The sequence below is a fragment of the Paenibacillus sp. H1-7 genome (genome assembly GCF_022354825.1).
Classification (GTDB): Bacteria; Bacillota; Bacilli; order Paenibacillales; family NBRC-103111; genus Paenibacillus_S.
Window position 1 is genome coordinate 980515 of record NZ_CP031168.1, and the last position, 230686, is coordinate 1211200.

Genomic DNA, 230686 nt, shown 5'->3' on the forward strand with positions numbered 1-230686 from the left:
CTGCTGAAGATCGATCTCGACATTTACGAGATGTTTCGCCTGTTAATGGCTTTGGTCTGCTTTCAACTACACCGTTATATCCTTGAGCGAGCCGGGGTTTCTCATTGCAACATTCATTATTTCTTCGATTGTCTTGAAGGTGAGAACCAACACATCTCCACCCGGTCAGCCTACAACTTCGATGATCATGAATTAGTGGTTAAGACGAAGCTAGAGGAAGCATTTGAAGAGCGATATAACGAGCGGATAGGCAATGATGAGAGAATTATTGATCAGTTGCCCGTGTGGAAGAGTCTGGATGAAGACAATAGCCCACGGTTCATCAAGATTATGAACCTTAGCAGTCTGAGATCACGTAAGAAGTTGATTGTGCAGGTCCTTGAACAATGTTCTAAACCTGAAGATGTCAGGACGAAACTGAAGGACGTTGTGCGTGAGATTGTATCAGAATCTTTAAAGAAAGAGAAACTCGCAATCACTCGAACGCTGTCGCGTGACGGCGGCTTTGCGACGTTCCGACGTGGTAGGGCGATGAATTACCGGTATACGATCACTGATGTATTCCTACAGATGCTTGTCTTCACGAAGGTGCAACCAAAGGAAAAAATGGAGTTTTTCAATTTTCTTGATGTGCTCTACCGAGACTATGGAATCGTAATAGGCGAGAGCCAGGCTAAGAAGTCGGGACTATACGAGCGTTCACGTTTAAACGCGCGGTATTTTCAAGACAACGAGAAGGCATTACGGGATAAGCTTCGGCAAAACGGGCTACTGATCGAATTCTCAGATGCGACAGCGATGATTCAGAACCCGTATGCCCAGGCGATGGAGGCTGTTCATGCATAACAAAGCGAAGCAATTGCTCGGTGAGTGGATGATTGAGCTAGTGGCCGCTTACTTCATCGAACAAAAGAAGAACAATGGCGATAAATTATTTATCAAGGTTGTTGGCGTTGATGACGATGCTTGGGGAGAGGTTCTTCAGACGTTCGCTGACGCGGAAGAACGATTATCCGCGTCCTTCCTCCCGGTGATGCGAACACTCGAGCCAATATCCGGATTTGAAAAGTATCAATGTCAATCACACGAGACGAGCACGTGGCTGCGTAACAACACAAGTCATGGTAGCGCGCTTCTCATCTTGCTGAATGCGACATCGGCAGAGGCACAGAGTCTTGAGAACATCTTCACGATAGACGAAGCGCGCCTGCTCAGCCCAAGTGGACTAGAGGTGTTATATCAGATCCTCTCCGACCGGTACCAGTACTTTGGAGATGACCTGGACCAACTGAAACGGTTCCTTGTCACGTACGGAAAAATCGTGGAACCGCAGCTTCGTACTGTTCTGGCGTTCCTGACTGCAGTAATTGGTTCAGATGAGAAGACGATGACTGATCGAATTCAGCAGCACCTTGATCATCTACAGCTGTTCCGTGATCGGACACTGAAGTTCACCGGGGCTGGGTGGAAGCAGTTGAAGGAGAACTATCAACTGTCGCGGCTAGAAAAGGATGATCGCTCACTCGGCAAGGAGAGAATCGTCGACAACGTATATACCTTCTTGGAGAAGCACGAGTCCCATGAACTGTGGGAGACCGTGTCCAAGGATGATTTCCGTCGTCATGCCTTGGACTATGTCCACGGAAAATCAGAAATGTTACTCCAGTACGATTTCTCAATGGTTAAGGAAGCCTTCATGTTCACGGATAAGAAGCCAACTGTGAATGAGAGAATGAACACATTCAAGGAGTCGCTCGAACTTGACAAGCCGTTGCAACAAGAACGGGATCAATTGATGACTGAAGCTGCTGAATCGATCCAAGCGGGGGAAAAGCCGGAGAAGCTACAGGAGTTCCTTGAAGAGTTTGGTGGGGAACTGCTTGTAGAGGATAAAAAACTGTACAAGGATATCGAAAGGCTTATTAAGAAACTTCGCCAACTGAGCGAATACACGGAACTCACTGAGGCATTGCTACGCGAATCATTCGACTTGCTGAAACAGCAAGGTGATGACAGCGAGATATCTTTAGAAGCCGTTCGCTTTAAGCTGCGGATTATGGAAGCGCCCATCGGTGAAGAGATGAAGGTGGTGCTGCAATTCCATCTCGGGGGGCTTGAGCGATTAACGGGACGGATTAGTTTCGATGAGCGGACACTTGATAATGTCACGGATCGGACTAAGGACACACATGTCGGATTTAGACTTGTCATGTTGCTCGATGATGAGGAGCTGGGCTATCGCGACTTCAAGCTTATCGATCTGCATAATAGTCAGTTGCCGGATTTGCTTGAGAAGCTCGCGGAAGAAGGTTATATTCCGTCCATTCGCTCCTTTGCCGGTACTGATACGGAGCAAGTCGATGTCATCTCTGAGATGCAAGATCGGGTCAGTACTTTAGTGGCTTCAGGACAGCCTGGCGTGTCAGAGGCTGCCACACAGTTTACCTTGTTCGGTGAGTGGTACATCAAACAGCTTGAAAAGGCTAGGGTGCAAGGTATTGGCATTATAGATATGACCGAGCTGGAAAAACGACTTGAGGAGCTACTCGTAAGTGGCCGCGATTCGGCACTCATCGCTAGGCATATCACCCAGTATATTGGAACGATGGGTACCATCGATATGTACAGCTGTAAACTTAGCGATAAAGTACGTAAAATACAATCCCGGGTGCTGACGTTGCTAAATCCATTGCGTTTGCTCGGGTATGCCAACCGGCTGCTACGCATTGAGTCCGAACTCAGCAAGTGGATAGGCAGACTGAACGTGACAGAGGATTCGCTCGGTGATATGGACACCTTATTAAATCAGCTTCAAGATGATTTATCCCGGTTGTCGCCGGCTTACTTTGCAGTCGATGGGATGCCGGATCACTTCCTTATTGAACAGCAGGAGATGATGGGGGAAGGTATCTTTACGATCAACGGAGTGAGCAGTGGAGAGGACCAACTTGTCCAGACGTTCGCAGACGAGCTGCTCAGCACGGTCAAGTCATATTTGGAAGTATATCCGTACGCCAAAGACTGTCTTGATCTCGTTTTCTTGTACTGTCCACAAGCGTCATTTGTAACTCGGGCAATCTCACAGCTGTTTCAGCATCTGAAGAATGTTCGCAAGGTAAAGGCAATCGTCCATAGCAACAAGGCCGGAGCGGCTATTCATGAGCAACTGAATGCCTGGATAAGCCAGGAGGAGCTACTATCCGAACGAATGGGACATTTCCCGCGAGTGGAAATTCAAGTAATTGCCGAGCAGGACGTCAACGCGATGATGAAGCAAGTGACCCAGCAACTGCAAGATGCCGACATTGGGATACTCGTTAACTATTTCGGCCAGTCGTCTCATCTTCAATACAAGCTTGAAAAAGTTCAAGTAACAGACTCTGATAATTGGTTCGAGACGATCTATCGAGAGCCGCTTAAGAAGGACGATGCTGTGAAAAGAATCAGCTGTGTCAGCGAACAGATGCCGTCTGTTATGCAGCGATTCTACCAAGTGCAACAGGTACTGAACAGCAGCGAGTCGGTACCAGCGGATGAGTATAGCTTGCTTCGTACAATTATCTCGGTCAACCAGCTGTCCGATCAAGAATTGCTTAACTATATGCATGACCACTTCAACTGGTCTCTGTTCATTGATCGTTATCTAGACAAGCCGCTATTACGTTATGTCTCATCGAAAGCACAGATTATTAAATACAAGTCAAATGCTGGGCAAAATAAAAATTTTCGGACGCTGCTGTCTTCATCCAAGTACATACGTAAACTCGCGAGCGAGCAGGCTGATCACGAGTACTTCGACCGACTGCATCAGAAGTATGTGAAACTGCTGAAGAATGGAAACATCTCTAAGGAAGTGATTTCACAAGCGACTGAGAAGGTCAAGGAGATCTCAGGGGGTGTTGTCCTTCGTGCAATCGGTCCAGGCAAGTTTGCACACGAGCTAATAGCGATTCATTTGGCGATACAAGCGAGACCAGTAGGTAATGACGAGCTTGTTGTTTGGTCGATGTGTGATGACTTGCCGTGGTTCAATGGTTCGGCACGTCGTCCTGATCTTGTACGCACATCTATCCGTAAGAATGGAGAACGCATTGCACTGCAATTTGAAATCGTCGAGCTAAAGTTCATCTCTCATACGATCTTCGATCAGGAACGCTACGATGCCATCAAGCAAGTGAATGCGGGGCTTGAAGTTTACCGCAATCGCTTCTTGTTCGCGGAGCGCCCAGGAACTGCCGAAATGTGGCGGAAGGAACTATTGTACAACCTACTAGAGGATGGCGCATATACGCTTCAAGACGTTCAGCTTCTAAAAGTGATGCAAAGTGTTCCATTGTCGAGTATTGATGTATCGATAAGTGGCTCCATTGATACATTCGTCTACACGTCCAACCTGCTGGAGCTCTCCGTCATGGAAGGGCATGATAATGGATATCAGCAAGAATTATTAGGCAATGCCGTTGTTAACAACATATACAATCGGTCGTACATCCTTCGCGCACTTGGGGCGATGGCCGAGACCGAGGTTCCGGATTATGACATAGGCCTCCAAGCGGTGAATGCGTATATCACGGACAAGTTGGGCACGGAAACGACGGATGAAGTGTATCGGTTAAATAGTAGTCTTGACGAGAAGACGAATGAATTGATTGTGGTTGATGGTGGCAATTCGCCAATCGACGAGGAAATTGCTAAAGAAGAGATTATGAACGGGATTGGGCAGGTGGCGTCGACAGCGTTGCAACATGACACTCCAGTTGGGACAATCGATTCGATCCAACAGCTTGAGCCAGTCGATTCGTTAGAACCACCTATAAAAGTAACACAAGTAGGGCTGCATTCTGAACAGATCGCATTTGCCGAACTGGCTAGTCTTGAAGAACAACCGGGAGAAGATTTGACGCCAGTCCTGCGAACTTACGAGGGTCGACTGCGCAACCGAATGAATGAGATCAATGTACCATTGAGGATCATTGAAACCATCGTTGGGGTAAGTGTAGTACGAATGGTTGTAGAGCTTATCGGTAATACCTCGTTTAGTCTTATCAAAAATCGTTCCGAAGACTTGCAGATGTGGCTCGGCCTGAATGCGCCGCCACAAATTGCGATCCGTGGGGGAAGGGTAAACATTGACATCAACCGTGATACACCGGAGGTCGTTTACTTTGAACGTTTTATGGATCGGATGAGAGAGCAAGTTCCGCAAGCAAAATTAGATGGTAAGCTAATCGCTCCGCTTGGCGTAGGCCAGCTCGGGGAAGTTATTACGATGGACTTTTCTAGCCCAGATACGCCTCATTTGCTCATCGGTGGGCAGTCTGGTAGCGGTAAAAGTGTTACGATCAATGGCATTATCCTTGCGATGATGTGCCTCTACTCGCCGAAGGATGTGCAGTTCCTGTTTATCGATCCGAAGCGTGTAGAATTCATGGTTTACAAGGACCGAGTCCATACTCAGCGTGTCATCACGGATATTGAGGAGGCGATCGATGCACTCGATCAAGTGGTTTTGGAGATGGAGCGGCGTTACGATCGGTTCGCACAAGAAGGTGCAACAAACTACAACGAGTATCTTGAGTTAGGGGGAGAGCACATCCCACGAATTGTCGTCGTTTTTGATGAATTTGCCGACTTCATGACCCAGGAGAAGCCGTTAAGCACCCGAGTCGAGACGGCTATCAAGCGACTGGGGGCGATGGCACGTGCGGCAGGCATTCATTTGCTTTTGTGCACGCAAAGCCCACGCGCTGACATAGTGCCAACAAACATTCGCAACAACCTAGGCGCGCGTCTTGCTCTCCGAACTGCTGACGCTCACGCCTCTCGCATTGTGCTCGATGATGAAGGGGCGGAGCGATTAGGGGGCAAAGGAGACTTCCTTGCGAAGTTAAACGCACCAGAATTTGTTCGCGGCAAAAGCCCATTCTTAACCGCTAGGGCTAAGAAAGCTCTGCTTGATCACTTCCGCGTCGATCAGAGCATAGAACCATAATTTGGAGCAGAAAGGAGTAACTCGCGCCATGAGATTCGGACATCATCAAAGCTTCTACTTGCGAGTGAACTGGCTGGCCAAAGCGTTTAAGATGGTAGCGGAGGACCCGAGGTTCTTCTACGACGATTTTGGGTTTGAAAAAATCGGTCTTGGGAGGAACATGGTTAAGTCGCTTCGTTACTGGTCAGTGGCAACTGGAATGATGCTGGAGAGTAAGAACGAGGCAAAGAAGCCGATTCACGTACTTACCGACGTTGGACAGCTCGTGCGGGATTACGACCGCTTCGTACGTCTCCCACTAACGGCGGCAGTATTGCACGTTCTACTTGCCACCGACAAGGAACGAGCTTCGGCATGGTATTGGTATTTCAATGTCTGCAATGAAAGATCGGCTTCAGTTGATGAACTGCTCCCTCTCCTCGACGAGTGGGCGAAGCAAGAGCAGGATAAGCCGGTTTCAGAGCAATCACTTCGGCGAGATCTCGAGTGTATTCGTCAGATGTATACAGCCCGTTCGCACTTCGGTGACGATCCGGAGGAAGTGGTTGCCAGCCCACTTACATCACTAAAGCTGTTGCAAGAAACACGACAGTTACTAACGCGGCGGAGTCCAGCCCTTGCTGACCTCGACCTCGATGCCCTGTACTTTTCACTACTCGTCTATGCTCAGCAGCATGAGGTTGACAGCGTGACTTGGGAGGAGTTGCAGCTAAAGCCATTGCTTTGGGGACGCCTCTTCCACATGAGCGCGTCACAGATTCTTGAAGTGCTCGAGGCGTTGCATGTGGAATCGCGATTTAGAGTTCAATTTGTCAGGACTAATCAGTTGAACACGCTCAATTTCGAACCCGAGGAGCCACATCGGTTCCTTGCTCGAGCGTTCGAGAGGAGGTCGGTCGTTTCATGATCCACACAATAGACCAACTTCAACACAAGCCTCGGTTCCGAGCAAGTATTAACTTACAATTCGATCTGACCGATGAGCACCTTCTTACTCAATATGTTCTGTCGCCTCAGCATTCTGATGTGCTCCGCGGTATCGTGCAGAGTGAGATCTCTGGCGGAACGCGAGCGCACTTGCTCATTGGGCCGTATGGAACAGGTAAGTCATTCCTTGCGACGATCGTGAGCCAGCTGTTAACGCGCGCGTTTTCTTCCAGTTGGAGGAGCGAGTTACAATTGCAAGCGGATCATATTGATACAGTTCTCGCCACGCAGCTACGTGAATTTGAAGCTATCGAGCGGACTTACGTTCCTGTCATCATCAATGGCAACACGGGGGAGCTCCGTGCAATCATAAATCGCTCTATATACAGGAAATTAAAACAAGAAAACATCGAAATGACGACTCCAAACGAAGTAATGATGATTTTAAAAACAGTGCAGCGATGGGAGGCGGCTTATCCGGCTGCATTCGAAGGATTACAGAAGCATATCGAGTCTTTGGGTCTCACAATCAAAGATTGGCTCAATAAGATCGATAACGCCGATGAGGAGACGATCCGTCGTTTTATCGCATTTTATCCTTCTGTTACTTCAGGTACGCCATGGATGATAGATCACGAGGAGTTGTTCATTGACAATCTTTCACTAATCACGAGCGAATTGAAGGTGAAGGGCAAGGGACTACTCATTGTGTACGATGAGTTCGGTCGTTTCTTGCAAACACTCGAAGGACCTAACTCAATGCGCAATATGCAGGATCTGCAAGATCTCGCCGAGTTCGTAAACCATACGGAAAACATGCAGCTGCTTGTTATCGGTCATAAGCATATTCGTCAGTATGCTGCGTATAACCGTGAGTCCATCCAAATCGAATTCGAGAAGGTGGAAAAGCGGTTTCGTGCGTATAGCTTGGAAACGGACAAAGCTACATACCTGCGGCTTGCCGGTGAAGCGGCAGCTGAACTTAATGAAATAACATTACCAAACGCTAAAGCCAATGAATCGGTAGAGACACTACAGCAATACCCGCTCTTTACCGGTTATACGACGCATCAGATTGAAATTAGTATCTTACGAGCGCTTTACCCGCTTCATCCGACAGGAGCCGTGCTCCTGCCGGAGTTATCTAATATTTTTGGCCAGAACGAGCGAACGCTGTTTTCTTTCTTTACTGATAATGGATCATACGGAATGAGAAATCATGTACTAAAGAATGACGGTTACTACTATGCTGATCAACTATTTCACTTTTTTGATGTAGCCAGTGCTGAAACTCGTGATCAGCCAACGTTACAACTGTATCATGTAGTTATTCCCTTTATCGACGATCGTGAGCCGTTACAGCGTCGAATTGTAGAATTGATGACCCTTTGGGCTGTTGCACGCTTTACACAGAAGCAGTCACTGACAACCGAATTTCTCGCGTTCGCTCTCGGTGTGCCGGAAAGAGTAGTGACATCGGCACTTGAGCAGTTATCTGGAGCAAAGGTAGCAAGGTTTAATACCATTCGTGCGCAATGGGAGCTATATGATGGAAGTTCGATCGATGTTGTCGCTCTTGTCGAGGAAAGGGCAGCTGTAACGGTACTTTCCGATACACGCCAACTCGAGCTGCTTGACCGCCATCTGCCGATTTCGTACATCCTTCCATATGAGTACAACGACCGGATGGATATGCTGCGATACGCTGAAGTGCGATTTGCCTTCCCTGCTATGCTAGACGAGTCTCAGTCGCTCTTGGACATGTCTTGTGATGACCGCATCTTGCTCAGCCTGTTTCCAGACAAGGAAGTGATGGAGGAAGTTCTGCGGGATGTAAAACACGCAGACTGGACATCGCTTGTCGCGCTCCCGACGTTTACCATGGAGAGCATAAAGGAAGCACTCTCACGTTATCACGTAGTGGAACAGCTACTTCAGGACAGTATATTCCTATCCCAGGACAGTCGATTAAAGAGTGAACTCCAATACTTGCAGCAAGAGACTGGCATGAGTATACGATCCTTTGTCCAACGATATTTTGAATTTGGTGGGTTGAAGTGGTGGTCAAACAAACAACAGTTCACTATTCGCGACGAGCGGGGGCTTGAACAAAGGATTAGCGAGCGTCTTGGTCAAAAGTTCTATCTCACGCCGTCCATCCGAAACGAAGCGTTCAACCGTAATCGCATCTCATCTGTCCAAAAGCGTGCGATGATTGACGTTATTGATCGTTTAATCAGACAACCAAACGAGCCAAACTTGGGCATTACTGGTTATGGGCCGAATTATCTCATTTATGCAAGTGTATTAAAGAATAATAATTACGTACTTACTCCTGAGGGCGCTATTCAGTGCTGTGATTCGTTAAATGGTCTGCGAACAATGCTCGTTGGGCGGCTTCAAGAGCGCCCTATCGGACGACTTTCGGACCTTATTGAGCCGTTTCGATTAGAGCCATACGGTATTCGGGCGGCTGTCGTTCCTGTATTATTTGTTGCTCTTTTACGCGATGTATGGGAACAGCTCATGTTCTATGCTCACGATATGCTTACTACGCATCTGGCAGGGGCGGGTATCGTAGAGCTGATTGAACATGCTGATCAGTACGAATACCGTTATTACAATCTATCCGTTGAGGAGAGGGAACAGCTCCTCGCATTAGGTAAGCAGTTTGATCTACCACAGGAGGCATGCACGGGCTTCGTACAGTTATCAGAGGAGCTGCTTCGTTGGCTGCGGACATTACCTAAGTTCGCCTTAATGACGGAGCACGTTTCGGAACAAACGCTCCGCGTCCGAACGGCAATTCGGTCTTCGGAGGTAGATCCATACACATATTTGAGACAACTCGTTACTATGGGGGAAGCACCCCGTGCAGCAAAGGTGGAGCTTGAAGAATTTCTGGCTATAAACGAAATGGAATTAGGTTATCATGTGAGTGAGTTGACGGGCAAAGCGTCTATGGAGGATCTACTTTTGGAACTAGAGATGCTGCCAGTAGAGCGAGCTGGTTTGAACAGCAGGTTGCTGACTGTGCCAGTGGCGTTATCTGAGGTTCATGATGGAGTTATTCCATCCGCCATTGACCGCCTGGCTGAGCACCTTGTTGGAGTTAGTCGTCGTGATTGGTCAGATGCAACCCAGAAGTTATTTTTGCAGCAGTTTCGCTACGAATGGGAATTGCTTGACGCTGGGGAGAAATCTTCTTCATCAGCAGAGATCGCTGCGGCGTTAACAGAAAATCTTCCTCCAATTGAACTTTCTAAGAAAGCAAACGTTCTTTACGCCAACGTCAAGAATATGCTCAAGTACGCAGGCAAGGACGTTTCGACAGCTGAGCTTCGCTCCCTGCTCGCAAAATTGATGCAAGAAATTTAATGCTAAGATACATCGGAAGGAGTGTGAATTTGATGGAACGCAAGCCCGTCCACGTCGCGATGTATAGCGGAGGGGCTTCCTCTGCTTACGTTGCACATCATATGGTCCAGACCTACGGCAAGGAAAATTGCATTTTGTTCTTCACGAACACGCTGTGGGAACACGAAGATAACTACAGATTCATGCACGAAGTCGCAGACTATTTAGGGCTGGAAATAACTTATCGAACAGACGGCCGTACACCAGAACAAGTGTTTTATGATTATCGTTTTATGGGTAACTCTCGCCTAGCGAAGTGCTCTGAGGAGCTGAAGGTACGCCAGACAATCATCTTTCTAGAGGAACTTCGTGATGAGCATGGACTCGAACCTATTCTATATTTTGGAATTGGCCGTCACGAACAGCACCGAGCAGACAATCTTCGGGAGTTCTACGCGCATGTTCCTATTGAACCTGTCGAGACAAGATTTCCGCTGATCACACTGTTCCGCGAAGAGATCGATGCTAAGTCAATTATCGTTAAAGAATGGGGTATTAAGCTTCCAATTATGTATGAGCTCGGTTTCTCTCACGCCAATTGCGGTGGACGCTGCGTTAGAGGAGGCTACCAGCACTACGCTCATCTCTATCAGACTTGGCCAGACGTCTATAAAGAGCAGGAAGAAATGGAAGACCAGTTCCGTCTTCACTTTGAAAAGGACGTATCTATTTTAAAACGTAACGGGGGACCATTTACGTTAAAACAATTCCGGGAAGAGCTCGAGCGGGATGGGACAGCACGTTATTTAGGTCAGCCAGATGATACTGTTCCATGTGTCTGCACGGTATAATATAAATTTTAAAAGACACGTCTAAACTCCCATCTTCCTTGCATACTGGTTAGTAAGACCAGTCAAAGGCAGGGAAAAGGAATGAACAAATACACTTTAGAACCTGGGCAAATTGTGCGCATTGCCTATCACGCTGTGAAGCGATGTTTTTCCATCCGGGATGCAAAGACGAGAAGGGTCATTGGTTACACTGATCGTATTGTACTTCGCAATGTAAGTTTTGTCGTTTCTCAAGCCGGAAGAGAACGTGTATTGAGAGAGCGTGAAAAAAATGTCCATGCTTATGTAATTGGTTTGTTTGAACCGAAACTTCAGCAACTATCTCGGGAAAGAGATGGCTGTGAGGCTGAAGCTTACTATAACCCTTATTATACATTGAGTTTTGTTAACAAGAGCACAAAAGAACCATTATCGTGTGCCGACCTTGCTATTTGCGAAGAACGACATGTGTATTACCGATAAACATTATTGCTGTATTAGTTGATCGTCCTGGAACGATTCTCATTAAGTCTTCTTGGCAAATTTAATATCATGAGGTGGCAACGTTCAAGAATCTTTGATGAGAAAATAAAGAAGAGGGTATCCGACTAGCGGTACCCTCGTTTCAATTTATAAACAAAAAGAAACCGTTCCTTGGTAAAATGGAGGTGTCTAGAAACAATCGTATTGATGATGCTCACATTCACTAAAATGATTAGATGTAAAGGACACTGAGAGGGGATTCAAGAATTTTGTATTTGTAGATGAGGTGTTTTATGAAGCAGGGACTGTACGAGCAAATTATTAATAATATTACAAGGAGACAGTTGTCGGACCTGGATCCTTCGCTATACGAAATTGGTATAGAACAACTTGATCCAGAGGAAGCACGAAAACAACTATCTAATTATTTAGCTGCAGTGACACGAAGAGCTTTGAAAATGATTCGTGAACAAAATAGTGATGATGAAGATGCGCTTCTTTTGCAGGTGCGGACTTGCAATGAACTTATTGCAACCCTTCGCAATACTCTAGGGAACGAGGAGTTAAGGGAATGGCAGCTTGATGAACGGGGTGAGGTTTTAACCTACGTATATTCCAAGCTGAACCACATTCGTAGCATCAAGGATTCCAAGGTTAATAGACCTACAACTCCATTGTCACAAAGTTCATTATTTACAGGATCTCATTCGGAGCCCAATATGATGAGTGAACTAAAAACCGAGATCGTAACCTCAGATAAGGTTGATTTATTGGTTTCCTTTATTAAATGGAGTGGGCTGCGCTGCCTAATGGAGCAGTTAGAGGAGTTCACATCAAATGGGGGCCGTTTACGTGTCATAACAACAACCTATATGGAAGCAACGGATTATAAGGCCATCATTGAATTAAGCAAGCTACCGAACACAGAAATTAAAATCTCTTACGACACGGACCGCACAAGATTACACGCAAAGGCGTACTTATTTAAAAGAGATACAGGCTTTACTACAGCCTACGTGGGGTCGTCCAATCTATCAAATCCTGCTCTTACGAGCGGCTTGGAATGGAATGTCAAAGTTACGGAGAAGGATTCCTATGATGTTCTAAAGAAAATAGAGGCGACCTTTGAGAGCTACTGGAATGATCGGGAATTTAAGAATTTCTCCATCTCGGATCAGGAGCATCAATTATTGCTCAAGCAAGCACTTGGAAAAAAGAAGGAACAGGAGAGCAATTTATTAACCTTCCAATTTAGCATCACACCCTATGACTATCAGAAAGAAATTCTAGAGAAGTTAGAGGCTCAGAGAGTGATTTATGGAAGAACAAGAAATCTGTTGGTTGCTGCTACTGGGGTAGGGAAAACGGTTATTTCTGCATTTGATTATAAGCGGTTTGCCGGTCGTAATCAGAGAGCAAGACTACTCTTCGTCGCCCATCGCGAGGAAATCCTGAAGCAAAGTCTGGATACATTCCGGTTTATCTTGAAGGATCTAAATTTCGGAGAGCTTCATGTTGGGAGTAATCAAGCCGATTCCATTGATCATCTGTTTATTAGTATTCAAAGTTTTAATACATTAAAGCTTGCTGAAATAACAACTCCAGATTTTTATGATTATATCATCATTGATGAATTTCACCATGCCGCGGCGCCTTCTTATCAAAAGCTTATGTCTTATTACCAGCCTCAGATATTATTAGGGTTAACAGCCACTCCTGAGCGGATGGATGGAAAAGATGTATTGCACTATTTTAATGACACCATCGCGGCAGAAATTCGCTTAACGGATGCGATTGATCGGAAGTTGCTTTGTCCCTTTCATTATTTTGGTGTGACAGATAGTGTTGATTTATCTCAAGTCAAATGGACAAGGCGTGGTTACGATCTCAATGAGCTCGAGAACTTATACACCCATAATAAAATTCGGGTAAGTCAAATTATAAATAGCTTAAAAAAATATGTAACAGATTTGGATGATATGAAAGCACTTGGATTTTGCGTGAGTGTGGATCATGCCCTCTATATGGCTAAGGTTTTCAATGAGTCGGGGATAGCTGCTATTGCACTGCATGGAAAGTCTAGCGATGAGGAGCGTAGTTCTGCAAAGGGTAGATTAGTTTCAGGTGATATCAAGGTGATCTTCGTTGTCGATCTGTACAATGAAGGGGTAGACATACCGGAGATCAACACGATCTTATTCTTGCGTCCTACAGAGAGCTTGACCGTATTCTTACAGCAGCTTGGTCGAGGGCTTCGCTTGGCAGACGGAAAAGAATGCTTAACGGTTCTTGATTTTATTGGACAAGCGCAAAAAGAATATAATTTCCAAGAGAAATTTAGAGCTATACTTGGCAAAACAAAGCATTCCGTTCAGCACTACGTCGAGCACGGGTTTTCCAGCCTACCACGCGGAAGCTTCATTCAGCTTGAGAAACAGGCTAAAGAATACATCCTAAGAAATCTGAAGCAAACCACAATTAATAGGAAGAGTCTGGTTGTTAAGTTAAAATATTTTGCAGAAGATACTGGATTAAGTTTAACACTAGAAAATTTCATTCGATATCACGGAATGAGTCAATATGATTTCTACGGTGGACGTAATGGAAATCGAACATTCCGAGGGTTGATGGTTGAAGCGGGTTTAATCGAGCCATTTGAGTTTGTGAATAAGGAGTACCTGACAAAACGAATTCCGGCTTTGTTAAGCATGAACTCACGGAGACTTTTAGGCTTTTTAATCGAATATCTAGAGCAAGGGAAGCCCATACAAACAGAAGAAGAGCGTCTGATGTTGAATATGTTTTATTATACGTTCTATCGGTCAGAACCGAAAAACCAAGGATATTTGGACATTGATCATGCTGTTCAGTCTATTGTTTCCTGCAAAATGTTTAAGGAAGAGATAATCGAAATACTTAAATATAACTACGCACATATTAACTTTGTCGATAAAAGGAACGAGTTTCCATACGATTGCCCCTTAGACCTACACTGTACATACTCAACGGACCAAGTGCTGGCGGCCTTCGGCTTTTGGAATGAAGAAAAGGCTCCAGCTTTTCGTGAGGGCGTGAAGTATTTCGAGGATAAGGGGACCGATATTTTCTTTATTACACTGAATAAATCCGAAAAAGACTTTTCCCCGTCAACTCAGTATGAAGATTACGCCATTAATGAACGTCTCTTTCATTGGCAAACTCAGAGTCGTATTTCAGAAGAAACCAACACGGCCAAACGCTACATCCAACATAAACAGATGGGAAATAGAATTGCATTATTTGTCCGTGAATATAAAGAGGAGAATAACTTCACTTCTCCTTTTGTCTTCTTAGGAGAAGCCGAATATGTAAGGCACGAAGGGAATAAACCCATGAGTTTCGTTTGGAGATTGAAGGAAGAGATGCCTCCGGAATTGGTGCCAGCGGCAAATAAAGCAATCGGTTAGGATGTGAAGGCGATGATTGAGGTAGCTGCAGCGATAATTGAAAACGAGCATGGTCAGATTCTAATAGCTAAACGTAAGAAAGGTAAAGCCCAAGAAGGCTTGTGGGAGTTTCCAGGTGGCAAGATAGAGAATAATGAAACTGTTGAAGAATGTCTCAAGCGAGAATTGCAAGAAGAAATGAATATTCAAATTCAACCGTATGAATCATTCGGTGTAAATGACCATTATTATGGACCGACACATATTCGGCTGTATGCGCATAAGGCAAAATATGTGGGTGGGGAATTGATATTAATTGATCATGACCAATGTGAATGGGTGTATTCGAAAGATCTGGAGGAGTATGAATTTGCTCCGGCTGATGTTAAGTTTGTAGAGATACTTACAGGATATTTGAAAGAAACCGCGGATAAAAAATCAAGTATTATTGAGGAATAAAACAAGTGTGCAGGTGACAAAAGTAGGGACTCTTATATAGGAGGCGCGAATGAGTAATGAATAGGAAGGATGCAGAAAGAACAATGGAAGACGAAGTAATCATAGGTGCAAGAGCTCTAGGTGAGCAAATAGTTAAAATCATGCCAACTTATCAAGTAATGCTCAAACAATTAAAAGAGATTAGGGAATATGCTGCAAAGTCTGAAAACAAAGATAGAAAACAAAGTACTAGAAAGCAGGACATTAATAATACAATCGGAATTTTTGGACAAAGAGGCACAGGGAAGTCATCGGCGCTCTATACTTTGCGAGAAGAATTAGAGAAAAGCCAAGAAAACATTTTGCTGCCTCTAATTGAACCGGATAATTTTGGGGAAAATACTAAGATAATCGGCTCTATAGTAGGATTTCTACAAGCTGAGGGAAACAAGCTATTGAAAGATTTGGAGAGGCTACAGCCAAACTCGAATACTCCTAGATGCCTAAATAATAACAGATACTACAATAACGGAATATTAATACCTAATAATCCACTAAAACATATTATTAGCGAAACGATTGAGTTTCACTTATATACCGAGAGTCAATATCGTAGCGTGCTAAGCCATCATTATGAAGACTTGGCGACTCATATTAAGAAATCATCTAGATTACTAATTCCTGATATTGCCTTCAAAAATAAGCTGAATGAACTAATTGATGAAATTGTGTGTGTGAAGAAGGCATTAAACAAATGTGAAGAGACAGTACTGATCTATATATTTATCGATGATATCGACTTGAAAACTTCCAAGACAAGAGAATTGATGGATGCACTCTTGCAGTATACGAATCACCCTAATATCGTGACGGTGCTGTCTGGTGACTATGATATTTTGAAGGAGTCGCTGACCTTGGCATTACTTGCTGACGAGCCGTTACGAGAAGTCGGCCTGATCGCTCGCGATTCTTTGAAGTTAAGTGAGGGGAAGGCACTCACTATTTTAGAACGTAAGGCGGATCTGGCTCATGAATATTTGAAAAAAATTATTCCTTCGGCAAGACGGCATCAGTTAATCAAATGGAATGAGGAGACGATCCCTTATTTTGCATTTGGCAAAGCTACATTGCTGAGTCAGCTTGCAAAGTTGATGGGTGAGCAATCAATTTTCAGTTATAGGGAAATAAAGACTATAACTGAAAATGACAGAGAGACTTCCCGTGAAGGCACTTTGCCCATTAAAAAGAGTTATACAATTTTTGATGAAAGACCACGTGGGATTGTTTATGCCTACTATCATTTGGTACAGCTCCTTAGAGTGAGCGAAGACCAACCTAGCGAGGAAGATAAATTCAGTTATGTTAAGGTTTTTGTCGATACATTAATCCTTTCTAATAACAAGCTGATGGAGCAACAAGAATTGATTTTTGAACAGTTTCTGCGCTGGGGAAGCGATGTGAAAAGTTCTTTCATTGATTACTCAGTTCTGGTTTCTATGGAAACCAATTTAACTTTGAAATTGCTGATTATCGGGGAAATGATAAGATATCTTTTGCAAGATATTAAGTATGATCCCAGCGCATATGGTCAATTAATAGATCGATTATTTAGTAGCTTGGTTCGTTCAAAAGCTGATGAATTTGCAAATAAAGATCATAAGTTTGATCCTAAACGATGGAATTATTTGCAGTTATATCACATGATTCGGGGACTGGTTCTTTATACGGATCTTCGCTCAGCAATGTTAATTCTGGAGTTTTTATCCGAGTCTTCATTTGATACTTTCTATTATGAGTATATAAATGATACAGCAAAAGATCAGAAGGATCGATTTGCAGTACTTCAGATGGCAAAATTAATTGAGCAATATCCGTACGTACTAGAGCAGCTTTATAGCAAGTCCCATATTGAGAAAGTTGCAGAGGTGAATTTTACTCTGAATACGTTGGAAGAATTGTGTACTGTAAACCCAGAGTTCGAGAAGACCAAGCAAATGTTTCAAGGAGTGTTGCGTAATTTAGTTCCAAGAAATCTAATAAACCAACTAAATGATGATGAGAATATCAATATTAAAAAGGATTTATTAATAAATAAGTTAACCATGATTAGAAAAAACAAACAGCTTAGTTTTGAGCAAGATGTTGCAGGGGATCTCCCTGGAAAAGTTGCAACAACTGCTCAGGATAAATTTCGTGACTTTGCTCGTACGTTGATTCGTTTAATTGATTGGTTGTCTAGTCATCAAAGCAATAATGTTCCAGACAGTGTATTGCAGACAATAGAATTACATTTGGAGAAGTTTAGCAATCATATATTTCAAAAACTTCAGTCAAATCGTATTGAAATTGATATTTGCTTTGAACAAAATATTGAGGTTTTCAAAAAATTTCTCGATAATCCTGCTGGCTATAATACAAAATATAATTCATGTAAATATTTCGTTCGCAGAACATTGGATATAATTGAAGGAAATAGTAAAGTGTCCGAAAACATTACGTACGTGGTAGATTTTGATTCTTATAAAAAGATGTTATCGACAGTAAAATCATTAGCGCAAAACAATTATGTTTGGTACGGACAAAAAGAAGCTAAGGAGTTTCTTGTTTTGTTGAACAATAGCTCCTTAATTGGGGAGTATTACGTGAATGAAAATGACGAAAAGCAATCATTATTTGAAGGAAATGATAAATTTATCTTAGAGTTATACTATGCGTATATTACAAGCACTCAAAAATTCCTAGAAGATGAGGAATATGAGAAATCAAAGCGTTTCATCAAAGGACGCTTGGATGAAGCATATGAGAAAGTCCGGAATCGGACTGAAGCTGAGCTCAGGGAGTTTAATCTGCGCTTAGAAGATGCCGAAGAGGAAGCTAGCGGTGAGACAGATGCTGGACAAAATTAACCTACTTATAAATGTTTCCCTTTTTCCGTTTCAGAATCTAAGATTTTTCGGTCAGCATGAGATTTTGCAAGTACTGGAATATGAAGGAGCAGGCGAAGAGGCAAAAGAAAAGCGTAAGCAAGCACGAAAACAAATGCAGCGAAAGCTGCATGATGAGATTCTGCGTAAAGCCAAACCGAATAGCTTGGATGAAATTAATCTCATGCTTCAGAAGTTCTATCCGATGTTATGTAGCGAGAGAGATGCTCAGCGACATGGTTTTGCACATAATCCTGTTGGTACAGGACAACCTCACATCGAAAAAAAGTTATACCAGCATTACTTCCAGGTTATGGATGAATATTCCGAAGCGTTGATTTCATATCGGGATGGGGATGTTATTTTCAAATATTGGAAGAATGATGCGAATGGACATAAACGCTGGCGGTTCATTGATTTTATGGATCAATATAAAGACCAGGATAAAGTGCATTTTTTCCATGCAATCAGCCGTTTTATCCCGCTCGATTTAATAGTGGCATTGCATCATTCCAAAAACAATATTCATGATCCCGTGCAGCTTCATGAGTTTTACCAGCATATCAATCTTGCAGATGCCCCGTTAGATGATCTGTTGAGAAGGGGTGTTGCCGAGAATCATATTCATGCATCGGCAGCGTTCAATTTCTCGATTTTATGGCAAATGGTAATGAATAACCTTTGTCCGCCCGACTATCTTAAGAAGTTTGAACCGAATCATCTGGCTGCTTCGTTAGAAGTACAGGAGTATATTTTGACAGCACGATTGCTGCGTTTGGTACTTGCTCTCTATTTGAAGGATCAAGAGCCAAGCTTAACTGATCCTACCTCTTCCCCTAACCCTCAACCTAGAACGCCTTTATTTGAATGGCTGAAGTCTAATTTTGAGGAGGATTCGGAAACACAAAAGCTACTGCTAGATTTGGTTCGTAGTCAGGACAATCTATTTGCTCCATTAGAGAAGCTTAAAGAAGCGCTTGATCGGATTCAAATTTATTTTATCAATGAAGAAGAAAAGTCATCGATCGACTTTGTAAATACAATCTTCCCTGAACATCGCCATATTAAGACTTATGGTGAAAATATTTTTTTGCACAAAGCTATTTCATATAAGCGACAAATCGAGGGCGATTCTAAGCTAGACCCAAACTTTGAGCAGTTCTTTCGTGTGTTCTTCAAGTATATCTCGATCAAAAATGAGTTTTATCAGCAAGTGACGCAACCTACAATTATGCATGGTCTTGATTTTTTTCGTGGGTATTTTGACCGGTCGACAGAGGGTATTTGGGATAAAGAAGACTATTTCACTATGATGCTACGGACGCTGTTTCAGAATCGGTATTTGCGCAAGATTGAGCTACGAATTTCAATTAAAAACGATGAAGCGCTAAATCGTCGGAAGTTGCTGCAAATTCTAGAATCCTACCAGCAAATCCTGAAAGAAGACTATAAAGTGGAAGAAGACCCCAATGTGGAATTTCCACTAATCGGGATTGTTTATCATCTGATCAAGCGTCCAGACGACATGGAAAAGGATATTTCACTATATGATGAGGAACGAGACCATACATTAAAAGGACTTCATTTTGGCGAACATCAGGAGCAATATATAAAGCAAGTCAAAATGATTCAGCAGCTTCGTAAAAATGTCCCGATGGTCATGAACTTTATAGTCGGACTAGATGCGGCAAGCCTTGAAAATAACACTCCTGTACAAGTGTTTGCACCCGTATTCGAAGAAGCGCGGGATAGTCAGTATGACTCATTACGGATTATTGATCCAGAAGGCAATATTTTACCGAGTCAAAGTTTGTTCTTTACTTTTCATGCAGGCGAAGAATTCCGGCATCTGAATTCAGGATTACGGCGTATGGATGAAGTGATTGACTATTGCAAGCTACATGCAGGTGATCGCATCGGACATGGAATTGCACTAGGTGTGGATATTGAGGAATGGGTTCGTCGAAATCCGCTCGTAATTATACCTCGTGGTGAATATTTGGACAATCTGTTATGGACATGGGGAGTGTGCAGTCGCACAACAAAGCTTCATACAGAGACATTGGTATACTTGGAGAGACGAATTGATGAGATGGCGAGAAGTCTATTCGATGATCTAATTCCTGAAGGCGGGCTTCGAGTCCCCACACTGTATGAAGTTTACAAAAGGCGCTTCAAGCGAGTGGCATTCGAAGCAAAAATTTTAAATAATCAAAAGCTAGATCGGAAAATAGATGAGGGGGGGATGAAGGAGGACGCCCGGAAATCGGTAGATAGGCTGTACGAATCCTATCACCAGGAAGATACTTTACGTAAGCTGAATGAGCCGATCTACGTAATGATGAATGAGAATGAGCAAGTGATTGCCGCAGACATGCAAAACTACCTGATCCATAAGATTTCCAGCATTGGCATCGTAATAGAGGTTAATCCATCTTCGAACGAAGCGATTGGAGAGATTGACTCGATGTTCGGTAACCAGTTATTCAAAATTCAGTCTGCTGGAAATCGAGATCTGTCCAATATTCTAGTCAATGTGAACTCAGATGATCCAATGGTGTTCAATACCAACGTCAGCAACGAGTTGGTGTACATCTACTATGGGATGCTCGAGCAAGGAATAGGTCGTGAAGCTGCGTTGGATTGGATCGAAAAACTTCGAAAATCCGGGATGGATACTTCATTTATTAGAGGGATTCGAAGCCGTAAAGAATATCTGCGTATTCTCAAAATGACAATTCTGGCATTAAAGGATTCGTATTATTGCTAGGATTAAATTAGGAACACCAAGGATACATTAAAACATGCCGAAGTCCGAAAACCTGTATCGTAGGTTGTCGAACATATCGGTTTACTTGGGAGAATTGCATACACATACTGGTAGTACTGTGATCAAAACGACAATGTCTGGCAGGATTTCTGGTAGGGAATGAGCGATTCTGCAGTCCGCGGCGCATTGAAAATGAAATGCCTTCATTTTCAGAAAATTACTCAAACTCTTGATACACAAGGCTTTATTTCTTAGTTTTTCCTATCGCTCACCCGTTAAAAAATTACCATAATCCCCGAACCCACGCCCCGTTGGCGGTTCTCTTTTTTTACAGACAGTAAAAATTAAAACTGAAAAATGCGTTGTATAAGAAGAGTTCCTACTGTTTAATCCACTGGAATCGATGAGGTCTGGTTCGACTCTGTTGATTATGCAATCCTATGTTGTTATTGTTGACATCTTGTTGACGAACATCGTCAACAAGCAATAGAACTCAAACTAAAATAACAATATGCTATGGTTAAAACCCTTATATATCAAGGGTTTTAACCAACTAACACAGAATCCAACCAATTCCCACATGTACCCGCATACGGTGCATTTGGAGAGCGTAGCGCTGCTGGTTCGAAATGAAACAGTTACCGAAACACCTTGTTAATACAGGATTTTTTCAATGAAACAGCAAGTTGAAATGGTAATACAGGAGAAATTTTTTAGCCATTGGTGTAAAGTTGGTATAAAAGTGTAACACAAATGAACCAAAATCAGCGGGATCCTTCGGCAGTAGCTCGTTATATTAAAGAGGAAGAAATGTTCGTAAAACCTAAGATAAAGGATCTGCCTGATGGGAGCCTGATGGTTGAAGTTACCCTTAATCACGATAGGGAGTTTCTTAACTGGGTATACCAGTATGGTCCTAACGCAGAAATTTTGGAGCCAAAATCATATAGGAAAACCATGAAAGAACAATTGCAGGCATGGATGAATATTTACAATGGATAATTAGGATAAGAGACCATTCTGACAGTTAAGATGTCGTGGAATGGTTTTTTTTGTAGAAACATATTCGATGACAATCTATTGTCTCTTCTCATTGATAAACTAAGGATTAACATTAACCGAAGGGGATGGGTGCTCATGATTACAAACAAGGAGCTTGAAGAACTTGGTGTAATAAAGTCTGCGGCAGGAGTATTTGTACCTAGTGACTTTTGTTTTGTGAGCCTATTAAATTATTATCAGAACAACCATACTTTAACGGATGAGCAGCACAGTGTAATTAGTGATTTTTTGCTGGAGCTAGAAGTTGACTTAGGAATATGTGATGGCAGCAAAGAGGAAATAAGAAAATTCAAAAATAATGAGGGTACTTATAATGATGCAATATGTCCCGCATGTGGTAAGCTTGGGACAGAAATCGTTTTAGAGAATAAAATGCTTTCCATTGATGGAATCAAGCTTACAATCCCGGCAGTGCCAGCGAGCCGATGTTTAAAGTGCGGAGAGATTTATTACGAACAAGAAGCTTTGGATTTTATTGATAAGGAGGTAGCGGCCTTTCATGAAAGTCGCCGCGATGAAGAATAAGTCCTAAAAACGATAAATGTGAGGAGGATGCCAGATGAAGATCGTTTTTTGCTCTGATCCTTTGAATGACAAAGCCGTAGATATGGAATATGAGCATGAATTTAGGAGTGCCAATAACCTGGGACTGGATGTCCATTTGATTTCTCTTGAATCGGTTTTGGATGGAAACTTAACAAAGGCAGTTAAACGGATTCCAACATTCGAAACACCTGAAACGTTCATTTACAGAGGATGGATGCTGAACCCGCGCGATTACGAGCAGTTATATGATGCACTGCAGCAGAAAAACGCTCTCTTAATAAACTCTCCTTCTCAATATAGAAATGGCCACTATTTCCCTTATTCTTATGACGCTATTCAAGAGGTAACTCCACAAAGTATTTGGTTAGAAATAGGGGAGCTTTCCAAGGGGGTTGATATTCTGTTTGAAAAGATGCGCATATTCGCAAACAAGCCGGCTCTAGTCAAGGATTACGTAAAGTCCAGAAAACATGAGTGGGAAGAGGCATGTTATATACCCGATGCATCCGACAAGCAGAGGGTTCAGGTAGTTGTTCAAAACTTCATTGATCGTCAAGGCTCAGAGCTTAATGAAGGCATTGTGATTCGCGAGTTTATTCAACTGGAGCAGCTCACCAAGCATCCGAAAAGCGGTATGCCATTATCGAATGAGTACCGGTTGTTTTTTCTAAATCACAAGCTGATTCAGTGTGCAGAGTATTGGGATGAGGCGGACTATCAACAGAGCATCACAGGGCTGGATTCGTTTATAAAATTAGCAGAGGGTATAGAGAGCCGGTTTTTTACGATGGATATCGCCAAAACCGCAAGCGGAAGTTGGACGGTTATTGAGATTGGGGATGGACAGGTCTCGGGGCTTCCTAGTCACGCGGACACGGAGCAATTTTATAAATCGATATTAGATTATGGGGTTAATAAGGGTTAGCTGAACGAAACAAGTAGTACAAAATGTGTGAGGCGACTATTTCGGTCGGGGCGTGAACTACCATGCTTTCTACACTAAACTGTGGCGTATGATTTAGGTGGTGAATCGTTAATGTTAAAAGTTATTGATGGACCTACACCTAATGGAGGAGGAAGAACGATTATCTATTATTCGGATCAGTATGCAGAGTCTATGAATAATGAAATTAGTAGAAAATACATGAGCTTGATCAGAATGAAAACGTCATAAATAGAACCTATGGCACATGCAGTACGATTTTGGAAGGTTCAGAGTAGGATGAATTCGAGTAGATGTAAAAACAGCAGGCATGTATAGATTTATATATATGATTAGAATTGACCATTCTGACAAAGAAATCGTTTTGGAATGGTTTTTTTGTATTTATGTCGAAAGCCGCAGAAATATGCAGACTTTAGTGATATTATAGAACTAATTGGAAATTTTGGTGGATCAAGAGACTCAAGTAGCATCATAGGGATTGGAGGCCGAAGGACTTGGAAAGAAACATTCGTTGTGAGTGGTCATATAGCGAGACAGTAAACTATGGTATGCAGCAGAATCACGTGCCGGTAGTGAAGAGAATAGTAATTACGAATCCGACAGAGGAAGAGATCCGAGGGATAACGATTAAGCTGACATCAGAGCCGCAATTTGCTCATGAGTGGAGTCGTTCTTATGAATTACTGCCAGCTGGTCAGTCGATTGATCTTGGGGCTATTAATTTGCAAATGTCGGCTGCCTATCTCGGAGAGTTATCAGAGCGAATTACCGGTACACTGACCCTATCTGTATGGCAAGGTGAATCAGAGATACTTCAAGAACGAGGGAATATTTCGGTTCTGGCATTTGACGAGTGGAGCGGACTTGCAATTCTACCTGAAATGATCGCAGCCTATGTTACGCCTAACCACCAGCACATTTTTCAGATTGTACGTGAAGCTGCGGACATCCTGGGAACGTGGAGCGGGAACTCTTCATTTACAGCTTATCAGAGTAAGGACCCGAATCGGGTTCGCATACAAGCGGCTGCTATTTATTCGGCACTACAAAACAGAGGCATTGCCTATTGCGTTGCCCCTCCAAGCTTTGAGCTCATCGGTCAGCGTGTTCGTCTTCCGGAGAGCATTTTCACACACCGGATTGGTAATTGTCTTGACTTGTCACTATTGTATGCAGCTTGTCTAGAGGCCATTGGTCTGCATCCGCTTCTTATTTTTACTGAAGGACATGCTTTCTCGGGTGTTTGGCTTGAGGAGGAGACGTTTGCTGAAAGTGTGCAGGATGATATATCCGTTTTAACTAAGAGGATCGCCACCGGAATAAATGAAATATGTATTATCGAATCGACAGCATTTGTAGAAGGCCCTTCTATAAGCTTTGATAGAGCGGCTCAGCTTGCAGAGGCACATTTACAAGACCCAGATAAATTCGATTGTCTAGTGGATATACGTCGAGCGCGCGCGGCTGCTATTAGGCCTCTACCGCTGCGAACGGCTGGGGCTGACGGATGGATAATAGAACAGCTGGAACAATCTCAGATGGAAACGGCAGCGACTGCTGCTCCTGAGATCTTGGATGTGCTTGAAAAACCGACTGAAGTTGATTCCCTTCCTCGGGCAACGAGACAGAAGCTGTGGGAGCGTCGGCTGCTTGATTTGACGCTGCGGAATTCACTTCTAAATTTTCGCCTTTCGAAATCGAGCATTCCAGTCATAACGGCTCAGTTGGGCGATTTGGAAGACGCGCTTGCGGAAGGAGAGGAGTTTCAGCTGCTTGCCAAACCAGGTGATTGGGAGAACAACGGGCGAAATGCCACTTTGTATCAAAGCATAAATGCCGATCATCCGCTTGCACAGCTGCTTCGAGAAGAATTCAACAGGAAGCGTCTGCGCATTGACTTGAGTGCTAATGACCTAGAGCGCAGAGTGGTTCACCTATATCGCTCAGCCAAAAGTTCTCTCGAAGAAAATGGCGCGAATACGTTGTATCTTGCCCTTGGTTTATTAAAATGGTATGAATCACCGGTAAGCGAGGTGCCTCGATATGCACCGATAGTTTTGATTCCGGTTGATATTTTGCGTAAGTCATCCCGCCTTGGATATGTGATTCGCGCTAGAGATGAAGAACCGCATATGAATATCACGCTGCTTGAGATGCTGAAACAAGATTTTGGCATCGGTATTGACGGTCTGGACCCGCTCCCAAGAGACGAGAAGGGAATTGCATTGAAGCAAGTATTCAACGTATTTAGACACGCCTTGATTAATATTTCTCGGTGGGATGTGGAAGAAACAGCATACTTGGGTCTCTTCTCTTTCGGTCAATTTGTGATGTGGAACGATATCCGCACACGAGCCGATAAATTAGCTGAAAATAAAATCGTCGCAAGCCTCATGGAAGGAAAGTTGAAATGGCAAGAGGATTCAAATGCAGCTGTAGGGTCACTGGATAAAGACCACCCTACAAGCTTAGCTATTCCTATAAGTGCCGATTCATCGCAATTATCCGCTATACGAGCTGCGACGGATGGCCAGAGCTTTGTTCTTCACGGACCGCCGGGTACAGGGAAATCGCAAACCATTACAAACATGATTGCTAATGCATTGGCCAAAGGAAAGCGAGTCCTGTTTGTTGCAGAGAAGATGGCTGCACTTTCTGTCGTACAACGAAGGCTAGAACAGATCGGCGTCGGCTCTTTCTGCCTGGAGCTGCATTCAAACAAAAGCACAAAAAAATCCGTTCTCGATCAATTAGCCTCGGCAATCGAGACGAGAAGAGTTCTTCCATCGGAAGCATGGGGGAGTCAGGCAGAACGATTGTTTCAACTGCGAAGCGAATTAAATGGATATGTGGAGGCTCTGCATCATAAGCATCATTTTGGATTATCTCTATTTGATGCGATATCTGGTTATGAAAAAGAAGGTTCTGTTGAAGGTTTGGACGCAGTTCGATTCAATGAAGCGGCCATTGAAGGGTTGAACCCTGAAAAATTAGTAGCATGGAAAGACCTTACTTCACAAATTCAAGTTGCCGGCTCTCAATGTGGAGATCCATTCCGTAACCCTTGGAGTGATGCCCGCATAATCTCGTACTCCCAAACTGTGAAGTCTGATGTAGACCAGCTGCTAAAAAGATATATTCCCGAGCTTTCGAGACTCCGGGGTACTATTAATAAAACAGCGGAGAGATTTAAATTGGAGCACTCCGGATTGACTTACAGCAATATTACTGTACTCGTCCGATTCTGCGAGTTGGCTAGCCGTGTCCCTGATATTAAACCTGCCTTGCTTCAAGCGACCGATGCAGACGCTTCTATGGCTTTGCTTCAAGCTGCAGCCGATCAAGGAAGAAGAAGAGATAAGCTGAGGGAAAAAGTACTTTCCCGGTTCACTTCTTCGGAGATCCTTCGGTTTGATGCAAAAATGATGTTATCCGAATGGAACAGAATGGAGCTCCAATGGTTTTTACCAAAATGGAGTGGTCAAAACCGTATTTTAAAAATGATGAAAAAGCTGCTGATTTCCGGAAATACTCTCTCTAAAGATCAAGTAAAGGATTCGCTAATTGAGATTATATCCTGGCAAGAAGAAGAGCAAAAGCTTAATGAAGCTAAAGGGGATGCAGCTCCTTTGCTCGGTCATAGTTTGATATGGAACGAAGAGGGCAAATGGGAAGAAATCTCGGAAGCTGGTAATTGGCTAAAACAAGTACAGGAGCTTCTCGTAAAGTGGTTCCAAAATTCTTCTTTGGCTAGTCAAGCGAGAAGTCAAATGGCGGAGCTTCTTGTTAACGGTCGAGAAGATACTAATCAGAATCAGCTCTTTTCAGATGTGACAGAAAGCTTTAACCGTATTACTGAAGATGAAAAAAAATTAGCTGAGCTGTTAGCAATTCAGTATGAACAATTAAGGTCCACTCCAGATGCCGAAGATTGGTTTGCTTTCATTTTAGACAAAGCCGGTCTTTGGGCAACGCATCTTGATGGATTACGTGATTGGAGTACTTGGCGTAGAATTCGCTCTCTAGGTGAGGAGGCAGGACTGCTTCCACTAATTATTCCATACGAACAGGGTGCCCTAACTAATGATCAGCTTCATACCGGATTTGAACGCGGGCTTTACAAAGCGATGGCCAATTACATCATTGCTCGGGACGAACGTCTGCGAGCTTTCTCGGGAACTTTATTTGAGGAAGCAATAAACCGTTTTAAGGAAGCCGACGATTATTTTTCCCAACTAACACAGCAAGAGATTGTAGCGCGTCTTTCCTCCAAAATTCCGCAAATGACGCAGGAAGCGGCACAAAGCTCTGAGGCTGGGATTTTACAGCGAGCGATCCGGAGCGGAGGAAGAAATATTTCAATCCGTAAGCTTTTTGAGCAAATTCCTAATTTGCTTCCTAGACTAGTACCATGCATGTTGATGAGCCCCATTTCCGTAGCCCAGTACTTGGATTCAAACGGTGCAAAGTTTGATCTTGTCATATTTGACGAAGCTTCCCAGGTTCCTACGGCACAAGCGGTTGGGGCATTGGCCAGAGGGAATCAGGCTGTTATTGTGGGTGATCCGAAGCAGCTGCCGCCGACAAGCTTTTTCTCGAAGAGTAGTAATGAATCTGAAGACGAAGATCAGTCATTGCAGGACATGGAAAGTATTTTGGATGACTGTCTGGCACTTGGAATGCCTGAGCGGCATCTATCCTGGCATTACCGCAGTCGACATGAAAGTTTGATTGCCTTTAGCAACGCGCATTATTACGATAATAAGCTGTTAACGTTCCCATCTCCAGATGAACCCGTTTCAAGTGTTACATGGTACCCTATAGAAGGATTCTATGATCGCGGACGTACGAAACAAAATCGGGCGGAAGGGGAAGCCGTTGTTTCAGAAATTATTCGTAGGGTAAAAGATCCTCTACTAAGAGAGCGTAGTATAGGTGTTGTTACCTTCAGTTCCATTCAGCAAACGCTTATTGAGGATATGCTTGAAGATGCCTTCAAACAAGAGCCAGAGTTGGAGATTTTGTTGGCAAAAATGTCGGAGCCATTGTTTGTAAAAAACTTGGAAAACGTACAAGGAGATGAACGGGACGTCATCTTATTTTCAGTAGGTTATGGACCCGATTCATCCGGGAAGGTGAGTCTGAATTTTGGTCCCTTGAATCGTCAGGGAGGATGGCGACGCCTGAATGTGGCCGTTTCCAGAGCCAGACATGAAATGCTCGTATTCTCGACGCTTCGTTCACATCATTTGAATGCCAGCCGTATCAGTGCCCAGGGGGTGCTAGGGCTTAAAGCGTTCCTAGAGTATGCGGAAAAAGGAAAACGAGCACTGCCAGTGGGTGAAGCTTTAGAGCAAATACCACTCATATCTAACCTTCATCGCGGTCTCACCGCAGAATTAAAGATTCATGGATATGATACTGAAGCTTATGTGGGCGTATCGGGGTATCGTGTCGATATTGGGATACTGGATCCAGATAATCAAGGTCAATATATACTTGGTATTCTACTTGACGGTCCTATGTATCAGAATGCCGAAACTGCCCGTGATCGTGATATTTTGCGCGAACAAGTTCTGAAGCAGCTTGGCTGGACAATCTATCGGGTATGGAGTCCGGACTGGTGGGAGAACAAGGGAAGAAATATTCGTCTTATTATTGAAGCAATTCAACATGCCAAAGACGATAGAAGGAAGGGGACTCTTGAAACTAATCCTGAAAGTGGTCATTCTATGAAACGGGTTCAGACGGCTCCTCCTTCAAAACTTGAAAGCCTCGTTGAAGCTAGTTTGCCGAGCAAGCCAGAAGAAATACATGATTACATTCAAAGCTCACTCGATCCTGTACCATTAGGATCTGATTTATTCAATTCTCCGGCCAATACTGAATTAATCCTTGGCCAAATTAAGCAGGTCATAAAGGAAGAAGGTCCCATTAGCCGTGGTTTGCTTACTAAGCGCGTTTTGCAAGCTTGGGGAATTACACGCTTAGGAACGAAGCTGGATCAACGATTTACGGAGCTTTTTAACAAGGTAAAACCCCAGACAACAGAAACCGAAGGAGCTGTATTTTTCTGGCCCGATGAAGTTGAACCATATCGATACGGAGTATTTAGAGTATCATTAGATGAATCACAGCGCCGTATTGCGGAAGATTTGCCGCCTGAAGAAATAGCAGCTGCCGTTAAATTTATCCTTGCTTCGCAGATCAGTCTTCCCCAAGAGGAGTTAATAAAGCAAGTAGTTAAAATACTCGGATATGCTAGATCGGGTAGTGCTTTGGAGAAAGCAGTTAAGAACGGGATTCAGAAGGCAATCGAATTGGATTACGTCGTAGTAGATGAACAGCAGCGCATAGTAACAAAATAATTTCTCACGTATGTCAGCCAGTGGAGGATTTCTAAAAGCCTTACTGGCTGATTTATTATAATGATCATATATTTGCAGACTGCTGCAATTGAGGATGTAGTTGTACACATGAGGTCTGTGGTAAGATACGCGACGGCCCTACAATTAGCTTAAATAATTCATTTAATAGTTGTGTGTTGTATTGTAAACAAAATGCTGATGCGGACGATGAACTGGATGAATAAAATTAAAACTCTACAAAAGTTAATAAAGCTTACCGGCGATCGGGCAAGGCTGGATGCCAAGGCAAACGAAATCTATATTGTGTATAAGACGAGAGAAGGCCAGATTGTAAAGGAATTTAATGATGGTAGTGTAATTCCTGTATCTGATCAGGATTCGCCTCATGCATGAACTGTCACCAATCAATGCTCAAAAATCCCATCAGTCTGTCCTTGTCCCTTCTTGGGTAAAATGTATTGTGCAGAAGTTGGAACCATAGCTAAGAACAGCCATATCAGCAGGGTTGTTCTTTTCTTCTTTTTAATCAGCTTCGTTTTATTACTGTGAAGGGAGAAGCACCCCAATGAAAGAAACCAAAATCACTTATGGATCCATCGATGAATATATATCTACCTTTACTCCCGAAATTCAAGATATTCTTCAAACGTTAAGGCAAGTGATCAAAGAGTCGGCGCCGGATGCGAAGGAAAAGATCAGCTATCAAATGCCTACCTTCGAGCTTCATGGAAATCTAGTGCATTTTGCGGCTTTTAAGAATCACATCGGTTTTTATCCCGCTCCGAGCGGAATTGAAATGTTCAAAGAAGAAGTAAAGCCATATCACAAATCGAAAGGGACATTGCAATTCCCTATCGATCAACCACTCCCTTACGACCTCATAAGAAAAATCGTGAAATATCGAGTGGCCAGCAATCTTGAAAAAGCGGCAAGCAAATCGAAAAAGGAGAAATGATGCCAGGTTCTTAAATGATCACCTTCATCGCAAAAGAAGCTCAGACCCTACAACCCGGTCTGAGCTTCTTTTCACATTCACCACGACTGCCTCAGCGTAAACAAATCCTTTAACTCCTCATTCGAAAGCTCCGTAATCCATCCTTCAGACGTCGAGATGACATTCTCGCTCAAGCTCATCTTGCTCTCGAGCATCTCGTCGATCTTCTCCTCGAGCGTGCCGAGGGAGATGAACTTGTGCACCTGGACGTTGCGCTTCTGGCCCATCCGATAGGCACGATCGGTGGCCTGGTTCTCGACCGCAGGGTTCCACCAGCGGTCGAAGTGGAACACATGGTTGGCGGCCGTCAGGTTGAGGCCGACGCCGCCGGCCTTCAGCGACAAGATGAAGATGCCGGGGCCGCTGCCGTCAGCGGCTTGGAAGGCATCGATCATCTTGTCCCGGTCCGCCTTGGACGTGCTGCCGTTCAGGTACAGCACGGGCTCGTTCCGGTGCGTGCCGAGGACATCGGCCAGCATACGGCCCATACCGACGTACTGGGTGAAGATCAGGCACGAGTCGCCTTCGTCCCGCAGCTCGTCGACCATGGCGACGAGCCGTTCCAGCTTCGCGGAGCGCGTGACGAACGCTTCCCGCCGCTCCTCGGAGCGAAGGACCTCCTCGGACAGCGCGTCCTCCTTCGTCAGCAGCACGGGATGGTCGCACAGCTGCTTGAGCTGCGTCAAGGCACCGAGGATGGCGCCTTTTCGCTCGATGCCCTCGAGGTTCTTCATCCGTTCCATCAGATCCTTGACCGCCCGCTCGTAGAGAGCGCCTTGCTCGGCGCTAAGGTTGATGTAGACCTTCATCTCCAGCTTGTCCGGCAGATCGAGCTGGATCGCAGGGTCTTTCTTCTTGCGGCGCAGCATGAACGGCTTGACGAGCTTTTGCAGCTGTGCTGTGCGCTCTTCATCCTGATGCTTCTCGATAGGGTTGGCGAACCGGTGCTGAAACCCGCGAGAGTTCCCCAAGTATCCGGGATTGAGGAAGTCGTAAATCGACCACAGCTCGGACAGCCGGTTCTCAATCGGTGTTCCGGTCAGCGCTATGCGATGTCCCGCCTTGAGGGTGCGGATGGCAGCGGACTGCTTGTTCTGCGCGTTCTTGATATTCTGGGCTTCGTCCAAACAGAGCGAGCTCCAGTGAACCTCCTGCAGCAGCTCTTGATCGAGCAGCGCCGTCGTATAGGAGGTGATAACCACATCCGCGTCTTGTATAGCGTCATGCAGCGTGTCGCGGTTCAACCGCCCTTTGCCGTAATGGAGCAGCACCCGCAGATCGGGTGCGAAGCGGGCGATTTCCTTCTCCCAGTTGCCAAGCACGGAAATAGGGCAGATGAGCAGCGCCGGAGTCTTGGACTCCTGCCGGTGCTGCAGCAAGTAGGTGATGAACTGGATCGTTTTGCCGAGACCCATATCATCGGCCAAGCAGGCCCCGAGCCCGAACTTCCGGAGGAAGCTGAGCCAGGTGAAGCCTTCGCGCTGGTAGCTGCGCAGCTCGGCATGCAAGCCTGCTGGAACGGGCAGCTCCGTTAATTCGGACGGCTGTCCGAGCTGGCGGAGCAGCGCAAGCAGGTGGGAGTTGAGCTCCACCTCCAGCTGGACCCGTTCTTCATCGTCCTCCGCATCGCCTACCTTCGCACCACCGCTCGCTGAAGGTCCCGGCCGCTGCTCCTGCTCCAGCTCGCTAAGCAAATGCAGCTGGAGCACATCCTGCAGCGACAACCCTTCGTCCGGGTTGACGCTGTCCATGAGCCTGCGGATCTGCTCGAGCAGCGCAGGGTCCAGGTACACCCATTCGCCGCGGAAGCGGATAAGCCGCTCTTTGCGGCTGAGCAGCTCGGCGAATTCGGCCTCGTTCAGATCGGCGTCGCCGATCGCGATCCGCCAGTCGAAGTCGACGAGGGCGTTCAGCCCGAACAGCGACTGGCCGCGCCCGCCGCCGCCCGCTTCCGACGCAATCTGCGCGCGGAGGCGGGGCTTGCGCTTCGATGCCGCCTCCCACCAGGCCGGCAGCATCACGTTCCAGCCGTCGTTCAGCAGCTGACGGCTGTCCGCGGTCAGGAACCGCCAAGCGGCTTCGTCGCTTAGCGGTTCCGCGAAGAGCTCGCTGTCGCCGGTGCTCCGCGCCTGCGGAAGCGCCGCGGCCAGCCTGGCCGCCCATCCGGGGGCACGCTCCCGGATGTAGGGGCTCCATTCGGCCGCCCAGGCGCCGGATGCATGCCCGTCCGCAGCGAGGCGGACGGGGACGAGCGTCGTGCCTTCGCCTTTGTCCTGCAGGACGAGCCGAAGGCGCCAGTCGAACTGCTCCTCATCCGGCTCGAGCAGCTGCAGGGCAGGGCGGAACGGCGCCGTGTCCGGCTTCCAGCCAAGCGACACGAGCCACTCTTCTTCCGTGAAGGCCTCCGCCGCGGCGGACGGTGTCTGCGGCAGCTGCAATAGCGCCGGGTAATCGCGGCGCAGATCGGCGATGGAAGCTTCGTCGGTATAGTGCTCCCCGGTTACCGTAGCGGAGAAGGCCGACCGCAAGCCGCTCAGGTCATCGCTTAAGACGTCCAGCTGCTGCAGCGCCACCCAGTCCACTTCTTTCAGCTCCTCGGCTTCGGTGTCCCATGTCCACTGCAGCTTGCCGCTGCGAAATGACTTATAGCTCGGCGTATAACGGCCTTCCTTGGCGGCCTTATACAGGAGCGGGGCGGCCTTGAGCAGCCCGTTCACGCCATCATTGCCGTTCTCCCACCGGACAATATCCATGAAATTCCGCTCGGCGAAGAAGGGGATCACCATGTCGGCAGGCAGGACGGTCACCGTAAGGTCTCCGGCCTGCTGCAGCTCCAGCGTCGTTCCGTAATAGGACGGCTCGTGCCAGGCGAAGAGCAGCTTGCGGAATTTCTCGCCCGGGACGTCTTGTCCGTTCTGCTGTCCCCACAACAGGGCATCCCCGCCATCCGTCAATATTACGTTCAGCGTTATGTCATACCATTGTTTGCTCATTGCAGCAGCTTTCCTTTCTTCAATTCCTCTTGCAGCGCCCTCAATCGGCTGTTCCGTATGCTGAAGCCGGCCAGGAAGAAGTCCCAGCGCTCGGTTTGCTTCAGCTTCTTGTACACTTTCTCCAGCCGTTTCAGCAATTTGACCGCCAGCTTATAATCGTGACGGTTTTTCTGGGTGACATAATGCTCGATCGCTTGATGGTAATAGGGCAGCAGCAGCTCCGGCGCTTCCTTCTCGATCGGCTGCAGTACGCTGACTCGGTGGTACAGGGGATCGTGGCCTTGCACCATTTGCATTTCCAGCCATGGCTTCCACTTATGCTGCTCGTACAGCAGGTCCTCAATAATCCGGATCGAATGGGGCATCATCTCCTCCAGAGCGTCCCACATCGCCGGCTCCGCATCGGGAGCATGCTCGATGGCTGCCCTCCAGTACCCCATATAGGCGCCGAGCTCCGAGGAATTTCGTCCGTAAAAGGCGGCGGAGGTTCGAGTTAACCAATCCGCGAGTCCGTCCCAGCTCTGGGAACCGGCCAGCTGATTCAGGAAAGGAAGCAGCAAGCTGGGCTGCAATTTGTTGATGGGTCCTATCGCTTCCACAGCCGCCCAGGCTTCCTTGCTTTGCGACTGATGCAGGTACAGGAAAGCTTTGGCCGCTGCAAGCGAGGCTGACATCGAATCGGACGGCACCTGCTCCATCTCCCCGATTTCCCGGGAAGCCCAATCATCGGCATCGGGAGAGGAGGCTATCCAGTGCTTCCACAGCGACGTATACAGCCCATAGTCCAAATAAGCTTGCCCGGTTTCTTCCGCCATACGCTGTCTCATATAGGCTAACGTTTGCTCCAGCCGCTCCCTGGAGTGGGTAAAGCGAAGCTGGGCCGATTTCTGTTTCAGCCACGTCTGAATGTCGTCGTACATCCGGTGCAGTGCGAACGAGGTGAAGAAGGAGGCGCTGCTCTGAACGCCGCCGTTTTTCATTTTGTACAAAATGAACAGCATCTGGTGCAGCTCGAAAAAAATCCAGTCCACCTCGGATAAAGCAGTCGAATTCTTCCGGATCATCTGCAGCCGATGCTTCAGCATATCTGCATAAATCCCCTGATCGTTGGGCGGCCGGATATAGGCTGTCGCTTGCTCAAGGAATTCGTGCCAGCCGGCAATATCTTTGCCGGGCAATCCCTTGATTGCCGATTCCGATCCCGGTTCGGGCTTCGGTACGGAAGCGGTCCGCTTCACATGCTGCTTGGCGTTCACGATCTGGGTTGCCGGATAGCCTAACCGGTCGGCAAGCTCCATTAGTACCGCAGCAAGATGCTTGCAGCAGGTTTGGACAGGACAAGTGCAGTAGCTGGATTTGAACTTATTTAGATTCAGCGTAACCGAATAATCCTCCGTGCCTGTCACCCTCGCCTGGATCACACGATCTTCGGAAGCGCTCAGCTTCACCACGTACTGTTGCTTGAAATAATTGAACCCCCGGCTGAGGGTCACTTCATTAAAGGCGGAAGCCACTTGCTCCAGCAGCTCCGACCACTGCTCATCGTTTAATGCAGCGAATAAACTCATAGCCAAGCTCCTTGCTCCCTCAAAAGAATGGTATCTTTCCATTATAGATCGATACGAACAAAAATTCGATATTTTCATAAAAGAAGAGGAATGAAAGAGAAAAACTTTACATTGTAGGTTACGAATTGCCTATCTGATGATATACTTAGTATATTAGCAAAAATAATTAGGGTGGGTCGAAATGGAAGCACATTTATATGAGCGGCTTTATATGTTTATTGTCCAAGAGATTGAGGAGGGGCGGTTGAAGCCGGGTGAGCGCGTATTCTCCGAGAAAGAGCTCGCCGAACGGTTCGGCGTCAGCCGAATCACCTCCAAGAAAGCGTTGGAAAAGCTGGCCGATGCAGGGATCATCCGGCGCATTCAAGGAAAAGGTTCTTTTGTAACCGACAGAAGCACACCAGAGGTTGGACCGCCGCACCATTCGGAACCAAGATTGAGCCTTGCCCCGGATGAGCAGGACAGACCGGTTATAGGTCTTCTTATTCCTAATTTTTCCGACGAATTCGGCCTGCAGCTGCTGCGGTCGATGGAGGAGCGGTGCGCTGAGCTTCAGTACGATCTTATTATTAAGCGGACTTACGGCGGCAGGGAGGAAGAGAAGCGGGCGATCCGCTTGTTCGTCCATCTCGGCGTCAAGGGGCTGATCGTGGTTCCGATCCACGGCGAGCATTACAATTCCGAGCTGCTCCGTCTCGTGTTGGACAAATTTCCGGTTGTATTGGCCGACCGGTATTTGAAGGGGATTCCGGTATGCTCCGTATATACGGATAACAAGAAAGCGTCGATGGATCTCACGCTGTCCTTAATCAAGCGAGGCTACGATCAAATCGCCTATTTGTCCTCACCGGTGGAGAACACGCCGACCTTGGAGGAAAGGCTGTACGGGTATACGCTGGCCTGTACGCTCGAAGGGCTGAAGCTAAATCAGGACTACTGCCTGACGAATTTCAAGAGCGTGCTCCCTATGAATCAGAACGGTAGGGAGACGGATGGGGACAAGGAGATGATGAAACGGTTTTTGGTGCAATATCCCGACATCAGAGCCTTCGTCACGTCGGAATTTCTGATTGCGACCATGCTCGCTCAGGTTATCGATTCGATGGGACTGCCGCTCGAGCAATACGAGATTGCCTGCTTCGACTCCCTCAACGACAGTCTGGGAAAGCCGATCTTCACTCACATTCAGCAGGATGAGAAGCGGATGGGCCAGGAGGCGGTAGATATGCTCGTCTCGCAATTGAACGGAGAGACCGTTCCGGAACGTAAAATTATTGAACACCGTTTGGTTGTAAAAGACGGCCGATAAAGCCGGCTGCAATCCGTACAGATCCAATCCAAAACGCCTTTATGCCGTATTTCCGGCGAAATAAGGCGTTTTTTGCTGTCCAACGACTGCCGTCCGTCCCATTTTTCAGGACTATTCGCTCCTTGCCCCCAATGCGTGAAAAGGACGGGATACTCAAAAAAAGTGACATTATTTCCCTTTGTCGCAGCTTAGTATGTCATGAAAATGAAATTGACATGTTAAAGGTCATATCAATATACTAACTATACGCACATGATGTAATTTACTGTAAATGATGCTGGGGGGTGCTCTTACGTTATTTATTTGGATGTCCGTGTTTGCATTTTGTTGAAGCGCTTTCAGCTTGGCGGTGAACAGCATCCATTCATTGCATCGTTAACTCTTATACTCACTTCTTAGCGGGATGCTTATAGGGCGGCGATTCATCGGAGATGGATCGATGTTTGCAAGTAGGCTACGGAATCGACAAATCCATGTGAAAGGGGATATTGGCATGAGAAAAACGAACAAACCCGTATTTCTGGCACTGTTGTCTCTTCTTATGTTTTCGCTCTTGGCATCCGCTTGCTCTCCAACAGCTAAGGGGGGCGCAGACACTCCCTCTAAGGACGCTTCGGGGAAAGTCACGCTCACCCTGTGGCACGGTCTTACTTCGATAGATTTGGACAATATGCAAAAAGTCGTGAAAGCGTTTGAGGAGAAAAATCCGACGATCAAGATCAATCTGGTTTACACCGAATCCAACGAGGGAGCCGACCAGAAGCTGCTGACCGCCGTTGCGGGAGGCAATCCGCCGGATATGGCGCTGTTGGACCGATTTAAGGTAGGGACCTGGGCGTCGCAAAACTCACTGACGGACCTATCCGCCATGGCGGCGCAATCCGGAATTAACCAAAGCTCATACTATCCGTTCGTATGGGAGGAGTCGAGCTACAAAGGAAAGCTGTACGCGATTCCGATCGATACCGATTCCCGGATGCTTTTTTACAACAAGGACCATTTCAAGGAAGCGGGGCTTGATCCGAACAAGCCGCCGAAGACCATCGCCGAGCTGGAAGCGGCCGCCGAGAAGCTGACGATCAAGGAAGGCAAACGGTTTAAACGAATCGGCTTCATTCCCTGGTATTCGCAAGGCTGGCTGTATACATGGGGATGGTCGTTCGGAGGGAAGTTCCAGGATCCGGCGACGGGCAAAATTACGGCTAACGACCCGAAAGTCGTTGAAGCGCTGCAGTGGATGACGGACTTCGGCAAAAAGTACAACGTCGAGGACATTGCCGGCTTCACCAGCGCAGCCGGTACGGAAGAGATGGACCCGTTCATCTCCGGCCAAATCAGCATGAAGATAAGCGGCAACTTTACGATTGCGGGCATCAAGAAATTCAAGCCCAATTTGAACTATGGGGTTACGCCGATACCGACTCCGACAGGAACGAACTTTACGACTTGGTCTGGCGGCGGCTCCATTATTATCCCGAAAGGCGCCAAGAACGTCGAAGCGTCCTGGAAATTCCTCGAATTTCTGGGCAAGGAGGAGGGGCAGTATCTGGTTAACGCCAACTCCGATTTCGCCGTTATCGATTCTGTAAACATCAAATACGGCTACAAGGATGATCCGATAATGAGGGAATTCATCAATATTTTACCTAACTCGCACAACCGCCCGGTCATACCGGAAGGGCAGCTGCTGTGGAACGAGCTGGCGTCGGCAACGGAAAACTCCACTCGCGGCAAAGGAACCCCGAAGGAGAATCTGGACAAAGTGACGGAGACGGTCAACAAAGCGCTGGAAAAATATAAATAAGCCGTGCGGCAGGCAGGGGGAGACTCTTTCTCCTTGCCTGTCGGCGTATGATGATTCGGAAGGAGAATGTACATGGCGAAACTGGTTGATCAGGCTCATGCCAACATCGTTCCTGCAGCGGACAAACGAAGATCGTTCCACCGGACCAACTGGACGGGGTGGCTTTTTGCTTCGCCCTGGGCTTTGGGCCTGCTCTGCTTTTATGCGGTTCCGATCCTCATGTCGATTTATTTCAGCTTTACCACCTACAGCATTTTGCAGCCCGGTGAATATGTAGGCTTGACTAATTATATCGATCTTTTCCGCGATCCTTTGTTTTGGAAATCGATCTACAACACGGTGTATTTTGCCGTATTTTTCGTCCCTCTAAGCATATTTTTTGGAGTGGCGCTTGCGATGATGCTCAACATGAAGGTCAAAGGCATGGCTGTTTACCGAACGATCTACTTCCTGCCCACCCTGGTTCCCCAAGTAGCGATGGCCGTGCTGTGGATGTGGCTGCTGCATCCGAACTTCGGTTTGGTTAACGGAATGCTATCCGCGATCGGTATCGACGGGCCGCCGTGGCTTAGCGGGGAAGCCTGGTCCAAGCCTTCCCTTATTCTCATGTCGCTTTGGGGGATCGGTCATGCCGTCGTCATTTATCTGGCCGGATTGGGAGACATCCCGGATGAGTACTATGAAGCGGCCGAAATCGACGGGGCCAGCTGGCTTCAGAAGACGAAATCGGTCACCTTGCCGCTGCTGACGCCGGTGATTTTCTACAACCTGGTCATGGGAACGATCGGTGCGTTTCAACAATTCACGCTTCCTTATACGATGACGAAAGGCCAGGGAACCCCTGCCAACTCCATGACATTTTACGTGATGTACTTATATGAGAACGGATTCAAATATTTTAAAATGGGCTACGCCTCGGCGATGGCGTGGATTTTATTCGTGATCGTGATGGGGCTGACGGCCGTCATCTTCGTAACATCCAAACGCTGGGTTCATTATCAGGGCAAATAAGGAGGGGGAAGAGCATGAATCCTATCGTTGTCAAAAGAGTGCATCGCATTCTGGCTCATTGCTGTCTGATTGCCGCCTCGATTTTTTTCATCGTTCCGTTCATTTGGCTGTTATCGACGTCCCTTAAGCCGCTTACGCAAATTTTCACGTTTCCCCCGGAGTGGATTCCGCGGCCGTTTGAATGGAGCAACTATTCCCGTGCCGTAGACTATATCCCTTTTTGGACCTATTTGCGAAATACCGCGGTCATTACCGTATGCAGTACGATCGGCGTTATTATCTCCTGCCCCTTGGTTGCTTATAGCTTTGCCAAGCTGGAGTGGCGCGGGCGCGGTCTGTTGTTTGCCGCTACTCTAGCGGTGATGATGATACCCGGACAAGTGACGATGATCCCACTTTTCCTTTTGTTCACCAAATTAGGCTGGGTCGGCACTTCACTTCCTCTCATCATCCCTCAATTTTTCGGAGTGCCATTCTATATCTTTCTGCTGCGGCAGTTTTTCCTCGGGCTGCCCGACGCATTGCGTGAAGCGGCCCGTATAGACGGAGCCAGCGAGTTCCGTATTTATCTTCAGATCATGTTTCCGCTCGCGAAGTCGGCGGTCCTGGCTGTGGCGTTGTTTCAATTCATGGCAAGCTGGACGGATTTCATCGGCCCTCTGTTGTACTTGACCAATGAGCCTTCCTACACGGTGTCGCTCGGGTTGCAGCAGTTCCAGAGTCAAAAGGGCTCGGAGTGGGGCATGATGATGGCCGTATCCACTATGATGGTGCTGCCGGTAATCGTACTGTTCTTTTTCCTTCAGAAAACGTTTATAAGCGGGATTACGTTTAGCGGGATCAAAGGGTGATGCGCTCCTATATTACGCTGTACTGTATATTGCCTCAATAAAGCCTGGAGAATCAAGGAAGGTAACTGCATTCAAATGAAAAGATTCGATCAGCACCGTTGCACTTTGGACGGTGTTTTTTTCGTTTAAAGCTCTCTCATGTAACATTCATGTGAAATATGAAACGTTCTAATAGATTCGTTGTAGAATCAATCGCTTTCATTTTCATAATTATTTTCATAATTTGCAATGGTGTTATTTATATTGACATCTTTTAAGGGTATCCATTATTATTAATATCACTGGAGAATATAATTGAAAAAACAACAAAATATCTTAACATTCTACATGAAATCCATTCAAAATCCGTAGGAATTGTCAGTATTTAATTCATTGGTGAAAATAATGGGGAGATGGACAGTGAAAAAGCACGATCAAGATTTTATGAAGCGGCAAAACCGGCTCACCGTGTTTGAGATCATCAAAAACCAGCAGCCGATCTCCCGCGCTTCCATCGCCAAGCAGACAGGGATGAGTCCTACTACTATCAGCCGCATCGTAGCGGAGCTGACCGAAGAAGGGTACCTGTTGGAGACGGAGCAAGTATCCGCCGGCTTGGGCAGGAAATCGACGCTGCTTGCCATGGTAGATGCTGCGGTGCTCTCTGTCGGCGTCGAGCTGGATCGCCATCAAATCAATATCGGCATTGTAGATTTGCAGGGGAATGTCGTTGTGAGCGGCAACTATCCCCGCTCTCCGGAAGAAAGCGCGGAGGTTACGCTCGCTCGCATCGGCGCTGAGATCGACCGGTTAACGAAATCGAACGACATCGACTGCGGCCGTCTGATCGGCGTCGGTATCGGGCTTCCCGGAATTGTCGACAATGATAGCGGAGTCGTCATTTTCTCCGTCCAGCTCGGCTGGAAAAATGTCGATCTGGCCAAGCGGCTGAAGGAAATTACCGGCTATGACGTGGCGGTGGACAACGAGCTGAAGGTGAAGGCGCTGGCCGAGCATTTGAAAGGCGCCGCCATAGGCTCCGAACGGACGGCATTGCTCGGCTTCGGTAACGGCGTAGGCTCAGCGCTTATTATCGAAGGGGAGATTTACCGGGGCCAAACGAACAGCGCCGGGGAAATCGGACATACGACGATCGATCCGAACGGCATGATGTGCGACTGCGGGAAAGCGGGATGCCTGCAAACCTACATCAATATCAGCTCGCTGTTGTCGGAAGCGAACAAAATGCGTCCGGTCCGCTCCATCGAGGAGCTTTTCGAAGCAAGACGGGCAGGGGAACGGTGGGCGGAATATTTGATCGACCGCGCCCTGATGTACATGGCCATTACGATCAACAATATCGTCTGCATGTACAACCCGGACACGGTAATCTTGAGCGGCGAGCTGGCAGACAAGTTTCCGGAAATTTATGAGGAAGTCGGGAACCTTTGCTTCACCAGATTCGTTTGGGAGCCGCTGCGCGGATCGTTCCGCATTATACGTTCCGAGCTGCAGGAGCAGGGCGTTGTGATCGGTTCGGGACTGATGTCTCAAAATTGTTTTTTCGCGCTTGAATAATGAAGTGAAATCATAGTGAAGTTGAATGCAGCAAGGCACAATTGGGAGGGAAACACCATGGGCAATGTTGGCTTTACGCCATTAGTTGAAGAATACCGCGGCGGTGTGCTGGAGAACGTACACTACGGGGCAATCACCATCGTGGATGAGAATGGCAAGGTTTTGTACTCGGCTGGAGATCCGGAGCATATGACGTTCTTGCGGTCAGCGGCCAAGCCGTTCCAGGCGATACCGGCCATGAAACGAAAGATCGATGAGGTGTACGGGCTTACGGGGCATGAAACGGCGCTGTTTGCAGCATCCCACAGGGGTGAAGCGTTTCATATCGACGCATTGGAGACGATGCTGCAGAAGACCGGCATTGAAGAGGAGACGCTTCATTGCTGCGCAACGTATCCGCTCAATGAAGATGCCAAGGCGGAGCGGCACCGGGCCCATGAGGCGAAGCGGAGAATTTTCCACAACTGCTCGGGCAAGCACACCGGCATGATCGCTCTGGCCAAGCATATGGGCTGGGACGAGCACACGTACTACGATCCGGAGCATCCGGTTCAGAAGGAAATCGTGCAGACGCTGGCCTATATCGCCGAGGTGCCGGAAGCTTCGATTCCGCAAGGTGTGGACGGCTGCGGCCTCCCGATCTTCGCGCTTCCGCTGCACAAAATCGCATATTCCTTCCTGAAGCTGGCTTGTCCCGATCTCATTGAGGATGCCGAAACGCGGGATGCCGCGGCGAGAATGGCGAAGCTGATGAACGAATATCCCGATATGATCGCGGATACGAGATTCGTCTGCTCGGAGCTGCTCAAGGATCCGAACCTGGCTGCCAAGGGCGGAGCCAAAGGTGTATACGGCATCGGCTTGAGGAAGGAACGGCTGGGCATTTCGCTGAAAGTATCCGACGGCTCCGAGCAGGTGTGGCCGTGCATTATCGCCACGATTCTCGAGCGTCTCGGCTATGACAACCAGGATACGATCGACCGGCTGTACAAGCTCGTTCCCAATGCCATCGTCAATGATGGAGGAACGCTCGTCGGAGAGCGCAAGCCGGTTTTTCAGCTGAAGGCTTGATCCTGCGCAAATTTTTACTCAAGAGAATAATCTCCAATCCTGCATGTAAGCAACTGGGGGCGCGGAGCGATTCTAATACAACATACTTTGGGGAGTGAAACAAATGAAGTTTAAAGGAAAAACTTGGTCCACACTCATGCTGATGCTGATCATTGCGATCGTGGCAGCGGGCTGTGGAGGCAACGCCGGCAAGGACAATGCGAACGCCGGCAAAGACGAAGGCACCAAGGCGGTCTCCAAAAACAATAAAGATGTCGTGATCGCCATCAACGCTAACTTCATTACGCTGGATCCGCACAACGCAAGCGATACCCACTCGATCAGCGGCGCAAGAACGATGTATGAAGGCTTGATGGGCTTCGACGAGAACATGAACGTGGTGCCGGTGCTGGCCGCGTCCCACAAAATCAGCGAAGACGGTCTGGTTTACACGTTTACATTGAAAGAGAACGTCAAGTTCCACGACGGTACCGATTTCAATGCTGAAGCGGTAAAAGTCAACCTGGATCGCATCCGTGACGAGAAAAACAACCTGAAGCTGCGCAAAAGCTTTGCCAAAGTAACAAAAGTAGAAGCTCCTGACGCCAAAACAGTCGTCATTACATTGAGCGAGCCGTACAACGCGTTCCTGAACAAAATGGCTATGGCCCTTATGGTCAGCCCGAAAGCTTTGAAGGAGCAAGGCGAGAATATCGCGAAAAACCCGGTAGGTACAGGTTCTTTCAAATTTAAGGAATGGGTGCAAGGCGACCGTCTCGTTGTCGTGAAAAATGAGAGCTACTGGCAAAAGGATTTGCCGAAGGTTGACAGCATTACCTTCAAGCCGGTTCCGGAGAACGGTTCCCGTATCGCAATGCTCAAAACCGGCGAAGCGGACTTCATCTATCCGATGCCGACCGAGCAAGTATCCGAAGTACAAGGACAGAAGGATATCGTTGTAGACAAGATCGATTCCACAATCGTTCGTTACGTAACGCTGAATACAATGAAAAAACCGTTCGACGATGTAAAGGTTCGTCAAGCAATCAACTACGCTATTAATAAAGAAGCTTATATTAAAGTCGTTAAATCCGGTCTCGGCTCGAAGCTCGATTCCACAATGTCGTCCAAAACGCAATATTATTCCAAGCAAACCGGCTACGATTACGATGTAGAAAAAGCGAAAAAGCTGCTTGCTGAAGCAGGCTATCCTACCGGCTTCTCCGCTGAAATCTGGGGCGAGAACGATTCCGAAACGATGAAAGGCATGCAGTTCATTCAACAGCAGCTCGCTCTTGTAGGCATCAAGCTGGAAGTGAAATCGATGGAAGGCGGCACATTGTCGCAGCAAATAAACTCGGCGAAAACGCCTCAAGAAGCTAAAATCCAAATGTGGTACGTAAGCTGGTCCCCGTCTTCCGGCGATGCGGACGGCGCAACAAGAGGCTTGTTCAGCTCCGAAATGTTCCCTCCTGCGGGATCGAACACGGCATATTACAAAAACGCCAACGTAGACAAATGGATCGCCGACGCGAACAAATCGATCGATCCGAAGCAAGCGAAAACCATCTACGCCGATATTCAAAAAACAATCTGGGAAGACGCTCCATGGGCATTCATGGGTGTTGATCAGGTTATCACAGGCAAGAGAGCTTACTTAAACGGCGTGAAAGCATTTCCGGACGGCTCCATCAGCGTTCGCGATGCGGAAATTAAGCAATAATAAGAGCCATCATGTGAGAGTCATGAAATGATATCGGGGCCGTTTCTGCAGGTTGCTAAAGAAGCGGCCCCTGTTCTTTACGTTTTCGAATGAAGGGAGGCTCACGAGTTGGGCAGATATGCATTACAAAGGCTTCTGGGAGTAATCCCGCTGCTGTTTGTCGTATCGGTACTGGTCTTCATGTTCATCCACTTAATTCCCGGCGATCCGGCCCGGCTTGTTGCCGGCAAGGACGCTACGCTGGAAGAGATCAACGGCATTCGCGAGCAGCTCGGACTGAATCTGCCGCTCTGGCAGCAATACATCAACTACATGGGCAATCTGCTGCAAGGGGATTTGGGTAACTCGCTGCGTTCCGGTCTGCCGGTCTCGGATATGCTGCAAAGCCGCTTTATGCCGACGATCATCCTGACGTTCACGAGTCTCGGCTGGGCGCTTATCATCGGTCTTGTCATCGGCACGATCTCTGCGGTCAACCGTAACCGCTGGCCGGATTATGCAGGGATGCTGACCGCGATATCGGGTATTTCCGTTCCCGGCTTTTGGCTCGGGCTTGTATTGATTCAAATCTTTTCGGTTGAGCTCGGCTGGTTCCCGACTGGGGGGATCGATTCTTGGAGCTCCTACGTGCTTCCGTCGCTTACTCTAGGAGCGGGCATCATGTCGATGCTGGCGCGCTTTTCCAGAGCTTCGATGCTGGAAACGATGCGGGAGGATTATATCCGGACAGGACGGGCGAAAGGTCTTCGCGAGACTATCGTTGTCGGACGTCACGCCTTGCGCAACTCCTTGATTCAAGTCGTCACCGTTGCCGGACTTCAGTTCGGATTTTTGCTGGGCGGCTCCGTCATGGTAGAGACCGTATTCAGTATTCCGGGACTCGGAAGACTGCTGGTCGACTCCATCGCTTTTAGAGATTACACGGTCATTCAAGCGCTATTGCTGCTGTTTGCCACCCAATTCATACTTATTAATCTGATCGTCGATATGCTGTACGGTGTACTGAATCCGAAAATCCGGTATGCGTCGAATTAGGAGGGGATATTATGAACAACAATCCGACGATGGCAGGGGCCGGTTCCTCCGATCCTCGAGAGACGCTTGCGGCGGGACGGACCAAAGGCCGTGCAGCGGTATTTTTCCGAAAGTTCTGTAAGCAAAGACTGTCGCTCATTGCAGGCATTTTCATCGTTATACTCTTCATTATCGCCCTGTTCGGGCCTTACTTGACACCATTCGATCCTAACGAGCCGGATTACGACGCGTTGATGTCCACTCCGTCTGCCTCGCATTGGGCGGGTACGGACGAGTACGGCCGGGATATTCTAAGCCGGCTTATCGCAGGCACCCGGTTGACCTTGTCGGTCAGCTTGAGCGCCGTGCTCATCGCGGCGGTATGCGGAACGGTTCTCGGGCTGTTCAGCGGCTATTACGGCGGATGGCTGGACCGGCTCATCATGCGAAGCAGCGACGTGCTGTTCTCGTTTCCGGATCTTTTGCTCGCCATCGGGATCGTGGCTATTCTGGGTCCCGGCTTGTCCAACGTGGTCATAGCGGTAGCCGTATTCGGCACGCCGTCGTTTGCAAGAATTATCCGAAGCGTTACGCTGTCGGCCAAAGAAACGTTATTCGTAGAAGCGGCACGTTCCATGGGTGCCAAAAACGGACGTATTATATGGAAGCATATTTTTCCGGAGACTCTCTCCAGCGTGATCGTCAATGTGACGATGAAAATCGGCGGTGCCATCTTGGCCGCATCCTCCCTGAGCTTTCTCGGCATGGGCGCGAAGCCGACCGAGCCTGACTGGGGCGCGATGCTGAGCATGGGACGCGACTATTTGAGCATTGCTCCGCATATCGTGTATATTCCCGGCGCGGCGATCTTTTTGACAGTACTTGCTTTTAACCTGGTTGGGGACGGACTGCGTGATGCTCTTGATCCCAAGACGAAAAATTAAAGGGGGGCCAGACCGTGACGCCTAGATTGCTTGATGTGCAAGGATTGAAAACGGAGTTTCGACGCGATGGCGGCAGCGTAATGGCGGTGTCCGGCGTTGACTTTCATATAAATAAAGGCGAAGTGCTGGGTCTTGTCGGCGAATCCGGCTGCGGCAAAAGCGTAACCTCCCTGTCGATCATGCGTCTGCTCAAGGATACGCCGGGGCGGATTAGCGGAGGCGCTGTTCTTTTTGAAGGTACGGATTTGACTCGGATTCAGGAAAAAGAGATGCGACGGTTCCGCGGCAATGAGCTGGCGATGATTTTCCAGGAGCCGATGACGTCGCTGAATCCGGTGCTGCGGATCGGCAAACAGCTCGAAGAGCCGATTATGCTGCATCTTGGATACAGCCGAAAGCAAGCAAAAGAGCATGCCATTCATATGCTCAGGCTAGTAGGGATTCCCCGGGCGGAGGAAGTGGTGAACGACTACCCGCATCAGCTGTCCGGAGGAATGAGGCAGCGCGTAATGATCGCGATGGCGATGTCTTGCAGCCCGAAGCTGCTGATCGCCGATGAGCCGACGACGGCGCTGGACGTAACCATCCAGGCGCAAATTCTCGATCTGATGAAGCGGCTGAAGGAAGAGCAGGACATGGGAATGCTGCTCATCACCCATGATCTCGGGGTTGTTGCTGAAATGTGCGACCGGGTCGTCGTCATGTATGCCGGACGCGTCGTTGAAGAGGCGTCGGTGAAGGATTTGTTCGAAACGCCTCAGCATCCTTATACGAAGGGGCTTATTCATTCGGTGCCGAAGCTGCGGCAGAAGGTTCGCCGGCTGGAGTCCATTCCGGGCAATGTGCCGGATTTGAGCGCCATGCCGCAAGGCTGCAAGTTTGCGCCGCGCTGCCCTCATGCGATGGCACGATGTCTTACCGAGGAGCCGCAGCTTCTGCCGATCGAAGGGGAAGCGGAGCGCAAAAGCCGCTGCTGGTTGACGCAGCCGGAAGGAGGAGAAAGCGCATGATGGAGACTCCGCTGGTTGAAGTAAAAGGATTACAGAAATCGTTTACGATAAAAAAGGGCTGGTTCGGTACAACCAAATCGCTGCGCGCGGTAGACGGCATCAGCTTCGCCATCCGCAGAGGAGAAACGTTCAGCCTTGTAGGCGAGAGCGGCTGCGGCAAGTCTACGACGGGGCGTCTCGTCACCCGGCTGTTGATGCCGAACGGCGGGGAAGTATGGTTTAACGGGCAAAATATTAGCCGCCTTAACGATAATCAAATGCGGCCGATCCGCAAGGATATGCAGATGGTGTTCCAAGATCCGTACGCATCGCTTAATCCGCGAATGAAAGTAAAGGATCTCGTAGCCGAGCCGCTGCTCATTCATACGAAGCTCAGCCCGCAGGAGCGGGACAAGCTGGCGCGGGAGCTGCTCGAGACCGTCGGTCTGAACAGCGTCCATGCCGAGCGCTACGCTCACGAGTTCAGCGGCGGCCAGCGGCAGCGGATCGGCATTGCACGGGCGTTGTCCGTACGCCCGAGCCTGATCGTAGCGGATGAGCCGGTATCGGCTCTGGACGTGTCGATTCAGTCGCAGGTGCTGAACCTGCTGCAGGATTTGCAGGAAGAGTACGGACTTACTTACTTGTTTATTTCCCACGACTTGAGCGTCGTAGAGCATATCAGCGACCGCATCGGCGTCATGTACTTGGGGACGCTGGTGGAGACAGCGGACAAGGACACGCTGTATGATCGTCCGCTTCATCCTTATACGCAGGCGCTGCTATCGTCGGTGCCGGTTCCCGATCCGACCTTGAAGAAGGAGCGGATCATTCTGAAGGGCGATTTGCCGAGCCCGGTCGATCCGCCGTCCGGCTGCCGGTTCCATACCCGCTGCCCGTCCTGCATGGAAGTGTGCAAGCAGAAGGAGCCCGTATTCCGGGAGGTCGAGCCAGGCCATCAAGTGGCTTGCCATTTGTACGACGAAGAGATTATGAAGAGCCAGTAAGTAGACGGTTCAGTTTAAAAGCTCCGTCGGAGCTTTGGGGTGTTGGGGTTGCCCTTTTTATAGAAATTCAACATGTATGCAGGTGGAGTATTTCACGGAGGAGCGGTAGCGTCCGCCTTTGAAATCCTTAAAAATACCGATAAATCTAATCAAGTTTTATGGATTTCAACAGTGGCCGGAGAGAGATATTCCACTGGAGTATACTGGGGAATTTCAAGCATTTTTGGGCATCACAACAAGCCTAGGGCTCCTCGGGAGCCTCATCTTATTGCCGAAGAAGGGATCGCTATGCGTATTACACTCGATAAGTCCGAATCGCCGGACGTCCTCATTCATCCGGCCTATGCCGGAGAATCGCTTCCTTATCCGATCGGCGAAAGCCGCAAGCGGCCGGGGACGCTGACCTGGCTGTACGGCCGGTCGGAAGGCGAGCGGGATGCTCTCGCCGCAGGAATGGGCGAGCGCCGCAGCGTAACGCTGGAGCGGGTCCGCCGCGCAGGCGGTGCTGCGGCTCGCGCACTGCTCCAGGAAGGACGGAGCAGCGGAGCGCTCGTCAGGGCCTCGTCCGCTGCCGCCGCTCAGAATGGCAAAGAAGCGGCTGCAGCGTGGCTGCAAGCCTGGATCGAAGGCTGGCTGCTCGGCCTGTACCGGTTCGATAAATACCGCAGCGCAACGAAAATCCAGGGCGATGTCGAGCTCATCCTTCGCTCGGAAGAGTGGGTCGAGCTGACGCGCACCGAGATGGAGGCCGTCGTCGAGCTCGCCCTTCATCGGGCGGAGGGCACCAATCTGACGAGAGATTGGGTGAATGAGACGCCCGATACATTGAACCCGGATGCTTTCGTCCAATGGACCCTTGATTTGTTCAAGGACCGGCCTGTAAGCATCCATGTATACCGCGGTCAAGAGCTAACCGACCGCGGCATGAACGGATTGATTACCGTAGGAGCGGGCAGCAAGCACGCTCCAGCGTTGATAGAGCTTCGCTACGAAGCGGCTTCCGCCGCGGATGCGCCTATGCTGGCATTGGTCGGCAAAGCCATCACCTTCGACATGGGCGGCATGAACTCGAAGACGGGCAGAGACATTAGCGACGCCCGGATGGATATGGGCGGCGCGGCTGCCGTTATCGGCGCGATGGACATCCTTGTCCGGCAGCAAGCCCCGGTCCGCGTGACTGCGCTGATCGCCGTCGCGGACAATCTTCCCGACGCCCGCGCGACGCTGCCGTCCTCCGTCATCCGCTACCCGAACGGCTTGACCGTTCAGGTTGCGAACACGGACGGAGAGGGCCGGCTCGTGCTGGCCGACGCGCTGCTTCACGCTGCCAAGCTCGGCGCAGCGCAAGCCATCGACATTGCCACGCTGACGGGCAATGTCGGGGACGCCCTTGGCCTGGGCATCGCCGGCATCTGGGGCGATGCGGACATGGCGCGCAGCCTGGCCGAGATCGGCGAGCGCAATGGGGAGAGGCTGTGGCCGATGCCTCTGATGGACGAATACGAATCGGAGCTGCGCAGCAGCTATGCCGACCTCCGCAATGTCGGCACTTCGACGCTCGCAGGCGCGATTATAGCGGCGTTGTTCATTCGGCGCTTCGTAGCCGAATCGATGGGCTGGGTGCATATCGATATGGCCGGCACCGTGCAGTACAAGCAGGACGTCGGCTATGCCGAGGTAGGAGCTACCGGATACGGAGCAAGGCTGCTCGCGGACTATGCGGTGCAGTACTCCGAGAAACATACTGCAGGAGATCGGGAGGTTTCGCAATGATACTGGAGGTCATCGCCACTTGTATAGACGATGCTCTAAGAGCTGAAGAGAACGGGGCCGATCGGTTGGAGTTAATTACTGCAATGACCGAAGGCGGTTTGACTCCCGGTATCGGATTGGTCCAACACGTTGTCCGGTCCGTGCAAATACCGGTTCATGTCATGGTCAGGCCGCACAGCCGGTCTTTTGTCTACGACAGCCATGATCTGGAGACGATGATTGCCGAGATCAAGGCTATCGCCGCATCGGGAGCGGCCGGCATTGTTGTCGGCGCTTTGACGGCAGATGGCCGGATTGATGAGCAAGCTTTGGAAGCGATGCTTGCTCATGCGAAGGGGATGCAAGTGACCTTCCATCGGGCGTTCGATGAGCTGGAGGATCAGCTGGCCGGTTTGCAGACGCTCATGCGCTACCCGCAAATTACCCGCGTGCTGACTTCCGGCGGGTTGAAGCCGGCTCCGCAATCGGTGCCGGCGATACAGAAGCTGGTTGAAGCGTCGCAGGGCAGCTCGCTGCGCATTTTGGCGGGCAACGGCCTGACACCGGAAACCGTTGAAGCTTTTATTGAGCAAACCGGGGTGAGCGAAGTGCATTTCGGATCGGCCGTTCGTGTCGGCCGGGCTGGACTGGCGCCTATCGATCCCGTACAGCTGCGGGCGTTATCCGACAGTCTGCATCAATAAATTTTGTTTATAGGCACGCTCGGGCTTTGAAAGGCCAAGAGGATGCTTTTGCCGAGGTTCTGACACTGGACTTTATAACCTTTGGAACTCGCACTTATAACAGATTTGAAAAAAGGTGAATCATATTGCAAACCACAGATAATTATGTAGTAGGAATAGATCTCGGCGGGACGAAAATCGCGGCGGCGCTGTTCGATTCGAAGGGCGAGATTCTGAACCGCGAACGCATGGAAACCGCGAATGCGCGCACGGCGCAAGAAGTCGTCCAGAGGATGGTTGAGATGATCCGCTCCGTCTCCCAAGGCCGTACGTTGTCGGGAGTAGGTCTTGCCTCGCCGGGCGCGGTCAACAGCCGGGACGGCATCGTGCTGCATGGCACCAATCTTCCGGAATGGGACAACGTTCCATTGAAGAAGTGGATGGGAGAGGCACTCGGCGTCGAGGTGCAGGTAGTTAACGACGCGAATGCGGCAGCTTGGGGCGAATATGTCCGGGGAGCGGGCAAAGGCTCCGAGAATATGGTATACGTCACGTTCAGCACCGGCATCGGAGCAGGGATCGTACTGGACGGCAAGATGCTGTTGGGCACGTCTTCCTTCGCCGGAGAGCTTGGCCATAATATTATCGATCCTAACGGACCGGAATGCAGCTGCGGAAGCAGCGGCTGCTGGGAGACGTTCGCTTCAGGTACGGCGATCCGGGACGCGGCGCTGCAGCTAATGCAGACTAGGTCATCCCTCATTACAGAATTGGCGGCATCCCAGGATGAAGCGGCTTCGGCCAAGCATGTGTTCGAGGCGTATAAACAGCAGGACCCGGTTGCCGTTGAAGTCGTTGACAGGGCGATTCATTACATGGCGCTCGGCTTGGCGAATGCGGTCCATACGTTCAACCCTGACCGTATTGTCATCGGCGGCGGCGTGAGCAAAGCGGGCGATCTGCTCTTCCCTGCACTGAAGGCAAAGACGGAGCAGCTCGTTATGAAGCCTTACCGGGGCACTTACGAAATTGTCCCCGCCGGTTTGCGGGACGATGTAGGTCTTATCGGCGCGGCAGCTTTATTTCATACATCCTGATAACTAAGATTTGAGTGTTTATAACGTAAGCGATAACGGTTATGGAGACGGAGGATGTTCCAGATGAGTACGAGAGAGCAAAGAACCCGCTGGTTTATGCACGATCGGTTCGGGATGTTCATTCATTGGGGGCTGTACTCGATTCCCGCCAGAGGAGAATGGATTCGGGGCAACGAGCGAATGAGCTACGAGCAGTATAAGGTATATTTCGATGAATTCGACGCATCCCGTTACAATCCGAAGAAATGGGCCAAAGCGGCGAAAGCCGCAGGGCAAAAATATGCCGTGCTGACGACGAAGCACCATGACGGCTTCTGCTTGTTCGACAGCAAGCTGACGGATTTCAAGGCGACGAATACGCCGGCCGGACGGGATCTGGTCCGCGAGTATGTGGATGCTTTCCGCGAGGAGGGCCTTAGCGTTGGCCTTTATTATTCCATTATCGACTGGCACCACGACGATTACCCGGGCTACGGAGACAAGGCTCATCCGGATCGGGACAATATAGCGGCCAAGGATAAGCCTATTGATTTTGACCGGTATTTGACTTATATGCACGGCCAGGTGAAGGAGCTGCTGACGAACTACGGCAAGATCGACATCATGTGGTTCGATTTCTCTTACGATCAAATGACCGGAGAGAAATGGAAGGCGACCGAGCTTGTGCGGATGATCCGGTCTATCCAGCCGGACATTATCATCGACAATCGTCTCGGCGGCAATATCCGCGCGGCGGAGCCGGAGGAATACGCGGGAGACTTCTTCTCGCCGGAGCAGATCATTCCTCCCGGAGGCATCGTCGATGTCAACGGCAAGCCGGTCCCTTGGGAAGCCTGCATTACGTTGAACGACCATTGGGGCTACCACTCCACGGACAAAAACTACAAGTCAGCCAAGCAGGTCATCCGCACGCTGGCCGAATGCGTCAGCAAGAACGGGAATCTGCTGCTGAATGTAGCGCCGGATGCCAAAGGAGAGATTAACCGCGAAACCCTGGACGTTCTGCACGAGGTTGGGGAATGGCTGAGACTCAACGGTGACAGCATCTATGGCTGCGGAGCGGCGGCTCTGCCGAAGCCGGAATGGGGCCGTTATACGCAAAACGGCAAAAAGCTGTACGCCCACGTCTACGACCGCGGCATCGGCCCGACTTACTTCGAGGGCTTGAAGGGCAAGATCGAGAGGGCGAGATTGCTGCGGGACGGAACCGAGCTGAAGGTGGAAACGCCTTGGATGGCGGAGGAATATTCCGACATTGAGGGTGGCGCGTTCATTACCCTGGCGGGTGCCGAGCTGCCGGATGAGCGGGATACGGTGATTGAGCTTCATTTGAAGTGAGTGCTGCGGCGGCAGCCGATGCGTTAAGAAATGAAAGACACGGAGGGATTCTCCGTGTCTTTTTAAGTTTTATCAGTCCGGGGTCATCGGATAATATATTTGCAATAAACCAAGCGAGTCTTGTTATCGCAGAGTCAAACCAGGATTCTATCGTCTACGTGTTAGTTCCAGAATCCTGTGGCTGGTACGCAGGTACCCATCGGACAGGAGATCCGTTATTTGTTGACATGCTGCTGCTTTTGCAGTGCGATCGGACATGGGATCCGTTATTTGCCTATTTTACTGGCAAAAACCTTGTTTTTTTGCGAAATAGCGGATCTAAAGTCCGATCACCCTGCGAATAGAGCCATTTTTGCCAAAATAACGGATCCACGGTCCGAATCGCCTCAACGATGCTCTCCAACGCTACGTGCACACTAACGAAATGCATCTGCTTGCTGAAAACCTCATGCAGCTTAAAAAGGCTGCAGAGGACCCGGCGTGGTACCTTCTTCCGGAAGCCTTCTTCATAAGCCTTTTGAGACGGCAATTCCCAGAAAACAATGGGGGCATGTCGCTTCTCCTGGAGAAACCTCGCTTAACCTCGCATTAGTATTACAGTGTGAAACGGGATTCTCAACAGTCTGTCTTCCGAGAGGGTGTTTCTCACTTACCCGGTAAGAGAGCAGAACCCTGCAAATCAGAAAGGCCCTGACCACAACGGTCAAGGCCTTTCTCTCTACGGTCACGTTACGAGGCACGAAACGTCATGCTACCAAGTATTTCCTGAAATTGCTTGCTTGACTCTTTATAGGTTACTTCATAGGAAGAGTTGATAATGGTATAAAATTGGGAATCCGCCTCAAACACCAGGATGGTGTCAATTCGTTTGTCCCAATCGTTATTATTGACATAAGACAGCTGCAGCGCATCGAATCCAAGAGCCTTCGTCTGCTTCTCTTCTATAATGCTTTCCTTGTCGATGAGAAGCTCCTGTTTAAGCAGCTCCAAATATTGACGCTGTAAATCCTTGCTAGCAGGATCAACGACAGATTTGGGATGAGCATAGATGTACAGCTCGGTATAGTTAAAATAGCGTATAGCCAGCTGAGTGGTGTCATCCATTTCCATCATGGACGAGAGATCTCTCCATAATCCGTAAGCCGTAAAGCGGATTTTGCCGTCTTTGGTTGCAAATTGTTTTTTGCTGTTAATAATAACGATACGCCGTTCGGCATCCCATTCGACTTGCGCCTCTACGGCTTCTGAAATAAACCTTACAGGTACAAAGGTAGAGCCGTCTACTAAAACCGGGGCTGCGGGCAGGGTAACTTCTTTGCCGTTAACAACGGCAACCGGATTGTCTAATTGCAGCTGGATTTGTATGCCGTCTTTTTTACCTTGGATGGTACGTGTGGCTTCATCCCAGCTGATTTCAATCCCCAGTCGGTCAAATACAGGTCTGAATGGAACGAAAGTCGTGCCATTGGCTATAAAAGGCGGAGCGCTGAACGGAACGGTATTGGCGTCGAGACTGACTCTAATATCTTGTTGTTCCTTTTGCTTATCTTCTTTAACCGTTTGTACTTTAACCCCTTTATTTTTTAGGGCATTAATGACGGATGCTGCATGCTCGTCCAAAGGGTTGTTTTCCAGATGGAACTCCTTCAATTTCGGCAGCTCCAGTAATACATCAATGTTACGTATTTGATTATTGCCCGCATATAGCGTTTCAAGAGAAGCAACCTTCTGTAAAGGAGTTAGATCTTCGATCTGATTGTTGCTCAAATCCACCCATCGAAGCGGAAGCCCCTGCAATGCGGAAATCTGTTTAATGTTATTGTTTCCAATCAGTAGATCCGTAAGGTTAGTTAAACCGGATAATGGCTCGATATGTTCTATCTCATTTCCATCAAGCAGCAGGCGCCGTAAGCTGACGAGGTCGGCTAATGGTTGAATGTCTGAAATGTCGTTTCCGCTCAGGACAAGAAAGCTAAGCTTATTCAAGCCATGCAGCGGTTCGATTTGTTGAAGCTGGTGCCCCGGAACAATAAGTGTATTCAGGTTGGCTGCATATTGCATTCCTTCGAGGGACTGCACTTTTTGTGTCGGATCGCTTAGATATAAGGAGTCTAGCTTTTGCAAATCGGCTTCTTCCAAAGATTTTTGCAATAAGTTCAATTCCGTGCGAACAGCCGCCTCCAGATTCTGATCCGGTATGAGCTTTGATTCCGCTTTACTATTTTCCGGGAAAAACAATAGCATTATGAAGGCGAAAAAGATAAGCAATCGATTCCAAGCTGGTTTAGACACTGGGTACACTTCCTTATTATGTAATATCATTCTTCATTATAATAGGAAAAGATGTATAGTAAAGAAAAAAAGGAGCCGCCCATGCAGTTCCCTTACTATTAAAAAGGGTTCGGGCTGTACAGATCCGCAACGAACATCAGTGCGCCTGGATTGAAAGTTCCTCCGACGTAGTTTTGAACCTCGAAGCTGACGACGACTTGTTGGTCCTGTGCGGTATTTCGGAATATTTTCGAATAGTAGCGGATATTTTGCCACTCGAATGGAGGGGAAGATGCGCCGGAAGTTACTACGAATGAGTTATCCAGTAGGGAGCCGTTCGTGATATCGACTTGTTCCGTTGGATAGCGCCTTTGTGTCTTCGTTCAAGCGTCTACTCTTTCATAGGCTGTAGGCTGTACAGCAGCTCGCGGTAAATGGCGTAGTTCTCATCGTCGAAACAGACGAAGAGAATCCCATCCAACCTATTATCACCTGCAGATAAGGAACGAATATAAGAAAGTACTGTGTTTATAGCAATTTCGGCTGCAAGAGCTTTGGGGAAACGGTAAATGCCCGTGCTTATATTCGGAAAAGCAATGCGGTTCAACTTATATTCAGAAGCAAGAGCTAGAGAACGCAAGTAGCAGCTTTCCAGTTTGGCCGGCTCATCATGCTGTCCTCCGTTCCACACAGGTCCCACCGTATGGATAACATAGGAGGCAGGCAAGCTTCCAGCCGTAGTAATGACCGCTTCGCCAACCGGGCAGCCTCCTTGCTTTTGTCTTATTTTGATGCATTCCTCGAGGATTGCTTTGCCTCCCGCTCTATGTATAGCGCCGTCGACCCCGCCTCCGCCAAGCAGGCTTGTGTTAGCCGCATTGACAATAGCATCCGCTTCGATTTTGGTAATATCGCCTTTTAGAACCGTAACGGACGTTTGGTTTATAGTAATGGTGTCTTTCACAGCAACCCTCCTCGAACTAGCAGCATATTTGACAACGCTTCTATTTCTTCCGGAAACGCCAATTCTTGAAGGGCTCGATCTACTTTCATCCATTCCACAGAAATTATTGATTTGTCTTCTTTTGCGATAGGTGTCGTATTGGTTAGCTTAGCAAGAAAGAATTGTGTCGTAATCATAAGGTAAGGTTCTTTACGCTGCCTTAGTCCTGTTACCGTAACAGGGGTTGCATTAAGTATTTCGACCGAATAGCCGGTCTCTTCCAATACTTCCCGAATCGCCGCTTCTTGAGCGCTTTCATTGGATTCGATTTTCCCTTTAGGCAAAGCCGGTTTGTCTTTGTTTGCATTCCAGATGACTAGAACCTCGTCACGTGTATGAGGATTGAAAATAATGCACCCGGACGATACACGTGTATCATATTCCTTTTTCATAAGAAGGCTCCTTTGATTGAAATATCTCACAATGTGTTTACATTACAATATCATTCCAACTCTTTCAAATTCATACTGGGATCAAGAGCAAGAACGGCACAATGGATCTAGAAGAGGGAGCTGTGAGAATGCATTTCTTAAAATGAATGTTGAAATATCCGCTTATCTGCGTCATGATAAAACTAAGTACACTAGTGCGTCAGGAGGTTCCGATGCAGCTTATTGCGATGTTAACGATGCTCGTAGATCATATCGGGCTTGTGTTTTTCGAGGATCAAATGATGTGGAGAATCATCGGCCGGATTGCCTTTCCGATCTATGCTTACTTTATCGTACTGGGCTACCGGCGTACCAGCAATTTGAAAGGATATATGTACCGGCTCTTGGGGATTGCTCTCTTGTCCCAGATTCCTTACATGGTCGCTTTGGATGAAATAGGCGTGAATGCCGTCGGGACGCTGCTCGTTTGTATCGTTATTTTGTATCTGATCGATCATCATGCGAAGCTCGTCTGGATTCCGGCCGCTATTGCCGCCGTCGCGCTTATGGAATGGATGAATTTCGATTACGGCCTGTATGGGCTGCTGCTTGTTCTGATTTATAAGTATACGCAAAGCCATGTTACGGTGCTGAGCCATTTTGCTTTAAATTTGCTTTTTCTGTTTCTGAAAGGCTGGGTTATCGAGGCATACAGTATTGTTACGACGGTAGGCATTGTGTATGCGCCAGCGGCTTATCGGTTGTTCGAGCGGATGAAGGTGCCGAAATGGCTGTGGAGAAGCTTTTATCCTGCGCACTTGACGATTATCGCCATCATTGAATTTATTATCGCATTGAACAAATAATTGCGGATGAATCCGCAGCGTAAGATTAGGATGCAGATACGGGAGAGGAATCTTCGGTGTCTTTTTTTATGCAGTGACTGCCCGGATGTTACAATAATGATAATCAAGGGAGGTACCCCACAGGAGTACCCTTACAGCTTTTTCTATTCTAGAGGTTTCTCTACAAGCTCAGCACGGACCACGGTTCCGTGCTTTTTCTATTGCGGGGAGCCGAGAGCTTGCCCATTGATCGAAGCAAAGGGAAAGCCAATAGATTCATGTTACAATTGACAATGAGAATCATTATCATTTAATATTAGGGAGAGCTTTAGATGATCTTTGAATTTTAACAACATGAAGAGGTGTTTTCCCTATGGGAATTTTATATGAAACGATCACACAGCTCCGGCGAAATGATGAGCAAGCATCAAGAGCGGAGCAAATGCATTCAGGGGATGAGACGGCACATCACCGCCACGAACAGGAGAGCACAGCCGCGCGGACCGACGCTGGTACGAAAGGGCAGCCGGCGGATTCCCGTCCGCAGTGGCTTTCTCATGCGGATGTGCATTTGCGTTGAACGGAGGAGAGAGGATGAACACCAACACCAATACGATTGCACAGCAGCCGTTATGGAGCAACGAGATGGATTGGACTGCGGCGCTGTACAAGCTGCGGCATGTGGAGCACGTGAAGGGGGAGCATGGCTTTTCGCTGCGGCAGCAGCTTTCGTTCTCTTATTTGCTCATAGTAGCAACGCACGGGAAAGGAACGCTGACGCTCGATACGGGCGAACACCGGCTGTCGGGAGCAACCGCCTATTGGTGCTCGCCTGAGCAAACGTTCGGCATCAAGGCGGAAGATGGGGACGGGCTGGAAGTGTATTTATTCCATTTCGACATGTACATAGAGCCGTCGGTGTCGAAGGGGGAGAGGCTTCTCCATTTGATTGAAGAGAAGCGTGGCGAACAAGAAATCGCTGTGCATTCCCCGGGCGAGACGGCTATGCTATGCGAGGCGGTAATGGACAGCTATGCCAGCGAGCAGCGGGCGGAACGGTTTCGCCGCCAAATAGCGTTTCAAGAGCTGCTGTATGAGCTCATGAAGGAAGATGCTCCACCTGCGGATGGCGCAAATTCGGCGATGGATCGGGCCAAGGAGCATATGGAGCGTCATTATGGCGACAGCTTGACGATTGATCAGCTGGGGAAAATCGCCGGAGTGAGCCCGAAATATTTTGTCGAGCTGTTCAAAAAGCTGTACGGGATCAGTGCGATCGACTATTTAACGGAGCTGCGTATGAACAAGGCGAAGCAATACCTGATTCAGTCGAATGCAAGGCTGAGGGATATCGCTCATCAGGTAGGGTACCAGGATGAGTTTTATTTTAGCCGCAAGTTCAAGCAGCAGGTCGGCGTCTCTCCGTCGGTGTATGTGAAGAAGAGGCAGCGGAAAATCGCCGCTTACGGCGCTTGGACGACCGGACATTTGCTGGCGTTGAACATTATTCCGTACGCTGCGCCGCTGCATCCCAAATGGACCGCTTACTACCATAACAAGTACCGCAACGAGATTCCCGTTCATCTGAGCGCCTTCAAAATCAACGAGCATTGGGAAGCCAACATCGAGAAGCTTCGCCAATCCGTACCGGACATGATTGTAAGCATGGATGGATTGCATCCGGAGGAGAGGGAGCGGCTAGAGCAGATTGGACATGTTCATTATGTGCCGCAAGCCGATCTGAACTGGCGGCAGCAGCTCAAGCTGACTGCAGACTACGTAGGAGAAGCGAAGGAGGCCGACGAGTGGCTGAGCTCTTTTGACCGGCAAGTTCACTCCGTGCGGGAACGGTTGAGGCCGATCGTGCACAATGATTCGTTTCTGATCGTCAAAATCCACAAAGGGCAGCTGTACGCTTACTGCAATCGCGGGATCACGGACATCTTTTATGGCGAATTGCAGATGAAGCCTGCTTATGCGTACGCGTCTTCCGCATACAGCCACAAGCTTACGATAGAGCAGCTGCGCATGCTGCAGCCGGATCGGCTCATTTTGAACATTTGCCATGAAAGTGAAACGCTGGCCGCCTGGCAGCAGCTGCGTGACTCCATGGAGTGGCAGGAGCTGGAAGCGGTGCGCAGCCAAAAGACGTATGTGATCGACTCCGATCCATGGCGGGAATATTCTCCCATCGCCCATGGGCGGATGGTTGAGGATACGCTTCGACTCCTTTCCGGAAATCGTCCATGACGATTCCGGATATTTTCCATGTTCTAAGGCAGGAAAACTCTCTATCATTATCAATGAGAATGGTTATCAATTACAGGGCCATAGATTCAGATTAAGAAACAGAAAGGCGAAGGTGGGCAAATGAAAAGCAAATGGACAGCCGGAGGGCTGGCTTTACTAGTGACATTATCGTTAACGGCATGCGGTACGAGCAGCGGAGGAAGCGCTCAAGGAGCTAACGGCGCGGGTTCGGCAGGAGGAGGCGCAGCGCAGACACCGACGCAAACGCAAGCTCCGGCAGCAGCGGGCGGCCAGGAGGCGAAGGCGAAGGCGAAGGCCAAGACGATGACTTTTTTGGATAAAACGTACACGGTGCCGGAGAAAGCCGAGCGGATCGTCATTACCGGAGCATTGGAATCGATGGAGGATGCGATGGTGCTGGGTATCAATCCAGTAGGCGCGATCAGCGTCTCCGGCAAGTTTCCCGATATGTTCAAGAGCATTACGGGTAAAGCGGTGTCGATCGGGGAGAAGACGGAGCCGAATTTCGAGAAAATATTGAGCCTCAAGCCGGATGTTATCCTTGGCTCGTCGAAATTCAAGCCCGAGGTAATGGAGCAGCTGTCCAAAATGGCACCGACCTTGCCGATGTCCCACATTTCGACAAACTGGGAAGCGAATTTACTGGCACTCGGGGAGCTTACGGGCAAGAAGGCGGAGGCTGACAAAGTGATCTCCCAATACCAAGCCGATTTGAAAGCGGCGAAGGCGCAGCTCGGAGAGAAGATGAAGGATAAGAAAATCGTCATCGTCCGCGTGCGGGCCGGCAGCCTGTACATCTATCCAGAATCCGTATTCTTCAATCCGTCGCTGTACGGGGAGCTGGGCTTTACCGTTCCTGCCGAGGTGAAGGCGGCGAAAGCGCAGGAGCTGATCTCCCTGGAAAAGTTCTCGCAGATGAACCCGGATTATGTGTTCGTGCAATTCTCTGAGGACGAGAATAAGGATGCGCCTAAAGCGCTGGAGTCGCTGCAGAGCAATCCGATTTGGAAAAGCATTGCAGCTGTGAAAAACAACAAGGTGTTCGTCAACGTAGTCGATCCTTTGGCGCAAGGCGGAGCTTCGTGGGGCAAAATCGAGTTCCTGAAAGCGGCAGTCGCGAAGCTGTCCGGATCTTGATGCAGGTTGATGGGATATGCTATCTAAACGCGCATTAGCGATAGGAATATTGGCAGCAGCCCCGTTCGCTATGGCAGCACTCGTTGTATTGTCGGTGCTGTACGGGGCCAAGCAGATTGACGCCGGAACCATCGGGGACGCGTTCTTCCGCTTCGATGCGGATAATGTCAATCATCAAATTATTATGCACTCCCGACTGCCCAGAGTGCTGGGAGCGCTGCTCATCGGAGCATTCCTGGCCGTATCGGGAGCCTTAATGCAGGGGATGACAAGGAACTATCTTGCGTCCCCTTCTATTATGGGCGTGTCCGACGGCTCGGCGTTTCTGATTACGCTCTGCATGATCGTCCTTCCGGGAGCATCGTCGATGAGCATGATCTGGTTCTCGCTGATCGGCTCGGCCTTGGGCGTCGCCATCGTGCTCGGTGTCGCATCGGCGGTTCCCGGAGGCTTGTCGCCGGTTCGTATGGCCGTGGTCGGCGCGGTCATCGGAACGTTCCTGAGCAGCATTTCGGCTGCGATGGCCGTCTACTTCCAAATTTCGCAAAATATCGGCTTCTGGTATAATGCCCGGTTGCATGAGATGGAGCCGCAGCTGATCCGGCTGGCAATTCCTTTTGCGATAGTCGGACTTGTGATCGCGCTTCTCGTGTCCAAGTCCGTGACGATCCTATCACTTGGTGAAGAAGTATCCGCCGGTCTAGGGCAAAGAACGTTGCTGGTCAAATTGGCGGCAACCGCCTCCGTCGTTATATTGACGGGAATCTCGGTGGCTCTGGCGGGAAAAATCGGCTTCGTCGGACTGATCGTGCCGCATATCGCCCGGTTCCTGATCGGGCTCGACTACCGCTGGATCGTTCCTTGCGCAGGAGTGCTCGGGGCGCTGTTTCTCGCATTGGCCGACCTGCTGAGCCGGTTCATGAACTATCCTTTCGAGACTCCGATCGGTATCGTCACTTCGATTATCGGCGTCCCTTTCTTCCTTTACTTGATCCGCAAGAAAGGGGGCGAGGCACATGCCTAGAAACTCGATGCTGCGTTTCTGGACGGTTGCGGCGACGGGGCTGCTCCTGTTTCTGGCGACCGTGTATATCAGTATAACGAACGGAGCCTTCGACATTCCGGTGAAGGATGTGTTCGGCACGCTGCTGCGAATTCACCCGAATCCGGACTATGATCTCGTCCTGTTCGATTTCCGTCTGCCCCGAATTGTCATTGCGGCGTTAGTCGGGCTTGGGCTCGGCATTGCCGGCGCCGTCATCCAAGGCATCACGCGCAACGGGCTGGCGGATCCCGGCATTCTGGGGATCAACGCCGGAGCGGGGTCGGCTGTGGTTCTGTTCATGCTCCTGTACCAAGGAAAAATGAGCGGAATCGGCTGGACTTCTGCGATGGCTATGCCATTGTTTGGCTGGGTAGGAGGCGTCGGCGCCGCCGTACTGATCTTCCTGTTCGCCTGGAGCAACGGAAGGCTTGACTCGCAGCGGTTGATTTTGTCCGGGATCGCCATTGCATCCGGTCTGGGCGCCTTCACGATGTACATTTCGCTAAAGATGAATCCGCAGGATTTCGAAATGGCCACCGTTTGGCTGTCCGGCAGCGTCTGGAACGCGAACTGGCGGTTCGTCACGGCCGCCTTGCCTTGGCTCGTTGTGCTCGTTCCGTTCATCTGGTGGAAATCGCGCCTGCTCGATTTGTTCCAATTGCAGCGGGACAGTGCAGTAAGCGTAGGCGTAGCCGTCGACAAAGAAACGGTAATGCTGCTCTTGGCCAGCGTAGGCATTGTAGCCGCGTGCGTCTCCGTATCGGGAAGCATGGGCTTCGTCGGCTTGATGGCGCCTCATATCGCCAAGAGGCTGGTCGGTATTCAACACAAAAAGGTCATTCCGGTGTGCGGACTTGTCGGGATGGTGCTTGTGGTGGCGGCTGATTTTATCGGCAAGACGATCTTTGCCCCGGTTACGCTTCCTGCGGGCATTGTCATTGCCATCCTGGGCGTTCCTTATTTCATTTATTTGTTGTTCCGCGCCAAAAGTCAGTAAGGAGGATAAGCCATTGAGAGGAACGATTTACAAGCAGTGGTTCGTCAATCGCGACATCTACGTCTATTTGCCGCCTTCCTACGAATCGAACAGTGCGGCGGCTTATCCTGTCGTCTATATTCAGGACGGAGATTATTTAATAATGGGTGCCGCCGAGCAGCTGGAGGAGAGGTTTGATCGCGGTGTTTTGCAGGAGCTGATTCTCGTAGGCATTGAGCCTATCGACCGCAACGATGAGTATACGCCATGGTATACGGACCCGATCTCGGACCGGTTCCCGACTCCGTGTCAGGGCCAAGGCGAAACGTATTTGCGTTTTGTCGTTGAACAGCTCAAGCCTTATATCGACGGCGCTTGCCGTACGAAGCGGGAGCCTGAGGCGACCGGAATAGCCGGAGCTTCCTACGGCGGGCTAATCACGATATATGCCGCCTATTTGTTCCCTGAAGTATTCGGCCGGTTCGGCCTGCTATCCGCCTCGTTCTGGTACGAAGGCATGATTGAATATGTGAGCAGCCATCCTATTCCGTCCAACGACAAGCGCTTGTTCATGTATGTGGGCAGTGAAGAAGGGGCCGGCAAAACAACGATTCAGATGCATATGGTGCCATACACGAGAGAGGCTCATCAGCAGTTTTTGGCTGGCGGATTTCCCGGGAAATCAATGAAATTCGTCGAAGAACCGGGCGGGGTACACACCCATGAGTTTTTCATAAAATATTTCCCCGATGCGATGGAATGGCTGTATCCAGGCACGGATGAGACGAGAAATCCAAGGGAGTAGGGAGTGCAACCTATGAAAGAGCAGGTGCTGGTAACAGGAGCGTCATATTTCGACCTGACCTCCGTGTCGAATCAGCGGGAGTATCGGATCTTCGTCGGCGCTCCCGACGGAGAGGCGCCCGAGGAGGGCTATCCGGTGCTGTACGTGCTGGACGGCAACGCTGTATTCTCTATCGTAGCGGAAACGGCAAGACTGCTTGGCGGCAACCATCCTCGCGCTTTCGGCTCGCTGCTGGTCGTAGGGATCGGATACCCTTCGGCCGATTCCAGATCCGTTGAGCGCGTGTACGACTACACTCCTCCGGCTGACCCGTCTGTCCTGCCGCCGAGGAAAGACGGCAAGCCGTGGCCGCCTACCGGAGGATGCGATGAGTTTATTCGATTCATCGAGGAGCAGGTCAAGCCGCAGATCGAGCGCCAATATCCGGTCAACCGCAGCCGGCAGTCGCTGTTCGGCCACTCGTTAGGCGGGCTGTTTACGCTGTATACGCTGTTCCGCAGGCCCGAGCTGTACCGCTCCTATATTGCGGGAAGCCCGTCCATCTGGTGGAATAACGGCAGCTTGCTGCAGGAAGAACAGGCTTTTGCCGACCGTATACAGCAAGCCCCGGCGGATGTAAGGCTGCTGCTATCGGCAGGAGAGCTGGAGCTGCATCATCCGATGCGGATGCTCGGTAACGCCGAGGACATGTATAACCGGTTGGCGAGCCATAGCGGAGCGGGAGTAGACGCATCGTTCCATGCTTTTGCCGGTGAAGGACACCTTTCCGTGCTGCCTGCGTTGATCGGACGGACCGTGCAGTATGCATTGGAGAGAGAACACAAGTAAGCCATAGTTATGACGGATTCGCGCAACGCACTTGTACTTGCACTTGCCTTTGACGATAAGGCAGGTGCATTTTTTCATATATAGCATTAATAAGCTCGGGGGCTCCCCCACAAAGCATCTGAGGGACTTCACACGAAAGCTCCACTTTGTTGGTTTATTTATTGCCGAGGGCCTGTGCTCAGCGGTCTCAACCTGCGGTTGAGAAAAATTTTACCAATTTCTACTACCGCGTGCTACCTTTTGGAAATCGCTTCCTATACAATCCAAATAGGGAGGCGATAAACCGAATGAACATCAACTACAGTAAAAATCTGAGCGAGCGCATCGCAGGCTACAGAAAGAAACGCGGCTTGACGCAGGAACAGCTGGCCCAGCGGCTCGGAATCACGTATCAGGCTGTCAGCAAGTGGGAAAACGGCCAATCGTGCCCGGACGTCATCCTGCTGCCGCTGCTATGCGATGTGTTCCAAGTGAGAATGGACGAATTGTTCGGAAGATCGATGCAGCGGGATCATTTGCGCAAAGGATTGACGGCGGAGTATTTGTTCAACGGGGACGCTTGCGACAGCAGCGGGAACGGGCGCCATGGCACCATCATGGGGGCCGCTCCTTGTACAGACCGGTTCGGTAACGCGGACAGCGCGTACTTTTTCGACGGAAAGGACGATTACATCCTGGTGCAGCCGGCCCCGGACGTGTCTTCGGAGGCGTTCTCCTTATCGGTATGGTGCAGCTACAATGCCGACGCCCGGTTCAACGGCTGGGGTCACTGCATCGTCGCTCAGGACGGGCATCATATGCGTCGCGTCTTCCAGCTCAGCACCTTCAATACCCGGTTTGTGTTTCACCGGTTTATGCTGGAGCCGGATCTCCGCAGCGGACCCTCCCTGCACAGAGAGCTCTGGTATCATCTGGCGGTAACCTACGACAATCAGGTGTTCAAGCTGTACCGCAACGGAGTTCTTGTAAGCGAACGGCAGGGGAGATTGAGGCCGGATACGGAGGAACCGCTGTATATAGGGAGAAAAGCGACGGATGAGCCGTACTTCTTTTTTCACGGGAAGATTGACGATCTGAGGATGTATAGCAGGGCGCTGTCCGCCGAGGAAGTGAACGAGCTTTATTTGGAGGATGGCTGGCAGCCTGTATCGGAGCATGAGACAGAGGATGAAGAACAGGAGAATGCCCCCATTTTGGAGCGCGTTGAGGATATTCGGATGACGGTGCCGCAGGAGAACCTACGGGCAGTAATGGAATGGTACACGAGCCATCTTGGCTTTAAGCTGCATGTGAGGCATTATGAGGATTTGTATGTGTTAAGCCTGCAGACCGGTCCGTATTTGCTGCTGCACGGCACCAATGTCGATACAGGGGCGGGTACGGGCTATGCCGGGCTGCCAAGCCCTGTAATATTCAGAACAGGTCGGTCGATGGAATTGATCCAAAGCGAGCTGACAGCCGCCGGTGCCCGGATTCGGGAAATACGAGACGGCGGGTTCGCCCAGTTCATGGATTTTCAGGATCCTTTCGGATACGAGTGGACGGTTATGCGGGAGAAATGATAGCAGACCGGTAGAGCGGTGCGGGAGTGGGGTTGCCGAATCTGATTGAATAAAATAAAAGAATGTAACGTCACCTTGTCCATCATTGTCATGGGCAAGGTCCTTTTTTATGTAAAAAAATGGATAATAGGTCATTCATATATTAATAAAAAGTAAATCGGCGATAAATCTCATTAAACTCTTAATATCCGTTTGATTCTATGAAAACATTAGCTCCCTATACTCATAAAGTGCAGTTCAGTTTTGGAAGGGAGATCAGCCATGTCGTTAATAGACAATAATATATCGCTCCAGGCAGCACAATCCGCCCGTAAGCCAGCGGTCAAAAAACGCAGCCTTACATCGGTGCAATGGCGGGAGATCATACTCGCTTATGTGTTTCTGGCCCCGTCGCTGGCGTTGTTCGGCATCTTTCTGTTTTATCCCATGATCAAATCGGTCTATCTCAGCTTTCAATTGACCGATCCTCGCGGACGCGTCGCTGCTTTCGCCGGATGGGACAATTACATCGAATTGTTCACCTCCGACAAATTTTATCAAAGCTTGAAGGTAACGCTATCGTTCACGCTGCTGACCGTGCCGCTCGGTATCCTGATCGCACTCGTGCTTGCTGCGCTGACCCACAATAAGCTTCGCGGCATGCGCTGGTTCCAGCTCGCGTTCTCGATGCCGGTCGCCGTATCGGTCGGAACGGGCTCGATCATCTGGATGGTGCTGTTTCATCCGACGCTCGGCACGCTGAACTATTTCCTTACGCTCATCGGCCTGCAGCCTGTAGGCTGGCTGACCGATCCGGCTTTGGCGATTTTTGCGGTCTCCATGATGACCATATGGATGAACCTTGGCTTCAACTATATCGTGCTGCTGAGCGGACTTCAGGGAGTGCCTGACGAGATTTACGAGAGCGCCAAAATCGATGGCTCCGGCCCGCTGCGGACGTTTTTCCGGATTACGCTGCCGCTCGTGTCCCCGACGCTGTTTTTTGTAGGTATCGTGTCCGTCATCTCCGCTTTCCAATCGTTCGGTCAAATTCACATCCTGACCAAGGGCGGACCTATCAATACGACGGACGTTATCGTCTTTAACATTTATCAGGACGCCTTCGTTAATTTCCGCTTCGGCATCGGAAGCGCTCAGGCGCTCGTGCTGTTCGCGATCATTTTGATCTTGACGATAGTGCAGTTCCGCTACTTTGAGAGGAAGGTGCATTATCAGTGAATTCCATCGGCTCACGGCTGCAAAATACACTGCTCTATGTTTTGTTAACCGCCGCTGCGGCAGTAATGCTGTTTCCGCTGCTGTACGCGTTATCCAACTCATTCATGACGACGGCCGAGTCGGCGTCGTTCCCGCCGAAGCTGCTGCCGGGCAGCTTCAACTGGCACAACTATTTGGACGTGACGCGCACCATTCCTGTCGGAAGGTTTATTTCGAACAGCTTTTTGGTCGCCGGGGCGATTATGATCGGCCAAGTGCTCACGGCCAGCCTCGCGGCCTATGCCTTCACCTTCTTGAGGTTCCCCGGCCGCAACGCGCTGTTTGCGCTGTTTCTCTCCACTATGATGATCCCGTGGGAAGTAACGGTCATCCCGAACTATCTGACGATCAAAAGCTGGGGCTGGATGGACAGCTACCAGGCGCTGATCGTACCGTTTCTCGCTTCGGCTTTCGGCACGTTTTTGCTGCGCCAATTTTTCCTGCAGCTGCCGAAGGAGCTGTTCGAAGCGGCTCGTATCGACGGCTGCGGCCACCTTCGGATGTTTGCGCAGCTCGTGATGCCGTTGTCGCGGCCCGCGATCGGGACGCTCGCCGTGTACTCGTTCCTGAGCCACTGGAACATGTACCTGTGGCCGCTGCTTGTGACCAACACACCGAACATGCGCACCGTACAGATCGGCGTCGGGATGCTGCAGTTCGAGGAGAACACCTCGTGGAATCTCGTGCTGGCGGGGATTATGACGATGCTCCTGCCGTCGCTGCTGCTGTTGTTCGTAGGCTTGAAGCAGCTCGTGCGCGGTATGACGGCCGGCGCCGTCAAAGGATGAGCAAGTGTTTTAATGGTTCTAATGCATCACAACATAGACTTTTTTTAAGATGAAAAGGGAGAGATGGAGAAGATGAAGCGTATGAACAATAAGACATTACCGTTGGCGGTATTGGCTGCCACGATGTTGATGACCTCGGCCTGTGGAGGAGCCGCAACCGGCGGTACTGCTACACCTGCTGCCGCTAACGATGCCGCAGCTCCGGCCAAATCCGGCGACCCTGTGAAAGTCGTATGGTGGCACGCGATGAGCGGCGAGCTCGGCAAAGCGGTGGACAAGCTTGTAGCGGATTTCAACGCGTCGCAGAAGGATGTTGTGGTTGAGGCGATTTTCCAAGGCACCTACGATGAAAATCTGAACAAGCTGAAAGCTTCTCTTGATTCGAAGAGCGGCCCGACGATGGTGCAAATGTACGAAATCGGCAGCCGGTTCATGATCGATACGAAGGCGATTACGCCGGTGCAGCAGTTCATCGATGCGGATAAATACGATGTTTCCCAATTGGAAGAAAATATTTTGAACTACTATAGACATGACGGCAAGCTGTATTCGATGCCGTTCAATACGTCCAACCCGATCTTGTATTACAACAAAACGATGTTTAAAGCGGCAGGCCTCGACCCGGAAAAACCGCCTGCTACGTACGAGGAAATGGCCGAATATGCCAAAAAGCTGACCAAAGACAACGTTGCGGGCGGCTCGATCGCCATCTACGCGTGGCTTGTTGAGCAGTTCTTCGCTAACCAAGGCGCAGAGCTTGTGAACAACGGCAACGGCCGGACTTCTATGGCTACTGAATCTTTGCTAGCGAGCGATGCCGGTGTGAAGACGTTGACCTGGTGGAAGCAAATGGTCGACGACAAATCGATGCTGAACCTCGGCCGCAAATCCGACGATACCAAGAAAGCGTTCCTTGCCGGCCAAATCGCTATGACGCTTGACTCCACGGCCGGACTTCGCGGCGTCGTCAATGCTGCTGAAGGCAAATTCGAAGTGGGCACCGGCTTCCTGCCTAAACCGGCAGGTGCCAGTGACGGCGGCGTGATCATCGGCGGCGCGAGCAACTACATCATGAACAACCGTTCCGAAGCCGAGCAAAAAGGCGCGTGGCAGTTCATGAAATTCTTGGCCGATCCGAAACAGCAAGCGTACTGGAGCGTCAACACGGGCTACTTCCCTATTACGAAGAAGGCGTATGACGATCAGCTGGTGAAGGACAATATGGCGAAATATCCGCAGTTCAAAACCGCTGTAGACCAGCTGCACGCATCGAAGCCTAGCAAAGCCACACAAGGCGCTGTCATGGGCGTATTCCCGGAAGCCCGCCAGCTTACGGAAACAGCTATCGAAGAAGTGCTGAACGGCAAAAAGGCTCCGAAAGAAGCGCTGGAAGGCGCCGCGAAGGAGATTACGACGAAAATCGGGCAATATAACAAAACGGTTGGGAAGTAACAAGGAAAGGAAGCTATGCCCCGATATCGTATGAACATCGGTACAAAGTAAGAGTAAGTAAGCTGATGCCGCTATAGCAGGCGTCAGCTTTTTTTGTCGTATAGGAAATTATACGTAGCAAATTCCGGTGTCTAGTCGGGGGCTCCCCCAAAAGTAATGTCCAACCTTTTAACGGTTAGACGCCGATCAAGCTATGGCTTGATGCGGACGGAACAAGCTTCAGAGCTTCGCTTCACTTTTGGGGGATTTTGTTCTCGTTCATTCCCCTTGACACATCGGAGAATAATGATTAGTATGAAAGAGCGGATAATTGGGTGATCCAATTTACCGCAAGTCACGTCAACACGGGAAGGTTAATTACAATGACCATTAAGAAGATTAAATACCATCGTGTCTATGAAGATGTCATTGAGCAGATCGAGAGCTTGATTCTGGAAGGAAACCTTGCTCCTGGCGATGTTCTGCCGACAGAGAGGGAGCTGGCTCAGGCGTTTGGCATCAGCCGCGGGACGCTGCGCGAGGCGTTCCGGATACTGGAGCGGGAAGGCTTGATCGAAACCCGTCCCGGCGGCGGCCGGTTCTTAAGCAAGAACCTTAACAAGACCGAGGATACGAAGCAAATTATCGAGAATATCGAGAGAGCGACCATTATCGAGCTGCTGGAAGCGAGAGAGATTTTCGAAACCGGCATTGTCGAGCTGGCGGCGATTCGGGCGACGGAGCAGGATATTGCCGAAATTGAAAGCGCTCTTGAAAGCTGGGGGACGATCGACACCGACTCCGACGACCCGGTCAATCCCGATCAGGCGTTCCATCTCTCGATTGCGAAAGCTACGCATAATGTGGTTCTGGTCAATCTGATCGATCTTCATATGGATCTGCTGCAGAAAACGCTGGTGAAGACGGTGGAAATTCCCGGCCGGAAAGCGGAAGTGTACAAGGAGCATTTTCAAATTGTCCAGGCGATCAAGGAAAAAGACCCCGGCAAAGCGAAGGAAGCACTGCTGCACCATATTAGCCAGGTTAAGCAAAATATTTTGCGGAAAGCGGAAACAAACGGATGATCCCATCCTTTTGACCACATAGGGATTTATAAGTTTTGTGCAGCAAACTGGTAATATTCCTATTGGCGATAAAACCTACCATTAACCGCGGTCGTTCATCATCGAAATGCCTCGATAGAGGTGTTCTCACGCTCAAATTGGATCACCCAATTATCCAAATACCAGATTAATGGAAACGATTGCAGCAGATTCAGCGGTAAGAAGCACGCGGCGGACTGCGATTCGCTTTTTTTAAGTACACAATGCTTGGGATAACGGAGGGTGCATATGACACAACAACAATTCAAAATACTGGCCCCTTGCGGGATGCTGGGCTACGGATTTCCGAAAGCGTCCTTCATGAATGGAATGGCTCATCAGCCGGATGCGATCGTAGTGGACGCAGGCTCTACCGATGCAGGACCTCACAAGCTCGGCGCCGGCACGGCGATTGTCAGCAGGCAGGCTTGCAAAAAAGACCTCGAGATCATTATCACCGAGGGTACGAAGGCCGGCATTCCGATCATCATCGGATCAGCCGGAGGCAGCGGCGCCAAGGTCCACGTGGAATGGACGAAGGCGATCATCATGGATATTTTGCGGGAGCACGGAATCGGCGGCGTCAAGATAGCCACGATATGGGCGGATATCCCCCATGAGGTGGTGGAAGCGAAGCTGGCTGCCGGTCAATGCGAGCCGCTCGGCTTATCTGTGGCACCGCTTACCGGAGAAAGGCTGGCGGCCACCGGCAGCATCGTCGCGCAAATGGGGCATGAGCCGATCATCGAGGCGCTTGAAGCGGGAGCCGACATCATCCTTTGCGGGCGCGCCTATGATCCGTCGCCGTTCGCTGCGGTCGCGATGTACCATGGCTACGATACGGCGCTTGCCTACCATTTGGGCAAAATATTGGAGTGCGCCGCATTGTCGGCAGAACCCGGAACAACGAAAGATAGTATGCTAGGCACGCTCAAACAGGACTTCTTCATCGTCCAGCCTCTGAATGACGCCCGCAAATGTACGGCGGTTTCGGTCGCCGCGCATACGTTTTACGAGAAGGATCACCCGTATATTTTGCACGGGCCGGGATTAGTGCTTGACCTGGAGCAGTGCGTTTTTACGGAGCTCGGGGACGGCAGCGTGGAAGTGCGTGGCAGCAAAATAGCCGAGACGCCGGTGTACAAGATCAAGCTGGAAGGTGCCATGAAGGTCGCCTATCGGACATTCGTCGTCGCCGGAGTGCGCGATCCGCTGCTGATTCAACGCATCGAGCAGGTGGAGGAGCTCGTCAAGCAGCAGGTCAGGGACTATTACAGTGAAATACCGCCGGAGGATTACAGCATTCATTTCATTAATTACGGCTTGAACGGCGTACTGGGAGACTTGGAGCCGCAGCGTACGCCGGGTCACGAATTGGGCGTCGTGTTCGAAGTCGTAGCGAAGACGCAGGAGCTCGCGAACGCAGTCTGCAGCTCGGTGAGATCGACTTTCCTGCATTACGGCTACGAGGGCCGTAAAGCGACTGCCGGCAATCTGGCGTTCCCGTTCGCTCCAAGCGATGTGCCGTTCGGCGCGGTGTACGAGTTTTCCGTGTATCACTTGATGGAGGTTTCCAACGGGCTGGAAATGTTTCCTATCGAATATATCGAGGTGCAGCCATGAAGCTATATGACGCAGCAACCGTTTTGCGAAGCAAGAACAGCGGGCCTTTTGAGATTACGGTGGATGTTCTGTTTACCGAGCCAGCCGTGTATTACAAGATCAAGGAACACGGACTTATCAATAAATCATTGATTGCCCGGCTGTATAACATCGAAGAAGACCATATTATGCATATCGTGTTTTTCGATCAGGCGCTCGGGTTTAAAATTACGTTCGCAAGGAAGGTTTCCTCCGGCACGTTTCTGGATCGGGATGTGTACGGAGCCCAGCAGCACGCGCCGCTTATGGAGCTGGAGCTGAACCTGTGAACGAGGCATCAGGAGGTGTACAATGAAAGCCAATTCGCTGATTAAAAGAATGTGGTCGGATAGAGTGCTGTATCTCATGCTGCTGCCCTGCATGGCATACTTTATCATTTTCCACGTGCTGCCGATTATCGGCATGAAGCTGGCCTTTTACGATTACCGGATATTGGGCGATCACGAGTATGTCGGACTCAAATATTTTAAGGAGCTGTTCAGTACTCCGGTATTCGTCAACGTATTGCAGAACACATTAATTATTAGCGCCATGAAAATGTTTCTTATTTTCCCCATTCCGATCCTGTTCGCACTGATGCTCAATGAGTTCGCCAACGGCAAGTTCCGCAAAGCGGTGCAGATCGTATCGTACCTGCCGCATTTTTTGTCCTGGGTCGTTATTGCGGGAATCTGGTTCGAATTTTTGTCGCCTTCCACGGGAGCGGTCAACGAATTTGTGAAAGCGCTTGGCTTGCCGGCCAAAGATTTTCTGACGGATAAAGACAGCATCCGGTGGGTGCTGCTTGCGAGCGAGGCTTGGCGGAGCATCGGGTGGGACTCGATTATTTTCCTTGCGGCGATCATGGGGGTTAGCCCTAGCCTATACGAAGCCGCATACGTGGACGGAGCAAGCCGGTGGCATATCGTTACTCGAATCGTATTACCGCATTTGTACGTACCGATGGTTACTATTTTTATTCTCAATGTCGGATTCATCATGAACGCCGGACTGGATCAGGTGCTTAACTTCACTAACGATTCCGTCAACAGCCACATCGATATTATCGATACGTATGTGTATCGCGTCGGTTTGATTAACGGGCAATATTCGTTTGCGACGGCGGCCAATTTGTTCAAGAGCTTGATCGGGGTCATCCTTGTGCTGTCGACGCATTTTATTTCGAAAAAATTAACTTCCAAAGGGGCATGGTAAGGAGGTGGTCGGTTCATGCCGGAAAGAAAGCTAACCCTTTCCAAAGGGATTATCGCGCTCGTTCTGTCGGTTCTTACATTAACGATGTTCGTGCCGATCGTGAACTTGTTCGCCAGAGCGTTATCGCACCCTGACAAAGTTCATTTGCTGCATGGCTATGAAATATGGCCGAGAGGCTTCAGTCTTATTAACTTTCAAGTGGTTCTGAGCAATCCGATCGTAGGCAGGGCGCTGCTCAACTCGTTGTTTATTACGATTGTAGGCACTTGCTTGAGCATCTTTTTTACGACGATTGCCGCTTATGTATTGACCCGCAAAAACCTGATCGGCAAAACGCCCATCATGATTTTTCTAATTATCATCATGATCTTCGAGCCTGGGATCGTTCAAGAGTATATGGTCATCAAGGATTTGCATTTGCTCGACAGCTTGTGGGCGATGGTGCTGTACCGGATGATTAACGTGTACTACCTGATCATTATGATGCGTTTTCTCGAGGAAATTCCGGATTCTCTGATTGAAGCGGCCAAAATCGACGGGGCGGGGCATATGACCCTGTTCATGCGGATCGTTATGCCGCTGGCGCGAATTCCTCTGCTGACTATAGGCATGTTTTATGCGATTGCGAAGTGGAACGAGTTTTTCAAATCGAGTATTTTCCTGTCCAGCCGTGAAAACACAGTGCTGCAGGTGCTTCTGAGGCAGTTTGTCGTCGAAAGAGATACGACTGCGCTAGTAGGCGTCACCGATCTGCTGAAAAACAACAATATAGCTCAGCTCGATTTCTCATCGCTGAAAGCGGCTACAATCGTCATTGCGATGATACCGATTCTCATGCTCTATCCGATCATCCTGAAGTATTACACCAAAGGGGTTATGGATGGCGGCGTCAAAGAATAATTCCATTGAAAACTGGGGAGGTAACAGAAATGAGAAAAATGTTTACCCTGATGGCAGCCGGCTTAATGGCGGCAACAACCGCCTGCAGCTCCGGCGATACGAAAGCTCCTGCGGATAATGCGGCGGCGGGAGCGTCCGGCCAGCCCGTAACGATCACGATTGTCGACAAGGATCTGGCGGCCGACGACAAGCTGCTCAAGGGCATCGAGGAGGGTATGAAGGCCGAGGGCAAAAACGTAAAGCTGCAGCTTGTTCCGGTGCAGTCCGGCACGTACTCCGAGAAGCTCGGTCTTTTGCTGCAAAGCGGCAATATCCCGGATTTGATCTATTTCCAGGGCGGAGACCTCCAGTTCGCGATGACACAAAAAATTCTCGAGGATTTGACTCCTTATATCGATAAATCCACTCACGTAAAAGCATCGATGAACCCTTTCAACAAAGAGAGAACGAAGAACTATCCGTATCTCGTCTGGCTGTCGCCGACCAGCAGCTCGATTCCGGTCGTCCGCCAGGATTGGCTGAACAAAACGGCATCCGGCAAAGACCTCCTTGCGAACCCGACTATCGACAACTACTATAATTTCTTCAAGGAAGTGAAGGAAAAGAACGGCGCCAAATTCGCCTATACGACAGCGGGTACGCTCGATGAGCTCGATGCGACGTTCGGTCAAGCATTCGGTCTGACGTCCACTTGGCTCAAAGGCTCCGACGGCAAGTACGCATTCGGCAAAACGACATCGTTTGAGAAAGAAAAGCTGGAATTTTACGCGAAGCTGTATAAGGAAGGCTTGCTCGATCCGGAATTTCTGACCAAGAAATGGGATACGAAGGAAAAAGCGTTCTACGACGGCCAATCGGCGGTTATCGCCGGTACGCAGGGCAAAGTCATTGACCTTTATAATGCGAAAGCGACGTCCCAGAACGGTGCGAATGCCAAAATTACGCCATTGCCGCCTGCCAAAGGAAAAGGCCAAGGCTATACGCCGATTGACGTGAGCAAGGAAAGCCGCGGCTTCGCGATCAGCAAAACGTCCAAGAACAAAGAGACGGCGTTCGCCGTGCTGGAATTCCTGGCCAGTCCCAAGGGGCAAATGCTGGATAAGCTCGGCGTCGAGGGAGACACTTATCTGGTCGAGAACAACAAAATCAAGCTGACGGCCAAGTCCGCCGAATGGTATCCGCGTTTCGTCGAATCGACCGTGAATTTCAAGCCGGACAAAGAATTCGATCCGTCGACACCTTACTTGTCCGAGCCGGCTGCGAAGTCGCTGGAAATGATGGCTTCACTCTCTACCAAAGACAACAGCTTCATTATCCCTTCCGATCTGGCGGCCAAATGGGATGCATGTAACGCGCTGTACAAGGAATTCGCAGCCAACATGGTGACAGGCAAGAAAACAAGCGCCGATTTCGATAAATTCGTGCAGGATTGGAACGCGGCGGGAGGTAAAGAAATTACCGAATACGCTAACAAAACGATCAAGTAATGAGACTGATCGGAGCGCGGACGCAAGGTGTCTGTCAGGATTCGGGATTTGGATTGGTAACATTAGATTCCCGGACAGGGCAGATTCGCAGTATCGCGCTCCGGATACGAAAGGGGAGAAGGTCGGCATGATTTCGTTTGCGGATCGGGTGAAAGGGGTCGTCTTCGGTACGGCGTTCGGCGATGCGATGGGCGCGGTTGTGGAGAAAATGACTTACAGCCAGATCAAGGAAAAGTACGGCCGGGTGGAGACGACGAGAACGAAATGGTGGAAGGCGGATTGGCCGGAAACCGCACGGCTCGGCAGAATGCGGGGGCAAGGCATCATTACCGACGATACGCTGATGACGCTGGCTCTAATGAACGTGTACTGCACCGAGCGCCGCCATCTGGACGCCTACGATATGGCGAATGAATTTGTGAAGGAAATCGGCTTCCGCCCCCGGTATATTCCGGAGCTCGGGCGGGAGGCGTTGATTCTGGACCGGTTGTTTTACCCGGAGAAGCATATTTTTAACCGCCATGTGCTGGCGAATTGCGAGCCGCGCGAAGGCGGATACGGCAATATGGTCAACTGCGGAGCGGCAATGTATATTGCTCCGGTAGGAGTTGTCAACGCGTGCAATCCAAAGGCTGCGTACGATGAAGCGATCTTGTTCGCCTCCGGCCATCAGATCAGCTATGGGCTGGAAGCGGCGGGAGTGCTGGCTTGCTGCGTTGCCAAGGCGTTCGAGCCGGGGGTTAACGTGCAGGACATCGTGGATACCGCGCTTCGCTATGCGAAGGACGGCACGAAGCGGGCAATTCAAGACCTTTGCGAGAAGGCGATGGAGCTTCGTCCCGTGAAGCAGGAACGGGATCGTGTCGTGCAGGCGTTCCATGAAGCGATAGCCCGCTATTCGCCGATGGGTGACGATGTGAACCGCAGCATGGATAAGCTCGGCATTCCGTCGAACCATTACACGCCGAGCCGGTTGTTCTCCATCGAGGAGCTGCCGATGGCGCTTGCTTACATCGTGCTGCATGACGGAGATTTGCTCGAAGCGGTCAAGGACGGCGTCAGCTCCGGACGCGACACGGACTCTATCGGCGTCATGATCGGAGCTATCTTGGGAGCGATGCATGGCGTAGCAGCCATACCTGCCGATGAAATCTCCACTCTTGAAGAGGCGAACAAGCAGGATATGGATACACAGTGCAGCCGATTCATCGAAGCGGCGGCAGCGATACTTAAGGAAGACCTGGAATTCAGCGAACGCAGGCAGCAACAGCTTCGTTCAATACAATAAAGGCGGTGCACATGCAATGATTCCATCGAATTATCTGCAAAAAGTTTACTCTGGTTACTTGGGCATGAATATCGGCATAAGGATTGGCGCTCCGGTTGAGCCGACAATCTGGACTTATGAGAGAATAAAAAACACCTACGGCGAAATTACCGACTATGTCAAGGAATTCAAAAACTTCGCGGCTGACGACGATGCGAACGGTCCGTACTATTTCTTGCGCGCGCTCTATGACGACGCGGTCGACCGGGATATTACTCCGAACGATGTAGCGCGCGCTTGGCTGAACTATGCCCGTGAAGGCATCGGCATGTTCTGGTGGGGCGGCTATGGCGTCAGTACCGAGCATACCGCGTTTATCAACTTGAAAAATGGCATCCCGGCTCCGCAATCGGGCTCCATCGAGCAAAACGGCTTGATTATCGCCGAGCAGATCGGCGGGCAAATTTTTATCGATACATGGGGGCTCGTGAATCCTTGTAATCCTAAAAAAGCCGCCGATTTCGGCGAAGCCGCGGCTCGCGTGTCTCACGACGGCGAAGGTGTCTTGGGTGCGAGATTCTTCTGCGCGGCGATTGCCAAAGCGTTCGAAACGTCGGACATCAACGAAATTATCGAAGCGGGACTCGGGCAGCTGCCTCTCCATTCGCTGTACACGCAGGTGGCAAGAGCCGTACTGGCTTTCCATGCCGAGCATCCGGACGATTTCCGCGCCTGCCGCGATATGCTGGAGAAAGATTGGGGCTACGACAAATATAAAGGCGTTTGCCACATCATCCCTAACGCAGGCGTCTGCGTTCTGGCCATGATTTATGGTCAAGGCGACTTCAACCGGACCGTTGAAATTGCGACCATGTGCGGCTGGGATACCGACTGCAACGCAGGGAACGTCGGCACCGTGCTCGGCGTAGCTTGCGGTCTGGAAGGTATTGCGGACAAGTATCGCAAGCCTATCAACGATTCGATCGTCATGTCCGGTATTTCCGGCTACCTGAACATTCTGGATATTCCTACGTACGCGAAGGAGCTTGCTATTCTGGGCTACCGTCTCGCGAAAGAGCCTTGCCCGCAAGAGCTCACAGACAGCTTCAAGGAGCAGGAAGTCTACTTCGACTTCGAGCTGCCGGGATCGACGCATAATCTTCGCGTGTCCGATCCGTTTTTTTGCCAAGCCCGTCACTCCACGGAAAAAGCGTTCAAGGGAACCGGCTCCCTTGAAGTGATCTTCGACCGCATGACCCGCGGCGAGAAGTCCAAGGTGTTCTACAAGCCGTTCTATACCCGCGCGGATTTCAGCGACGAGCGGTATTCGCCGACCTTTGCTCCAAGAGCTTATTCTGGCCAAAAAGTATCGATGAATATGTTCCTCGACCAATGGGGCGGGAATGAAACAATGGGTATCGCACCTTATGTACGACTCGCCAAGAGCAAAAAAGAGCTTGTACAAGGCTACGTCAAGCTCGTGGATCAGGAATGGATTCATGTCGAATTCGAGATCCCGGATTCCGAAGGCGAGCTTATCGACGAGGTCGGCATCGTGCTAGAAGCCTATTCGACCCGCAAACCGAAAAGCTTGGGCCGCGTCTTCATCGACGAGTTCCGCATTTACGGCAAAGCAGACTATTCCATCGATTTCGGTAAGCAATCGTCGGATTTCGGCTGCGTTACGCCATTTGCCCATAACCATGGTGCTTGGAGCCTGGTAGACGGCAGTATGTATCTGATGACCGCCGAGCCGAGCGAGGCGTATACGGGCAATTATTTCTCGCGCGACTATTCGGTATCGGTGAAGATCAATCCGCAAATCGGGGATTCGCATCTGGTAGCGATCCGTGCGCAAGGAGCTATGCGCGGCTATCACGCGGGCTTCGACGGAAAGGGGCAAGTCGCGATTTATATCAACGACTTTGGCTTTAAGAAGCTTGCCTCGGGCAGCTATGATTGGCAGCTGAATCAAGAGTATGATGTTACGGTGACGGCTCTAGGGAATACGATTACACTGAGCGTGAACGGAGAGCAAGTATTGGCGCACACGGACGATACTTGGGGTTACGGGATGTACGGCGTAAGTACGTTAGGAGCGGCTAGAGCTTATTATAGCGATATTCGAGTCAGGGAGAATTAGGAGATTATCGTCGTCCTCAACTCCTAGGATAGGAAGGTAGTAAAAATCATGGGGAAAATCATAGTATTGGGCAGCGCCAATATGGATATGGTGATGCGGACAAGTCGGGTGCCGGAAATTGGCGAGACGATGCGCGGCGAAGGCTTTTTCCTCTCGCCCGGCGGCAAAGGAGCCAATCAGGCGGTTGCTTGCGCCAAGATGGGCGCCGACACTTGGTTCATGGGCAAGGTCGGAGATGATCTGTTCGGCCAGTCCCTGCTTGACGGGCTTGCGGGTTATGGCGTACACACCGGCTATCTGAAACGCGAACCGGGCGTTACCACAGGTGTCGCCGCTATCACCGTATGCAACGGCAACAACAGCATCATTCTGGACGGCGGCGCTAACAATCTTGTGACGCCGGAGTATATCCGCGGCTACGAGCAGGAGCTGTTATCCGCATCGGCAGTGATGCTGCAGCTGGAGATACCGATGGAGACCGTATACGAAGCCGTTCGCTTGCTCAAAGGCAAAGTGCCTATCTTCCTGAATCCGGCGCCGGCGATGCCGATGGATGAGGAGATTTTGCGCGGCGTGGATTATTTCACCCCGAATGAGATCGAATGCCGTCTCTATACGAATGTTGAGATACACAGCGTGGATGATGCGATTAACGCTTTGAATATTTTGCGTAATAAAGGAATCCGATACCCGCTCATTACCCTCGGTGAGAAAGGAATCGTGTACTTCAACGGAACGGAGAACGTGTACAAGGAAGCACGGAAGGTTGAGGCGATTGACACCACCGCAGCGGGAGACACGTTCTCCGGTACGCTGGCAGCGATGATTATCGCCGGGAAAAGCATGGATGATGCGGTCGATCTGGCGCAGCGGGCTTCCGCTATTGCAGTGACCCGCCTCGGCGCTCAGGAGGCGATTCCCGGGGTCGAGGAGATTTCGGAGTAGAAAAAAAGTGCTGGTAAGAGAAGATTTCAGATCTCTTTTCAGCACTTTTTTATACCCTTTCAAGAATATTTCTCCATCATTTTAGTTAAATAATTTCGAAAGTCTTCAACATAGGCTTTCGGCTCTACGATTTCTAGATTTGTACCGAAGCTTGCTAAAAATTGAAATCCCGTACTGTTTTGAGGGACATAAATGGTTGCTAATAAATATTCAGAACTATAATTTTCAATGCTCTTTCGGCCGTACCTTTCAATGAATTGATCTTTTACGCTAGGCGAAATCAATGCCTTAATAGCGACTAATTCCGGTTGATATCTTGCGTCGCGTTCTTGTTCTAACAAATTTTCTCTAGGGTTAAATGTGTTTTCGTCCATATTCAGATTATCGACCCTAGACAATTTGAACGTTCTAAATCTCATACGATGTAAACAGAATGCTTTCAGATACCAGCTCGTTTCGCTAAAATGAAGCTGATATGGCTCGACGATTCTATTCGTCGTTGTGCCATTTTTATCGATATAATCAAATGAAACTAACCTTCTCATGACTATAGATTCTTGACATGTCTTAAAGGTTTGAAGAATCTCTGACCGTCCCTCCCAATCATAAAATGACAGTTGAATTGAACTTCTCAGAGACAATGGACTAACCATTGCTTCTATTTTTCTTATCGTCATTTCAACTTCTTCGCTAAATAGTATTTGTTCCAATCCGCTCAACGCAGTTAATATATTCTCTAAGTCGGAGCTGCTTAAAAGCCGTTTATCAACCTTATATTCATCCATAATACCGTAGCCGCCATTAACTCCATTGATAGCATAGATCGGGATGTTTGATAAGCTCAGTGCTTCCATATCGCGAAGAATCGTTCTTTTGGAAACGTTAAATAATTGCGCGAATTCTTTTGTTGAAACGACATCTTTTTTCAGCAATATCATGATTATAGAAATAAGTCTCTCAACCTTGTCCATGATGTTTGCCCTCTTTTCTCCTACTTTATTCTATGAATGGTGACATATAGCTGTCACCTTTTATGTATTATACTTCATCTATCACAAGAAGGAGGTATTGACTTATGTCGGCTATTGCCTATTTGAACTTTGATGGAATTGCAGAGCAAGTGATTGAATTTTATTCGGAGGCTTTAAAAGCAAATGAAGTGAAGAAAGTGAAATTTAAGGATTTTCCTCAAGATCCAGACTATCCATTGCCAGACAATGAGTTGAAGATGATCATGGAGTCTTTAATAGAATTCGCAGGAGGCAAGATCATGATGTCGGATATTTTGCCTTCGATGAAGATGGTAACAGGTGAATTGGTGAAAGGAAATAACGTTCTGATTAGTCTAGTCATTGATGATAAACAAAAACTGAAGGAATACTTTACTAATTTGTCCGTTGGCGGCAAAGTTTTGATGCCGTTATCCAATACTCCTTGGTCTTCATGCTTTGGAATGCTGGTTGATAAGTTTGGAGTTACCTGGAAATTCAATAGTGATGCAGATATTTTTCTTGATAAAGTCATTTCCAACAAAAAGTAACTCATTTTAAAAAATGGTCATGCAATTGCAGACCATTTTTTTTTATGAATTTAGAAAGGAGGATGTATTTTATCTATAGTAATGAGCAGACTGGACAAATTCATTGCAAACATTAGAGAAAATAAAATGTACGGTCAATGGAATGATAATGGACGTTTATTAGATTATTAACGAATTCGAACAAAGCTGCTTAAAGATAGCGCTTTTATTTGTATCTTTCCATCTATGTTAAAAAATCAATGCTAACAGTTTGATATTTTTGTGTTATGATAGTACTAACCCTCAAATGCTATAACCGTACCTGGTTTTAGCAGCTTATTGAGCGGTCTAATCGATTTGATTTTCTGCTGTTGAGATTGTCGTTAGTGAGTAGGTTTATTGAAAATAATAGGCAATCCCGAACTGGTGGCTCCACATGGTTGATGATTCTGCTGAAGAAGGCAGAATGGTGTTTCACTGGAAGCGGCAAACCAAAGCTACAACCTCGCAAGAAGCTGGGTTAAGGCCTTGGTTTTTGTGTGTTCCTAGGGTTTTGTAGTCTTTACCGACTTTTAATTAAATTTTAACTATCATATAATAGTAGATATCTGAATCTATCAACATTGTAAACACTACGATCACTCTGATCGGAAAAGGTGCATGAACTAGGTCGTACCCTGGCTTGTTGTGGAGCCTAAGCAGGCGCGCCTACATCTTTTCTTAAAATAATAGCGTGTAAGGGACGGTAAACATGAGTAACAGACAAACTAGAACAGACGTTATCTTAATTGGTGCCGGAATTATGAGTGCGACTCTCGGGTCATTGTTGAAAGAATTGATGCCGAAATGGGACATTAAAGTGTTTGAGAGACGCGGAACGGCAGGAGAAGAAAGCTCTAATGAATGGAACAATGCGGGTACGGGGCATGCTTCCTTGTGTGAGCTTAACTACACCGTCGAGAAACCGGACGGATCCGTAGACATTAGCAAAGCGATTAAAGTAAATGAAGAGTACCAGCTTTCAAGACAGTTTTGGTCTTATCTCGTGGACAGCAAGCTGATCCGTAACCCTCAGGACTTTATTATGCCGGTACCTCATATGAGCTTTGTGCACGGGGAGCAAGATGTAAAGTTTTTGAAAAAACGGTTTGAAGCGATGTCCGCGAATCCGCTGTTCCAAGGAATGGAATTCTCCGACGACCCGGATAAATTGGCGGAATGGATTCCGTTAATGATGAAAGACCGTTCTTTGAATAAACCGATAGCGGCAACCAGAATTGAATCCGGGACGGATGTCAACTTTGGTGCTTTAACGCGATTACTGTTTGATCATTTAAAGAGTAAAAATGTGGATATCCAATACAACCGCAATGTGGATGATATTAAACGTGCGAGCGACGGCTCGTGGGAATTGAAAGTACGCGATGTCCATAGCGGCACGGTTGAACGCCATACGGCAAAGTTCGTCTTTATCGGCGGCGGCGGCGGAAGTCTGCATTTGCTGCAAAAATCCGGTATTCCTGAAGGAAAGGGAATCGGAGGCTTCCCGGTAAGCGGGCTGTTTATGGTGTGTCAAAACCCGGATGTTGTAGCGCAACATCATGCCAAAGTATACGGCAAAGCTTCCGTCGGTGCTCCTCCCATGTCGGTTCCGCATCTGGACACAAGATTCATCGACAACAAAGAATCGCTGCTGTTTGGGCCGTTTGCCGGCTTCTCGCCGAAGTTTTTGAAATTCGGTTCCATGATGGATTTGGTCACTTCCGTAAAACCGCATAACCTGGTAACGATGATGGCGGCGGGCGTGAAGAACGCTTCCTTGACTACCTACCTGATCAAGCAGGTAATGCTATCGAAAGAACAGCGCATGGAAGAGCTGCGTGAATTCGTTCCGAACGCTAAGAGCGAGGATTGGGATCTGCTGGTAGCGGGACAGCGCGTGCAAATTATTAAAGATACGGCTGCCGGCAAAGGAACGCTTCAGTTCGGTACGGAAGTTATTAATGCCGCGGATGGCTCGATCGCTGCATTGCTCGGCGCTTCTCCGGGTGCTTCTACCGCCGTTTCCGTAATGCTTGAGGTCATGAATAAATGCTTCCCGCAGCATATCAAAGCATGGGAGCCGAAGATCAAAGAAATGATTCCTTCTTATGGCGTGGCTTTGCTGAAAAATCCGGATCTGATCCGCGAAATTCATGCTTCAACCGCGCGGACACTAGGTCTTGCTAGCGAGCTCCAACCTGTATAGTTGACAGAAACGATACTAAATATGTGGCAGCCTTATCCTGAAATCAAAGGATGAGGCTGTTTGTTTTTGTCTAAAGCCTGTTAAAAGAAGAGTGTGGGGAATACGGTGGAGGGCGAGGAGGTATAATAGGACTGCTGTAAAGTCTTCGAACGGGTACGGGTCCTAGCACAATCCTTCTTACGGCAGGTAGGCATCCACGACCTCAAATCTTTGCTCATTGTTAATCGTCATGTATTTCACTTCGATCACATTGCCTTTTTGAAATGCAGGAATATGAATGATAGGGATGACGGTCTTTACCACGGTATGGAGTATCGTGTCATTCTGCATAGTGACGGTTAGATCGAGTAATACCTCCGGCTGATCGTCTACTTGCACATTGGTTTGCTGAATGGAGTTAATAACAGCTTGTGCCGAGATACCGCCCTCAAGAATGGCCTTGCGCTGCAAATTTTGTTCTCTGCGATCCCGTAATCCCCTGACAAGCATGATAATTGTTAATAATGTCGTACATAGTGAGAAAATAACAATGATCCATATAATAACAGCCATTTAGTATTCACCTCGCTATTCCACCTATTATTTAGTGTGGGAAAATATCCCTTTTTATTAAGTTTAAATTAGTGAAAAAGAGAAGTCTATGGACTGTGGGATTATTTCTCGCAGGACTATATAGTAAAAAAGAAAAAGCCCTTCCGCTATAGATCGGGCGAAAGGGCATGTCGCATGTCAAGCCTAGCGCGCTTAGCTCGGGATTTTCGCTAACAAATGGGCGAACTCAGCCCGGGTTGCCTTTTCCTTCGGCGCGAACTGGCCGGTCGATCTGCCTTCCACGAGGCCGGCTTGAACCAGTGCCGCCACAGCGGGTTTGAAGCCGCCGGCGATTTGTGCATCGTCGGCAAAGGCTGTGGACGCCGCGCCTTGCAGCGGCTTACCCGTCTTCATCTCATAAAGCCAGCGGATGACAACTGCCAGCTCCTCCCGGGACAAAGCAGCCGATTCGTCGCCCGTGCCGAGTCCCGATCCGGTCCAGACGGAGGATGCAGACGCCTCCGGGAGCAGCTTGGAGATGGCAGCGCCGGCTTCCCTGCGGGTTACACTAGCCTGAGGCGCGAAGCGGCCCTCATCAATGGAGGTGAGGATGGCTTTGTCCGTCAAAGCCTTGATCGCCGGCTGCGCCCAGTGGGAAGCAGGCACGTCCGCATAGCCTCGAACCGTTATGCGGGCTTCCGGCTTAGCGTCAACGGTTTTCAGCTTGGAGGCGTACGCCGCCAGCAGCTCAAAATCGGTAAGCGCTTCGTTCGCGCCTACAATGGCTTTGGCATCGGTAAACATCGTGTAATTGTCACCGCCCGTGTACATAAAGCTGGACATAGCCACTTTGTACTTGGCGTCCTTTTGGATAGGCTGCCGGTTGATCGAGGCTTCCACTATCCGCGATCCAACGGGCTTGTTCGCATCGTAGACATAGGTAAGACCCGAAACCTGCAGGAAGCCCCCCGGCAGCCGATCGACACCGGCAACGCTATTCTCCAGCGCGGCAAGCAACATCTCGCCTGTTACTTCCGCCACAACGATCTTGTTGCCGAAAGGCAGGATGGCTTTTGCGTCCTTCAAAGTGAAGTCGCCTTTCTTTGCACTCGCGCGGATCCCTCCGCCGTTGGCGAACGCAATATCCGTATGGTAGTAATCGCGGTAAGCGTCCGCTATCAGATTGCCGATAGCCGTTTCCCGGAAACGAGATTCGTGATTGTCGCCGTAGGGCAGATCGTTCGCAAGGACTGCTACCTTTTTCCCGAGCTCCGTATCCAGCTTCGTCTGATAGTCCGCGGCCAGCTTCGCTAGAGCTTCCTCCTCGGCTACCGTCTCATCGGCCTTCAAAATTTCATGCGACAGCTTCACGCCGTCCTGAGCTTTGTTTAGACGGAGATGGACGATCGATCCCATGTTGCCCTGCGGAGCGAAAATGAATTTGTTCCCGGCCTCAACTTCATGGATAAATGTTTGCTCCTCCGCTTCTTCCTCGGTGAAAATCACTTGAATATCCGGAACGGCAGCCATCAGCGCTTTATCGTCGGCCACCGGCTCTTGAGTCAGAGCCATAATGATGTCGACCTTTTGCTGTTTGATTTGCTCAACGGCTTTTTTGGCCGACTCGATCACATCCCGCTGTTGAACGGAGCCGTCCTTTGTGGTCGTTTCCATGGCACTGGTGAGCCCGATCACGCCGATACGGATCCCTTGCTTTTCAATGACCGCATATTCAGGGACTTGTCCGAACGGCTTGCCGTCAGAGCCTGTCAGGTTGGAGCTGATCCAGGAAAACTTCGAGGCTTCTACCAGTTTCTTGGTATTTTCGGCACCTGCGTCGAAATCATGCTGACCGAAGTTAGCCAAATCGATGGGAATTTGGTTGAACGCTTCCACCATCGGAAATCCTTTAAATACGCCTCCGAACAAAGTGCCTCCGCCCAAATCGCCGCCGAAGGCAACGATTTTCTCGCCTTGCACACTATCCACCAGCGTTTTGATACGAGCCACACCACCACGGGTGCCAAGCTTATCACTGACCGGGCTTATCTCATGACCATCGTTAAAGTAAAGAAAGGATACCATTCTGTCGGATTCTGCGGCTTGTACATTCGGTGCGTAACTCCATAAGGGGGTCATCAGGGAAGCGGACAGCAGGGCGGCAGCGGCAGAACGTCTAAGTTTACTCATCGAGTACATCTCTCCTTTTGATCCATCTGCTAGATTTTCACATGCCATTATAATATAGACATCCCCACGGCGGTGTTAAGTTTGTATGAAGTCTCGCACCCTCACCCGGCTGGGAGAACACCCGAACTGCCTTGTAAAGGCCCGCGTAAACGAGAACAAATCCGGATAACCGACCGTCAAAGCAATCTCGGTAACCGACAGCGATGTTTCCTTTAGCAATTGAGTGGCCTTGTCGAGGCGTACATTTTGCAAATATTTCACAGGAGGGATGCCGACATGGTCGGTGAATGTTTTGGAGAAATGGGTGCGATGAATGTTCACGTAGGCTGCGATATCGTTCACGGTTATCTGTTCCGCATAGCATGTGTGGATAAAGTCAAGGCTCTTTCTCAGCCAGAAGTCCGGCGAGCGCGGCGCAGCTGTCTGTTCTTGCTCCGGCAATAGCTTGGCAAAGATGCGGAACATATAGCTGTTCCATTGAATGAGCTGCTTTCTGCCCAAGTTTTTGGGTAGTTGAATCATTTGGTGGAAGACCGATTCGAGATCCGGATCGACGACTTTGCGCTGGTATGTATTGTCATGGGTGAACCCGACCATGGTCATCAATTCGGGGACTTGGCTGCCGTTAAAGGCGAACCAGATCATTCTCAGCTTGGAATCGGACGGCGCAAGCCGATAGGTGTAGGTCGTGTTGGGAAATTTGCAGAACATATCTCCTTTGCCGAGCACGACCTCGTTGCCTCCATACAGAAACTGCAGCCGTCCTTCCCTCACAAAATGTATAGTGTAATGCCCGGTCTGGCGCGGACCGTGGCTGTAATTCGGCTTAGCGATGTTATGCCCCATATGCAGCAGGTATAGCCCGCTGTTCTTATCGAAGGAATCGGTCTCGTGAATCCACCTTTCGGCGTATTCATGCGCATATTCTTGCATGGAGGTCACCTGCCGTTCTGAATTGGCTTAATATGTAAGCGCTTAATATTCACATCATAGCGTACTTTTTCCGTTTTCGAAAGGGTCTTTACAAAAAACAAAATATATGGCTCGATTCCATAAATACCAATGCCGATTTCAAACTGATCCCTACGAATTGCCAAAAAACAGACTACCGTTTGATATTCCTAAATACCGTAAGCCTGTTGGATAATAGGTCCAGAAGCTAAATACTGGAAAGAGGAGCCCGGTTCATGAAAACAAAGCTCGCATTCGTTTGTGGAACCGTAATGACCCTGCTGGCCTTGGCGGCGTGTGGAGCCCCGAACAACGTCTCACAAGAGGGAGAAGGCAAGCCGAAGGTCAAAGACCCTGACCCGGTGACGCTGAAGCTGTTCGCGTACAATCCGATGTCGGAGTCCGACTTCAAGAAGCTGATCGCGGAGCCTGTGAAGAAGAAATACCCTTACATCACGGTCGAGCTGCTGAGCAAAAATTCGACGCAGTTCGAAAGCACCATTGCCGCCAAAGAGGATATGGATTTGATTCTCATGTGGAACGGCAGTGTTAACAGCAACAAGCAATACGGCATTTTCGAAGACATGACTCCGCATGCCCGCAAGGCCGGCTTCGACTTCGGCCGGTTCGATCCGAAAGCGATGGAAACGATCAAGGAGCTGTCGGACAAAGGCGAGATTTACGGGGTCCCGTACCAAATCCAGTTTTACGCGCTCTATTACAACAAAGATCTGTTCGACAAGTTCGGAGTTCCTTATCCGAAGGACGGCATGACGTGGGAGGATACGGTTGAGCTTACGCGCAAAATGTCCCGCATGCAGGACGGGGTGCAGTACAGCGGATTCGATACCGATACGCTGTCGAGGTTTACGTACCCGCTGTCGCTTGTCCCTGTGGATGGCAAGACCGACAAGGTGCTGGTGAACAGCGATGCTTACAAGAAAGCGTTCGAGCTGGGCAAGCAGCTGTACTCGATTCCGGATAATCCGGGCAAGCTTAGCACCGGACGGTTTACGAAGGAGAAAACGCTCGCGATGGTAGGGACGGTCAACCTGTTCGACCAGCTGGAGAAGACGCCGGACTTGAACTGGGACATGGTCCAATTCCCCAGCTACAAGGAGAAGCCGAATACGTACGGCATGTACGACCTGAATATCGTCATGATGACGAGCACGAGCAAGCATAAGGATGAGGCGATGAAGGCCATCGAGGTGTTCTTGTCCGATGAGGTTCAAACCTTGAGCTCCACGATGGGCAAGCTGTCCGCATTGACCAATCCGGAAATCCGCAAGCAGTTCGGAATCGGTCTGCCGATGCTGAAGGGGAAAAATTTGCAGGGGATTTTCAAAAGCAGCCCTGCATATGCCCCGCCGTTCTCGATGCACCATTCCAAAGGAAATGAGATTTTGAAAAAAACATTCCTGGATTACATCGGGGACAAGAAGGATGTCAATACCGCCCTGCGGGACGCGGAGGAAGAGATCACGCGATATATTAAATCCCAAGGAACCAAATGATTCGATTCAGGAGGATACATTCAGAATGAATATCTCTACATCGTTAAACGTGTTCGGAACCGATTATGAGCAGGCGATACCCGTATGCAAGGAGGCGGGCTTCCGAGCACTCGATTTCAACTATTGGGATCACCAGAAGGACGTGTTGGCCAAATCGTGGGAAGAGGAGGAGGCGTGGGCGCACCGCATTCGCGCAGCAGCGGACGAGAGCGGACTGCCGTTCACCCAGATGCACGGGCCGGTTCATGGGCGTTCATTTCGGGAGATGGTGCTGGGACTGAATGCCGAATCGTTCCTGGATATGGCGAAAAGATCGCTTAGAACAGCATCGATTCTTGGAGTGCCGTGGGTCGTGCTGCATGCGAGCGCTATTTCCGGGAATGGGGAATCGTACGGCGAGGTGAAGGAGTTTAACGTGAAGTTTTTCCGGCAGCTGTTTCCTGTGATGGAACAGACGGGCGTCGGCATTGCGCTAGAAAACTTCTATGACCGGGCAGCCCGCCCGCATACAGCACGCCGGACCTACTGTGCAATGCTGGATGAGCTTGTGGAGCTGATCGACACGCTCGATCATCCATTGGTCGGAGCTTGCCTGGACACCGGCCACGCTCATGAGCAGGGGATACATCCTAACGAAATCCGCAAGCTGGGAAAACGGCTTAAGGCTACGCATATTAACGACAATGACGGGCTGCACGATCAGCATTTGCTGCCTTACCAGGGCTCTATCGACTGGCCTGCGGTCATGAGTGCTCTTCATGATATTCAGTACGAAGGGGACTTGACTTATGAGACGCATCAGGCGATTCGGTTCCTGCCGGACGCTTTGCGGCTTGAGGGACTCAAGTATGCCGTGGCGGTGGGGAATTACCTGATTGGATTGAAAGGAGACCCGAAGGGAGCATGAAGCTGATTGCAGTGGACTTGGACGGAACGTTGCTTGGGGGCACTAGCGGCAAATATGGATTTTTGCCTGCCGGGGTGGACGCACTGCGTCAAGCGGTTGGCCGTAATAAGCTGGCAGCCATTGTAACAGGGCGGGATTTGCCGTTCATTCTCGAATTGCTGAGGCGAGAAGGGATTGTACCGGAGCAAGAAGGCTGGCCCCAGCTCATTATTTCGGAGGAGCGTCTGATCCACTATTTGGATGAGCATGGTGACTATGTGCCTGAGACCGAGTGGAATGAAGCAGTCGAACGGGCGGAGCGATCCAGGTTCGCCGACATTGTGCCTGCGGTTGCCTCCCTACTGGAGGGCAAGCTGGCCGAAGTTGACGCTGCCTCGCGGAGATGTGAAGGGGCGAAGGAAGAGGCGAGAGGCTTCGTAGAGGTGCTGTTCAGCAATGCCGATTCAGCGAGGGCGGGTGAGGCGGTACTGGCCGATTGGCTGCGCCAAAGCGGGCTGCCGTATTACACCGTGCGCAACGTCGCGGGAGTGTCCATCCGTCACTCGACGGTCGGCAAAGGACCGGTGCTGTTCCGTGCGTGCCAAATGCTCCAGGTGCCTCCGGGAGAGGCGCTCGTCATCGGTGACAGCTGCAACGATCTTTCTATGCTGGACGGCGGTTTCGGTTTCAAGGCCGCCGTTCCCGGCAATGCCGAAGAGGAGGTGAAGGCCCGCATTAGGCCGCCTCAAGGGTATATTGCAGCAGCACGGTACGGAGACGGAGTGGCGGAAGCGATTTTGTACCACATCGGTAGTTAAGTTGACTGCAGCGAAGCGGACAGGCGATGACAAAACTATGGGAGGGATCATGATGGAGGAGAACAAAGACACCGAAGTGAAGGAGAAAAGAATCAGCCGGCGGGAGGTGCTGACCGCCATTGGGATGACAGGCGCTGCAGCCGTCACCGGAGCGCTGTTGAACAATGGCGTCGCTCATGCCTTGAGCGGCCAGAAATCCGTGTCGGAAGCGGTATACGGAAGCGGGAGCTCTGCGCAGCAGCTTCTCAGTATTGGCGATGCCGACGACGTAACGTTCCTGTACGCTGCGGGCTTGACCGGCCGTACGGTCGGAGGCAAGCTGCGCGAATGGATCAGCGTCAAGGATTTCGGCGCTGCCGGCGATGGCGTCACGGACGATTCGGCGGCCTTCCAAGCGGCGATTGCCTATGCCGAGAGCAAGGCGGTAACGAATCCGGGGCCGGGCGCTACCGGAAGCAAGCTCGGCCGGGTGCAGCTGTTCGTGCCTCCGGGCTCCTACGTCATTACCCAGCCGGAGTCGCTCCTTCGCAGCAGCTATACGACGAGCACCGTCGGATTGCAAATTCAGGGCGCCGGACAAGGCGTCACTCAGATCATCTACAATCCTGCCGCCACCGGGACGTATTTGGCCAAAAACAATAACGCCTGGCTGTTCTGCGGCATTTCCGACATCGAGTTTTACTCCAACAGCTCCACTAACCATTTCATGTATTCTTATTCCACGGGTCAAGCCCAGAGCTGGACGTTCGAGAGAATCCGGTTCCGTGGCAAATGGGGCTACACGTTCCATCTGGAAGGAACGGACACGAACAGTGAGATGACCTGGCGGGAAATCGATTGGGCCGGTTACATAGCCAAAGGGGTGTATGTGCCTGCAGCAACGGGCTCGGACCAGTTTTTGAACTACAATTTTTATTCGTGCAACTTCGAGGTGCAGGAAGGGGATTTTCTGCATTTCGAGAAGGGCGGCAACATTAACGTATGGGGCGGCAGTTTCATTCATATCGGAGCGAATGCAGGCACCTTCTTCAAGCTGCTGGGCAGCACGCATTCTTACGGTGTGGAGCGGTTCTTATGTATCGGCGCCAGAATGGAGCACCGCAACGCCAACAGCAAGCTGATTTATTGCGAATGGAGCGCAGGTATCGTCTCGTTCATCAATGTCGATACGTCAAGCTCCGTACCTCTGCGCGCTGCTGCCGAGCTAGTCGCTACGTTTTACAGCAACAATACGAAAATGCCCGTTATTAAATTCGATAACTGCCGGCTGCTCGGCAAGCACGAATATATGTACAGGGTCAACAGCTTTCAATATCCGCACAATATCCGATATGAAAATTGCGAGATTAATCAGCATACGAGCCCGTCCGATTTTATCGTCTTTACGGCGGAAGGCGGAAACGGCAACGCGGGCGGGACGCCAACGATTCATTTCACGAACACGCGCGGTCAGGGGGACCCTTCGCGCAAATCATGGGAATGCGATTACGGATTCCAGAAAAGCTCATTCGGCATAACCAAAAGAACCGCGATTTCGGTGAAACGGGCGGACGGGAAGTTCCCTTATTCCGCCTCGACGACAGTCGGCTTCACTGTGCCGGTCAACGCGCGCATCGTCAACATCTGGCTGCAATCGCCGGCAGGCGCGGTCAGCTCTACAGGAGCCGCAACGTTCACCGTGCAGACGACGGAGGCGACGCCTACCGTCTTGGCTACGCTGACGGCAGCGAACCATTCCCAGGGCTTTATGCTGCAGCAGGATTTGTATTTCCGCTGCGATACGGCCGAGAAATGCAGCCTGCAGCTCGTGGCCGGCTCGAATGTAACTCAGGCGAATCCGGAAGCGGAGTGCATTGTCGAGTATATTGGTTAATCCCAGTCCTGCTTTTGATGCGACTCAAAGATAAACAACAGACCTCATTACCACTTAAGGAGCATTAGATAAGTGGCAAGGGGGTCTGTTTTGTTATTGGGCTACTTCATATTTCAATTGATTTTTCAGTTGATTCACTACTGCCTGAGCGTTACTATTCATCGCTGCTGCTGCTTTCATCGGGTCCGCCCTGCGGCAGCTGCAGCCGTTTTTTGCGAAATTCGGACGGCGTGCAGCCGTTGTACCGTTTGAAAATGCGGATAAATTGGGTGACGTTAGGAAAGCCGGATTGCAGGCCGATATCTGCAATGCTGAAGGGCTTGGTCAGCAGCAAACGTTCCGATACCTTAATGCGCCTCAGATGCAAATAATCGACGAAGGACATGCCGATGTGCTGCTGGAAATATTTGATAAAGTAATGATATTCCAAATGGACGAACGGAAGCACGTCCTGAATGCGGATCGGCTCCTTGTAGTGGCCATCCACATAATCGAGGACAGGCTGCAGCCGCAGCCAGTCTGCCGACGATATCCGTCCGGTTAACGGGAGATGGCGGATCATGAGAGCGATCAGCTGCTTGAACGCACCGCTGATCGTCAGCTCGAAACCGGCCTCCTTGCGGCTCGATTCTTCATAGATGGCCATGAGTAAACCATATATCTTCGCTTTCATGTCGGGATTCATGTTCAAAATGCGGTTTAAGCGGTCCAGCGGTTCTGACAGCTCAAGCAGGACGGGTGCATAATCTTTGGTAAACGGCTCCAGCTGTGCCGACATGTCGAATTGAAGTACGATTTGCTTGACGGCTTGCGTACGTTTGGTGCGATGGAGCCGCGACGCTCCGATGATCAGCAAATCTCGCCCGTTCATCTCATATACGGTGTCGACCGTCTCAACCTGCATCGAACCTTCCGATAGTAGCAGAACTTCCACTTCTTTGTGATAATGCCACGGGTTCCATGCCTCTGAAGGGGAGATAACAATATCCCATATTTTGTAGCGCAGCAGCGGATGGTGGTAATCGACCTGTTCGTTTCTGGCTTTCTCTTCCAAGCAGCATTCCTCCCGTCATCCATAATGACAGTTTTGTACGATTATTAGACAGTTCTGTATCTGGAGCGCACCTGCGTGCGGATTTACAATGGAAGAACAAGAAAGCGCTATCAAATTGACGAGCCCTGCCGGCTCGAAGGAGGAAGCAAAAGACGTGTTCAGATTAGGATTAATGGGCTGCGGTGCCGTTGCCGGTTACGGACATCTTCCCGCCATCACGAAATCGCCCGATTTCGAGCTTGCCGCAATTTACGAGCCGGATCCCGCTCGAACGAAAAAGCTGCAGTCGGATTACGGCGTGCCGGTGTATACGGATGTCGACGCTTTTTTTCAAGCTGGGTTCGAAGCGGTGGTCATTACGTCCCCGGCCCCGCATCATTGCCGGAACGTACTGGATGCCGCACGCTTCGGCAAGCATGTATTATGTGAAAAACCGTTGGCTGCGGATGAGTGGCAAGCGGTGGAAATGATCGAGACGATGGAGAAGCAGGGTTTGTTGTTGTTTACCGCTTTTGACTACCGGTTCAGCCCCGTCGCCTTGACGATTAAAAGGATGGTGGCGGAAGGTCTCATCGGGGAAGTACGCTCCTTGCGACTCTGCTACATTTGGAACCTTCACGGCAAGTATGCAAGCAGCGAAGCGCCGCCCTACCAGTTGAATATGCGGCGGTCGGGCCGAATGCTGGAAGGCGGGCCTATGGTGGATTGCGGCGTACACCAGATCGATCTGGCCCGGTGGTGGCTCGGCTCCGAGGTGACGAGTTATACCTCGGAAGGAGCCTGGGTCGACGAATATGAAGCCCCGGACCATATGTATCTTCATATGCAGCATGCCAGCGGCGCACACACGATGGTTGAGATCAGCTATTCTTATTGCTTTACCGCCAAAGAACCTATCTCTCATTTTACATATCAATTGGTCGGAACGGAAGGAATCATTTATTACGACCGGGAAGCGAAGCGATTCGAGATGAGAACTTCTGCGGGTACGACAACATTTCCTTTTGCCAAAGAAAAACATTTTTCCGGGATGTATGACGAGTTTGCTAAAGCGCTAGAAAGCCGTTTGCCGCAAAACATGCCCACCGGTGAAGACGGGTTGATCGCTACACGAATCGCCCGATCGGCAACGGAAGAGCTGATTCGTCGCCGTCATAATCGAATTGAACAATAAAATTGAAGGGGGAGTTCCGTGGTGAATAAGAAAACGCCGATTGCCTTGCTTTCGTTTCTTCTCGCTTCAGTGTCTGCTCTGACAGGCTGCTCGGGGAAAGAAGCGGGGATGGTCCCGAACGATACAGCACCGTCCAAGGAGGTGAAGCCGGCCGTCAGCAGCGAGCCCATGACCATTAAGATGTACCACAAGGGAGGAACGATTTCCGATGAAGAATTCAAGGCCTACTTCGTGGAACCCGTCGCCAAAAAGTATCCGAACATTACGCTTGAATTGGTCCGGGAAGGCAAAGGCAGCTCACCGGAAGAGCTTCTCACCAGCGGCACTTTCCCGGATCTGATCTATACAAGCAATCCGAGCATTCCGATCTTTCAGAATTTGGACATTATCGAGGATCTGAATCCGCTAGTCAAAAAGCACGGGCTCGACTTAAGCAAGTTTCAGCCGATAGGATTGGATATGATGAAGGGCTACGATGCGAATAAGCTGGTCGGGCTTCCGCTGTCGATGAATATGTCGGCTATGATTTATAACAAAGACATTTTCGATAAGTTCGGCGTTCCGTACCCGAAAGATATGATGTCATGGGACGATGCGATTGCGCTGGCCAAGAAGCTGACGATCACTGACGGCGGCACAAGCTATATCGGCCTCGACCCGTGGAGAGTCGAATCGGTCGGCAGCCAGATGACGCTTCCGCTCGTGGATCCGAAAACGAATAAGTCGACCATCAACAATGAAGGCTGGGCCCGCGTTCTTGACCTGTTTAAACAGGCCGTCGAAATTCCCGGGTATGTGACGAACGATAAATTCGAGTACGATTTCTTCAAAGACAACTTGGCGATGGCCCCGATGTGGGCAACGGATCTGGTAGGGAAATTAACGGACCCGGCGGCCGCCAATCTGAAGAACTGGGACCTGGTCTCGATTCCTTACGTCAAAGGATATGAAGGAAAAGGAAGAAACGTCGACGCGCACATGCTGATGATTACGAATGTGAGCAAGCATAAGGATGAAGCCTTTGCCGTTATGAAGGAAGTACTGTCCGATGAGGTGCAGATGACGATGGCCAAAGCCGGCAGAATCAGCCCGCTCAAGGACGAATCTTTCAAGAAAAATTATTTGCAGTCCAATGCGTCCTTCAGCGGTAAAAACGTGGAAGCCTTGTTTAAGCTGGCTTCAACGCCGCTTCCGCCGAGCTCGAAATATGAGAGCCAAGTCAGAACCATTGTGAGGGGAGCAAAAAAGAAGCTGGCTATTGACCGTAAAGACATCAACACGCTCATGAGGGAGCTTCAGGAAGAAGCGGACAAGTGGATCGAGTCGCATCCTTAACGGTTTTCTCCGATATAAAAAGACGGGCAGCGGAACGATCGGTTCTTGCCCGTTTTTTCTTACCACAATAGAATTTATAAGATTCCGAGGTCATCGGATGTGAAAATTCTATTTGGCGATAAAAACAACCTCTTAACGCGGTCGCTCCTCCGTTAAAGGACGTCGATAGACGTTTTTCTCATTCTGTTCGTATGAATCAGAGGGAACGTTCATGCAGACGATAATTGGAGGGAGCGACGCCTTCCTTGTTTTTGAAAGCACGGCTGAAGGTATGGATATTCGCGTAGCCCAGCTGATCGGCTATGCTTTGAATCGTGAGCCCGGTGAATTGGATTAACTGCTTCGCCTTTTCGATCCGGACCGTTTGATGGTATTGAATCGGACTCATATGGAAGGCATCCCGGAACAGCCGGGTCAAATAATATTTGCTGATATGAAATCGGGTAGACAATTCGTCGAGCGAAATATCGGTATGGGTATGTTCGGTTATGAAATGCCGCACGCTTAATAACAGCGATTGATGGGCATGGATTTGCGGTGTCTCGGACCAGTGCCGTTCCCGGATGAGGTAGGTCAGCAGCTTGAGCAGCTGGCTTTTCATTTGAAGGTGATAATAGGGAAGCCGAAGATGATATTCATGGATCAGGTCGAACAGCATTTGCTCCATTACGGCGGGATGGGTGAGCCGGATCCGGTTGGGCAGCGCGAACGGTCCCACCGATAGCAAATCAGGGCGAAACCAAGTAAGCTCCTGCTCGTTCATTTCCTCTTCCGTTATAAAAGATACCGGGATATACGGGCTATCGCTCTGCTCCACCAGATCGAAATGAATGTGAGGCTGCCTGACTCCGAGGGAGCTGTTAGAGCGGATGGAATGCCTCTGTCCGGGCTTGAACAGAAACAAGTCGCCGGGTATGCCCTCATAGGTGATGTCTTCTATGGTAATAAGCAATTGGCCTTCCTTGATATATAGCAGCTCGTAGTCCCATAACGTACGGGGACGAACGGACCAGGGACTGGAGGCGGAATGATCCCAAGCCCGCCGGACGTAAGGAGACAATATCATATCGGACATAGCAATGAACCCTCCTTTAGTGCCATTATAGCAATAATTGATAAATGAACAACGGTTTGCGCTAAATTCACGGACCGCTTCCTTCAGCTATACTTAGAGCAGAAATGAATGGAATGAGCTCAAAGCTCGGAGGAGGATGCAGGATGCATGGACCGCTCGCCAACATTGCCGCATTACAAGAAAAGGTAAGGACGAAACGCATCTCCAGCTATGATCGGACAGGCGGGAATAAAGACAAGATTACTATTGCTCCCGGTGAGACGGCGGAGCTGGCAGCCATTCAAGGAGCGGGGATTATTAAGCACATTTGGATGACGCTCAGCACCAAAGATCGTTTCATCCGGCGCAACGCCATCATTCGCATGTATTGGGATGGGGAAGACAAGCCGAGCGTCGAATCGCCGTTAGGGGACTTTTTCGGTCAAGGGTGGGGAGAGGAGTACAACTTCCAGTCGCTTCCACTGGCAGCGGCTCCGGCGCAGGGGAGAGCACTAAACTGTTATTTTCCCATGCCTTTCGGTCACGGGGCCAAGATTACGATCGAGAACGACTCCGAGCATGAGCTATCCTCGTTGTACTATTACATTGATTATGAGGCACACGAATCGATGCCTGACCATATGGGACGTTTTCACGCATGGTGGAACCGGGAGGTTACGGAGGTGCATCCGGAGGAGGGGGAGACGGAGTGGGATGTCATTGCTCCCCAAGGGATGAACGTATCGGATAAGCACAACTATTTATTTGCCGATCTGGAGGGGAAAGGACATTTTGTCGGCATTAATTATTATGTCGATAGCCCGGGGCCGATGTGGTATGGAGAAGGGGACGATATGTGGCTGATTGACGGCGAGGAATGGCCGGGCTCTCTCCACGGCACGGGGACGGAGGATTTCTTCAACAGCTCGTGGTGCCCTAACGAACTGTATTTGCACCCTTACTTCGGATATGCGCGGGTACCTAATAAGCTAGGATGGATGGGACGCACGCATTGCTACCGCTTCTTCCTTGAAGATCCGATCCACTTCGATAAGTCGCTTAGAGCCAGTATAGAGCACGGACACAATAACAACCTGGCGCTGGATATCAGCACGGTCGCCTATTGGTACCAAGCGGAGCCGCATAAACCGTTCCCGGCAATGCCGCCAAAAGAGCGCAGGGCCAACATGCCGGAGATCACCGTTCAGGACGTTCATCGCTGGCGGCACGAATGGAGACTCGCTATGGGCGGGGCGAAATCGTTATGGGGCAACGAAAGGAAGCCGAAACCGGAGTAATCTGCGGCCGAAAGCAGTTCAGGTCATCTGCGCGGGGGCGGGCAACACTCATCTGCGAAGCGCACCGAAAGGAAGGAATGGTTCGTTTTTAAAACTTCCCTTTGCAAGATCACTTGACGCTTGGCCTTGACGGGCTGGGCGGAAGTGATCTTTTTTTTCGTTCCGGTACAAGCCCCGCTTGTTTACACAAAATTGATGCTTCCTTCGGCTGCGTCATGGTATAATTCACCAAAAGCTACCGTAACGGAGGTCGGAAAACGGCGTCATGGGTTATTACTTTTCAATATGCTCCATGGAGAGGTACCAGGAGAAATATATCGAATTTCTGCTCGAGCATTATAGTCAATTGCGGCTTCCATACTCTTTCCCCGTCTCCCTCAGCTTTATCGCAAGTCCGGTGCTGATGAACAAGGAAGCTATTTTATGCTTTGATGAGGAGAACGATGAGATTGTCGGCGCGGTCGGCTTGATTTTTGGAACCGGCGAAAATCATTATCAGGATACGCACGTCGTGCAAATTCAGATTGCTTACATTGTGAAGGAGCATCGCAGCACCCGCTTGTTCCTCGAAGGGCTTCAGTTTGTAACGCAATATTTGGCTCATCTGGACGAAGGGGTCAAGGAGCTGCGTTTCTGGGCACCGGCTGACAGCACATTGCGGGAGCTGTTCGGCAAGCTGGCGAAAAGAAGCGCATCGCACGAGACCGAATTCGGAGCGTTGGACGAATATTACGGAACGTTAGCGGACTGGCAGGAATATGCGGCGAAGTTTCGGCAAATCACGTATTTTTGACCGCCGAAGTCGTGAGCACCAAGTATAGTAGGAGGTGGGCAGCCGATGCTTGTACGATTCAGACGGTGTGAAGGCGACGAGGATTTGGCGCGGTTTACGCTGTATTTTATTCGAAATCGGAATGATTTTTCCAATGATTTTACAGTACACGATACGCTGCTTCATGTTTTGGAAGAGGTCCGTGATTCCCATATTATTATGATTGAAGACGACCGGCATCATATGATTGGCTGGGGGCATTACTGTTATGTAGACGAAAACAATGAGAAAAGGCCTGACGGAGAGATTGCTTTCGTGTACTCGGTTATTTTGCAAGAGGCCTACCGCAGCAGCCGTATCTTTTGGCAGGGCTTCCGCCATATGGCCAATCAGATTGCGGCGGAGAATACCCACGTGCGGCATTTTCGATTCCATGCCCGTCAGGATAACCAGTATTTGAACCGGATGTACTCCAAATTTGCAAGGATTATTGGAAGCCGAGAAGGCGTGCATGGGACTGAAAACGTGTACTCGACGGAGATTTCTGAGCTTTATCGCTATTTGAACCGTTCATAAACGTGAAATTTGACACGAATAGCAAAATAAGGATTGACCCTCCTTTACTCTGGATGATAATGTAAGATTAACCCCATTAAAGTTAAAGGAGATGTTCATATGTATCCAGCAAAACCTGCTATTAAAGAAATTGTAAAAGGATCCGGCTTTAAGAAAATTGATATTTTGCTTAAGGCTAGTGAGCAGCTGAGAACTTCCGCTTCTGCCACTACTGCTGTAGCTGCTGCAAAGTAAGACTTTTCCGCATAACTGGAAAATGCACGGCATGGACAGGCTGATGACGATACGTTTCGTCTCGGCTTGTTTTTTGTTTCTGCAGGTCTGCAGTATAAGAAATAATTTCCGGCTGGGTCAAAATGGGTTCGGACTACGTCTAAGTTACATGAAGGTCGTATAAAAAGATAGTACTTTCAGCTTTTGAGGTTTTCATTACAATAGAGTATAACAAGGTTCGACATGCTTGCTATGGCGTCATCATGGATTCCCTTCTTGGACAGAGCGTTCGGTAAGTCAGCATGGGGAGGTACAGACATTATGCAAATCCGAAAGGTGAAAATACTAGGTTCCGGAAAATATATGCCCAAACGGGTCATCACAGCGCGGGAGATGGATGAATTGCTGGATGTTCCGGCCGGCTGGGTGGAGAAAAAATCGGACGTATTGCAGCGGCATTTCGTCGAGGATGAGACGGCTTCCCAGATGGGGGCATTCGCTGCCCAAGAAGCGTTGAAGCAGGCTGGACTGGCATTCAGCGATATCGATTGTCTCGTCTGCACGAGCGGCACCATGGAGCAGCCGATTCCAAGTACGGCTTCCTTGATTCAAAGAGCGATGGGAGAAGATCACTCCGGGGTACCGTCCTTCGATATCAATTCGACCTGCCTCAGCTTCTTGACGGGCTTCGACGTCATGTCCTATATGGTCACATCGGGAAGATACCGGCGCGTTCTGCTTGTGGCAACCGAAATTGCTTCGGTCGGATTGAACTGGGCGCACAAAGAAAGTGCGGCACTGTTCGGCGACGGAGCGGCGGCTGTCGTGATCGGACCCGCGGAGGAGCAGGAGAGCTCGCGCATTGTCTGCTCCGCGATGCAGACGTACAGCCAAGGAGCGCATTTGTCGCAAATCCGCGGCGGGGGAACGGGTGCGCACGCCCTGACCGAGCAGGAGGAGGCAGCGTTCCTGTTCGAGATGGACGGTCAAGGCATTTACAAAATGGCGTCCCGGATTCTGCCCGGCTTCGTCGCGTCCCTGCTGCAGCAGGCTTCGTGCGCGATGAAGGATATTCAACTGGTCGTCCCGCATCAAGGCAGCGCCATGGCAATGAGGCTGATCAGCCGCAAACTGGGCATATCGCAGGAGCAGCTTATGTTCATTACGCCGACGCATGGCAACACGATTGCCGCGTCCATTCCGATGGGGCTGCACGAAGCGATCAGGGAGCGGCGGATCGATAGGGGCTCAAGGGTGCTGCTGCTCGGAACGTCCGCAGGATTATCCGTCGGAGGGATGATCCTTGACTACTGAGGCGAGCCGGGATGAAGTGAGCGGGAGCAAGCGCGTTTTGCTCACCGGAGGCAGGGCGCCGGCGGCATTGGAGCTGGCCCGGCTGCTGGCGGCGGGAGGGCACGAGGTGTATATGGCCGAGAGCTGCCCGGAGCAGCTGTGCCGGCAGGCTAAGGATGTTCGGCGCAGTTACATCGTGCCCGAGCCAGCAGCCAATCCCAGGGCCTATGTGGATGCCCTGCTGCAAATCGTTCAAGCCGAGCGGATCGATTGGCTGGTGCCTACCTGCGAGGAGCTGTTTTATGTGGCGAGCGGGCTGGAGACGCTGAGCATCCATTGCCATGTCTTCACGGAACCGCTCGATAAGCTGCGCCGTCTGCACAGCAAATGGGAGTTTATCCAGCTGGTGCTGCGGCTGGGCTTCACAGCTCCGCCGACGTATTTGCTCACATCGCGTGAGGACGGCATCGAATTTATGAAGCGGGCGGAACGGCAAGCCGCCTCGACGGACGGAGCTTCAGGGAATGGGGGCACCCGCTGGGTGCTCAAACCGGTGTTTTCGAGATTTTCCAGCAAGGTCGTCATCACGGAGGCGCAAGGCAAAAAGGCTTTGTCTGCTGCGCTGCTGGATCGGCTTGACGCTTCCGAGGCTGTCCCATGGGTTGCCCAGCAATATGTTGCCGGGCAGGCCTTTTGCAGCTATAGTGTGGCGCATCAAGGACGGATTGCGGCCCATGCGGTCTATCCGGTCCGTTTTACAGCGGGACGGGGCGCTTGCATCAGCTTCGAGCCCGTCTCGCATCCGGGGATTGATCGATGGGTGGAGCGGTTTGTGCAGGCGGAGCGGTTCACGGGGCAAATCGCTTTCGACTTTATCGTTGATGAGGCGGGAGATATTTACCCGCTGGAATGCAACCCGAGAGCGACGAGCGGGATTCATCTGTTTCGGCCGGAGGACCGGTTGGATACGGCTTTTTTCCCGGAGCTTACGGAAGCGAAGCCGCCCATTGTGCCGCAACCATCTCGGAAGGCTATGATTTCCGTTGCGATGCTGGTTTATGGTATATTCGGGATTCGCTCGCGGGAGCGGCTGAAGCAATGGACGCAATATGTCGTACAAGGCCAAGATGCGGTGTACCGGTCGAACGATAGGAAGCCCTTCCGGCAGCAGTTTCGGCTGCTGTACTGGAACTGGAGAAAAGGCGTGCGCCGGCGAATCTCTATAATGGAAGCATCGACGCACGATATCGAGTGGAACGGCGGTGAACTGAAATGAAGGTGCTGGTCACCGGAGCGACGGGTTTTCTCGGCCGGCATCTCGCGCTTGCTTTGCATAAGCAGGGCCACGAGGTGACGGCAGCGGGAAGAAACGATACCATTGGCGAGGAACTAAGGCAGGAGGGCATTTCGTTCCTCCCATGCCATCTGGAGGATACGATAAGAACGGAGCAGAGCTGCGCCGGGCAGGACATGGTGTTCCATTGCGGAGCCATGTCGTCGCTGTGGGGCAGCTATCACGATTTTTACGACAGCAATGTGACGGGGACGCGCAACATCGTTCGAGGTTGCCTGGCCCACGACGTGCAGCGTCTTATTTATGTATCCACGCCGAGCATTTATTTCGACTATACCGATCGTACGAATATACGCGAGTCGGCCCCGCTGCCCCGGAAGGCGGCGAATCTGTATGCGGAGACGAAACGGCTCGCGGAGCTGGAGATCGATAAAGCCTTTGTGAACGAAGGGCTTCCGGTCATTACGCTGCGCCCGCGTGCGATCTTCGGTCCAGGAGATCCGGCGATTGTCCCGCGATTAATCGAGGCGAACCGGCGGGGCAAGCTGCCGCTTATTAACGGCGGGCAGGTGGTTATCGATTTGACTTATATCGATAATTTGGTCGATGCGCTCTTATTGTGCATGACGGCTCCGGAATCGGTGTTCGGGCGGAAGTACAATATTACGAACGGGGAGCCGGTACGTTTTATCGATGTGCTGCAACACCTGTTCGAGCAGCTGGGAGAGCCGATGAGAGCGAAGCGCATTCCTTATGCAGCCGCCTATACCGTCGCTTCGATAATGGAAGGCGTGGCCCGTATGACCGGCAGTGTGAAAGAGCCTCTGCTTACCCGCTACTCCGTCGGTTTGCTTGGCAAAACGCAGACGCTCGACATCTCGGCTGCGAGAGAACAGCTTGGATATGCTCCGCGACGTACGATCAGAGAAGGGATTGACTTGTATGTCGACTGGTACAAGCAGCAGTAAAGTACATACACGGTGTACCGTGCTCTCGGGAGGCTACTGCACGCACAAGGAATGGGTTACGATCCAGGGGGGAAGCAGCCGGACGGTACCGTTTCCTGCGCTGTTCGCGCTGATCGAGCATCCTCGCTTCGGCCCTGTCTTGTTCGATACCGGGTATACGGAACGTTTTTTTCAGGAGACGGTACGCCTGCCTTATTCGTTATACCGCAGGATGACGCCGGTTTACTATACACCGCAAGACAGCGCGGCTTATCAGCTGCGGCAAAGGGGGATCGAACCGGAGGATGTGCGGATCATTATTTTGTCGCACTTCCACGCCGATCATATCGCGGGCGTACGGGATTTTCCCAACGCCGCTTTCGTCTATTTGCAGGAAGCTTACGATGCGGTACGCTTCCGTTCAGGCTGGAGCGCAGTGCTCGCCGGTTATTTGCCCGGGCTGCTGCCGGACGATTTCGAGACCCGTTCCCGGCCTATAGACGAGAGCCGTCTGGCGGAGCTTCCGCCGGATTTTCCATTCAGGCGGGGGATGGATCTGTTCGGCGACGGCAGCGTCATTGCCGTCGATGTGCCTGGCCACGCCGCAGGCCAGATCGGCATCCTGCTGTCGACCGGGAGCGGCTACATTTTCCTGTGCGCGGACGCCGTTTGGAGCAGCCGTGCCTTTCGCGAACGGCGGCCGCCTCATTGGCTGGCCGGCATTATTATGTCGAGCCGCAGCGAATACATGAAGAGCTTCGATAATATTGTTCAAGTCCATAAGCGGTATCCGGAGCTGCAGATTATTCCGTCGCATTGCAGCGAAGTATGGGGATCGCTTGCTCAAGGCGGTGATGACGGCACATGATCGGGAAGCTGATCTTGATCTGGTATTATCTCTTGACCCGGTGGCGTTCTAGAACGGCAGCGTCCCGGGAGGTAGTGGAGCGCCGGCAGGAGCGGCGCATCCGGCGCCATCTTCGGTTCGTGCGCAAGCGCTCGGCCTTTTATAGGGAGCACTGGGGCGAGCTATCCGATGCGCAGTGGCGGCAGTTTCCGATCATCGAGAAGCTGGAGATGATGGAGCAGTTCGACCGGCTGAACACGGCCGGTGTGGGCAAGGACGAGGCCTTTGCGCTGGCGCTTGCGGCCGAGCAAAGCCGAGACTTCACCCCGACGATCGGCTCGGTTACGGTCGGGCTGTCGTCGGGAACCTCCGGCAACCGCGGACTGTTTCTCGTCAGCGGGCGCGAGAGGATGGCATGGGCCGGCATCATGCTGGCCAAGGTGCTGCCCCGCTCGCTGCTTCATGCGGAGCGGGTCGCTTTTTTCCTGCGTGCCGACAGCAACCTGTACGGCAGCGTGGGCAGCCGCAGGCTGCAGTTCGCGTTCTACGATATGCTCCAGCCTCTGGCTGAGCATATCGTGAACTTGAACCGGCAGCAGCCTACGATCGTGGCTGCGCCGCCTTCGATGCTGCGCGCTCTGGCGGAGGCGCAGCAGGACGGGCGGCTGCGGCTCGGGCCCCGGCCGCGCAGGATCATCTCGGTCGCCGAGGTGCTCGATCCGCTGGATCGCGTCACGATTGAGGCGGCCTTCGGGCAATCCGTACATCAAATTTATCAATGTACGGAAGGGTTTATCGCAAGCACATGCAAGTATGGTACACTGCATGTGAACGAGGATATTGTCGTCGTCCAGAAGGAAGTCTTGGACGACGGCTTGCGCAAGTTCGTGCCGATCGTCACGGACTTGTCGCGGACGACGCAGCCGATTGTACGGTATCGGCTGAACGATATTTTGACCGAGCGGGCGGAGCCCTGCCCGTGTGGCTCGGCGTATATGGCCCTTGAGCGTATTGAAGGGCGGTGTGACGATCTGTTTTATTTTCACAGCTTGGCGGATCGGCAGCTGGTTCTGGTCTATCCCGACTTTATTACCCGGGTGATCATATCGTCGGCTCCGGACGTGGCGGAGTATAAGGTTGTACAGCACGCTCCGGCTGCTGTGGAGGTTTCGATCCGGCTAAAGCAGGAGCAACAGCAAGGGCATGCGATTAGTTCTTCGAGAGAGAAGGTACAGCGGCAAATTTTCGATTCGATTCAACAATTATGCGATAAGTTAGGTTGTGAGGCGCCGCACTTGGAGTTTAGCGAGCTTCATCATGAACCGGGTCTCAGGAAGCTGCGGCGGGTGGAAAGACGTTTTCAACCTTAACGAAAGAAAGGCGGCATGAACGGTTTGGTACAGCGTAGGGACGAAAGGCTGGAATCGGGCAACGGCGGCAGACCTGTTGCTTTCATAACGGGGGCATCGAGCGGCTTCGGGCTGTTGATTGCATTGGAGCTGGCAAGGAAAGGGTATCGGGTCATTGCTGCTATGCGTGATATTTCCAACAGCGGATTGCTGACGCTGCGTGCCCGAGAAGGCGGGCTTGAGGGGCTTATTGAATGCCTGACTCTCGATGTAACGGACCGTCAGGCGATCCAGGATGCTGCGAACTACGTGATCGGTACCTATGAGAGGGTCGACGTTCTGGTCAACAATGCCGGCATGGCGATTGGCGGCTGCATCGAAGAGATCCCGATGGACGACTGGGAGAAGCAGATGGAGGTCAACTTCTTTGGTGTCGTTGCCATGACGAGAGCATTTCTGCCCCTTATGCGTGAGCAGCGCCACGGCAAAATTATTATGATCAGCAGCATCAGCGGGAGAATGGGCTTTCCGGGCTATGGCCCTTATGCCGCCTCGAAGTTCGCCGTCGAGGGCTTTAGCGAATCGCTGCGCCTCGAAATGCTGCCGTTCGGCGTCCATGTTGTTCTGGTTGAGCCCGGCGCTTACCGGACCGATATATGGTCCAAAGGGTTCCGGCATATGGATTCCCGGCAATCGGAGCGGTCGCCCTACAGCCGATTTTTGGCGGCGGTTCTCCGCTATTCACACCATACCGCTCAAAATGCCGACGACCCTCAAGATGTTGCCCGCGCCGTCGGGCGGATAGTACTATCCCAGTATCCACGGCTCAGGTATCCGTTAGGCAAAGGGGCGGCTCTTACCATTCTGGGCAAGACGATGCTGCCTTGGAAGTGGTTCGAGCGTATCTTGCTGCGGGAGCTGGAAAAGGAAGCGGGAAGAACTGAACCTTGACCGGTGGAATATCCGAAACCGCAATGGATGAAGGTCTTCTCGAAAGATTTGAATGGAGTAGAGCGTCTTTACGAGGAAGCTGAAGCATTCCATGAGCCCCGCTGCTTGGCAGCTGTAAGCCGGAAAAACAGTCTTACAGCTCACCAAAATGCGAAAACGTTAGCTGTAAGTCGGAAAAACCGTCTTACGAAGGGCTCAAAGCCCTGAATGCCTCACCTCTCTACAGCTGTAAGCCGGAAAAACCGTCTTACGAAGGGCTCAATGCCTTGAATGCCTCACCGCCCTACAGCTGTAAGATGGAAAAACCGTCTTACAGCCCACCAAAATGCGAAAACGTTAGCTGTAAGTCGGAAAAACCGTCTTACGAAAGGCTCAATGCCTTGAATGCCTCACCTCTCTACAGCTATAAGTCGCAAAAACCGTCTTACAGCCCACCAAAATGCGAAAACGTTAGCTGTAAGCCGGAAAAACCGTCTAACGAAGGGCTTAAAGCCCTGAATGCCTCCGCCCTACAGCTGTAAGATGGAAAAACCGTCTTACAGCCCACCAAAATGCGAAAACGTTAGCTGTAAGTCGGAAAAACCGTCTTACGAAGGGCTCAAAGCCCTGAATGCCTCACTTCTCTACAGCTTTAAGCCTGAAAAACCGTCTTACAGCCCACCAAAATGCGAAAACTTTGGCTTTAAGCCTGAAAAACCGTCTTACGAAGAGCTCAAAGCCCTGAATGGCTCACCTCTCTACAGCGATAAGCCTGAAAAACCGCCTTACAGCCCACCAAAATGCGAAAACGTTAGCTGTAAGTCGGAAAAACCATCATACGAAGGGCTCAAAGCCCTGAATGCCTTACCGCCCTACAGCTGTAAGCCGGAAAAACCGCCTTACAGCCCACCAAAATGCGAAAACGTTAGCTTAAGCCGGAAAAACCGTCTTACGAAGGGCTCAAAGCCCTGAATGCCTCACTTCTCTACAGCTGTAAGCCGGAAAAACCGCCTTACAACTCTCCCTTTTCGCCACATGTGCCTGTTACTGCCTAGCTGTTACGTCTCTCCTTTGATCCACACTCAGATCCACCCTCTGATCCCCATCTGCCGACAAAACCGCCCTACTCGCTGTTAATGAGGAGTAAGCCGGCTAATCCACCTACAAGGAAACCACCTCCCTCACCCCAGCCCAATACAGTAATCCACCCCAGCTCAACATGATCTGCACATCCTTTTTTCCCCTCAAAAGGACGCTCCCCTATGACTGGGAGCAGGCCCTTTTTTTCCGTCCCTATTTCCAGTCGTAATACTTTCACCATGTTCGCGAGCGCCGAAATAAGCGATCATAATAACAGGTTCATGCACGGAAGGCGAACCCGAGGCAGGGACTTCGTACCGTCCCGCAGTGCAGGCACAAACTATGTGCATGTATGCTGTTTGCCCGATCCGGCAAGGATCTTCCCATTGAAGGGGTTCGACTCCCCATCGTGAAGAACGATAGCTCAGGGTAGAGCACTCGACTTTTAATCGAGCGGATATTTCAACTCTAAGACCGGATCTGGAATCTTCAGCGGCTTTCTTATGCGCACTGCGGCAAGGCTATGCAATCCGTGGATACCGGCTTGGGCAAGTAAGGTCAACCGCTTGGAGGACCATGAATCGGGATATAGCGGCAAGCTGCGCATATTTCCCGGACATGTGATCACAGGCGGTACACCCAGCTTTTCTCCAGCCTAAAACGGGATTCCGCCACAACCGCAGGAAGGTTCCAACGACCCGGTTACCTACTTCCCCAACAATCGATCAATTTATCTATCACGTACAATCCAAAGCCTTCTTCAAAGGCACTTAAGAGGAGGATTTCCATATGCTTAAAACATTTCATATCCAAACCGGAGAGCGCGGTCTGCTGTTCAAGAAAGGCAGCTATTCGAAGCTTCTGCAGCCGGGTACTTACCGCTTTTCATCCTTTTCCGACATCTCGGTGACGGTTCTTCCTATAACGAAGCTTTTTACAGTTCCGGGCAAAGACCTACAGCTATTCCTGCACGATAGTGAGCTGCTGAAAGAGCTTGACGTCATACAGGTCCAAGATCACGAATACGTACTTCATTACCAGGACGGGAAGTTCACATCGCTGCTGACGGCAGGGACGTATGCGTTCTGGAATACCCTGAACAAGCATGCCTTCGTAAGGGCGGATATCCGGAATCCGGAGCTGCCTGCGGAAGTGGATACGGCTGTCCTGCCCAAGCTTACCGGCTATGTACAGTCCTTCGATGTAGCCAGCCATGAATCGGGCGTGTTGTTCTATAACCATATCATGCAAAAAGAGCTCAAGCCGGGCAAATATTTCTTCTGGAAAGGCCCTGTGGCCGTTGTAGTAAAAACGGTCGATCTGCGTCAGCAGCAGCTGGACATGATCGGACAAGAAATAATGACGGAGGATAAAGTAACGCTGAGGCTCAACTTTGTATGCCAGTACAAGACGACGCATCCGCTTCGCGTTTTGCAGATCAAATTGTTCGAGGAGCAGCTGTACATCCAATTGCAGCTCATTTTAAGGGAGTATGTCGGGACGTTGAAGCTGGACGATCTTCTGAAAATGAAGCAGGATATCGCAGCGTTCGTATTGTCGCGGCTCCAGGAGAAGAGCGAGGATTACGGGGTGCAATTTCTGTCCGCCGGCGTGAAGGACATTATTTTGCCTGGGGATATCAAAGACATCCTGAACACCGTCCTGCTCGCGGAGAAAAAGGCGCAGGCCAACCTCATCACGCGGCGGGAGGAAACGGCCTCGACCCGCAGCCTGCTAAATACGGCAAAGCTGATGGACGAGAACGTGACGCTGTACCGGTTGAAGGAGCTGGAGTTCCTGGAAAAAATATGTGAGAAAATCGGCACGGTTTCCCTAACGGGCGGAGGCAATCTGCTGGAGCAGCTGAACTCCCTGCTGGGGGATCGAAACGGGAAAAGGGCATGAGGCGATCATGCTCTTTTTGCTATTTTTGCGCCAAAACGTTGAACGATGAAAAGTGTGCGACAGCTGCCCGCTTTCCAGTGACGCCGGGTGAGCGGATCCAGCAACAAAATCGTTGATAATGATAATTGTTATCAAATATAATAGGTTTAATCGGGTAAGAAAAGCCAGCACGTGAAGAAGGAGAAGGGCAAATGTCTATTCAGGATCCGATGCTGTTGTGGAGCCATGCAGCGCTCAAGGTGCTGGACGTGCGGTATGCTGCCATGCAGCCGGGAGAGAGCCTGCGGTCTTACCAGCTCCCGGCTCATATGTTTTTGCTGTCGGTGCGCGGTAAAGCCCAGGTACAGCTGGATCAGGCGGAGTACACGGTCGACAAATGCTTTGTATGCCATGCCGGTAAAGGAACCTTTTTGGATATTGATCGGGTGACGGAGACGTTCGAGTACTACATGGTATTCTACAATGCAGTCATACCTCTGCCATGCCGCCAGGAGCTGCTGCGTCTGTACAAGGAGAATAACCCTTTTCAAGCGCAGTATGGCTTGATTCCTCTGCATCCGGTTCCCCTCTATTTGAAAATGGAGCAAATGCAGCAGCAATGGCGGCAGGCTACTCCGCTGCAGCGGTTCTATGTAAAAGGCTTGTTTACTCAATTCGTGTACGAATTGATGGAGCAGCTGCAGGAGCAAGGCGGGCAGACGGCGCAGCCGGATCTGGTCGCCCAGGTGACCCGTTATCTCGAGGAGCGTTATGCCGAGCCGGTTACGCTGAGCTCGTTGGCAGCGTTGTTTCAGTGCAATAGGCGCCAGCTGCAGCGGCTGTTCAAAGCCCGGCTCCAGCTCGGACCGATGGAGTACTTGATTCAGGTACGGATGGAGAAAGCCCAATCCATGCTGCGCCATACGGACGCTTCGTTACAGCATATTGCCGAGGCTGCCGGCTACACGGACAGCTACTATTTCAGCAGAATGTTCAAGAAATACGCCGGCGTATCGCCGCTTCTTTATAAAGAGCAGGCGCGGCAGCAGGACAAGCGTCGCCTAAATCCATCCCGTCTGTCGCAATCTCCCATTGGCGCAAGGAGGCTGCGAAGGTATAGTCTTGTTGATGATGAAAATCATTATCAATACAAAGACGGAGGAGTTACAGCGATGTACAAACAATTCATCACCATGCCGACGGTGGGGCTTATGCTTAGTCTGCTGCTGTTTTTGACCGCCTGCTCCGGTGCCGCAGGAGGCAGTGCAAGCTCGGAGAACGGAGCGGCTGGAGGGACGAGCCAAGCTGCCGTGCAGCCTGCGGCGGGAGCCGGTTCGAATAACGGAGCGAAGCTCATTGCGCCTGTGAAAATAAAACATATGAAAGGCGAAGTAACCTTGGAGCATAGGCCCGAGAAAATCGCCGTCCTCGATACCCAATTCGTGGATCAATTGCTGGCGCTGAACGAGCAGCCTGCGGGCAGTGTTATAACGACGGGAGACAAGACGCAGTTTCCGGCTTATTTGAACGATAAGCTTAAGGATATCAAAGTATTGGGGACAAAGGACGAGCCGAATTTGGAGGCCGTTATTGCAATGGATCCTGATTTTATCATTTGCACCGAGTTTCAGGAGAAAATCTACGACAGCTTGAACAAAATCGCCCCTACGATCATGCTGGACCGCAACGAAGATTGGCAAGATACGTTAGTCACGTTCGGGAAAATCACCGGCAAAGAGAAAGAAGCCGAAAAGGTACTGAATGATTACAAGCAAAAAATCAGCAAGCTGAAAGCCGAATTCGCAGCCAAGCTGAACGAGCAAAGCGTTGCCATGATCCGCCCTAGAGATAACAATATCCGGATTCATACGACGACGCATCGTACGGCGGCCATTTTGTATGACGATCTTGGACTTACCCCGCCGAAGCAGGTCGTTAATGACAAGGAAACGAGCACCATGATCTCGCTGGAGGCGATGTCGGAAATTAACGCCGATCATTATTTCTTGTTGACGGACGATACGTTCCAAAAACTGTCGGATCAGTTCCAAAGCACGCAGGTATGGAAAAACATGAAGGCGGTCAAGGAAAACCACATTTATCCCGTAAACACGACCTTATGGATAGCTTATTACGGGCCGATCGCCATGAATCTGGTTGTGGATCAAATAGCCGAAGCGCTGTTAGTCGGGAGATAAGCGAATGGAAGCATATGGATCATTTGGCCCGGAGCAATGGGCTTACTTATCGAAACAGTACGGAATATGCGAGACAAATGCGAATCGAACCGTTCCTGTAACCGATTTGCTGAACGAGGAGAAATGCGTGGCCTATTTGGACGAGATGTCAGAAGCTGTTTCATCCCCATCGCGGATGACGACCGCTTCGGCTTTTGCCAAAAGGTATGCTTTCTTAACCATTGCCCCGGCTTTATATGCAATGACCGTATTCAACAAAGGGGTGGATATGTCCGTTGAAAATTGCTTTCTCGGTACGCTTGCGGATCCAGGCGATGCATGGCTGCCCCATGTCAGCTTGTCTGGATTGCAGACGAGCGAGCCCTCACCGGGAAAACGTGACAAGTGGCGCGATGGCATCATTCGGTCGCTTTTTGCCGAAAATTTGGCCCCGGTCTTCCGTGTCATGTCCAAGGCAGCCGATGCGCCGAAGGCGATTTTATGGGAAAATGCGGCGGTTCGTCTCTATTCGCTGTATGAGAAGCGATTGGGACAAGGGGCGGACGAGCAGGTGAAATCCCGTATACAGGAAGATTTCGACTATATTATCCATGCGGCTCCAGGAAGCCTGTTCGGGGAAACGAGAAACCCGATGGCCCGATTTTACGGCGAGCCCGGCGGCGGGGCTGGTTCCGAACCGGCGGTTCGGGTTCGTAAAACGTGCTGCTTTTATTACGAAATAGAAGCGGATGGGGCTTATTGCTCGAATTGCCCGAAGCCGAAGAGCTCTTCCTGAGTGTACATTGGGACGTAAAGGTATGTTAGCGGAACCGGCGGGTGAGCGTGGCTTTTATATAGGGTAGCGCGTATGTACGATGCGTTGGGCGGAGTATGGCCACGGAGTGTGGCCAGGGAGGCGGCCTTAAAATGGCCTCAAAATGTTGCTTAGGAACGCCAACGCCGATAACGTCTGAAGGATGAAAGCAGCGGGTCGAAATTAGTAAAAATTGAATTAGCATAAATCGATATGCTACGCCTACTGGTATATAACAAACCGGTAGGCTTTTTTTCCAAGAAACGTCGACTGGAGCATCGGGGAGGGCAAAGCCTCTGGAAGGCCCGGCGATATTTGGTGGAGCCCGGTGGCCTCCGCTTGCTTCCCGATCCTGAACCGTCATGGTAATATAGAGGCAAACATTGACGGCAGGTGTATCCATGGATCAGATGAACCCGGTGAATCAGACCGAGAAACGGAACCCAAACAAACCTTCGGAAGCGAACGGCATTGCACCGGATGCGGCTGTTGCGCCATCTGCACTTATGGAGGATGGAGAGGAGAATGCGGCGGAATCTATGTTCCGGCAGCAGGACAGCCACCAAATCCGTATCGGAGTGATCGGACCGCAGGCAGTAACGGACAAAATGATGAAAATTATAGCATCGTTTCCTTCCTTTGCTCCGGTACCGTTAGTCTTCCTTGACGTGGATGAGGCTGCAGCGCTGGCGGAGCAAATTGCCGGTCAGGTTGAGGTTATGCTCCTATCCGATTCGCTTGCCCACTGGAAGGTAAAGGAGCATTTGGATAGAGCCATTCCAGTACATCATGTCCCGATTACCGATGCAGGGCTGTATAAAGCGCTGTTTGCCGCTCATTTGTCGGGGCATCTTACGCGCGGCATATCGGTCGACACGTTGACCGAAACGATGGTAACGCGTACGCTCAACGATCTGAAGCTCCCGCACCTGCAAGCGGTCGTTTACGATGGTCCTGCTTATGCTTCCCGAAGCAGGCTGGTGGAATTTCACCAGGCCCGTTACCGGAGCGGGGACTGCTCGATGGCCGTCACGGGAATCGAATCGGTGGCTAAGGAGCTGACCGCTCTCGGCATCCCGAACGAGTGGCTCGTCCCGTCGGATCAGGACATCGTCGTAGCGCTGGAACGGGCGCTGCTGTCCACCGGGACGCGGCGGAGCAAGGAGTCCCAGATCGTAGTCGGACTGATCAATATGGACGATTTCGGAAAGCTGGCGATTGAGCGCAACAATGAGCATGAAGTACAAAAGCTGAAGCTCGACATCCACCGGATGGTGCTCGATTATGTGGAGCTGCTGGACGGCTACTTGACCTACCTTGGCGGCGATGAGTATTTGTTCTTTACGACACGCGGCATTTTCGAGAGGGAGACTGGCGGCTACAAGACGATTCCCCTAGCCAAGGACGTCAAAACGACGCACGGTATTACGTTAAGCATCGGCATCGGCTTCGGGCGCTCTGCGAGCGTCGCGGGCACGAACTCGCGGGCGGCACTGCGCAAGGCCAAAGAAGCCGGAGGCAACGCCTGCTTCATCGTCCGGGAGGACGGGACCTTGATCGGTCCGTTGGAAATGGCCGAACCGGTGCAGAGCGTGCTCTCCTTCACAGATGCGGAGCTGATCCAGCGGGCCGAGAACGCGGGAATGACGAGCGCGTATTTGAGCAAGCTGCTCCATAACCGAGCGCGCCATGGCAAATACGAATACAAGGTGCATGAGCTCGCAGCGCTGCTAGATATTACGGTGAGAAGCGCGCACCGGCTGCTTCTTCTCTGGATCGACAACGGGCTGGTTGAAGTGGCCGGAATGGAGAAAGTACCGAGGGGGAGGCCGCGACAACGGTTCGCCTTTACGTTTTTTGATAAGAATCCGCAATGATCCGGAAGCGGGTTCTTTTTTTGTTTATTTAAAGACGATTAAAAGATTTGTCTTTATATCTCGTCTGTCGTTATCATAAAAGGTGTACAGGAAGAAAAAACCAAGCCTGAGAGGAGCTAATTAGGATGACGATGAAAACGGTGGAGCAATTGGAGGCCAAGCTGGCTGAGCCGACGGAGAGGCTGGTTAAGGATCTCGCCTCCGTAGACGGGGATATCGTAGTTCTCGGCGTCGGAGGGAAGATGGGGCCGAGCTTGGCGAGGCTCGCTATGAATGCGATCCGGGAAGGCGGCTTGAACAAGCGCGTGATCGGCGTATCGAGATTTTCCAATGCGGAAGCGCGGCAGGAGCTGGAGGAAGCGGGAGTGCAGACCGTCTCCTGCGATTTGCTGAACGACGAGGAGCTGCGCCGTCTGCCGCAAGCTGCGAATGTCATTTATATGGCCGGCAACAAGTTCGGGACGACCGGCAGAGAGCATTTCACGTGGGCGATGAACACTTATTTGCCCGGCAGAGTGGCCGAGACGTATAAGGACTCGCGCATCGTCGTATTCTCATCCGGCAACGTCTATCCTTTCTCGGCAGTCGGCAGCGGAGGCGTCAGCGAAGATACCGCGCCGGAGCCGTTGGGCGAGTACGCCCAATCGTGTCTTGGCCGCGAGCGCATCTTCGAGTATTTCTCCCATCAGCACGGGACTCCGATGGTGATGTACCGGTTGAACTACGCCATCGACATGCGCTATGGCGTATTGCTTGAATTAGCGCGTGCCGTTCAGGAGGGACGCGCCATTGACTTGACGATGGGCCATGCCAATGTCATCTGGCAGGGCGACGCCAACGAGATGGCGCTGCGCTGCTTGACCCGCTGCACTAATCCGCCTCAGATCGTCAATGTGACCGGCCCTGAGACGATGTCCATCCGTTGGGCTGCTGGCGAATTCGCCAAACGGCTCGGCAAGGAGGCCGCGTTCACAGGGACGGAGTCGCCGAATGCACTGTTGAGCAACGCTTCGAAAGCCCATCAATGGTTCGGCTATCCGCGAGTTTCATTGCTGCAAATGATCGATTGGGTAGCGGAATGGGTTCAAGCGGGGGGAACGACATGGAACAAGCCGACGCATTTCCAGGAACGAAAGGGGAAATTTTAAATGAGCACAGTCAACCCATCTCTATCTCCCGAATTGATTGCAGCGCTTCATGACGGACTGGTTATCCCTGCGCATCCACTCGCTTTGGATGAGCACCGCCAGCTGGACGAACGCAGCCAAAGAGCGTTAACCCGCTATTATATCGCCTCGGGAGCCGGCGGCATTGCGGTCGGCGTCCATTCCACGCAGTTCGAAATCCGTGATAAGGACATTCAACTGTACGAGCCCGTGCTGCGCCTGGCGGCGGAGGAGGTCGAGAGAGCGCGTCTCACGCGGCCTTTTATCAAGGTGGCGGGACTATGCGGGCCGACCGAGCAGGCGCTGGAGGAAGCGGGTATCGCGAGCGGCCTGGGGTACGACGCAGGCTTACTCAGCATGGGCGGGCTCACCGGCTGGAGCGAGGAGCAAATATTGGAACGGACCGAGGTGGTCGCTGAGCGCATTCCGGTCATCGGGTTTTATTTGCAGCCGTCGGTCGGCGGCCGGGTATTCAGCTACTCATTCTGGCGCCGGTTCGCCGACATTCCGAATGTGATCGCCATCAAGATCGCGCCGTTCAACCGGTACCAGACGATAGACGTGGTCCGTGCCGTATGCGAATCAAACCGACGCGATGATATCGCGCTGTATACCGGCAACGACGATAATATCGTGAACGATCTGCTGACGACGTACCGGTTCCAGGTAGACGGCGCTACAGTCGAGAAGCGCATCGTCGGCGGATTGCTCGGACATTGGGCTGTATGGACCCGCAAAGCGGTAGAGCTGCTGGAGGAAATCAAGCCTTACCGGGACGGACGTCCGATTCCGCAGGAAATGCTGACCCGCAACGTGGAAGTGACGGATACCAACGCCGCCTTCTTCGATGCAGCGAACCGGTTCGCCGGATGCATCCCGGGCATTCATGAGGTGCTCCGCAGACAGGGGCTTCTCAAAGGAACCTGGTGCTTGAATCCTGAGGAGGTGTTATCGCCGGGACAGGCGGAGGAAATCGATAGAATGTACCGGGATTACCCGCATTTGAATGACGACGATTTTGTCAAAACCCACCTTCAGGAATGGCTCGCCGAGTAGCCCGCTCATGCGGGCTTTTTTATTTATTTCTACCGCTTTACGATTTTCTACATGGTCCAAAGGCTTGATACGACAAGGTTTTTCGGCTGAAGACGGCGAAAGATGAGAAAAACGAAAGCTCATGGAAATCGTTTTATTTACGAATGATGAAAGCGTTTTTAATATTAAGTCATGCAGCTGAGAAACTTGACCGCGAAGAACCGGAAATCCATGAAGGAAATCAGAAAAGGGGAGGAATTGAAACATGTCCAAAAAGCTGATCAGCGGAGCCGTAGCGTTATCGATGTGCGTAACGCTCGCTGCATGTGGAGGAAGCGGGAGCGCACCCGCAGACAAGAAGGCGTCCGACACGTCAAGCAGCACGACTAAGGAAAGCACCCAGCAATATGGTGATACCGGAGGTCTGAAGCTGCCTTTGGTCGACAAGCCGGTTACGTTAACCTGGATGCTGCCGAGCAACTCGTCCAATATTAAGGACGACATTCTTATTGTCAAGGAACTGGAGAAACGAACGGGCATTAAAGTGCAGTTTCAGACGTATTCGCCTCAGACGTATCAGGACAAACTGAAGGTCGTCGTCGCCTCGGGCAAGCTTCCGGATATTTTCAGCGGCTTGAAGCCGGCGGAGTTGAAGAAGATCGGCAAGCAAAAAGGGGTTGTAGCGATCAATGACCACGCGGATATGCTGCCTAATTTCAAGAAGCTGTATTTGGAGCAAAACAACTGGGTGGTCAAATCGTACGGCGACGAGAACGGCAAGCTGTACACATGGCCGATTTACGACCTGAACCGGGACGTCAATCACGGGTTCATGTACCGGAAGGACGTATTCGACAAGCTCGGGATCAAGGAATGGACGAATACCGAGGAATTTTACCAGGCGCTCAAAAAGGTGAAGGAAGCGTACCCGAATACGTATCCGTACGCCTCCAAAGGGCTGGCCAACATTTTCAGAGACTGGTCCTACGGTTGGGGAATCGGCGGAGAGCAGTATCCCGCATATTACGACGAGAAGGATAAAACCTGGAAATACGCAAGCGTCCAGCCGGCGCATAAGGATATGCTCGATTTCATGAAGAAGCTGTACAACGAAGGCTTGATGGACCCCGAATTTTTGACCGATACGCAGGATTCGTGGACGACGAAGATGACGAGCGGCAAATCGTTCGTCACCTGGGATTGGATCGGCAGACTGGATTTGTTCTACAACCAGATCAAAGCGCAAAATCCCGAGTACAACATGCGGTACGCGAATCCGATCGGACCTACGGGCAATGTCCGTACGCTCCCCAAAGTTTCCGATTTTAGCATAGCCGTAGCAAACAATAAGAATAAAGACGCGGCGCTCAAGCTGCTCGATTACTTGACCAGCCCGTCCGGCGGAGAGCTGATGACGATCGGCGTGGAAGGGGTCAACTTCAAATGGGGTGACGACAAGCGTCCCGTTTATCCGCAATTGGCCGATCTGCCTCTGATCGATATCAGCGTGCTTGAGGACCGTTACGGTATGTGGCTGGAGGGCGCTTATTTGAGACCGGACCGTCGCAGCGTTTATTACAAGCTGTCGGAGAAGGAGCAGGAAGCGCAAGATAAAATAATGAAAACCAACAAGCGGGAGCCGATGGACCCTATTCTGAATTTTACGGATGAGGAAATTTCGGTGCTTGCGGAGCTGCAAACCTCGCTGCAGAAGTCGGCGGAGGAATTCAACGCGAAATACATTTTGGACAAAAAATACGGCGACCCGCAATGGGAGGAATGGAAAAAAACCACCGCCAAAAACGGACTCGACCGATACATCCAAATCTACAACGACGCCCAAAAGCGGTACGATAAGGCGAAGTAATGCGATGGGAGGAGTGAAACCGTGCAGCAACCGAGCGTAAAGGCAACCACCGCGCGTACCGACACAGGAGCCCCATCCCGATGGTCGGCCATAATCAAGCATATCAAGAGGGACCGGCAGCTTCTGCTGCTGTTCATCCCCTGCATCCTGTTCTATGTCCTGTTCCGTTACGGGCCGCTGTACGGTTTGGTCATTGCGTTCAAAGACTACAGCGTGTTTGCCGGCGTATGGGGCAGCGACTGGGTCGGGCTGAAGCATTTCGCCAAGTTTTTCAGCAACAGCGATTTCTGGATCCTGTTCCGCAACACGCTGTTGCTTGGCTTCTATACTTTGGTGTTCGGGTTTCCGTTCCCGATTTTGCTGGCCATATTGCTGAATGAAGTCAGGAAGCAGTGGTTCAAGAAGACGGTCCAGACGTTAAGCTATCTTCCGGCCTTCTTATCCGTCGTAATTATTTGCAGCATGATTATCGATTTTCTATCCCCGGTCAACGGATTGTTCAACCAGCTTCTATCGAGCATCGGCTTCGAGAAAACGTATTTTCTCATCGACCCCGGCTGGTTCCGTCCGATCTATGTCATTTCGGAAATTTGGGGCACGGTAGGCTATGAGGCCATCATTTATTTGGCGGCCATCGCGGGAATTAATCCGACGCTATATGAGGCGGCTCGAGTAGACGGTGCCAGGAGAATGCAGATGATCCGGCATATTACGATCCCCGGGCTGCTGCCTACCCTGCTTGTCATGTTTATTTTAAAGACGGGTTCGATGATCCGTATCGGCTATGAAAAGGTGCTGCTCCTGTACAACCCGATGACCTACGATGTGGCTGACGTCTTCTCCACGTACGTGTACCGCAAAGGCTTGATCGAATCGAACTACAGCTATGCGGCGGCCGTCGGGATGTTCGAGGCTCTGGTAGCGATGGTGATGCTGCTTGGAGCGAATGCTCTAGCCAAGAGGATTGGAGGGAACGGATTATGGTAGGAGAGCGCAGGATATCTCTGTTTGTCATACTCAATGCCATTGTGCTTACCTGTGTCGCCATAGCTACGCTCTATCCCGTGCTCTACATTACGGCGGTTTCCTTGAGCGATACGGCCTCCGTTATTCAGGGGAAGGTGTTCCTGTTTCCTAAAGGATGGAACCTGGACGCCTACAGGGAAGTGCTAAAGAACGATAAAATACCGCGGGCTTATTTGAACTCAATCTATTATACGGGTCTCGGCACCTTCATCAATTTGCTCTTTACCGCCGTTGCGGCATATCCGTTGTCTCAGCGGACGTTTTTCGGCCGAAAGTTTTTTATGCTCGCCATTGTGATGACGATGTTCTTCAATGCCGGAATTATCCCGACCTATATGGTCGTGCAGCAGCTGGGGCTCATCGATACGGTGTGGGCGCTCGTACTGCCGAATGCGATATGGACGATGGAATTGATTATTTTGAAAAGCTTTTACGAAAACATGTCGACCCAAATACGCGAGGCGGCGCTTATTGACGGCGCTTCGGACTACCGGATTTTGTTCAGCATCGTCATCCCGCTCTCCAAACCGGCGCTTGCTTCCATCGGCTTGTTCTACTTCATGGGGCACTGGAACAGCTTTTTTATTCCGATGATTTATTTGAATGACAAGGATATGTATCCGCTGCAGGTCGTGTTGAGGGATATGCTGCTGTTCAATGCCGAAAATGACGCAGGACTTGTGGACCGTGCCGCCTTGGCTCCGCAAGCGATGAAGAACGCCACGATCGTGCTGTCGATGATCCCCGTTATGCTTATTTATCCGTTTGCGCAAAAGTATTTTGCGAAAGGGGTGATGCTGGGCTCGGAAAAGGGTTGAGTGGATACATGTGGAATATATGTTGGATGACATCGTGTGAGGTGACGCAATGAACCGATTAATCGCCAACCGGGGGCTGCTGCAAATTTTTTTCGCTTTGCTGCTAGTCATCGCCATCATGTTAGCATCCAACTATGTCGTCTACAAAAACTCGATTTCCGGCATTTACGAAACCGTGGCGCAAAACAACAGGCTGGTCATCAAAAACATTATTCAATCGTTCGACAGCAGCTTCAAGACCGTGAACAATCTTGTGTTCGCGATTCATGGATTGCCTTACGACAGCTTGGCCTCGCAGGAAGACGGGCGTCTCGATATGGCCAAAGTGTATTCGATGCAGGATAACCTATCTACGCTAATCTCTTCGGTCGATTTTATTGAAAATGCGGTAGTCTTCTATAATAATGCCGATCTGGCGATTACCGCCAAAGGCACCAGCGATATGAAGCATCTGTTCAATACGAAATACAAGCACGACCGGTACAATGCCGAGTACTGGAGATCGTTCACCAAATCGAGTCATCCGTTCAAGCTGTTCCCGGCCGATGAGTTCACGGTGCTGAACGAGAATCTGAGCCAAGCATCGAGACGGTTGATGGTGGCTGTGGACGGCAATAAGGTGCGGCTGTCCGATAAAAATGTCATGTTGTTAATCGATGTGGACAGACTGCTGCAGCAGATTGACCTGACCACGATGATTCCAGGCGCTTCCTTGATCGTGCTCGATGCGGAGCGCAATGTGGTGCTGAGTACGGACACCAATTGGGATTTGGCCGAGGTGCTGGACGATATTTATATGAATCCATCGCGGGAAGCGTCGGTTACCCGTAAAAATTTCGAATACAACGTGTACAAATCCGACTATAACGACTTTATTTACATTAATAAGGTCCCTTACCAATTCCGCAATGTCGGCTGGGTAACGAATGCGAATCTTTGGATCATGATCAGCTCCATCGTCTGCGCCGTTCTGTTGTCCGCACTTCTTAGCACTTATTTGTACAGACCCGTTAAAGATATTTTGAAGCTGCTTGGAGGCGGGACCAGCAAGGGCAACGACTTTCGCAAAATTTACAGCGGTATCGTCAAAGTCCAGCAGGAAAACGAAGCGCTCCAAAAGCAAATTGAATTTGTGAAGGCGGAGATGCGCCGGGGCGTGTTCCTGCAAACGCTGGACGGGTATGCCCACACTCCGGAGTTCGAATATCAAATTCAGCAATATTACCCGTATTTTTTCCGGGAACGGTATTTCGTTATGGCTGCGGTACAGCTAAGACGTCTGGATGATAACGATTCAGCGGCCTTAAGCGTTGAGGACCTCGCTGAGTCGATCCGTAACGGGCTTCGGAAGACGGCCGACCATGTCGTCGTATTTCACACGGGCGGACTACAGTTTCTGGCACTTGTCGGAATCGATGAATCGTCGGACCGGAAGAAGGTGATGGACGGTCTGGAGGCATATTTGAAGCGCTCTGAGAAGGAGGAGCTGTACGGCTTCAAGCTGTGGGCGTGCGTCAGCAAGCGATATGAGTCCAAAATCATCCACTGCAGCGCAGCCTACCAAGATATCGTGGACGGGATCCGCTACCGTCAAGTTGGTATACCGCGTTTCGTTATCGATACGGAGTCCGTTCGTTACGCTTGGGATATTTATTTTCCGTTCGAGAAGATCGAGAAGCTGTCCAACAGTCTGGTTAGCGGAAAAACCGAGGACGGCCTCCGTCTCGTGGATGAAATCATGCAGGAAAATGCAGGCCGCCATATTCATCATCATCAATTGGGCCATATCGCCAAAAGCATCTTTTATCACTTGTTGAAGCAAGCGGACGGTTCCGCAGCGAACGGCAAGGAGCTGTACAGGCTGGAGACGGATTTCTGCCGTCAAGTCGATCACGCCGACGATTATAAAGACGTCCGGGACGCGCTTCAGGATGTGGTACGGTACATAGGCGGCAAGCGGGGACAAGACTCGAAGAGCAAGCTGAATGCCGCATTCATCTCCCAATATATCGAGCTGCATTATATGGAAAATTTGTATCTCGACCATATGGCCGAGGTGCTGGACACGAGCCCCAAATATTTCTCCAACTATTTCAAAAAAACGTTCGGTATCGGTTACGTCGAGTACCTTAACAAGGTCCGGCTGTCTCACGCCAAGGAATTTTTGAAGCAAACGGATCTGAGTGTGGCTGAAATCGGGGAAAAGACCGGTTATTTGAACGCATCTACTTTTACGACTACCTTCAAAAAATATGTCGGCATTTCTCCGACCGAGTACCGGAAGAAGCCGGTGGATTGAGCGGGCGATTATATCGCCGTGCCTGAAAAAGGAGGCAAGGAAATGAAGGCGGTTGCCGCTTGGAAAGGGAGCATCATCATTGCGGACGTGGAGCCCGGTAATCCGCAGGAGGGTCATGTCCTCGTACGCACCGAGTATTCCGCCATAAGTCCGGGAACGGAGATGTCTTTTCTCCGCAAAGCTTCGGACCAGCAAGTCCTGCTCGGGTACAGTGCGGTCGGCATCGTCGAGCAGGTCGGCGATAACGTGACCGGCCTGGAGCCTGGACAGAGGGTAGCCTGCTACGGGGCACCCTATGTGAAGCATGCGGAACGGTTTACGGTTCCGGCCAACTTAACTGCCGCCGTGCCGGAGCATGTCCGGCCGGAGGAGGCTGCCTTCGCCGGGCTGGGGGCGATAGCGATACATGCGCTGCGCACCGCCGATCTCCGGTTCGGCGAGTCCGCCGTTGTCGTAGGCCTGGGCATACTCGGGCAGCTTCTTGCCCAGATCGCTTCTGCAGCGGCATTTCGCGTTGCGGGGCTTGACTTGAACCCGCGTCGGGCGGAGCTGCTTCGCGGGCATGGAATCGGGCATTCGTTCGACAGCCCGGAGCGGCTGGAAGGTGAGCTCATAGGGTTCACCGGCGGCGTCCATGGCGCGGACAGCGTGCTGCTGTGTGCGAGCGGTCCCGGTGAGGAGCTCATCAACCGTTCGCTGCAGTGGATTCGGGATAAAGGAAAAATCGTCATCGTCGGTGACTTATCGATGGAGTTTTCGCGGGCGATGATGTTCGGCAAGGAAGCGCAGGTGCTTATCTCCCGCGCCGGCGGCCCCGGACGTTATGATGCGCAGTACGAGCTGGAAAACCGGGATTATCCGATCGGCTACGTGCGTTGGACGGAAGGGAGAAATATCGGCGAATACATTCGCCTGCTGTCGGAGAAGCGTATCTCCGTCCTGCCGCTAATCTCGGATCGAGTTCCGATGGAGCGTGCCGAGGAGGCATACGTCAAATATAAAAGCGATCCCTCATCCATTATGGGGACGCTGCTGACATACGGCAAGCAAGGCTAGCCGCAGAGACTTGCGCAGCCTTGCACTGCCTCGCCCGGCCGGGTCTGTTTTAGTTCCGGCTTGCTTTGGCGTACCCTCCGGCAGGCTCCGGAGTGCTGGTAACCTGTTCGTGCGGCGGCTGATGCTCCATTGAAATGGCCTCTCCGATGTTCAGTCGCGTGTCGCATATCGGCGTTTGGGGCGGTTCGTACACTCCTTTCGCTGAAATCCTATGGAGTTTTTATAACTGTAAGGGAAGTCAATCGAACGTTTCAGGACCAAAAAGGAGGCTGTGTAATGAAAAAGACTGTCTTCATGTTGTTATTGTGTCTAGCGATTATAATGGCGGGCTTCGGAGGGGGATCGGCTACGGCGGCCACAACGGCCGCTGCGGAAAGCCGGCTATCTCAGAAAACGTACGGGACACCGGAAGAGCTGCTCGTCCCCAACAATTATACCGTTGCTGTGTTTAACGGGACGACCGGCAAGGAAGAAGGGCGCAACGTGCTGTATGCGACAAGCAAGGGCAAGCCGGGGCAGCTCAACGTGATCGATCTGGATGATTACAAGCTGCTGCGCAGTATCCCTATCGGTCCATCGGAAAGCTCGTGGGCGCATACGGTCGCTTCCGACGGGACGCTGTACCTTGCGGCGGATGGCGGCGGCGCAAGACTGTGGAGCTATTCTCCCGTGACGCACACTCCCGTGCAGGTCGCCCAGTTCGACGGGCAATCGGTTCCGAACAGCATTACGACGGACGAACAAGGACGCGTCTATGTCGGTACGTATCCCGGAGGCAAAGTGTATCAATATGACCCTGCCACCAAGCAGGTCAAGGATTACGGGCGGGTCATCGGCGCGACCGATCAGGAATATGTCCGCTCCATCGCGTATCAAGGTGGTAATATTTACGCCGGAACTGCCCATCGGCAAATTGTCCGGGTAAATCTGGAAACAGGTGAAAAAACGAATATCGCGGCGTCTTTAACTGTAAAGAATGATACCGTCTATGATCTGGATACGATCGACGACCGATTTTTGTTCGCCCGCTATACGGACGGCAGCGGAGTTCCGGGAGAGGGGTACCTCTATGACACGCAAACCGGGTCTTGGCTGGACGTTGAGCTGGAGAACGTGACAGGGCTGCACGCTACCGATTCCCTTGACGGCAAGCTCTACTATATGTCGGATAAAATGCTGAAAACGTTCGATCTCGCGACCCATGCGGTGGAATCGACCGGAATGGCGTACGGCAGCGGCTTGCGCGGCGCGAACTGGGTGGAGTTCCCTAATCATCCTGAGCTGCCTGGCAAAACCTTGGTGACGGTCCGGTACGACGGCGGCGTCACGTTGATGAATATCGCGACGAAGCAAGTTATTTTGCAGCCGCCTGTCATTCCGGGACTGCCGGGCGTCGTCAACCGGCTGCAGAGCGTATCCCCGACGCAGCTGATTACGACGGGTTCGCAGGCCCGGTCTTCGCTTGTCGATCTGACGACCAACACTGCCAAGCCGTTCAGCATCAATCAGGCGGACAGTGTCTATCCGGTCGGCAGCAAGGTGTATATGGGCGTCTATCCGGAAGGCGGACTGTATGAGTACGATCTTACGGTTGAATCCGGTGCGACCAATCCGAAGCGTCTAGCCGTGCTCGGCAACGATCAGGAGAGGCTTGTGAACATCACGGGCGGTGCAGGGAAGATTTTCGTCTCGACGATATCCGGCTACGGAACACTTGGCGGCTCCTTGACCGTGTACGACCCGGCAACCGGGGAGACGAAGGTGCACCGCAATGTCGTTCAAAATCAGAGTGTGCTTAGCACGGCCTTCTATAACGGCAAGCTGTTCGGCTCTACAACGATTCGCGGCGGCCTTGGTTCCGAGCCGACGGAAGCGGAGGCAAAAATTTTCGTCTGGGACGTAGCGAGCGAGCAGAAGATCGCCGAATTCCCGCTCAGAGTTCCAGGGCTGGAGAAGCCAATCTTCATAGGCGATTTGTCCGCAGGACCGGACGGCTTGATCTGGGGCGCGTCTTACGAATATCTTTTCGCGATAGATCCGAATACGTATCAAATCGTCAAAAGCAAGAAAATTTATCCGCAGCTGAATTTCAGCCAATGGGCGCATCATCCGCTCCGCTGGTCGGCAGACGGTCTGCTGTACGTGCTGTTCAATAACAAATTGACGGTAATCGATCCCGACACATTGGAATTCCGCACGTTGGCGGATACGTCCCGCTTCGACTTGGGAATGGACGGACACTTGTACTTCACGGATCAGGCTACGAATACGATTTTGTATCGAATGAAGGTTGACGGCGAAGTGGTGGAGGAGCCGGCTGGTATCCCAGTTCCCGTGCGTAACGCCGGATTGGAGGAGCAGGTATCGGGCGGCGCCATTCCAGGCTGGAGCCCTCTGTTCGCCTCCGGAACCGACTATTATTACGAGCTTAGCAAAGAACGCAGTTTAACCGGCGCTGCAAGCTTGAAAATTACGGATAAACTGCGTACCGCATCCGTAGCTTTGCAAAGCGATAAAATTCCGGTTACCCCCGGAGAAGAATATAAGGCGAGCGTCAATATTTATATCGAATCTGGCCAACCGGGCTTCATGTTCCGCTTCTTCGATAAAAACAACGCGACGCTCTCGACGTTGGAGCAGCATTTGGATGAATCGAGGCTGGCGCAATGGCAGAAGGTGACGCTGAAAGGAAAAGCCCCCGACAATGCCGCTTATGCGAGGCTCATTGCGGTGACGAGCCGATATAACATAGCGACTGCATACTACGACGACTTCTCCGTCACTGTCAAGGATACAACGCCGCCGAGTTCCTTTGCCGCCGTAACTCCGGCACCTAACGAGAACGGATGGATCAATCGCAGCGTGGAAGTCTCTATTACAGCGGAGCATGCCGACGCTATAACGTATGCTGCAGAAGGGGCGCAGCCGATTCAACAGGTGAGGGTCAAAGGAAACGCGGTGCAGTTTCCTATAGCGGGCGAAGGAGTGACGAGCGTTACTTACTCGGCTTCTAATGGCAGTGTCCAGCAGCAGGAACCAGGTAAGCTGGAGATTCGGATCGATAAGACGGCTCCTGAAGTACGTTTCTCCGGTGAGCGAGCCTATACGGTACAGCAGGCCGTTTACATTGGTTGTACGGCAAGTGATGCACTGTCCGGCCTGGCAGGCGATCCGTGCTCGGGATTGCTGGTCAACCGCCCTGCGTATACGTTCGAGCCAGGAAGCCATCAGGTTGCCGTATCCGCCACGGATAAGGCTGGGAACACAAGCTCAGCCATGTTTACCTATGACGTCTCTGTTACTTACGAGGGAGTGAATGCCCTCATTCGCCAGTTCGTGACGGAACGGCCGGTAGCGGAAGCTCTTTGCAGAGAGCTGTCGCTGGCCCAGGAAGCAGAGGAGCGGGGGAAACCGCAAATCAAGCAAGCCATTCTCCTAGCATTCGGTCATCAGGTGGACGCCTTGAGCGGCAAAAAAATGACTGCCGAGCAAGCGGCGGTTTTGAAGAAGTTGGCGGGGTATTTATAGACCGAGGAAAGAGTAGCCCCGGAACATAGGAAAAGACGCTCCCGAGATCGCTTTACAAGAGGCGACGGGGGCGTCTTATTTATCTTGGGAAGCAATATCATAACGTACATACTACAATATCGACTTCCGTATCTTTGAAAGCCTCTTTGATAATCTCCCTGACTTTTGCCCATTGGAGTTTGTCGAGGCCACAGCCTATCTGCGGCATCGCGAGTTTCGTAATTCCTTCATCCCTGCACATGTTTTTCATAGAAACAACAGCTTGAGTCAAGGCGGGATAGGTCGGTTTGTTCCAAAATTTTGACTTGGTGACAAGATTTAAGCTTCTCCCTGCTTTATAGCATGCTCCAATGTCTAACGGATGGTTTCGTGCCCTATCTCGGAGAGGCTGGAGCTCGAACCTTTTTCTAAATTCGACGGCAATTCCTGCCCCCATTTTGGCATCAGCAGATATGCAGTGAGCCAAGAAGTAATCATCCGGCATAGCAAAGAGGTCTTGTTGAATCTCTTTCCATTCCACAGCTAATCCTCCCTTTCTAGTCCGTCAGAATCGTTGTGAAGGTCTTAAATACCCGTTTGTCCGCTGAGTTGTCTAGGATTGCAAACACTACCTTGTCAAATAACGATGCGAAACGCTCATCAATTAATACTTGTTTGAACATTTTGGCTATATCGGACGGATCGTTGCGGAACACTCCGCACCCATAAGCTCCAAGGATCACTGAGAGCTCATTATGAAAAGCTGCAACGGCTAAGATGAAACGTACACGCTCCAGCATGACAGGCTCAATATTCTTGACATTATGCGGTTCTCGCTGCTGCACAACGCCGGCGTTTACTGCAGGGGCTGTAATCATCGAAACCGGATAGGGATGAAGCAGCAGCTTCCCGCGGTCTTCCCGGAACACCGGGATTTTTGGGGAATAGATCATATAGTCGGAGTACAGACACGTTTTAATGCTTTTGTTATAATCATACATTTCCTTCATCTGAGAGATGCACGGATAGAGAGCGGAAGAGCGTGCGAGACTTTCCTCCTGTGCTTGGCTTCCACCCAGGAAGCCTCCTCCCGGATTTTTTGCAGAAGCGAAGTTAAGGCATACGGTTTGCTCCCAGCCCTCCCTGACAACAAGTCGTTCGGCTGCATGCAGTGTCGATTCATTCGTTACCTCGAGGGGAGGAAGGGCATCATCTTGTGTCTGACGAATTCGTTCCAACGCGTATTGTTTTATCTTGGACAGCATATCCGGCGAATACATCATTGAGTGCTCAACGGACCCTTTTACATCATTGCCAATCTGGATGTGCTCGCCTGCACCGTTGATATAGCAGCCTTGTTTCAAAATTTCGAGCGTTTCTTTGGCCATCTTGGATCTAATCTCTCTATTGTCATTCATACTATTGCTCATTATGGTTCACTCCATTATGTTCCATGTTGATTTTGCTGAAGCAGGTCTTCACGTAACCGGGTCAATATTTCCCCGAGCCAGTTTTTGCCCTGCCAAGTGCGCCTATTATTAATCTTCGGATCACTTTCCAATAGCCCTACGCCCCAAATTCGATCTGTCGGGCTGGCTTCCACCAGAGTCGTTCCTTTCGTTGCAAGCAAGCTATCAAGAAGCTCGGGATTCTGCGTAAACTTGGCATAGTTCCCTTCATAGACGAATTGCTTGCAATGGCTCTCCCATTTCCTTTTGTCGAAATGTTGGACCATGCGGCCCAGCTGTTTTTGTTCGCGCGGCGTTTTAGCACGTAAAATTTTATTGGCTGAGGCCTTATCGTCAAACAGCATGGCTTTTTTATACATCATGTAATGCTCGGCGCAGTTAAAGCGAATCCCCTTAACGACAAACGAAGCCGGATGCCATTGGGAGAATGGGGACTCCGTCATATAAAAAAACGTGAATTTCTCCATATCGATAGTTCAACTCCTTATGTGAAACTATAAATCGAAATTACGGAACCGATACAGTTTGGAAGGCCGATGCCCGGCATCCTTCGTATATTCGTTCGTTTCCGATACCATGTCGGCGATCTTTCTTCGGAAGGCGGCGGCCAGCAGTTCTTTGCCCAGAATGACCTCATAGACTTGCTGCAAATCCGATAACGTAAAAAGCGGCGGCATCAAGTGAAAGGCGATATCTGTATACTCAATTTTGTTGCGCAGCCGCTCGATTGCGTACACAATCATCTGGGCATGATCGAAGGCAATGCCTTCCGACTGGACAACGCTCCGGGTTCGCTTGGCAGTTCGGCCGACGGCGGTCTCTGTGATTTTGACGGTTGCTGATAAGGTCTCCACGGGGTGAAACAGCCTGAGTTCGATCAGCTTCTCGATTTCATACCCTTCGGCAAGTCGGGTTCGTTTCTCCTGAAGTACACGATAGGTGACCTCGAACCATTTGGCGTCATCCGCGTCGTCACCCGCTTGCACATTGAGCGAAGTACGGTCCACAAGCGCCATGTAGGAGCAGCTGATAACCCGTGTCCGCGGGTCTCTCTCTACATCCCCCCATGTATATAATTGCTCCATATAGATGTTGTCTATATTCGTTTCGCTCTTCAGCTCCCTGTGAGCTGCATCATCTATGCTTTCGTGAATCGATACGAATCCTCCCGGCAGCGCCCATTGCCCTAGAAAAGGGTGTTCTCCACGTCGGATCATCAACAGCTGCAGCGATTTTTCCGGCAGCTTGCGGTAATTTTCCTGTTCTTTATCCATCACGGTAAAAATAAGCATATCTACGGTCAAGGAAGGGCGTGCATAGATGGCTGCGTCGTAGCTTTGCAAAAATTGCTGCTCGGTCATGCCGTTGCGATCGTGTATAGGTTTATTTGACATGGTTTCACCTGTTTATCGGATATTTATTATCGTTATGATAATAACAAATTGATAATAACATAATGTTATTATATAACAACACCAAAAGTCAATAGTTGGAAGTGGGGACTGAGATGTAATTGTATTTTGGAATTTGTAATTCGGTATCCCGCCGCCATCATACCGACATAGTACGTTTATTTTCGAATATGCTAGAATAGAGTTATATTTTTACTAGTTTTGGAGGCAGGCGAAATGACTTTAATTAGGACATTAATCAATCAGGATGAATTCATGGGGTTTTATTTATTGAAGGAGCTGGAAGTAAAGCAGACGAACGCTACTCCGCCCAAAGATTATTTCGATATCGTACTGTGTGACGCGAGCGGCCAGCTGCCGGCCAAATATTGGGATGTAACGCCTACGGATAAGGAAACCTTTTTCCCTATGGGACTTGTGAAAGTGCAAGGTATCGTGCAGACGTATCGCGAAAAGCTGCAGGTCAAAATCAACCGGATCCGCAAAGCAACTCCGGAAGACGGAGTGTCGCTGACCGACTTTATTCGTTCGGCCCCGATTCGGCCGGTCGATCTGATTTATACTATTAAGCAGGCTATGGCGAGTATTATGGATGAGGAGATTCGGACGATCGTTGCTTTTTGCGTGACCAAAGTGGAAGAGAAGCTGATGCACTATCCTGCGGCCAAGACGCACCATCACGCCTACTATGCGGGGCTAGCCTATCATATTGTACGGATGCTTGAGATCGGAGAGTTCATCTGCAAGCAGCGGCCGTTTCTTAACGCAGATTTCATCAAAGCGGGAATCATTCTTCACGATATTGCGAAGCCGGAGGAAATGATCGCTCAGATGGGGATCGTATCCGACTACAGTGTCCAAGGCAAGCTGCTGGGGCATATTTCGATGGCTTCGAACTGGATTACGGAGGCCGCCATCCAATGCGGTATCGATCTTCAATCCGACCGGGTGCTTGGGCTGCAGCACTTGGTCTTGTCCCACCACAACTTGGGAGAGTGGGGGAGTCCTGTTCAGCCTCAGACGGCGGAAGCGGTCGCGCTGCATCACATCGATTCGTTGGACGCTAAGCTGCAAATGGTGGAGGATGCGCTGGAAACCATTCCTGAAACGGAGCAGTGGACGCCATCCATCCGCGGGCTGGAGAACAAACCGATTTATCGGCTGAAGCTGTAGGCAGGCGGACAGGAATTAGGAAAAGGGAATACATAGGAAGACTCGTCATAGCCTGGGATCCGGATGAGAGGATATGGACACACGATCCGTTATTTTTTCGAAAACACCATAAATCGGTAGGCTATCGGACTGGAGAGCCGTTATTTGGCGAAAAAGTCGCGATTATCGGCGTTATGGAGGGGAATAACGGATTCTGTGTCCTTTAGCCTGTCCCAAACAAGCTTTTTTGGTAAAATAGCGGATCTACGGTCCGATCACATTATCTAGGGAGCTGACCGGATGATGCTTTTACATCAAGGTGCCTTCGGGAAGCGGCTTCTACGAAAGTGGTAAGCAGGATAAGCAGTGAGACCTGATGGTTTTGGGGATTGCTTCTAACAAAATCTGAATTGATTTAATTCCATGACGAGGGCTACTCCTTCCAACACGGTTGGGAGGATAGCTCTTTTTTTTACCACAGAGGAAAGTTTAAGTTCAGTAAGCGATAAAGCTATCGAAGATCTTTCCTATTGCGATAAAACCTACCATTGAACGCGGCCGCTCATCTTTGAAAGGCCTCGATAGAGGTTTTCTCATTGTAATAGCAGCCATTTTAAAGGATCGAAACTGCAGTTTGCAAGAGTGCATTAACTCGATTAGTCGGAAACATAGGAAAAATTATCCTAAAGCACTCCCGGTTTATTCCTGAATTACTCCCGGTTTATTTCCCTGCCATAGCTCATGAAACCCGAGCGCTCCCACGGTAAGATATGGTAAGCGTCAATAATTCAAAAACGTTCATCGGAGGGATTATTTAATGGAGAGTAACATGAACAAAGCGATCAAATGGTTGACTGGAGCTGCCTTGCTGGCAGCCCTGGTAGCACCCGCAGCGGTAAATGTGAAGCCCGAAGCAGCCTTCGCGGCGAAACCAGAGGCGAAGCCGGAAGCAGCCTTCGCAGCGAAACCAGAGGCGAAGCCGGAAGCAGCGTTTGCAGCAGAAGCAGAGGCGAAGCCCGAAGCGCGATATGCAGCGAAACCAGAGGCGAAGCCGGAAGCGGCATTCGCAGCAAAAGCAGAGGCGAAGCCGGAAGCGGCATTCGCAGCGAAACCAGAGGCGAAGCCCGAAGCAGCGTTTGCAGCAGAAGCAGAGGCGAAGCCCGAAGCGCGATATGCAGCGAAACCAGAGGCGAAGCCGGAAGCGGCATTCGCAGCGAAACCAGAGGCGAAGCCCGAAGCGGCATTCGCGGCGAAACCAGAGGCGAAGCCGGAAGCGCGATATGCAGCGAAACCAGAGGCGAAGCCCGAAGCAGCGTTTGCAGCAAAAGCAGAGGCAAAGCCGGAAGCGCGATATGCAGCGAAACCAGAGGCGAAGCCGGAAGCAGCATTTGCGTAGTATTTTTTTTCCAAGCAAGGGGCATTGGAAACGGAGCGTACTTTCTCCAGGCACTATCAATCCAGCTGTGACTGGCCAAGCACTTACTGACCGCGTAGCAACACTATATGCTTTTACAGGAGAAAACGTTAGCGGCTGTACCCCTAGTACAGCTCCGCTAACGTGTTCAACTGAAGCTTATCCATAGGATATGTACCTTTCGATACATTACGTATCGAAAATGTGAAATGTTGGAGGTTGTATTTTCGATGAGGCAGCCATTGTGGAAATTATTTAAAAGAAACACGGCCGCCCTGTTATCCGGGGCGCTGCTTATGCTCACCGCACTGCCGGTGTCCGGGGCAGCAGCTGTACCAAGCGGAAGCGGTACGACGGGCCGGGCTAAAGCCAATGTCAGCCAAAACGTATACTCAAACGTATACGCCCCCGTGATTCCTGCGCTTTCGCCTGTGAAATCCGCTGCACTGTCATGGAATCTGCTTGCTAAAGCAGAGCGCAGCGTGACGCCGACCATGTTCGTGCCGGATTATTCCAAAGTGCGGCTGACACCGGACGGCAAGTACGCGGGCTTCATCCGAATGCTCGTATCCGGAGCTCCGGGTGATGTGAGGATGGTCGTTACGGTGCATGACCGATTGACCGGCACGCTAGACAACATAACCGGACCAACCACGACGGGAGGGATCGTCGATTTTGATTTTAGCGGAGACGCCCGGTATGTGGCTTTCTCTTATCAGGAAGGACTTGCGAATAGCGAGGTCACGGTCTACTTATACGACCGGGAGACGAAGAAGCTCGATACGATTACACCTAACGCCTCGGAGGCCAGTAGCGAGGCTGCGTTGAATCAAGTGTCGATCAGCGAGGATGGCCGTTATATAGCCTTCGATTCCAGAGCGAAAGGACTGGTTCCTGAGGATACGGATGATAACCGAGACGTATTCCTGCATGACCGGACAACGGGTAAGCTGACCCGCATCAGCACGCGCCCCGGGCTGGATCCGGATGAGGCGTTTGATAGCATGGGTCCCTCGATCAGCGGGGACGGCCGCTACGTTGCTTTCGAGTCCCAAGCGAAGCTGGTTGCCGAAGATACGAACTCGGAAAGCGATATTTACAGGTACGACCGTCTTGGCGGCAGCACGCCGTTCAAGCGGATCAGCATGGGGATGAACGGAGACGAGGCGCTCGGGTGGAGCGGGACGTCTTCGATAAGCAGCGACGGTAAAGTCGTCGCCTTCGCCTCCATGGCGGCTAACTTGGTTCCCGATGACACGAATTTGTCTCAAGATATTTTTGTCTATGACGAGCGCAGCGGCAGCAGGACGATCAAGCGGGTTTCCGTCAGCGAAGCCGGTCAGCAGCATCTCCAAGACAGCCAGCATCCCTATGTTAGCCCGGATGGCCGGTATGTCGGCTACGATGTTCTCAGCGATGACCCGGATATAGGAGAAGAGGCTTACGTCGCGGAGGTGGAGACGCAAGCATCCGCCAAGGTAAAGGTGCCGAAGTCTCCTTTTCGGCTGATCAGCCCTAGCAAAAAGCCTGCTGTGGGGAGCGGGGCGACTCCGGTAGCTTTTTACTCCTGGTCCACAGAGAACTTCGGAGAGCACGGCGATATCGATATTCCCGATCAGCTGTTTTTTGCTTCGAACGGGAACGCGCCCGTGTGGCCTTCAGGAAGCGCGCTACAGGCTGCGGATATCGGGCCCGATTATGTCACGCTTCAATGGCCGGATGCCCAGGACAGCAAGGGGGTGCTCGGATACAGGATCTATCTCGACGGCGACTGGCTGGGGTATGTTCCTGTGGGCAGCGGCAACCGCTTTACGGCCAAGGAGCTTTTGCCTGGGGTTGAGCATTTATTCCAGGTTGAAGCGGTTAACCGTGATTTTAACGCAACTTTTGGCGGGCCGACCTACAAGTTCAGTGCGAGCAGCGGAGGCAATCAATTTGCGTTGACCTGGTATGCGGAATGGTCACGCAACAACCTTCCTGCATCCGGGAGCGATTTGAGAATTCAGGCTAAAGGGGCTTCAGCCCGTCAAGCGAAGGCCGAAATCGCCTATAAAGCGTGGAACGGAACGGGGTACGAGACCCGCAATGCTATGCTGACGATGGAGGAAAGCAAGACGATACCGGGCGAATATGAGGCGGTCTTTCCTATTGCAGAGGGGATCGGCGAGTTGTCCCAGCTCAAGGTCAAAATGGTAGATAGCGCCACAGGCGCGGAAACGGTCCGATCCGCTGGCAATTGGCCGCTCATCGTCTCCGGAAGCATGGCTCTAGAGTTCCTTCATTCCTGGAACGGGGATTTGAACGGCGCGATCCTTACGGTTTCGAATAGCAGGTACGGTACGGAATTGATAACTTTACAGGGGCCGGGGCCTTATGCTGTAAGCGGCCTGTACCCGGGGCAGGACTACCGCTTGACGCTGTACTCTCCTGATTTCGAATACGTATGGGTTGAGCGGGACGGTATCCGAGTCGAAGCGGGACGCAAGACCCCGGTTCAGGTTCCGGTAAATCAGCCGGCAAAAATGCGCATGCAGGTCGTTGACCCGTTGCTCCAGCCGGTTTCGAATGTCCCTGTTCAATTATGGGATGCAAATGGCCAACTCCTAGCAAAGCTTCGAACCGATGCGGCTGGCTGGACTTCATGGCAGGATGGGCTGAAAGCGGGAAGCACGATTCGGCTTCGAGTCGACGTAGAGGACCGTTTGTTCGATCCGGTGCCTGAAATGTCACTCGAGCTGATTCCCGGTGACAACGAGAAGGAGCTGAAGCTCACAGGCCCGGCGGAAGGCATAGTAGAAGGAATAGTGACTGATCCGGCCGGCAAGCCTGTCGCAAATGCAATCATAACGGCGACGCAGACGTTTCGTTCCAAGCCGGTAGTGCGCCAGACGCGCAGCAGCCTGGACGGTTCCTACAAGCTGAGTTTGATGGAAGGGGAGGCGTCTATCGAAGCCGCGGAAACCTCTTTCCATTACAGTACGGAAGGAAGCTTGAAGGTAAACGTTGTAAAAAGCAGCACGACGCCGTTTCCGATTCCGTTACGCCAGCCGGGCTCTGGAGTCATTAATTTGAAGGTATATACCAAACAAATCGACGGCGATTGGGTGGGGCCGCTCAATTTGGAGCAAATGAACTTCCTGACACAGGTGGAAGGCCGTTCCGGCAAAATGACCGGCTACTACCACAATGCGTACTATTTTCAAGGGGATCCCGGAGATAACTTCAATGTTTGTGTCACGGCGACCGTTCCCTCCTATATGAGCAAATGCGAGCAAGTGACATTGGATGCAAACAGCAATGCGACAGCAGAAATTCGTTTGGAGGAACAAGGCGCCATCATCGAAGGGGTTCTCACCGGCACGGATTACCGTTCCGTCAGCGGAACGATCTTCGAGCTGCAGCCGAATGGAAATAAAGTGTGGGCGGCCAATGCAAGCAGCGACGATTTTGCCGGGGGTTCATTCCGACTTAACGTTCCTAAGGCCGGCGCGTACCGGCTGGAGCTGTCACGCCGGCTTCAATCCGATACGAGCAAGGTGGAGTATGCAAGCATCGATTTTACGGTTGCAGAAAATCAGGTATTGAAGCTTGGCACTTTGGAATTTAACCAATCCAGAAGGTTTGCACATCAAACCGGCAATTCATTTACCGCCTTAACAAATCAGGTCGTTCCGGGCGGAACCGTCAGTTTTCGCGTCGCTTACAGGAACGGATCCAATAATCCGGCTGCAGAGAATGCAAGCCTCTTGCTGGAAATACCTGAAGGTATGGCTCCAGTGCTTGATGGGCAAGGGCAGGTCGTTGTGACTGGAGCAAAAGGAAGCGCTGCGGTAGAAGGCAATCGAATCCGCGTGCCTCTGGGCCAGGTTGCGAAAGGTCAATCCGGTACGGTTTCCTATTCGCTGAACGTATCTGCTTCGTTTAATAAAGGCTCCGTTCGTGCGGCTGCGGCGATTCAGACGCAGATGGAGGGCAAAGCGATCGATGAAACGATCGGAACGGTGCTGCTCGACGCGCAAAAGGTGACGTTGGACGTATCCAACAGGATTACGAGTCACCAAATCCGTGTCGGCGGCAATGCGCCTTCCGGAAGTCAGGTGAAAGTATACGACGGCGAGGTGCTGTTAGGCAGCGCGACAGCTGCGCCTACAGGCTATTGGAGCATGGAAGCGACGCTTCCCGAGCTTGGTGATCCCGCGATGCACGCGCTGAGAGCCGAAGCAGAGTTGAACTCCGTACTGCTTCAGTCGGATACGGCGTTTGTACAGTATTCCGTCCGCCAGCCGAAGCTGCTGGAAGTGGGGATGGCCCAGTCGCCGAAAGGAAATTGGATCACTTTCAACCCGGAGCTGGGAGTCATACGGCCTCCATATACCGTTGTACCCGGAAATCCGTTCCAATTCGAGCTGTTGTTCGATAAGCCGGATGAGGTGACGGATGTATACGTCTATCTGGGACGCCAGAGCGGAGAGCCGGTGAAGGCGGTGCGCGAAGGAGGCATTTATAAGGCTCTAGTTCCTACGGACCACGGAGCGCTGGGCGGGGTTTACGTTTCTTACAACGTCAAGCCCGAGCCGTTCATTTATGACGGCCAAGTGCCGACCATGGAACAAATCAGGCAGTCGATGCCGGATGGAATGAAGGATTTTGAAGTGGAGAGCGTAACGCCGTTCGAGCTGAAGGACGGACAATATTCGGGAACAGCCGTCATCAAGCTGCCGAGCATGGAAGGGATCAAGCTTACCGTCACGCTAACGATTGAACCGAATGTCAGCTACCGGCCATCCGCCGAGGAAATCCGTTTGGCGGAGAGCTCGGGGCTTCCGGTGTACAACAGCTCCTCCGATTATATGGAGGATGAAGAGAAGCTGCTTACGGTAACCGAAGGCTATATGCCGATGAGCATGCTATTCCCTAACGGTCTGCCAGCCGAGCTGAACGGCAAGGCGGGTCAAGGCTCATTCCAGCTTCAGCCGCAGCAGGTATTCAAATCTTCAGCAGCTGGAAGCGAGGGTATGGCCCGCGTAAAATCGGAAGTTAAGCTGGAGTTCAAAAATTCCTACACCAATGCGTTTAAGCTTAACGGTACCTACAGAAAGTTCCACAGCTTCTCGGAACGGATCAACCGGATCTCGTATGGTGTTCAGACCGGAATGGATTGCTGGGCCGAAATTCCGAAGACGGCCAGACAAGCGGGAAAGGCGCTGCTCGTCACCGTCGGAGGCGAGATTGCCAAGACCGCTCTGAAGGCATGGACCGGGGCGATGAGCTTAACCGGGCCGGCGGGTATCGCTGCAGGAGCAGCTACATTCGCGGTCAGCAAAAAGATCGACAATTATGTCGACAAGCAGGTGGATGCGGTAGGGACAGGATACAATATGTGCCGGAATGAAGACACTCTCGATGACCGGTACGACCGTCACAGCCGCAAAATTGGAGATCCGAAGTGGATCTACGACCCGAGCGGCTTCGTGTATGAAGCGATCGCCGATAATCGTCTTAGCGGTGTAGATGCTACCGTGCTGTACCTGGATTCAAGCCGTCCGTCGAACGATAAATGGGTCGTATGGGATGCTTCCGAGTATGAGCAGAGAAACCCGCAAGTGACCGATCTCGAAGGCAAGTACGGCTGGGACGTACCCCCGGGTACATGGAAGGTCGTCTGGAAAAAATCCGGCTACGAGACGATGGAGAGCGCCGAGCTGCAGGTTCCTCCGCCGCACACGGAAGTGAACGCGGGACTGGTGTCCCGTGCCGCACCTGAGGTGCAGAGCGTTACCGGGGTGACCTATGAAGGAGGCAGCTATGTCGACGTCCGATTTACGAAATATTTGCAAGTATCGGAGCTAGCTCCGGAGACCGTTGTGATTGCCGATTTGACCGGCAAGCCGATCGCAGGAAAAGCGAAATTCATTAAGAGCGCAGTGAGCCCAAGTCAGGCGGGAACCGTACTATCCCAGACGGTTCGGTTTGAAACGGCGGAAAAGCTGGCGGTGCAGACTCCATACCAAATCAAGGTCAATCCTTCCTATTTCAAAAGCTATGCGGATGTTTGGATGCGCAGCGGCTATGAGGGCAGCTTTACGGCAAAAGTCCAGGATAGTACCGGACCGGAGCCGGTGGAAGCGACTGCGGAAGGAGAGGGCCGGTTGATACGGCTCCTGTTTAACGAACCGTTGGCGTCGAACCGTTCAGTCGATGCGACGAAGCTTGCATTGAACGGGAATAGCGGGGCGGTGGTTTCCGCCGTATCCGATATTCGTGACGAACGGGCGCTGCTGCTGACATTGGACCGCAAGCTTTCTCCGGGCCAAAATTCGTTAAAGCTCTTGTCCGGAGCTGCGGTAGACTTAGAAGGTAATGATTCGCTGGAAAAGACATTAAATGTAGCGTACCAGATGGCATCCGGCAATGCGGCGCTAAGTGCTTTAACGACAGATGCGGGTCCGCTGACGCCGGTTTTTGACCCGGAAAAGACGTCCTATACGGTGAATGTAGCGGCAGAGGCGGAGCAGCTGCAGCTGACGGCGACCGTGGCGGACGCTAGGGCTAAGCTGTCCATCTACGGGGAAGAAGCCGTCAGCGGGACGGCCAGGTCCGTACGGATTCCGGCTGATGGAGAGATAGCCGTCACGGTAACCGCAGAGGACGGCAGGACGACTCGCACGTACGCGATTAAGGCTGTGCGCCATCATGGCGGTCCGCTGTCCGACGATGCAAAGCTAAGCGCATTGACCCTTTCGCCAGGCGAGCTGTCACCTGCCTTCAGCCCGGACGCAGCTGAATACGGTGTGAGCGTCGCCAACGGGATAACCGCGCTGCAAATCGCAGCGACCGCGCATCCAAAGGCGGCCGTCACGATTAACGGAGCGGCCGCAGTCAATGGCACAGCGATGCAGGTCGCGATCCCTGCCGACGGCCGGATTCATATCGTCGTTACCGCAGAAGACCGGACGACGACGAAGACGTACACGCTTTCGATCGTTCGAAAGCAGGAGAACCGGGGACGATCCGGATCGTCCGGATCGGTCGTAGTTCCCGCACAGCCGCAGCCTGGCGACGCCGAGACGATAGATTTGGGCAAGGATGCGCGCATCGAGAAGCACACGAAGCCGAACGGTCAATCCGGCATGCGTCTCATCCCGAACGTGGAGGTTGTAGAGACTGCATTGAAGGGCGGTAAAGCGAAGCGGTTTATCGTGGAGATGAAGGAGCGCACCGACGAATATGTGCTGGTGCTTCCGTCGTCGCTGATGAAGCAAATGGGTGAAGCGCAAGCGGTCATCGAGCTGTCGTCCCCGCTGGGCAAGGTTTACCTGCCGACGCAATCCGTTATGGCTCCGGACCATGCACTACAAACCGGAGACATTGTATTACGGCTGTCTCAGGTCTCATCAGTGCAGGAGGCGGAGCTGCGGGAAGCGGCGCGCAAGCAAAGCGATGCGCTGCAATGGATCGGCGGGGCCGTTACGATAGCGGTTGAAGCCGTGAACGGAGAACGCACGACTCCGCTTGGCTTGGCAGAGCACAAGCCGATGGAGGTGGAATGGCCGGCGTCACTGCCGTCACAGGCGGGACTATACCGCTTCGACCCGCAGGCTGCTCAATGGAGCTTCGCGGCCGAAGCAGCTTCCGGCAGCGGATCGCCTCGCGTACAGTTAACATCTTTTGCCACTGTTGCGCCGATGGCGTTTAACAACGGCTTCCAGGATATTGACGGCCACTGGGGCCGCAAGGAGGTGGAATGGATGGCGCGGCGGCTGCTGGTCAACGGCTATTCCGCGGTCGAATTCGGACCGGACCGATCCGTTACGCGCGCGGAATTCACGGCAATGCTTGTGCGGTCTCTTGGACTGAGGCAGCCGGCAGGCAGCGTTAGCTTCTCCGACGTAGAGACCGGCGGCTGGTATTACGGAGCGGTGCAAGCCGGCGTCGCCGCAGGTCTCGTCGAAGGAATAGGGGAGCAGCGCTTCGCCCCGAATGAAGTTGTGACCCGCGAGCAGATGACCGTCATGATTGCGAGGGCTTACCGCCTGAAGGTCAAGAATGCTTCCGAAGGCTCATTGCAGCACTTGGACGCTTTTGAAGACAAAGAGCAGCTTCATGGCTGGTCCCTGTCCGAGGTCGCCTTGGCTGTGCAGGAAGGGCTCGTCGAAGGGGTGAGCGAGCACGCATTCGACTCGGACGGCCTGGCTACCAGAGCGCAGGCGGCAGTCATTCTCAGCCGATTATTGAATAAACGATAAACAGTCTAGCTGGGTATATTTCATCCCCAGTTCCCTCTCCTCCAGAGCCAGAGCCTGTGAAGTGCAATCCAGCTCGGCTCAGGAGGGGGGCCATTTACTACATGAACTCATGCTCATGAAATCACTGCAAGCCAATAATAAGCATTGCCCGAAGGAGGACAACACGAACATGTTGCGTAGAGGATTAAGAACGATTATAGCCTGTTTGACCCTATTTGGTGCCGTCACGGTGACCAACCCTGTGCTTGCCGCCGACCCATCCGGTGTGCAGGTGAAGCAATTCCGCTTTTTGGATAAAGAGCTCGACCGCATTTCTCTGGATAAAACCTCGGTACCGGACGGTACGCGAGACGGTCATCTCAGCCTTTTGCTGGACGCAGGGGACGGAGTGGAGATCAAGACCATTACAATGAAAACCGCTGATGCCAGCGGCAAGGATACGAACCATGGCATCTGGAAAACGTGGAAAGCGCCGACCGGCGATATCGGCAACCTGCTGGCGGTAGTGCAGGACGGCAAAATTAGGAATACGACGTTTCAGCAGTCGCTCGGCACGTTCAAAGGCGTTGCACAGCTCGAGCTGTATGCCTCGGACAACAACGGGATGAAACCCGGTGAATACTACTATCTTGAAATAGCGACGAGCAAAGGAACGGTGAAATCGAACGTCACGCCGTATGCCGACAATGAGGTTTCCTATGCGCCCGTAGCCATCCGGGAATTCAGCTGGCAGGACTTGGACTCGGACCGGACCGGCATCGCCGAATTCGGACCCGACGAGCGGAAGGACGGACACTTCAGGCTGAAGCTGAGCTTCGCGCAAAAAACAGATCTGTTGGCGGTTATTTTGCGCCCTACGGACAAAGACGGCAAAGAGGCGTATCAAGGCATCTGGAGGACGAACCGTGCCGGAACCGGCTGGCTGCTGGGCATTATGCAGGGGGAGAACGTTGTAACGCAGGGCTTCAAAAAGGATGTGAAGGAGCCTGTAGGCAGCTTCCGCGGGAACGTCACCTTCGACCTGTACGCGAACAATAACGGCTCTATTAAGAACGGGCAATATTATACGATCGAAGTGGAAACGAGCTTCGGTACCGTAATCAGCAAGCCGGTACAATTCGGCGATCCGGCATCCAACTATTTCAACGATAAGGCCTTCGGCTTCAAAACGATCTTTCTGAAGCTGGATTCGACTACAGCGGCGATTGACGAACAGGAGACGACGCTGGAGGTGGCTCCGTTTACGCTGGAGGGCAGAACGATGGTACCGATTCGTTTTATCGGAGAAGCCTTGGGAGCGAAGGTCGACTGGAACGGCCAGGAGCGGAAGGTTACCTTGGTCAAGGACGATGTCAAGGTCGAGCTGGTCATTGACCGCAAGGACGCCCTTGTGAACGGGAAGCCGAGCGAGCTGGATGCTCCTGCGATCATCAGAGACAGCATTACGCTGGTGCCGGTCCGCTTCGTCAGCGAGAGCATGAACATGAAGGTGTTTTTTGATGAAGGGGAAATCGTCATTACCGATGCCAAAGAGCAGAAGAGCAAGTAATCCGTTTCAGGCATAAAGACAGTCAGGCAGCATGAATCATCCGTCTAGCAAGCATCCGTAAAAGCCTTCGTTAGGACGCCTGGCCCACTGCATCGGCAGGAAATAAAGAAGACCGGCCTTCCGGACTATTTCAACCCCGGAACCGGTCATTTTCTTATGCACAATCCTCGTATGTACTTTTGGCTTAATAACAGAACCAGTCTTTCCATATATCCTTTGATTCTCGAGGGATTTCGTTCCTGTGCTTTTCGAGCCAATCTTTGAATTCCTTTTCTTTTCTGTCCCAATCCTTGTCGTCGTCCCAATCTTTGTCATGGTCATCCCAGTCCCAGTCCCAATCGTTGTTCCGATCGTTATCCTTTCCGTGATCTTTTGAGAAAAATGACGAAAAGAACTGCTGAAAGCTGCTTTTGCTGCTCTTGTCGGAATGGCCGTTAGATGCGAAGGCGGATGCAGGGAACATGATGGCGCTAACGAGTAAAAACACGCATACGAACCATTTTGCACGTGCCAAGCTACGATACCTCCCTCAATAAGGAATAACGTTCGTTATTAAGAATCATACAACAATTCCGCCCTTTTGAGAACGCTTTAAGGGTAGGGCTGAAAACTTTTTTTTAGGACTTAAGTAATTACCAGTTTCAGGAATGAAAACAAATGATAAGGCTGACGATTAATTCGCCAGCCTCATGAGTCAACAGTTACTATGGGCTTATAGGCCCGAATGGTTTGAACACGGCCAACAAGCCTATTTCCTTCCAGGTGACGGTATTGTCCATAATGGTTGCACCGGCTGTAACGGGGAAGGCGGGAGCCGCAGCACCGGATGTACCTGCATTCACGGCCTCATATACATGACCGCCCGCTTGGATTCGATATCCTTTGGCATAGCTTCTGGAAGCTGCCCAGACCTGGTTGTTCGCATATCCCGCTGTCGTACAAATCCAGCCTACATAGCCGCCCGGTATGGGTGATGCGTTATAGATAATTTGGCCGAGATAATAATAACCATTGATTGGTAACGTATTCATTCTGTTATCTGTAAGCCCTGTATTTATATCCACATTATCGATCATTTTGACAGCCGGACTAATATCAACGGCAGTATTGTTGAACAGACATTTGGCAATCGTCATCGTCTTTTCGAACGTAATCCAGTTCAGGCTAATGGAGCTATTTTCCATATAACTATTGGCCAATGTCGAGACGAAGGGCTGATCAGGTTTATACAGCTTGGCGTTCAAGAACGTGGCGTTGGCAACGTAAGCGGAGAGCAGGATGACTTGAATGCCTTGGAATAAGCCGCTGTCCACATACAATCGGGAATATATATTGCTGGAGCCCAAGTTCAGGTCGCCGCCCAATGCGCCGGTTTTCGCTCTCATAAATTTCAAGCTGCTGATTCTGCTTCCATCCAGATTGCCCGTACACTCTATTGCGGTCAAGCCCTCAATGGTGTTAGGCCTGCCTACATAGTTATCCGGCGGCTTGATCGAGACGCTGCTGTTCTTGACGGTAATATCCCTTACGGCTCCTCCAGTCATAATGATATTGAAGCCTGTATTTCCATCATAATTATTATTATCCTTCCAGTCTTTCTCTACCGTTATATTGTTAATATAGCATCGGCCGTAGTTGTATCGGGAAATGTTGAATCCCTTCACTCCGGCATCGGTAATGACGACCGGACTGCCTCCTGCCGTCTCGGAGACCTGGAAGCTCGTCGAGGTAGTATTGACCGTATAGTACAGCTTATCGACGCTGATGCCTGCCGGAACTTTGCCGAACCATTGCTCAAAGCTGACTTGAGCGCCGCTCCCCATTCCATGGGCGGTACTATAGGTGAAGGTGCCCGTAGCGACATTGACGGAAGCCGGGGTACCCAGGTAGCCATAAATGCTTGAGCCGAAGAATAATCCATTTCTAATATTGCAGTTTTCAATAGCAGCGCCCTGAATATTTTGCAAATTAATGTTTCCTTTAGTGACGACGGCTCCATTTACGGTATTATTGCCGGAAACGACCAGCGTGCTTTCAACGAAGGTATTGTTTACATAGTTTACATACCATTGGTTAGGGTTCGAAGATATCCCTCCGACGGTATAGCCTTCGAACGTATTATTTTGCAGCGTAATGTAGGTGCCGTCCGCATTGATAAAATGCCCTCTAGCATTATGATGTATATAGTTGTTATAAATAGTAATTCTGTAGTTCGTTTCCAAGCCGTCACGGTTCAAATAAAAGCTGGCGTAAGGGATGTTGGTTTCGCTGACCATAGACTCTATATCGATACCGAACATGGGCGCGGTACCGCTTCGGAAGTCTACCGTCACATCGTCGTCGGCATAACCGATATGGTGAATCGTATTGTTGAACACATATACATCGTTAGGGCCGCACAGCGAGATGCCCTGTCTTCTTGTATGGTGGATGTAGCAGCCGTGGATGTAGATGTGATGCCCCATTTCTTCCTGGGTATATTGGGACGGGTCCTCGTAATGGATACCGATTCCCGTTAAAATGCCGTCGCCGGTGCAATGGCGGATCTCGACTCCTTCAATAACGATATTATTGGAGCTCTCGATGCCGATCCCGTGACCGCTCTCATGGGTATAGTAAGAGCTATCGACTTTGGCGCTTATTTGGGCTATCTGCTGGTCGGTTAAGGGTGTGGCCGAAATGTCGATGACGAACACCATTTTATTGGCCTTGTCAATCGTATCGAACCATCCTCTGCCGGTTGGAGACGCCGGAGCGAAGCCCCCGTTGGTTCGGAATCCGACCAGCGTATCCTTGGATACGGTATCCTTGTATTGGTAGAAGCTGTAGCTTCCTGCCGTTATGCCGTCGATGGACCACAAGCGGAAATTCGACAACAATCCCGGATTCTCGTACCGGTCTACAATTTCACTGCGAATGAAGCGAGAATCGTCGTTTAACGAGCCATCGGCATTGACGCCGCCTCGCACGAATCGGACGTACATCTCGTATTGATGAGATGCCCTGTCTCCGATAATGAGTCCTCCCGAGACCTTGGCGTGATCAATACTTTTAATGCGAATAATGCGATATTCGGGGAACGAGTTGCCCTCCAGCTGCAAAATGCAATCGTCCTGCATCTCGAAGTGAATGCCGCTCAGCATATAAATGGCAAAGCCGCTGGAATCCAGCTTCAGCCCGTAGGTGCCGCTTGGCAGCACGACGTGATTGTAACCTGCGGACTTTGCCCAAGAGAGGGCATCGTTGATTCCTTTGGTAGCGGCTTCCGCCTCGGTGCCGTCGTTCTTGATTCCCCATCGGTCCAGCTCAATCCTGTACGTGCTGGTGCTCCCGATCTTGGCTTCCAGCTCAGTCAGCTTGGTTTTCAAATCCGTCTCGGGATCCACAAAGACCCCTTCAGCAACGGTTATAGGGTACATATATTCATTGCTTGCGGATTTCAGTTTTTTCAGCTTTCCCTTCATTCATTAACACCTCCCATTGTTTCGGACTTGCCGCCACGTTCATTTAGCTACCAATTGATCCAGGTTCCGCCCTGCAGCTTGCCGTTATTGTTGTTGCCGCTCTTGTCCAACACGATGCTGCCTGCAAAAGGCACGGTGAAATCGTAGGATGCTACGACTTGACTGCCCTGCAAGATCTGGACGCCGTAAAGGACTCCTTTCATAGGAATAGAGCCCAATTGATTAGCGAATATATAAATGATCGATTTCCCCGGAGCTTTGAGCACCGATTTCACCGTAGTTCTCTGGTTGGAGGGGACGATTGCGGTCGTGCCCTGCAAGCTCGTTTTGTCGACCCCGTCAACGAAAATTGATTTCCACGCGGCTTGAAGGAGATCACGTCCGGAGCTGTCCCTGACTACCGTCGACTGGGCAATGGATTTGGAAGCGTCCAAATAAGCGCTATATACGTTTTTATTGGGGGATACCGAAATATCCATCACTACCGTATCGAATGAAATGGACGGTGTCGTAATATAATCATTCAGTCCGTTCATTGACAAAGCGTACCGCAGCGGCAATGTTGTTGCGTTCACCACTGCTCCTGATGAGAGGGAGCCGTCACTCGTGCTGGTTTTTACGGTGAAGCTGTAGGAGGTTACCGGGCTCAGGCCCGATAGGGTAAAGGTCGTTCCGGATGTTTGTCCTGCATAAATAGGACCATTATAAATAACATACCCCGACACTTGCTCCGATGTGCTGGCTGTCCATGCTAAGGTTATGGAGGACGCTTGTATGGCAGTTGCCGTCAAATTCGTTACATTGGCGGGTGGAACCACGACCGTTACCGATTCGTCGCCCGTCCAGTCCTCGTAATAAACGACAAAATTCACCAAACTGCTGTCTTCGTCAGCCATATCTACCACCCCGTTCTATTATTTTCAATATAATATGTTTAAATAGAAGAAATGTGAATAATTTAACAAAAATGGTATTTTGCCATGGGAAATGAAAAAAACGACGGTTAATAACACATTTTTTGCCAAATAGAAGAGTATTTGGTGTTGGCAGCGATACATTTTGGAACAAAAACCGTAAAATAGTCTGTTGACATGATACAAAAAGTGTCATAAAGTTATATTCATAACGAATGATACAAAAAGTACCATTCCATAACAGAGAAAATTAGGAAACTAGTTCCTTTGGAGGATAATGATGGAGATTAATTTAAAAGAGTATGTTGCCTTATTCAAGAAACGCCTGTGGCTTATCGTGATCATTGTACTAGCGGCCACAATACCGACGGCCATTTACAGCAATATGAATTACCAGCCTATTTATATGGCATCCACCAAGCTAATCGTTAACAAAACGAGCGAGAAGGACATGGGGAAGGAGCAGATCGACTACGGCCTCATCGGCGTTAACCTTGCTCTTATCAATACATATAAAGAAATTATTAAAACTCCGGCCATCATGGATAAGGTGGTACAAAGATACCCCGACTTGAACTTGACCGCCGAACAGCTTATCTCCCTGACCAACGTATCCGATCTGAGGGAGACCCAGGTTATGACCATATCCGCACAGCATTATTCCTATGAAAAAGCAGTGACCATCGCCAATGCCGTTTCGGAAGTATTCCAAACCGAGATTCCCAAAATTATGAAAGTCGATAACATTACCATATTAAACCGGGCCAAAATGCAAGATTATCCGAATCCGGTCAATAAGAAGTCCAACCAGTATCTCGTGCTTAGCTTTGCCGCTTCTCTGGTCGTTGCGGTCGGAATCATTTTCCTGCTCGAGGCGCTGGACGATACGGTCAAGACGGATAACGATGTCCGCACCCTGTTCGGAGTGTCCACGCTTGCCCTGGTTCCTAAGATGAAGGAAAAAGAGCTGAAGGCGGAACGAAGAAGTCAATCTCGCAGAAAAGTAGGAGAAGCGACCTATGCCAAAACAAGCCACTAGCGCGGATATTTTTATGCAGATCAACCCGGACTCGGCCGCATCGGAAGCGTTTCGGTCGTTAAGATTCAACATCGAAGCGGCGGCAATCGACCACGGCGTGAAGACCATTACGGTGACCTCCAGCGGCCATGGGGAAGGCAAGACGACGACGGCCATCAATTTGGCGGTTGCGTATGCCCAAATCGGCAAAAGGGTTGTGTTGATCGACGCCGATCTCCGCAAGCCGTCAATTCACCTGACTTTGGGCGGCGATGCCGGCAGAGGGCTGACGAATTACCTTTTGAACGACAGTGCCGTCGACGGAATTATTCAGGATTCCTATGTGGACCAGTTGTCCGTAATCCCGGCCGGTTTGATGCAGCCGAACCCTTCGGAGCTGCTTGCCTCAAGCCGAATGAGTCTGCTGTTGGACGAACTGAGGGAGCGCTTCGATATCATCTTCATCGATACGCCTCCGCTATTAACGTTGACCGATGCGAAGATCATGTCCGCCAAAAGCGACGGCGTTCTGTTGGTTATCGAGCATGGGAAGCTGAAACGGATTGTAGCGAAAAAAGTGAAAGAAGAGCTGGAGCTGGCCAAAGCCAACTTGCTTGGCATCGTGATGAATCAGATCAGCAGCCGGGATGCCGGTGCGTACCTGTATCAATAAATGGTAAACCAATCGTTGTAAGGAGAGAGGGTTCACAGCCATGAGAAGAAAAAGATTAGGACCGCATCGGCGAAGGGTCAGAACGTTTTGTATTTTGGCGCTCAGCTTCGTTATTATGGCCGGATGCTCGGAGACGATCCCGTTAGCATCGAACACTAATCTTGCAGGACAAGAGCAAGCTCAGGCACCTTCGCTGAAGAGCATCAAGGCGGCAAAGATCACGAAGCAAAAAATCGGCGACCCGATCGAGCTGACGGGCACCGTGCAATCGTCCGCGCAGTTCGAGCTTGTCGCGAAGGCATCGGGGGACGTAGAGCGGGTGCTTAAAGCCCGCGGTGACGTGGTGCAGGAAGGGGAAGTCATCTTCCGCATGACCTCGAGCGAAGCGAAGTTTCAGAGAGAACGGGCGGCGCTGGCTGTGCAGACTGCAGAGGATGCCATCCGCAAAGCGCGCGACAGAGCGCGCAAAGATATGGAGAATCAGCGGCGCGACATGAACAGCACGATTGAAAAGATGGAGCAAACGTTAATCGATTTGACCAAAGCCTACAATAAAGCGAAGAACGACTATGAGGTCGGACTGGCGACCAAGGCCCAGGTATATCAAGCGGAGGTTCAGCTGAAAAACAGCCGGTTCGACCTCGAGCAGATGAAGCAGAAGCAGGCTTCTGTAGAGCCAATTGATGCGACATCAGAGCTGGAGGTTCAGCTGAAAACGGCGCAAATGTCTCTGCTTCAGGTGGACCAAGCCATGAGTTACCTGGAAGTGAAGGCGCCGGTGAACGGCGTTTTAACGGAGATGCCTTTTGAACCGGGAATGTCCGTAACGCAAGGAAGCAAGGTCGGGCTCGTTCAGAAGCTAGACCCGATTCGAATCAAAGCACAGCTTTCCGAGGAGCAAACGCGGTTTGCCAACGGCAAAACCGAGCTGGGCTACTACTTGGCCGGTGATGCCAAAAGGCAGAAGGGCCCGATCAGCTTTCTCTCCAAGGTCATCGACCCCGAATTGAAATCGTATGAGCTGAATTTGGATGTACCCAATTCGGACATGGCGTTGAAGCCGGGAATGAAGGTGCGGGTTCAATTGACGGAGGAGAAGGATCAAATCGTGTTGACCGTTCCGTCGTTCAGCATCGTCAAGGAAGGCGAGGATAACTACGTGTTCATTGTGGCCGGCGATACGGTGGAGAAGCGCAAGGTTCAGCTCGGCCGAACCAACGAGCCGCTCCAGGAGGTCGTATCCGGAGTGAAGGAAGGGGAACTGGTCGTTACGTCCAATCCGGGTCAGCTTCGGGATAAAGAGAAAGTTCGCGCTGTCGTCGAGTAGCAAATACTAAATTGGAGTGAACCGATTTGATAAAGAAGTGGAAACAAATCACTGCTGTGCTCGTGTTGCTTGTCTCGTTGTTTATCCCTTCGGCATCGTTGCTTGCCATTGCCCAGGAAAGCCAGACCCCTGCGCAAAATTATACTTTGCCGAATTCCATCAAAGCGGCTGTAAAAAGCATTCTTAACGAACAGGTGCCCGAAGGGACCCGCGTCGGCGCTATCGTTCGGCTTTACAATGAAGGCACACGGCTGATCCGCGTTCCGGATTCGGAGGTTAGAGCCAAGACGGCCGAAGGTATACAGTATACGCTTCGTCCCAGTGCGGACAACGCCATTAACATTCAACCGAAAGAAACGGTGGAGTTAAGCTATATGATCGTAGTGGACCGAGACGACGCGTTCGATATAACGGAGCTGTCGTGGGTTGATGTCGACGAATTCGTCTCGCCGAGAGTGGAGAAGCCGCTGCTGACCATTCCTGTCTCTTCTATTGAATGGAGGGGCGACCTGGGAACTCTAACCGATCCGTCTTCAACTATTGCGTGGGGGGAGCCATTTACGATCCCGGCCGTGTCCTCTGCGCTCGAGTTTAAGCCGGTCAGCTTGTCGGAGGAAAATACGCCGCAAGGACCCAAAACGATTCTAAGCTTGCTTGCCGTAAACAAAGGCGACAAGAAGAAGCCGATTGCGGACGTCCGCATCAATGCGAAGTCGGATAAAAAAGTGTTCGTCGGCACCAAGCTGGAGAAGGAGACCGCCGTCCTCGATGCGGGCGAGCAGCAGTATATCCATTATGCTCTTCCTGCCGGCAGCAAGGATGAGCTCAAAAGCTTGACGGTTCTGATTCCGGAAACGTTCATGATCGATGACAAGACGAAGATCGAATATACGATCGGCCAGCTGAATGTGCTGCTTCCGGGCAACGGCAGCGCGGGCGGATCTGCAGCTCCTGCGGATGCATACCAATGGAACGAGCCGATTCGTTTCGATAAGCTGAACCAGATCATTCAGCCGGAAGTAAGCGTTGCTTTGGTAGGTCTGCATATGCATGAAAGCGTAGGCGGAGGCTTCAAGGCCGCCGTAGCCAAATTCAAGCTGCAAAACCGCAGCGATAAGCCGATGCCGATCCCGCAGTTTCAGGCACAGCTTACGAGCGCGGGAGGCAACAAGTATACCGGCATAAGACAAACAACGGTGGCGGAAACGCTGGTGCCGAATATTAGCTATGTCATGTACTATTCGTTTATCGTTCCAAGCACAGAGAACGGCGATCAGCTGACGATGGACATTTTGGACGGGCAAACCGTTGCTCCCTATGCGATTCCTATCGCCAGATTCAAGACGCAAATTCAGCCGGAGAAGGCCGACGGCGCGCTTGCCTTTTATCCTTTTACCGTAAAGGTCAACAGCTGGAAGGTGGACGTCTATATGGGCTCCGCTAAAGAAAGCCTGCCGTATTCCTATAAGCTTAAGCTAGATCTGGACATTCGTCTTGAGGACGAAGCCGTTGTCGATAAGAGCTTCCCGAAGATGAAAGTAGTCATTGTAGACGGCGAGGGCAAAATCATCGGCTCCAAGACGCTGCCGTTTACGGGAGAGAACCAGCTGGTCAACGGTTTGCAGACGATTCATATGGACTCGGTGCTGTTCGAGTTTTCCCAGACGCTCCGTCTATATGAAACTATCGATACGCCGTTCGGTCAGGCGGACCGTCTAATTGCTACCTTGCAGCAGTAGCTTGATGCGGGAGATAAAAATAACTTTATCCCCGTTGACAGTGTAAGGGGAAGATGCTATTCTTAGATTGTTCTTAATAAAGAACAAAAAGTGATCGTTATAGATAACCTTGAATGGAAAATAGGCAATATTTTCAAAGGTTATAGCTGTTTTGCACAAAGAATGTTCGTTAATAAGAACGACATTGCGGTCAAGTGATTAGATTACGCACCATGCTGGAGGATGCAATGAGCGCGATAACCGGTATTTTTCAAATCGATCAGGAAGCCATTCCTATAGAGCACGGACGGATGTTGATGTCCTGCCTTGAGAAATTTCCGGCGGATCGTGCCGGTGTCTGGAGCAGCGGCTGCGTATTTCTCGGATGTCACGCACAGCATATTACTCCGGAATCAGTTCATGAGGTACTGCCGCATTATGATTCGGAACGCCGGCTTGCCATCACGGCTGATGCCATTATCGACAACCGCGATGCGTTATTTCACCAGCTGCAGGTAGAGCACGGCAGGCGAAGCACCCTAACGGACAGCGAACTGATTATACTCGCTTACGATAAATGGGGCGATGAAGCACCGAATCACCTGATAGGCGATTATGCTTTTATGATTTGGGATGAGCGGAGGCATCGGCTCTTCGGCGCAAGAGACTTTTCCGGAAGCCGGACTCTATACTATTATGCAGACCACCGGCGCTTTGCCTTCTGCACCGTAATGGAGCCGATACTAGCTCTGCCCTACACGGGCAGGGAGCTGAACGAGCAATGGCTGGCCCAATATTTGGCCATAACGGCTTCCGTCGATACGGCTGATGTATCGATAACGCCCTACATCGGAATCGAACAGCTTCCTCCCTCACACAGCATCGCGATAGACGGCAACGGGGTATCCGTTAAGAGATATTGCCGGGTAGTCACGGGAGAGCGGCTGAAGCTGAAGAGCGATGAAGAGTATGTCGAAGCATTTCGGGACGTGTTCCAGCAGGCGGTAACCTCACGATTGCGCACCTACCGCGGCGTAGCGTCGCACCTGAGCGGAGGTCTTGATTCCGGCTCGGTCGTCAGCTTCGCAGCGAACAAGTTAAAGGCGGAGAGCAAAACGTTACATACCTTCAGCTACATTCCGACGAATGATTTTCAGGACTATACGCCCAAATATTTAATGGCGGACGAAAGGCCATACATTCGATCGATAGTACAGCACATAGGCGGTATTAACGACCATTACCTTGACTTTGAAGGGAAGGATTCGTTTTCGAATATCGACAGCTTGCTCTGCGTTATGGAAATGCCTTACAAATTTTTTGAAAACTCCTTTTGGGTTCAGGGCATGTTTGAGAAGGGACAGCAGGAAGACATCGGTGTTATGCTGAGCGGCGCCAGAGGAAACTTGAGCATCTCCTGGGGATCTGCACTGGACTACTACGCGACCCTGCTGAAAGGAATGAGATGGTTTCGGCTCGTTCACGAGCTGCATCATTACAGTATCAATGCAGGCGGAGCCCGTTTAGGGAGGCTTCCGATAGTAGCCAGGGTAGCCTTTCCCGTAATGGACCGGATTTTTCCGTCCACGGCTCCCTACAGGTTCCCTACGCTAATCAACCGGCAATTCGCCAAGCGGACCGATGTATTCAACAAGCTGAGAGATTACGGACTCGATCATACCGGTTGGTTCTCTACCACCAACCTCTATAAGCAAAGAAAGCTGCATTATGACGATGTGTTCCACTGGAACGCCACCAATACACTGGTAACGAAGCTGTCTTTACGCCATGCGTTATGGCAGCGGGATCCGACCAACGATATCCGGGTCATCCGATTTTGCTTATCGGTACCGGAGGAGCAGTACGTACGCAACGGCGTGGATCGGGCACTCATCCGCAGGTCGACACAGAACATGCTGCCGGACCAGGTTAGGCTGAATCAACGGATTCGGGGTGTGCAAGGTGCAGATTGGCTCCACCGTATGGTTCCCTACTGGGACTCCTTCATCGGGGAGCTGCAGCAGCTAAGCACCGATTCAAGAATGCTGGAATTTGTAGACGGTGAGGTAATCAAGACGGCATTGAGCAAGATGCGGGACAAAGCCGATCCCAAGCTGGCTACGGACCCGGATTGCCGGATTTTAATGCGCAGCCTGATCCTATACCGATATCTCAAAAAATTCGCTTGAAAGGAGGTGAAACTATGAAAAAAGAATGGAAAAAGCCTGAATTGGAAGTGCTTGAAGTTAGCATGACTATGCTTAACCCAAACAGCGGTAACCATTTGGACCATACGTATCCAGAAGGTACTCCTCGCGACAAATTAACTTGGAGCTAATTTATCACTAGCCTGGATTGCATACATAAGTTGCCGACTGAAGGGAATTACGTAAAATTGCTATGATAAAAGAGCCCTTATACATTCAACGCGAGTATAGGGGCCTTTTACATCAATGCGGATATATTGGAGTGAATGGCCTGTGTTGGACACACGCAATCAACTGCTGTACAAAGCGTTCGGCTTAACCATATCGAGTGATGTGGAGCTGCCGGAATTGATCGTCATGGAGGAGCAGACGGGAACGATAGACGTTGAAATCAGGATGGAAGATGTAACGGCCCAATTCTCCGAGTGGTCCGGCCGCCCTAATCAATTCGTCGTTAGAGAGCATACCGTCATGTTTCAAATTCCTGATATGGCAACGTTCTCTATCGAGAATGGAAAGTTCATTAAAATGACCCCGATGGAGCAAGCGGACCCGGATGAACTGAGGCTGCTCGTTCTCGGAACCTGCATGGGCTCGATTCTTATGCAGAGAAGCATACTCCCGCTGCATGGCAGTGCGGTAGCCGTCAATGGCAAGGCTTACGCCATCGTAGGGGACTCGGGAGCGGGAAAATCGACTCTTGCGTCGGCTTTTATGGAACAAGGCTATCCGCTTCTTAGCGACGATGTCATTGCCGTAACGTTATCCTGGAAAGACAACACTCCGTATGTGACTCCGTCGTATCCGCAGCAAAAGCTGTGGCAGGACAGCCTGCAGCGGCTGGGGCTCAAGACCGATCAATACCGGTCCGTATACGGTCGACTGGACAAATTCAGCGTTCCGGTTTCGTCTCGATTTTGTTCCGATCCGATGCCGTTGGCAGGAGTGTTCGAGCTTGTAAAAAGCGACGAGCCGTCCGTCCAATGCCGGCCGATCGGGAAGCTGGACCGGATTCATACCCTGTTTAGCCATACATACCGCAATTTTCTCATTCCCTCGTTAGGGCTTACGGATTGGCATTTTAGGATGTCCGCTGCGATGGTAAATCGGATGGACATGTTCCAATTACGCCGGCCGCAGACGGAGTTTACGGCTCCGCAGCTGGTCGAGCAAATTATGGTAATCGCACATAGGAGGAACGACGATGCATAACACAACCTTTTCGCTGCAAGGATGGTTTGTTCAAAGCAAAGGCAACATTGTAAGTGATATGGGCGGAGAAAAGGTTATGCTCAGCGTTCACAACGGGAAATATTACAATCTGGGTGAAATCGGCGGGAAAATATGGGAGCTGCTGGAGCATCCGACCTGTGTGACGGAGATGGTTGCCAAGCTCATGTCCGAATATGAAGTGGAGCATGACCAATGTGAGGAGCACGTGCTGTCTTTCCTCCAGATGCTGTCGAAGGAAAACTTGATTGAGGCTGCAGAAAATCATGATCATGCTTAACCGGTTTCTCAAATTCTGCTCTTTGGATTTTCGTACGATGCTGTTGTTTACGGAGGCGTTGTTCTACTTGGGATGGGGGCGCATCCTGATTTCGGTACCGTTTGCCAAAGTGGCTCCTTCTCTGGGGGCCCAGATGGAAGAAACGACGATGGCCGAACGCGACGGAGATAAAGCCGATCTGCTCAAGGTTCGCGAATCGATCCGGATTATGAGCGAACATACGCTGTGGGAAAGCAGATGTCTGGTACGGGCTATAGCCGCTCTGAAAATGCTCGAAAGGCGCCACATCTCAACTACGCTGTACTTGGGAACGGCGAGAGACGAGTCGGGGGCGATGGTCGCCCATGCCTGGCTGCGCAGCGGGCCGTTTTACATCACCGGTGCGGAAGGAATGGAGCGGTTTACCGTCGTCGGGAAATTCGCGAAGGATGCAATAAGAAAAAAATGAAGGTGAATAATGGAATGGTCAGAGACTTTAGCCTCGATACATCGCTCTTTCCTGATGAACTGGCTTTGCTGCTCGATTTGATGAGAAACGACCGAGACAATACCGGTAATGCCGAAGCCGCTGCGGCTGCAGACGGTTTCGATTGGGATCGGTTTTATTCGCTGGTCAGACATCACCGTTTGTATCCAGCCTTGTACGGCAAGCTGCACACCATGGCTGAGGACGGGAAGGTTAAAGCGGCGATCCCTCGCCAATGGATCCAAGCGCTTCGCAGCGATTACCAGAGCAATACGTTTCAAATGCTTAAGCTGAGCGCCGAAATGGAGCAGCTGAGCAAGCTGTTTGCCGAATCTGGCATCAAGTCCCTTGTATTGAAGGGTCCGGTGCTGGCTGCGGATCTGTACGGCGATATTTCGAAGCGGACGTGCGGCGACCTGGATGTGCTCGTTCCGATCGATCGCCTGGAGCAAGCGGAGAAGCTGCTTGAGGAGATGGGCTACGTTAAAGACGACTACATCGAAACCGTATTGAATGACTGGAAATGGAGACACCATCACATTACTTTCTTTCATCTTCGGAAAGGGATGAAAATCGAGGTTCATTGGAGATTGAACCCGGGTCCAGGCAAAGAACCCGATTTTCATGCCTTATGGGAGCGGAAAAGGCTAAGCGCGATTACCCATCATCCTGTCTATTATTTGGGAAGAGAGGATTTATTTTTGTTTCTTGTCTCCCATGGCGCCCGCCACGGCTGGTCCCGCCTCCGGTGGTTGACCGATATCGACCGGATAGCCAGGCAGGAGATGGACTGGGCCAGGCTGCTCCGGCTGCTGGACGCTTACGGATATGTCCATGTAGGTGCGCAAGCATTGATCCTCGCTTCGCAGCTGCTGCATACTCCGGTGCCTCCGGAGCTGAAATCCATTACCGAAGATCGCCATGCAAGACGTTTGGCGCAGGATGCGCTGTATTATATTCGCCAAATGATCAATCTGCATGGAGAGACGATTCCGGAAGACGTAGCCAAATACCATAAGCGCCATCTGTTCACCTTAATGTCTCTTCAACAGAAGGTGCTGTTCATCTTAAGCTTTTTCCATCCGTATCCCGAGGACGCGAAGACTCTGGCTTTGCCCAAGAGGCTGCATGTTCTTTATTTTCCGCTGCGACCGTTCCTGTGGCTGTGGAGAAAAACGAAGAAGCAGCCGCTGTCGCAAGGAGGTACATAGTATGAAGCACCTCCTTTACTTTACCAAAAAGCTGCATCAATACGCAGGTCCCGTTTTGTATGTCAATGTGTTCGGGATGATGGTTATCAGCCTTCTGGATGGCATAGGCATACTTCTGCTGATTCCGCTGCTAGGCATCAGCGGCCTGATCGATATGAACGCATCATCGATTCCGTTGCTTAACGGGCTATCCATTCTGAAGCAGCTGCCCATGGAGGCTGCATTAATTACGGTGCTCGGCGCATACCTCGTCATTGTGGCCGGTCAGGCGTTGATTCAACGCCGATTAAGCTTGCGGGACGTCCGTATCCATACCGGATTCATTAATCACGTCCGCCTGGAAACCTATGAAGCACTAATGCGGTCGAACTGGAGCTTTTTCATCCGCAAGCGCAAGTCCGATCTGGTCAACTCGATGACTGAAGAACTCGGACGCGTCATGAACGGAACGTACGTGTTCCTGCAGTTTATGGCTTCCGCCGTATTTACTCTCATTCAGATAGGCATCGCCTTCTGGCTGTCGGCGAAGATGACGCTCTTCGTGCTGGTTTGCGGTCTCATTATCGCGTTCTTCTCGCGAGCATTCATCCGCAAATCGAGGCAGCTCGGCTCGCAAACCTCGGAGCTGGCGCGCAGCTATATGGGGGAAATGACCGACCATTTTAACGGCATCAAGGATATTAAGAGCAACATGCTGGAGCCGTCGCGGATCGAATGGCTGCGGGTGTGGAACCGTCAAGTCGGACAGGAGCGGTATGATTATGTCAGACTGAGCTCGAATTCCAGGCTGTATTACAAAATGGCTTCGACGATTCTCATTGCCGCATTTATTTACGCATCCATTACGATGTTCCATACGCAAGGTCAGCAGCTGCTGCTGATCATCATGATTTTTTCGCGGTTGTGGCCCCGATTCACAGGGCTCCAATCGAATTTGGAGCAGATTGCGTCATCCATGCCGGCTTTTGCCTCCCTGGTCCAATTGCAGCAGGAATGCAGGGAAGCCCGGGAGATCGAACGTCCGGAGGCGAAGGTGCAGGCGCTTCGCATGGAAGAAGGACTGGAATGCCGTGAGGTCTATTATCGCTATCAGAAGACCGAACCGCGATATGCGCTGCAAAATATTGGACTCTACATCCGCTCCAGGCAAATGACGGCAATCGTCGGACGATCCGGTGCCGGCAAGAGCACTTTGATCGACATGGTGATGGGGCTGCTGCAGCCGGAAAGCGGGCAGGTGCTTATCGACGGCGTTCCGCTCACGAGCAACAATTTGCTGTCGTTCCGGCAATCGATCGGCTATGTTCCTCAAGACCCGCTGTTGTTTCACGGAAGCATACGGGACAATTTGCTGATGATTCAACCGGATGCGAGCGAGGAGCAGCTGTGGGAAGCGCTGGAGTTTGCAGCGGCTGCGGAATTTGTCGCAAAGCTGCCGAACGGGCTCGATACTTGGATCGGCGACAGAGGAGTGCGGCTGTCCGGAGGCGAGCGTCAACGGCTGGTGCTGGCCAGAGCTATTTTGCGCAAGCCGGCCATTCTTGTATTGGACGAAGCGACGAGTGCGCTCGATGCCGAGAATGAAGCCAAAATCCAGGATGCGCTGAGCCGGATTAGAGGGAAAATGACGATTATTGTCATAGCCCATCGTTTGTCGACGATACGCAATGCGGATCAGGTCATCGTGCTGGATCAAGGCCGGATCGTACAGCATGGAGGCTTCTACCAATTGGCCATGGAGAAAGACCAGCTCTTTGCCAGCCTGCTTGGCAATCAAATGCAGGATTCGACAGTAATCTCCGCGACTTAAGTAATCTTTACATTAGATTGTATTGACATGTTCGTTATAAAGAATTACCATAATAGGAGAAAATGACTATTTCCAACAGCATTTTGGTAATGGTAGTTCCATTTTTTTTGCTCTAATTGTTCTTTATAGAGAATGATACATTTTGTATTGCATATGAGATTGGTTTGGGGTGGAGTGATTGTAATCATGAGTGAAAACGTAAGGGTAAGTGTGATTATCCCGGTCTATAACGCAGCCCAACATATCCCCCGCTGTATGGATTCGCTTCTGAATCAAACTTTACGGGAATGCGAGTTCATCTTCGTCAACGATGGCTCGCAGGACAACAGCGGTGACATCATTGAACAGTATCGGCGGAAGGACCCCAGAATACGGCTTATCCAGCAGCCTAATGAAGGGGTCAGCGCTGCGAGAAATGCAGGCTTGCGCGCCGCCGTTGGGGAATACACGGGATTTGTCGATGCGGATGATTACGTTGCGAAGGATATGTTTGCAACCTTATACAAGGCTGCCGAGCAGAAACATTGCGATGTCGTCATCTCCAACGTAGAAAGCGAGCTCGAAGGACATAAGGCGATCACCACATACCCGTTTCCGATCGATACGGTCCTGACCAGAGATTACATAGAGCAAGAAATAATGACCTTCTTCCTTCAATCCGATCAGATGAATGCCGTATGGAACAAGCTGTACCGCAGCCAGCTGATTCGGGAGCATGCCGTGAAGTTTCCTTATAAGGTGGCTTTAGGGGAGGACGGATTGTTTAATATGCAGTTCTTTCGTCATGCTGGCTCCGCCGTCTATATCGATTATACCGGCTATTTTTACCAGGAGGTGGCGGGAAGCGCGACGAGAAACATGAAGCAGAAAGATTACTTCGCCAGAGCGGTGGAAGTATACAGGTTTGAAATGAATGATAATTACATGACGAGTTTGGATCCAGGTGCAGTCGAACGGCTTAAGTCCATCAAGCTCATCCATAACGTGATGTCTCTTATTTACATGTACTTTAATGCAGCGGACCAGCTCAGTCTCGGCCAGAGATGGAAGCAGGTGCACCGGATGATCGGCGATCCGCATGTCAGGGAAGCGCTGCCTCATTATTATCGCGAGAAGTACTCGGGCCTTGGAAGTTATAACAAATTCATTTTAAACATGATTCAGAGGAAATCGATAGTCGGTTTATATTGTGCGACAGCATACAGTCGCTTCCGTAATCGGGCATAGCCATACCATTTTAAAAGGAGCTGAGTTTATGAAAATTATGATGTTTGCTCATGGCGGGAGCTTGAATAGGGGATGCGAGGCTATAGTTCGGGCTTCCACTTCCATAATTAAAGAGAAAATCGACGGAGCACAGGTCTACCTGGCATCGGATAGGCCGGAAACGGACCGAATCATTTCCAGATTGGACGGTATCTTTGACGGTTCCTCCCGCGAAATTCAACGTTATTCGTACGACTGGTTTGTTGCGGCTTTTAAAAATAAGCTGTTTAGAGACGAAAGCTATGCACTGGGCAAAATCCATGAAAACATCGTCAAGCATATCGATTCCATGGACGTCTGCCTGTCGATAGGAGGAGACAACTATTGCTACGGGGAGCAGCCGGGCTGGTACGAGATCAACCGCAGAGTGAAGGCATCCGGCAAAAAGCTCGTTCTATGGGGCTGCTCCATAGGAGAAGAAGACATGTCTCCAAGAAAGCTCGAGGATCTGAAACTCTTCGATCTCATTCTTGCCCGCGAAACGCTGACCTACCATATGCTGAAACGCAAAGGGTTGACCAATGTACAGCTGTGCGCGGACTCCGCGTTTACTATGGAGAAGGAGGAGCTGGAGCTGCCGGAAGGCTGGCAGGAAGAAAATACGATAGGCGTGAACTTCAGCCCACTCGTATGGAAGCGTAATCCGGAGTCGCAGCAGGCGGTGAAAGAGCTGATCAACCACATTCTCCGCACGACCGACATGACCATTGCTCTGACTCCGCATGTTATTGAAAGCGGCAATGACGATTATGAGGTGCTCCAACGATATTATGAAGAATACAAGCAGACGGGTCGCGTCATTTTGCTGCCGAACCATTTGAACGCGATCCAATACAAAGGGTATATTGCGCGAATGAGATTTTTTATCGGGGCGAGAACCCACGCTACAATAGCTGCTTATTCCAATTTCGTGCCGACCATGGTATTGGGATACAGCGTGAAGTCGAAGGGAATATCGAAAGACCTTTTTGGCAGGGAAAAGCTGGTGCTGAACATTCAAGAGATATCGGACAGCAAGAAGCTCGTCGCCAGGTTCGATGAGATGGTCAAAGAAGAGGACGGAATCCGAAAACGGCTGCAGACGGCGATTCCTCACATCAAGGAGATGTCTTACAAGGCCGTTGAATACTTGGATAAGCTAGTCCAGTAATGAGGGATACGATGAAGAAGAAGCTGCTGTTCATTATGCCGAGCTTAACTTCCGGCGGGGGAGAAAAGAGTCTTGTTACGCTGCTAAACAAAATCGATTTTGACAGGTATGATGTCGATCTGTTTTTGCTGGTGCATGAGGGGTTGTTCATGGAGTATATTCCGCCGCAGGTACGGCTTTTGCCCCTGACGGATACATATCGCCTGTTCAGCTTGCCGCTCTTTGAATCGTTTCGAAAGCTGCTGCTGGGCGGCCATGGCCTACTGGCGTGCAACAGGCTGATGTTCTCTTTGATAAGCCGTATGGGCAGCAATATTTCCCGGAAAGAACAGTATACGTGGAAATACTTAGCGGCATCGCTCAAACGGCTACCCCAAAGCTACGATGTCGCGATAGGGTTTCTGGAGAATACCTCGACCTACTTCTGCGTAGACAAGGTGAATGCAGTAAAAAAAGTCGGGTGGGTACATATCGATTATGAAAAGCTCGGGATGGATCCCAATTTCGATCGTCCCTATTTCAAAAAGCTCGACAGCATCGTTACGGTATCCGAACAATGTGCGCAAGTCCTGAAGCAGCGGTTCCCGGAGGAGCAGCATAAAGTCGAGGTGATTTACAATATTGTATCTCCTTCGATGATCCACGCCATGGCCGAGCAGGTGGATAATATTTATAAGAAGCAAGACGATGAGATCGTCATTTTATCCGTAGGCCGCCTGCATTACCAGAAAGGCTTCGAGATGGCCGTTGAATCGTGCAAGAAGCTGGTTGACCGGGGCTACAACGTGAAATGGAGCATCATTGGCGAAGGGGAAGAACGGGGGAAATTAACGGCGCTGATCGAGCATTACCGGCTGAATGACCATTTTCATTTATTAGGTCTGCGATCCAATCCATATCCTTATATTAAACAGGCAGATATCTATGTCCAGACATCGAAGTTCGAGGGCAAATCGATTGCGATTGACGAAGCCAAAATTTTGAACAAACCCATTCTGGTAACGAATTTCAGCACAGCCAAGGATCAGATCGAGCACGGCCGGGACGGATGGATTGTCGCTATGAATGCGGACGCTATAGCGGACGGGATCGAGAAGTTGATTCAAGACAACAGCTTAAGAATGAAGCTGTCTACGAATTTGTCCAGGCTGAAGCTGGGTACGGAAGAGGAAATTCATAAATTTTATGGACTCGTTAATGGGTGATAGGTGATAACTATGAAAAAGAAGCTGTTGTTCGTAATGAACAATCTGACCTGCGGGGGAGCAGAGAAGGCGCTGATCTCGCTGCTGGAAACGATAGATTACTCGGCTTATGAGGTCGATTTGTTTCTGATGAAGCATCAAGGGCTGTTCATGAACAAAATACCGGAGCAGGTCCATCTGCTGCCGGAGCCTCCCGAGTATTCATACTATGATATGTCGTTCAAGAAAGCGGTACTGGATTGCATAAAGCGGGGAAAGTGGGACGTGGCTTTGTACCGCTTGCTGGCCGGCACCATATTTAAAAGGGAGAAGGATCCGATCCTTTGCGAGCAAAAGGTATGGAAATATATAGGGAGATCGCTGCAAGCCGTCGAGAAGCCCTACGATATAGCTATCGGTTATCTGGAAAAAAATCCGATTTACTTTTGCATAGATAAAGTGAACGCGCGCAAGAAAATTGGCTTTATCCACTGCAACTACGACATGATGGGCATGGATCCTCAGTTGGATGAGCCTTATTTTGCCAAGCTGGATTATTTGGTGACGGTATCGGAGGAATGCGCAAATATATTAAAAGCCAGATTTCCTGCGATTAAGCATAAAATAGAAATTATGTACAATATCGTGTCTCCTGCAGCGATAAATAAGCTCGCGGAAGAACCTACAGGCTGGGACGATGAGACGATCCGACTCGTTTCTGTAGGAAGGCTCAACCATCATAAAGGCTTTGAGCTGGCTGTCGAGTCGTGTAATCAGTTGGTTCGGCACGGATATCCGGTCAAATGGTATGTCATAGGTGAGGGAGAAGAAAGAGCCAAGCTGGAGAGGATGATCGAAGAATACGGTCTCCATGACGCATTTACTCTGCTCGGCATTAAGGATAACCCTTATCCATTTATGAAGGAGGCAGACATTTATGTTCAGCCCTCCCGAAATGAAGGTAAATCGATTGCTATTGACGAAGCCAAAATACTTCATAAGCCTATCGTCGTGACGAATTTCACAACGGTCAAGGATCAAATTACGGATAAACAAAACGGACTGATAGTCGATATGAATGCGCAGTCGGTATTTGAAGGAATAAAGGCTTTAATCGACGACGAGAAGCTGAGAGACCGTTTGTCGATGAATCTCTCCCGGGAGAAGCTGGGTACGGAAGCGGAAATTGATAAATTATATCAACTATTCACGTAATCAGGAAAGGAACGATCGAGTGTGATCTTTCAAATAGTGTGCTACTTGCTGTTGGGCATTATAGCCATCGTTGTGCTAATCGATGTCGTACCCATGTTCCGGGATTGGGTCAGCCGGATACATATAGGCAGATATCAGGACCGTCAAATCTGGAACCGGTCGATTACGAGCATTGGCGTCAAGTGGCTGAATACGACACCCAAGATCAAAGTGACGGACAACACGAGGCTGGTCGCCATCGATATGCTGAGAGGCAACTATACGAAGAATGCGATCCAGCATTGGCAGGAAGCATCGCTAGTGATGGGGCTCGCCGAGTATGTGAAGCGTAACGTCGATTCGGAGGCCAGGCAGGAACTCATGAAATTTCTGGATTCCAAGCTGGATGCACAAGGCCAATGGATATCCAAACCGCAGCATGTCGATACGGCTATCCTTGCTTATGCCATCATGAAGCTCGACTTCATTGATACGGATCGTTACCGGAGCGCATGGGACAATACCTGGGAGCTGATTCGCGACCATGTTGGGGATGACGGAACGGTTGCTTACCGCAAGTTCATGAAGAATTACCGTTATGTAGATACCATTGGATTTATTTGCCCGTTCCTTGTTGCTTACGGCGTTCGCTACAATAAACCGGAATGTGTAGAATTGGCTGTAAAACAAATTATCGCCTATGAAGAGAACGGCATGTTGAACGGGTATCATATCCCTAGTCATGCCTATTGTGTGGACAGCAAAGTGCCGCTAGGCTTATACGGCTGGGGCAGAGGTCTCGGCTGGTTCGCGATAGGTCTTGCCGATGCTTGGAACGAGCTGCCGGAGCATCACCCTTGTAAGCCGATGCTGGAGAACAGCGTCAGAAGATTCGCTTTGGCCGCTATGAAATTCCAGCAGGAGCGGGGGAATTGGTGCTGGACGGTGACCCGTGGGGAAAGTGTGCCGGATTCTTCTACCACCGCTACGCTAGCCTGGTTTATGATGAATGCTTCCCGGATTGAAGATATCTCGGCATCCTGCCAGGAAAGCATGAACCGTGCAATAGGCTACTTGATGAAAGCAACGCGCAGAAGCGGTGCCGTAGATTTCTCTCAAGGCGACACGAAGGATATCGGCGTCTATTCGATGCTGTTTAATATCCTGCCGTTTACTCAAGGCTTTTGCATCCGAATGATGAATTCGCAAACGAATGCCAAGGTAGGTTAACGATCATGGTAAAAAAAATGATTCATTTTATAAGAGCCCGATTTAAAAAGTTTCTGTTGGAAGAAATCTGGTTGGAAGATTACATTCGAATGGGTATGCAGGTTGGGGAGAACTGCTCGATTCAGCCTGGAGTCGTGTTCGACTATTCTCATTGCTGGTTAATTAAAATTGGCAACAATGTAACGATTGCTCCTCAAGCTTATCTGTTAACGCATGACGCAAGCACAAAAGGCTTAACGAATTATACCAAAGTGGGGAGTATCACTATTGAAGATAATGTGTTTATAGGTGCAAGAGCTTTGATTATGCCTGGCGTAACCATCGGTCGTGATTCGATTATTGCGGCAGGCAGCATTGTGACTAAATCGATACCGGAGCGATCTATAGCAGCCGGCAATCCCGCTAAAGTTCTATGTACATTGGACGAATACATAGAGAAGAACGATAAACAGATGGTTTGCGCTCCGAAATATGATCGCAGCTACACCCTTAACGGCAATATTTCGGCTGATAAGAGAAAAAGAATGTACGAAGAGCTGATTGATGAAATTGGTTATGTTGTCTAATCCGTTGTAGCATTGGAGTAAACCATGAGAACAAAACATTCCTTGATCAATATTTCCGTCGGGATCGGTAACCAGCTTGTCATTACTCTGTTGAGCTTCTTTTCCCGCACCGTATTTATTCATACTCTGGGTGTCGAATATTTGGGCCTGAACGGGCTCTTTACGAACATATTGGCTATGCTGTCGCTGGCGGAGGCCGGAATCGGCTCTAGCATCGTTTACACTTTGTATAAGCCGGTTGCCGACAATAATAAAGAGAAAATTCTCGTGCTGATGAGGCTGTATAAGAAGGCCTATCTAATCATTGCCCTTATCGTGCTGCTGCTCGGACTGTCATTGCTGCCCTTCCTGCAGTATATTGTTAAGGATGCTAACGTCGAGCATATTTACGTCATCTATCTCGTATTCTTATTAAATACGGTGACCCCTTACTTGTTCCAGCACAAAATATCGTATTTGAATGTATGCCAAAAAAACTATATCGTAACCGGAATTTATTCCGTCTCCTCCATCTTATCCATGTTTCTGAAAATAGGCATTCTGTACTGGACGCAAAACTATATTTTGTATCTGATTATCGACAGCGCCATCACCATAACGAACAGCCTGATTATGTCGTTGATCGTCAACCGAATGTATCCGTTCCTGAAGGAAAAAGCAATCGGTTCGCTCGATAATGATACGAAAAGTAACATTATTAAAAACGTCAAGGCGATTGTCCTGCAAAACATCGGCAGCTATCTCATCTTCGGCACCGAAAACATTATCATTTCAACCTATGTGAGCATTGCCGCGGTAGGGCTGTATTCCAACTACAAAATGCTGATCGATATCTGCCGCACCTTGATTAACCAGGTGTTTAACAATATGTATCACAGCGTAGGGAACCTGGTCGCCAGCGAAAGCAAGGATAAAGTGTACAGCGTGTATAAGGTAACGATGCTGCTCAATTTCTGGCTGTATTCGTTAGCCGCTATAGCCATGTACGTGATGATCGAGCCGTTCATCAAGCTGTGGATCGGCGAGAAGTTTCTTATGGGCAACCTCATCGTGATCATCCTGATGGTGACATTTTACGAAAGAGGGATGCGAAACTCTATTACGACGGTCAAGACGACGGCGGGCATCTTTCATGAAGACCGCTATATTCCGTTAATTCAGGCTGCGGTCAGCCTGGCCTTTTCGCTTGTTCTCGTGCAGAAGATCGGTATTTCTGGGGTATTCATCGGCACGCTGATCAGTGCCATAGCCGTTCCATTCTGGACTACGCCTTTCTTCGTATATAGAAAAGTGTTCGATAAACCGCTGCATCATTATTTCATGAGATATTTGTATTACACCGTCATAGGGTTCGGCACGTGCGCGGCAACCAGCTTCATCGGGAGCTTCATCTCCGCCGATACGATCTGGATGCTCGTGATGAAAGCCGCCGTTTGCGTCATCGTTCCGAACGCGATCTATGTAGCGCTGTTTTACAAAACAGAGGAATTTCAATATGTTTTCGGCATAGTTCTACAGCTCCTTCGCTCGTTACAGCGTAAGCTGAGGCGTGTACCTAGTCCCGATGTCTCATCCTGATATTTGTGAAATTGTAAATATAGCACTAATGCCGCACTAATGTAAGATTATGTATTGACATTTTCTTTATAAAGAACTAAAATGAGGTTGTTGATGATACAAAATGTATCTAAATGATTATCTGGATGTTCTTTATAAAGAAATGATCGACGAAATTCTTCACAGAACGCCAGTATCTTCGCCCAAATGCCTCCCAAGTTTTGACACGCTGGCTACATCACAAGTTCCGGCGAATTTGACCGCTTGATACCGCATTATCGCATATCCAATATAGCTACACTTTTTTTTTACATAAAATGTTCTTTATAAAGAACATAAAGAACGAGAAGTAACGAACAGAAGAAGTTCCGGCGATGTCTCCTTGCCGTTATCGATGGAGGCACTCGGCCATGCTGTGGGTTGTAACGCAACCTTAGACGCCAGTCGTCAATGGTGTGGTGTGAGGAAGGGTTAGATGCCCTACAGAACATTAAAGTGTTTAATTATACGGACCTTTCGCTTTTACCTTTTGCAGAAGGTCCTATACTTAAGAACTTTATTGAGAGGGTGAACCCGTTGTCATACCGTCAAAGACTATCTTTATTGATAATAGCCGATTCCTGCATCGTGTTGAGCGCCATTTTCTTCAGCCGTTTTCTTCTTAGCGCCGATCTCCATGTGTTCACGTTTCCGATTGTCGTCAGTTCGATTACGCTTCTGCTCAGCCATCACCTGTTTGCTATGATTTACAAGCTGTACAAAAAAGCGTGGGAGTACGCGAGCATCGGCGAGCTGCTGTTTATTTTCAAGGCCATTACGTTCTCGATCATTACGGCAGCAGTCATTCAGGAAATCATTTTGCAGGATATTTATTTCCGGCTCCTTGCGGTTACATGGATGCTGCATATGCTGCTCATCGGCGGCTCTCGTTTTTGCTGGCGTCTCTTCCGTGACTCGTACATGAGAAAGCCGGAGAACAAGAAACGGACCTTGATCGTCGGGGCCGGTTCCGCCGGAATGATGGTAGCGAGACAATTAAGCAAAGACAAAGAAACGGAGCTTCAGCCGATTGCCTTTATTGACGACAACGTCAAGATCCAGAACCTCGATATTCTGGGCATTCCCGTCATTGGCGGGGTTGACCGGATTGAGAGCGTCGTTCATGAGAAGCATATAGACCATATCATCATCGCGATTCCTTCCATGTCGAAAAAGGATTTGAACACGATCTTTCAGGAATGCGCCAAGACGACGGCCAAGACGCAAATTATGCCAAGGCTGGAGGATCTGGTAACCGGAAGACTTTCGGTCAACCAGTTCCGTGACGTCCAGGTCGAGGATTTGCTGGGCCGTGAACCGGTAGAGCTGGATCTCGAGAGCATCTCGGAGTACATAACGCGAAAGATTGTGCTGGTTACAGGAGCTGGAGGCTCCATCGGCTCGGAAATATGCCGTCAGGTGACGAAGTTTAATCCGCAAAAGCTTATTCTGCTCGGTCACGGAGAGAACAGTATCTACTCCATTGAAATGGAGCTGAGAGATCTGTGCGGGCATGCGCCGATTGAAATTATCACCGAAATAGCCGACATTCAGGACTCGATCAAGATGATGACCATCATGAACAAATACCGGCCGGATGTAGTCTATCATGCTGCTGCTCATAAGCATGTGCCGCTGATGGAGAAAAATCCGGAGGAAGCGGTCAAAAACAACGTCATCGGTACGATGAACGTGGCTAATGCGGCAAGCAAGTTCGGCGTCAACACGTTCGTCATGATCTCGACCGACAAAGCGGTCAATCCAACGAGCGTCATGGGAGCGACGAAACGGCTGGCCGAGATGATCATCCAGCATCTGGACAAAACGAGCGAGACGAAATTCGTCGCCGTCCGTTTCGGCAATGTGCTGGGCAGCCGGGGCAGCGTCATTCCGCGGTTCAAGCAGCAGATCGAGAAGGGCGGTCCGGTGTCGGTAACGCATCCGGATATGATCCGTTATTTCATGACGATCCCGGAGGCGTCCCGATTGGTTATCCAAGCGGGCTCGCTTGCCCGAGGCGGAGAAATTTTCGTGCTGGATATGGGCGATCCCGTGAAGATCGTCGATTTGGCGACGAATTTAATCAAGCTGTCCGGTAATTCCGTCGATGATATCGGCATTGAGTTTACCGGCGTCAGACCTGGGGAAAAGCTGTTCGAAGAGCTGCTGAAGCCGAATGAGATCGAGGAGAAGCAAGTGTATCCGAAAATTTACATCGGCAAAACCGCTGATCTGTATATGGAGGAAATCAAGAAAATCATCTCCATTTATGCAACTCTCGAGAAAGCGAATTTGAGAGAGCACTTATTGAATGTAGCCAACGGGAATGTGATCCCGGTATCCAAGAAACTTATATCGATAGGATAAAAGGAGAGTCTGTGACTATGAAAGTAAGAAAAGCGATCATTCCTGCTGCGGGGCTCGGAACCCGGTTTCTTCCTGCGACGAAGGCAATGCCTAAAGAAATGCTTCCCATTGTGGATAAACCGACGATTCAATATATTGTGGAAGAAGCGGTTGAATCGGGGATTGAAGATATTATTATCGTGACCGGCAAAGGCAAACGGGCGATTGAGGATCATTTCGACAGCTCCTTCGAGCTGGAGCAGAACTTGCTGGAGAAGCAAAAGTTCGATTTGCTCAACGAGGTGCAAAAATCGGCCAATATGGTGGACATTCACTATATTCGCCAAAAAGAGCCCAAAGGCCTCGGCCACGCGATTTGGTGCGCGCGCAAGTTTATCGGCAACGAGCCGTTCGCCGTCCTGCTGGGAGACGATATCGTCCGGGCGGAAACCCCTTGCCTGAAGCAAATGATCGACCTATACGATCGTTACCGCACGTCGATCATCGGCGTCAAGCATGTATCCGACGAAGAGGTATCGAGATACGGCATCGTGGACGGCAATCGCATGGATGACCGCTTTTATAAAGTAAGACATCTGGTTGAGAAGCCAGCCAAGCAATTCGCGCCGTCCAACCTGGCCATTATGGGAAGATACATCTTAAGCCCGACGATCTTCGATATCCTAAATCATCAGGAGCCCGGAGCCGGTGCGGAAATCCAGCTGACGGACGGCATTGCCGAGCTGAACCGCAAAGAAGCGGTATATGCTTACGAGTTCGAAGGAGTTCGCCACGATGTCGGCGAGAAAATGGGCTTTATTCAGACAACGATAGAATTTGCGCTGCAGCGGGACGATTTGCGCTACGATCTGCTCGATTATTTGTCCAAAGTACTCGAAAAGGAACTCATTAAATAGGTGAGCCCCATGCCGAAGAAGGTGCTGTTCTGCGCAACGGTCGATTACCACTTCCGGGCGTTCCATCTTCCATATATGAAATGGTTTAAAGAGCAGGGATGGGATGTTCACGTAGCTGCAAGCGGAGACATTGAGCTTCCTTATGTCGATCAAAAGTTCAACCTTCCGTTTCAACGGTCGCCGTTGAAGCTGCAAAACGTGAAGGTGTATCAGCAGCTCAAATCGATCCTCGATGAACATTATTACGAGCTTATACATTGTCATACCCCAATGGGGGGAATGCTTGCGCGTTTGGCTGCAAGGAAGACGAGAAAACAGGGAACCCGGGTGCTGTATACGGCACACGGGTTTCATTTTTGCAAAGGCGGTCCCGCCCTCAACTGGCTGCTGTACTACCCGATCGAAAAATGGCTGTCCGCTCATACGGACACGCTCATTACGATTAACGAGGAAGACTACCGGCTCGCCGTTCAGCACCGGTTCAAGGCCGGTCGCATTGCTCACGTGCACGGAGTCGGGGTCGATACCGAGCGGTTCAAGCCGGCGGATGAATCGGCGAGAAGGGAAGCCCGGCTGCTGCTCGGGTACCATCCCGGCGACTTCCTCATGTTCTATGCCGCCGAGTTCAACAAGAACAAAAACCAGCAGCTGCTGATTCAAGCGTTGGCCCGAATCAAGGCCGAGGTTCCTCACGCCAGATTGCTTCTGGCAGGCTCCGGTTCCATGCAAGAGGACTGCCGACAGCTTGCCCGTGAGCTCGGGGTCGAGGAGATGATTGACTTCCTCGGCTACCGCAAAGATATTGACACGCTGCTGCCCCTGTGCGATGTGGCTGTAGCATCCAGCCTTCGCGAAGGGCTTCCGGTCAATATCCTGGAAGCGATGGCGTGCGGGCTGCCGGTCGTGGTCAGCGCGAACCGGGGACACTCCGAGCTGATAGCAGACGGAGTGAACGGCTTTATCGTTCAGCCGACGGACAGCGAGTCGTTTGCCGAACGGCTGCTGGAGCTGAGCCGGTCGCTGCAGCTGTCGCACAAGCTGGGCTTGGCCAGCCGGAACAGGGTCCAAGGCTACTCGCTTACCCAAGTTGGCAGCGAGATGACCGGGATTTATTCGGATTACTTTTTGGGGGATACCGATGAAGCCGAAAGTAAGTATAGTCGTGCCTATATATAATGTGGAAGCGTATTTGAGCCGGTGCTTGGACAGTCTGCTGTCCCAGACGATGAAGGAACTGGAGATCATTGCCGTTAACGACGGCTCGACCGACGGCTGCAGACCGATCCTTGATCGGTATGCGGATCAAGACGACAGGCTGATCGTCATTCATCAGGCCAATAGCGGCGTCTCGGCGGCTCGTAATGTTGGCATCCGCATTGCGCAAGGGGAGTACATAGGCTTTGTAGACCCGGACGACTGGGTCGAGACCGATATGTACGATCAATTGTACCGGAGCGCCACGGAAGATCAGGCGGATATCGTCATGTGCAGCTATACGCGGGAATTTGGAACGCACGCCAAAGTAAAGCATTTTCAGCTGCCGGACAAAACCGTGTACCGTGGGGATGAGGTGCAAAGCAAGCTGCTGAGACGGCTTATCGGTCCCTTGAAGGAGGAAATGGCGAATCCGGAGTTTCTGGATGCTTGGGGGACCGTTTGGTCCAAGCTGTACCGCTCGGAGCTAATCAAGGAGAACGGAATAGGCTTCATTGATCTCGCCATTGTAGGCACGAATGAGGATTCCTTGTTTAACATCCATACCGTATATCATGCGCGTTCGTTCGTATTTTTGAACAGACCGTACTACCATTACTGGCGTGTCAACGCCGCTTCGCTTACGTCCAGCTATAAGGCGGATTTGAAGGACAAATGGTTCCGGTTGTACGGCTTTATGGAAAGCTTCATTGCGGAAAAGCGGCTGCCGCCCGAATATTCCACAGCGTTGAATAACCGCATTTGCCTGAATACGCTGGGGCTTGGCTTGAATACGATCAACGGCAGCGGAATTCCGGCTTGGGAGAAAATCAAAAAATTGAGCACCATCCTACATGACAGCCGCATCAAAAGCTCCTTCGAGCATTTCGAGGCGGGATATTGTCCGGTCATATGGCGGGTGTTTTATTGGAGTGCCAAGCTCAGATTCGTCCTGGGCTATTACGTGATGCTGCAGAGCATTGAACATCTAAGAAAAATGGCAAGATAGGGGGAAGTTCTAGTGGAACCGATTCGCGTTCTTCAAGTTGCTTCGATCATGAATCGTGGCGGGTTGGAAACGATGCTGATGAATTACTATCGTCATATCGACCGCAGCCAAATTCAGTTCGACTTCATGGTGCACCGCGAGGAAGAGGGGCATTACGACGAGGAGATACGCCAGCTTGGAGGTAACATCTACCGGATGCTGCCTATCAGGCCGGGCAATTACAGCAGTTATTTCAAACAACTGGACGATTTTTTCGCCCAGCATCGGGAGTATCGTGTCGTGCACTCCCATATTAACGAGAACAGCAGCTTTGTCCTTAGAGCGGCCAAGAAGGCGCAAGTCCCATGCCGGATTGCCCACAGTCATTTGAGCGACCTGGGTATTGACTTGAAGCTTCCTTTTCGTATCTATGCAAGGCTTGCGATGAAGGATAATCCCAACCGATATTTTGCTTGTTCCCGTAATGCCGGGGAGTGGCTGTTCGGCAAGGAGCGGTCCGCGACCAAGGAAGTTACGGTCCTGAATAATGCGGTTCATGTGAAGAGCTTCCAATTCAATCAGGATATCAGAAACAGAATCAGGAAAGAGCTTCAAGCTGACGATAAGCTGGTTATCGGCCATATCGGAAGATTTAACAAACAAAAAAACCACTCGTTTCTTATCGACATTTTTCAAGCGATTCATGCCAAGCGGCCCGATACCATGCTAATGATGGTAGGCGACGGTCATCTGCGCGAAGCTATCGAGAAAAAAGTCGACCGGCTCGGACTTACCCCAGCCGTGAGGTTTCTTGGCGTCAGAAGCGACATTTCCGACCTGATGCAGGGTATGGACTTATTCTTATTCCCATCCTTGTTTGAGGGATTGCCCGTTGTCATGGTAGAGGCGCAGGCGGCAGGATTGCGCTGCTTCGCTTCAGATACCATTACCAAGGAAACGGATGTAACGGGACGTATCGATTTCATGAGCTTGAGGGAGCCTGCCGAGCTGTGGGCGGAGCGGATTCTGGCCTCATCCTATGAGCATGAGGATACATCCGATTCGCTGCGCATCCATGGGTACGACACCAGCACGATGTCGGAGTGGCTGACGAATTATTATTTGGATCACGGCCAATATCGAAATCGGGCATAGCTTGCGAAGGACCGGACGGATAGACAGCCGGTACCATTTTCCAATCGGAGGTTCATGTATGGCTCCATCTTTAACTGTGTTTACGCCGACGTACAATCGTGCCTATACACTGCCTGTATGCTACGAAAGCCTGAAAAGGCAAACCAGCAAAGACTTCGTCTGGCTTATCATCGATGACGGCTCGTCCGACGGGACCCGAGAGCTTGTCGAAGGATGGATATCGGAAGGCGCCGTTCCGCTCCGCTATCATTACCAGGACAATCAAGGGATGCACGGTGCGCACAATACGGCATATGAGCTGATCGATACGGAGCTCAACGTCTGTATCGACTCGGATGATTATATGGCGGACGATGCGGTGGAGAAGATCGTCACCTTTTGGAAGCGTCACGGGAGCAGCAGCTATGCCGGTATCGTAGCGCTGGACGCCTCGCCCGACGGGCAAATTATCGGGACGAAGCTGCCGGAGCATCTAGCGTCTTCGACGCTGTCCGATTTGTATGCGAAGCATCAGGTCAAAGGCGACAAGAAGCTCGTCTACCGTTCCGAGCTTACAAGGAATTGCCCTCCGTACCCGATATTTCCGGGTGAGAAATACTGCCCGCTCAGCTACAAATATGTGCTGATCGACCAAGAGTGTCCTCTTCTGCTTATGAACGAGGTCCTTTGTCTTGTAGAATATTTGCCCGACGGCTCCAGCATGAACATGATCAAGCAGTACAAGAGGAACCCGAGAGGGTTTTTATTTTTTAGAAAAGTAGCGATGGAATTTGCCCCTACCTACAAGGATCGATTGAGGGAATCGATACATTATGTCTCGAGCAATCTGATGATCCGCAACTACAAGTTTGTGTGGGAATCTCCCTGCAAATGGACGACGCTGCTTGCGGCGCCCTTCGGGCTTCTGCTTTATCTCTATATTCAAAATACAAATAAGGCCACGGTAGCAAGGCACGGCTCCTGAACGGGCAATGGCCGCTTTTGTTGAAGGGAATTGGTAGTTTGGCTGTATTCTATGTGAATCTTTTGCTGGTGTATCTGTTTTCTTTGTCTTCAAGATGGTTTGCCAAAGGCCCGACATTGCTGACGGCTGCGAGACCGAATGCCATCATGGCCTCTTTCGCACTGGCTGTGATGGTGCTTGTTGCCGGACTGCAAAAAAATATCGGAGACACAGTCTATTATATGTATTCCTATGCAACGACGGAAATTACTTGGGACAGTATTGCGGATAAGAAGGATAAAGGGTTCAATCTGTTCCAGATGCTCTTGCAATCCATCTCCAAAGATCCGCAGTTCTTGATCTTCGTCGTCGCCTTAATAACGAATGTTCTCGTGTTCATTACGTTATATAAATATTCCAAGCTGTTCGAGCTGAGCATGTTTGTTTATATAACAAGCGGCATGTTTCTGATCTCAATGAACGGGATAAGGCAATTTTTGGCGGCTGCCATTGCTTTCGCAGCAACCAAATTCATCGTGAACGGCGATTGGAAAAAATATATTCTAGTCATTCTGCTGGCTGCACAGGTCCACCAGAGCGCGTACATTCTCATACCGATTTATTTTATCGTAAGAAGAAGAGCATGGTCATGGACCACCTCGGCACTCTTGGTCATTGCCATTTTTATCGTTGTAGGATTCAACCAATTTTCATCGATGCTGTTTTCCATGCTGGAGAACAGCCAGTACAGCGAATATAAAAACTTCTCCGAGGGCGGAGCCAATATTATCCGGGTTGCGGTAAGCGGGGTTCCCCTTCTTTTGGCTTTTTTGGGCCGGCATAAACTGAGAGCCATCTTTCCGCAAAGCGACTATGTGGTCAATATGTCCTTGCTGTCGTTCGTATTTATGGTGATTTCCAGTCAAAACTGGATTTTTGCCCGTTTCACGTTTTATTTCGGCATCTACAGCTGCATCCTGGTGTCATGGCTTGTCCATCTATTTACGACGAGAGAGCAGAAATTGATCTATTACCTGATTCTTGTCTGCTACTTCGTTTATTTCTTTTATGAAAATGCTATCAGTTTGAAAATGGTTTATAAAAGCGATTTTCTGAAACTATTCTAAGGGGGACCTAAGCTATGGCCATACTCGTAACCGGAGGCTCCGGCTATATCGGAAGCCATACATGCGTGGAGCTATTAAACGCAGGATATGACATTGTAGTGGTGGATAATTTGACGAACAGCAGACTGGAATCCCTTAGAAGGGTAAGAGAGATTACAGGCAGAGACTTCAAGTTCTACAAGGTCGATCTGTTGGATCAGGAAGCTCTCATCCGTGTGTTTGCTCAGAACAAAATCGATGCGGTCATCCATTTTGCCGGGCATAAATCGGTCGGGGAGTCGGTTCGACTGCCGTTATGGTACTACCACAACAATATTACCGGAACGCTGGTGCTGTGCAAGGTGATGGAGAAATACGGGGTGAAAAACATCGTATTCAGCTCATCGGCTACCGTATACGGCTTGCAGGAGAAGGTGCCTATTGCGGAAGAGCTTCCGCTTAGCGCCACGAACCCTTACGGACGCACGAAGCTGATGATTGAGGAAATGCTTCGGGATCTGTATTTGTCTGATTCGAATTGGAGCATAGCGCTGCTGCGCTATTTCAATCCCGCCGGGGCTCACAACAGCGGACTGATCGGAGAGGATCCTAACGGCATTCCTAATAATCTGATGCCTTATATTACCCAAGTAGCGGCAGGCAGGCTGAAGGAGCTGCAAGTATTCGGCAACGATTATGAGACCATCGATGGTACTGGTGTGAGGGACTTTATCCATGTCGTGGATTTGGCTCTTGGTCATCTGAGTGCGCTAACTAAAGTGATGGCTACGACAGGCGTTGAAGCCTACAATCTTGGAACCGGACGCGGGTACAGCGTGCTCGAACTGGTCAAGGCATTCGAGACCGTGACCGGGATGCGTATCCCGTATACGATTACGAGCCGCAGACCAGGCGACATCGGCATATGCTATGCCAACCCGTCCAAGGCGGAGCGGGAGCTTGGCTGGGTTGCCGAGAAGGGAATCGAGGAAATGTGCAGCGATTCCTGGAGATGGCAGTCGAACAACCCGAACGGGTATCTGGAAGAAGCGAAAATAGCCGCAGGCGTCGGTGCAGCGCCAAGTCCTCGTACGCTTTCAAGAAGCAACGAGGATTTTTTTGTATACATCGGAAGGTAGCGAGCATGTTGTATTTTGTTCTGGAGAGGAGATGGAAGCTTGGATAGCGTTGCAGGGATTCCTCGGATTATTCATTACTGCTGGTTCGGAAGAGGAGATAAGCCCAAAATTATTAAGAAATGCATGAAAAGCTGGAACAAGCACGTTAACGGCTTTCAATTCATGGAGTGGAATGAGGACAACTTCGACGTTTCTTCCATTCCTTATGTAAAGCAAGCTTACGAGGCGGGCAAATATGCTTTTGTCAGCGATTATGTTCGTCTCTATGCCCTCTATCATTACGGTGGGATTTATATGGATACCGATGTGGAGGTTTTACAATCTCTTGACCGGTTTCTGGATCATGAGGTTTTTTCAGGCTTTGAGGATGAAAAACACGTCCCCACCGGTATCATAGGTTCCGTGAAGGGTCATGGATGGATCAAAAGCTTAATGGACTATTACAACGATAAAACGTTTCTGCTTGCCGACGGATCGTTCGACCTGACAACCAATACAAGAATTATTACGGACAGCTGCCTTAAATATGGTTTGATAGCTAATAACGAATTTCAAGTGTTGCGAAACGGATTGACGTTATATCCGCGCACTTTCTTTTGTCCCTATGACTATATTAACGGGGCGAGCTTTATCACGAAGGACAGCTATACGATACACCACTTTGCCAAATCGTGGCTGCCAGCACATGTGCGTTGGAGAAGCAGCGTGAAGCGGATAGCCGGCCGGTTTGCGGGTCCTGCCTTCATCTCCAAGATGAGAAGGATAGTTAACAGGGTTTAGTCGCTTTCATGAAGGGAAGGAAAGGCATTGAAGAAAAAGCTTTTGTTCGTAACCCAATATCTCCATACGGGCGGTGTGGAGAAAAGCCTGCTAACGCTGCTGTCCGATTTGGATTATGAAAAGTACGACGTGGATTTGCTGTTGTTTGACCATAGCGGCGTGCTGTTTCATATGGTTCCATCCCGTGTCAACATCCTCCCGCCGTTGTTTGCATGCTATTCGACGCCCCTTACCCAAGCCGTCCCGCAGCTTGTGAAGGAGGGCCGTTTTCGTTTGCTGGCCGGTAAACTGCTTGCGGCGGTAGCCGGAAAATTAAGCAAAGGCGTAGGGGTCGGAGCGAGGTGGAGCGTTTACAGGCATGCTCTCCCGAATTTGAGAACGCATTACGATGTTGCGATAAGCTACCTTGATTTCTTCTGCAACTATTATGTTGCGGAAAAGGTGATCGCGGACAAAAAGATCGTATACAACCACATGGATTATGCCTACAGCCAGCTGCAAGGATGGCCGTGTCCAAGACTCGAGCGGAAAAGCTTCTTAATCAGCGACTACATCGTTACGGTGGCAGAGACGGCGCGAAAATCTCTGGAGGGGTATTTCCCGGAATTCGCACAGAAAATGCGCGTTATAAAGAACCGGGTCTCTGCAGATACCGTGCACAAGATGTCTAACGAGCCTGGCTTCACAGATGAGAGTAAAGGGATACGAATCGTAACCGTCGCTCGTCTGACTGAGGAGAAGGGAGTATGGTTCGCTCTCGATACGTGCGCGAAGCTTGTTCGCGAAGGGTACGATATCCGCTGGTATTTGATCGGCAACGGCCCGCTGCGCGGCGAGCTTGAGGCCAAAAGTCGCGAGCTTGGCTTGGAAAAGAACTTCATGTTATTGGGCGAGAAGCAGAATCCTTATCCTTTCATGAAGGGATGCGACATTTATGTCCAGCCTTCGAAAACGGAGGCTCATTGTATTGCCGTCGAAGAAGCAATCGCACTGTACCGGCCTATTGTGGTCACGGATATCCCTTCCTTCAAGCAGCAGATTGTCGACGGAGAAACGGGACTGATCGTCCAAGCCAACATCGACGGGTTAGCGGAGGGGATAAAAAAATTATTTCATTCCCTGGAGTTAAGACAACAGCTGTCGGCTCATCTATCTCTGATCACCAATAGGCATCAGGAAGAGATGAACAAGTTCTACCAGTTGATTGAAGGATAAGCAGGAAACGATCTTTTAATAAATGAGGGTTTGATCCATGAATATTTCCGAGTTAACGCAAGAACAAATGAAAGATATTATGCTGCATGCGTACCAGCTGGGAAATGAATCCGAGCATATCGGAGTCAAGGACCTGGTTGAAGAGATCAAACAGCAGATTTTGTCCGCCCTGGGAGGGAAGCACCAATGAAACGGCTATTTGATTTGTCGGTTGCGGTTCCCCTTCTTCTTCTGCTGTTTCCGTGCATATTGCTGACTGCCGTACTGGTCCGCTGGAAATTGGGATCCCCTGTCATATTCAAGCAGCAGCGGCCCGGATTACACGGCAAGCCCTTTTCTTTGTACAAATTCAGATCGATGAACGATGCTCGAGACAGCGAAGGCAAGCTGCTTCCCGATTCCGTACGGCTGACTCCGTTCGGTCAGTTTTTGCGCAAATACAGCCTGGACGAATTTCTCCAGCTGATCAATGTCATCAAAGGCGAGCTGAGCCTGGTCGGCCCAAGGCCGCTGCTTATGGATTACTTGCCGTTGTATACGGAAGAACAGTCGCGAAGGCATTTGGTGAGGCCAGGCATTACCGGATGGGCTCAAGTTAACGGCAGGAACGAGATTTCCTGGGAAGAGAAGTTCAAGCTCGATGTTTGGTATGTGGACAATCAAAGCTTCCTTCTTGATCTGAAAATTTTAGCGTTGACCTTCGTCAAGGTAATCAAAACGGAAGGCGTCAGTCATCAGAATCACGTGACTATGGAGCGATTTTCCGGTTCTAAATTTTCTTGAAAAGATGGGATAAACTATGCAGCTGGTGATTATTGGAGAAGGCGGCCATAGTAAGGTCATCAAAGACTTGATCCGTTTGGATGGGAATTATACGATTGCTGCTATTTTGGATGATAAATATTCAGAGTTAAAAGAGATCGAGGGCATTCGCTACGGCCCGGTTTCTTCAGCTGGGGAAATGGTCCAATGTGCCACTGACCTTAAATGGATTGTGGCGATAGGGAATAACGAAGTAAGGAAATCGATTGTGGATAGACTGGGCTTGTCCAGCGATAGCTATATCTCTCTTATACACCCGGCATCGGTTGTCAGTCCCAGCGCTTCGATCGGGAGGGGCACCGTAGTAATGGCCAACGCAGTCGTTCAAGCGGAGGCGGCGATCGGAGAACATGTCATAGTCAACACCGGCGCCATTATCGAGCATGATAATTGCATAGACGATTACGTACATATTGCCCCTAGAGCAACTCTTACCGGTACTGTAAGTATCCGGGAGGGTGCGATGATAGGAGCGGGAGCTACCGTCATTCCAGGAAAAAGCATAGGTGAGTGGGCTGTCGTAGGTGCCGGTTCTACCGTTATTCGCGATATTCCGGCGATGTGTACAGCGGTTGGAAGTCCTGCCAAATGGACTATGTTTGCACAAAAAAGCTAATAAAATGAGGTGGAGCTCCGGCATGGTTACGAATAAAAGCAAAGTTTATTTATCCTCGCCGCATATGAGCGGGCATGAAATGAAATATATTCAGGAGGCCTTTGATACAAATTGGATCGCTCCGCTTGGACCGCATGTCGACGCGTTCGAGCGGGAATTCGCTGCATGCGTAGGCGTCCATGGAGCCGCTGCGGTCAGCTCCGGCACGGCGGCTATTCATTTGGCGCTGCGTCTGCTCCATGTCAAGGAAGGAGATACGGTGTTCTGCTCCAGCCTTACATTCGTTGCGAGCGCGAACCCCATTGTCTACTTGGGGGCGGAGCCTGTCTTTATCGACTCCGAGCCGGAGACATGGAATATGTCGCCGCAGGCGCTGGAACGCGCCCTTCAGGATGCAGCCCGCGCAGGCCGCCTGCCTAAGGCGGTTATTGTCGTCAATTTGTACGGCCAAAGCGCCAAAATGGATGAGCTCGCCGCACTATGCGAAGCTTACCGGGTTCCGATGATTGAGGATGCCGCCGAATCGCTGGGCTCCTCTTACAAAGGGAAGGCGAGCGGGTCTTTTGGACGGTACGGCATTTATTCCTTCAATGGAAACAAGATTATTACGACCTCCGGCGGAGGAATGCTTGTATCGAATGACCAAGAAAGCTTGCATAGAGCCCGGTTCCTGGCAACGCAGGCAAGAGACCAGGCTCCGCATTACCAGCACAGCCAGCTGGGATACAACTACCGGATGAGCAACGTCCTTGCGGGCATCGGCAGGGCGCAGCTGGAAGTACTGGAAGACCGGGTGCGCGGAAGAAGAGCGGTATTCGACCGCTACTATGAAGAGCTGTCCTATTTGCCAGGCATTCAATTCATGCCGGAGCTGAACGGGACCTTCTCCAACCGCTGGCTTACGGCCTTGACGCTGGATGAACGCGAAGCCGGCGTTACCGTGTCGCAAGTGCTGGCGTCTTTGGCGGACGAAAATATCGAAGCGCGTCCGGTATGGAAGCCGCTTCATCAGCAGCCGCTTTTCGATGGAGCCGCGTATTATCCGCATTCCGAGCAGGAAAGCGTATCGGACCGGTTGTTCCGAACAGGCCTATGCCTGCCTTCCGGAACGAATATGAGCGAAGAGGAACAAACCAGAGTTATCGAATGTATAGTGAACGTTATGATCAGGAAAAGCAGTATCAGCGCGTAATCCGAGAAGTAGGGATATAGGCGTACGGCGGGCGTTCTACCGAAGCTTTTGCTCATGGTGCAGCATCTTGTTGTACAGCCTTTGCTTCATCTTCCGATCGAGGCAATCCTTATAGAGGATGCCGTTGTATGTGAGCATCACCTGGTGGTACGTGCGCTTCGCCTTCTTCCAGCTTTCAGCCAAAAGCGAATTCATATGACGACCTCCTTTTGTAACAAGGTATGACATACAGCCCGTATGTATTCAGTTTAAACGATGCGGCCAAGGGAGAACAAGTTTTGAAGGGAAGAAGGTGGCGGCCTGCGGTTCCAGGTGTGGTAGGGAAAGAGAGAGCACGTATTCTTTGGACAATGTATCACGGCGAGCAAGCTCAAGCATAGGCTAGTAACGGAGGGATAAGGGTTCATGCATGTTATCGAGGGTGTGATGTGGAAAGGGCAAGAAACCGGGACCGCAGCGGTATGGCGGAGTGATAGCGTATGATCGGCAATAACATATCGTCTATTCGCAAGCAGAGAGGATTCACGCTGTCGGAGCTGTCCGAGCGAACCGGCATTTCCAAGTCGTATTTAAGCAACATTGAGCGTAATCTTAAGCAGAACCCGTCCATTCATGTGATGGAAAAGATTGCTTCGGTCTTGAAGGTGGACCTCAAAATGCTGCTCAAAATCGCCGCCGAGGCGGAGGTCAAGCCAAGCGTGGATAAAGAATGGCTGGACTTCATCATGGAAATGAAGGAATCGGGTATCGACAAGGACCGAATTCATGAGTTTAAAATCGTGATTGAGTTCATGAAGTGGCACAATGAGCAAAACAAGTAGAAAACGAACCTTTTGGCGATTCGTTTTGGTACCGTTATCATTGGTTATTATGTATATTTTTGGCGCTTACCAAATATTCACCGGAGAGCATACCAGGATCATCATTCAACAGCTGACAGGGCTGAACGAAGTGCATTCGTATGCCCTTAACGCCATGGTCCGAAAAACGGCGCATATTCTCGCCTATGGCATCATAGGCATTTGCTTTTATACATTGTTTCGGAAAAAGACGATAATGTACGCTTGGTGCTGTACGACCCTCGTCGCCGTACTGGATGAATGGCATCAGTCGTTCGTTCCGGGAAGATCGCCGCTCGTTCGCGATATCGTTCTCGATGCGGCGGCGGCTTTGGTGTTTCTGTGGGGCCTTACCTTGTGGAACCGGCGAAAAAGCTGATGGTACAAGCCGGGTTGCACCGTCGTGACAAAAAGCCCCTTTCGGGGCTTTACGTTTTTTTTACATTTAGTTTGTTCGTTTTAACGAAATTTGCTATACTAGGGTTAAAGGCTTACCCTAAACAATCGCTAAAAGGAAGAATTGCCATGATCGGTAAACGCGTTCAACAACTGAGAAAACAAAAGGGAATGTCGCTTACGGAGCTGGCGGAGCGCGCCGGTGTCGCCAAATCCTACATCAGTAGTCTGGAGCGGGATATTCAAAAAAACCCGTCCATCCAGTTTATTGAGAAAATAGCTGCTGTCTTAAAGGTCCCGATGGACACTTTACTCGATCACGAGGACGGCATCAGGAAGGACCCGGAGCTCGACCAGGAATGGTACGATATTATTAAGGAAGCCATGGCGTCCGGAGTAGACAAGCAGCAGTTCCGCAAATTTCTGCATAAGCACCGCCCATCCGACCATTAGGTTCAAGTTGTTTCCCCGAACCGTGTATTTATTTTACCCCTCGTTATTTATTACCCGTGTGCCACCTTGGAGGACGATATCCTCACGGGCTCGAAAGAAACAGAAGCCGACAATGTCTGCACATCCCGATCCGGATTTCTTAAGAACGAACGAATGTCTTCCGTACTGAGTCCCAGCTTACGAGCCGTTAGTATCAGATTAGCCCATTCCCAATCAAGCTCTTCCGTCATCATCTGGTTCGTTGTACTCATATGTTACCCTCCTGGATTTTCCGTTTGGATACATTTTGTATCTTTTGATGTATTATCGCATGTTTTTTCGCCAAAATCAATCCCGGTTATATAAAGATTATACAAAATGTATCTATAAATAATATAGGTCGCCATAAAGGACACAAACTATTCTGTCGGGCGGCAGGCATCTCGGGTATAATAGTAAGAAATCGCGATTTCGGGAGAGGATGGGGCGAGTTTGGACCTTCAGGAGCTTTGCGGGCTGGTGGCGGAGAGCAGCCGCATTGTGTTTTTTGGCGGAGCGGGGGTATCTACGGAAAGCCAGATTCCGGACTTTCGCTCGGCGGACGGATTGTACCGGACGAAGAACGGGCATGCCTATCCGCCGGAGACGATGTTGAGCCGCAGCTTTTTTATGCGGCAGCCGGAGCTGTTTTACGACTTTTACAGGAGTCGGATGATTCATAAAGATGCGAAGCCGAATGCGGCTCACCATGCGCTGGCCCGGCTGGAGCAAGCGGGGAGGCTGCAAGCCGTGATCACGCAAAATATCGACGGGCTGCATCAGGCGGCCGGCAGCAGGAACGTGCTGGAGCTGCACGGATCAATACACCGAAACTACTGCATGAGCTGCAGCGCCGGGTACGGCCTGGAGCATATCGTTCAAAGCGCGGATACGGTGCCGAAGTGTACTGCCTGCGGCGGAATGGTCAAGCCGGATGTCGTGCTCTACGAGGAAGCGCTGGATTCGGACCTATTGGAGAAAGCTGTGTCTAGTATTGCGAACGCGGACGTTTTGATTGTCGGTGGCACCTCCTTGACCGTTCACCCCGCTGCAGGGTTAATCCGGTATTATGAGGGTAATAAGTTAATACTTATTAATCAATCGTCGACTCCGTACGACGGGCGCGCCGACTATTTAATACACGACCGTATCGGTAAAGTATTGACCGAGCTTTGCCAATGAACGGGAAACGGAGGTGGGGTTTGCAATGACATCCCTTATCGACAGGGCCGTCGAATTCGCGGCCAAAGCGCATCAAGGACAATTTCGCAAAGGGACGGACATTCCTTATATATCCCACCCGTGTGCGGTAGGAATGATATTGCTTGCGGCCGGATGCGGGCCGGAGATCGTTGCCGCAGGCATTTTGCATGATACGCTGGAGGATACGGATGCGACCTACAGCGACTTGGTGGAGCAGTTCGGCCAGAATGTGGCGGATATCGTGATGGGCTGCTCCGAGCCGGATAAGTCGCTCAGCTGGGAGGAGCGTAAGGAGCACACCGTTCAATATTTAAAAACCGCTTCCCAGCCGGTTCGTATGGTCGCCTGTGCGGATAAACTGCACAACGTGCGAAGCACGTTAAGGGCCATGCAATCGTGCGATTCCACCCTCGTATGGAATCGGTTCAAGCGCGGGAAAGAGCAGCAGGAATGGTATTACCGCCAGCTGATCGAAAGCCTGGGACATGAGTCCGCCTTCCCGCTGCTGACCCTGCTGGAGCAAGAGGTAGAATTGCTGTTCGGCGCAAGAGCAGAATCATCGAAGACATCGAAGCTGAAGTCGGAGCCGGTGCGGGAGGCTGAGATGGAGCCGGAAACAGAGGCGCCGCTTGGAGAAGGCCTCGATGGCAAGAGCGGCGAATGAGCGTTAAGCTGAAGAGCTTGCGCTGCGGGTGATGGGAAGTCGTCGCGGTGTACGATGGAGCAGGTGGCGCGCTATCCTACAGCGCATCCGGAGCTACAGCACGGGGCCGGAATCCATGCTTTACTAACCAGCCACGCACTTTATTTTTGCTAATCTAACAACACATCTGTGGCCGAGAAAGGTCCTGAAGCAGGAAAGGAATGGAACATGGTTCGATTTGGAATTATTGGTACGAACAAAATTACGGAACAATTTATTCATGCCGCACGGCAGGCGGAAGGATTCGTCTTGTCGGCAGTCTATTCGCGGACGGAGGAGCGGGCGCAGGAGTTTGCCGCGAAGTTCGGCATTCCCAACACATTTACCGATTTGAACCTGATGGCCGCGAGCGGCGAAGTGGATGCGGTCTACATTGCGAGCCCGAACAGCTTCCATGCCGAGCAGGCGATAGTATGCATGGAGCACGGGAAGCATGTGCTGTGTGAGAAGCCTGTCGCATCGAATACAAGCGAGCTGCAAGCGATGATAGCGGCTGCAAAGGCGAACGACGTGCTGCTGATGGAAGCGCTGAAGTCAACTCTGATGCCTAATTTTCAGGCGGTACGCGACCATTTGCACAAGATCGGGCCGATTCGCCGCTATTTTGCGAGCTATTGCCAATATTCCTCACGCTACGATGCCTATAAGCAGGGGACGGTGCTGAACGCCTTTAATCCGATCTTCTCGAACGGATCGCTGATGGATATCGGCATTTACTGCTTGTATCCGGCTGTCGTTCTATTCGGCGAGCCGAGGGCTGTACTGGCTAACGGAGTGATGCTCGAATCCGGAGTAGATGGGGAAGGGAGCCTGCTGCTGAAGTACGAAGGGATGGATGCGGTCGTCATGTATTCGAAGATTACTCAGTCGCACTTGCCAACGGAAATTCAGGGCGAGAACGGCACGATTCTCATCGATAAAATCAACCAGCCGGAAAAAGTCGAAATCCGGTACCGGGACGGATCCGTTGAAGATCTGACCCGGCCTCAGTCGAGCAAGGACATGGTCTATGAAGTGGAGGAGTTTCTAAGGCTGCTGTCGAGCGGCAAGCGCGAGTCGGCTGTGAACTCCTTCAGCAGCTCCTTGGCTGTGATGGGCATTATGGATGAAGCCCGGAGGCAGATCGGGCTCCGGTTTCCGGCGGATGAGAAGGCGCTGCACCGCTAATATTTGTGATATTGAGCCGTTCCTTAAGTGTAATAAGGGAACGGCTTTTTTTTGCGTGAAGCAGCGAATGGAAAGCTTAGTCGTTGGCGATAGGTCCGCCTAGCTTCCGGCCGCTATATAAGGTGAGTGGAAGCTGCTGCTTATGAAAAAAAGCCCTTTTGTTAAGGGCTTTAAGATGACGATAGACCAGTTTGGTCAAAAATGTTAACGTTTGCAATCGCATGCCGATGCGCTTACTTCTCCAGCTTTATCTTGGATTGTACCAACGTATTCATCTGCTCATCTGCAAGACGAAGGGCCGTATTAATATCCGCCTGCTTCTTCAATACGCTTTCGTAAGCATCGATAACAATTTTGTTCGTATCGCCTCCGGTATAAATGGGGGGCTGATTGACTGAAGGCTTCAGCTTCGGAATACTGCTCAAATTATAGTTTTTTCCTGCAAATTCCGGAATGCTTTTACCGAACTCCTTTTTCACAGTATCATTGGAAAGTACGGACACCTTGCCGTTTTTGGCCATATTTAACTGCACATCATCGGATAGCAAAGTCTCTATGACGAGGAAGGCGGCATCCTTGTTTTTGCTGCTTGAAGTAATAGAGAAGTTCGGAGTGTCTACGCCCGTGCCGTAGCCCATCTTGTCCTTATGCTGCGGATAAGTGACAACGTCCCAGTTCACATCCGGCGCTTTGCGCAGCGCATTCAGCGTGCTGCTGTACCCTGTAATCATAGCCAGCTCGCCTTTAAGAAACGCCGTCTGGTTGTTGCCGAAGTTAATCGTGTTGAAAGGCTCGTCCGAATTGCCAGGATAATTATAGACGTTGTCCCACAATTCAAATGCTTTTTTCCATGGCTCTGTCGCCATAATCGACTTATTGTCCTTGTCCATCTGGTACAGATTGATTTGTGCGGCCATCCGGGCAACCCCGTCCGGGAAAAATCCGCGGTACTGGATACCATCGAACGATCTTGTTATTTTCTTCCCTAAATCCCCGACTTCCTCCCAAGTCATCCCGTCCTTAGGATACGGTACGGCAAATTTATCGAATAACCCTTTGTTGTAAAATAAAGCGAAGGCGTTATTATAGGCAGGCAAGCCTCCCAAATAATCGCTTCTTCCGTTGACCTTGATGTAGTCCAGAAACTCAGGGATAATCCGGTTCAAATCGAGATTGTACTTTTTGATGAGGGGATCCATGTTATACAGCAGATTCAAATCTTTAAGCTGAGGAAGGGTGCCGCCGTAACCCATGACAATATCGGGAATATCTCCGGCTGTGACCAGCTCGTTTAAGCCGAACCCTTTTTCGGACGTATTTATGTATTGCACGGTGATGTTGGGATACTTTTTGGCCAGCGGATCGGTAATATAAAGCTTCAATTCCTCGTCTGAAAATATCCCTCTGCTGCCCGCAAGCTTAATAGTGACAGGCTCGTTGCTGATCTTCGGCGGCGCTGAGCTGTCCTCGGCCGGCTTGGTCGTCCCACCGGAACTGGAACACCCGGATAATGCAATGGCTGCAGTTGCAAGAAGGATACCTGATTGTTTCCATAAACCATGTCTCATAACGTTCAACCTTCCCGTTTGTATTTGGTAATGCATACGTTTTATTTTAATATTTGGAATTTCAGCAAACTATGGACAAACCCCATAACTATATGGAGAAAAGAAGTAAAGTTATAGCGCTTACATAAATTGTTGTCTGTGTAGGGAGAATGTCTTTCAGAGTGTGTTGGGAATGGAGAGAAGTGCAAATGGAGGCACGTCGAGAGCAGGCGAGGGTGGGACAGAAGTTGCAGGTGGAGGCGAGTTGAGAACATGTGAGGATGGAAGAGAAGGTGCTAGTGGGTGCGTTGAGTGTCTGTATGAGGTGAGCCTGCTTGCGGGTAATCAATTTGCACTTAATATGTAGGAGCATTCCATAACTGCTAGTTCAGGAACTGTGATGCGGTCGATGGAGGACCCTGCAGGCAGGCTTCTATCTTGCGTCGGCTAAATGTGCAAGGGTAGGCCATTGGCGTGCGTCAGATCGGACAGGAGATCCGTTATTTGGATGAAAACCTGCAAAAACGGGGGCGGATCGGACCTAGAGGCCGTTATTGGCGTGTTTTTGCGGCAAATGGTTTAGTTTTTCGCTCAATAACGGAACCGAGGTCCGATCGCTTTGAATTTTCGGGTATTATTGCTGCAATAACGGAACCAAGGTCCGTTTGAGTAGCGAACGGCGGTTGAGTCCGCATGGTGTGTGACAGTGAAGGGGCCGATAAAGCGACTGCCGCTGGGGTGGATGATATAACGACCATAGCGTGTTCCGCTAGAGAAGCGCTTGCCGCCAGGACAGAAGGTATAGCGATCAAAGCAGAGTGGAAGCGAAGACGCAAGATTAGATGATGAAGGGGCGTAGGAGGGGCTTTAGAAAAGCGGCACCGAAGAATTGGATGATATAGCGACCATAGCATGTTCCGCTAGAGAACCGACCGAAGCAGGGCTCACTAGCAGCCGCCACCCGCCCAGGGTCCGCTGCTGCCCGCATACTGCATGAGCAGCGCCAGCACGGAAAGGTCATACTGCTTAGCCGTCACCCGGCACGAGGGCACCCAACAACAATAAGCCTCCCAAACCACCCGCAATCGCGTCGTGGTCTGGAGGCTTTTTCGTTCCTGCTCGGGACTGCCAGTGAGAAGGCAAGTCTGCTCTCTGGCAATCTGCCGGCGCAGGCGCTGCTGCTTACTCGTTCTCATCGGAATTCCGCTCGGCGCCGCCGGCAATTTTATTGATCGATGAGCCTTCGGGTCCTCTCAATTGCTCTTTGGACGGAGCCGCTTCGTTGATGGTGAACATCGTCTGCATCGACTGCAAATCCTTCGGAGACAGCGCGGTTGCGATGGTCTCCCGGTTGCCCAGGAAGGTTTTCATCTTCTCCGTCAAATGGTCCATCATGTCGTCCGCTTTATGCATGCTCATGATATAGCGCGGGCCGGACAAATTGCCGGAGCCGGAGCTCGCCTGCGTGCTGGTCACGAGCTTGGTGACGAGCAGCCAAGGGCTGAAGGACGTGCGGACGATCGTATTCTCACTTCGGGTGGAGTCGGTAATCGCCATGCCTACGGAAATTTTGGACTCGGTATAGGTGCCTTCACCTTGAAACTGGATCAAGTAGCTCGTGAAATGCATCTCGGCCCAGTAAATATGGGCAAGCGTAAGCGCCGAGCTCCCGAACAGAAATAGCAGCCCCGGGAAATAAACGCCGTTAAATAGGCTCTGGAAGGTGAGGTCGCCGGAAAATTGCTTATTCAGGACGAACAGCAGAAGCGCGGACAGCACAACAAGCGCGTGGCCGGCTATAGCCGTATATAGGCGCACATGCTTGGAACTAGGAGGTTCGCTTATCTCCTTGTACATCGGCTGCGTCTCCTGAATCGTATCGCCGACGAAGCTCCCTTTGTCCATGCTGCCTTCCATTTGGAGGTTGGGACTCAGCTCCCGGTATACTCTGTTGGGAAATTCTTTATACCGGATGTTCGCGAATTCCATATCAAGGGAACGGAAAAAGTCCTTCGGATGAACGTTTTCCTGCCAATGCTCCCTGAATTCCGATACCTCCGTAACCGGATCGTACAGGTCGGAACGGTATTTGGCCAGCACAATGGCGGCGGCGGTCAAAGCCGGGATGAACAGAAACAGCAATATCAACGGCAAGGTCGGGTTAAAAGGAGCCGCCGGCGGCTCGATCCCCTGCCTCAACAGCAGCTCGCCCACAGCGGGCAGAAGAACGGCGGATATCGTCATCCAGACGATACCGAGTCTGCTGCCACGAAACAGCCGGGGATGATTGACGCGTTTAACCGACAGCAGATTGACGACCCACAGGACCGATAGCCCGGCAAGCAGCGCTATTCCCAGCCAGCCGCTGAAGGACGTTGATGATAGCTTCGTGAGTCCGAGCGATCCGGATAGCAGGGACAAGAAATAAATGAGCAGCGCGATGATGGAATATCCTGCGTTTTGAACAACGAGATGCAAATAGTTCCGCATGGAATAAGGCAAAAAAATAAAGTTAGGATAAATGCTGTACAGCATCCGATCCAGCAGGGTGACCGGCTCGTGAAACGTAACGTTTTTGCGCCCGGACAGCATTTGATCCAGCGTGTTCACGTGATAAGCGATATTAGGCTCGGCGACGTGTTTTTCGCTGCGCGCCTCATTTTTGCTGAGACTTGCGGGAATGCCGCGGCCGACGTAAAAACGGAACATTTTCAGCAAGCCTCGGGTCAAATACCCGCCTCCTCCGAGCAGCAAGACGATGCAAATTATGAGATGAATCCAACCGGCAGACTGCGCTTGACCGGCGATTTGGCTTCGAAGCACGAATAGGGCGGTGATGCCGATGAGCAAAATCGCAATTCCGCTCGCTACATACAGCAAGCCTTCTTTTTTGAACGGATTTTTAATATCCGGAGCGTTCGATCCGTATTGAAATGACATGGCTACCCCTCTCTGCAGTTAAGATGGCAAAGGCGTTGTTGTGCCTTTTCCTATTATGCGACGGCTCCTTGGTACCGTCAACCAACACTACCAACACTGCCACTGCTACACTGTCAACACCTGATGTCTCAGCCGACCGCGCCGCCCGAACAGCAAGCATCGAGCAGCGTCACACAATCGATACAATGTATGTCGGTTTCTCGGCCTTCATGAGTACCTCGCGAGTGCTTTGGCTGCCGATTCGAGCATTCGGCGGCGCAGCTTGTCGCTTGCGACGACACGGACCCGTTTGCCGAGGAAGCGGAGCTTGGACAGCACATACTCGCTTTCATCGCTTCGAAACGACAACGTGATGGTATAGACGTCGGAGTCCGCCGAATAGGCTACCTCCTTCTCAAAGCAGGAGAAGGCGTACAAGATTCTCGACAGCTCCCTATTGTAAGCGGGAATGACCTCGATGGCGGCTGTTTCTTTGCGCGATTCCAGAATAGCGGCGATTTGGGCTATTAGCTTCGCGGCATCCGCTTCCCGAAAAGGCAGCTCCGTTACCGATTCAATGTTTTGAAGCCGTGTGGACATAAAAGCGCGCTGCCCCAAATGGTGCCACAGCAAATACCATTCCTTCTTGACCATCGAATACTCCAGCTTATAGGGAAAGCCAGGCTGGTTGGTGAACAGCTTGCCGTCCTTGATGCGATACGTCATCCGCAAGGCGCTCCGCTTCATAATAAGGCGGCGCAGCGTACGGAGCAGCGGGTGGTACACCTGCTTTTCCTCGTTCTTGGCCTTCTCGATGAACCCTTGGGACAAATCCATCGGAGCCTGCTCCCCGAGCAGCTGCGCCAGCTTCAGCTTCGTATCCTCCGTGAAAGCCTCCGCTGCGGCCGGATGCTCCAGCATCGTCTTGAGCCAAGCTCTCTCGTGGGACGTTACGGTGATCGTTCCGGAGTCATCCAGTCGGGAGATGACCTGGTAATTAAAAATCTTCTCGAACAGATTCATAATAATCCTGAATCTCCTTCCATTCCTCCATCAGTTCCCGGCGCAGAGCAGCGGGCTCCAGCACCTCGCAGCTCGAGCCGAAGCTGCGCAGCCAAGGCTTGATCTCGGTCGTTCCGTTTACCGTAATTTCATAGACGAACGAGTCTTCCTCCTCCACTGCAATGCGTCCCCATTGCCCCTGGCTCAGCACCCGTTCCCTGACGAAATTCGGCTGTACGCCCTCCGGGTTGTAAAATCTGGCGCGGACGGTTACGCTGCGTCCGGTATCGATCAGCCAGCTGTGCCGGATTTGGTCCTCCAGCTGCTGCCGCTTGGCATTGAACAAGTCCTCGGATACCGCCTCGCCCTCCTCGATTTGGGTGAGGCCCTCCATCCGGTACTTTTTGACGCCGTGGCGGGCGTTGGTGCCAAGCAAATACCACCGGCCGTACTGATGGTCATACACGACCTTGATCGGCAGCACGAGCTCCTGCTTGCCCTCGGTTTCCCGCTCGAACAACGGGTTCGTGTTTTGCGAACCGTAGCTTTTTCGCGACTTGGGGGAGAAATACAGGAAGCGGACCAAACGGCGTTGGCGGATCGCATGGAGCAGCGTATTCAGATGAGCCTCGTCCAAAATGCGCGAATGATAATGGTACTTATATAGGAAAGGCTCGACAAAAGCCGTTTCGTTCTCCGCCTGCTTTACTGCTTTTTTAATGGTATCCCGCAGCAAATAACCTTGGACGGAAGGCACTTGCGTGTTGGACATGACATCTACGAAGTCGTACAGATCGACCAGCTCCTCGTAGGTCAGCTCGTTCGTCAAATCGTTATGGATCCGGTACCGGTACGGCCGTCCTCCCGGCTCACGGCGTATGACCCCGACCTCTTCGAGATATTTCAGGTCGCTTCGGATCGTCTTCTCATCCGGCAGCGGAAGGTCGGCCGGCATTTGCCCGCAGCATGCGTCGAGCAGCTCCATCGCCGTACGCGCCTCCTGCATGGCGGCAAGAAGCAGCGTCAGCCTGTACGTTTCGGAGTCTTTAAGCGACTTGGCGCGGTACAGAAACAAGAGCATCGGATCTGCCGATTCATAATAGTTGAAACGGAGCGTCTCCGCGAATTCCTTGCCCTGCTCCTGAGGGAGCTGCTGGTACACGGCCTGGAGGATGTCCTTCAAGCGCCGGATCGTCTTGTCGTAGGTATGTACGGAAATGCCGAGGCGCTCGGCAAACTGCTGGCGGCTGTAGGCTCCGCTAGTCAGGACAAGCATGCGCAGAAATTGTATTTCCTTATCGAAGCTTTCTTTGGCCATCCCCATCCTCCGTTTCCATAATCAAGCTGCTGCTCTTATTGTAGCAGGGAGGTGACAGGGTGAAAATGGAAATTTTGTCCCAGCCTGTCCGGAGTGTGCAGTGTTGAGGAACAGGCGGATGCGCATTGTAATACATTCGCCCTGTACGAAGAAGCGGGAATAAGCGATGATACTGCTTAAGGAGCATCACATAAGAGGTTAAAGAACCGGCACAAAAAAAGGAAGCTTCCCTCTGAAAGGCAGCCTGCCTTAACAAGACTGGGGTATACTAATATTGAAGAACAGGAGGGGCACACCATGATCGATCCCCATTATCGGCAGCTTATCATGCAAGAGCTTAGAAGAATAGAACAGGAGGAGCAGGTCCGCATCCTGTATGCATGCGAATCCGGAAGCAGGGCGTGGGGGTTCCCATCTCAGGACAGCGATTACGACGTCCGCTTCTTATACATCCGGCCAGTCGACTGGTACGTATCGATATTCGACAAAAGGGATGTGATCGAACGTCCTATCAACAGCATGCTCGATATTAACGGCTGGGATTTGAAAAAAGCGCTGAATTTGTTCCGCAAGTCGAACCCGCCGCTGCTCGAATGGCTGCAATCGCCGATTTTGTATGAAGAAACGTACACGGTGACCGAACGGATCCGCAGCTTGTCGCCGTTAACCTTTTCACCCAAATCGTGCATGTACCATTATCTTCATATGGCCAAAAGAAATTACCGCGATTACTTGCAGGGGGACAGGGTGAGGCTCAAAAAGTATTTTTACGTCTTGCGTCCGATTCTGGCTTGCGAATGGATTGAACGGTACCATGAGATGGCTCCGATGGAGTTCGATCGGCTGGTTGAACGTTTGATTCCGGAAGAGAGCGAGCTGAGAAGCGCCGTCAACAACCTGCTCGCGCGCAAAAAATCAGGGGAAGAGCTGGACGACGAGCCTAGGATACAGTGCATCAATGACTATTTGGAAGAGCGAATCAGCCATTTTGAACAGGCTGCCCGGGAAGCCGAAGATCTATCGTACCAACGCGATACGCAGCTCGATGAGCTGTTTCGGGCCGCATTGCAGGAGGTTTGGGGATAATAGAGAAAATAGAGCGGGGGCTGCTTCGGCGGCCCTTTCTTCGTTGTCGGCCTGTGCTGCAGCAGCTGATGAGCCGTTAGACGGGAGCAGCATTTCGTTTGCTAGACGGCATTAGCGACAACAGACCGTGTATGAATTTTGCGCAAAAACATCTGAATTTCGGTCATATACGTAAGGGGAGTAAGACTCCATAATGGATAGACATGCGCTTGAATAAGCACTGGCTTGGAGGCATCAATCTATTGATAATGGAGGCTGCTTTGACATATGGAATCGCATCGACATACCGGCCCGGGAAGCGGATCATCCGCTGCAGGGAGCAAGGACACAGCCTGCGCAGGCGTGCTGAATTTAAAGCATAAGGAAATGACGGCGGGCACCATCCGCCATATTGAGCTGAGATATAATGTGAACGGCAAGGCAGAGCTGACTACGGAAGCCGAGCTTCATCCCGTCTATCCGAAGTGGGACGTTGTGTTCACACTCCCTGAGAGCATTCCGGCGTCAATCGAGGATGAAGTGTCCGTCATTGGCATGGATAAAAGAAAGCTGGCCCCAGATGAAATTAGCGCCGACGGCACAACGGTTACTCTCCGAGAGCTTGAGCTGCAGCCGAACAATGGCATCGACGTTCTTCTGTATCTTAATGCGAAGGTCATTCCGCCGGTTTGCGGGTCGGGGTATACTTTTGCGGCTGCAAGTGCCGTGCAAGGGAAGGGCTTCAGCCAAGGAACCGGTACGGAACAAGCGATATTGACAAGTGTAAGCACCGTGTCCGATTTGAAAAGGGTCATTCCGGTAGAGCGGTATTCCGAACCGGATTATACCCGTACGCAGCTATCGTGGATAACGCCGCAAGGGGCGGCACAAGTGAGCGTCGAGCTGTCCGACGACCGCGGAGCTAGTTGGAAAGAAGCCTCTTTTACTACGCAGCAGAGAATCGTTACTGCCGATGACGTGGACAAGATTCAAAGTATCAGCGGCCAGCTGGTGGACAGAAGATCGCCGAGAGAGGTCGTCGAGCTGGACCGGATTGTCGTCGGCTTGCACGAAATTCCTGAATATCCGCCCGGAACGCAGCTGACTATTGCCGATGTATCGAATTTGGGGCTGAACCGGCATTATATGTTCCGGCTGCGTGTAACCGGCGGAGACCACGCAGGCTTATCGAATACGGCAGCCTATTTCACAGGCACATTCAACATCGTCAATTATGGCGCGATTGCGGCAGAGCGGGCCGAAGACGCCGTCGACAATACGGAAGCGATCCAGGCGGCAATGGATGCTGCGGCGGCATCGGGAGGCGGCACCGTCTATGTTCCTCCGGGCATCTTCGGTCAGGGGACGATTCATCTGAGGAGCCATGTTTACTTGTACCTTGCCCCGGGATCGGTGCTGTGGGGATTGAGCGGCGCCATAGACGACAGGGGAGTCCGTCTGAACCAATATCAGGACGGGGGGCACAGCTTCCATCACAGCGCCATGTTTTACGGCTTGCGGCTCGATAACATTAAAATTATCGGAACCGGAACGATCCACGGAGGTACGGGCATGCGTACCGGCGACCCGGCCAGCGGCTCGGGGCTTGCTGACAAACAGGTTTCCATTACACTGTGCACCAACTACGAGTTCGGCGGATATGGCGCCCCGGAAGGCACGTACGAGCTCAGCGACAAAACCGATAAGCTGATTATCCAGCGGGTGGGACACTTCCAGCTGCTGTCCGGCGGTGTGGATTATATCGATATCCACGACGTTTATGTAGCGGACGAGGATACCGAGAAGCAATACGAGGACGGCAGACTGCTTGGATATGTCGGCGGTAAATATTCGAACCGCGATATTTTTGATCTGATGTCCGACAGCTACGTCTCGATCACCAACATTTATGCCGAATTTGCCGCAGACGATATCGTCAAGCTGGGCAGCGATTATGCGCTTGGCTTCGTAAGGCACTCGGGACATTACCGGGTGGACCGGATTGAAGCCTGGACTTGGTGTAACCTGTTCCAGATCGGCTCGGAGACGGTCGGCGACATTTCCAATATTCACGTGTCCAATATTACTGTACACCAAGCGGAAAAGTCCGGTTTCTCCATCTCCACGAATGACGGAACCGTAGTATCGAACTTGCTGCTGGACGGAAGCAATGAGATGACCGGCACCAAAACGCCGATTACCATGACGATCAGCAACCGGGGACGTCGGCCTGGCGGGCCTGAGGCTGCGCTTGTCGGAGGCATCAACCGCGTGACGCTGAAAAATATCCGGATTACCGAGGCAAGAGGCATCAAGAGCGGCGAAACGTGGGCTCCGACCATCTGCGGATACTTCAATGAAGACACAGGCGTCACGCATTATGCGGAGCACATCGCATTGGAGAACATTAGCCTGGTGACCAAGGCGGCTCACCCGACCCGCACCCCCGCTCAAGTCAGCAGGGGGCAGGAGCCGAGCGATCCTGTGAAGGATGCAGTGGTGCTGGAAATGCCGACCCGCTATCCGTCTGCGGCAGGAAATTACAATGTGGCGGCACCAGGCCAGCGCCCGGCTTACGGCTTATATGCCCGCCATATCAAACACCTGACGATCCGGAATATGGCGGCTGCTTATGAAGAAGGGCACGATGACGGAAGATACGCCGTCGTCTTGGATGACGTTATCGATGCGGACATCGACCGTCTCAGCCTGCCGAAGTTTAGCGCACACCACCATGCTCTGGTAAAGACGATCCGATCCGCAGGCATTCAAATCGCCAACAGCCGGCCGTTGGAGGATACGAACGGTACCACAGAGTTGACGGAAGCAGAATATCCGGCGCTGCACGAATAAGCCGAGCCGGTCATAGCCCTACTTGCACCTTATTGAACCGTTTGCCGCAGGCAGACGGTTTTTTTCCATGATCATCTTTTATGACAGTAAACATCATTGCTGAATAAGAAGATCTGAAAACGCTTTCCCAAAAAACGCTCGAAGCTGCATCAAATCAAGCTATTTCCCTAGAAAAGTAGTCCATACGTATTCAGCATAGCTTCATATACTGAAAGTAGCTTCTCGCCAAGGAGGTGAATCTCATGTCCTGTCGTCATCATCATAAAAAACGTCATGGGAAGAAAGTCAAAGTCATCATTATCGCCAAAAAAGTCGTGGTTCTGAAAAAGAAACACAGAAAAATGCACAAGCACGGCTGCTAATCATTGCTAAGGAAACGCCTCGTGCAAACGGGGCGTTTCTCCTTTTTTTGGCCGATGCTCCCCCAAAAATTTCGGAAATATGCGATAATGGAGTAAGTACGGGAACCTGTCACTCGGCAGGTTTCTTTTATTTTAGAGGCTGGTCCAAAAGAGAGAGGCTGGAGAGAGGCATGTCTTTCGATATCGTTGAATTTCTTAAGAATCATACACTACTCCACGGTGTGCCGGAGATGGAGCTCGCCAAAGCCGCTTCCACGATGCAAACGGTTCGATTCACGGAAGGCGAGTGGCTGATGCACGAAGGGAAGGAAGGGCATCACTGCTACTTCGTCCTCGAAGGGACGGTTCAAGTCCATACCCGCAGTCTGATCGGGAAGCAGGTCGTTCTTGCGGAGCTCGGTTACGGCGCTTTGATCGGGGAAATCGCTCTGATCCGCAATGAGAAGAGAACGGCCGGCATTAGAGCGCTGAACGATGTGACCGCATTATGTCTGGACCGGGCCGCATTCGAGAAATTGGCGGAAGCGAGTCCGCATTTCCACGAGAGCATGACCTACGCGGCGGAGCTTCGGATGAAGCACGGGATGCTGAGCAAAGCGTCCATCTGGTCGGCCATACCCGATTCGGAGCTGCGCGGGCTGGCCGAAATTACCGTAAGAAGGCGCGTCAAGCGGGGGGAGACGGTCCTGCGCGAGGGGGACCCCGCAGACACATTTTATATGATCAGCAGCGGCAGGTTCGAGCTGCGATCCGCCTCGGAGCGGCGAACGGTTCTCGGAACCGGAGATTATTTCGGCGAGATCGCTATGCTGACCCTGCAGCCCCAGACGGTGTCAGCCGTTGCCCTGGGAGACAGTGAGCTGCTCGTTATGGGGCGGGCCGAGTTTCAAGCGATATTGAGCTATTATCCCCCGGTGAGAAGGCAGTTCGCAGAGGTGCTGCGTATCCGGAGGCCGGATTTGTCCATGGACGCATCTTACGGTTCTCTGGAAAAGGACGGACAAGAAGCGGCTGTTCCTTCCCGCCGGGTGCCATCCGATACGGGGGGCAAAGTAAGCCGTCGCCCGGCGAGATGGATCGACCTGTTATTCGTGCTGGGCGGGGCTTTTGTCGGCTGTACGGTACTGGCCGTTTGGACACAGCATCCGCTGTGGCGCATAGCGGCTTTGCTGGTTGGCGGCATGGTCGGTCCCGTCACTTTTGTTGCCTATGTAAGGAGCTCGCAGCTGCTCGGCTTTTCGCCGGCCCGGCTGGCATCGGTCTTTCTTTCATCGGCGGCCGTAGCGGTTCCGCTCGCTTGGATGGCGGAACGGCATTGGCTGTTCGCCCGAACGGATAGCGCCGGCTTTTCAGAGTGGACCGTTCCCCTATCGGTGGCCCTTATCGAGGAGGCGGCCAAGCTGATCGTGTGTGCCGTACTGCTGAGAGGCGGCCGGATGAGGTTCCTGATGGACGCCGTTGTGTTCGGAGCTGCAGCCGGCATGGGCTTTGCGGCTATCGAGAGCATAGTGTACGGGTGGTCGTACGGGGGGCAAGGAGCGACGGGAGACATGCTGGCGGTACTGTGGGTGCGAACTTTGCTATCCCCGTTAGGACACGGTACATGGACGGCGATCGCCGCTGCCGGCATATGGTATGGATATAACCGGCGATCGGCGGCGCTGGTGAGAGGAAGCCGGGCATGGCTGCTGGCGCTGGCTCTTCCTTTATCGGCGGTGCTGCTTCACATGCTGTGGGACTACCATTTTATAGTAGGTGTTTGGCGTGTGTTGTCTATGGTTACGGTCGGAGCAGGGGGCTTGCTCATCCTGTACTTGCTAATCCGCAAGGGAGCGCGGGATGAGGATATGGCGGTGACGGCACTTAATCCACTGCTGCAGCGCGAAGCGGCTGATGAAGCTCCCGGGCTTGGCGAACAGTTGGAGGCTAAAGCGCGCTCGCCTCTGATCTGCTCTGCATGCCGGACCCAGTCTCCGCCGGATGCCCGTTATTGCGCCCGGTGCGGACAAGCGTTAAAGCTCGGACGGCAGTCCGGCTGACGAGACATGCCCTGCTTTGAGATGACGGTCCAAAGTGATAAAATGAGACTTGATGTTTTCCTGCAAAAGCTCAATAATTGACCGGTGGACAAAATTAGGCAAAGGGGTACAAATAGATGGAATCCTTCGAGAAAAACCTGGAAAAATATGCCGAGCTCGTCATTAAGGTGGGCGTTAACATTCAGCCGGGGCAGGTGCTGTTTGTCGAGTCTCCGATTGAGGTAGCGCCTTTTACCCGTAAAGTGGTACAAAAAGCTTACGAGGCGGGAGCCAAATATGTTCAAGTCTCCTGGGACGATGAAGCGGTAACTCGTACGCGGTTCGAGTATGCGCCTGATGAATCGTTCGGATTTTACCCGGAATGGACAGCCAAAATGATGGAGCAGCTGGCCGAGGGCGGAGGCGCCCTGCTCAACATTAAAGTGCCGAACCCGGATCTGTATGACGGCATCGATTCGCATAAGGTCACCACGGCAACGCGTGCCGCTTCGGTAGCAAGACAAAAGTTTCAGGGCTACGTGCGCAACAAGTCGTTCAGCTGGTGTCTCGTCAAGGCGCCTACGAAAGCTTGGGCGTCGAGGGTGTTCGCCGACTTGCCGGAAGAAGAGCAGGTGCCAGCGATGTGGGACACGCTGTTCCAAATTAATAGAGTGGATACGGAAGATCCGGTAGCGGCATGGCAGGACCATATCGCCAAGCTGAAAAGCATGAGAGAACGGCTTAACAACAAAAAGTACAAGCGGCTTCATTACAAAGCGCCGGGAACGGATTTATCCGTGGAGCTGCCGGAAGGCCATGTATGGTACGGCGGGGCCAGCTTTAACGATCAGGGCGTTTCGTTCGTAGCCAACATGCCGACCGAAGAAGTATTCACGATGCCGCACCGACATGGAGTGAATGGTACGGTGACGAGCACCAAGCCGCTGAATTTGAACGGACGGCTCGTCGACCGGTTCTCCTTCCGCTTCGAGAACGGGAAGGTGGTCGATTACACCGCAGAGGTCGGCTTGGAATATTTGAAGGATTTGCTGGACACGGATGAGGGAGCGCGTTATCTTGGAGAAGTCGCTCTGGTGCCGCATCATTCGCCGATTTCGGATTTAAACCGGATTTTCTACAATACCGGAGTGGACGAAAATGCCTCCTGTCACTTTGCCGTCGGCAGCGCGTATCCTTTCACCTTGGAGAACGGGACGAAAATGTCCCGCGACGAGCTGCTGCAGCGCGGAGCTAACGTGAGCTTGACGCACGTGGATTTTATGATCGGCTCGTCCGAGCTGAGTATCGACGGAGAGCTGGAGGACGGAACGATGGAGCCTGTGTTCCGCAACGGCAACTGGGCATTGTAATCGGGCAAGTGTACAACCAAACCGCGAAAGCCTTGATCGGCAAGGGCTTTCGCGGTTTTACAATGGATAAGATTCCGAGTTCATCGGATGTATTTGTTATTTCGTGAAAAGAGGTGATTGCCATGGCAGCCAAAACCAATGCAAGCCGCATCCTCGATAAGCTGAACATTCCGTATACATTGCACGAATACGAGTGGGACGAGGATCATTTGGACGCCCATACCGTAGCGGACAAGGTGGGTCTTCCTTGTGAGCAGCTGTTCAAGACGCTCGTGCTGCGGGGAGACAAAACCGGTATCGTTATGGCGTGCATTCCCGGAGATAAGGAGCTTGATCTGAAGAAGCTTGCCGCCGCAAGCGGCAACAAGAAGGCGGAGATGGTGCCGGTCAAGGACATCGTCACATTGACCGGCTATATTCGCGGAGGTGTGTCGCCACTCGGCTGCAAGAAGAAGTACCCGCTCTATATAGAGCGGGCGGTTCTGCCAATCGATACGGTTAGCATTAGCGCCGGCAAGCGCGGTCTGCAAATTTTCCTGAAAGGCACGGATTTGGTCAGCGCCTGCGAAGGCATCGTTTCGGATATTACGATGTGAGTCTACGCAGACTTCTTATCGGAAGAAGGCTGCACCAGCCGATGATTGCCCATCCACAGGCTGGCGGCGAGGGCAAGAACAACGCAGACGGCGCCGGCTGCGAACACGGCTTGCAGCGCGTCGCTGAACACGAGCTGCAGGCTCTCCAGTATGGGCTGCGGCAGGGCAGCCCTGGCTCCGGCGTCGAGCAGCAACTGGGGATTCGCGTACTGCTGCACTTGATCGGCCGGAATCGACCGGCCTCCTTGCAGCAGTCCCGAAGCCGTACGCGCCGCCAGCAAGGCGCCAAGGACACTTACGCCGATCGTTCCTCCGATCGAGCGGCAAAATTGACTCATCGAGGTCGCGACTCCTCGCATATTCCATTCGACGGCGCTTTGAGCCGCCGTACCGAGTACCGGGAACACGGCCCCCATGCCCAGGCCGGTAAGGATCAGAGTGATGACGATTTGCGTCATCGTGGTCTCGATCGTCATCCGGCTTAGCAAGCAGAATCCGGCCGCCATGAGGAGAAAGCTCGGAATGAGGATAGAACGGTAGGAGAGCTTGCTCATAAGCCTGCCGCATAATGTAGAGGTTATTGCAGATGCGAGCATGAGAGGCGTTAACGTATAGCCTGCAGCGGAAGGACTGACACCGATTACGCCTTGTACATAGAGTGGAATATAGGCGATTGCGCCGAACATAGCGGCGCTTATTAGGAAGCCTGTGATGCTGCTGGACGCAATCAGACGATGGCGAAATAAGGCAAGCGGGATCAGCGGCTCCTTGACTTTCGTTTCCATCCATAGGAATAGGCAGAGCAGCAAGACCCCGGCTGACAGCAGCCCGATGACCGGTGCGGACAACCAGCCGCTGCCCGCTGCGCCTGCATGCGGTTCTCCGCCAAGGACCAGGGCTAGAAGGACGGCGACAATAGCGCTTGTAAAAGTTATTGCGCCAAACCAGTCCACATGGCGTTGTTCGCTGCCGGTCCGTTCTTTCAAAGAGAATGCAATCAACAGAAGTGCAGGAATGCCGATAGGCAGGTTTAAGTAAAATACGGAGCTCCAATGCGTATATTGTACCAGAATTCCGCCGACGGTCGGCCCAAGCAAGCTGGCCAGCGTAAAGACGGCGCTGAACGACCCCATAAATTTGCCCCTTTGTTCCGGAGGGAAGAGATCCGCCATAATGGTAAAAGCAATCGGCATCAGAGCGCCGGCGCCGATGCCTTGAATGCCTCTGCTTACGATCAAGCCGGTCATGCCGGTGCTGAGCCCGCACAATACCGAGCCTGCAAGAAATAGCAGCATCCCGATGATATACATCGTTTTACGGCCATATACATCCGCCAGCTTGCCGTACAAAGGCATGCTTGCTGTGGAAGTCAGCATATAGATGGAGAAAACCCAGCTGTATACGGATAAGCCGCCGAGCTCCTTGACGATGGTGGGCATAGCGGTTGTGACTACGGTCTGTTCGATCGATGCCAATAGTAATCCCAGGATGAGGCCGGTAACTATAATGCGTTGTTTAAATAAAGAATAAGGCATGCTTCACACTCCTCGCATATTGGTTATGATGTGGAAGCTGCCCCGCGGTAGCAGCACAACTAACTATAGTGAAAAAAGGCAAAAAAGAATAGACTTTTTCTTGCCATTGATCTATCATATAGATAGAGTACGCCCCTAATCTTAATTTACCTTTATTTTCCAAATGCGATAAAAAGCTAAGGCAGCAGAGAACCCGCCAGGTCTCCACTGCCTTTTTTGCGTCATCTTATAACTTTATCCTATAGAATAATTCGTAAAATGTATTTTACAAGCGCAGAGCGGCAAGCTCATAATAGGAGTAACTCAAATTGTGATTCCAAAATATTGAAAATGGGGTGTTCCGGATGGGCAAGCAGTTTCCGTCTATGCTTCCTGAGCATGAGGAGTTTATTCGCAAGCAGCGTATCTTTTTTGTTGGATCCGCACCATTGGATGCGGAGGGGCATGTCAATCTTTCGCCGAAGGGCCACGACGTGTTCCGTATTTTTTCTCCGACGGAGGTCGCTTATTTGGATTTGACCGGCAGCGGCAACGAGACAAGTGCACATGTGGAGGAAAACGGCAGGCTCACCTTGATGTTCATAGCCTTTGAAGGACCGCCGATGATATTGCGTCTATACGGAACCGGGCGTGTTATTTTACCCGAGATGCCGGAATGGGATGAGCTGGCGGGGCATTTCGACCTGTTGGCGGGGGCGCGCCAAATTATTTATTCGAACATTCATGCGGTCAAGACCTCCTGCGGCTACAGCGTTCCCTTCTTCGATTATTCGGGCGAAAGAGAAACGCTGCAAAAATGGGCCGCTCACAAAGGAGAGCAGGGATTGCAAGCCTACCGTCAAGAGAAAAATACAGTTAGCATGGACGGTAGAATGACACCTATCGGACGCAGCTTCGCTTCAGCGGATCAGTAACCGTGCGGGTACAGCGGTGAACAAATAAATAGCCCGGTCCTCGAAGCAGCGGGCTTCATCGCCTCTTCGGCCGGGCGGCTGCGGCAGGCACGCAAAGGCCTGATATTACGCTATGCCTCATCCTATTGGTGAATAACTGTGAAAGCTGCTGGAGGTAGAACGGATCGATTGATTTAAATATGGTTCGACATTTAATTTCGTATTTACCGTGGGTGTTGTAACAGGGGGAGAGGTTATTCCATCCAATAATTAGGCACTTGTACCCGGGAAGGCTGGCAGAGCTTGTCTGCACCGACCACACCGTGCAGCTGCCGTTTTTCTATTTCAGTGATCAGAAGGCGGATAAAATCCGGATCCAGCTCCATTCGCACCGCTTCCGCATAACAGTAGATTAATTCTTTGTCTCCAAGCGAGTTATACATTCCATCTGCGCTCCTTTTACATCGTAGACCCTCATATCGATTCGTCTTGCGGCCGCTTCGGCGACCTGTTTGAACTTATGGGCTCTGCGTACGATTTCCGCCGACAGCTCCTGCAAATAAGGCTCGCATGAGAGCGAGTCCGGCAATTGCAGAAGATGCTCTCTATGATTATAGAGAACGGTTTGAATGGCGAGAGTTAAGTACGCTTCATCACCGGGATCTTCATTATGGAAGAGAGATTTGCAGGTATTCATATATTCCCCACAATTACCAGATTATTGTTATTTTATTATATAATAGATTGTACAGCGTTTGAGTGCAAAAAAATTGCACACGCGTACATACATATTTGCATTTTCCGCCTTATCATTTGACAAAAAATGAAAAGAGATTGCATATTCGGACAGGTCCATAATATACAATCTCTCTATCATTTGGTAAAATAATGAAATAACTAGAATTAATACCAGTTATCCAAAACGTTAGCTTTCTTTATGTAATCGCTTGTTGTCCGGGAAAGCATCTTCATCACGGCTTGTCCTTCCTGAGCCGTTAAAGACCAGGCTTGAGCCCAATCCGTGTTTTGAAACAGACTTGCTACTTCTTGAGAATCCATTTGTTTCAATCTGCGCACCGCGTCCTGTAATCCTTGAGAGTAAGTTACAGATACCATGAGAACTACCTCACCTTCTACAATATTTTTACATTTATTACATATTTATTATATCACTTTTTTTGGAAAAACAAGGGGGATTTTGATGAAAAAGCAAGTTTTTTTTCGATTATCCATTTCCTTGTTAGTGGTGGTTCAAATTTGGCTGACCTATGTGACGTTTAGCCATCCGTATCTTGGCGTTTTAGTGACGGAAAATAGTCGCGGGGAGTGGATTATCGGGAAGCTGGAGCAGGGGAGCACCAGCTTGCTGATGAATCTGCAGGTCGGAGATAGACTGATCGAGGTAGACGGAAGGCCGGCCGCAGAACACGGGACGATACGAAAATGGAAGGCAGTGGAGCAAGCCGAGAGCTTGGTTGTGGAGCGAAACGGACAGCTGCTGCCCGTAGATGCCGGTCACAGAAAGGTATATGTCGGCACGGATTTTTACCCGGTTATCGGCGAAGCTCTTTGCTTGTCCCTCGCCATAGTATTGTACCGGAAAGCGGGGAATTCTTCATCGGCCCGTTACTTATCTCTGGTTTTTGTTAACATCGGAGTCATTTTTGCCAGCTTCGGAGCTTCAGTAAGAGGCGATACGCTGGGGAAGTTTTTAATATATTCACTCATGCTGCTGCTGCCGATCGTCTTCCTTCACTTTTTGGTCGTCTTCATGAAGGAAAAGGGACAAATTCAATTTCCCTCGAACTATTTGCGCTATCTGTATTTTATCGTAGGGGTGCTGGTTTGCCCCGCATTGTGCTATCTTGTACCTGATTTGACGGGTTATTTTTATCAGCTGAGCAGCCAGTTTATCATACCGTTTTTTTTATTCGGCATGCTGCTTAATTTTAGCTTTTTGGCTTATGTTTTTTTCAAGTTCCGTAAGCAAGCCTCGTATTTGACAACCATTATCAAAACGGTATGGTGGGCGCTGGCCGTCTCCTTTGTGCCTTTTATCTTCTTGTCGTTCGTTCCGAAACTGCTGCAGTCAGAGCCTGTCGTCATACCCTTATATACGTCCTGGTTCGTGCTGGTGTTTCCAATTTCCTTCGCCTATCTGATCATGTCCAAGCAGCTGTACGACATTGATCTCGTTGTGCGCCGAGTCGTATTTACGACCGTAATCGCTGCTGTTCCCAGTGCATTACTTACGGGGATCATCGCTATGATTTTCAGCGAAACCGCATCAGCGAGCCATTTGCTGTTCAGTTTCATGTTCACCTTGATTCTGCTATCCTTCGTCATTTACTCACTCGAATATTTCGCAACCAAGCTGCAGCCCATCATGTTTCCGCGCAAATACCATTTACAGAACGCTTTAAAGAAAATTGCCGTCGATTTGCAATCGATCTCCAGCTTCCGGGAGCTGAAGGAGATCGTTCTCGTAGATATCGTGAACACGCTGGAGGTATTCGGCGCAGCCATCGTGTTCCAGTACAACGACAGAATGGAGACCGTCCTGGCAGGAGATATATCGCTGGAGGAAGCGGAGTCACTGGCTGCAGAAGCAGCCGAATCTGAAACCGAATCCGTGCTGACCCGCTTGGACATTATCCGACATGAAGAATATGCGAGCTATTTGATTCTGACCCGAAAAAAGACGAACACGTTCCTCGGGATGGAGGAAGTGCAATGGTTAAACCTGATTATTTCATATCTCGCTGTCAGCCTGGAGAATATGCATTTGATCGGTAAGCTTCACTTGAGGCTTCAGAGCTTGGCAGCCCGGCTGCCTAACGAGCAGGCTTCCCAGGATTTTATCTGGTTTCGCAAGCTGATGTTCGAGCTGCAGGAGGCGGAGCGCAAGCGCATTGCAACCGATATTCACGATACGACGCTGCAGGATTTGTTTTTCTTGAAGAAACGGTTCAGCTCCTTGATGGATACGACGAATTTTTCCGAAGAGGACCAAGAAACCATGAGCAATATTATCGATTATGTAGAGATTATCAATACGAATTTGCGCCAAAGCTGCTTCGAGCTTCACCCGCATTTGCTGTACGAGATAGGGCTGCTTCGAACGATACAGAAGGTGTTCGAGCAGGAGGCTGCCTTTTGCCCGTTTCAGCTTGAATTTCACGCTATTGGCGCCGAAGAGGCGGAGGCGTGGGACTTGGACCGAAAGCGGCACTTCTTCCGCATTATTCAGGAGCTGTTGAACAATGCGAAAAAGCATTCGCAGGCGACCAAAGTAAGCATGAAGATTACCATCGAGGACGATATGCTGCTGCTGTTCTACGAGGATGACGGCGTAGGCTTTAACTTGCACAAGGCGAGAGATGCGGAACTCGAGATCGGCACATCAGGAATTGGGATGGAGCAGATGAAGAGCCGTGTATTGTATATGGACGGGCAAGTGGATGTTAGGACAAGCCGGGGGAAAGGGCTTCAAATATGGATTTCATTACCGATAAAGGGGGCGGTTCTCGCTTGAGCAGCACGTTGACGGTGTTCATTGTAGACGATCATCCGGTTATGGCCAATGCAACGAAAACCATTCTCGAGCGGGTGGAAGGAGTACGAGTGATGGGGACGGCCAGCAGCGGGGCCGCATGTCTCGAGCTTGTCGCCAAATACCGGCCGGAGCTTGTATTTCTGGATTATCATTTGCCGGATCAGTTCGGAAGCAGTGTGGCTAAACAGCTAAAGGAGCTTTACAAGGACATTCACATTGTTATTTTCACTGGAGTCGACGTGGCCGATATATACAATCATTTGCTCGAGATAGGGGTTAGCGGCATTATTTCCAAAGAATCCGGGGAAAGCGCCATCCTGAATATGGTCCACTGCATTATGAACGGCTGTACCATGGTGCCTCTGTCGTATTTCAGCAAAATGAGGCTTGTCACCGGTCTGCCCGCGCAAGAGGCGGTACTGACGAACGATGAGGTTCGCATTATGTCCCTTCTCGTCAAGGGGGCTACACACGAGCAAATAGCTCAGGAAATCTATGTGAGCAAACGGTCGGTGGACAATTATTTGAAGAAAATATACGACAAAATGGGCGTTAAGACGAAGGTTCAAGCATTGGAGCAATTCGTTCAAAGCAAATATTATACCGAAGCGAACAGGGGAGAGTAAATTGAAGCCTACCGTGAAAGACGAAATGAACGGGATTATAGACCGCTACATTCATGTCCAAGAGCTGAACGAGCTGATGAAGAGCTTCGTTGCCGTCCGGGCGGAGAGCGGAACCAAATGGGGCGGGCTGGTGGAAACGAGCCACCGGATGCTCGGAGGAAACTGTCCGCAGATAGAACGGGCAGCCGCTCTGGCGGAGCTGATCATGCTGACGCTCGATATCGTAGACGATCTGCAGGACCGCGACAAGCTCCACAAGGCTTGGATGACATGCCCGGAGCCGTTCACGTTGAATGCGGTGCTTGGTTTTCAGGCGGCGTTTGCGGCAGAAATCGGCCTGCTGCAGCAGGAGCTGGGGCAAGGTTCCCGATTGAGCATCATCGAAGTGAACCGGCTGATCGCCTTGGCCGTCAACGGACAGCAGTGCGATCTGAGCTCTGACGTTCGTATCCAGGATGAAGCGGATTATTTCGCGATGGTGCAGCACAAGTCAGGCTCCTTAATCCGGCTGGCCTGTTACCTCGGTTACTCCTTGGCCGGTGATGCTGCCGAACAAGCGGCGGAGCAGTTGAATGAGCTGGCTTCCTGCTTGGGGGTGGTAGCTCAGATTGAGAACGATGTAAACAATCTGATCCAGTTTGATAACCAGAACGATATTTTGCAAAAAAAACGGACGCTGCCTATTCTGCACTTATTATCGTACAGTGAGCGGGAATTCGCCCCACTGATGCAATTTTACGGGGGGACGATCGGTGAAGAGCAGTTTTTGCAGCATAAAGCCGGCTGTTTGGCTTTTATCAGGGACTCGGGCTGCATCGAATACGCGAAGGTCGTTCAGTCGTTCTACTATGACAGACTCGAGCAGTTATATGAGTCGATACCCGGAGTTGCGCCGTGGAAGGAACGGTTCAAGGAGACGGCATTCGCCTCGTTCGGCATCGTGCAAACCGTGTAGGATAGCGGGAAAAAACCATTGACTTTTCATAGGCTTCGAAGTAGTATAGTGACGAACAAGTTCATATCTTGTGTAGGAGACTTTAGGAGAAATACACATGAATTGCTTACCTTAGGTGAGCAGTTTATGTGTTTTTTTGTTGCCTGAAACCGGATTTCCTGTTGTTTCCATCCGTTTTGTTTCATGAGGCGACGCCCCTGGAGGATGCTGGGTATAGCTTGCAAGGTAACCGTTGTGAAGAGCCGCTTTTTTGAGGATTTGCTGTGCATTCATGCTTCACTATTCATTATTCATTCGTTAATGACAACGGGAAAGGAATACGAACTATGCCAAATCAAAAACCTCTTATCATTGCTCACCGCGGCGCCAAAGGAATGGCTCCGGAAAATACGCTGGGCGCTTTCCAGCTTGGGCTGGAGCAAGGCTGCAACGCTATCGAGCTTGACGTTCACTTGTCTAAAGACGGCGAAATCATCGTATGCCATGACGAAACGCTGGATCGTACGACGAACGGCAAGGGACGCATCTTCGACAAGGAGCTGGCGGAGATTCAAACGCTGGATGCCGGTTCATGGCATTCCGACGCGTATAAAGGCGAGAAGGTGCCAACGCTTGGCGAAGTATTCGATCTCGTTCCCTCATCGATCATGATCAACGTGGAAGTCAAGCATTCTTACGATGAGCAGATGGAGAAGCAGCTGACCGCTTTTTTGCGGGAGCGGGAGCTGTTCGAGCAGGTAGTCGTCTCTTCCTTCGACCACAAATGCTTGTACCGGTTGAAGGTGGCGGAGCCGCGGATCAAGATCGGCCTGCTGTATCAGCTGAGGCTGCATCGCGCGGACGTGTATGCAAGAAACTTCGGAGCGGAGGTCTACTCGCTTCATCCGTATTTCCGGCAAATGGATCAAGACGATGTGGAGCATGCGCTTCAAGCCGGTCTGCAGGTTTACCCGTATACGGTTAACGATGTGCAAGATCTGGAGGAGCAAATTGCTTACGGCGCATCCGGAATTATTACGGATTATCCGGGCAGATTGAAGGAGCTTTTGAACCGGTAAGCAGCGGATAGGATCTCAGGCGATTCATAGGCGAATGATTTGCCAATAAGCGGGTTACGCGGTACACTACATCTAAAAAAAGTTGACGGGAGGCCTCTTCACGCTTCGCTATGATGCGAGGCTTTACAGTTGTCCCGCCGTCCGATAGGTAAGGAGAGCGTTAGTATGCCGCAGCTTATTGTCCGAGGAATCGCAGCCGAGCAAATAGGCAAGATCAGTTCGTCCCTAGTGGAGGAATTGGCCGCCATCTGCGAGTGCGGAACCGATAATTTCGTTATCGATTGTCTGAACACGACTTCCGTATTTAACGGGAGTGTAGTGGAGACGTATCCGTTTATTGAAGTAAAGTGGTTCGAACGGGGACTCGCAGTCAGGGACCGGTTCGCTAAGTCGTTGGCCGAGCATGTGAAAGCGCTGGGGATTCCGGAAATGGAAATAGCGTTTACTACGTATCGGGAAGACAGCTACTATGTGAACGGGGAACGCTGTTTCGATTCGGAGAATTGATTGATGCTTCTGGTAGTATATAAAAGTAGGGCCGCAGGCGCGAGATGCGCTTGCGGCTTTTTTTGCTGTACTGAGAAGTGCGTCTGGAGTGTCTGCTACCGAAAGCAGTACACTCGAAAGCAGTACACTCGAAAGCAGTACACTCGAAAGCAGTACACCGAAAGAAATAGTACAAGCTCTTCAATTTTGGTGCATTCGGCTATGCTTACCTCGAAACATTTCCTCCCAAACAGACGTTAAATAGGGTACCAGATATTTCCACGAAAGGGTCGATCCTCATGCTCAAGAATGCTTGGAACTTCATCGTCCGTTCACGAAATATAGCATCCTGGTCTGTGATTATAGCCGTAATGGTGATCGCGGCAGTCACTCTGTGGTTGCTGTGGGGGGATGCTGATCCAAAGCAGGGTACCGATGCAGCACCAACGGCAGCACCGGTGACGCAGCCGGCTGTACAAGGCTCCGATCCTTTGGCGATAGAAAACGGAGCAGGGAAACCGTCTAAGCCCGATTTTGAAGCTAATTCAGAACCTAAGTCTATACCTGCACCTGTATCCGAACCCGCTGGGACTTCGTTTCAATACGCCGCTTGCCCGCCTGATGTGTCCTGGTTTCCCGGAATGAACGCGACTTCCGGCTATACTCCGGCAGAACAGCCGGTGCGTCAGCCGTTACAAGGCATCCGGCAAATATCGGTTGGTCATTTGTTTGACGGAGCCGGCTACGGGATGGAATTTGGGACATCCTATGCCCTCGCGGAGGACGGAAGTGTGTACCGCTGGGGGGTGTTTGAGTTCGGCAAAGGAACGAGGCCCGCAGCCTTCCCGCAGAAGCTGGGAGGGTTACCCGATTCGATCGTTCAAGTGGACGGCGGTTTCGCTATGGCGCGTAATGGCGACGTCTTTGCGTTGAATCACGAGGGAGGACCCAGGAAAATCCCCGAGCTGTCGGGAGCCATTGCTCTAGCACAGGTGGATAATACATCGGTATACATCCTGAGCCGGGACGGCAGCGTACAGCTCTACGCTGCTACAGGGCCGGACAGCAAGCCTTCGCTGCTTCAGGTACACGGATTCGGCGAGGTGAAGGTTATTGAGGCCAGTCCGTTTATCACGCTGGCACTCACCAAAGACGGTACGCTAAGGAAGGCGGGCGGTCCATTTTCTTCGGGTCCGCCCAAAGAGCCGGAACCGCTCGCTCTGCCGGACGGCGTTCGGGTGCAGCAAGTGGAAACGACCCTATCGTATGAAAACCCTGCGTTCGTGCTATCGGTTGATAACCGTTGGTTCAGCATAAACGATCAAGGTGCCGTCGAGCTTCTTCCCGTACCTGAGGGCATGGTTCAGATTACGGCTACACAGCGGACCATTGTTGGATTAAAAAAGGACGGAACCGTATGGGCATGGGGGGACAGCCCGGCTCTTGTGAAATCCGAAGGACACCCGGTTACACCGCAATCTCTCCGGCAAATGGTGGGGCTTCAAGGAATTCGATCCATTGCGGCAGGAACGGACCACCTCCTTGCGCTCACCGAGGATGGACGGGTGTTGACTGTCGGCTCGAACATGTACGGACAGCTTGGACGCAGCCCGATCTATACGGCCGATCTGCTGCCGCTAGGCACATGGCGCGGAGCGGATGCCCTGTTTCAAGTGAATGGACGAATCATGGCGGTTCAGAGCGGCAGCTTATGGGAGCTGAAGGGCGACGATACGGTAAGACCGATAGTCTACGGTCCCAATGTGGTCAAAGCGTTCCCGGCGCTAGGTCATTTTGCGGTATTGACAGCGGACGGCAGGCTGATTGTAACGGAGCCGGAAGAAACGAAGCCTTGCAAGACGCTCAAGGTACCGGGAGCGATAATGGATGCCTCTGCAGCCGCCAACGGATTGCTGCTGGCTCTGGCAGACGGCAGCGTGCATCATATCGAAGGAAACACATCGCAGGTGGATAAAGCAACCAAGCTTACATTCGTTCCAGAACCGAAAGGGAAGGTTAAGCAAGTATTCGGCGATCCGTTTCCGTTCATTCTTACGGACCGGGGAGAGCTCTATTATAAGGCTTCATTACAGGAAGGAGAACTGATAATGAAGCCTGTCGATACGAAGCTGAATGTCAAGCAATGGTCGCCAATGCATCCAATCTACTCGGATGGCATCGGATATATGGGCAAATTGCTGGATCAGAAGAATCAGGTATATGAGCTTGAACTCAAGATGAAGTATACCCCGGATTCGAGTCATAGCACCGTATCCGTTGAGCTGAGGAAGACAGGGCGCACGGCAGTGACATTGGCCGGAGGAGCCGAGATCGATAGGGAGGGCCGCATAGTGGAGCAGGGGTTTAACCGGAATGTGAATACTCATCTGCCGCCTGGCAGCCGGCTTCGTGCGTCCTCCTCTTCCTATCATTATCCTATTGAGGGAAGAACGTATTATCAGCACCTGTTCGCGATGAAGGACGGAACCTTGTATTGGCTTGGGGATGCAATGTACGCAGGACCTGAGCTATCGCCCGGCGAGGCCGTCTTATCTTCACAATAAAAACCATTTTCGATATCGTAGGGTTTCTCAACAAGCAAAGGGACAGCCAATGTCGGCTGTCCCTTTTTTCCAAGTCCATTAAATTTTCAGCGAATCTACATAGTTCGGATTACCGCTCAGAAGCCAGTTGCGGTGACGGACAGCCGTCTCGTCCTGCTCCGGTTCGCCATATGGCCACGTATCGCCGGTGCTCACTACATATTCCTTAATAAGCATTAGGATCGCGGCGGCCCATTGGCGCGACTCTTTAATAGTCGGAACCAGCGGATAGTACTTATCGTAAGCTGCGCGGATCAAAGCGTGAGCCACTTCCTGTAGAAGGCTCGGGAATTCCGCTTTCTCGAGCTTGGCGGCTAGCGTATCCGGGATTTCCTTCTCGTCGGTCGAAGCATGGCTCTCATACTCGAACTCGGTTATGACGCCTTGCTCCTTGGCGAGCCACATTCTGGCCCGGTCCAGCGCCGGTTTGAACGAAGCGGGTACCGATACCGTCAGCTCCGGCTCCGGGTTATCCAAGTTAATGACGAACGATTCGTCAAACTTGTGAATGCGCGCGTTGCCGCGGACGCCCAACCAGCGAAGCGCCAGCAATGCGTGAGTACGCACCTTGCCGTCCACTTCCTCGTTGCGGCATACTCTGCGAAGCAGCTTCTCGCTTCGCGGATCCGGCATCAGTGCGAGCAGACGAACGCCGGACAGCACCGCTTCCGGGTCCTCCAGCCATTGCTTGATATGCTCGTAGATCGTGTCGATCGATTCTTCTACGAGCCAATCGAGCTCCACGCGGCGCTCCGCATAACCCTCTAAGCTCAGCAGGCCCTGCGCCTGAAGCGCTTCCTGTCCGTGACGCTCCACAAGATCCTCGTGCGCTTTGGACAATTCCTCTACCATTTGAGCGAACAGCTCCTGATCGGATTCGCTGACCCCTTTCATTTGGGAGACACATCGAACCCATTCGCCCAATGCGCCTGGATTTTGCTGCCACAGCATCATGGCAAACGTTATCAAGTCACGGTCGAACTCCAATATTTCGTAATACTGCGCATAACGGGCTAGCAACGTTTGGGCGTCATGCTCCTTGCGCATGAGGCTCAAAGACAGGATAAGGCCGTTCCACGCATTGCCGTTGGAGCGATCCACCAGAACGACACGGTAAAAGCAAAAAGCAGCGGCTCCATAGGACTCTGCCTGCAAGTATTGGCGGCCGAGCATGCCCAAATCTTGTTGACTCATTTTCCATTCTACCCCCATGACTTAATTGGCTATAGTAGCAGTATACCTTATATGCCCGTTGGATTAAAATTTTTTTTGTACATGTTTATGAGGACTGGGAAAAAAGCGTTATTTTATTACCATGAGCGTCACTGATAACGCGAGCATGAAGAGCGCATTGATCACCATAACCGGACGATGCTTGGCACGGACGAGATGAGCATGAAGCGCTCCCAGCATGAGTGCAGCGAGCAGAAGTGCCGCATAGAACGCCAGCTGCGGGATCAGCCATGAGGCGACGATGGCCGCCGCCCCGGCCAGCTCCAGCGAAGCGATAACGCTCATAAACCACATCGGATAGCGGTATTGGCGCCAATGCTGCACCATCGAACCGGTTCGCAGCCACTTGATCGCCGCAGAGAACGTAAACATACAGATCAGTATCATTTTAACGATTACAATGGACAAGCTTTCCACACTCCTTTTTGAGATCAGACCCTATCTCTTTCTATGGAGAACAGTATAATGATTACGATGAGTACCGTATGTAGTCTGGACTACAGTCATTGAAATATAGAGGAGGTGCCGGGTTGGACAAGCTGAAATATTTATCGAGAATTCATCTGTTCCGCCATTTGGATAGGGAGGAGCTGAGCAGGCTGGAGCCGGTGACTCCCATGCAGAGGATTCCCAAGGGGACATTAATAGCGGCGCCGCATGAGGAGAATAAGCTTTTGTTTCTTATCAAATCAGGAACGGTGCGATTGTACAGGGTAACGGAAAGCGGGAAGGAGCTTACGGTCGATTTGTTAGGCGCCGGGCATTTATTCGGCGAAATCGGATCCTTTACTACGGGCTCCGGGGGATTCTACGCAGAGACGGCGGAGGATTCCGTCATCTGTACGATCGGCAAGGGGCAGTTTGAGCAATTAATCACAGAGAGGCCGCAGCTTGCGCTGACATTCATAGAAATCGTATCCTCCCGGTTGAAGGAAGTGGAGGAGCTTCTGGAGCAAATGGCTTACGGCAGCGTAAAGAGGCGATTGTTATTTTTGCTGCAAAAGCTGTCGGATAAGTTCGGTTCCGAGCCGGGCACAGGGGAAGAGGAGCATGGCTGGGTTGAGCTGAACGTCATCCTGACGCAGCAGGAATTGGCTACGATGACGGGCAGCATACGCGAAACGGTAGCGGACTTGTTGAACGGACTCGCTTCCGAAGGGATCGTCAAGAAGGCAGGGCAGCGTAAACCGCTGCGGATTCATGGCGAGCGTCTTTCGGCGGCGCTGCAGTGCTGTAAATAATCAGAGGCCGAGTGCAAGCCCGGTACGTTTTATCGTACTATGTACGGTTCAGGATAGTACTATTCATTTTCCTTATACTCCGGTAAACTGACTATAGAAAGCAAGGAAGCGGAGGCGGGAGGCACGGCGATGAGCAGGGAGCATCTGAGGGACGTGAATACTCAAGGGATTATGGCGACGCTGGATACGATCGGCGGCAAATGGAAGCCGCTGATTTTGTTTATTTTGCTGCATGACGGGACGAGACGATTCGGGGAGCTGAGACGGCTGCTGCCGGGGATTACGCAAGGCATGCTGACCAACCAGCTGCGCGAGCTGGAACGCGACGGGCTTATTAACCGGAGGGTATATCACGAAATACCGCCGAAGGTGGAGTACTCGGTGTCCGATCACGGGCAGTCGCTTGCTTCGGTATTGGCCGATATGTGCAGCTGGGGATTTCAGCATATGGAGTTTTTGCAGCAGGGGAAGCATCAGGGCTTATCGGATCGCCAATCATCCGGAGGCGTCAAAAATCCATAAGACCAAGCATCCATAGACCAAACATCCATAAACCAAGCATCTATAAGACGACCACAGGAGGGCAAAGTTACATGCAGAACGCGTTACAAGGAATAGGAGCCGGGGAAGCTCACGCCCGAATGATTGCGGACAGCTACCGTCAATTGCTGGGAAGAGATTTGATCGATCTGAATAAGGATACGGCTATTTGGGAGCAGCTGTTTGATTCGCCGGTCGTTATTCTGTCTCACGGAACGGAGGCCGATCCGGTGTTGAATTTCGGCAACCGCGCGGCGCTTACTTTGTGGGAAATGGACTGGGATATGTTTACCAGCACGCCGTCCCGGTATACGGCGGAAGCGATGGAGCGCTCGGAGCGCGACCGTTTTTTGCAGGCTGTGGCCGAGCACGGGTATGTCGATAACTATACGGGCATCCGGATTTCCAGTACCGGACGAAGATTTTATATTAAAGAAGCGGTCGTTTGGAATTTGCATGACGACGGCGGAAACTATGCGGGGCAGGCCGCGGCCTTCAAGTCGTTTGAGCATTGCTAGCCTTTTGGGAGTACAGTCGAACAAAATGCGGTTAGCCAAGGACGAGAGGGCAGGTGCGGACGCTTTCCTTCTTCTTTGTCCATATAATGTAGCAACATACGAAAGAAAGGGCTGACCGCCGCGATGAACTACAAGCAAGCTCTCAAGTTCATGATGGAGAATAAAGGGATGCAGAAAATGTTCAAAGATTTGGAAAAGGCGCAAAAACAAGTCGATGCCGCGATCAAGAACGCCGAAAAGATTAAGAAGAAATAATCGTTACAGAGTCCCTTGCGGCAGCATAAAACATCCTCCCTGCCTATATGATGTAGTATCCGAACCGGGAAGAGGGGATTCCACTATGGGAGCCAGGCTGATTAAGATTGCGTCGGTGTATTTTGTGCTGGGTATTGCGTTAGGGATGTTCATGTCGATTTCGCACAAGTTCGATTATGCTTCCGTACATGCACACATCAATTTGTTGGGATGGGCTTCTCTGGCTTTAGCCGGGATTGTGTATCATGTGTTTCCCAAATCGGCGGAATCTGTACTTGGCAAAATCCACTTCTGGCTCCATAACGTCGGCTTGCCTATTATGATGATCGGTCTGTTTCTGCTCGTCAGCGGAGTGGCGGGCATGGAACCGGTTATTGCCGTCGGCGGAACGGTTACGTCCATAGGGGTTGTTTTGTTTATGATCAATGTGTTGAAAAATGTAGGCGCAGCAGAAGGTACGACCCGGTCCAAGCGTTAGAGCGGAGCATACGACAACGATCGACCCGGACGGGGCGCGGTGAGGAGTGATTCCTTATTGCGCCTCGTTTTTTGTGCGTTCGGCGAGCTTCTGAACCGGCTTGCTTTCAAACGGTGGGGAATTTTGCTACATTAGTATCACGACTTAAGTCATTTGATTTATGTAAGCGCTCAATTAATGCCGATAACTCGGGAGGAACTAAGGAATGTACAGGCTGCTGCTGGTGGAGGATGAAGAGGAAGTGCGGGAAAGCGTTATTCACGAGATCGATTGGGCCGGTTGCGGCTTCGAGGTGGTGGATACGGCGGAGAACGGCAAGGAAGCGGCGGAGCTCTTCGAGAAATGGATGCCGGACGTCGTTGTCACCGATATCCGCATGCCGTTTATGGACGGCTTGCAGCTGTCCGAATGGATTCGCTCCAAATACCCGACGACCCGAATCATCATTCTAACCGGCTTCGATGAATTCGAGTATGCGCAAAAAGCAGTCAAAATGCATATCGACGAATATGTATTGAAGCCTTTTTCCTCTCAGGAGCTTATTAACGCCCTTGTGAAGGTCAAGCGGCTTATCGACGAAGAAACGTCGCGCAGAGAGAATGTCCAGACGCTGCAGGAGCATTACCGGCAAAGCTTGCCTGTCCTGCGCGAGGTGTTCCTCGGTTCGTTGATCAACCGCAAGCTGCCCAAGGCGGAAATCGAGGAGAAATCGCTCAACTATAACATCCGGCTGCTGGGTGAGGGATATGTTGTGTCGGTGCTCAGTATGGACAATCCGGAAGCGGGCGAGCAAGCTCTCGCTAGAGGCATGTCGCAATCGTTGAAATACTCGAAGGATAATGAATTGAAATTGTTTGCGGTATTAAATATTTCCGAGGAAATTGTAAATAAATATGGTCTCGGCATCGTTTTTATCCATGGGGGGAATCTGGTGCTGCTAACGGTGGCGGATCATGAAGACCGGGAAACGATCATGAAGTGTACCTTGACGGTTTTGGAGGAAATACGCCAAAGCATAGAAAAATATTTAAAGCTCTCTGTAACGACAGGGGTCGGTACGGTAACGGCGGACATTGCGAATGTCAGCTATTCGTATAAGGATGCCGTGCTTGCGCTCGATTACCGGCTCATATTGGGCAATAACCGGATCATTTGTATCGATGACGTGGAACAACGAATGCTTGAGAAGCTGCGCTTCGACGAGCTGAAGGAGCATGCGCTCATACGCTGTATCAAGGTGGGGACGCTACAGGAAATGAAGGAGCTGGTGGACGATTTGTTTCACGGCATTGCGGATACTCCGGTTTCCTTCAAGGATTATCAGATCTATTTGCTGGAAATGCTAACGGCTATATTGAAGGCGGCCAAGGATTCCAATGTCGATTTGGATACGGCGCTAGGCAGCGCCTTCCATCCTTTTGCCGAAATTCACAAGCTGACGAATCCGCAGGAAGCGAAGCAGTGGATTGCCGACCTGTGCACGCGAATGATGACCCGTATCGTTACGGAGCGTCAGTCGTCCTACAAATCGCTGATTGATAAAGCGAAGGAGTATGTGCAGGGTCATTATCAGGAGAGCGACATTTCCATCCAAAAGGTGTGCGGCCATTTGCATATTAGCGCGGGCTATTTCAGCGGCATTTTCAAGAAGGAGACGAAAATGACGTTCGTGAACTACCTGATGCATATCCGCATGGAAGCTGCCAAGGAACTGCTGAGAACCACCGATATGAAAACGTTCGAAATCGCCGAGAAAGTAGGCTACGCGGAGCCGAATTACTTCAGCTTCTCGTTCCGCAAGCATGTCGGCGTATCTCCCAAGGAATACAAGAATAGCTCAAGAGAGGCGTAAAGCGGAGGGCTGGAGCAATGAAACCGATTCGGAAGCGATATCGCGCGCTGGTCGATACATGGAGAAGCAAGAGTATCCAGTTCATTATTACCGCTTCGTTTACGCTCATCATGATTGCCGTGATGGTGGTCGTCAGCCTGATCGTGTATAACAAATTTTCGCATATCGCCGAGCAAAATACGTTTCTGAGCAACCAGCAGATTGTCGAGCAGATCAACTATAATCTCGAGGTGTACTTGGACGGAATGGCGGAAGCATTCGATCTGGTGGACCGAAAAATCCGATCCGGCCCGCAAATCCCCGACAGCAGGCTGCACGAGCAGCTGACAACGATCTTCGAGACCCGCGAGGACATCGTGTCGATGGCCTTATTCTCGACCACGGGAGAGCTGATTACCGGTCTTCCCGACGCAGAGCTGCGCAAGAACACGAAGCTGACGGAGCAGAGCTGGTTCCAATCGGCGCTCGAGAGCCCCAACCATCTGTCGTTCTCGCTTCCTCACATTCAGAACCTGTATAAAGGCCAATACAAGTGGGTCGTATCGATGAGCAAGGGCATTACCATTACTCGCAACGGAGCGCCGATGCAGGCTGTTTTGCTGGTCGACATCAACTTTAAGACGATGGACGAGCTGTTCCGCAGAGTCAGTCTTGGGAAAAAGGGCTACGTCTACATCATCGACGAGTCCGGCGGCAATATGATTTATCATCCGCAGCAGCAGCTCATCTATGCCGGGCTCAAATATGAGAATGTGGAGCAGGCGCTCAAATATACGTACGGCAGCTACCTCGACGAATCGACGGGGGAAACGCGGCTCATTACGATCAAGACGGTTAATAATATCGGCTGGAAAATTATCGGCGTCTCCTACATGGACGAGATTGTGGCGACGAAAAAAGAAACCGGCGGGTTCATCTTGTGGTTGCTGATCGCCGTCGTGCTGCTGGTGCTGCTCATTTCCGCCTTTCTGTCGGCCAAAATCTCTCAGCCGATCAAACGGCTGGAAAAATCGATGCGTAAAGTCGAGCAGGGGGATTTTCACATCCATATCCCGGTAACCGGAAACGATGAAGTGGGACGCCTGTCGCGAAGATTCAACTTCATGGTGACGCAAATCCGGCAGCTGATGGACCAGAGCATCCGGGAGCAGGAAGCGAAGCGCAAGAGCGAGCTGGAGGTGCTGCAGTCGCAGATCAACCCGCACTTCCTGTACAATACGCTGAACTCGGTTGTAAGAATGGCGGGCAGCGGCAAGAGCGAGGACGTCATTACGATGATTACGTCGCTTTCGAAGTTTTTCCGCATCAGCTTAAGCCGCGGCAAGACGATCATTACGGTTCAGGAGGAGCTGGAGCACATCCGCAACTACCTGATCATCCAGAAAATCCGTTACAAGAACAAATTCGAATATGAAATTACGGCACAGGAAGAGGCGCTTCCATATAAGACATTGAAGCTGCTGCTGCAGCCGCTCGTAGAAAATGCGATCTATCACGGCATCGAATATATGGTCGATGAAGGCTTCATTCAAATTACGGCGTCCGTTGTCGACGGGAAGCTGCTGTTCGAGGTACGCGATAACGGGCTCGGCATACCGCCGGATCGATTGGAGCGGCTCCTATCGGGTACCCTTCCGCAAGAGGAAGGGGCAGGCTCCGGTGTCGGCGTGCGGAATGTGCAGCAGCGGATCCAGCTCTCGTTCGGTGAGCCGTACGGGCTGCAGATGGAGAGCAAGCAGGAGGAAGGGACGGTAGTGCAGGTATGGCTTCCGCTGCTGCGAGAAGAAGGGGGAGAAGCGAAGGGATGAAGCTCCAATTAGTTAAGCATGCCCGATTGCTGATCGTACTGTCTCTTCTTCTTCTGGCGTCGGGCGCTTGCTCCCGCAATGCGGAAACCGGGACGGTGGAGCCGGTCCGCAACGTGACGCTCCTTCTGAAAACCGGAACCGGAGATTATTGGAAGACGGTGAAAATGGGAGCGGAAGCGGCGGCCAAGGAGTTCAGCGTCAATTTGAAGGTGGCTGCGCCCGAATATGAGGGTGATGCCGAAGGCCAGATTCAGCTGATAGAGCAGGCGGTCAGAGATGGGATGGATGCGCTGGTTCTGGCGGCGAACGATTATGCGGGGCTCGGCAAGACGGTGGATGATGTGGCGGCGCAGCGCATTCCCGTCATTAGCATCGACTCGGAGGTCGCTTCCTCTAGAGTCCGCAGCTTCATCGGAATCAACAACTTCGAGGCTGGTCAGAAGGCAGGGAATAAGCTGATCGAGCTGACAGGGGAGCAAGGGCGCATCGCCATTATGGGTCTTGGGGCTGTGGTGAAAAATGCGGAGCAGCGGGAGCAAGGCTTGCGTGACGCCATTTCCAAGCATCCGGGGGTGCATGTACTGAGGACGGAATATTGCTCCGCGGATTTGAAGCGGTGCGGCGAGCTGACGAATAAGCTGCTGCAGGAGAACGCGGAGATCGACGGGATCGTTGCTTTGGATGCGGTTGCCTCCATCGGAGTGGCCGCCGCAGCGGAACATATGGGGCTGTCCGGCAAGGTCAAGATCGTGACGTTCGACAGTACGCCGGAGGACATCGAGTTTTTGCAGGAAGGCGTCATTCAGGCAACGATCATTCAAAATCCGTTCAGTATGGGCTATCTTGGAGTCAAGCACGCGGTCGATGCGATGAACGGCAAAAAAGTGCCTGAGTTCGTCGATACCGGTACGAAGGTGATCGATCAGGAAAATATGTTCTGGTCGGATAACCAGAAGCTGCTGTTTCCGTTTGTGCAGTAAGCCTTCGTTGACGGCGGCTTTGCACATGGAGGAACAGATAGATTGAAAATAAGCTGCAGGGTACACCAGCGGGGTACCTCCTTCCAGCCGCTGTTGTTATCGGGAAATTTTAATCTTATCGCTTTCCGGCGGTGATTTCCCGATAACAAAGGCGGTCGCTTACGCTCCTGCAGTAGATACCCCACTTCCCCCTTTAGCAATTTTCCAAAGAACAACGTTCCTATAAAGCAAAAGCCTCCAGCAACGGAGGATTTGGTAGTTATTGCTAGGAAAAATGCGCTATCGACACATTTCGACGGAGTATGTTATGATGTAATTCTTGATAAAGTGGTAATGCACTAAAGCAATCATATTCCGTAAAAGGTGGGTTTTTTGGTTATGAAACGTTTGGCAACATGGGGACTGGTCATTGCGGCCACATTCACATTCCTCGCAGGATGCTCCGGTCCGGCAAAGAGTACGGCTGGCGAAGGCAAGAAGCTGGTTATCGGCATTGATGACAAATTTGCTCCGATGGGTTTCCGTGACGAGAAGAACGAGATCGTCGGGTTCGATATTGATTACGCCAAAGCGGCGGCCGAGAAGATGGGAAAAGAGGCTCAATTCCAGCCGATCGACTGGAAAACGAAAGAGTCCGAATTGAACAGCGGTCGAATCGATTTGATCTGGAACGGCTACACGATTACCGACGAACGGAAAGGAAAAGTGTTGTTCACGAAGCCGTATTTGAAAAATGCGCAGGTTGTCGTTACACTGGCTAAGTCCAATTTGACGAAGCTCGACGATCTGGCTAACAAAACGGTCGGTCTGCAATCTCTTTCTTCCGCAGCGGATGCATTGAACGACAATCCTATCAAGTCCAAGATCAAGACAGTTACGGAATATTCCGATAACGTGCTCGCCTTGAGCGACTTGAAGATCGGCCGTGTGGACGCAGTCGTTATCGACGAAGTGGTCATCAAGTACTACATGGCCAAAGAGAAGGATGCATTCAAATTGCTGGGCGAATCGCTTGCTCCGGAAGAGTACGGCATTGGGGTGAAAAAAGGCAACGACGCACTTCTTCAGCAGCTGCAAAAGGCGCTTGACGAGCTGAACAAGGACGGCACGGCAGCGAAAATTTCGCAAAAATGGTTCGGCGAAGACAAGGTGCTGAAATAAGCAAGCTGAATTGAGAATAACGCACGCAAACCGGATTTCTTCGCGGAAATCCTGTTTTGCTTTTGGGGGAATGCTTACATGTCACTTGATCAGATCGCCTCAATGATCAAGCCTATGCTGGAAGGGGCGCAAATGACGCTGCTCCTGTTCATCATTGCCATTGCGGTATCGATTCCGCTAGGCTTCGTGCTTACGCTGGCTGCCAAAAGCAGCATCAAGCCGGTCGCCTGGCTGGCGCACGCCTATATTTACGTCATGCGCGGCACGCCGCTGCTGCTTCAGCTGCTGTTCATTTGCTTCGGCCTGCCGCTGATCCCGGGAATCGGCGAATACTTGGTGCTTGATCGGTTTGTCGCCGCCTGCCTCGGCTTTATTTTGAATTACGCGGCTTATTTTGCCGAAATTTTCCGCGGCGGTTTGCTCGCTATCGATAAAGGCCAGTACGAGGCCTCTCAAGTACTCGGCCTGAGCAAATGGCAGACGATGACCCGCATCATCCTGCCGCAAATGTTCAGAGTCGCGCTGCCGGCCGTGTCCAACGAATCGATTACCCTCGTCAAGGATACGGCGCTGCTGTACGCCGTCGCCGTTCCGGAGCTGCTGCACTACGCGCAAACGGTCGTTAACCGCGACTTCACGATCGTGCCTTTCTTCTTGGCCGGTATCATCTATTTGATCATGACGCTCATCTTGACGTTATTGTTCAAATGGCTGGAGCGAAGGTTCAAATATGAATGAAAGGAATGGCGCAGGTGGCTATTATTGAAGTATCCAACCTTACAAAATCCTACGGCACGCTCGATGTGCTGAAGCAGATCACGTTCGACGTGAATAAAAACGATGTGATTGCGGTCATCGGACCGTCCGGCTCCGGCAAAAGCACGATGCTGCGGAGCTTGATCCATCTGGAACACATTAATGGCGGAAGCATTAAAGTGGGCGGCGACGATCTGGTCAAGGACGGAGTGTACTCGAAGCCGCATGAGATCAAGCGGATTACGGCCCGGATGGGCATGGTGTTCCAGCACTTCAATCTGTTCCCGCACCTGACTGTCCAGCAAAATCTGGAGCTTTCTCCGAAATTGGTCAAGGGAGAGTCGGCGGCGGATATCCGCAAACGAAGCGCGGAGCTGCTGGAGAAGGTAGGTCTATCCGACCGTGCGTCGGCTTATCCGGCGAAGCTCTCCGGCGGGCAAAAGCAGCGGGTCGCTATCGCGCGAGCGCTCATGATGAATCCCGACATTTTGCTGTTCGACGAGCCGACTTCCGCCTTGGATCCGGAGCTGACGGGCGAAGTGCTGCAGGTCATGAAGCAGCTTGCCGAAGAGCATATGACGATGATCGTCGTGACGCATGAAATGGGCTTTGCGAGAGAAGTGGCGAATCGGGTTTTGTTCCTCGACAAGGGCGAGATCATCGAGTCCGGCGATCCGGAGCAGTTGTTCGAGAACCCTCGGTTTGAGCGGACGAAAGCTTTTTTGAACCGCAGCCTGAAATAAACGATTGGCGCGTCCCTGCACGACAGGCGGCAGCGCTTTTCTTTTTATAACGGACCTTAATGAAAGTGACAACATTTTATATCGGCTACTGCATTGAGTTGTTAGCACTTTACCGATTATAATAAGACGAGAGTATAGACTAAAAGAAAAGGTGTCATGCATGAGCATATTAAACGTAGAACGACTAAGTCACGGCTTCGGAGACCGCGCGATTTTCAATAACGTATCGTTCCGCCTGCTCAAGGGCGAGCATATCGGTTTGATCGGCGCCAACGGCGAAGGCAAGTCGACTTTCATGAACATTATTACAGGCAAGCTTCAGCCGGACGACGGGAAGATCGAATGGTCGCGCCGGATGCGCGTCGGCTACCTCGATCAGCATGCGGTGCTGAGCAGAGGGATGTCGATCCGCGACGTGCTGAAGGGCGCGTTCCAATACCTGTTCGACATGGAGCAGGAAATGAACGAGATGTACGGCAAAATGGGCGACGTGTCTCCGGAGGAGCTGGAGCAGCTGCTCGAGGATGTCGGAACGATTCAGGATACGCTGACGAATCAGGACTTCTATATGATCGATGCGAAGATCGAGGAAACCGCCCGCGGTTTGGGCTTGACCGATATCGGTTTGGACAAGGACGTGAACGATCTTAGCGGAGGGCAGCGGACGAAAGTATTGCTCGCCAAGCTGCTCTTGGAGAAGCCGGATATTTTGCTCCTCGACGAGCCTACGAACTATTTGGATGAGCAGCATATCGAATGGCTGAAGCGCTATTTGCAGGAATACGAGAATGCCTTCATTCTGATCTCTCACGACATTCCGTTCCTCAACAGCGTTATTAACCTGATCTATCATATGGAAAATCAGGAGCTGAACCGCTACGTCGGCGACTACGAGCATTTCCAGCAGGTATACGACATGAAGAAGCAGCAGCTGGAGTCGGCCTACAAGCGCCAGCAGCAGGAAATCGCCGATTTGAAGGATTTCGTAGCACGTAACAAGGCGAGCGTGGCGACGCGGAACATGGCGATGTCCCGTCAGAAGAAGCTCGACAAGATGGACGTGATCGAGCTGGCGAAGGAAAAGCCGAAGCCGCAGTTCAATTTCAAGGAAGGCCGCACGGCCGGCAAGCTCATCTTCGAAACGAAGGAGCTTGTTATCGGTTATGGCGAGCCGTTGTCGAGACCGCTTGACCTGCGGATGGAGCGCGGACAGAAGATCGCTCTTGTCGGCGCCAACGGGATCGGGAAGACGACGCTCTTGCGCAGCATTTTGGGTGAGATTCAGGCATTATCCGGCTCCGTTCAGCTGGGGGACAACCTCCAGATCGGCTATTTCGAGCAGGAAGCGAAGGACGCCAACTACAACACTTGTATTGAGGAAATATGGAAGGAGTTCCCTTCCTTCACGCAGTTCGAGGTGCGCGCGGCGCTGGCCAAATGCGGTCTGACGACCAAGCACATCGAGAGCAAAATTACGGTGCTGAGCGGCGGCGAAAAGGCCAAGGTGCGCCTGTGCAAGCTGATCAACCGCGAAACGAACCTGCTCGTGCTCGACGAGCCGACGAACCATTTGGACGTCGATGCGAAGGATGAGCTGAAGCGCGCCCTCAAGGCGTACAAAGGCAGCATTCTAATGATTTCCCACGAACCGGAATTTTACCGCGATGTCGTAACGGACATTTGGAATTGCGAATCTTGGACGACGAAGGTGTTCTAATTACCGCAGCGTCCCTCAATGAAAACCTGCCCGGCCTTACACGGTCCGGACAGGTTTTTTGGCATGCGCTACTTCTGTTTTCTTTGTACTTGAATGAGGTTGATAGGATTCCCATCCGGGTCATGCAGATCGAAATGCAGGTGACGGTTCCATTCGGAATCCCATTGTACAAGCTCGGATACAGGATGTCCGGCTTCCCTCATCTGCTTGTGCATCGCTTCAATATCTGTGCACTGCAGATTAAATAAAGGTCTCTCGGCTGCTGGAACGCGAGCTGCTTCAGCCAATGTAACCAGCGGCTTGCCTTGCGGCTCGTCGAAGAAGAGGGTCGCTCCCCGTTCCCCGTTCCCCCAGTCTTCAATGCCTCGGGCTCGGAAGCCAAGGACCTCCGTGTAATACTTGATCGATTGCTCCAAATTCGTAACCTGGATAAATACGCCGCCAAGGGTAACTACCGGCAATGGTTCCACCTCATTTTATAATCGGTATTCAAAAAAATAGATAACATAGACTATATTACCATAATTTGGGTTAAATGTCTGGTGGTTTCGCATACCTTCTTGGCCTATCGCCGCAAGAAGCCATTTTTTCCTATCGGGGAAAACAAGGTAAATTTGACATGCATGTCGAATACACAAACGTCCCATCCCTATGGAGGAGAAGGCAGTATGGTAGAGTAGGAGGAAGACGGTACATGCCGTTTGTGTTTAGTGCGGGCGACTATCCGGCAAGCCCCGGCTGTTATATTATGAAAAATGCGGACGGCCGCATCATCTACGTCGGCAAGTCGATCCATCTTCGAAACCGGCTGCGATCTTATTTCACAGGGCGTCATACCCGCAAAAGAATCCGGCAGCTCGTGGCGGAGATCGCCTCTATCGAGGTCGTTCTTGTGAATAACGAAGCCGAAAGCCTAATGCTTGAGAACAACTTGATTAAAATACATAAACCGCCCTACAATAGGGCTTTGAAAAGGGACAACAGCGGCTACGCTTATCTTCAGCTGACCAACGAGCGCTTCCCGAGACTGGACGTATATTACCGGAATCGGCGCCGGAGAAGCAAAGAGCCTGACGTGAAGCGTCTCGGCCCTTTCAAAAGCGCGACATTTCGCGACGCTATCCTGGAGTTTGTTACGGAGCAGTATGGTCTGCGCACGTGCAAAACGATGCCGAAGCAGGTTTGTCTCTTGTATCATATCGGCAAATGCAGCGGGATCTGCGAAGGGAAGATTACGGAGGCGGACTACTCGGATAAAGTGAAGCAAGCCGCCGAGCTGCTCGCGAATGGAGGACAAGGACTCCTTGAAATTTTACACGGCCAAATGGAAGCGTACGCTGCTCGGCTGGAGTTCGAGAAAGCGCAGAGGATGCTGAACAGCATCCGCAATCTCGAGCACGCGTCCGATAAGCAAATTGTCGACAGAGAGGCCGTCATAGACCAGGATGTGCTGTACTTCGGAGCGGAGCATGTCATGGTAGCCAAGGTGCAGGAAGGGATGCTCGTCGATTGTCAGCTGCTCGAGCTTGAACAGGCCTACGGGGAAACGGCATGTGACCGGTTTCTCGTAACCCGTTACGCCGAAGAGCGGCCGGATGAGCTGATCGTCAATACGGTGGCCGATCTAAAGCAGGTGCGCACGGCGCTTCATCGCAAAGGGAGCAAGCTTCCGAAAATTACGCTCCCCAAACGGGGATTGAAATTTGACTTGCTGCAGCTGTGCAAAACCAATTATGAATACCGGGTACCGCCGGATGCTAAACTAGGACGGAAGCCCGGAAAGGGAGGTGAATGATGCATGCTCTTATCAAAAATACTTCATACGGATACGGAGCTGTTCGCCGCCTCCTTATTTCAGCTGAAGGTTTCCGTGTGGGAGCGAACGGCTGACGATATCCCGGTACGCACGGAGGATGGCGGTTTCATAGAGCGTTATACTCCGTTAAGCGTGAAAATCAACGGAACTTATTATGTGCGCAGCGAATGCGAGTTTCGCGTGGACCTGGAGGAGCCGGCCCTGTAAGAGGGACGGGCTTCGGGCTTCCGTGAGGCTTGACACATACGGCATCAAAAGAAGGAGACGGACCGATTGATATTGTTGGCCAAGGAATCCAGCTCTTATAACGAGATTTCGGTATATGAAGCTACACAGCTGTATGGGGAACTGGGAAAGTTTCGTTATTTGCAGTTTGCCGACGGAGCTGTCCAAGGCGCGTTGGACTTGAAGCAGCCGAAGCGGATGGTGCTGGAATACCCGAGGGCGATGGCGCATCTGATGGAGTACAACCATTCGTCGTTTTCCAGTTTGTTCGTGATCGGGCACGGGATTGGGACGATTGCGGGACGCTATCCGGACAAGCGGGTCACCGTAGCGGAAATCGATGAGACCGTCGTGCAGCTCAGCCGGCGTTTTTTTGGCTATAGCGGCGATAACGTTGTAATAGGCGACGGGCGTCAGATGCTGGAGAGTGTACCGCCGGGCTCTCTGGATTATATTGTTTTGGATGCGTTCACGGCTAAAGGAACGCCGATGCATTTGTTGTCGGCGGAATGTTTCGCAATGACGAAGGAAAAGCTCCGTGCCGGGGGCGCTATTTTGTTGAATTTGATGGGCAAGGGCGGCAGCGACAGGCTGATCAACGCCATTTATTCGACGCTTGCTGAGACATATGCCTGCACCAAAGCATTTGTCCTCCAAGGTGAAGGGTCGGATAAGACGGAATGGCACAATGTGATTCTTATCGCCGGCAGCCGGGACATGGACTACCGCTTGCCGGACATGGCGGGCTTTCGGGAGATGGAGCCGGAGCAAGGGTATCTTATCGTTGATCGAAAAACTTAAGCATATGCCGGATTAATCATCGGAATAGACACTGTGCTGTGCATAGGAGGTCATGGGATGAAAATACTCAAACTGAGAAATTGGCAGGACAATTTGTACATGTTCAGTTATCGCGGCAACTACACGGACTCCGCCGAATATTTTCATGCTCACGAGGGCTTGGAAATATTGTATATCCATGAAGGGACCGGCACGTGTCTGGTCGGCGGTCAGACGTACTTTCTGCAGCCGGGTACCTTAATCCTGATCAAACCGTATCAGCAGCATCATGTCCGTATGAATGTTCCTCCGGTTTACATACGAAGCCTTCTCAAATTACGAACCTCCGTTATCGAACCGCTCACCACATTATTTCCGTATGCCACCTCTTTTTTTATTCAATTCGTAGAGCAGCAAACAACCAAGCAAGTATTTCATTTCACCGGCCAGCACGCCGCATTCATGGAGCTGCAGCTGCTGCAATTAGGCGAGCTGCTGACTCGAGGGCCGGTCCCCCTGCGCAGGGAAGGCGTATTGCTGTTTCTGCTTCATCTTTTTACCCATT

Annotated in this window: 183 protein-coding genes and 2 pseudogenes (2 of these 185 running past the window's edge); 153 read left to right on the top strand and 32 right to left on the bottom strand. The window is 50.9% G+C overall.

The genetic code is table 11. From position 1 onward, the window contains the following. The 16 genes and pseudogenes from DVH26_RS04630 to DVH26_RS04705 all read left to right on the top strand — a co-directional run. Positions 1-846, top strand: the 3' portion of a protein-coding gene (locus DVH26_RS04630; protein ID WP_239631621.1) for a hypothetical protein. 756 nt of this gene lie to the left of the window's left edge; only the last 846 of its 1602 coding nucleotides appear in the window; its start codon lies off the left edge, out of view; it ends in the stop codon at positions 844-846. Beyond that, positions 839-5992: an FtsK/SpoIIIE domain-containing protein gene (locus tag DVH26_RS04635; RefSeq protein ID WP_239631623.1), complete on the top strand. Its 5154-nt coding sequence runs from the start codon at positions 839-841 to the stop codon at positions 5990-5992. The genes DVH26_RS04630 and DVH26_RS04635 overlap by 8 nt, the downstream gene beginning before the upstream one ends. A 28-nt stretch (positions 5993-6020) precedes the next feature. Continuing rightward, positions 6021-6899, top strand: coding sequence for a DUF4007 family protein (locus DVH26_RS04640; protein WP_239631626.1), 879 nt, complete (start codon positions 6021-6023; stop codon positions 6897-6899). Then, positions 6896-10297, top strand: coding sequence for a hypothetical protein (locus tag DVH26_RS04645; RefSeq protein ID WP_239631629.1), 3402 nt, complete (start codon positions 6896-6898; stop codon positions 10295-10297). Before DVH26_RS04640 ends, DVH26_RS04645 begins: the two co-directional genes overlap by 4 nt. A 32-nt stretch (positions 10298-10329) precedes the next feature. After that, the gene (locus tag DVH26_RS04650) at positions 10330-11127 is read left to right on the top strand and encodes a phosphoadenosine phosphosulfate reductase domain-containing protein (RefSeq protein WP_239631641.1); all 798 of its coding nucleotides are present in this window, start codon (positions 10330-10332) and stop codon (positions 11125-11127) included. Between the two features lie 81 nt (positions 11128-11208). Continuing rightward, complete coding sequence (locus tag DVH26_RS04655) at positions 11209-11589, top strand: hypothetical protein (RefSeq protein ID WP_239631644.1); 381 nt, start codon at positions 11209-11211, stop codon at positions 11587-11589. A 293-nt stretch (positions 11590-11882) separates the two neighbouring features. Further along, the gene (locus DVH26_RS04660) at positions 11883-15035 is read left to right on the top strand and encodes a DEAD/DEAH box helicase (protein ID WP_239631646.1); all 3153 of its coding nucleotides are present in this window, start codon (positions 11883-11885) and stop codon (positions 15033-15035) included. 12 nt (positions 15036-15047) lie between these two features. Further along, the gene (gene mutT / locus DVH26_RS04665) at positions 15048-15473 is read left to right on the top strand and encodes an 8-oxo-dGTP diphosphatase MutT (protein WP_239631649.1); all 426 of its coding nucleotides are present in this window, start codon (positions 15048-15050) and stop codon (positions 15471-15473) included. 56 nt (positions 15474-15529) lie between these two features. Next, positions 15530-18358 carry a P-loop NTPase fold protein gene (locus DVH26_RS04670; protein ID WP_239631652.1) on the top strand — a complete coding sequence of 943 codons (2829 nt, stop codon included), beginning with the start codon at positions 15530-15532 and terminating at the stop codon, positions 18356-18358. After that, on the top strand, positions 18333-21146 hold the full coding sequence (locus DVH26_RS04675) for an amidohydrolase family protein (RefSeq protein WP_239631654.1): 2814 nt from the start codon (positions 18333-18335) through the stop codon (positions 21144-21146). Before DVH26_RS04670 ends, DVH26_RS04675 begins: the two co-directional genes overlap by 26 nt. A 741-nt stretch (positions 21147-21887) precedes the next feature. Then, positions 21888-22148, top strand: a pseudogene (locus tag DVH26_RS04680) (WYL domain-containing protein); the annotation flags it as partial. 135 nt (positions 22149-22283) lie between these two features. Further along, positions 22284-22733, top strand: a complete 450-nt coding sequence (locus DVH26_RS04685; RefSeq protein WP_239631656.1) for a YgiT-type zinc finger protein — start codon at positions 22284-22286, stop codon at positions 22731-22733. A gap of 34 nt (positions 22734-22767) precedes the next feature. Continuing rightward, positions 22768-23679, top strand: a complete 912-nt coding sequence (locus DVH26_RS04690; protein WP_239631659.1) for an ATP-grasp domain-containing protein — start codon at positions 22768-22770, stop codon at positions 23677-23679. A 515-nt stretch (positions 23680-24194) separates the two neighbouring features. After that, positions 24195-30068 (top strand): anti-phage protein ProA, encoded by a 5874-nt coding sequence (locus DVH26_RS04695; protein WP_239631661.1) that lies wholly within the window; start codon positions 24195-24197, stop codon positions 30066-30068. A gap of 216 nt (positions 30069-30284) precedes the next feature. Continuing rightward, positions 30285-30461: a hypothetical protein gene (locus DVH26_RS04700; protein WP_239631663.1), complete on the top strand. Its 177-nt coding sequence runs from the start codon at positions 30285-30287 to the stop codon at positions 30459-30461. Between the two features lie 172 nt (positions 30462-30633). Continuing rightward, positions 30634-31023 (top strand): iron chaperone, encoded by a 390-nt coding sequence (locus tag DVH26_RS04705; protein ID WP_239631665.1) that lies wholly within the window; start codon positions 30634-30636, stop codon positions 31021-31023. 77 nt (positions 31024-31100) lie between these two features. On the opposite strand, the gene DVH26_RS04710 is transcribed toward DVH26_RS04705, so the two are convergent. Then, positions 31101-34055, bottom strand: a complete 2955-nt coding sequence (locus tag DVH26_RS04710) for a DEAD/DEAH box helicase (RefSeq protein WP_239631666.1) — start codon at positions 34053-34055, stop codon at positions 31101-31103. Continuing rightward, positions 34052-35623, bottom strand: coding sequence for an SWIM zinc finger family protein (locus DVH26_RS04715; protein ID WP_239631669.1), 1572 nt, complete (start codon positions 35621-35623; stop codon positions 34052-34054). Before DVH26_RS04715 ends, DVH26_RS04710 begins: the two co-directional genes overlap by 4 nt. A 181-nt stretch (positions 35624-35804) precedes the next feature. Between DVH26_RS04715 and DVH26_RS04720 the strand changes: the two genes are divergently transcribed. The 15 genes from DVH26_RS04720 (at position 35805) to DVH26_RS04790 (ending at position 53752) form a co-directional block, all read left to right on the top strand. Then, entirely contained in the window at positions 35805-36932 is a 1128-nt protein-coding gene (locus DVH26_RS04720) for a GntR family transcriptional regulator (protein WP_239631670.1), read from the top strand. Between the two features lie 493 nt (positions 36933-37425). Beyond that, positions 37426-38736 (top strand): ABC transporter substrate-binding protein, encoded by a 1311-nt coding sequence (locus DVH26_RS04725; RefSeq protein ID WP_239631673.1) that lies wholly within the window; start codon positions 37426-37428, stop codon positions 38734-38736. A gap of 72 nt (positions 38737-38808) precedes the next feature. Further along, positions 38809-39747, top strand: coding sequence for a carbohydrate ABC transporter permease (locus tag DVH26_RS04730; RefSeq protein ID WP_239631675.1), 939 nt, complete (start codon positions 38809-38811; stop codon positions 39745-39747). Positions 39748-39761: 14 nt separating this feature from the next. Continuing rightward, positions 39762-40598, top strand: coding sequence for a carbohydrate ABC transporter permease (locus tag DVH26_RS04735; protein ID WP_239631677.1), 837 nt, complete (start codon positions 39762-39764; stop codon positions 40596-40598). Positions 40599-40997: 399 nt separating this feature from the next. After that, the gene (locus tag DVH26_RS04740) at positions 40998-42155 is read left to right on the top strand and encodes an ROK family transcriptional regulator (protein WP_239631679.1); all 1158 of its coding nucleotides are present in this window, start codon (positions 40998-41000) and stop codon (positions 42153-42155) included. Between the two features lie 57 nt (positions 42156-42212). Then, complete coding sequence (locus DVH26_RS04745; RefSeq protein ID WP_239631681.1) at positions 42213-43226, top strand: asparaginase; 1014 nt, start codon at positions 42213-42215, stop codon at positions 43224-43226. A 103-nt stretch (positions 43227-43329) separates the two neighbouring features. After that, entirely contained in the window at positions 43330-44928 is a 1599-nt protein-coding gene (locus tag DVH26_RS04750; RefSeq protein WP_239631683.1) for a glutathione ABC transporter substrate-binding protein, read from the top strand. Between the two features lie 108 nt (positions 44929-45036). Then, positions 45037-45963 (top strand): ABC transporter permease subunit, encoded by a 927-nt coding sequence (locus DVH26_RS04755; protein ID WP_239631685.1) that lies wholly within the window; start codon positions 45037-45039, stop codon positions 45961-45963. 11 nt (positions 45964-45974) lie between these two features. Further along, complete coding sequence (locus tag DVH26_RS04760; RefSeq protein WP_239631687.1) at positions 45975-46886, top strand: ABC transporter permease; 912 nt, start codon at positions 45975-45977, stop codon at positions 46884-46886. Positions 46887-46900: 14 nt separating this feature from the next. Next, positions 46901-47896 carry an ABC transporter ATP-binding protein gene (locus DVH26_RS04765; RefSeq protein WP_239631689.1) on the top strand — a complete coding sequence of 332 codons (996 nt, stop codon included), beginning with the start codon at positions 46901-46903 and terminating at the stop codon, positions 47894-47896. Then, complete coding sequence (locus DVH26_RS04770) at positions 47893-48882, top strand: ABC transporter ATP-binding protein (RefSeq protein WP_275590449.1); 990 nt, start codon at positions 47893-47895, stop codon at positions 48880-48882. The genes DVH26_RS04765 and DVH26_RS04770 overlap by 4 nt, the downstream gene beginning before the upstream one ends. 288 nt (positions 48883-49170) lie before the next feature. Then, positions 49171-50655: a M17 family metallopeptidase gene (locus DVH26_RS04775; RefSeq protein ID WP_239631691.1), complete on the top strand. Its 1485-nt coding sequence runs from the start codon at positions 49171-49173 to the stop codon at positions 50653-50655. After that, positions 50652-51338 carry a copper homeostasis protein CutC gene (locus tag DVH26_RS04780; RefSeq protein WP_239631693.1) on the top strand — a complete coding sequence of 229 codons (687 nt, stop codon included), beginning with the start codon at positions 50652-50654 and terminating at the stop codon, positions 51336-51338. The genes DVH26_RS04775 and DVH26_RS04780 overlap by 4 nt, the downstream gene beginning before the upstream one ends. Positions 51339-51463: 125 nt before the next feature. Further along, positions 51464-52414, top strand: a complete 951-nt coding sequence (locus DVH26_RS04785; protein WP_239631695.1) for an ROK family protein — start codon at positions 51464-51466, stop codon at positions 52412-52414. A 63-nt stretch (positions 52415-52477) separates the two neighbouring features. Then, positions 52478-53752 (top strand): alpha-L-fucosidase, encoded by a 1275-nt coding sequence (locus DVH26_RS04790; protein WP_239631697.1) that lies wholly within the window; start codon positions 52478-52480, stop codon positions 53750-53752. Between the two features lie 729 nt (positions 53753-54481). Here the strand turns inward: DVH26_RS04790 and DVH26_RS04795 are convergent. The 3 genes from DVH26_RS04795 to DVH26_RS04805 form a co-directional block, all read right to left on the bottom strand. After that, on the bottom strand, positions 54482-56044 hold the full coding sequence (locus tag DVH26_RS04795; RefSeq protein ID WP_239631699.1) for a stalk domain-containing protein: 1563 nt from the start codon (positions 56042-56044) through the stop codon (positions 54482-54484). A 370-nt stretch (positions 56045-56414) separates the two neighbouring features. Then, positions 56415-56987 (bottom strand): O-acetyl-ADP-ribose deacetylase, encoded by a 573-nt coding sequence (locus DVH26_RS04800; protein WP_239631701.1) that lies wholly within the window; start codon positions 56985-56987, stop codon positions 56415-56417. Continuing rightward, positions 56984-57418: an NUDIX domain-containing protein gene (locus DVH26_RS04805; RefSeq protein ID WP_239631704.1), complete on the bottom strand. Its 435-nt coding sequence runs from the start codon at positions 57416-57418 to the stop codon at positions 56984-56986. Before DVH26_RS04805 ends, DVH26_RS04800 begins: the two co-directional genes overlap by 4 nt. Before the next feature lie 212 nt (positions 57419-57630). Here DVH26_RS04805 and DVH26_RS04810 point away from each other — a divergent pair, with 212 nt between their 5' ends. From DVH26_RS04810 to rbsK, 21 genes are all read left to right on the top strand, one after another. Beyond that, on the top strand, positions 57631-58263 hold the full coding sequence (locus DVH26_RS04810) for a TraX family protein (RefSeq protein ID WP_239631705.1): 633 nt from the start codon (positions 57631-57633) through the stop codon (positions 58261-58263). A gap of 352 nt (positions 58264-58615) precedes the next feature. After that, the gene (locus DVH26_RS04815) at positions 58616-58822 is read left to right on the top strand and encodes a hypothetical protein (RefSeq protein ID WP_239631708.1); all 207 of its coding nucleotides are present in this window, start codon (positions 58616-58618) and stop codon (positions 58820-58822) included. A 14-nt stretch (positions 58823-58836) separates the two neighbouring features. Next, positions 58837-60492: an ABC transporter substrate-binding protein gene (locus DVH26_RS04820; protein ID WP_239631710.1), complete on the top strand. Its 1656-nt coding sequence runs from the start codon at positions 58837-58839 to the stop codon at positions 60490-60492. A 120-nt stretch (positions 60493-60612) separates the two neighbouring features. Further along, positions 60613-61650, top strand: coding sequence for an iron-hydroxamate ABC transporter substrate-binding protein (locus tag DVH26_RS04825; protein WP_239631712.1), 1038 nt, complete (start codon positions 60613-60615; stop codon positions 61648-61650). Between the two features lie 16 nt (positions 61651-61666). After that, entirely contained in the window at positions 61667-62674 is a 1008-nt protein-coding gene (locus tag DVH26_RS04830) for a FecCD family ABC transporter permease (protein WP_239631714.1), read from the top strand. Then, the gene (locus tag DVH26_RS04835) at positions 62667-63692 is read left to right on the top strand and encodes a FecCD family ABC transporter permease (protein WP_481857574.1); all 1026 of its coding nucleotides are present in this window, start codon (positions 62667-62669) and stop codon (positions 63690-63692) included. The genes DVH26_RS04830 and DVH26_RS04835 overlap by 8 nt, the downstream gene beginning before the upstream one ends. A gap of 13 nt (positions 63693-63705) precedes the next feature. Beyond that, on the top strand, positions 63706-64476 hold the full coding sequence (locus tag DVH26_RS04840) for an alpha/beta hydrolase (RefSeq protein WP_239631716.1): 771 nt from the start codon (positions 63706-63708) through the stop codon (positions 64474-64476). 12 nt (positions 64477-64488) lie between these two features. Further along, positions 64489-65304 (top strand): alpha/beta hydrolase, encoded by an 816-nt coding sequence (locus DVH26_RS04845; RefSeq protein ID WP_239631718.1) that lies wholly within the window; start codon positions 64489-64491, stop codon positions 65302-65304. 287 nt (positions 65305-65591) lie between these two features. Continuing rightward, positions 65592-66866 (top strand): LamG-like jellyroll fold domain-containing protein, encoded by a 1275-nt coding sequence (locus tag DVH26_RS04850; RefSeq protein WP_239631720.1) that lies wholly within the window; start codon positions 65592-65594, stop codon positions 66864-66866. A gap of 261 nt (positions 66867-67127) precedes the next feature. After that, positions 67128-68084 carry a carbohydrate ABC transporter permease gene (locus tag DVH26_RS04855; protein ID WP_239631722.1) on the top strand — a complete coding sequence of 319 codons (957 nt, stop codon included), beginning with the start codon at positions 67128-67130 and terminating at the stop codon, positions 68082-68084. 5 nt (positions 68085-68089) lie between these two features. Then, positions 68090-68911: a carbohydrate ABC transporter permease gene (locus tag DVH26_RS04860; RefSeq protein ID WP_239635280.1), complete on the top strand. Its 822-nt coding sequence runs from the start codon at positions 68090-68092 to the stop codon at positions 68909-68911. A 72-nt stretch (positions 68912-68983) separates the two neighbouring features. Next, on the top strand, positions 68984-70363 hold the full coding sequence (locus DVH26_RS04865; RefSeq protein WP_239631724.1) for an ABC transporter substrate-binding protein: 1380 nt from the start codon (positions 68984-68986) through the stop codon (positions 70361-70363). A 362-nt stretch (positions 70364-70725) separates the two neighbouring features. Continuing rightward, a complete protein-coding gene (locus tag DVH26_RS04870) occupies positions 70726-71427 on the top strand; it encodes a FadR/GntR family transcriptional regulator (protein ID WP_239631726.1) in 702 nt (233 codons plus the stop codon). 267 nt (positions 71428-71694) lie between these two features. Next, positions 71695-73068 carry an acyclic terpene utilization AtuA family protein gene (locus DVH26_RS04875; RefSeq protein ID WP_239631728.1) on the top strand — a complete coding sequence of 458 codons (1374 nt, stop codon included), beginning with the start codon at positions 71695-71697 and terminating at the stop codon, positions 73066-73068. Next, on the top strand, positions 73065-73376 hold the full coding sequence (locus DVH26_RS04880) for a DUF4387 domain-containing protein (RefSeq protein WP_239631730.1): 312 nt from the start codon (positions 73065-73067) through the stop codon (positions 73374-73376). Before DVH26_RS04875 ends, DVH26_RS04880 begins: the two co-directional genes overlap by 4 nt. Positions 73377-73398: 22 nt before the next feature. Then, positions 73399-74301 carry an ABC transporter permease gene (locus tag DVH26_RS04885; RefSeq protein ID WP_239631733.1) on the top strand — a complete coding sequence of 301 codons (903 nt, stop codon included), beginning with the start codon at positions 73399-73401 and terminating at the stop codon, positions 74299-74301. A gap of 15 nt (positions 74302-74316) precedes the next feature. After that, positions 74317-75201, top strand: coding sequence for a carbohydrate ABC transporter permease (locus DVH26_RS04890; protein WP_239631735.1), 885 nt, complete (start codon positions 74317-74319; stop codon positions 75199-75201). Between the two features lie 29 nt (positions 75202-75230). Beyond that, complete coding sequence (locus tag DVH26_RS04895; RefSeq protein ID WP_239631737.1) at positions 75231-76688, top strand: extracellular solute-binding protein; 1458 nt, start codon at positions 75231-75233, stop codon at positions 76686-76688. A 127-nt stretch (positions 76689-76815) separates the two neighbouring features. Next, positions 76816-77976 carry an ADP-ribosylglycohydrolase family protein gene (locus DVH26_RS04900; protein ID WP_239631739.1) on the top strand — a complete coding sequence of 387 codons (1161 nt, stop codon included), beginning with the start codon at positions 76816-76818 and terminating at the stop codon, positions 77974-77976. Between the two features lie 16 nt (positions 77977-77992). Continuing rightward, on the top strand, positions 77993-80098 hold the full coding sequence (locus DVH26_RS04905; protein ID WP_239631741.1) for an ADP-ribosylglycohydrolase family protein: 2106 nt from the start codon (positions 77993-77995) through the stop codon (positions 80096-80098). Between the two features lie 48 nt (positions 80099-80146). After that, entirely contained in the window at positions 80147-81043 is an 897-nt protein-coding gene (rbsK, locus tag DVH26_RS04910) for a ribokinase (protein ID WP_239631743.1), read from the top strand. 59 nt (positions 81044-81102) lie between these two features. Here the strand turns inward: rbsK and DVH26_RS04915 are convergent, their stop codons facing one another. After that, complete coding sequence (locus DVH26_RS04915; RefSeq protein ID WP_239631746.1) at positions 81103-82014, bottom strand: helix-turn-helix transcriptional regulator; 912 nt, start codon at positions 82012-82014, stop codon at positions 81103-81105. Between the two features lie 104 nt (positions 82015-82118). Here DVH26_RS04915 and DVH26_RS04920 point away from each other — a divergent pair, with 104 nt between their 5' ends. From DVH26_RS04920 to DVH26_RS04930, 3 genes and pseudogenes are all read left to right on the top strand, one after another. Beyond that, positions 82119-82583 carry a VOC family protein gene (locus DVH26_RS04920; RefSeq protein ID WP_239631748.1) on the top strand — a complete coding sequence of 155 codons (465 nt, stop codon included), beginning with the start codon at positions 82119-82121 and terminating at the stop codon, positions 82581-82583. Between the two features lie 84 nt (positions 82584-82667). Then, a pseudogene (locus DVH26_RS04925) lies at positions 82668-82754 on the top strand (YdeI/OmpD-associated family protein); the annotation flags it as partial. Positions 82755-83313: 559 nt separating this feature from the next. Next, positions 83314-84810, top strand: coding sequence for a malate:quinone oxidoreductase (locus DVH26_RS04930; RefSeq protein WP_239631750.1), 1497 nt, complete (start codon positions 83314-83316; stop codon positions 84808-84810). 177 nt (positions 84811-84987) lie between these two features. On the opposite strand, the gene DVH26_RS04935 is transcribed toward DVH26_RS04930, so the two are convergent. The 3 genes from DVH26_RS04935 to DVH26_RS04945 all read right to left on the bottom strand — a co-directional run bounded on the left by DVH26_RS04935 (position 84988) and on the right by DVH26_RS04945 (position 88464). Beyond that, positions 84988-85362, bottom strand: coding sequence for a hypothetical protein (locus DVH26_RS04935; RefSeq protein ID WP_239631752.1), 375 nt, complete (start codon positions 85360-85362; stop codon positions 84988-84990). A gap of 192 nt (positions 85363-85554) precedes the next feature. Continuing rightward, the gene (locus DVH26_RS04940) at positions 85555-87531 is read right to left on the bottom strand and encodes a 5'-nucleotidase C-terminal domain-containing protein (protein ID WP_239631754.1); all 1977 of its coding nucleotides are present in this window, start codon (positions 87529-87531) and stop codon (positions 85555-85557) included. A 75-nt stretch (positions 87532-87606) separates the two neighbouring features. Further along, entirely contained in the window at positions 87607-88464 is an 858-nt protein-coding gene (locus DVH26_RS04945) for an AraC family transcriptional regulator (RefSeq protein ID WP_239631757.1), read from the bottom strand. Positions 88465-88718: 254 nt separating this feature from the next. On the opposite strand from DVH26_RS04945, the gene DVH26_RS04950 reads away from it, so the two are divergent. The 4 genes from DVH26_RS04950 to DVH26_RS04965 are packed head-to-tail and all read left to right on the top strand — an operon-like array spanning position 88719 to position 93576. Next, positions 88719-89999 (top strand): ABC transporter substrate-binding protein, encoded by a 1281-nt coding sequence (locus tag DVH26_RS04950; RefSeq protein ID WP_239631759.1) that lies wholly within the window; start codon positions 88719-88721, stop codon positions 89997-89999. A 25-nt stretch (positions 90000-90024) separates the two neighbouring features. Beyond that, positions 90025-90906 (top strand): sugar phosphate isomerase/epimerase family protein, encoded by an 882-nt coding sequence (locus DVH26_RS04955; protein WP_239631761.1) that lies wholly within the window; start codon positions 90025-90027, stop codon positions 90904-90906. Then, complete coding sequence (locus DVH26_RS04960) at positions 90903-91703, top strand: HAD family hydrolase (RefSeq protein ID WP_239631764.1); 801 nt, start codon at positions 90903-90905, stop codon at positions 91701-91703. Before DVH26_RS04955 ends, DVH26_RS04960 begins: the two co-directional genes overlap by 4 nt. A gap of 49 nt (positions 91704-91752) precedes the next feature. Then, positions 91753-93576 (top strand): glycoside hydrolase family 55 protein, encoded by a 1824-nt coding sequence (locus DVH26_RS04965; protein WP_239631766.1) that lies wholly within the window; start codon positions 91753-91755, stop codon positions 93574-93576. A gap of 154 nt (positions 93577-93730) precedes the next feature. Here DVH26_RS04965 and DVH26_RS04970 read toward each other — a convergent pair whose 3' ends face one another. Further along, positions 93731-94630, bottom strand: a complete 900-nt coding sequence (locus tag DVH26_RS04970; protein WP_239631769.1) for an AraC family transcriptional regulator — start codon at positions 94628-94630, stop codon at positions 93731-93733. Between the two features lie 154 nt (positions 94631-94784). Between DVH26_RS04970 and DVH26_RS04975 the strand changes: the two genes are divergently transcribed. Together DVH26_RS04975 and DVH26_RS04980 are read left to right on the top strand one after the other, a co-directional pair. After that, complete coding sequence (locus tag DVH26_RS04975) at positions 94785-95804, top strand: Gfo/Idh/MocA family protein (protein WP_239631771.1); 1020 nt, start codon at positions 94785-94787, stop codon at positions 95802-95804. 21 nt (positions 95805-95825) lie between these two features. Beyond that, positions 95826-97139 carry an ABC transporter substrate-binding protein gene (locus DVH26_RS04980; RefSeq protein WP_239631774.1) on the top strand — a complete coding sequence of 438 codons (1314 nt, stop codon included), beginning with the start codon at positions 95826-95828 and terminating at the stop codon, positions 97137-97139. Between the two features lie 196 nt (positions 97140-97335). On the opposite strand, the gene DVH26_RS04985 is transcribed toward DVH26_RS04980, so the two are convergent. Further along, a complete protein-coding gene (locus tag DVH26_RS04985) occupies positions 97336-98214 on the bottom strand; it encodes an AraC family transcriptional regulator (protein ID WP_239631776.1) in 879 nt (292 codons plus the stop codon). Positions 98215-98357: 143 nt separating this feature from the next. Here DVH26_RS04985 and DVH26_RS04990 point away from each other — a divergent pair, with 143 nt between their 5' ends. The 22 genes from DVH26_RS04990 (at position 98358) to DVH26_RS05090 (ending at position 128339) form a co-directional block, all read left to right on the top strand. Beyond that, complete coding sequence (locus DVH26_RS04990) at positions 98358-99491, top strand: glycoside hydrolase family 172 protein (protein ID WP_239631779.1); 1134 nt, start codon at positions 98358-98360, stop codon at positions 99489-99491. A gap of 265 nt (positions 99492-99756) precedes the next feature. Then, complete coding sequence (locus DVH26_RS04995; protein WP_239631781.1) at positions 99757-100284, top strand: hypothetical protein; 528 nt, start codon at positions 99757-99759, stop codon at positions 100282-100284. Positions 100285-100329: 45 nt separating this feature from the next. Then, positions 100330-100839, top strand: coding sequence for a GNAT family N-acetyltransferase (locus tag DVH26_RS05000; RefSeq protein WP_239631784.1), 510 nt, complete (start codon positions 100330-100332; stop codon positions 100837-100839). Between the two features lie 99 nt (positions 100840-100938). After that, positions 100939-101073 (top strand): hypothetical protein, encoded by a 135-nt coding sequence (locus DVH26_RS37040; RefSeq protein WP_275590450.1) that lies wholly within the window; start codon positions 100939-100941, stop codon positions 101071-101073. Positions 101074-101373: 300 nt separating this feature from the next. After that, complete coding sequence (locus DVH26_RS05005) at positions 101374-102366, top strand: beta-ketoacyl-ACP synthase III (protein WP_239631786.1); 993 nt, start codon at positions 101374-101376, stop codon at positions 102364-102366. After that, positions 102356-103621, top strand: a complete 1266-nt coding sequence (locus DVH26_RS05010) for an ATP-grasp domain-containing protein (protein WP_239631788.1) — start codon at positions 102356-102358, stop codon at positions 103619-103621. The genes DVH26_RS05005 and DVH26_RS05010 overlap by 11 nt, the downstream gene beginning before the upstream one ends. After that, positions 103618-104607 carry an NAD-dependent epimerase/dehydratase family protein gene (locus tag DVH26_RS05015; protein WP_239631790.1) on the top strand — a complete coding sequence of 330 codons (990 nt, stop codon included), beginning with the start codon at positions 103618-103620 and terminating at the stop codon, positions 104605-104607. The genes DVH26_RS05010 and DVH26_RS05015 overlap by 4 nt, the downstream gene beginning before the upstream one ends. Then, entirely contained in the window at positions 104582-105454 is an 873-nt protein-coding gene (locus DVH26_RS05020) for an MBL fold metallo-hydrolase (RefSeq protein WP_239631792.1), read from the top strand. The genes DVH26_RS05015 and DVH26_RS05020 overlap by 26 nt, the downstream gene beginning before the upstream one ends. Continuing rightward, entirely contained in the window at positions 105451-106803 is a 1353-nt protein-coding gene (locus DVH26_RS05025; protein WP_239631795.1) for a F390 synthetase-related protein, read from the top strand. Before DVH26_RS05020 ends, DVH26_RS05025 begins: the two co-directional genes overlap by 4 nt. Before the next feature lie 24 nt (positions 106804-106827). Further along, positions 106828-107733: an SDR family oxidoreductase gene (locus DVH26_RS05030; protein ID WP_239631797.1), complete on the top strand. Its 906-nt coding sequence runs from the start codon at positions 106828-106830 to the stop codon at positions 107731-107733. A gap of 1848 nt (positions 107734-109581) precedes the next feature. Next, positions 109582-110697, top strand: a complete 1116-nt coding sequence (locus DVH26_RS05035; RefSeq protein WP_239631799.1) for a slipin family protein — start codon at positions 109582-109584, stop codon at positions 110695-110697. 191 nt (positions 110698-110888) lie between these two features. Continuing rightward, positions 110889-112874, top strand: a complete 1986-nt coding sequence (locus tag DVH26_RS05040) for an AraC family transcriptional regulator (protein WP_239631801.1) — start codon at positions 110889-110891, stop codon at positions 112872-112874. A gap of 4 nt (positions 112875-112878) precedes the next feature. Next, entirely contained in the window at positions 112879-113649 is a 771-nt protein-coding gene (locus DVH26_RS05045; protein ID WP_239631803.1) for an IucA/IucC family C-terminal-domain containing protein, read from the top strand. Between the two features lie 557 nt (positions 113650-114206). Then, a complete protein-coding gene (locus tag DVH26_RS05050; protein ID WP_239635281.1) occupies positions 114207-115544 on the top strand; it encodes a hypothetical protein in 1338 nt (445 codons plus the stop codon). Positions 115545-115675: 131 nt separating this feature from the next. Further along, positions 115676-116692 (top strand): NAD-dependent epimerase/dehydratase family protein, encoded by a 1017-nt coding sequence (locus DVH26_RS05055; protein ID WP_239635282.1) that lies wholly within the window; start codon positions 115676-115678, stop codon positions 116690-116692. Continuing rightward, a complete protein-coding gene (locus DVH26_RS05060; protein WP_239631805.1) occupies positions 116693-117766 on the top strand; it encodes a dihydrodipicolinate synthase family protein in 1074 nt (357 codons plus the stop codon). A gap of 244 nt (positions 117767-118010) precedes the next feature. Further along, positions 118011-119612 (top strand): extracellular solute-binding protein, encoded by a 1602-nt coding sequence (locus tag DVH26_RS05065; RefSeq protein ID WP_239631808.1) that lies wholly within the window; start codon positions 118011-118013, stop codon positions 119610-119612. Between the two features lie 90 nt (positions 119613-119702). Next, entirely contained in the window at positions 119703-120599 is an 897-nt protein-coding gene (locus DVH26_RS05070) for an ABC transporter permease (RefSeq protein WP_239635283.1), read from the top strand. Then, positions 120593-121456 carry a carbohydrate ABC transporter permease gene (locus tag DVH26_RS05075; protein ID WP_239631811.1) on the top strand — a complete coding sequence of 288 codons (864 nt, stop codon included), beginning with the start codon at positions 120593-120595 and terminating at the stop codon, positions 121454-121456. Before DVH26_RS05070 ends, DVH26_RS05075 begins: the two co-directional genes overlap by 7 nt. Before the next feature lie 49 nt (positions 121457-121505). Continuing rightward, the gene (locus DVH26_RS05080; protein WP_239631813.1) at positions 121506-123755 is read left to right on the top strand and encodes a helix-turn-helix transcriptional regulator; all 2250 of its coding nucleotides are present in this window, start codon (positions 121506-121508) and stop codon (positions 123753-123755) included. Positions 123756-123797: 42 nt separating this feature from the next. Next, positions 123798-124811 carry a zinc-dependent alcohol dehydrogenase gene (locus DVH26_RS05085; RefSeq protein ID WP_239631815.1) on the top strand — a complete coding sequence of 338 codons (1014 nt, stop codon included), beginning with the start codon at positions 123798-123800 and terminating at the stop codon, positions 124809-124811. 276 nt (positions 124812-125087) lie between these two features. Further along, positions 125088-128339 carry an outer membrane protein assembly factor BamB family protein gene (locus DVH26_RS05090; protein WP_239631817.1) on the top strand — a complete coding sequence of 1084 codons (3252 nt, stop codon included), beginning with the start codon at positions 125088-125090 and terminating at the stop codon, positions 128337-128339. 97 nt (positions 128340-128436) lie between these two features. Here DVH26_RS05090 and DVH26_RS05095 read toward each other — a convergent pair whose 3' ends face one another. The 4 genes from DVH26_RS05095 to DVH26_RS05110 are packed head-to-tail and all read right to left on the bottom strand — an operon-like array spanning position 128437 to position 131181. Next, positions 128437-128859, bottom strand: coding sequence for a macro domain-containing protein (locus DVH26_RS05095; RefSeq protein ID WP_239631819.1), 423 nt, complete (start codon positions 128857-128859; stop codon positions 128437-128439). Positions 128860-128875: 16 nt separating this feature from the next. Beyond that, the gene (locus tag DVH26_RS05100) at positions 128876-129748 is read right to left on the bottom strand and encodes a TIGR02452 family protein (RefSeq protein ID WP_239631821.1); all 873 of its coding nucleotides are present in this window, start codon (positions 129746-129748) and stop codon (positions 128876-128878) included. A 14-nt stretch (positions 129749-129762) separates the two neighbouring features. Then, the gene (locus DVH26_RS05105) at positions 129763-130254 is read right to left on the bottom strand and encodes a riboflavin biosynthesis intermediates N-glycosidase (protein WP_239631823.1); all 492 of its coding nucleotides are present in this window, start codon (positions 130252-130254) and stop codon (positions 129763-129765) included. A 27-nt stretch (positions 130255-130281) separates the two neighbouring features. After that, positions 130282-131181 carry an NUDIX hydrolase gene (locus DVH26_RS05110; protein ID WP_239631825.1) on the bottom strand — a complete coding sequence of 300 codons (900 nt, stop codon included), beginning with the start codon at positions 131179-131181 and terminating at the stop codon, positions 130282-130284. 234 nt (positions 131182-131415) lie between these two features. Between DVH26_RS05110 and DVH26_RS05115 the strand changes: the two genes are divergently transcribed. The 4 genes from DVH26_RS05115 (at position 131416) to DVH26_RS05130 (ending at position 143560) form a co-directional block, all read left to right on the top strand. Beyond that, positions 131416-132372, top strand: a complete 957-nt coding sequence (locus tag DVH26_RS05115) for a 3'-5' exoribonuclease YhaM family protein (RefSeq protein WP_239631827.1) — start codon at positions 131416-131418, stop codon at positions 132370-132372. A gap of 796 nt (positions 132373-133168) precedes the next feature. After that, on the top strand, positions 133169-133747 hold the full coding sequence (locus tag DVH26_RS05120) for a hypothetical protein (protein ID WP_239631829.1): 579 nt from the start codon (positions 133169-133171) through the stop codon (positions 133745-133747). 248 nt (positions 133748-133995) lie between these two features. Further along, entirely contained in the window at positions 133996-142011 is an 8016-nt protein-coding gene (locus DVH26_RS05125; protein ID WP_239631831.1) for a cadherin-like beta sandwich domain-containing protein, read from the top strand. A gap of 169 nt (positions 142012-142180) precedes the next feature. After that, positions 142181-143560, top strand: a complete 1380-nt coding sequence (locus tag DVH26_RS05130) for a copper amine oxidase N-terminal domain-containing protein (RefSeq protein ID WP_239631834.1) — start codon at positions 142181-142183, stop codon at positions 143558-143560. Positions 143561-143744: 184 nt separating this feature from the next. Here DVH26_RS05130 and DVH26_RS05135 read toward each other — a convergent pair whose 3' ends face one another. The 3 genes from DVH26_RS05135 to DVH26_RS05145 all read right to left on the bottom strand — a co-directional run bounded on the left by DVH26_RS05135 (position 143745) and on the right by DVH26_RS05145 (position 147920). Beyond that, the gene (locus DVH26_RS05135) at positions 143745-144074 is read right to left on the bottom strand and encodes a hypothetical protein (RefSeq protein ID WP_239631836.1); all 330 of its coding nucleotides are present in this window, start codon (positions 144072-144074) and stop codon (positions 143745-143747) included. A 190-nt stretch (positions 144075-144264) separates the two neighbouring features. After that, positions 144265-147024 (bottom strand): right-handed parallel beta-helix repeat-containing protein, encoded by a 2760-nt coding sequence (locus tag DVH26_RS05140; RefSeq protein ID WP_239631838.1) that lies wholly within the window; start codon positions 147022-147024, stop codon positions 144265-144267. Between the two features lie 47 nt (positions 147025-147071). Continuing rightward, positions 147072-147920, bottom strand: coding sequence for a fibronectin type III domain-containing protein (locus tag DVH26_RS05145; RefSeq protein WP_239631841.1), 849 nt, complete (start codon positions 147918-147920; stop codon positions 147072-147074). 295 nt (positions 147921-148215) lie between these two features. Between DVH26_RS05145 and DVH26_RS05150 the strand changes: the two genes are divergently transcribed. From DVH26_RS05150 to DVH26_RS05305, 32 genes are all read left to right on the top strand, one after another. Then, positions 148216-148977: a YveK family protein gene (locus DVH26_RS05150; RefSeq protein ID WP_239631844.1), complete on the top strand. Its 762-nt coding sequence runs from the start codon at positions 148216-148218 to the stop codon at positions 148975-148977. Further along, entirely contained in the window at positions 148958-149629 is a 672-nt protein-coding gene (locus DVH26_RS05155; protein ID WP_239631846.1) for a CpsD/CapB family tyrosine-protein kinase, read from the top strand. Before DVH26_RS05150 ends, DVH26_RS05155 begins: the two co-directional genes overlap by 20 nt. A 40-nt stretch (positions 149630-149669) precedes the next feature. Beyond that, a complete protein-coding gene (locus DVH26_RS05160; RefSeq protein ID WP_239631848.1) occupies positions 149670-150956 on the top strand; it encodes an efflux RND transporter periplasmic adaptor subunit in 1287 nt (428 codons plus the stop codon). Between the two features lie 26 nt (positions 150957-150982). Then, positions 150983-152695: a hypothetical protein gene (locus tag DVH26_RS05165; protein WP_239631850.1), complete on the top strand. Its 1713-nt coding sequence runs from the start codon at positions 150983-150985 to the stop codon at positions 152693-152695. 227 nt (positions 152696-152922) lie between these two features. Continuing rightward, positions 152923-154863: an asparagine synthase-related protein gene (locus DVH26_RS05170; RefSeq protein WP_239631852.1), complete on the top strand. Its 1941-nt coding sequence runs from the start codon at positions 152923-152925 to the stop codon at positions 154861-154863. A 14-nt stretch (positions 154864-154877) separates the two neighbouring features. After that, a complete protein-coding gene (locus DVH26_RS05175) occupies positions 154878-155012 on the top strand; it encodes a paeninodin family lasso peptide (protein ID WP_239631854.1) in 135 nt (44 codons plus the stop codon). Between the two features lie 142 nt (positions 155013-155154). Then, a complete protein-coding gene (locus tag DVH26_RS05180) occupies positions 155155-156093 on the top strand; it encodes a phosphoenolpyruvate carboxykinase (ATP) (protein ID WP_239631856.1) in 939 nt (312 codons plus the stop codon). Continuing rightward, positions 156086-156391 (top strand): lasso peptide biosynthesis PqqD family chaperone, encoded by a 306-nt coding sequence (locus DVH26_RS05185; RefSeq protein ID WP_239631858.1) that lies wholly within the window; start codon positions 156086-156088, stop codon positions 156389-156391. Before DVH26_RS05180 ends, DVH26_RS05185 begins: the two co-directional genes overlap by 8 nt. Next, complete coding sequence (locus tag DVH26_RS05190) at positions 156378-156839, top strand: lasso peptide biosynthesis B2 protein (RefSeq protein WP_239635284.1); 462 nt, start codon at positions 156378-156380, stop codon at positions 156837-156839. The genes DVH26_RS05185 and DVH26_RS05190 overlap by 14 nt, the downstream gene beginning before the upstream one ends. A 14-nt stretch (positions 156840-156853) precedes the next feature. Continuing rightward, a complete protein-coding gene (locus DVH26_RS05195; RefSeq protein WP_239631860.1) occupies positions 156854-158068 on the top strand; it encodes a nucleotidyltransferase domain-containing protein in 1215 nt (404 codons plus the stop codon). Position 158069: 1 nt separating this feature from the next. Next, positions 158070-159878, top strand: coding sequence for an ABC transporter ATP-binding protein (locus DVH26_RS05200; protein WP_239631862.1), 1809 nt, complete (start codon positions 158070-158072; stop codon positions 159876-159878). A gap of 186 nt (positions 159879-160064) precedes the next feature. Continuing rightward, positions 160065-161105: a glycosyltransferase gene (locus DVH26_RS05205; RefSeq protein WP_239631864.1), complete on the top strand. Its 1041-nt coding sequence runs from the start codon at positions 160065-160067 to the stop codon at positions 161103-161105. A gap of 28 nt (positions 161106-161133) precedes the next feature. Further along, the gene (locus DVH26_RS05210) at positions 161134-162294 is read left to right on the top strand and encodes a polysaccharide pyruvyl transferase family protein (protein ID WP_239631866.1); all 1161 of its coding nucleotides are present in this window, start codon (positions 161134-161136) and stop codon (positions 162292-162294) included. An 11-nt stretch (positions 162295-162305) separates the two neighbouring features. Next, positions 162306-163499, top strand: a complete 1194-nt coding sequence (locus DVH26_RS05215) for a glycosyltransferase (protein WP_239631868.1) — start codon at positions 162306-162308, stop codon at positions 163497-163499. Between the two features lie 12 nt (positions 163500-163511). Continuing rightward, positions 163512-164693, top strand: a complete 1182-nt coding sequence (locus DVH26_RS05220) for a glycosyltransferase (RefSeq protein ID WP_239631870.1) — start codon at positions 163512-163514, stop codon at positions 164691-164693. Between the two features lie 21 nt (positions 164694-164714). Beyond that, positions 164715-165902, top strand: coding sequence for a glycoside hydrolase family 88 protein (locus DVH26_RS05225; protein ID WP_239631872.1), 1188 nt, complete (start codon positions 164715-164717; stop codon positions 165900-165902). 5 nt (positions 165903-165907) lie between these two features. Further along, positions 165908-166468 carry an acyltransferase gene (locus tag DVH26_RS05230; protein ID WP_239631874.1) on the top strand — a complete coding sequence of 187 codons (561 nt, stop codon included), beginning with the start codon at positions 165908-165910 and terminating at the stop codon, positions 166466-166468. Between the two features lie 24 nt (positions 166469-166492). Beyond that, positions 166493-168046, top strand: a complete 1554-nt coding sequence (locus tag DVH26_RS05235) for a lipopolysaccharide biosynthesis protein (protein ID WP_239631876.1) — start codon at positions 166493-166495, stop codon at positions 168044-168046. Positions 168047-168601: 555 nt separating this feature from the next. Further along, positions 168602-170431: a polysaccharide biosynthesis protein gene (locus tag DVH26_RS05240; protein WP_239631878.1), complete on the top strand. Its 1830-nt coding sequence runs from the start codon at positions 168602-168604 to the stop codon at positions 170429-170431. 17 nt (positions 170432-170448) lie between these two features. Further along, the gene (galU, locus tag DVH26_RS05245; protein ID WP_239631881.1) at positions 170449-171327 is read left to right on the top strand and encodes a UTP--glucose-1-phosphate uridylyltransferase GalU; all 879 of its coding nucleotides are present in this window, start codon (positions 170449-170451) and stop codon (positions 171325-171327) included. 9 nt (positions 171328-171336) lie between these two features. Then, positions 171337-172503: a glycosyltransferase family 4 protein gene (locus tag DVH26_RS05250; protein WP_239631883.1), complete on the top strand. Its 1167-nt coding sequence runs from the start codon at positions 171337-171339 to the stop codon at positions 172501-172503. Beyond that, on the top strand, positions 172466-173530 hold the full coding sequence (locus DVH26_RS05255; RefSeq protein WP_239631885.1) for a glycosyltransferase: 1065 nt from the start codon (positions 172466-172468) through the stop codon (positions 173528-173530). Before DVH26_RS05250 ends, DVH26_RS05255 begins: the two co-directional genes overlap by 38 nt. Before the next feature lie 12 nt (positions 173531-173542). Next, the gene (locus DVH26_RS05260) at positions 173543-174664 is read left to right on the top strand and encodes a glycosyltransferase family 1 protein (RefSeq protein WP_239631887.1); all 1122 of its coding nucleotides are present in this window, start codon (positions 173543-173545) and stop codon (positions 174662-174664) included. A gap of 58 nt (positions 174665-174722) precedes the next feature. After that, on the top strand, positions 174723-175628 hold the full coding sequence (locus tag DVH26_RS05265) for a glycosyltransferase family A protein (protein ID WP_239631889.1): 906 nt from the start codon (positions 174723-174725) through the stop codon (positions 175626-175628). Between the two features lie 38 nt (positions 175629-175666). Next, positions 175667-176734: an EpsG family protein gene (locus DVH26_RS05270; protein ID WP_239631891.1), complete on the top strand. Its 1068-nt coding sequence runs from the start codon at positions 175667-175669 to the stop codon at positions 176732-176734. A 14-nt stretch (positions 176735-176748) separates the two neighbouring features. Then, positions 176749-177852 carry a UDP-glucose 4-epimerase GalE gene (gene galE, locus DVH26_RS05275; RefSeq protein WP_239631893.1) on the top strand — a complete coding sequence of 368 codons (1104 nt, stop codon included), beginning with the start codon at positions 176749-176751 and terminating at the stop codon, positions 177850-177852. A gap of 39 nt (positions 177853-177891) precedes the next feature. After that, positions 177892-178632, top strand: a complete 741-nt coding sequence (locus DVH26_RS05280; protein ID WP_239631895.1) for a glycosyltransferase family 32 protein — start codon at positions 177892-177894, stop codon at positions 178630-178632. A gap of 27 nt (positions 178633-178659) precedes the next feature. After that, positions 178660-179847, top strand: a complete 1188-nt coding sequence (locus tag DVH26_RS05285; RefSeq protein ID WP_239631897.1) for a glycosyltransferase — start codon at positions 178660-178662, stop codon at positions 179845-179847. A 37-nt stretch (positions 179848-179884) separates the two neighbouring features. Then, entirely contained in the window at positions 179885-180037 is a 153-nt protein-coding gene (locus DVH26_RS05290; protein WP_239631900.1) for a YwzD family small protein, read from the top strand. Further along, on the top strand, positions 180034-180630 hold the full coding sequence (locus tag DVH26_RS05295; RefSeq protein ID WP_239631902.1) for a sugar transferase: 597 nt from the start codon (positions 180034-180036) through the stop codon (positions 180628-180630). The genes DVH26_RS05290 and DVH26_RS05295 overlap by 4 nt, the downstream gene beginning before the upstream one ends. A gap of 16 nt (positions 180631-180646) precedes the next feature. Then, the gene (locus DVH26_RS05300) at positions 180647-181285 is read left to right on the top strand and encodes an acetyltransferase (protein WP_239631905.1); all 639 of its coding nucleotides are present in this window, start codon (positions 180647-180649) and stop codon (positions 181283-181285) included. 22 nt (positions 181286-181307) lie between these two features. Further along, positions 181308-182477 (top strand): DegT/DnrJ/EryC1/StrS family aminotransferase, encoded by a 1170-nt coding sequence (locus DVH26_RS05305; protein ID WP_239631907.1) that lies wholly within the window; start codon positions 181308-181310, stop codon positions 182475-182477. Positions 182478-182513: 36 nt separating this feature from the next. Here the strand turns inward: DVH26_RS05305 and DVH26_RS05310 are convergent, their stop codons facing one another. Continuing rightward, entirely contained in the window at positions 182514-182672 is a 159-nt protein-coding gene (locus DVH26_RS05310) for a hypothetical protein (protein WP_239631910.1), read from the bottom strand. A gap of 284 nt (positions 182673-182956) precedes the next feature. Here DVH26_RS05310 and DVH26_RS05315 point away from each other — a divergent pair, with 284 nt between their 5' ends. From DVH26_RS05315 to DVH26_RS05325, 3 genes are all read left to right on the top strand, one after another. Further along, positions 182957-183298: a helix-turn-helix domain-containing protein gene (locus DVH26_RS05315; protein WP_239631912.1), complete on the top strand. Its 342-nt coding sequence runs from the start codon at positions 182957-182959 to the stop codon at positions 183296-183298. Next, complete coding sequence (locus tag DVH26_RS05320; protein WP_239631914.1) at positions 183282-183695, top strand: VanZ family protein; 414 nt, start codon at positions 183282-183284, stop codon at positions 183693-183695. Before DVH26_RS05315 ends, DVH26_RS05320 begins: the two co-directional genes overlap by 17 nt. A 146-nt stretch (positions 183696-183841) precedes the next feature. Continuing rightward, positions 183842-184165, top strand: coding sequence for a helix-turn-helix domain-containing protein (locus tag DVH26_RS05325; RefSeq protein WP_239631916.1), 324 nt, complete (start codon positions 183842-183844; stop codon positions 184163-184165). A 50-nt stretch (positions 184166-184215) separates the two neighbouring features. Here DVH26_RS05325 and DVH26_RS05330 read toward each other — a convergent pair whose 3' ends face one another. Further along, entirely contained in the window at positions 184216-184416 is a 201-nt protein-coding gene (locus tag DVH26_RS05330) for an anti-repressor SinI family protein (protein WP_239631918.1), read from the bottom strand. A 220-nt stretch (positions 184417-184636) separates the two neighbouring features. Between DVH26_RS05330 and DVH26_RS05335 the strand changes: the two genes are divergently transcribed. The 3 genes from DVH26_RS05335 (at position 184637) to DVH26_RS05345 (ending at position 187256) form a co-directional block, all read left to right on the top strand. After that, positions 184637-185365 (top strand): NAD-dependent protein deacylase, encoded by a 729-nt coding sequence (locus DVH26_RS05335; protein ID WP_239631920.1) that lies wholly within the window; start codon positions 184637-184639, stop codon positions 185363-185365. Between the two features lie 25 nt (positions 185366-185390). After that, positions 185391-186050: an HD domain-containing protein gene (locus tag DVH26_RS05340; RefSeq protein WP_345774039.1), complete on the top strand. Its 660-nt coding sequence runs from the start codon at positions 185391-185393 to the stop codon at positions 186048-186050. A 207-nt stretch (positions 186051-186257) separates the two neighbouring features. Continuing rightward, on the top strand, positions 186258-187256 hold the full coding sequence (locus DVH26_RS05345; protein WP_239631922.1) for a Gfo/Idh/MocA family protein: 999 nt from the start codon (positions 186258-186260) through the stop codon (positions 187254-187256). A gap of 233 nt (positions 187257-187489) precedes the next feature. On the opposite strand, the gene DVH26_RS05350 is transcribed toward DVH26_RS05345, so the two are convergent. The 4 genes from DVH26_RS05350 to DVH26_RS05365 form a co-directional block, all read right to left on the bottom strand. Then, positions 187490-188824 (bottom strand): ABC transporter substrate-binding protein, encoded by a 1335-nt coding sequence (locus DVH26_RS05350; protein WP_239631924.1) that lies wholly within the window; start codon positions 188822-188824, stop codon positions 187490-187492. Between the two features lie 1161 nt (positions 188825-189985). After that, positions 189986-191743, bottom strand: coding sequence for a hypothetical protein (locus DVH26_RS05355; RefSeq protein ID WP_239631926.1), 1758 nt, complete (start codon positions 191741-191743; stop codon positions 189986-189988). Positions 191744-191950: 207 nt separating this feature from the next. Beyond that, positions 191951-192745 (bottom strand): WYL domain-containing protein, encoded by a 795-nt coding sequence (locus DVH26_RS05360; RefSeq protein WP_239631928.1) that lies wholly within the window; start codon positions 192743-192745, stop codon positions 191951-191953. Beyond that, positions 192720-194042, bottom strand: coding sequence for a helix-turn-helix transcriptional regulator (locus tag DVH26_RS05365; RefSeq protein ID WP_239631930.1), 1323 nt, complete (start codon positions 194040-194042; stop codon positions 192720-192722). Before DVH26_RS05365 ends, DVH26_RS05360 begins: the two co-directional genes overlap by 26 nt. A gap of 297 nt (positions 194043-194339) precedes the next feature. On the opposite strand from DVH26_RS05365, the gene DVH26_RS05370 reads away from it, so the two are divergent. From DVH26_RS05370 to ybaK, 5 genes are all read left to right on the top strand, one after another. Continuing rightward, positions 194340-195128: a nucleotidyltransferase domain-containing protein gene (locus DVH26_RS05370; RefSeq protein WP_239631932.1), complete on the top strand. Its 789-nt coding sequence runs from the start codon at positions 194340-194342 to the stop codon at positions 195126-195128. A 267-nt stretch (positions 195129-195395) separates the two neighbouring features. Continuing rightward, positions 195396-197960, top strand: a complete 2565-nt coding sequence (locus DVH26_RS05375; protein ID WP_239631934.1) for a glycosyl hydrolase family 28-related protein — start codon at positions 195396-195398, stop codon at positions 197958-197960. Positions 197961-198492: 532 nt separating this feature from the next. Then, entirely contained in the window at positions 198493-200361 is a 1869-nt protein-coding gene (locus DVH26_RS05380; protein ID WP_239631936.1) for a cyclic nucleotide-binding domain-containing protein, read from the top strand. Positions 200362-200477: 116 nt separating this feature from the next. Continuing rightward, positions 200478-201710 carry an aminopeptidase gene (locus tag DVH26_RS05385; RefSeq protein ID WP_239631938.1) on the top strand — a complete coding sequence of 411 codons (1233 nt, stop codon included), beginning with the start codon at positions 200478-200480 and terminating at the stop codon, positions 201708-201710. Between the two features lie 122 nt (positions 201711-201832). Beyond that, positions 201833-202306, top strand: coding sequence for a Cys-tRNA(Pro) deacylase (gene ybaK, locus DVH26_RS05390; RefSeq protein WP_239631940.1), 474 nt, complete (start codon positions 201833-201835; stop codon positions 202304-202306). 2 nt (positions 202307-202308) lie between these two features. Here ybaK and DVH26_RS05395 read toward each other — a convergent pair whose 3' ends face one another. Further along, entirely contained in the window at positions 202309-203841 is a 1533-nt protein-coding gene (locus DVH26_RS05395; RefSeq protein ID WP_239631942.1) for an MDR family MFS transporter, read from the bottom strand. 344 nt (positions 203842-204185) lie between these two features. Here DVH26_RS05395 and DVH26_RS05400 point away from each other — a divergent pair, with 344 nt between their 5' ends. Next, entirely contained in the window at positions 204186-204755 is a 570-nt protein-coding gene (locus DVH26_RS05400) for a pyridoxamine 5'-phosphate oxidase family protein (protein WP_239631944.1), read from the top strand. 233 nt (positions 204756-204988) lie between these two features. Here the strand turns inward: DVH26_RS05400 and DVH26_RS05405 are convergent, their stop codons facing one another. From DVH26_RS05405 to DVH26_RS05415, 3 genes are all read right to left on the bottom strand, one after another. Beyond that, positions 204989-205177 carry a sporulation histidine kinase inhibitor Sda gene (locus tag DVH26_RS05405; protein ID WP_239631946.1) on the bottom strand — a complete coding sequence of 63 codons (189 nt, stop codon included), beginning with the start codon at positions 205175-205177 and terminating at the stop codon, positions 204989-204991. Then, a complete protein-coding gene (locus DVH26_RS05410) occupies positions 205147-205431 on the bottom strand; it encodes a hypothetical protein (RefSeq protein ID WP_239631947.1) in 285 nt (94 codons plus the stop codon). Before DVH26_RS05410 ends, DVH26_RS05405 begins: the two co-directional genes overlap by 31 nt. A gap of 206 nt (positions 205432-205637) precedes the next feature. Beyond that, the gene (locus DVH26_RS05415) at positions 205638-205850 is read right to left on the bottom strand and encodes a hypothetical protein (RefSeq protein WP_239631949.1); all 213 of its coding nucleotides are present in this window, start codon (positions 205848-205850) and stop codon (positions 205638-205640) included. An 85-nt stretch (positions 205851-205935) separates the two neighbouring features. Here DVH26_RS05415 and DVH26_RS05420 point away from each other — a divergent pair, with 85 nt between their 5' ends. The 3 genes from DVH26_RS05420 to DVH26_RS05430 are packed head-to-tail and all read left to right on the top strand — an operon-like array spanning position 205936 to position 209871. Beyond that, the gene (locus DVH26_RS05420; RefSeq protein WP_239631951.1) at positions 205936-208269 is read left to right on the top strand and encodes an ATP-binding protein; all 2334 of its coding nucleotides are present in this window, start codon (positions 205936-205938) and stop codon (positions 208267-208269) included. Beyond that, entirely contained in the window at positions 208266-208916 is a 651-nt protein-coding gene (locus DVH26_RS05425) for a response regulator transcription factor (RefSeq protein WP_239631953.1), read from the top strand. Before DVH26_RS05420 ends, DVH26_RS05425 begins: the two co-directional genes overlap by 4 nt. A 1-nt stretch (position 208917) precedes the next feature. Beyond that, on the top strand, positions 208918-209871 hold the full coding sequence (locus tag DVH26_RS05430) for a polyprenyl synthetase family protein (RefSeq protein ID WP_239631955.1): 954 nt from the start codon (positions 208918-208920) through the stop codon (positions 209869-209871). A gap of 111 nt (positions 209872-209982) precedes the next feature. Here the strand turns inward: DVH26_RS05430 and DVH26_RS05435 are convergent, their stop codons facing one another. Next, positions 209983-210144, bottom strand: a complete 162-nt coding sequence (locus tag DVH26_RS05435; RefSeq protein WP_239631957.1) for a hypothetical protein — start codon at positions 210142-210144, stop codon at positions 209983-209985. A gap of 53 nt (positions 210145-210197) precedes the next feature. Between DVH26_RS05435 and DVH26_RS05440 the strand changes: the two genes are divergently transcribed. From DVH26_RS05440 to DVH26_RS05450, 3 genes are all read left to right on the top strand, one after another. Beyond that, positions 210198-210929 (top strand): glycerophosphodiester phosphodiesterase, encoded by a 732-nt coding sequence (locus tag DVH26_RS05440; protein WP_239631959.1) that lies wholly within the window; start codon positions 210198-210200, stop codon positions 210927-210929. A gap of 165 nt (positions 210930-211094) precedes the next feature. Continuing rightward, positions 211095-211436: a DUF1904 family protein gene (locus DVH26_RS05445; protein ID WP_239631962.1), complete on the top strand. Its 342-nt coding sequence runs from the start codon at positions 211095-211097 to the stop codon at positions 211434-211436. Between the two features lie 278 nt (positions 211437-211714). Continuing rightward, positions 211715-213979 (top strand): RCC1 domain-containing protein, encoded by a 2265-nt coding sequence (locus DVH26_RS05450; RefSeq protein ID WP_239631964.1) that lies wholly within the window; start codon positions 211715-211717, stop codon positions 213977-213979. Between the two features lie 78 nt (positions 213980-214057). Here DVH26_RS05450 and DVH26_RS05455 read toward each other — a convergent pair whose 3' ends face one another. After that, entirely contained in the window at positions 214058-215212 is a 1155-nt protein-coding gene (locus tag DVH26_RS05455; RefSeq protein WP_239631966.1) for a HEAT repeat domain-containing protein, read from the bottom strand. Between the two features lie 108 nt (positions 215213-215320). Next, positions 215321-215668, bottom strand: a complete 348-nt coding sequence (locus DVH26_RS05460) for a DoxX family protein (RefSeq protein ID WP_239631968.1) — start codon at positions 215666-215668, stop codon at positions 215321-215323. A gap of 113 nt (positions 215669-215781) precedes the next feature. Between DVH26_RS05460 and DVH26_RS05465 the strand changes: the two genes are divergently transcribed. From DVH26_RS05465 to DVH26_RS05515, 12 genes are all read left to right on the top strand, one after another. Continuing rightward, on the top strand, positions 215782-216492 hold the full coding sequence (locus tag DVH26_RS05465; RefSeq protein WP_239631970.1) for a Crp/Fnr family transcriptional regulator: 711 nt from the start codon (positions 215782-215784) through the stop codon (positions 216490-216492). Between the two features lie 129 nt (positions 216493-216621). After that, positions 216622-217014 (top strand): winged helix-turn-helix transcriptional regulator, encoded by a 393-nt coding sequence (locus tag DVH26_RS05470; protein WP_239631972.1) that lies wholly within the window; start codon positions 216622-216624, stop codon positions 217012-217014. A 71-nt stretch (positions 217015-217085) separates the two neighbouring features. Beyond that, a complete protein-coding gene (locus DVH26_RS05475; RefSeq protein WP_239631974.1) occupies positions 217086-217550 on the top strand; it encodes an MEKHLA domain-containing protein in 465 nt (154 codons plus the stop codon). A gap of 123 nt (positions 217551-217673) precedes the next feature. Then, complete coding sequence (locus DVH26_RS37045) at positions 217674-217805, top strand: hypothetical protein (protein ID WP_275590451.1); 132 nt, start codon at positions 217674-217676, stop codon at positions 217803-217805. Positions 217806-217890: 85 nt separating this feature from the next. Then, entirely contained in the window at positions 217891-218283 is a 393-nt protein-coding gene (locus DVH26_RS05480) for a cbb3-type cytochrome c oxidase subunit I (protein WP_239631976.1), read from the top strand. A gap of 205 nt (positions 218284-218488) precedes the next feature. Further along, positions 218489-220135, top strand: coding sequence for a response regulator transcription factor (locus DVH26_RS05485; protein ID WP_239631978.1), 1647 nt, complete (start codon positions 218489-218491; stop codon positions 220133-220135). 17 nt (positions 220136-220152) lie between these two features. Continuing rightward, positions 220153-221943 carry a cache domain-containing sensor histidine kinase gene (locus tag DVH26_RS05490; RefSeq protein WP_239631980.1) on the top strand — a complete coding sequence of 597 codons (1791 nt, stop codon included), beginning with the start codon at positions 220153-220155 and terminating at the stop codon, positions 221941-221943. Then, the gene (locus tag DVH26_RS05495) at positions 221940-222923 is read left to right on the top strand and encodes a substrate-binding domain-containing protein (RefSeq protein WP_239631983.1); all 984 of its coding nucleotides are present in this window, start codon (positions 221940-221942) and stop codon (positions 222921-222923) included. The genes DVH26_RS05490 and DVH26_RS05495 overlap by 4 nt, the downstream gene beginning before the upstream one ends. 378 nt (positions 222924-223301) lie before the next feature. Beyond that, positions 223302-224084: an amino acid ABC transporter substrate-binding protein gene (locus tag DVH26_RS05500; protein WP_239631985.1), complete on the top strand. Its 783-nt coding sequence runs from the start codon at positions 223302-223304 to the stop codon at positions 224082-224084. A gap of 78 nt (positions 224085-224162) precedes the next feature. After that, entirely contained in the window at positions 224163-224822 is a 660-nt protein-coding gene (locus DVH26_RS05505; protein WP_239631987.1) for an amino acid ABC transporter permease, read from the top strand. Positions 224823-224836: 14 nt separating this feature from the next. Next, positions 224837-225583: an amino acid ABC transporter ATP-binding protein gene (locus tag DVH26_RS05510; protein WP_275590480.1), complete on the top strand. Its 747-nt coding sequence runs from the start codon at positions 224837-224839 to the stop codon at positions 225581-225583. A 160-nt stretch (positions 225584-225743) separates the two neighbouring features. Next, the gene (locus DVH26_RS05515) at positions 225744-227300 is read left to right on the top strand and encodes an ABC-F family ATP-binding cassette domain-containing protein (RefSeq protein ID WP_239631989.1); all 1557 of its coding nucleotides are present in this window, start codon (positions 225744-225746) and stop codon (positions 227298-227300) included. Between the two features lie 68 nt (positions 227301-227368). On the opposite strand, the gene DVH26_RS05520 is transcribed toward DVH26_RS05515, so the two are convergent. Beyond that, positions 227369-227761, bottom strand: coding sequence for a VOC family protein (locus DVH26_RS05520; RefSeq protein ID WP_239631992.1), 393 nt, complete (start codon positions 227759-227761; stop codon positions 227369-227371). 233 nt (positions 227762-227994) lie between these two features. Between DVH26_RS05520 and DVH26_RS05525 the strand changes: the two genes are divergently transcribed. From DVH26_RS05525 to DVH26_RS05540, 4 genes are all read left to right on the top strand, one after another. Then, positions 227995-229095: a GIY-YIG nuclease family protein gene (locus DVH26_RS05525; RefSeq protein WP_239631995.1), complete on the top strand. Its 1101-nt coding sequence runs from the start codon at positions 227995-227997 to the stop codon at positions 229093-229095. Positions 229096-229098: 3 nt separating this feature from the next. Next, positions 229099-229323, top strand: a complete 225-nt coding sequence (locus DVH26_RS05530; protein ID WP_239631997.1) for a hypothetical protein — start codon at positions 229099-229101, stop codon at positions 229321-229323. Positions 229324-229389: 66 nt separating this feature from the next. Further along, the gene (locus tag DVH26_RS05535; protein ID WP_239631999.1) at positions 229390-230142 is read left to right on the top strand and encodes a spermidine synthase; all 753 of its coding nucleotides are present in this window, start codon (positions 229390-229392) and stop codon (positions 230140-230142) included. A 57-nt stretch (positions 230143-230199) separates the two neighbouring features. After that, positions 230200-230686: the 5' portion of an AraC family transcriptional regulator gene (locus tag DVH26_RS05540; RefSeq protein WP_239632001.1), read on the top strand. It continues 434 nt past the right edge of the window; 487 of the gene's 921 nt are visible here — the first part of the coding sequence; its start codon is at positions 230200-230202; its stop codon lies off the right edge, out of view.

Bases quoted from the DNA above. Each gene is read 5' to 3' on its own strand.
- DVH26_RS04635 (WP_239631623.1), top strand. From the start codon at position 839: ATGCATAACAAAGCGAAGCAATTGCTCGGTGAGTGGATGATTGAGCTA.
- DVH26_RS04640 (WP_239631626.1), top strand. From the start codon at position 6,021: ATGAGATTCGGACATCATCAAAGCTTCTACTTGCGAGTGAACTGGCTG.
- DVH26_RS04645 (WP_239631629.1), top strand. From the start codon at position 6,896: ATGATCCACACAATAGACCAACTTCAACACAAGCCTCGGTTCCGAGCA.
- DVH26_RS04650 (WP_239631641.1), top strand. From the start codon at position 10,330: ATGGAACGCAAGCCCGTCCACGTCGCGATGTATAGCGGAGGGGCTTCC.
- DVH26_RS04655 (WP_239631644.1), top strand. From the start codon at position 11,209: ATGAACAAATACACTTTAGAACCTGGGCAAATTGTGCGCATTGCCTAT.
- DVH26_RS04660 (WP_239631646.1), top strand. From the start codon at position 11,883: ATGAAGCAGGGACTGTACGAGCAAATTATTAATAATATTACAAGGAGA.
- mutT (WP_239631649.1), top strand. From the start codon at position 15,048: ATGATTGAGGTAGCTGCAGCGATAATTGAAAACGAGCATGGTCAGATT.
- DVH26_RS04670 (WP_239631652.1), top strand. From the start codon at position 15,530: ATGAATAGGAAGGATGCAGAAAGAACAATGGAAGACGAAGTAATCATA.
- DVH26_RS04685 (WP_239631656.1), top strand. From the start codon at position 22,284: ATGATTACAAACAAGGAGCTTGAAGAACTTGGTGTAATAAAGTCTGCG.
- DVH26_RS04690 (WP_239631659.1), top strand. From the start codon at position 22,768: ATGAAGATCGTTTTTTGCTCTGATCCTTTGAATGACAAAGCCGTAGAT.
- DVH26_RS04700 (WP_239631663.1), top strand. From the start codon at position 30,285: ATGAATAAAATTAAAACTCTACAAAAGTTAATAAAGCTTACCGGCGAT.
- DVH26_RS04705 (WP_239631665.1), top strand. From the start codon at position 30,634: ATGAAAGAAACCAAAATCACTTATGGATCCATCGATGAATATATATCT.
- DVH26_RS04710 (WP_239631666.1), bottom strand. From the start codon at position 34,055: ATGAGCAAACAATGGTATGACATAACGCTGAACGTAATATTGACGGAT.
- DVH26_RS04715 (WP_239631669.1), bottom strand. From the start codon at position 35,623: ATGAGTTTATTCGCTGCATTAAACGATGAGCAGTGGTCGGAGCTGCTG.
- DVH26_RS04720 (WP_239631670.1), top strand. From the start codon at position 35,805: ATGGAAGCACATTTATATGAGCGGCTTTATATGTTTATTGTCCAAGAG.
- DVH26_RS04725 (WP_239631673.1), top strand. From the start codon at position 37,426: ATGAGAAAAACGAACAAACCCGTATTTCTGGCACTGTTGTCTCTTCTT.
- DVH26_RS04730 (WP_239631675.1), top strand. From the start codon at position 38,809: ATGGCGAAACTGGTTGATCAGGCTCATGCCAACATCGTTCCTGCAGCG.
- DVH26_RS04735 (WP_239631677.1), top strand. From the start codon at position 39,762: ATGAATCCTATCGTTGTCAAAAGAGTGCATCGCATTCTGGCTCATTGC.
- DVH26_RS04745 (WP_239631681.1), top strand. From the start codon at position 42,213: ATGGGCAATGTTGGCTTTACGCCATTAGTTGAAGAATACCGCGGCGGT.
- DVH26_RS04750 (WP_239631683.1), top strand. From the start codon at position 43,330: ATGAAGTTTAAAGGAAAAACTTGGTCCACACTCATGCTGATGCTGATC.
- DVH26_RS04760 (WP_239631687.1), top strand. From the start codon at position 45,975: ATGAACAACAATCCGACGATGGCAGGGGCCGGTTCCTCCGATCCTCGA.
- DVH26_RS04770 (WP_275590449.1), top strand. From the start codon at position 47,893: ATGATGGAGACTCCGCTGGTTGAAGTAAAAGGATTACAGAAATCGTTT.
- DVH26_RS04775 (WP_239631691.1), top strand. From the start codon at position 49,171: ATGCGTATTACACTCGATAAGTCCGAATCGCCGGACGTCCTCATTCAT.
- DVH26_RS04780 (WP_239631693.1), top strand. From the start codon at position 50,652: ATGATACTGGAGGTCATCGCCACTTGTATAGACGATGCTCTAAGAGCT.
- DVH26_RS04790 (WP_239631697.1), top strand. From the start codon at position 52,478: ATGAGTACGAGAGAGCAAAGAACCCGCTGGTTTATGCACGATCGGTTC.
- DVH26_RS04805 (WP_239631704.1), bottom strand. From the start codon at position 57,418: ATGAAAAAGGAATATGATACACGTGTATCGTCCGGGTGCATTATTTTC.
- DVH26_RS04810 (WP_239631705.1), top strand. From the start codon at position 57,631: ATGCAGCTTATTGCGATGTTAACGATGCTCGTAGATCATATCGGGCTT.
- DVH26_RS04815 (WP_239631708.1), top strand. From the start codon at position 58,616: ATGGGAATTTTATATGAAACGATCACACAGCTCCGGCGAAATGATGAG.
- DVH26_RS04820 (WP_239631710.1), top strand. From the start codon at position 58,837: ATGAACACCAACACCAATACGATTGCACAGCAGCCGTTATGGAGCAAC.
- DVH26_RS04825 (WP_239631712.1), top strand. From the start codon at position 60,613: ATGAAAAGCAAATGGACAGCCGGAGGGCTGGCTTTACTAGTGACATTA.
- DVH26_RS04830 (WP_239631714.1), top strand. From the start codon at position 61,667: ATGCTATCTAAACGCGCATTAGCGATAGGAATATTGGCAGCAGCCCCG.
- DVH26_RS04835 (WP_481857574.1), top strand. From the start codon at position 62,667: ATGCCTAGAAACTCGATGCTGCGTTTCTGGACGGTTGCGGCGACGGGG.
- DVH26_RS04845 (WP_239631718.1), top strand. From the start codon at position 64,489: ATGAAAGAGCAGGTGCTGGTAACAGGAGCGTCATATTTCGACCTGACC.
- DVH26_RS04850 (WP_239631720.1), top strand. From the start codon at position 65,592: ATGAACATCAACTACAGTAAAAATCTGAGCGAGCGCATCGCAGGCTAC.
- DVH26_RS04855 (WP_239631722.1), top strand. From the start codon at position 67,128: ATGTCGTTAATAGACAATAATATATCGCTCCAGGCAGCACAATCCGCC.
- DVH26_RS04865 (WP_239631724.1), top strand. From the start codon at position 68,984: ATGAAGCGTATGAACAATAAGACATTACCGTTGGCGGTATTGGCTGCC.
- DVH26_RS04870 (WP_239631726.1), top strand. From the start codon at position 70,726: ATGACCATTAAGAAGATTAAATACCATCGTGTCTATGAAGATGTCATT.
- DVH26_RS04875 (WP_239631728.1), top strand. From the start codon at position 71,695: ATGACACAACAACAATTCAAAATACTGGCCCCTTGCGGGATGCTGGGC.
- DVH26_RS04880 (WP_239631730.1), top strand. From the start codon at position 73,065: ATGAAGCTATATGACGCAGCAACCGTTTTGCGAAGCAAGAACAGCGGG.
- DVH26_RS04885 (WP_239631733.1), top strand. From the start codon at position 73,399: ATGAAAGCCAATTCGCTGATTAAAAGAATGTGGTCGGATAGAGTGCTG.
- DVH26_RS04890 (WP_239631735.1), top strand. From the start codon at position 74,317: ATGCCGGAAAGAAAGCTAACCCTTTCCAAAGGGATTATCGCGCTCGTT.
- DVH26_RS04895 (WP_239631737.1), top strand. From the start codon at position 75,231: ATGAGAAAAATGTTTACCCTGATGGCAGCCGGCTTAATGGCGGCAACA.
- DVH26_RS04900 (WP_239631739.1), top strand. From the start codon at position 76,816: ATGATTTCGTTTGCGGATCGGGTGAAAGGGGTCGTCTTCGGTACGGCG.
- DVH26_RS04905 (WP_239631741.1), top strand. From the start codon at position 77,993: ATGATTCCATCGAATTATCTGCAAAAAGTTTACTCTGGTTACTTGGGC.
- rbsK (WP_239631743.1), top strand. From the start codon at position 80,147: ATGGGGAAAATCATAGTATTGGGCAGCGCCAATATGGATATGGTGATG.
- DVH26_RS04915 (WP_239631746.1), bottom strand. From the start codon at position 82,014: ATGGACAAGGTTGAGAGACTTATTTCTATAATCATGATATTGCTGAAA.
- DVH26_RS04920 (WP_239631748.1), top strand. From the start codon at position 82,119: ATGTCGGCTATTGCCTATTTGAACTTTGATGGAATTGCAGAGCAAGTG.
- DVH26_RS04930 (WP_239631750.1), top strand. From the start codon at position 83,314: ATGAGTAACAGACAAACTAGAACAGACGTTATCTTAATTGGTGCCGGA.
- DVH26_RS04935 (WP_239631752.1), bottom strand. From the start codon at position 85,362: ATGGCTGTTATTATATGGATCATTGTTATTTTCTCACTATGTACGACA.
- DVH26_RS04940 (WP_239631754.1), bottom strand. From the start codon at position 87,531: ATGAGTAAACTTAGACGTTCTGCCGCTGCCGCCCTGCTGTCCGCTTCC.
- DVH26_RS04945 (WP_239631757.1), bottom strand. From the start codon at position 88,464: ATGCAAGAATATGCGCATGAATACGCCGAAAGGTGGATTCACGAGACC.
- DVH26_RS04950 (WP_239631759.1), top strand. From the start codon at position 88,719: ATGAAAACAAAGCTCGCATTCGTTTGTGGAACCGTAATGACCCTGCTG.
- DVH26_RS04955 (WP_239631761.1), top strand. From the start codon at position 90,025: ATGAATATCTCTACATCGTTAAACGTGTTCGGAACCGATTATGAGCAG.
- DVH26_RS04960 (WP_239631764.1), top strand. From the start codon at position 90,903: ATGAAGCTGATTGCAGTGGACTTGGACGGAACGTTGCTTGGGGGCACT.
- DVH26_RS04965 (WP_239631766.1), top strand. From the start codon at position 91,753: ATGATGGAGGAGAACAAAGACACCGAAGTGAAGGAGAAAAGAATCAGC.
- DVH26_RS04985 (WP_239631776.1), bottom strand. From the start codon at position 98,214: ATGTCCGATATGATATTGTCTCCTTACGTCCGGCGGGCTTGGGATCAT.
- DVH26_RS04990 (WP_239631779.1), top strand. From the start codon at position 98,358: ATGCATGGACCGCTCGCCAACATTGCCGCATTACAAGAAAAGGTAAGG.
- DVH26_RS04995 (WP_239631781.1), top strand. From the start codon at position 99,757: ATGGGTTATTACTTTTCAATATGCTCCATGGAGAGGTACCAGGAGAAA.
- DVH26_RS05000 (WP_239631784.1), top strand. From the start codon at position 100,330: ATGCTTGTACGATTCAGACGGTGTGAAGGCGACGAGGATTTGGCGCGG.
- DVH26_RS37040 (WP_275590450.1), top strand. From the start codon at position 100,939: ATGTATCCAGCAAAACCTGCTATTAAAGAAATTGTAAAAGGATCCGGC.
- DVH26_RS05005 (WP_239631786.1), top strand. From the start codon at position 101,374: ATGCAAATCCGAAAGGTGAAAATACTAGGTTCCGGAAAATATATGCCC.
- DVH26_RS05015 (WP_239631790.1), top strand. From the start codon at position 103,618: ATGAAGGTGCTGGTCACCGGAGCGACGGGTTTTCTCGGCCGGCATCTC.
- DVH26_RS05020 (WP_239631792.1), top strand. From the start codon at position 104,582: ATGTCGACTGGTACAAGCAGCAGTAAAGTACATACACGGTGTACCGTG.
- DVH26_RS05025 (WP_239631795.1), top strand. From the start codon at position 105,451: ATGATCGGGAAGCTGATCTTGATCTGGTATTATCTCTTGACCCGGTGG.
- DVH26_RS05035 (WP_239631799.1), top strand. From the start codon at position 109,582: ATGCTTAAAACATTTCATATCCAAACCGGAGAGCGCGGTCTGCTGTTC.
- DVH26_RS05040 (WP_239631801.1), top strand. From the start codon at position 110,889: ATGTCTATTCAGGATCCGATGCTGTTGTGGAGCCATGCAGCGCTCAAG.
- DVH26_RS05045 (WP_239631803.1), top strand. From the start codon at position 112,879: ATGGAAGCATATGGATCATTTGGCCCGGAGCAATGGGCTTACTTATCG.
- DVH26_RS05050 (WP_239635281.1), top strand. From the start codon at position 114,207: ATGTTCCGGCAGCAGGACAGCCACCAAATCCGTATCGGAGTGATCGGA.
- DVH26_RS05055 (WP_239635282.1), top strand. From the start codon at position 115,676: ATGAAAACGGTGGAGCAATTGGAGGCCAAGCTGGCTGAGCCGACGGAG.
- DVH26_RS05060 (WP_239631805.1), top strand. From the start codon at position 116,693: ATGAGCACAGTCAACCCATCTCTATCTCCCGAATTGATTGCAGCGCTT.
- DVH26_RS05065 (WP_239631808.1), top strand. From the start codon at position 118,011: ATGTCCAAAAAGCTGATCAGCGGAGCCGTAGCGTTATCGATGTGCGTA.
- DVH26_RS05075 (WP_239631811.1), top strand. From the start codon at position 120,593: ATGGTAGGAGAGCGCAGGATATCTCTGTTTGTCATACTCAATGCCATT.
- DVH26_RS05080 (WP_239631813.1), top strand. From the start codon at position 121,506: ATGAACCGATTAATCGCCAACCGGGGGCTGCTGCAAATTTTTTTCGCT.
- DVH26_RS05085 (WP_239631815.1), top strand. From the start codon at position 123,798: ATGAAGGCGGTTGCCGCTTGGAAAGGGAGCATCATCATTGCGGACGTG.
- DVH26_RS05090 (WP_239631817.1), top strand. From the start codon at position 125,088: ATGAAAAAGACTGTCTTCATGTTGTTATTGTGTCTAGCGATTATAATG.
- DVH26_RS05100 (WP_239631821.1), bottom strand. From the start codon at position 129,748: ATGAGCAATAGTATGAATGACAATAGAGAGATTAGATCCAAGATGGCC.
- DVH26_RS05105 (WP_239631823.1), bottom strand. From the start codon at position 130,254: ATGGAGAAATTCACGTTTTTTTATATGACGGAGTCCCCATTCTCCCAA.
- DVH26_RS05110 (WP_239631825.1), bottom strand. From the start codon at position 131,181: ATGTCAAATAAACCTATACACGATCGCAACGGCATGACCGAGCAGCAA.
- DVH26_RS05115 (WP_239631827.1), top strand. From the start codon at position 131,416: ATGACTTTAATTAGGACATTAATCAATCAGGATGAATTCATGGGGTTT.
- DVH26_RS05120 (WP_239631829.1), top strand. From the start codon at position 133,169: ATGGAGAGTAACATGAACAAAGCGATCAAATGGTTGACTGGAGCTGCC.
- DVH26_RS05125 (WP_239631831.1), top strand. From the start codon at position 133,996: ATGAGGCAGCCATTGTGGAAATTATTTAAAAGAAACACGGCCGCCCTG.
- DVH26_RS05130 (WP_239631834.1), top strand. From the start codon at position 142,181: ATGTTGCGTAGAGGATTAAGAACGATTATAGCCTGTTTGACCCTATTT.
- DVH26_RS05140 (WP_239631838.1), bottom strand. From the start codon at position 147,024: ATGAAGGGAAAGCTGAAAAAACTGAAATCCGCAAGCAATGAATATATG.
- DVH26_RS05145 (WP_239631841.1), bottom strand. From the start codon at position 147,920: ATGGCTGACGAAGACAGCAGTTTGGTGAATTTTGTCGTTTATTACGAG.
- DVH26_RS05150 (WP_239631844.1), top strand. From the start codon at position 148,216: ATGATGGAGATTAATTTAAAAGAGTATGTTGCCTTATTCAAGAAACGC.
- DVH26_RS05155 (WP_239631846.1), top strand. From the start codon at position 148,958: ATGCCAAAACAAGCCACTAGCGCGGATATTTTTATGCAGATCAACCCG.
- DVH26_RS05160 (WP_239631848.1), top strand. From the start codon at position 149,670: ATGAGAAGAAAAAGATTAGGACCGCATCGGCGAAGGGTCAGAACGTTT.
- DVH26_RS05170 (WP_239631852.1), top strand. From the start codon at position 152,923: ATGAGCGCGATAACCGGTATTTTTCAAATCGATCAGGAAGCCATTCCT.
- DVH26_RS05175 (WP_239631854.1), top strand. From the start codon at position 154,878: ATGAAAAAAGAATGGAAAAAGCCTGAATTGGAAGTGCTTGAAGTTAGC.
- DVH26_RS05185 (WP_239631858.1), top strand. From the start codon at position 156,086: ATGCATAACACAACCTTTTCGCTGCAAGGATGGTTTGTTCAAAGCAAA.
- DVH26_RS05190 (WP_239635284.1), top strand. From the start codon at position 156,378: ATGATCATGCTTAACCGGTTTCTCAAATTCTGCTCTTTGGATTTTCGT.
- DVH26_RS05195 (WP_239631860.1), top strand. From the start codon at position 156,854: ATGGTCAGAGACTTTAGCCTCGATACATCGCTCTTTCCTGATGAACTG.
- DVH26_RS05200 (WP_239631862.1), top strand. From the start codon at position 158,070: ATGAAGCACCTCCTTTACTTTACCAAAAAGCTGCATCAATACGCAGGT.
- DVH26_RS05205 (WP_239631864.1), top strand. From the start codon at position 160,065: ATGAGTGAAAACGTAAGGGTAAGTGTGATTATCCCGGTCTATAACGCA.
- DVH26_RS05210 (WP_239631866.1), top strand. From the start codon at position 161,134: ATGAAAATTATGATGTTTGCTCATGGCGGGAGCTTGAATAGGGGATGC.
- DVH26_RS05215 (WP_239631868.1), top strand. From the start codon at position 162,306: ATGAAGAAGAAGCTGCTGTTCATTATGCCGAGCTTAACTTCCGGCGGG.
- DVH26_RS05220 (WP_239631870.1), top strand. From the start codon at position 163,512: ATGAAAAAGAAGCTGTTGTTCGTAATGAACAATCTGACCTGCGGGGGA.
- DVH26_RS05230 (WP_239631874.1), top strand. From the start codon at position 165,908: ATGGTAAAAAAAATGATTCATTTTATAAGAGCCCGATTTAAAAAGTTT.
- DVH26_RS05235 (WP_239631876.1), top strand. From the start codon at position 166,493: ATGAGAACAAAACATTCCTTGATCAATATTTCCGTCGGGATCGGTAAC.
- galU (WP_239631881.1), top strand. From the start codon at position 170,449: ATGAAAGTAAGAAAAGCGATCATTCCTGCTGCGGGGCTCGGAACCCGG.
- DVH26_RS05250 (WP_239631883.1), top strand. From the start codon at position 171,337: ATGCCGAAGAAGGTGCTGTTCTGCGCAACGGTCGATTACCACTTCCGG.
- DVH26_RS05255 (WP_239631885.1), top strand. From the start codon at position 172,466: ATGAAGCCGAAAGTAAGTATAGTCGTGCCTATATATAATGTGGAAGCG.
- DVH26_RS05265 (WP_239631889.1), top strand. From the start codon at position 174,723: ATGGCTCCATCTTTAACTGTGTTTACGCCGACGTACAATCGTGCCTAT.
- galE (WP_239631893.1), top strand. From the start codon at position 176,749: ATGGCCATACTCGTAACCGGAGGCTCCGGCTATATCGGAAGCCATACA.
- DVH26_RS05290 (WP_239631900.1), top strand. From the start codon at position 179,885: ATGAATATTTCCGAGTTAACGCAAGAACAAATGAAAGATATTATGCTG.
- DVH26_RS05295 (WP_239631902.1), top strand. From the start codon at position 180,034: ATGAAACGGCTATTTGATTTGTCGGTTGCGGTTCCCCTTCTTCTTCTG.
- DVH26_RS05300 (WP_239631905.1), top strand. From the start codon at position 180,647: ATGCAGCTGGTGATTATTGGAGAAGGCGGCCATAGTAAGGTCATCAAA.
- DVH26_RS05305 (WP_239631907.1), top strand. From the start codon at position 181,308: ATGGTTACGAATAAAAGCAAAGTTTATTTATCCTCGCCGCATATGAGC.
- DVH26_RS05310 (WP_239631910.1), bottom strand. From the start codon at position 182,672: ATGAATTCGCTTTTGGCTGAAAGCTGGAAGAAGGCGAAGCGCACGTAC.
- DVH26_RS05315 (WP_239631912.1), top strand. From the start codon at position 182,957: ATGATCGGCAATAACATATCGTCTATTCGCAAGCAGAGAGGATTCACG.
- DVH26_RS05320 (WP_239631914.1), top strand. From the start codon at position 183,282: ATGAGCAAAACAAGTAGAAAACGAACCTTTTGGCGATTCGTTTTGGTA.
- DVH26_RS05325 (WP_239631916.1), top strand. From the start codon at position 183,842: ATGATCGGTAAACGCGTTCAACAACTGAGAAAACAAAAGGGAATGTCG.
- DVH26_RS05330 (WP_239631918.1), bottom strand. From the start codon at position 184,416: ATGAGTACAACGAACCAGATGATGACGGAAGAGCTTGATTGGGAATGG.
- DVH26_RS05340 (WP_345774039.1), top strand. From the start codon at position 185,391: ATGACATCCCTTATCGACAGGGCCGTCGAATTCGCGGCCAAAGCGCAT.
- DVH26_RS05345 (WP_239631922.1), top strand. From the start codon at position 186,258: ATGGTTCGATTTGGAATTATTGGTACGAACAAAATTACGGAACAATTT.
- DVH26_RS05350 (WP_239631924.1), bottom strand. From the start codon at position 188,824: ATGAGACATGGTTTATGGAAACAATCAGGTATCCTTCTTGCAACTGCA.
- DVH26_RS05355 (WP_239631926.1), bottom strand. From the start codon at position 191,743: ATGTCATTTCAATACGGATCGAACGCTCCGGATATTAAAAATCCGTTC.
- DVH26_RS05360 (WP_239631928.1), bottom strand. From the start codon at position 192,745: ATGAATCTGTTCGAGAAGATTTTTAATTACCAGGTCATCTCCCGACTG.
- DVH26_RS05365 (WP_239631930.1), bottom strand. From the start codon at position 194,042: ATGGCCAAAGAAAGCTTCGATAAGGAAATACAATTTCTGCGCATGCTT.
- DVH26_RS05370 (WP_239631932.1), top strand. From the start codon at position 194,340: ATGATCGATCCCCATTATCGGCAGCTTATCATGCAAGAGCTTAGAAGA.
- DVH26_RS05375 (WP_239631934.1), top strand. From the start codon at position 195,396: ATGGAATCGCATCGACATACCGGCCCGGGAAGCGGATCATCCGCTGCA.
- DVH26_RS05380 (WP_239631936.1), top strand. From the start codon at position 198,493: ATGTCTTTCGATATCGTTGAATTTCTTAAGAATCATACACTACTCCAC.
- DVH26_RS05385 (WP_239631938.1), top strand. From the start codon at position 200,478: ATGGAATCCTTCGAGAAAAACCTGGAAAAATATGCCGAGCTCGTCATT.
- ybaK (WP_239631940.1), top strand. From the start codon at position 201,833: ATGGCAGCCAAAACCAATGCAAGCCGCATCCTCGATAAGCTGAACATT.
- DVH26_RS05395 (WP_239631942.1), bottom strand. From the start codon at position 203,841: ATGCCTTATTCTTTATTTAAACAACGCATTATAGTTACCGGCCTCATC.
- DVH26_RS05400 (WP_239631944.1), top strand. From the start codon at position 204,186: ATGGGCAAGCAGTTTCCGTCTATGCTTCCTGAGCATGAGGAGTTTATT.
- DVH26_RS05405 (WP_239631946.1), bottom strand. From the start codon at position 205,177: ATGTATAACTCGCTTGGAGACAAAGAATTAATCTACTGTTATGCGGAA.
- DVH26_RS05410 (WP_239631947.1), bottom strand. From the start codon at position 205,431: ATGAATACCTGCAAATCTCTCTTCCATAATGAAGATCCCGGTGATGAA.
- DVH26_RS05415 (WP_239631949.1), bottom strand. From the start codon at position 205,850: ATGGTATCTGTAACTTACTCTCAAGGATTACAGGACGCGGTGCGCAGA.
- DVH26_RS05420 (WP_239631951.1), top strand. From the start codon at position 205,936: ATGAAAAAGCAAGTTTTTTTTCGATTATCCATTTCCTTGTTAGTGGTG.
- DVH26_RS05435 (WP_239631957.1), bottom strand. From the start codon at position 210,144: ATGAATGCACAGCAAATCCTCAAAAAAGCGGCTCTTCACAACGGTTAC.
- DVH26_RS05440 (WP_239631959.1), top strand. From the start codon at position 210,198: ATGCCAAATCAAAAACCTCTTATCATTGCTCACCGCGGCGCCAAAGGA.
- DVH26_RS05445 (WP_239631962.1), top strand. From the start codon at position 211,095: ATGCCGCAGCTTATTGTCCGAGGAATCGCAGCCGAGCAAATAGGCAAG.
- DVH26_RS05450 (WP_239631964.1), top strand. From the start codon at position 211,715: ATGCTCAAGAATGCTTGGAACTTCATCGTCCGTTCACGAAATATAGCA.
- DVH26_RS05455 (WP_239631966.1), bottom strand. From the start codon at position 215,212: ATGAGTCAACAAGATTTGGGCATGCTCGGCCGCCAATACTTGCAGGCA.
- DVH26_RS05470 (WP_239631972.1), top strand. From the start codon at position 216,622: ATGAGCAGGGAGCATCTGAGGGACGTGAATACTCAAGGGATTATGGCG.
- DVH26_RS05475 (WP_239631974.1), top strand. From the start codon at position 217,086: ATGCAGAACGCGTTACAAGGAATAGGAGCCGGGGAAGCTCACGCCCGA.
- DVH26_RS37045 (WP_275590451.1), top strand. From the start codon at position 217,674: ATGAACTACAAGCAAGCTCTCAAGTTCATGATGGAGAATAAAGGGATG.
- DVH26_RS05480 (WP_239631976.1), top strand. From the start codon at position 217,891: ATGGGAGCCAGGCTGATTAAGATTGCGTCGGTGTATTTTGTGCTGGGT.
- DVH26_RS05485 (WP_239631978.1), top strand. From the start codon at position 218,489: ATGTACAGGCTGCTGCTGGTGGAGGATGAAGAGGAAGTGCGGGAAAGC.
- DVH26_RS05490 (WP_239631980.1), top strand. From the start codon at position 220,153: ATGAAACCGATTCGGAAGCGATATCGCGCGCTGGTCGATACATGGAGA.
- DVH26_RS05495 (WP_239631983.1), top strand. From the start codon at position 221,940: ATGAAGCTCCAATTAGTTAAGCATGCCCGATTGCTGATCGTACTGTCT.
- DVH26_RS05500 (WP_239631985.1), top strand. From the start codon at position 223,302: ATGAAACGTTTGGCAACATGGGGACTGGTCATTGCGGCCACATTCACA.
- DVH26_RS05505 (WP_239631987.1), top strand. From the start codon at position 224,163: ATGTCACTTGATCAGATCGCCTCAATGATCAAGCCTATGCTGGAAGGG.
- DVH26_RS05515 (WP_239631989.1), top strand. From the start codon at position 225,744: ATGAGCATATTAAACGTAGAACGACTAAGTCACGGCTTCGGAGACCGC.
- DVH26_RS05525 (WP_239631995.1), top strand. From the start codon at position 227,995: ATGCCGTTTGTGTTTAGTGCGGGCGACTATCCGGCAAGCCCCGGCTGT.
- DVH26_RS05530 (WP_239631997.1), top strand. From the start codon at position 229,099: ATGCTCTTATCAAAAATACTTCATACGGATACGGAGCTGTTCGCCGCC.